This window comes from Legionella sainthelensi, from assembly GCF_900637685.1.
Lineage (GTDB): Bacteria > Pseudomonadota > Gammaproteobacteria > Legionellales > Legionellaceae > Legionella > Legionella sainthelensi.
The window spans coordinates 3353358-3584043 of the sequence record NZ_LR134388.1 but is presented as its reverse complement, the minus strand read 5'-3'; the positions used below and the strand labels follow the sequence as shown (position 1 = coordinate 3584043).

Here is a 230686-nt window from a genome sequence, read left to right as displayed (position 1 = left end):
GTCTATTATGGTGGCGCTAATCCAGATACCAGTAACGTAAATGGTATTACGCCTTTACAATTGGCACTCAAAAACGGACATAAAAATACGGCTAAACTATTGATTGAATATCCGGGCACCTTATTTAAAGGTCCTCATCGTGGAGAGTCCATAATTAAGATGACTCAAGATGAGGAGATTCAAAAAACGATTGAACTTAAAGAGCAAGAAAGAAAAGAAGATCTTGAGTATTTTCAAACGACGTTTAAAAACAGTAACCCAGGTATCATCAATGAAAATATAGATTATCTCATTGTTGCTATCCGTATTAATGATGTGCGCGCTATTCGCGGATGTTTACTGGCTTATCCTAATCTTAAAGTAGTTGATACCAGTGATCACTATTGTACAACTCCTATAGGAGAGGCGATACACAGATTGGCAGGAACAAAAGGGGAAGAGTATAAACAAGCATTTAAAATAATAGAAATGCTTCTGAAAACCCCCGCAATTGATATCAATGCGATACAAGCAAGTTCGGAACCTATCCTCTTCTGGGCTACATCGATTGGCGATGTCGCTGTTCTTGATTTATTTCTTGCCGATCACAAGCTTGATCCTAACCAACAGGATAACGTGGGATATACTGCTTTGCATGATGCAGTGGAGCGTGGTCATTTAGACTGCGTGAAACGATTACTTGCAGATGAGCGTGTTGATAGCACTATTGTCAATCACAGAAATCAAACCGCAGCAGAGCTCGATAGTTTTAGATACAATTCAATACAATGCATCGATGAGGTCATAAAACATCAGCAATGTTTAAAAGAAAACTATATGAGTCTGGCAAAAGAGTATTGCTGAACTCATTCAGCGAAACCTCGCTGAGCTAGAATGCGAAGTGGTGGTAGACATTATCTTGAAAAGCCCAGTTGCATCGTTAGGTGTGGGTGAATGTGCTGATTCATGGAGAGAGTGACGATTTTTTGCTGAAAGTTTTTCACCCATGCGGTCAAGAAAGAAATTGCCAAATGGGTATATTTTTCTCAAAAGGAACTGAATAAAAATAATCGAGAAAAAGCAACATTGTTATTCTATTTATTAGTTATATGGCCTGTGGCAAAAAGGTTGTAAATGGATCTAAGAAATTTCATATCTTCCTGTAAAGAATCCTGGAAACTCCCCCAAATTTTCTGCGGGTCGGCCCGCAAAAAATGTGAGGGATTCATTTTTTCAAGGAGATAAAAAAGGAATTACAATTCAAGGGTCTTTTGACGCTCTTCTTTAACAATATTTTGGATGACTGCCTTATTAAGCTCCAGGAAAACGTCGTCGCTTAATTTTGCACGTTCTTCAATTTTAGCAACAAACGTTGTACTATGGCCGAGACTCTTTAAAAGGGCGTGAAGTTTCACAGCACCTTCTGTAGAGATGCCAATCGCCTCTTCTAATTCTTCAGGACTTCTCTTGGCTAAGATATTCATAAGTTCTTGCATCTCATACTTATCATTATTCAAATCTTCCATAAACTTATCTAATAACGTTCCTTTCTTAGCTAAGGTAATCCGTTCATCTGTAGTTAATCCTACAAGATCCGTAAGTCCTTGAAGCATCCATCGGTTTTTAGTGAGTTCTTCGGTTCTTGTTTTTCTTGATTTTGTCGAATTCACCTGGTGAATTTCACATAACTCACGCAACTGTATAATTAAGGCTTCACTCTTGAACTGTAATTGCATCATTGCAGGATAGGCCTTTTGTTTCTCCACAAAAAACTCATTTAATTTTACAATCTCAGCTTTATGTCTTTGCGCTGTATCCGAATCATCTAATGTTTTTGCGAGCTTATCAAGAAGCTGTAAATTGAGTTGAGCCTCTTTTGTTTGCACATCAAATGTTTTTACTTCCATTTGATTGAGGGATACTCTCAGATTACTTATCAATGCCTTAGTTAAGAATTGATTTACCTTTTGTAATCGATCCTTTAATGCATCCACATCGGATAGGTCAAGAAGTTCTTTGGATGCCCCATGTTTTCTTGTTTTTTCTTGACGTAACTGTTCTACTTCGGTAAGTCGCTCATTAAAACTAGAAATCATTTTTTTTACAGCAGCCAGATTCTTAGGTTTTTCTTCTTCAAGTTTGTTAATCTCTTCTACTACTTTAACTATATAGGCATCGTATAACTTGTTATGAATAGTACGTAGTTGCTCCTCTGATTTGTCGATATCAGTAAAATCAACGGTTTCGGCTTCAGAATATAGCCGAGCTTTTTCATTGCGCAGCACTTTCACTTCTTCTGGTAGCGCATTAAAATTGAGCAGTTCCTTCTTAACATGATTCACATCATCGAGTTTGGCTGTTTCTAGGGCTGTAATTCGCTGGGTGATGTTCGTTGCAAGCGTTTCATATCGCTTTTTTACTTGCTCGGTATTAGTGAGCACGGGTGTGATGACGGCATGTTGCAGGGGCGCTAAGTTTTCAGCTGTCTCTTGTTTTGTCAGTTGAATTTGTTCTCTTAAACTGCTGCTTATCAAGGGAATGTTGCTCATGTTATTATCGGAAGGCATGCTTTCGAGTGCTTCTAAGGCCTCAGTGACGTGTTGTTTTTCCAATGCATCTTGGCATTTCATAAGCGGTGCGAGTTGACGTTGCAATGCTATTTTCTTTTCAATAAGTGGTCTTAGGTTATCCATTTCCCTTTTGGCATCTTTTGCGGTATCTGATTTAAAATGAGACCATTCTTTATCTGAAGGAAACGCTGCTAAGGCACGTTGCAACATATCCATATTATTTAATCTTAAAGCATTATGACATTCCCTTAATTTAGGAATGACTTTTTCATTAAGAAAAATTTTTCGTTCCAGTGATATCTTTTGATCGTCTTTTCCCGAAAAGTAGTGGAGTATTCTATCTAAAAATCCGCCTCTGATGGGTAAATGAGATTGCTCTACCATTTTAAGTTGTAACGCAAACAGTTTTTCTTCTAAGTCTCCAGGAAGCTCTGTTTTTATTGCGTTTACTGTCTCCATCACTTGTGCATTTTGTATCTTAATCAAGGAGTTAATGGCAAAACCACTCTCATGTCTGTGAATAAAATCAGGACTTTTAATCGTCGTAAACGTGATAATATATCGATCAGCTCCGGTAGATGTTTTACCATCAAGACTCACTTTAGTAGGAACTAAAGCGACATCATCGGGCAAATAAAATGAAAATTCATCTTCGGAGTCTTGTACATGAGTGCCTACCTGTTTTGCTTGCAGCAACCCTTCAGGATCATTAATTTCAAAGATTGTGTTCGAATCAAAGATTGTTCTAGGAACTTCAATATTTACAGAATTACTTGCGTTCGTTCTGGCGGATATTTTACTTAAATCATTTAATTTGATTTGCATAAAATCTTGTGCAGACAAATCAGTAAAGAGATGCTTTGACGAATTTGCAATGATAGTATTGGCTTGATTAACCAGTTTATTTTGAAAATCTTCTGAAAAATTTAATCCTCGATAGAGTAATTTTGGTGAAGAAGTTCTCCCATGGGTATCAACCAGGGCCTTACTGGTCAGAGGGGTGAGCAATGCAGTAAACATGACTTCTTTAAATGTTGATCCCTTGTCTCTATTTTGAGCAATTGCATTAACACGGCTATAGTACCAGGCATCATTTTGCATGAGGAAAATTAAATCATGCTTAATTTTATCCCTGTATTCGCCACCTTTTTTTCTAATTTCCTCATTCCAGGTTTCCCCAATTTTAACCGGAACTGCTTTGGGATCAGTTGAATGAAATTCCGTATCTTTTTCATGTTGCATTAAACGATCGATATTATTGACATCGGTATTATTTAATAGTGATCCTACAACGGCCATATCGCATTTAGCCAATAAGTCTCGGAAAAATTGTTCTTCCAATTTTTGGCCATTTAAAAGAACATGATCGTTTTGAATCACCTCAGGATTAGCCATGATTTGGTGGATAATCCGTGCTGCGGCAATTTCATCCCTATTGGGTTTTTTTCTTTTTTTATCTGAAGAAGCTTGTAACACTTCTTTAACCGCATCAATTTTTATTTGCTGACGGGCTTCTTTGATGGCTCCCAGACATATTGAGGGTTTCTGCTCACATGTTCTTGCAAAATCAGTTGCGGGACTCTCCGCTAACTGTGTACTATGGCCAGGAAATTTATTTTTTATCTCAGGAAGACTATAATATTCTTTGATAGTGATGAGTCGCTCGTCTTCTGTCATAGGACTTTTCGAATTTATAACCCGAATGTCACTCATGGAATTGAGATCTTTGCCCTTTTTTATAGCATATTTTTCACCACTATAAGGATTTTCATAAGCACCTCCTTCCTTAAATAATTTTTTAGCTTCCTCAGAATGAATATTATTTTCCTCAATCGCAGTATGTTCTCTTATCGTTACAAAACGCTCATTCTCATTTGGACGATAATCGGATGCTACGCGTCGTGCCTCAGCTAATGTATTGATCGTTTTACCTTTTTCTATAACGTATTTTTGAGAAACCATATTTTCATAAGGTTCTTCTGCTCTAAGGTTTTCATTTGCTTGAGGATTAAATGAGGGAACAGCAGATCCGGTAGCTAAGAAAAATTCTCGATGCGTTCTGAGAACGACTTCGGCTCCTAGAGAACCTACCGAATTTTTAAGCGTATTGTAGGCGCGTTCTACCACTACCTCGGAAGGAGATTTGACTCTCATTAAGTCGACCATATGACCTTGGTTTATCAAGACATGTGCCGGGGTTTGATCCCAACTATGCCTTTCGTCTAGAACAATCGCTGCATAGTGATCGACTTCTTTTTGATCTTTGAAGATTTTGCCAATGAGCTTATTGTCTTCAACATATTTCCTGAATGCCTGTTCGCTTTTCTTATGATATTCCTCATAAAAATTTCTCTTAAGCTTATCATCATATCCTGAGCGTTCATCATCTCTTCCTACCACAAAGAATGCTTGGGCGATGAGAATTTTTTTCAACTCTTCAGGAGTAACATCGGCTAATGTCCGTCCATCTTGTGCTGTCCCTAGTTTTTCCCCTCTGAATTTTGCTTTTCGAGCTTCTTCCACCATCACTTCAGCACAAGCCATAGTCCGTATCGTATGTGCAAGGCCATGAGTTGTTCGATCAGGTCCTTCGTTGGGAGAAAGTCGTCCTTCAGTGGCATCTTTGGGATTTTTTAGTGGTCCAGGATAAGGGTGCCTTAAATATTCTTTATGGACATGCTCTATAACACCGTGAACATCGACGTCATCATCCAGTATGGAGCTGTTTAGAATAGCTGAAGGTGTCGTGGGTTGAGGGGGTATTTCTTTAGGCGTAGTTGTTGTTCCAGTTGAAATAAGAGTAGGAACTTCTATGTGTAAGTCTTTTTCTGTAGCACGTCTTAAGGCAGTTGCATCGGTTTGCGCATCACCTGCGGGAAATTCATTGGCAACGGCTCGTAACCAACCAGTAATGTCTCCATAACCATTGCCATCGAGTTCATTTTGCATTTCTTGAGTGATGGTTTGGCCTAAATTTTCCAAGGTTGGCGGATTATCGCCTGTTAATGCTGTATGTGCTCTTACCCCTGCAGAAGCAACCCAATAGCCGCATAAGCCCATGTTGAATCCTGCGTCATTGGGAATCACAGAAAGTGTAGCGTTTTCTGGGAGTTTTCGAGCGAGAATGTTTTTATACCCTTTTCCCGAACCTTCACCTAAAGGGTCGAAAAGGTAGTAGTGATTACCTTGGCCTTTAATTAACATGATCCAGTGGCCAGATTCTTGTGTTGGATTTACCCCAGTTAATATGGGCATGAATCCTTGCTGATTCAGCACATCTACTCGTATGTCAGGATTTCCATTGTAAATGATACCGCTGGTAATATTTTGTCCCATGCGTTCAAAAATAGCATGCATGCCATCTTGGGTTAATTCTACCCCTTTTATGTATCTAGGCATTTTGATTCTCCTCAAAGGATACGAGTAATTAACTTATATTGTGCCGCAAAGGTCGGCGCTGTGTGTAATTATAACCCAGGTTCATTAAGTTAACGTTAAGTTAAGTCATTGTCTCAAAATATCCAATTTTGTTGATATTTTATGCATAATAATTAGGGTATTTTCCATAGAATAGAGATTCAGTTTTGGAGTTACACTACTTGCCCTGCGGCCCAACCGGATGACCATGCCCATTGAAAATTATATCCTCCTAACCACCCCGTTACATCCAGGGCTTCGCCTATGAAATAAAGGCCAGATATTTCATGAGATTCCATGGTTTTTGATGAAATGGAATTACAATCTATCCCACCAATGGTTACTTCTGCAGTCCGATATCCTTCAGTACCATTAGGTTTTACGGTCCATGAATTAAGTTGTTTTGCTACAGACTCTAGGTCTTGATTTGATAGTTCAGCTAATTTTTTTTCTGCAATTTCTGGTTTGATAAAGATTTCAATGACGCGTTTGGGTAAGAGAGTGGATAATATTGAATTTAATTGTTTTTGTGGTTTATTGGCTCGAGCAGCTTTTAAATGTTCAAGAAGATTAATTTCAGGTAATAAATTGATACAAATAGTTTCACCAACGTTCCAATAGGAAGATAATTGTAAGATTGCAGGACCACTCAAACCTCGATGGGTAAATAAGGTATGCTCGCGAAATTCAATACAGGCATTTTGGACCAAACTATCAATTCCAATTCCTGAAAGTAATGCTATTTTCTCTTTTTCAGCTACATCTAAGGTTAAAGGAACCAGTCCGGCTCGTGTTGGCCATACTTTAATCCCAAATTGTTCCGCAATTTTATAGGCAAACGGACTCGCACCCATGGTCGGTATAGATAATCCCCCACTGGCAATAACTGCAGAGTGGCAATGAAAAGTACCTTTCGTGGTTTGTATTTTGAAACTTTGTGTTTTGTGAATTTTTTCAATGCTCGTATTTAACTGTATTGTAACCCCTGCACGGTCACATTCTTTGAGCAGCATAGTAACAATATCTATTGATTTATTATCACAAAAGAGTTGTCCTAGCGTTTTTTCATGGAAAGGTATCTTATGCTTTTTTACCAGCTCGATAAAATCCCATTGGGAGTAGCGGGTTAAAGCCGATTTAAAAAAATGAGGATTATTTGATTTGTATTTTTCGGGTTCTATATAATAATTGGTGAAATTACAACGCCCTCCGCCGGACATTAAAATTTTCTTACCCGCTTTATTGGCATGATCTAGTACTAAAACTTTACGACCGCGTTTGCTTGCTTCAATGGCGCACATTAACCCCGCGGCACCTGCGCCAATGATAATAACATCAACTTCTACCATAATAGGAGCAACTTGTTTTAAACAAAATCAAATGTAAGGGTATCATGGGTCAACTTCAATTCAAAATAAAAACAGAGCAGTCCCCTCATCGGTTACTCTGATGTTACTTTGTTGGGTAACCTCTCTTGATACTTGATCTTCAACCACTTTATGCGCGGCTGTCGCTTTGCAAAAAGAACATTATCGGTTCAAATTAATTCAAAAGTTGAGGGGAATGAGCTGTTAAATACCCAGGGTCTGTGGACATGTTCTCCTCCTACGCCGATAAAATGTCAACAGATCCTGGTTTGGTATTGAAAATTACGATATTTTTTATCTAAACTCACGGGCAAGATATTTTTATGTATTTTTTAGAACGCCTCTTAGCAATTTTCTTAGGCATTGTTGTATTGCCATTACGTGTATTTGCATATCATGCTTTGTGGGCTATTATTGCCTTTTTTGTTGGATTTTTTTCTATCTTAGGTTTGCCATTATCTCTAGCATTAACATTGCATCATGAAGGTCTTTCTAAAGCCAATATACTTTTGGCTCTTTTTTTTGGTTTTCCAATTATTGCAATAATAGTCACAGGAGCTCTCTCCTTTTTAATGATATTTTTATTGTGCAGTACGATAGTAGATACGGTTGAGGCATTAGGATTAGGCTTTATAAATAGCCTTCTTTATGGAATGGATGGTTTTTGGAACACCTTAAGCACACAGCAAATCCTTAGTCAGGCGGTGTGGAATCCAATTAGAGTCTTTTTAGGATTGGCTAATACGAATCAATTAATGAGTAATGGTGAAGATCAACGAATCATGGATGGGCTGCAAAATTTTGAGATTGTACAGGAAGATATAGAGATCCCTGATTTGCAAAATAAAGAACCACGAGAGCCTCCTATGTTACTTAAAGAAACTGAGTTAAAAAAAATCGAAGAACTCATTGCTCAGCTAACATACGTCAAAGAGTCTTTAAAACAACCAGTAAAAGAACAATTAACTCTTTTAAACATTTTATATATTCAATATAAAGATCTTTTTTCTAAATTAGAAAAAGTGCATTTGGCATTGATGCGTCACGAGAAAAGTCAAATTAAAGATGAACTTATTGCCTACAATAAAGTAAAAATACCTATATTACTCGCCAAGCAATATAAAAAAGGAGAGAACTGGTATCATGTCCCAGCTGCAAGTTATGTTACGGATAGAGACAGCTTTTTGCATTTACTGAAATACAGTTCCAAACATCCATTAAATAGAGATCTTTTTAAGAGACCAAGGCGCTACAATCAAATGGAAACAAGATATATTTGGTATGAACTAACCGAAAATTACTGTTCCTCTCAGGAATTGAGTGAGGTTGTTATTGAAATCCGCGTTGTGATGAATGCATTGTTGTCTCAAATGAATGAAATAAAAAGAATGAATGTCAGCATCGATACTTTTTCTCCGGCATTTTTTGCACCAGCAATTAAAAATAATGAGCATTCTTTGGTATTAAAACTGGAGCAGAAAAATAGGTTACCACTTTGAGAGTATTGATAGTTTAAGATGTTCACTTTATTTTTCCATAAGATACTTTAAACTTATATTATGAAGAAGCATCAGTTTCGGATAGTGATTTTGTTATTTTCGCGTTGGCGAAATCCATTTGTGTTTTGTTATCATGCCTAGGCAAATAGGGCTTTGTTTTCACGAGAAAGAGTAGCAAGCATGGGTTATTAAATTATTTTTAAGGACAGCCATCATGAATGAAGTTGATATTTTAGGTTTATTTTATGATGTAATGAAAATTGAGGGAGTCACTCGAGATCAAGTTTTCTTAAATATGGAAGATGAATCTGCAGCAATGCTTTCTCAAAAATTAAAAGAGCCGGTTTCATTGCAGCAATTGCAAAAATTAACTGATGTTTGCATCGCTAATGAATGGTTAGAACGAACAACAGCCGATCCAAATTATAAATATTTATCGTTAACTGAAGCAGGACTTCAAATTGTTTTAGCTAATCTATACACATAATTGCAAGTCAAGGGTATAAACTTTAAGCAAAACTCGGTAAAATATGTCACTTTATCTTTTTTTGTTGTTACCATGCCAAAACGAACCGATATTAAATCCATTCTTATCCTTGGGGCTGGTCCTATCGTAATAGGACAAGCTTGTGAGTTTGACTACTCTGGCACCCAGGCTGTACGTGCTCTAAAGGAAGAGGGGTACAGAGTTATCCTCGTGAACTCTAATCCAGCAACTATAATGACTGATCCCGAACTTGCAGATGCGACTTATATTGAACCTGTTTCTTGGAAAGAAGTAGCGCGAATTATTGAAATTGAACGTCCCGATGCTCTTTTGCCCACCATGGGAGGGCAGACGGCTTTGAATTGTGCATTAGATCTGGAACGTGAAGGGATCTTGGCAAAATATGATGTTGAAATGATTGGCGCGACACGAGAAGCAATTGATCGTGCTGAAGATAGGGAAAAATTTCGGCAACTGATGATTAAAATTGGTTTGGACATGCCAAGATCCGCTATTGCGCACAGCATGGAAGAAGCCATACAGGTGCAAGCACGCTTGGGTTATCCAGCAATTATCCGCCCTTCATTTACTATGGGGGGAAGTGGTGGAGGAATTGCCTACAACCGTGAAGAATTTGAAGAAATTTGTATGCGCGGTTTGGAGTTGTCCCCAACCCACGAACTATTAATCGATGAGTCAGTACTGGGATGGAAAGAGTTTGAAATGGAAGTGGTACGCGACAAAAATGATAATTGTATTATTGTCTGTACTATTGAAAATTTTGATCCTATGGGAGTACATACAGGCGATTCAATTACTGTTGCCCCAGCACAAACCCTCACCGATAAAGAATATCAACGTATGCGTGATGCTGCAATTAAGGTGTTAAGGGCAGTTGGAGTTGATACTGGGGGTTCTAATGTGCAATTTGCCATTAATCCTGAAAATGGGCGCATGCTGGTGGTAGAAATGAACCCCAGAGTTTCACGCAGTTCCGCATTAGCTTCCAAGGCAACCGGTTTTCCGATTGCAAAAATCGCTGCAAAACTTGCTGTGGGATATACGCTTGATGAGTTAAAAAATGAAATTACTGGAGGAATGACTCCTGCTTCATTTGAACCAAGCATTGATTATGTAGTGACTAAAATACCTAGATTTAACTTCGATAAATTTCCTCAAACTCCGGATACATTAACGACCCAAATGAAATCTGTTGGTGAGGTCATGGCCATAGGCTCTAATTTTCAGGAATCCTTACAAAAAGCGATTCGAGGATTAGAAATAGGCCGCTGTGGCTTACATCCGTTGTTTTTAAAAGGCGATTTAGCACGCTTAAGAGGGAATTTGCGTGAACCTACTCCAGATAGACTTTGGTATATTGCCGATGCTTTTCGGAAAAATATGTCGCTTGATGAAATTCACCAGGAAAGTCGGGTTGATCCTTGGTTTTTAGCACAAATTGAAGAATTGATTGCCTTGGAGCGTTCTGTTGCTGATGAAACACTAGGCAACATTGATGCAACAACGTTACGCTTGTTAAAAAAGCGGGGTTTTGCAGATGCATATTTAGCTAAACTTTGGTCGTGTGCTGAAGAAGAAGTTCGTAAAAGACGTCAGGAACTCGGAATATTACCTGTTTATAAGCGCATTGATTCTTGTGCCGGAGAGTTTCCCAGTGCTACAGCATACATGTATTCGTGTTATGAAAGCAGCTGTGAGGCGAAACCTGATTTAGACAAGAGAAAGATAATGATCCTTGGTGGTGGTCCGAATCGAATTGGCCAAGGAATTGAATTTGATTATTGTTGTGTCCATGCAGCTATGGCACTTAGAGATGCAGGTTGCCAGACTATTATGGTAAATTGTAATCCGGAGACAGTATCTACTGATTTTGATACCTCAGATCGATTATATTTTGAACCAGTGACTTTAGAGGATGTTTTAGCCATTGTCGAAGTAGAAAAACCCGAGGGAGTGATTGTTCATTATGGTGGCCAAACCCCGTTAAAATTAGCTCGTGCTTTAGAAGCTAATGGCGTAAAAATTATAGGAACTTCCCCAGATGCAATTGATAGAGCAGAAGATAGGGACCGTTTCCAAAAATTAGTTACTGAACTGAAATTACACCAACCTGACAATGGTACCGTACGGAGTGAAGAAGAGGCGATTGCTTTAGCAAATAAGATTGGTTATCCCTTAGTTGTTAGGCCATCTTATGTGCTTGGCGGGCGTGCTATGGAAGTTGTTTATCAGGAAGAAGATTTACGCCATTATTTGTCTCATGCCGTCGCTGTATCTAATGATTCACCAGTATTGTTAGATAAATTTTTAAATGACGCGATTGAAGTGGATATTGATGCAGTTTGTGATGGCAAGGAAGTAGTGATCGGAGCTGTAATGGAACATATAGAACAGGCGGGTATTCATTCAGGAGATTCTGCTTGTACTTTACCTCCTTTTAGTCTTAGCGTTGTTGTGCAACAGGACTTAATGGAGCAAATGCGTCAAATGGCATTAAAATTGGGCGTGGTGGGTTTAATTAATGCCCAATTTGCAATTCAGGCTGATGATATTTATGTTTTGGAAGTGAATCCAAGAGCCTCCAGGACCGTGCCCTTTGTATCTAAAGCTACAGGATTCCCCTTAGCCAAAATTGCGGCTCTTTGTAAATTAGGTGTGAGTCTAAAAGAGCAAGGATTGAGTCAAAATCACCATATGCCATCGTTTTATTCAATTAAATTGCCCGTTTTCCCGTTTATTAAGTTTTCTGGAGTAGATTCTATTCTTGGTCCAGAAATGAAATCTACTGGCGAGGTGATGGGTATTGCCAGACGGTTTGGACAGGCTTATGCTAAAGCACAATTAGGAGCAGGCAGTAATATTCCTAAACGTCGTCGCGCTTTTGTTTCTGTTCGCGATGCGGATAAAACGCGAGTAGGAGAGATTTCTAAGCGGTTGATTGAATTGGGGTTTGAAATCATAGCGACGCGTGGCACGGCTCTGGCTTTGCAAGCAGCAGGAGTTGACTGCCGAAGAGTATTTAAGGTCAACGAAGGGCGACCTCATGTTTTAGACTTTATAAAAAATAATGAAATTGATTTCATTGTCAATACAACTGAAGGCAAGCAAGCTATTGCTGATTCTTTTGCAATTCGACGCAATGCGTTGCAACATAAGGTGAGCTATACTACGACCTTATCAGGTGCTGAAGCTGCTTGTCTTGCGATGAAATATGAAGACAGAGAAACTGTAACACGATTACAGGACTTACATTAAGAAAGGAATTATATAGAGGTAGATATGAGCAAATATCCTATGACAGTACATGGTGCAGAAGCATTAAAAGAAGAATTAAACCGATTAAAATTTGTTGATAGACCTCGTATTGTGGATGCAATCGCCACAGCTCGAGCACACGGTGATTTAAAAGAAAACGCAGAATATCATGCTGCCCGTGAACAGCAGAGTTTTAATGAAGGACGTATTCAGGAGCTAGAGGCAAAATTATCTCATGCTCAAATTATTGATATCAGCAAATTACCCAACAACGGCAAAGTAGTATTTGGCTGTACCGTGACTATTTGTCATGTAGCCAATGATACCAAATTAACCTACCAAATCGTGGGTGAAGACGAAGCAGATATTAAACAAAATAAAATTTCTTACAGTTCACCTATTGGGCGTGGATTAATTGGCAAAGAATTAGATGATTCTGTAACTGTAAACACCCCAGGAGGGTTGGTAGAATACGAAATTATTGATGTTCAATATATCTAAATAACGTGAGAGCGACGTAAAGGCACCATGCTGCTGCCTTTCGTCGCGAAACAAACGTTATCCCGTAAAACGCGTCTCCCAGTGAAAGCGGAAATACGTAGCGTGTGTATGGGCTTCAGTTTTAAACAAAATCAGTTGGATATAAAAAATGATACTTATTTTTTATAGCGAAACCCCATTCAATAAGAAGTACCTCTCTAGCGAATCTTAACCACACGCGAGGCAAGGATCCAAAAAACTGGAGCTTAGGGTTCGCTTCCTTAACACGCATTTCCAAGAAGACATCTGTTCTGAACGTTTCTTTTCCATTGGCGCCTGTTCGAGGTATGCATACAAAATTTAAAGTCTGCGAAAATTATTTTTTTGCGTAAGGGAGGTAAATGCGGACCATTTAGATAGAGATGGAGTAAGCCATTACTTTTTATTAAACCTGAAGATATATAATATGTTCATATGATATATTCATAAAATCAATTGGATTGATTTTTGTCTATATGATTAAATAATTGATATTAGGTTGATAGTTGATAAGGGTGAGATAATAATGTCCAATACTAAGCAAATGAATAGGTTACTTGCCATTCTTCGGGATGAAAAAAACTCGATACAAGAACGTAATTTTGCGCTAAAAAAATTGGATAAGGAAATTAATAAGCAGGCTTTAGAGGGAGAGGCGGATTTTGAAGCCAGTTTTTCTGCGTTTGAACAACAGTGGTCGCAATTTGAAGAAGCGATTTCTGTTTTTGAAAGGGATGCTGATGATGCCGATGAGGAGGTGGAGCAACTAATCCAGCAAGAGAGAGAGAAGATACGTTTGGAAAAACGGGATAACCCAAACTTCTCACCAAAAAAAATCGATACTGAAATTAAAAATCTGGAAAGTAGACTTCAAGATTTACATCAATTTACCGTTCAAGATCTTGAAAGAAGACTTCATGTTTTACATCGATTTAGAGTTGAAAGCCATGAACGAAAGCCAAACGCTTCCATTAAAAAGCTGGAAGCAAAGCTAAGCTTATTTCAGGATAGGGATGAAAAAGAACCTCAATTTGATCAATCTGGCCCTTTAAGTAGCGGTGCTTCGGATAAAGAAGATACGGCACATTTATCGCAAAACAGCATTAATTTACGAACCGCCCCCATTACAACAAAAGTTATCCCGAAAACGAATATCTTTGCTGCTTTTATTAATCACTGCAGATTACTGATACAATCAGTGGGGTATTTTATGAAAAAATTAGGTAATAATGGTATTTCTTTACCAGAGGCCACTGCAAAACTTGATGAGACCCAAGCGAAATTAAGCACCTCAATGGGAAAATTAATAGAGGCAGTAAATTATTTCAAAAATATAAGTGATGAACTTGCTAAGCATAATAAAGCTCTTTTAAGGGAGTTTGCTAAATACGGTCAAGAGGGTAAAAATATCCCTAAAATGCAGGTGTTACTAAAAAAAATTAAATCGAGTAACGACGTTGATAAGGACGTAAAATTGAAAGCTCTTGAAGGCCGTATCTTAAATTATAAGATCTTGGGAAGTAAGATAAGGGAAATGACTCATCAGTTAGACAAAGTTAACAAAGATGCGGGTGCTGCCTACGAAAATTTGAAAAATGCCGCTCTCATGCATAAAGTTGCAACAAAAAGTGTTGCTAATGCGTTGAATAATCTGGAGCTAATGGTAGACCGAGAAGAGTTAATAAAAAACCAGCATCGAATAAAAGATAGGCTTTTTGAAGACCGAAAAGAATATGAAAAAGCTAAAGAACTAATGGAGTCCACTGAAGAGATGTTGAAATTGTCTCATCCAAGCCCGTAGTGCCCTATCCCAAATTTGTTCTATCTTATATAATTTAAATAAGACATCTGAGACGATGTTTTCAATAAACTAAACTCCAATGGTTGCGATTACAGGAAGTAATAATGAGCTCATTTTCCGAATGGTTCCAATCAGTTCCAATTCCAGTTGATGCCCTAATCGGTCGTTATGATTTGAAATTGGTAGCTTTGTCTTATGTTATAGCTGTTATTGCTTCTTATGTTGCGCTAAATCTAGTAGGTCGCCTTCGTTCCGAACGAAGCAGCCATATTCGACTTTATTGGCTTGCTGGTGGTGCATTTGCGATGGGTTCAGGAATTTGGGCCATGCATTTTGTTGGCATGTTAGCTTTTATCATGCCTATGCCCATGGAATATGATGTCAGTTGGACAGCAGCCTCGTTAATTGTTGCCGTGCTTGCTTCCGCATTGGCTTTGTTTATTTTACAGAAAAAAGATTATTCCATGTTGCATCTTGCGTTAGGTGGATTAATCGTGGGGCTTGCCATTTCCACCATGCATTATATGGGCATGGAGGGAATGAAGTTTCATGTGAACATTCATTATTTGCCGGGCTTGTTTTTTCTTTCTATCGCTATTGGAATTGCCGCCGCGGAAACTGCGATTTGGTTAGCTTTGCAAAGCAATTATGGCTCAAGGAAAAAGCAGTTTAATTTAAAAATCATCAGCTCTTTTCTCATGGGGTTGGCTATTTGTGGCATGCATTATACAGGTATGGCTGCCGCTGTATTCACCCCCAATTTATCCCATGTTATGGCAGCGGAAAATTCGACCATAGAACCAAGGTATTTGGCCTATTTTATTACGGGGATTAGTCTCTTTATTTTTATAATTGCGCTCACCGCATCGGGTTATTATAAGAAAATGATTCTTGCCATAGAAAATGAGAAAGAATTTCTTAACGCGATGCTTGATAATTTAGAAGATGGAATCATCGCGTGTAATGCAGCAGGTCGAATCACAGTATTAAACCACACGATTCAAAAGTATATTAATTCAAATAAGATAAATAAAGACATTAATAATATATCGAATTACTTTAGTCTTTTTACACTTAATAATAATCCAATTAGCCCAGATGAGTTTCCACTTAAGCGCGCTCTGAGAGGAGAGCTTGTTCGAGGGGTTGAATTAATAATGCATACGAAAAATGATGGAGTACGGCATGTAGTCATCGATGGACAAAAAATTATTAATTCAGAGAAAAGCAATTTAGGTGCGGTTATTGTCATCCATGATGTTACTAATCTCAAACAAACGGAGAGATTAAAAGATGAGTTTGTTTCTACAGTAAGTCACGAATTACGTACTCCTCTTACTTCCATACGTGGTTCTCTGGGATTGTTAGTGAGTGGAATCATGGGGGTGTTTCCTGAAAAAGCAAAAAAATTGCTTGATATAGCGAATAACAATTGTGAACGGTTGCTTCTGTTGATTAATGATATTTTAGACATAGAAAAAATTGAAGCGGGAAAAATGGATTTTGAACTCAAAGTAATTGAACTAAATCAAATAGTTAAGGAATCAATCGACGTTAATAAAATGTACGCAGAAAAATTTAACGTAACCATTGAATTAACACCAAATAATAATGAAGAATATTTAGTTTCAGTAGATTCTAGTCGGCTGATGCAAGTTTTAGCAAATCTACTCTCTAATGCGTGTAAATTTTCCTATGAAAATGAAAAAGTCTCGGTTACGGTGCAACAAGTTGGTTCATCAGTTAGGGTATCTATTTCAAATAGAGGCGTGGGTATCTCTCCTGAGTTTAAGTCACGCATTTTTCAAAAATTTTCTCAAGGAGATTCCTCAACTACTAGAGGAAAAGGCGGGACTGGTTTGGGGTTGAATATTAGTAAGACAATTATTGAAAAACTGGGCGGTGTGTTACATTTTGAGAGCGAGCTTAATGATTTAACGACCTTCTATTTTGACTTACCTTTAGTGCAGCAACCACTTATTTCCCATGAAGAAAATAAACCATTAACTACGGAAATGAGTAAAAGATTGTTGATTTGTGAAGATGATAGTGATCAGGCCAATTATCTAAAATTACTTTTAGAGTCTGCTGATTTTATTGTGGATGTGGCTATAACTGCTGCTGAGGTACGAAAGTTATTAGAACATCATGAATATCATGCGCTTTTATTGGATTTAATATTACCTGATCAAGATGGAATTTCATTCATTAGGGAGTTGCGTGCAAATCAAAAGACAATGTATTTGCCGATTATTGTTCTTTCAGTTATTGCTCAGGCAGGTAAAGAGTTATCCAATGGAGATGCAGTGTCAATAGTGGATTGGTTAGATAAACCAATTGATTTTAATAAGTTACTGACGGCAATTAATAAAATACAGAAACATGACTCTCAAGATCTGCCACATATATTACATGTTGAGGATAATAAGGATACGCAAGAAATTGTAGAAGCGCTTCTTGAAAAATATGCGAAGGTAACTACAGCCAATAATTTAAAAGAAGCAAAAGAAATGCTGAAAAAAGATAAGTATAATTTGGTTATCTTAGATTTATTGTTGCCTGATGGAAATGGGCTCGAAATTTTACCGATGATATCGAAATATCATGCACCTGTTCTTGTATTTTCTGATACCAATTTAAATCAAGATTATTCTAAATTTGTGAGTCAAGCGTTACTTAAATCTAATTCTTCGAATGAAATTTTACTTGATACGATAAAAAAACTTCTTTAACGTTTAATCAAAGGAATAGAAAATGCATAAAGAACTGAAAAAAATTTTATATGCTGAAGATGAAGAGGACATAAGAGCTATTGCCCAAATAGCCTTGGAAGAGATTGGCGATTTTACAGTTAGATATTGTTCTAACGGTAAAGAGGTTATTGATGCTGCAAAGGAATTTATTCCTGATTTACTTCTATTAGATGTAATGATGCCTGAGCAGGATGGACCAACCACTTTATGTGAATTACGAAAAAATCCTGAGTTTATGGAAATACCCGCTATATTCATGACTGCTAAAATACAAAGTGATGAAATAGCAGAGTATAAGTCTATAGGAGCAATTGATGTTATTAAAAAGCCTTTTGATCCTTTGACTCTTGCGATGTCAATAAACAATGCCTGGTTAAAATATAATGGATGAAAAGATACAGAAAAAATTACATAGTCTTTTTATGCACTACCGTAAGCAACTTCCTGAGCGAATTTATAGTTTAGAGCTGCAATGGCAAGCTCAGCTCAAACAATGGGATTTAGCTGGTTTTCAAGAATTCCATCGTAATATACATAGCTTATGTGGTTCTGCTGGAACTTATGGTTATTTGGAGTTGGGCAAGACAGCTCGGCAGATGGAAATATTATTAAAAAATGTACTTGCTAATGGGAAATTAGCAGAGGAAGATAAGGAAAAAATTACTTCATATTTTAATCAATTAAAAAGCGTATTAGCTCATGAGGATTCTCCAAAATCGCTTGGTTTTATCGCTGAAAAAAAATCTGCAGATAATAAGTTAATCTATATTCTGGAACAAGAACTCCCCTTGGTTAATGAACTAAGAACAGGCCTGCAACAGGCTGGGTATGAGGCACAACCTATTAAAGAGATGGCCTCATTACAGCACTTAATCGAGAAGCAGCAACCTATTGCGTTGATTATTAATACGGATTATCTAAACACATCCTCTCTCGAATATCTGGTTACTGTAGAAAAACAACATAAGGGGCTCATTCAATTATTTTGTATTGTTCCTAATGCTGATTTATTACCTCGACTTACAGCCATTCGCGCGGGGTGTGTTGCCTTTTTTCAAAAACCGCTCGATGTGTCTTACATGATTCAAGAAATAAATTTAAATTGTACTTCCCCTATTAATGAAGCATACCGAATTTTAATCCTGGATGATTCACAATCATTAGCGGAATTTTATTCTTTGATTTTAAAACAAGCAGATATGATTACCCGAGCCATTACAAAACCTTTGGATTTATTAAAAGAGCTCGAAACATTCCAGCCTGATTTAATTTTGATGGATATTTATATGCCGGAGTGTTCTGGTTTAGAACTTGCAACGTTACTTCGAAAAGACAGACGATACACGAAAATCCCCATTATTTTTCTGTCTACAGAGGATGATAAGAACAAGAAATTAGCAGCAATTAGCTTAGGTGGTGATGATTTTCTTACCAAACCGGTTTCGCCCCAAGATTTAGTTTCTGCAGTCAGATCTCGTTCAAATCGTGCAAGCATTTTAAATTATTATATGACTACAGATAGTTTGACGGGGTTATTAAATCATTCAAGTGTTTTAAATCGGTTAAATATTGAAATTTCCAGAGCAACCCAACAGAAGTCATCCCTTTCTTTTGTGATGATTGACATTGATAATTTTAAATTAATTAATGACACTTATGGTCATCCTTTTGGTGATGCGGTAATTAAAAAACTGGCCTCTATTCTGATGATGAATTTACGTAATCAAGATATTATTGGACGGTATGGTGGAGAGGAGTTTGTGCTCATATTACCAGGCGCTAACCTTGAAAACAGCCAAAAAATTTGTAATAACTTACGCATTCAATTTGCTGATCATACTTTTACAATAAATGATCAACAAGTACATGTAACAATTAGTATGGGAATTTCGAGTTTGACTCATAGCCACGATTTTAATGATATTGTGAATTATGCAGATCAAGCGTTATATAAAGCAAAACAAAATGGGAAAAATCAGATTGTTGTCTATTCTGAACATTTAATTGTAAATTAAATTCTGTTGATGAGTATTCCTATAGGATGTTGATCTATTGCCACACTAGATAACTAAACTGAATCCTTCTCTGGGAATAATTGGTGCCAAGTCAGCGGAAATCTATTTGATTTTTCAATGAATAGTTAAAAAAATGCATTATAAATGAGCATCGTGATATTATTTATCCTTTTTTTAATGAGGATATTATGAGTCAAGAAAAAAGAGCACAAAAGACTCTTTGGGATGCCTATGCTTTTAGTACAGGATACACACTTTTTACAACATGTATAGGTCATCCAGCTGAAAGGCTAAAAGTTGCAATTCAAACAAATCTTTCTCAAAGCTCTTACTCGGTTATAACGCAATTTGCTGGGGTAAACGTAAAGCATTTTTCTACAGGATTTTTATCGTGTGTTATTCGCCAACTTGGAAAAGTGGCATATAGACCATTATTGATTACTCATATGCCAAAAGAAATTGATAAGCTACAATTTTCTATGTTTTCTGGAGGTGTGCTCAAAGGAGCGATCGCAAGTGTTTTTGATACTGTAGTGGTTAGTCCAATTGAAAACGTCAAAACCGTACAAATGAAAACTATTGCCAGTCATACTAAACCTATAACACCTTTCCAAGCAATGAATACTGTTTATCAACAAAGAGGTTTAGCTGGTTTTTTTTCTGGAAGTGCTCCTACGTTAGGAAAAGCTTTTCCCAGCTGGTTTTATTTATTTATGACATACAATGCAATTAAAACCAAACGTGAAAAGCAAACCTTTTTATCAACCATTTTATGGGCAACTTTTGCTTCAGCCCCAGTTGTTTTTGCAACTACGCCTCTTGATGTATTGAAAAGTCAGCAGCAAGCGGGTAATAAAGGACAACAATCACTAGGACAGCTTGTTTCTCAAATTTATAAAAATCATGGTATTAGCGCTTTTTTTAGAGGATTCAATTGTCGATTAGTACATAAGTCATTGTCCACCGCGGGCGCTTATATGATTTTAGATATGGCGCATAAGATGTAATGTGCTACGAGGATATTTTTGGGGACAATCTTATACCACCATTGATAAGCACAGTATCTGAAAGAGATTAAAAGCGTTTTTATATTAGCTGTGATACTTATCGAGTGTAGGGTCTATCAACAGACCCTAATAAAATTAATGTTTATTTTGTATTGGTTGACTCATAATTATTATTACATCAATAAATGTCCTATAAATCTATTACTGCTCAATAAGGGGCAAGCATGAGTTTTTTTGAAAAAATGGCTGCGGCGAAAAAGACTGAGATTGCCAAGCTGAAGACAAATCCTATCGATGCAGCGCAACTTAAGGAAAGCACAAAATCCTTGGCTGCTGCACTTACCGGCGACCGTTTGCAAATTATCGCTGAAATTAAACGAGGTACTCCTGGCGCTTGTGAAGTTTTTGCGCCTCCCAATTTGCATGAGATTGTAATGGCTTACAATCAATCAGCGGCAGCTATTTCGATCGTCGTGGAAAGTCAATTTTTTAATGGCCGATTAGCAGATATAGGTTTCGTAGCAGAACATTCCCAAAAACCTATCTTGGTTAAGGATGTTGTTCTTGATAAAGTTCAAGTGGACTGGCTGAGAGTTCATGGTGCCAACGCCGTGCTTTTAAATGCTAATCTTCTTACGAAGCAGCAACTTAAAGAACTATCTGCCCATATTGTCTCTTATAGAATGGAGCCGTTCGTTGAGGTCCATGATTTACAGGAGTTTCACGCAGCGTTAGAAATAGGAACAAAAATAATCGCTATCCATAATGTAAATCCAATAACATGGGAAATTAATAATGCCAAAACCGAATCAATACTACAAAGCATCGATAATCGCTACCTGAACGATATTATTCTAGTTTACGCTTCTGGAGTTAAATCTCTCGATGATTTGAAACGGATAAGAAAAATCACGCAATTTGGAGCGGTGCTTATTGGTGCCGCCTTTATGCAAAATCTCGAATTGGTACATCGTTTCAATGACGAGTTAGCAACAGATAGCTAAAATAACGAATTGAGCCGAAGTGCAGATCAACCCCTTGTTTCTCAATCAATGGTCAATTGATAACTGTGTTGTCAAAAATTTTAAATATAAAAAATCAATAACTTAAACCTCTAAATGAATTGATCAAAAAACAAAAAAATATACTATTTGTAATTTTCATATGTCTTATAAAAATAACTAATTGGATTAAAATTGAGTTTATTGTTTGAATATTGATCTTCAAATGTATATTTCAATAAGTCTCTCAGTGAAAAAAGGTAGTACGTTACTTTGGATTTCTTAATGAGAACAGCCATTCTCTTAGAACTTGTGGAAATAATCAATTAGAAAAGGGTGACGAACCATGCAATTTGGTGAGTTATAAATATATTTATGAGTAATTAATATGAATCCAGAAGATATAAGACTATTTTTTCAAACCTACTATACCAACCACTTTAAGGATCCCTTGCTATTTGAATCCAGGAACCAAGAAAGAGGCGATGCGCTTCAAATTGTTTCATCTACTTTGAGTAAAAATGACGCAGAGCAAGTGGCTAAGCGTATTAAAATGTCTCTACCATTAGCTGAAGTGGGTGTGGTTGCATCTAGAAATATAAGAAATCAATTTCGTGCCATAATTCTTAATCCTGTCAAAGTGTATGAAGTATTTCTTAAGAATGAAGATAAGATAAGAACATTTTTCCAAACACTATATAACAAGAGCACGAATAGCCAATTGCAATTTGAATGTCGAAACAGGTTCGGTGTCTATGGGCAAAAGCAACTTGGCATTGTATCACCTGCGTTGAGTGAGCATGATGCACAACAAATGGTGGAGCATCTGAAAAAAGTGTTACCGGCATCAGCTAAAGTAGAAGTAGTCGATTCCCTCAAAACTCCAGGCCAATATCGTGCCGTAATTATCAATAGTGAAGAGGTTTTTGGGATCTATGTTAAGAGAATGGTGGATATGCTTAATCGGTTTCATCCAATTCCCAGTGATCCAAAGCGGTTTGGGATGACCCACTTTTGGACTAGTCCGTGCACTACATTTATTGCGTATAAAACCAATATAGCCTCACTCTATCATAGTGACAGCATGGATCCTAAAATCCGGGTGCAAGCACTTGAAGAAATTCATAAGTTTAATGCACACATAGAAAAACTTTTTCCTGGATTCGAAATTAGAACGGAACATCATAGGCATGGGGATGTTTATTTGATTGAAAATTTTTCTTATGTGCATTACGTATCATTGCAGCAACAATTAAAATTAAAGGACTTAGGAATTTTATTTTTTTCTCAAAATCAAGACAGGTATAAAAATTCTAAAGCAGAGTTAACAGAAGATCTTCAAGAAGACATTGAGTTTATCAATAGGTCACGTAAAGTGGATTACTAATGCTTCAAGCCAAGTATGTGTCTTTGATTAAAGTGGGGATTAACGAATAATCCCCAGAGTTTTATTTTCAGATAACGGACTCTATTAAGGTTGGAACACTTCCTGTTGAACGCCTCCAACAACCCATTGAGGACTGTTGGGAAATTGGCGAAAATGCCAGATTTCATCAAGCGGGCTTAGTTGTTCATCATTTTCTTTAATAGAGCCTGTAAAGCGGACACTTGCGATCAATGAATTAGATTGTTTTGAAACATCCAGTAATTCGGCGTCCAAAGCAATCACTTCTGTTTTATTAGGCGCATCGCCTCGCTCATCTAATTGCATTTTAATTTCTGCAAATACTTCGGGTGCGGTAAATTCACTCAAATCTTGAAGATTTTTATGATCGTAAGCGGCTTGTAAACGATTAAAGGTTACTTTAGCTTCACGCAAAAAAGTTTCAGGAACAAAGCCAATAGGATATTCGGAAGCATTATTGTTGCCTCCCATAGAACTATTGCTAAAGGATTGAGTAAAATTATTTAAAGGATTTTGATTAAAAGGGCTAGATTGGCCTGTTTGAAAACCAGGTTGCATTTTTCTGCGAAAGAATCCAACGACAAAGAAAACAACTGCCCCTAAAATTAACCAAGACAAAATACCGCTGGTAATGCCATGTCCCATAAATAAACTGGTTAATAGGCCCCCGATTAATAACCCACTTAATAAACCACCCCATCTACTCGGGTTTTTAGTACTTTGCCCGATAACGCTCGATTTTTGTGTTTTATTGGTTGAAAAGAGACTGCTTTGAGAGCGTTGCACACCAAAGCTTCTCCCTCCACCAAAGCGTTTAGCAGATGCTTCGTGAACCAGTAATCCAAAACTTAATAATGCAATAAGTAAATACGAAATAAACGTACGCATAGAAATAACCTTTTTTATTTAAGGATTCTTAGTATATATGAAGCAGAGGGAATCTGTCTCTTTGTGTTTTAAAAATATACTATTTTTTAGGAAATTATTCGTTTTTTACTTTCGGAGGTAGAAATAAAAATTATTTTGGGGTGTTGTATGGGGTAATTTTAGTAGGCACTCACTGTTGCAGGAGACGAGCTCTAAAACCTAGTCTTCCAAAAACGAGAGGCCAAGGAGTAACAAATTGCACCTGGTTCGTTACATCCCAACAATTAAACAATATATTCTTCCAAATTAAAGCCATTTAAAATGCCGGGCGTGAAGGGATTCACCTGATTATTTGTTTTTAATAAATAGCGCCCCGAATTGCTGTTCACTTCAAAAAGAATTTGTAAATTGGAACTGTCTTGTTCATCAATAAGGACATTTACCTTTTCTAGAAGCTTGAATAAAGCCCATACTCCTTGTTCAGCGAGTTCATAATGGTTCCCTTCAATAGAGTCGAGAGCAAGTTTTGCATTGGCTTGGGGCCAGGTAAAGTGAGTCATCGAGTCACTGCCTTGATTATCTGATAATTTAGTTTGACCAATTTGTAATTCCAGGTTTGCAACTACAGGATCAAGGCTGATTTTTTGCAAGCTGAAATTAATTTTGCTTTCTTCACCACGATCTGGGAAAAACATATTAGTGATAATATTTGCGCGTATCAGTGCATCTAATGTTTCTGAGGTGATCGGTAATAAGGTATCGTTAATTGCTTTTGGTTTCCATTCTGCACTCGAAATATCTAAGAAGGGTTTTACATAGTTTTCAGTAAATGTATTTAATGTTCCATGAGTGGAGAAGAAGCGATTAAAGTCATGAATCGATATTTCTTCCTTTTGTGATGAATCAAACGGATAACGTTGTGCAATGGTACTTTGGAAGTCTCGAAAGACAGTTTGTTGCCATTGTTCGTTAATGTATTGGCGACTGTCTTTGATTAAAATACTCCAGGCATCCCCAGCTAATTGTTTTGACCAAATACTTAAGGGGGCAGGTAAAAGTTTTGCCTGATTATAGAGTTGGCTTACTGGATCTGATGCATTGTCACTAGCGAACCGCGTTCTCGTGATATTAAATGCAGTTTTTCCATTATCATTTATCATGGATAAAGTAGAAATAAAGCGCTCTAAATCAACGATTTTTAGGCTAAGTTCTTGAGTGCTGGAATGGCTCATTAAGTTTAAATCAGTAAATTGGCTGGCGATAAACTGATTAAAAGGCGAGGAGTTATTTGTCAAATCTGCCTTAGTTTCTTGTTGGATTAAGCCTATTATTTTACTTAATGCATGGGATTGCTCTAAATTTTTAACAACTTGGCGCCCAGCTTGATAATCTTGATAATGAAACGGTTGCGATTTACGCATAAAGGTTTGCCACCAGGTGACATAATCGAAGCAATAAGCTTGAATTAGCATATCTTGTAATTGGCCTAAATCGTTTCGTGCGAGCACCCAATTTTCTTTTTGCAATGTATGGTTAATCTCAGGAATTTTTTGTATCACATCATCAAAACCTGTTCGAGTAAAATAAACAGGCAATTCATTTGTAGCTAAAACAAATCCATTAATTGAGATTTGTTGTTTCGTTGTAGGGAAAGATTCTTTAGCAATAGAGTAATACAGATAACTTGTAGGTAAAGCATTAAGATAGTTGCGTGCATCGGTAATGACTTGCTGTTTGACTATGATATTTTTTGGTGGTTTATTTAAGAGTCGTTTTAACAGAGTCAGATGTTTTTTTAAGGTGATTTCTGATTGATCTTTCCAATGTGAAGCAAACCAATCATGTACTTGTATTGTTGAAAAATGCTCTGGTTGGCTAAGCATTAAGTAAATTTTCAACGCATTATAGCGAATAATTGGTGTATTACTTGGATTGTTAATAACTTCTTCGAGCTCATTCGTTAGCGAAGATAAAAAATCACCGTAGAGGCGGTTGTCGGAGCTGTTTTGCAAATTATTTTTTAGTTGATGCACCGTTGGTAGTGATAACGAGTTACTTGGAATATGGCTCATTGTTTGCGCAGCATTCGATAAATGATAAAGAGCCTGTTTTTGTTTGTCCTGTTGATTACTGAGTACATCATAGGCAAGTAATTCTTTGCTTGCTTCATCCAGTAGGTGCGCTGTTTTATAATAATTGTAACTTAAAATCAGCAGGGCAATTCCCGCAATACTCGCTGTTGCTGAAATAATGGTTTTTTGTGAAAACTTTCGTAGCTGTGGAATTTGACTGCAATGTTCTTGGATTGTTTTTAGGGCACCCTCAACAAAATAGGCTCTGAAATTAGTTGCTTGAGGGAAAGTATCTTGAACTGCTAATGCATATTCGTGCTGAATTTTCTTGTTGAGGCGATCAATACTGATGCCGCCTTGTTCAGCACTTGTAAAATAAATTGAATGTAAATTAAACAGCTTTGTTGAAATTCCGTGAATTAATGCATGAATCGGGGTACATAGGCTAGCCACTTGCAATGGAAACTCACGAATTAAACTACGTCTCATCGTGGAGCGAGCAGGATGCATCTTATGAATGACTTGTTGATTTAGTTGTTCAATCAGTTGATTAAATTGTAATGCGTAAGCTTCTTTCTTTTTCTTGGGTTCATTCATGCAATCCAGAGAAAACCCGAGCGGTTTTGCTAAATCGGTTGTATGTTCCGATTGATAAAACTCAGTAAAACCGGCTAATGTATCCATTTTTGTAAATATGAGCGCAAACTCAACAGGATAACCCAAATTAATACCAAATCGTTCTAACAACTGCAGGTGTGCTTTCTTTTGTTCCGCAAATTGGGTGGGATCGGCAATGAGTAGGTCATTTACATCAATACACAACACTATGCCTGTAATTTTCAGATATGAATTACAACGATTTAATTGTTTTAGTGTATTGAGTAGGAGGTTTTTGCTGTTCGTTAACCAATTTTCACCTAACTCAATCATGATTCCTTGCTGATTAAAATAGACTTTTGCATGTTGTTCGCTAAAGACGGATATTTCCTCCATGTTACTTTGTTTTAATAATGCCGACTTTCCTTGTGCATTTTTTCCCGTAACTACTATAAAAGAGAGCGGATGGCTTTGGGGTTTTAATTGGGAAAGTATTTTTTTTATAGCATCACACAGTGCGCGTAAAGAGTTGTCCATTAGCTCTCCAGAAGAGCGAGTTGTGAGTGACCAAATAAAACTGATTTTGCTTTATTTTCCAATAAATATTGGCTAGTAAAAAAAGCAAAGACCACTAAAGTTACCGCAGTAACCAAGGTGATTATAACGGTCTTGTAACTTTTTTTGATAGTTTTAGGCAATGGATTTTCATTAAATAAGCGGCGAGGTTGGTGAAAACGATTTTGCTGTATTATCTGATAGAGATCATCAATGTAGTTGTCTAAAGCTTGTCGTCCATCAGCTTTAAGATGATAATGTCCTTCAAAACCTACAATGAGAAAAAAATATACCAATTCAATCAGATCCAGATATTGGTTCGGGCGCTCTTTAATGTAATTAAGAATTTCAAAAAAACGATATTGAGGTTGAGTGCCATCATTGGTTAGTGGTGTAAAGGCCTTGAATTCGGCATTTATTTGATAGACACGCATGTAGTTTTTACCGATGAGTTCATCTATGGTTGCGGTCATTAAATAATGAGCAATGATAATGAAATCCATAGGGTACTTGGACGCATCCATTTTGCTTTGAAATGCAAGCAGTTCGTGCTCAATGTTATCTCTAATATTCTCAATAGGGGGCAATGAAGGACTTAAACAAAGTCTTTCCAATAAGGATAAAAGAGGGCCTGCCGCAGCAACCAGAGCATTAGTAGAAAAAGGAGCGATAAATAATTTAGACCGATAGTACCCCTGCGGGATAAGCGAAGTTCCCGAGTCGAGGCGATTGTTGACGAGCGAGACTGGATAATGCTCAGCTGTCATGGTCTTGCTCCTAATGAATCTTTGTTCCATGAAGTCAAAGTGCAAATATTCTTAACCTAATAAAGAAGATAATACGTTATGTACTACCTATAGTTCAAGTAGGCTAAGATTTATAATCAGTCCAAAATGACAGTTTGCTTATATTTTATTTGCATCACTCCTTAACAATAAGGTACTATGCATGTTCGTTAGATATAGAACCGTTTTAGTACTATATTTATAGTATGGGATAAATTAATAAATCTGAGTTTTATCTTTAATTAATGTAAGTTCGGCAAAAAAATAAAGTGATTTTTCATATCGAGTTGATTGATTGAGAATTGGATGCGGATAAATGCGATGCTTCTTCGCTTTCGCTGGTGAGGCTTTACCGGATAACGTTCGTTGAGCGATATATGAAAGGTATTTTGGGATTTTATGTTGAGTTCACGTTAATTAAGACTTAATTAGTACTAGATTATTCGATTTTGAGGTGTTATGCTGCGCATCAGCAAATTGGCCGATTATGGAACAGTAGTGATGGTGTATCTCGCGAGGCACACGCAAGAATTATGCAATGCTCGTGATATTGCTTTACACACTCATTTGACTGTACCTACGGTAAGTAAAATTTTAAAACGTTTGACCAGTGCAGGGTTGTTAACCTCGGTGCGGGGAGTAACTGGAGGATACCAATTGCGACATCCTGCTACTGAAATTTCTGTGTCGCAAATAATTTTTGCATTGGAAGAACATCGTGGCTTCACAGAGTGCAGTGCGCACCCTAATGGCTGTTCATTACAAGATGTTTGTACTATTCAGGGTAATTGGCGATTAATTAGCCAAGCAATTGAAACAGCTTTGGATAGTGTGAGTTTAGCTACATTAGCTAAACCCACTTTGCTTGCACGTGATGTGGAGCGGGTTCGACAATTAGCAAGTGGAGTTAATCGTGGCTAAAAGCAGTGAGCAAATTAATTCTCTGCTCGATAGAGAATATCAACATGGTTTTACGACCGACATTGAGGTAGATACTTTTGCGCCTGGATTAGACGAAGAGGTTATTCGGCGATTATCAGCAGTGAAAGGTGAGCCTGAATTTTTACTTGAGTGGCGTTTAAAAGCCTACCGACATTGGTTAACTATGTCTGCCCCTCAATGGTCTAGCGTGCATTACCCGCCGGTAGATTTTACGAGTATCTCTTATTATTCAGCGCCCAAGCAGAAAAAAGATGCGCCAAAAAGTCTCGATGAAGTTGATCCTGAATTATTAAGAACTTATGAAAAACTTGGTATTCCCTTAAGAGAGCAAGAAATGCTTGCTGGTGTGGCTGTAGATGCTGTTTTTGATAGCGTTTCTGTAGCGACCACCTTTAAAGCAAAATTAGCTGAAAAAGGGGTGATTTTTTGCCCAATTTCTGAAGCAGTGCATGAATACCCTGACTTGTTAATGCAATATTTAGGCTCAGTTGTTTCTTATCGAGATAATTTTTATGCTGCTCTAAATTCGGCTGTTTTCAGTGACGGCTCTTTTGTTTACATTCCAAAAGGAGTACGTTGTCCTATGGAATTGTCTACTTATTTTCGAATTAATGCGGCCTCTACGGGGCAGTTTGAGCGCACATTAATTGTTGCAGATGTTGACAGTTATGTATCCTATCTTGAGGGATGTACTGCACCCATGCGGGATGAAAATCAATTGCATGCTGCTGTTGTCGAGTTGGTTGCATTGGATGGAGCTCAAATTAAATATTCAACCGTGCAAAACTGGTACCCTGGCGATAAAGAGGGTAAAGGCGGTATTTATAATTTTGTGACTAAACGAGGGGCGTGTCGTGGCAAACGCTCTAAAATTTCTTGGACACAAATAGAAACCGGCTCAGCAATTACCTGGAAATATCCAAGCGTAATTTTACAAGGTGATGATTCCGTTGGTGAGTTTTATTCAGTTGCTTTGACTAATAATTACCAACAAGCGGATACCGGTACTAAAATGATTCATATCGGTAAAAATACACGGTCAACGATTATCTCCAAAGGAATCAGTGCAGGCAAAGCACATAATGCTTATCGTGGTCTGGTGCGTATTGCACCCACGGCAATTAATGCGCGTAATTATACTCAATGTGATTCAATGCTTATGGGGTCTGAATGTTCGGCGCACACTTTCCCTTACATAGAAGTTAAAAATCCAACGGCGCAAGTCGAACATGAAGCAACTACTTCAAAAATCAGTGAGGAACAATTGTTTTATTGTCAACAACGAGGAATTGATACAGAGGATGCCGTGTCAATGATTGTGAATGGCTTTTGTAAGCAGGTGTTAAAAGAATTGCCTATGGAGTTTGCGGTGGAAGCAACTAAATTATTAGGCTTAAGTTTAGAAGGGGCAGTAGGTTAGTATGTTAAAAATCAAAAACTTAAATGTTTCTGTGAATGGACAAGCCATTTTAAAAGGTATTGATCTTCAAGTAAATGCTGGCGAAGTTCATGCAATTATGGGTCCGAATGGTTCTGGTAAAAGTACCTTGTCTAAAGTTTTAGCTGGTCATCCTTCTTATCAAGTCACTGATGGTGAGATTTCCTATTTAGGACAAGATTTAAATCCTTTGCCTCCAGAAGAAAGAGCACGTGCCGGAGTTTTTCTATCTTTTCAATATCCGGTGGAAATACCTGGAGTGACCAACATTAACTTTCTTAAAGCATCTGTGAATGCAGTACGTAAAGGCCAAGGGAAAGATACGCTTGATGCTATTGAGTTTTTAACGTTCATTCGTGAAAAATGCCAGTTGCTCGAGATGGATGAGAGCTTTTTATACCGTAGTATAAATGAAGGATTCTCAGGGGGAGAAAAAAAGCGTAATGAAATTTTACAGATGGCAGCTTTAGAGCCTAAGCTTGCAATTCTTGATGAAACGGATTCAGGTTTGGATATTGATGCATTGCGTATTATTTCTCATGGTGTTAATGCGATGCGATCACCGCAGCGATCCATTATTTTAGTGACCCATTACCAACGTTTACTTGATTATATTGAGCCGGACTTTATTCATGTGCTGGTTAATGGGCGTATTATTCTTTCAGGAGATAAGTCTCTTGCTCTTGAATTAGAGAAAAAAGGGTACAGCTGGCTTGAGGAAACGGTGCAGTGATGAGCGAGATTTTGGAATTTTACCAACAACAAGCAAAAACAAGTTTGTCCTCTTTGCCTTGGCTTGCTCAGTTGCAAACTAAAGCATTGCGGGATTTACATCGTCGTGGTTTTCCGACACGCCATGATGAGGATTGGAAATACACGAGTGTTGATGCTTTGTTAAACCAATCTTTTCTGCCTGTAAATAATTCGGAGTTTGTAGCGAAGTCTTCGCATCATGAAATAAACTTTGATTTGCCAATCTCCCAACATATATTACTCCAAAATGGATCTTATTTCAGTGACGAACAACTTATAAGCGGTTTGCCCAAGGGAGTCATTGTTCTTCCCTTATCAGTTGCAATCATTCAGTATCCTGAATTACTTAAGTCTCATCTGGGCAGTATTTTAAGACAAGAGCATGGCTTTCATTATGTGAATACAGCTATGATTCATTGCGGGATGATGATTTATATCCCAGAGGGCGTGATTTTAGATGAACCTATCGCTTTAAGTCATGTGCAAACACACATGAATCAAGCGGTTTATTTACGCCATGTTATCATTGCTGAGGCAAATAGCCGTGCTACGGTAATCGAAGATTATCAAGGCTTAGTGGATTGTCGCTATTTGACGAATACAGTGACCGAAATTTTAGTTGGAGCTAATGCTCAAATAACTCATTATAAGATACAACGCGAGAGTAAATCTGCTTATCACGTAGGGCATTTAGCAGTAAAACAATTGGAAGGTAGTGAATTTTCCAACCATTCATTGAGTATAGGTGGGCAGTGGGTACGCTCCGATATCAGTTTGGATTTACATGAAGAAAAGGCATACTCCTTGATGAATGGTATTTATGCACCTGCAGATGGACAACACGTAGATCATCACACAACGGTGCAGCATTTAGTGCCTAATTGCAAAAGTGAGCAAGATTATAAGGGTATTTTAACAGGACGCTCGCGTGCTGTATTCAATGGTAAAGTGTTCGTTGCCAAAGATGCGCAACATACTGATGCCAAACAACAAAATAAAAATCTATTACTCTCAGTAAGTGCAGAGGTGGATACTAAGCCGCAGTTGGAAATTTTTGCTGATGATGTATTATGTTCCCATGGTGCTACAGTTGGACAACTCGATGAAGAAGCATTATTTTATTTAGCAACCCGCGGCATCGATCGACTTGAAGCATCGCATTATTTAATCCATGCTTTTGCTAGTGATAATTTACGGCTTGTTCCGCATCGCGAGTTGGCGACCTACATGGGACATTTATTAACGAAACAGTTGGGGTAAGGCTAATGGACGCTCTAGATATTGAGGCAATTCGTAGAGATTTCCCTATACTTAATCAAAAAGTGAACGATTTCGATTTAATTTATTTTGATAATGCAGCAACAACGCAAAAGCCTAAAGCGGTAATTGAGGCTATGTCTCGTTATTACGAGCAGGATAATGCCAACGTGCATCGCGGTGTTCATGCTTTAAGTGTCAGAGCTACAGAACTTTATGAAGCGGTACGTTCAAAAGTGAAACGCTTTATTAATGCTTATTCGCCACGAGAGTGTATTTTTGTACGTGGGACAACAGAAGCGATTAACCTTGTTGCTCAAAGTTTGGTTGCACCACGAATTTTACCTGATGAGGAAATACTAATTACGCATATGGAGCACCATTCGAATATTGTCCCTTGGCAAATGGTATGCAAAAAAACAGGTGCAAAATTGCAAGTAGCGCCTATTTCACTTGATGGTGAAATCTTATTAGATGAATTTGCGAAGAAATTAAATAAAAATACTAAACTTGTGGCAATCAATTATGTTTCTAATGCATTAGGTACGATTAACCCAGTGAAAGAAATGATTGAGATGGCGCATGAGTATGGTGCAAAGGTGTTATTAGATGGCGCCCAAGCTACGGCTCATTTGCCGGTAGATGTTCAGGAGTTAGGCTGTGATTTTTATGCCTTTTCAGGTCATAAAATGTATGGACCAACCGGTATAGGCATTTTGTGGGGTAGAGAAGAAATTTTGGATGCCATGTCACCCTATCAAGGAGGGGGTGAGATGATCAATTACGTAACTTTTGAGGCAACAGAATATGCTCCATTACCTCAGAAATTTGAAGCAGGCACCCCTAATATTGCTGGAGTTATAGGCTTAGGCGCTGCCATTGATTATTTAGGATCTTTGGATTTAGATGCAATTGCTGCTTATGAAGCCAAGTTATTGAACTACGCAACTGCTGCTGTTCAATCAATAAGTGGATTTAATATTATTGGTACCGCAAGACAAAAAGTTCCCATTGTTTCTTTTGTGCATGGAACAATACATGCTCATGATATAGGCACTATTCTAGATAGTGAAGGAATTGCGTTACGTAGCGGCCATCATTGCGCTATGCCATTGATGGACTTTTACAATGTTGCTGCTACCTCACGTATTTCTTTATCATTTTATAATACAATTCATGAAATTGATTCGTGCGTACAAGCATTACATAAAGTTAAAGAGGTATTTGCATGAGTGCTGAATTGCGAGAGTTATATCAGGAAATTATTATTGATCATAATCGTAATCCTCGTCATCACTATACAATGCAGGACGCAACGCATCAGGCTAATGGTTTTAATCCTTTGTGTGGCGATAAATTAACCGTTTATGTCAAGATTGAAAATGATGCGATTGCTGAGTTGAGCTTTTTAGGATGTGGTTGCGCGATATCGCAAGCTTCTGCTTCCTTAATGACTGACTCTTTAAAGGGAAAAACAGTAGCAGAAGCTCATGAAATGTTTCATCGCTTTCACCACATGCTGACTCAAAATGAAGAAAGTCAGTTACAGTATATGGATAAATTGACAGTGCTTGCTGGAGTTAAGGCTTATCCGGCACGCGTAAAGTGCGCTACTCTGGCTTGGCATACGTTGGAAGCCGCATTAAATAAAGAAAGCAATGTGGTAAAAACAGAATAGAAATAGTGAACGCTGTCGTTTAGGATACTGGTTACGAATTAGCCTTCATCCAGGCTACAAAAATAGGTACGTTTATGTTTGGTTTTAAGAAAAAACAGGATTCTGAGTTATTGAAAGAGGCCATTATCAATGCCCTTCGAGGTGTTTATGATCCAGAAATCCCTGTTAATATATATGACTTGGGCCTAATTTATGATGTATCTATAGACGATAATGCCCATGTCTTAATTCAAATGACTTTAACTACTCCTGGATGTCCGGTTGCGCAAACTTTTCCAGGAACTGTAGAACAAGCAGTTAATCAAGTTGAAGGGGTTAGTGATTGTACGGTTGAATTAGTTTGGGAGCCACCTTGGTCCCAAGAACGGATGACTGAGGCAGCGCGTCTTGAACTGGGAATTTTTTACTAATGTGGAACCCCTCCGCACCCATTGAATTGTTACGTCAACGTGCTGAAATACTAAATAGAATACGCTATTTTTTCATGGAGCGTGGTTATTGGGAGGTAGAAACTCCAATAATGGCACGTTACGGTACAACAGACGTTTACTTAAGTAATATTGAAGCGCTATTTCGAGGTGAAACCTATTATCTACAAACCTCTCCTGAATACCATATGAAACGTCTGCTTGCAGCAGGTAGCGGTCCCATTTTTCAAATTGCACGTGTATTTCGCGATGATGAATTAGGTCGTTGGCATAATCCAGAGTTTACTTTATTAGAATGGTATCAATTAGATATTGATCACCATACTTTGATGGAAGAAATGGATTTATTCTTACAACTGATCTTGGAATCTGGACCTATGCTTAAGAAAACCTATCAGCACGCTTTTCTAGAGGCATGTACTATTGATCCTTTTTGTGCGACAGTGGATGAACTTCGCCAAGTATTAGCCTATTTTAATTTAGACAAAGTACTGTCTGCGAATGAAGAAGATAAAGATCAGTATTTATTTTTACTGATGAGCCATGTAGTGGAGCCTTTTTTAGCTAAGGAGAGTGTTCCTGTTGCTGTATATGATTTTCCGATCTCACAAGCCGCCTTAGCTAAAATTAATAATGGAGTTGCGGAACGCTTTGAGGTTTATTATCAAGGGGTGGAGTTAGCGAATGGTTTTCATGAGTTAACGGATGCTACTGCACAGAGAAAGCGTTTTGCTTTGGATCAACACCTAAGGAATGAAAAAGGTCTTCGTACTGCTGAGGTAGATCAATATCTTTTAAACGCTTTGGAGCATGGGTTACCCTCGTGCAGTGGCGTGGCTTTAGGTATAGATAGGCTCTTGGCTTTAGCCCTTGGAAAATCAGAAATAGCGAACGTCATTGCATTTGATTTTTTAAGAGCTTAAGAATGGGTGCGTTATTGCGTACCCGTTCCTAAGCGTGATGAGGCATAACCTTATATGGGTATGTTTTGGAGTGGCTCGCTGTGGCTTTCTTTTTGAAATTCAATATATCCCCATTTTGCCTTTGTATTCATAGATTGAAATTCATTTATTTTGGCAGTAATTCTCTGGGTAAGAATTTTTTATATTCAGCATAATCTGCGCTTGATTTTACAAAGTCTTGTGGGGTGTTCAAACAGTAGCTTATATAATTAAGCTGTTCTCTCGTTGCATGGGGAAGATCAGGTTTTGAAGGAGCTTTAAAAAAACAGTTTCTTAATATCTTGGGGAAAGACCAGCTGATCATATCTTGTAATTCTTCGATAATGAATTTAAATTCCGCTGGTTGTTCTACAGGAATATGATCCAATTCGCCGTTAATCATTTCAACGTAATCTGCGATTAATTTTGTGGAAAAAGGCATTACAGTCAACTCATTGGTTATATTAATTGCCCGAAGTATAAAATTTTTGATCATAAAATAGCAAGAGCAGGTTTATTCAAAATTTCCGGTTCATTATATCTATCTTTTCAGTGATAAAGCGTTAATTGTTCATGACAAATCCATTTGGCTTCCGCAATGATGGAGTAAACTTCATTATCTCCAATAATGATATGATCTAACAATCGCACATCAACTAGTTCTAAAGCTTCACGCATTCGCTCTGTCACTGCTATATCTTGAGGGCTAGGATCAGATACACCGGATGGGTGATTATGAGCAAGTATTAATGCTGCTGCATTAAGTCTAAGAACACGTTCTATGATTGGTCTTGGGTGAATCGTTGCGGTATTAATGGTGCCGGAAAAAAGTTCATCATAAGCAATGATACGATGTTGATTATCAAGAAACAAGGCAACAAAAGTTTCATTTTTATAATCACGTAAACGTTTTTTTAAATAGGCATATGTTTGTTTGCTGTTAGTAATTTGAGTTTCCTTTTGGATCTGAATAAAATCACTTCGTCGGCATATTTCTTTAACTGCTTGTAGTTGGACATACTGAACTTCTCCTAACCCTTGTACCTGTTTGAAGCTTTGTGTGTCTGCATTAAGAATGGCACGTAAATCACCTAAATGAATGAGAAGGTCACAAGCTAACTGCATGCAAGAATTTGTTTTATTGTCTGAATTGATAAAAACAGCCAGTAATTCTATATCTGAAAGGCTTTGTGGGCCATAAGTAAGTAGTTTTTCGCGCAGATCAAACTGCGATGTTTGGACACCAGTCATTTTCTATTCCTTTATTGCGAAGTTTATGCTTTGATCGGTGCTATTCTTATCAAAAAAGGTTTGTTATGCAAGATTTTATTGGTAAAAAAATTCTTCTTGGGGTTTGTGGTGGCGTGGGTGCATATAAGTCTGCTTTTCTTGTTAGAGAACTAACTCGAGTGGGTGCTGATGTTAAAGTGGTAATGACACGCTCAGCACAGGAATTTGTAAGTCCCTTATTGATGCAAGCATTATCGGGTAACGATGTGCGTACTGATTTATTTGATGCACAAGCCGAGCGTGCGATGGGACATATTGAATTAGCACGTTGGGCTGATTGCCTGGTGATAGCCCCTGCTTCGGCAAATTGTCTTGCTAAAATAACACAAGGCATCGCAGATGATTTACTTTCTACTTTATGTCTTGTTACAGAAACTCCTATTATCGTTTGTCCTGCGATGAATCGTAGCATGTGGGCTCATCCAGCGACACAGGCAAATTGTAAGATCTTGCAAGAGCGAGGGGTTATTTTTGTTGGGCCAGAAGAAGGTTCTCAGGCTTGTGGCGAGTATGGTCTGGGGCGGGTCAGTGAGGCAGAGCAAATTATCAATGCCATACGTCTGCACGAGGTGCATCGACTGCTGCTCGGTAAAAAAGTAGTAGTCACTGCAGGTCCTACTCGGGAATCTATAGATCCAGTTCGTTATATAAGTAATTATAGTTCTGGTAAAATGGGCCATGCTATGGCTGAAGCAGCAGCAATGGCTGGTGCACAGGTTACTTTAATTAGTGGGCCAAGCACATTAAATGTTTCCACTGCCATTAAACAGATCAAGGTTGAATCTGCTCAAGAAATGCTGAATGCAGTAATGCAGGAAATGCCGGAGAGGGGAATATTTATAGGAACAGCCGCTGTTGCTGATTATGGGGTGGAGTCGCCTGCGCTTGAAAAAATCAAGAAAAAAATCAGGATGAATTAATGCTTAAACTGGTGAAAAATCCTGATATTCTAAGTCAAGTTGCTGATTCAGCTAAAGCATCTTATGTCGTTGGATTTGCTGCTGAGACTACAAATGTTATATCCTATGCTACAGAAAAATTACAACGTAAAAAATTGGATATGATAGTAGCTAATTCAGTCGGAAAAGGAGTTGGATTTGATACTGACGTGAATCAAGTTACTGTGATCACAAAAAGCAAACAAATCGAATTACCGTTAACTCATAAAACACGGTTAGCAGGTCAAATTATTGCAATCCTTGCTACAACTCTGCAAAATGAGACGCACTAAAACTAATGGGAAAAATCATGACACAGGCTATTCAATTAAAGATTCTTGATTCAAGAATAGGTGATACTATTCCTTTACCTGCTTATGCAACTCATGGTTCGGCAGGTTTGGATTTACGGGTTTGTATTAACGAACCTATCCAAATTGCCCCTCAAGAAACAATATTACTGCCTACCGGAATATCGATTTATATTGCCGATCCTAAGCTTGCGGCCGTTATTTTACCTCGTTCAGGCCTAGGTCATAAAAATGGTATTGTTTTAGGAAATTTGGTGGGATTAATTGATTCAGACTATCAAGGTGAACTCAAGATTTCTTGTTGGAATAGAGGTGTTGAACATTTTACAATAAATCCAGGGGAGCGTATTGCACAATTAGTGTTTGTTCCTGTCGTGCAGGCTGCTTTTGAAATTGTAGATGAATTTATTGAAAGTGCTAGAGGTGAAGGTGGATTTGGAAGCTCAGGGAGGCATTAAGATGAACTATCAACAAAAGCAAATTTCTCGTTCTGTTTTTCGTGCTTATGATATTAGAGGCATCATCGGAGAAGAATTGGATGAAGATTCTTTTTATAGTATTGGATTGGCAATAGCCTATCATTTACATGATTTAAAAAAACAACAAATTTTCTTGGCACGTGATGGACGTCTTACCAGTTTAGCTATGGCTTCGGCCTTGAAACAAGGGTTACTGGATAGTGGTATTGACGTATTAGATTTGGGTGAAGTTGCTACACCAGTGATGTATTTTGCTGTGTATACCCAAGGAATTGATTGTGGTTTGATGGTTACGGGTAGCCATAATCCAGCTAATTATAATGGCATTAAAATGGTTTTATCCGGAAAAACCCTAATGCAAGAAGACATCGATATTTTGTATCGTTTAGTGGCGAAGGGTGAACGCGTTTTTGGGCATGGTAACGAGAGTGCGTTTGATATTCTACCTGCCTATAAACAACGAATAATGAATGATATAAAAATTAAACGCCCATTAAAAGTTGTGGTTGACTGTGGAAATGGGGTTGCCGGTCCGATAATTCCGCAAGTGCTTCGTGAATTAGGATGTGATGTTATTGGTTTATATTGCGATGTTGATGGACGTTTTCCTAATCATCATCCAGATCCTACCATTGAGGCAAATTTAAAAGATTTAAAAGCAGCGGTGGCAAGTCACCATGCAGATTTAGGCTTGGCATTTGATGGCGATGCGGATCGATTGGGTTTAGTGACCAATCAAGGAGAAATGATCTGGCCTGATCGTCTCATGATGCTTTATTCACGCGAATTGTTAAATAGACATCCAGGAGCTACGATAGTTTTCGATGTAAAATGCTCCAGTCATTTAGAATCGGTAATCAAAGAAGCAGGTGGCGTACCTAAAATGTGCCCTACGGGTCATTCTATAGTCAAGCATGTGATGAAAAAAGAGCAAGCTGTTCTAGCAGGTGAGATGAGTGGCCATTTGTTCTTTAAAGATCGCTGGTATGGATTTGATGACGCGTTATATAGTGCTTGCCGTTTGTTGGAGATTATAAGTGCGTCAGACATGAGGGTGAGCGAACAGTTTGCATCAATCCCTAATAGTGTCAATACTCCGGAATTAAAGATTGCTATTGCTGATGAAGAGAAGTTTCAGTTTATGGAACGATTTAGTGGAATAGCAGATTTTTCAAAAGCACGCATTATTTCTATCGATGGCCTACGTGTTGAATTTGAAAATGGATGGGGATTGTTACGTGCATCGAATACCACTCCTTGTCTTGTTGCTCGTTTTGAAGCAGATGATGAAAATTATTTAGAGCAAATAAAACGGTTATTTAGGGCACAAATGAAACGGTTGGATGCGACATTGGAGCTGCCCTTTTAAATCATAATCGTAACCTTAATTGAATGTATTCCAGGGTATAGTTTCTTAATGTAACGTTCGGGCTTAGGAGATCTCAAAGTCCAGAATTGGGTCTTCAAGGAGGAGCATTTTGCTCTTCCTCAGGCTGAGCGGTTCTAACGAGTGGTTGGATCCCCAATTTTGTGCGGATTAATAAACTGGCGGAAATGGAAACCAAACGCATTGGGATTGGCAAGAGTATCAATCAATTTTTAATTCATGTATTCCATATCGATCTAATACATGTTGGCTAATACTTTGGGCTAACTCCACTTCACTGAAAAAAATGTTCCTTTAATTTCTTGATTTAACAAAGTTTTTTCTTCTTCATTTTGTGCTCGAATGACTAGTTCAATTAGGGGGGTTAATTGTTGAGCTTCCTTTAACGTCTGCCTAATATCAAAAACATCAAAGGTCGTCACAATAAGCATTCCTGCTTGAGCGATATGGGCTTGAATTAGCACCGAAGGATCCGTACTGTTTCCAAGTACGGCAGCTATTTTATGAACTCGCAATTGTTCTATAAGCTCACGATTTTGATCTATGACTACATAATGTATCTTGTGATTGGTTAATATTGTTCCAATCAGCTTTCCAAGCTGATTATATCCAACCAGGACCACATGGCCTGATAGATATTTGTCATCTTCGGTGAGTGATAGCTCCATTAAAGGATCTTCAGCATGTTCAAAACTACGAGCCCAGGGAGACTTAGCGCATATCCAGGTTTGCAGTGGTTTGATCATTTTAAATAAGAAAGGGTTGAGAGCAATAGAGATTAAAGCACCGGCAAGAATTAGATCTTGTCCTTCTAAAGATAATAAATTTAATTGTACCCCATAGGCAGAAAGAATAAATGAAAACTCTCCGATTTGGGCTAAGCTTGCCGCAACTGTTACGGCGGTATTTAAGGGATAGCGAAAAACTAATACCAATAACATTGCGGAAAGAGATTTTCCAACAATAATAATGCTTACTATAATAAGCACCCGCAGTGGCTGATCAATAAAAATATATGGATTAAATAACATTCCTACCGACACAAAAAATAAAACGGCAAAAGCATCTCGCAGGGGAAGAGATTCTTCTGCAGCGCGGCGACTAAATTTTGATTCTTGGATAATCATTCCTGAAAAAAATGCACCCAGAGATAACGAGATCCGAAATAACTTTGATGCTCCAAAAGCAATACTAACCGCAGCGGCTACGACACATAAAGTAAAGAGTTCTCTTGATCCTGTGCGTGCAATTTGCCAAAGCAATTTAGGGAGAATCCAGCGGCCAATCAGGAGCATGACAACAATAAATGATGAAATTTTAAATAGAGCACCTCCTAAAATGAGCCATAAATTATTACTTTCGTTTCCTGTAACGCTGTTATCTAGCCAATACGCCATAAGGGGTAAAAATAAAAGTACAATAATCATGGCAATATCTTCAACAATTAACCATCCAACCGCAATTTGCCCATTAATAGAATGTATGATTTTTTGATCTTCCAACGCTCGTATTAATACCACGGTACTTGCAACAGATAGGGCAAGGCCAAAAACGATTGAACTTATGAAATTCCAGCCCCAGCAAATAGCAACTCCTGCCCCAAGAACGGTTGCCACAATAATCTGTAGTACTGCTCCAGGTAGTGCAATTTTTCGGGTTTCAAGCAAGTTATCTAAAGAAAAGTGAAGACCAACGCCAAACATTAATAGGATTATGCCTATTTCAGCAAGTCCTTTGCGATGTGAGGATTTGCTACAAATCCTGGAGTGAATGGACCAATTATGATACCCGCTAATAAATATCCTACTAATGCTGGAAGTTTAAGTTTTATGGCAATGAGTCCCATTACCAAAGCTAAACCAAGAGCCGTTACCAGAGTTGTAACTAAAGGTAAACTATGGTTCATCTATCAAGGGTTCCCTTTTAAGTGATAGTTCATATTTTTTCCACATTTTTGAATTATAGGCACAGTTTTTATATGGATGCTCATATTTTTTTCAGTTACGCAAGAAAATGAGATTAAATGAGTGGGGTTTCAGTCTGTTCGTTGAACAGTGAAATCATTTCTAAAAAAGAGATTCACAAATAAATCCTACTTATTCATCACTTTTTACGCACACAGAATCTTCTTTATCAATAAGATTGATATGAAGTATGAATACAATCAATTGTATTTATTTTAATCTTTGTGGTTTAATTTGATCAATAAAGTTAAAGGTGATGTATCATGAACTTATTTGTTAAACAATTCTCAGAGGCGCTTAATGTCTATTTAGGTGATCTCTATGTAGAGAGGCGAATCTCGGAATCTCAAGTGCAAGGTATGGGACATTTATCCCGTCTTTTCGATGAGATGAAGATATTTACTGCAGAAGCAATTGCTGAGGCATATGACCAAAGCATGAGTCAAATAATATCGAAACACATCTGAATAATATTGTGCGTGAAACAATAGCACCTTTGTTCAATAAAGACATGACGGATTTAAGTGATGAAGCCAAAACAGCACTAGGCTACAATTATCCAATATTGCACAATATCTGTCCTAATGAAGATCCTCGACAAATGATAAATCCTCTCCTGCAAGCAGTAGGGTCGCTATATGGACAAGTTGTTGCTACTGGATTAAGCGCTAAAAAGGAAGCGATTAATAATAGTAAAGAATTGAGTGAGGAAGAGAAGAAGCAAAGTACGTTCAACCTAAACAAGACTTATAATGAAAAAGTAAGCTGTCAGATGAATAAACATTGTCCTTTTTTAACTAAAGAACTTATTTTAGGGCAGGAACCAGAAAAATTATCAGAAGAGGAAATCACGAAAAAAATAACTAGCCTTAAAGATTCCTTAAATGAAGCATTGCAAACAGTAAAAAATTACCACGCTGAATTGTATGCAAGGCTTGGTTATACTATTTATCCTAAAACCGATGAAACAATTATGGAACCTAACAATATCTATTTAAATTTGAAGAAAATAGATGGTAGTAAGCAAGAATGTGAGTATTCAATTTTAAAGTCTGGTAATGAAATTCTTCAGGGTACAATACCAGATGAAATTGGTATTAATAGAGAAGATGATCTAAAAGATTCACGCCTAGAAACTAAAAAAGTTGCAATTCTACGTCAATTAATTGATTTCGGCTCAATTAATTCAATTGATGATCAATTGGCTAATAATATAATTCGTTTGCAAGAGGCAAAGACCGTTATAGAAAGACAGATAGGTAAATGTCAAACATATCTAGATAAATTTGCATCCTTTAAGGAGGAGAGTAGGGATATCTACGATGCATATTTGCGGCAAGCAAAACTTGATTTGGAAGATTCGTGTAAAAAAATTAATCAAACAGTCACAGATAACTTATTACATGTCAATCAAGAACCGCATGTAAAAAAAATTGGCGAAAAAATTTTAAATATTCTTATAAATTTCCTCACTCTAGGAATAAAGGGATATAAAAGTGAAGCAACAATACAAGCGGAAAAGCGTGTTGCTTTGCCAGAAACTTTGAAATCAATTACTGCAACACATTTAATGAAAGAACGCTTACAGGAAATTCGAACACAACAACCAATGTCATCATTGCTTAATCAAGAGGAACACAGCGACGTTCAGGAACCGTTAGACATGGGGCTAATGATGAGTATAGGTTAAGGAGGCACAATTCAACTATTTCCAAACACCACAACCAACATTTTTTTGAAAACAACAGATCAGCTCCATCTGTTGTTTTTGACTTTTTAACCATACATTTCGTTCTTTTGTTACAATTGGTTTCGAATAAGAGGTATCTGTAGTGCAGCTGCGATTAATTCTGCGCGGTTATGACAATGGAGTTTATTTTTAGCAGCATTAAGATGATCTTCGACTGTTCTAGGTGATAGGTTTAATTTTTGACCTATTTGTTTTATTGTAAGCCCTTTTACCAAATGATAAAGGCAATCAATTTGTTTTGCAGTAAGTTGATTGTTTACGTTTCGAATAGGTAATGGTACATTTTCAATAGGATTTTGCGTCATAAATGGGATAGTCTCTTGTAACGCAGTAAGCAATGACATATCACTATCAATTTGAAAAGAGATTCCTACAATCCCTATGAGCTTTCCATCTCGGGAGCGTAAGGGTGCTTTACGGCTTAGGTAGTAGAGTGGACCAGTATCGAGTTGGACTGGTTCTATGAATGTTTTGACTTTATTTTGTTCGATAATCTGTGCATCATTTCTCATAAGTAAGGGGCCTTGCTCCTTCCACATCAAGTCGGTGTCTATTTTTCCTTTCACATCATCTATTTGCATTTTAATAGCAGAGGACATGTTATGGTTACAGTCCAAATAGAGTCCTTTTTATCTTTTACATATACATTTGCTAATGTAGTATCCAAAATGTCATCCACTTTAGTGGTTACAGCATCGTCTATACACAGAAAGCGAGCAAGATTGCGAGTATTCATACAACCTCGGCAATAAAGAGTAGCTTTTATTATAAAGCAATGATTAAATTATGTACATAAATTTGGTGATATTAAAGCAAACTTACTCGTGCTTGCTCAAAATTATTGACGATGACGGACAAAGTGCTTCCTAAGCTCCACATACAGCTAAGACAGATAAATGAAAATGCTATCTGAGTGATGGACATATTATTGAAATAGAATATTTGTAAAAATACCGAAAAACAGGTTAAGACCACGCCAAATAAGGAGATATGCAACAATCCTAGGCGCCCAATAGGTTTTCCTACAAAAAAAGCTAATAAAATAACGTATATTGGAATAGCCACTAAAATGGCATCAGATTTATGCGTGATAAGGGTAAAATTTACCGTGACGAAGTCTAAGCAGCGCCCTAAAAACAATAAGAAAATTCCCATAAAAACATACCATTTTATTTGATATTCATTCATGCGGCCAGTTTTTAAATTAGTTACAGCATTTTTATTATTGTGCAAATAATTCATAATTTTTGATACCGTATTAATCACGGTGTGTGTCTTTTTTGTCACTAAAAGACATTGAAAAGATGAATAGCCGGCAAATTGTTCAATGAAGCCAAGTAACGGTTTTTAAAACATATAGCATCACTTCAAGAAGCTGATTATTTTGTTTTCGCGCTGGAATTTTTTCCAGTTTCAGTAACTGAAAGTCATGTTGCTGAGCTAACTGACTAATATAATCCGGATGATGGCTAAAGCGAGCGCTTGTTTCGAGGTGCCAAGGAGTTGATGTGCTTATTTCGGCAGTAAAAATAAAATAACCCGGACGTCTTAGGTGTAAATGGATGGAATGAAATAAGCTCTCAAGTTCGCCAAAATAGGGAAGAACGTCAGCAGCCACAATCAAATCATAGGAGTTTTTGTTTTGAAGAAGAAATTGATTTATTTCTGCCTCGAATAAATTATCATAAATTTGTTTTTCTTTTGCTTGAGCCAACATTTTTGCTGCAATATCGACACCAACTAAATATTTGCTTACTTCGCGCAGAACAATACCGGTTAACCCGGTTCCGCATCCGAGGTCTAAGGTATGAATATTGATGGGTAACTCCAACTGATGGACTATACGCGCAATGTGTTGGGGTATTGAGTAATGCAGGGTGCCTTTCATATGTTGATCATAATATAGCGCGTAATTATTAAATAAGTTATGGGCATATTCAGGGGTAGTTTGTGCTTGTGTATCCCCGTTAATGGCATGGAGCATATGAGCGCTGATTGTATCTTTAGGATTAATTTCCAAAGCGCGCTCTAAATATTCTCGTGCTTTTTCTTTTTGTTCCATTTTAATATAAATTGCTGCCAAATTATTTAAAGTGGACGTATGCGTACTTTCTAATCGAGTAATATGCTCAAAATGAAGAATTGCTTCATTCAAATGTCCTAAGGCCATCTGGGCTACGCCTGAATTGTATAAATATTCCAGATTATCAGGATCTTTCTGCAGTAACACATCATAATGCATGAGAGCATTTTCAAAACGGTCGTGATGCATGAATGTTGCCGCCAGATTATTACGCGCTTCGGTGTTGTCATTATCTAAAGCTAATGCTTTACTGAAAAAATCAACGGCTAATTGATTTTGTTGTCTTTTTAATGCGATGACTCCTAAATTCGAAAGGGCTTCTATTTGTTTATCATCTTGTTTCAAAACGTTTAGAAAAGCATTTTCAGCTTCAGACAGCGAGTTTTTTTCTAAATGCAGGACACCTAAATAAAAAGAGCTTCTGTGTGTAACGGATTTAAAGAGATAACATTATTGAATTGAGTTTTTGCTGCTTCTAATTGATTATTTTGGAGTAATAATAAGCCTAAATTAAAATGTGCGGCACTAAAGTCGGGCTCGGCATGAACTGCTTTGGTATAATGAAATAATGCTTTTGAATAATTATTTTGTGTTGCGTAAACCGTTGCCAGATTATTGTGTGCTTGCGCATACCGGGGGTCGAGTTGTATTGCACGTTGATAATATTCAATAGCCTTGTCCAGTTGATGTGTTTTTTTATAGGCATTCGCTAGATTATTGAGCAAACTGACATCATTTGGTTTGATTGAAAGAGCGTGTAATAAGTAGAGAATCGCGTTATCCATATCACCTAATTGAGCGTAAATAAGCCCTAAAAAATGCAGGCTATTAAAATGGTTTGGCTCTTGGGTTAATATTTGCTCATAAAGGCTAATGGCTTGAGGCAGTTGTCCTTCATATTGAAATTTATATGCTTGCGCAAAAAGTGCTTCTATATTCATGTATGTTCACGCCCCACTCATCGAAAGGTTTGTTTGCGCACATCTTGTATGAAAATAATTTTCGGAGCTCTTTTGTTCCTATTCTCCGTATTATTTTCACGAATCTGAGCTTAATCAACCTTTTATCAAGATTCAAATATATCTTCTGAACAGACACGTGTTCATTATAAATTTTGAATAGAGTTACGTAGTTGTTTTAAAGCTTGTGCACGATGACTGATATTATTTTTAAGTTTAGCAGGTAATTGTGCCATCGTGCATTGATATTCAGGAAGATAAAATATGGGATCATAGCCAAAACCACCGCCACCAGTTGGGATATCATGAATAAATCCTTTACAAATCCCAGTTGCGATGATTGGTGTGGGATCTTTTGCATGCTGGACTAAAGCAATGGCACAATAAAACCATGCTTCTCGTTGCTCATTGGTTAGATGAACCATGTTTTCTAATAAAAGATTGATGTTTTCAGCATCAGTTGCCTGGTTTCCGGCATAACGAGCAGAGTAAATGCCCGGAGCTCCATTTAAAGCGGGTACCACTAAACCTGAATCATCAGCTAAAGCAGGTTCGTTTGCATGCAAACTGGCATGACGTGCCTTGATTAGAGCATTTTCTATAAAGCTTAAGCCGTTTTCTACGGCATCTGAAATTCCTAAAGTGGTTTGAGGAATACATTCAATAGGATCTAATAAACTATTTAACTCTTTAATTTTACCCGCGTTACTTGTAGCAAGAATAATTTTTTTCATTATTTTGGGCCGTAAAAGTATGAAGATAGAACTGAAAATAATCGGAGGATTTGGAAGCATCTAAGATGGGTGCCATTTTGCTCCTCGCGAACTATTTTTATTATTTAAAATTTAATTTTAACGTGCTGAAAAGAAAATAGAAATTAAATTTATAAGAATTATTGATGGAAATAGAAGAACTTTGGGGCAGCTTATTATTTACTCGATAATCGTTTTTCAAAAATGTGCTATATTTACTTTTTTTGAACATAATTGTGGGCAAAAATTATTCTACATTAATGGCTTTATTGCCGCTTTTAGACTAAAATATTGATTTTATTGAGGAGCATGATGATGCCACTGCCACATCTGTTATTAGCTCTCTTAGTTGTGTTAATTTGGGGTGTAAATTTTCTTTTTGTTTCCATTGGTCTTGAAGAAATTTCACCTTTGTTGCTCTGTGCCTTGCGCTTTTTATTGTCAAGTATTCCAGCTATATTTTTTGTCAAACTACCTAAGTCTTCTTTCAAAATTATTGCGTTGTATGGTTTTATTATGTTTGCTTTGCAATTTTCATTTTTATTTATTGGAATGAATGCAGGGATGCCAGCAGGAATGGCGTCTTTACTCATGCAAACTCAAGTCTTTTTCAGTATGTTTTTTGCAATAATTTTCTTAGGTGAACAACCGAATATAGCACAAATTTTGGGTGCATTGGTTGCTTTTACTGGAATTGGTTTGGTAGCAATGCATTTTGATAGCGATATCTCTGTAGTGGGATTTCTTTGTATTATTGCCGCCGCAGCAACTTGGGGGGTTGGTAATCTTATTACTAAAAAAATCAAAGGAAACAGTAATCATATGATGGCTATTATTGCATGGGGTAGTTTCATTGCGTGCATCCCTATGTTTCTTCTCTCTTGGATCTTTGAAGGGCCCTCCAGTTTTGCCTATACCTATGAGAATTTAAGTTGGCGAGGAACTGTCTCGTTGTTTTATATTGTCTTTGCCTCAACATGGATAGGTTATGGGGTGTGGAACTGGTTAATTGCTCGATATCCTGTGGGTGTGGTTGCGCCATTTACTTTATTGGTTCCTATTGTTGCGATTGTAAGTTCTGTTGTGGTACTGGGTGAGCCATTTCAACTTTGGAAGTTAGCCGCAGGATTGTTGGTTATAGGTGGTTTGTGCATCAGTATCCTTGGAACTCGTTTTCTAGTCCTTAAACAACAACCTGAAATAGCGTGATTCAAGAGCGGTCAATTTATTCGCTCTTTTAGAGCAGAAATGATATATGATACGATTTTATTGCAATAATTTGGTTATTCATCGTGATTGAATTGAAAACCGTAGTGTTGTGTGCGGATGATTTTGGTTTGAATTCTGAAGTTTCAGAAGGGATTTTAAAATTAGCGCACATAAAGCGCCTATCAGCGGTAAGTTGTATGACCAACATGCCTAATTTTGTTGCTTATAGTCAACAACTACTTTCTTTAAAAAATTCGGTTAAGATTGGTTTGCATTTTAATCTCACCGAAGGCAATTTAATGGTCCATCCGCAAAGAAAATGTTTTAATCTCAGTGAGTTACTGATTAAATCACATATGCACTCCTTGAAATTATCTTTTATTGCCCAAGAGTTTTTAGCGCAACTGAAGCAATTTACCGAAACGATGCAACGGTTACCTGATTTTATTGATGGTCATCAACATGTGCATCAATTTCCTGTGATAAGAAAAGTGATTTTAGATCTTTACGAGCAACGTTTAAAAGGCAGCGGAATCTCTATTCGCTCCGTATGGCCCTCTCTTAATTTGCCTCAATTTCGCTTAAAGGCAAAAGTGCTCAGTTTCACTGGTGGTAAAGCTTTGGCGCAGCAATTAATCAAATTCAAGATACCTCATAATGGTTATTTTTCCGGCATTTATGATTTTGCAGAGCATGCGAATTATCGGGATTTATTTAGGAAATGGCTGTGTTTCGCAAAAGAAAATACGCTCATTATGTGTCATCCAGGAGAGGGAATAAATAGTGCGGATATTATTGCTCCTGCCCGTTTCAAGGAACTGAATTATTTCTTAAGCGATGAGTTTTTAACCGATTGTAACGAATATCATGTGCGTCTTGCATATCAAGAAGATTAGCTTACAATATTTTTATGTATTATCTTTTTAGTTGTGCAATCTGGATTAATGAAAGGAAAATCCCTTGAATGATATTTTTTGGATCTCTTGCGGAGCAGTGCTTGGTGCGAACTTACGTTATTTAGTGAATCGTTTTTCAATTAGGTATTTGTCCGCAGATATCCCCTATGGAACTTTTCTCGTTAACCTTACAGGCAGTTTTATTCTCGGTTTTTTTCTTGTTTGGACTTTGGAACGTGTCGAAGTTGACCCCAGGTGGAGATCATTTGTTGCTGTTGGCTTTTGTGGTGCTTATACAACATTTTCTAGTTTCAGTTATGAAACGTATCGACTTATAGAGCAAAGTGATTATGCACTTGCTGCACTAAATTTTATTTGCAATAATCTTTTTTCTTTACTTGCAGTAATCGCGGGCGTAGTGCTCGCTCGGGCAATTTGATATGAACCATATAAAAGTTTCTGTCTACATTAATGAGGGAGATAAATGGCAGCATCGTCCCTTACATCTTGAATTATTAAATATGCTTGATGAAAATGGGATTGCCGGTGGAACGGTGTTACGTGGGGTTGCTGGATTTACTTTTAAGGCTCCTATTGTATCTACATCATTGGTTGACATCGGAAGCAAGCTTCCTTTAGTAGTGCATTTCGTTGATACCATCGAAAAAGCAGAGTTGGTATTGCCTAAAATCAAAGAAATGGCCAAGGGTCGACTTATTATTCGTGAAATCGTTGAAGTGATTAGTGGTTCACATTTTGATATAGAATAATACAGGGAGTACTCGCTCGGGATCATCTTCTGCAACCGCTGGTCTAACGACAAGCCCAGGTTCGTGAAATTATAAAGCTATAAATAGAAACAAAACCCAAGACTAGTATTAAAGCAAATAGATAATTGAGTGTGGTGTACTTTAAAAGTAAAAAGAATAGCAGTTCATTGATGACTCCTGCAGAAGACGCAACGAGGAAAAAATGAGGTAAACTTAATTTTTTTTCGTCATGTAAATGGGAAAAGGTGAAATATTTATGTCCTAAAAAACTCACATTAAACGCTATTAAAAAGGCAAATATATTGGCAATTAATGCGGGGATGTACAAGAAACTTACCAAAATAAATACGACAGACAGATGAACTAATGCAGCTGTACCCCCTATTCCAAAAAAATAAATCAGTCTGAGCCCTAAACTAAGAGATGTTGTCGTCAAAACTGGATTCCTCATCAATAATATAGTGAGGTCTGTGTTTAACCTCGTCAAAGACACGTCCTATATATTCGCCTACCACTCCTAAAGCAAAAAGTTGCAAACCACCAAAGAAGCTAATGGTAGTGACAATAGTTGCCCATCCTGGCGTTTCTTTACCGAAAATTAACGTGCTGAGTATAATCCAGGTACCATAGAGTATTGCGAGTGTGGCGACACTAATTCCACCTATAGCAATCATGCGTAGGGGAAATGCAGTAAATGACGTAATTCCGGTAATCGCTAAATCCAAGAGAGAATAGAAGTTCCATTGCGAGTTTCCCGTTTTTCGTGGTTGCACTTCAAAAGGAATAGCAATTTGTTTAAATCCAACCCAGCTGTATAACCCTTTCATAAAGCGATTACGCTCAGGTAATTTTTGCAACGCATTGACTATTTTTCGATCTAGAAGCCTAAAGTCGCCAGCATTTGCTGGAATATTAATTCGATTGATTCGTGAAGTAAACTGGTAAAATGCTTTGGCGCAAGTCCTCTTTAACCATGATTCGTTCGTTCGGTTTTGGCGAACTGCGTACACCATATCATAACCTTCTTCCCATTTAGCAATGAACTGACTTAAAAGTTCAAGAGGATGTTGGAAATCGGCATCGAGCAAAATAACAGCATCTCCTTGTGCATGGTCAAGACCTGCACTGATGGCATTTTCTTTGCCAAAATTACGACTAAAACGAATACAGCGCAGCGCGAACTGAGATCTTAACTGCTGAATAATTGCTGGCGTGTTGTCTTTACTGCCATCATCTACAAGAATTATTTCATAAACATAGCTTAATTTTTTTAGGGTATCAGTCAGGGCAGTAATAAACTCAGCAATTCCTGCCTCTTCATTAAAAACTGGCACTACGCAGGAGATACGTTTTGTATAATCAATTGATTTTGACATGTTCGGTTTAGGAACAACTACTATAAAAAGAATCTATATTAACCTGAATCAAGTGTTATCGTAAGTGGGTTTAAGTTTTTTTTCCATCTTAATGAATTTTAATGATATAAACTGATACTATAGCGCCAATTTTTGATTTCAGTTTTGTGGAAATCGTATGAAGTATGTTGATTTTGATGTAGTGTTGCGCAATCAAAAGGGTGTATTATTTCTAAGTGAAGAAGTTGCTAAATTTTTATTTAAGCAAAAAGAAGGAGTAAAGTTTCTTCATTCAAAAAAATCATCAACATTTAGCCCATTTAACTCCCCCAAATTCTCATTCAGCCATAATTTAGTTTTATCTGCTAAAAATCAGTGGCATATCATTGATAATGCCACTAAAGGAAAAGGAGGATTTGGCTCTGTTAATGGCTCAAAACATAAAATCATAGTCACTTATGACGTCAATAAGAAACGCTATCAAGCACAAGTTATTCCCGTAAACGATGTAGTTAAAATACAAAAAGCAAATGAAGATCTTCCGTATGAACCGCTTTTGCGAAGAACTATAAAAGAGGCAATAAAACAAAAAAATCATGGCGTCAAAGTAGTTGCAGTTGTCGGTGCTGAAGATAAAGTGATTACTGTTGTTGAAGATTGCGGGACTAGTCTTGATAACTTGTTGCCTTTTATCCCCAGCAATAAGTATTCATTTCTCCATCGATTGCACGTTGCAGCTCGAATAGCGAGCGAAATGTTATTATTGCAACAGAGGGGTGTGGTGCATCGTGATCTTAAGCCAGCAAATATTTGTTATAAAAATCTCGAAAAAGATCAATTTCTTATAATATTTATCGATTTTGGTTTGGCTGAAGACGCAGATTCGCAAAATAATTTCCACTTTTCTGGAACCCCCTATTATATGGCTCCCGAAGTTCTTATGCATGCAAGAAGCACTTATCAATCTGATATGTATGCTTTAGCAGCAATACTGGGTGAGATATTTGGTGCGACCCATATAATGAAATATAAAGATTTAGCCAAGACTCGACTTGAATTAGCTCATGCTCCATTTTGTTTTGATGGTTTATTTACTGGTTATGATGTGTCTGATGTAGATCCTTTTCTTTTGAAGGATATCAAAAATTTATTGTTGCGTTTACAAAGTACTACACCAGGAGATCGCCCAACTATTAATCAAGTCAATAAATTTCTTGTAACTCTTCCAGCCAGATTGGACGCATATAAGATTTTTAATGATCATTGGGCTGTTTTGGTAAAGCATTTTGATGAATTTGAGATGTACCATAAGTATCTGAATTTATTGAACACCAAACATCATTTAACCAAGTTTACGGATAATCTATTTAGTGAAACAAACCATCGAAGTGATGTATTTAATCGACGAATGCTCTTAAAAAGAATGGCTATTTATAAAGAGATTGCCAAATTTACTTTGCCAGCATCTCATTATGAGTTATCTGCACGTTTGATTAAAGAAAACCGCGGTGTGGATATTAATGATATAGATCGTCCTTATCCTAATCTGGAAAAAGTAACTTACTTGTTAGAACAAGAGAATTTAAAATTTAAAAAAGCACTGGTCAGTTTTCATACTTGTACCAAAGAAGTTTACGATGGAAAAACGTTAACAAACAAATTTATCAATACAAACAGTACCGGAATGATGAAAATTGCTAAAATTTTAAATGAACCAAACTCACCCTTAGAAAAATTACAACAACTGCAACAATTAGGCCAAGAAAAAACAGAAAGAGGATTATTTTATTTTTTCAGTCACTCCAAAATTTTTGGTAAAGGACGACATGAAAATATAGAGAAACTTTATCAAAAACTTGCCAAAATTGATCCCGAAAACGAACAAGATGAATATCTGGCAAAAAAACAGCTCGAAGAAATCACCCAATTTATTCAACATACTGATTCTTTTACTTATTAGAGTTTTTTGGCAATTCATATGGCATTCTGGATGCTGTGTATCTAAGTGGGGGCAACTACTCTGCATCCAGGCCAAGGCTTCGAGGCCATGCTTTTGTGCATCTCCCAAGCCTCAGCAGTTTGAAGTCAGGTTCTCTCAATAAGAGAATGACGTTAGTTTAAAGACTCGTGATGGATTTTAATCCAAAAAGCACTGGCTTTTTGAGCACCTATTTCGATTTGAGATACCACTGTATCGGTAGTATGGTGACATAAAAGGCGTAATTGATCGCCATGATCGTCATCCGCAACTAAATGAGTCAGTATAAATTTACCTTGCTCTGGTCCAATATTTAAGCGTACAAAATGAGGCATGACACTCGTTTTTAACAGGCGGGCTACGTTTTCTAATACATATAACGCCCCGACAAATTGATATTCTTCTTCTGAGGCAATAGTCATCCAAAACTGATCGAACTCTAAAACGACAGATGGGGCCTCAGGTTCAGGTTTTTTACCAAAAGTTTGTAAATCTTTTTCAGCGAGACGATAATGATATTGTTCTTCTTGTGCTAATTCGGCAAATACTTTTTTTATTCGTTCACTCTGGGCTTGCTCTGCGGCATGCTGAAGTCTTTTTCCACTGTCTCGAGTATAGTGGTACATCATTTCAAGAAAATTCAGATACTTATTAAGATCAATTTTATCTAATAGAAGAATAACGCTTTCTGCCATGTTTTGGCAGTAAGTATCTAATAAATTTATGGTCTGATATTGGGATTTATTCATTGAGGATCTCCTAAATTCATTAACGGGCTAATTTGTTGGCAATGACGTATTATTCGGGCTTTAAGAGCATTTTGAGAGTCAGATAACTCAGGAAGACATACCACTTGTCTATCCAGCCAATGTGCTTTTGCTGATTTTGTGGTATAGACTGGAATTAACTCAATTTTTTTAATAAAAATTTGTTGATCTTTTTTGACCAAATCCAGTTTAAAAATTACGCCAGTTTTACAAGGAAGCGTTGGCATAATTGTTAAAAAATTCCCTAAAGACCAAGCAATAATTCCAAATCCTTTAGAGCCTTGACGCTCTATTTGTAAAGGACATTGAACATCCATTTTGTTGATAGAAACCATTTCTATCGGTTGTACTACATGTGGTGAATGGCCCAAAATTAAATCAACACCAAGTTCAATGAGTTTCAACGCATGTGCTCTTTGTAATTCATCAGGCCAATATTCATATTCATATCCCCAATGTGGTGAAAAAATAATAAACTCAGCGCCTTTGTTTTTCATCTTTTGAATGCGTTCAGCAATTTTAACCCAATCAGGCTCTCTATGAGGACATCCAAATAAATGAATTGGAACTCCTTTAGGAGTGAGGTGATGTGTTTTTAAATGATTCACTGCAAAAGTGGACGCCATAAAACCAATTTTTATTCCTTTGATCGTGAGAAGCAAAGTGTCTTCATCTTGATTTCTTCCCCCAAGACAATGGAAGTGAGTTCCCTGTTCCAGTATTGAATTTCGTGTGGCTTGCAGACCTTCTTCTTTTTGATCGAGCGCATGGTTATTACAAATAGAGAATACATGTTGGATGTGGGAGGGTAAAACATTCCAACTCGTTAAATAATCCTTGGGTGCATTATAGTGAAACGTTTCATAAACCCACTTAGGTATTTTTCGTGCAGGATCGATTGGAGTTTCAAGATTTGTAAGAGTAAGATCTGCATGAGCTAAATGTTGTTTTACCCCTGCGGATAACGCATTGATCCAACCACTACGGATCCACATCATGTCCCCCATAGCACACAGTGTTATGGCTTGTTTGTCCGATACTGAGGGCCATTGATGATGTTTTAGCCATTGATGCATCGCTAAAAAATGGGTTTTGTCTATTAGGGTACTTGGACGATGTTTGTGGTCCAAACTTTTAAGAATATAGGCTAAATCTAAATCAAGTCGCCATAAAGGCCAACGTTGATATTCATAACGAATGGAATGGTACCAGCGTGTTGTCATTGCTAATTCTCATTTTGAAATTTGAATGGGTTGAATTTTCCTTCACGATCAATCACTTCAGGACCTCTAATTAAAGCGCGCCACCATATTTTGTAATAACTTGAAAAAAGTGAAGAGCGATTCTGTTGGAATAATTCTTTGAGATGAGGATGTAACAGCGGTAAGTTATATCCTGGTACCCCGGGAAACAAGTGATGTTCCAAATGATAATTTAATCCATTCCAGAAAAAAGTAGTGAGAGGATTACTGATTACCGTGGTGGCTGTTTTTAGTGGACTTCCTTGCCAATCATTTTGAAAATGATCGGCCACGGACTTCATTCCATTCCATATCGAAGTAAAGAATACAGGAATTAGCCATGTTTGGTAGGCTAAATGGGTCATATTTTTTTGAACCAAAATAATCCACACGAAGACTTGCACTAATATCAAGAAACCAAGTTGCAGGAAATGTTTTCTTAATTGATGCCGTTTATAAAATTGTAATGGATAAAGCACATTAAAATGAATAATCGCTAAGGGAACACCCAATAAAAAAAACCCATAATACAAAAGCACTAAATCCCAGCTTCTTTTTCCTGTGTTATAAGCATCAGGGTCGCGTTCGGTTCTATTATAACGGTGGTGCAGTAAATGCCCGTGTCTAGGAGGGTGGTATAAAACAAAAAATAAAAACGACAACAGATGCCCAAGAAGGCGGTTTTGCCATCGTTTAGGGAATAGAGTATGGTGCCAACTGTCATGTACTAATTGAACTAATCCATTAATGAAATACCCTAAAAAAAACCACATAATAATTTTTAACCCTATAGAATGTGTTTTTAAAATACAAAAACCCAAACAGTACCAGATAAAAAATAAGAAACAGAGTTTTGTGATGACGTATAGGCTTGATTTTTGATAGGCTCTTTGCAGCACCGCTTGAGGTACCCCCCAGGGATATCCATTATTATTCATCAGTATTCCTTTACGTTCTAATTAAACCAATATAACGCGGAGCCGATTTTTTATAAATTAAATAGGCATCGCCAAAACGTTGTGCTAAAAAATGCTCTTCTTCCAAAACCAAAAAATGAATCAGAACCATGATCGTCATTAAAGCAATCCAAACGGGCCATATGAGGCTCCAAAGCGATACGCCAATTAAGTACAGTATTGAAAAAAAATAAATTGGGTTTCTTGAAAATTTAAAACACCCTTTGGTTTTCAAAATATTTTGCGATTGCTCTTTTTTTGATTCTTGGCCTACACGAAATGCTTCGCCCATTTCATATTGGCATACGAGCATTCCAACTAGTCCTGTAATCGCAATACCCCAGCCATAAAGTGGATTGATTATCGATAAAGGCCAATTAAAACAACTGCTTCTAAAGTCTTGCGAAAGAGCATACAAGCTAATACAACTAAACCATACAAGTACAGGCAAAATGAGCCATTGAGAAATTAAATGATGTTGATTATGACTTTTTTTCTGATAACAGATAATGGGGCTTTTACCAAAACGTAACCAATAGCACACACCAGTTAGTCCTTGCCCGCTGAATAAATGAAAACTGATAAATACTAAATAAATATAAGGGTGATGAATTATTGAGAGCTGGTTCATGATGATAGTCCCGATGAACCGTAGTGTAATTGTAGCCACGAGCGGGCTTCTAAACAAAAGTGTTGCATTTGTTCGTGGCTCCAAATCTTGTCAAAACAGGTATTATTAATGTAAAGCGTCTCTTCATAAACGAAACTATTAGAGCCCCAAACTGGTGTATGTGCCTCGAGATTCATTACCTTGATGGGGCGCGGTGGCCTAAGATAAGACGTGACGTCACCAAAATGAGTAATTACCAGGGTACTAGAGCGTTTATCGGCTAATAATTCTTCCCGTACCGCATTCTTTAACTTTTTTTCAGAACAAAGGTGGCTCATTAAAATGCACTCCAAAGCATTGCAAAGGTAAATTCGTTTTAATAGGAGTTGAGTGAGCGTCTTTCTGATGAGTAGACCCAGGTGTTTTGGTCTATTTTGATGGATTTGTTTTATTACTTGAAGCGGAAGCTCAATTATGATTGCCGCACAGCCGTTTTCAATTGAGTTTTTAGGAACCATCCATATCGATCTGAGATCGACTGGGATACGAAAACGAATTAATCGATTCTCTTTGGTGGATTCGGTGCTATGGATGGCGGCTAAAATGGCAGAATAAAATAATTCGGAGGAATTATAATTTTTTAAATGAGAAAGGCTAAATTGTATACTTTGAAGATAAGGGACACCAATTTGGGTCCCTTCATGAGATAAAGGGCTGGCTCTTCTCGATAATTGTCTGTATTTTGCTTTAAAGAGATTGGGCAATACTTTTTTATTTTTAGGCAATAGCGAATAAATTTTTTATCCGTCATTTTTGGGGCTGACAGGCTTTTTCGGCTCGGCGAATGTTGATTTAATTCACCGTTTAATAAGTCCCAAAAACGTTCAACAAAATGAATTAAAGATTGACCATCACTTGCAGCATGATGAATCTGAAATGCAATGATCCAGCTAAATCCTTCATTATTAAATATTTTGCCTATAGTAATACGAAAAGGTAAAGAATGTTCCAGATCAATAGGTGCTTGGATTAATGTTTGGATTCGTTCGCGCTTTTCTACAGCTATAGCATCAAACCGATAAGTGTCTGTTATTTTTTGTGAGTCAGGTTCAATGACCTGCCAACCTTTACCTGCTTTGGACCAGATGGATTTCAATCGTGGTGCTTCATTGATTAATGCATTCACGCAGGAAAAAAAAGATTCTGAACAAGGAGCTTCTTCAACCGTATAAAATAAGCTATTCCAAATAGGGCAAATCGCCCCGTTAATTTTCATAAGAAGCCGATCTACATAATTTGCAGAACAAGTTTTTGCCATTGCTCAACCTCTTTTAATGTACTGGCATTTGCGATTTTAATTTCTGCAGGCAAATGCATCAGGGTTTGCTTGTATTTAATAACATTTTGAAAAATTAACTCATCAGATTGATGTGTATGTGGCCGTACACCACAAGGAATATATCCTGATTGAATTAAAATAGGAAAAATAACATCAATTAATTCGGGATCTTCTAAGGGTAAATGAATGAGATCGGTACGTAACGTACTTGGTGGGCAATGAAACTCGGAAGAGTGAGTGTTCTTTTGCACAAGTCGTCTTTGTAAGCCAATATATGGGTTTATTTCCATGTTTTTTAAATGAAATGGAAGCCTTTCTTGTGAATATAAATACACTGAATGAATAATTCTTGGGAGTCCTAAATTTTGGTAAATATTTTCTAGCCAAGGTTTAAACAAAGCGGGTATAAAGATCTTTTTTTCAACACGCTGCGGCTGTAATACAGTAGTCATGAGTAACGCATGCATTTTGTTCGATTGGTGTTTTACTCCTTTAACCGCTTCATTTTCAGCATAACCAAGAATCAATCCGCAGTATTTTGCATTCATCAATCGAGTTGCATATCGCTGGGCTAAAAGGTGCAACGTTGAATTATGCTGGTGAACAAAATGATATTGAGCAGCAAGCTGCTGTAGAGCATTGTGCCAGGCTTTTGGTGTAATAGTAGACTTGAGTTTTTTGACTCCCCCAGAGACTCTAAAGGAGCACCCGGATTCAACATAGTCGCCATTTTTTTCTTTATGCCAAAAGGCAGTATGAGCTAATAAACGGCCCTCGAGGTCGAATTCACCATAAGAGGTGATTTTATTGGAGTGAATTAATGTTGAAAGACCTCCAGACTCATATAAAAAAGTATACGAGTAACTGTTTCCATAAACTTTGTATAATAAGTTGATAAACTCTTCTTCGTCTTTTGCGGTTAATTGACGAATAAATACCTGGGATTCTAGTTTTGAGGTGTTAAGGGCCGGATAAGTCATGAAAACTCCAATTACATCTCAGCTTGTACCACATTCATGAGAATGTCTTTTTGGGTGCGTAACGAAATGATGTAATTGGAACTGACATCTTGTCCCGCGATTAAATTAAAATCAAATTGTTGTAAAAAAAGGACCGTCATGAGCTGTAACTCCAATAATGCCAAATTGTTACCAATACATACCCTAGGGCCATTTATAAAAGGTAGAAAAGCGTATTTGTGTTTTAATTTATGATCAATAAAGCGATATGGATCAAAGCCTTCAGGATTAGACCAAAACTCTGGGTGTCTATGAATCATGGCAATATTCACAATAATCATGGAATGAGCAGGGATTAAATATCCATCAATCACATCGTCGTTAAGGCAATATCTTGGTACAGCAGGGAAAGACGGAAATAATCTTAATACTTCCATGACTAGAGCTTTTATTAATGGCATTTGTTCTAAATCGTCTACCTCTAACATTTTCTTTTTAAGAACAGAATGTATTTCTTTGCGCAAATTTTTGCGCAGTTCGGGGTATTTAGATAAAGTAATAAATAACCAGTTTAGCGCGTTGGCTGTCGTTTCATGACCGGCAAATAACATTAATGCTGCTTCTGAAAATAACTCTTCTTCAGTGAGTTTGGCTTGAGTATGGGGACATCGATGCTTTGAAAGCAGGGCAATGAGGTCAGGTTTCATGCTGTTTCGTTCTGTCTGGATAATGGTTTTGATAAGAGTCTTGAGTTCTCTATGAGCTTTATGAAAGTTGCGGTTAAGACGGATTGGTAATGATAAGGACAATGGTTGTCTTTTCTTAATCAAAAGATCGCCAAAATAAGTTAATAATCTGGATAATTGATTGATTTCGTGTTCACTAATTGCATTACTAAATAATAATCGGGTAATGACTTTTAGAGTTAGGGATGTTGTCAAAGAATTAAGCCACAAATTTTGACCGATTTTGATAGAGCGCATTTCTTCTTGAATCACTGCGATAATATCGCTCCCCATTTCTGATACAGATTGCGGTTGAAATAATCCAGCAACCATTTTTCGACGCTCTTCCCAATACGCCATATCGTTGGTGGTGAGGATGTTTTGTCCAATTATGTGTTCAGCTAATTGATAAAAACTGTCTTTGGGATAATTTAAAAGATGGGTATGGAGAATATGCCGTGCATATTCTGGATGATTGATAAAGAATATGCTCTGAGATCCTACCTTAATTTGAGTGATATCGCCGGATAATGTATGGAGGCTGGTTAACAAGTCAAAATTATTTTTTTTGAGTTGTTTTAATTTTTGTCTGAACGACATCTCAAGATAAGGAACTTTCTTAGTAGCAAGGTCCTTTTTGCTGGTATTAATGCTCATTATCTTACCTAAAAAGTTCAAGGTAATTGAATAAGTTAATTGAGCCTTATTTTTTTTTATAAATCAATTCGATTTTAAAAATAATCCAATCTTTTTCATTATTGCAGCTATTTTTCATTGTGCTGAAAATGGCTTATATCCATAGGGGTTGCGTTTCTCACCATGAGCTCTTTTTTCAAAATGCTGATAATCTTTAAGATCATGCCAATCACCAGCCCAATCCCACCCATGTTTTATAAATTCTTGATATACTAAACTTTTTTTAGTGATTTTTCCCGGAGCATCTTGGTTGCGTTTTGCATAAAGTATGCCTTGCGGGGGGAGAATTGTTTTACCTTTTATGTAGGGATTAATCAAGGGATTAATATCAATCGCACGACCATAACTGTGTTGGGAATATTCTCCTGGACGATCGGTGACTGGTCGACAATTAAATGCAGAAGTGTTATTTGCCCTCATCGAGGCATTATCATCTCCTTGAAATACATCCATGAGTTGCATGCTTTGAATAGGGAATTTATGTTTAAATAATACTCTAAAAATAGCAACCACTTCATAGGCCAATTCTTTGTTGACAATTAAAGCTCCCATATGCGTTTGATTATCAAACCCCCAATAGGAAAGTCGGATATAGGCTAAGTCATTCATTGTTACTGGGCAACCTTGTCTCCAAGTAAATTGACGCATTTGACGTTGAATCTTTTTGGGAATAGGACGAATACTGCTTTTGAATAAATTATTCTTCTCTGCTTTAGCAAAAACCCATGATGATAGAAGAAAAAACAATAAAAAATAAATGAATCTCATAAGGTTCATATTTGTGAATAATTTTTACAATAATTATATGCGGTTCTCTTTATTTGGGCTACAACACATTGATTAAAAGACGATGGGGTTATATTGCCATATTGGCCTCTAAACGATTTGATTGTGTTAAATTTGAAACAAATGTATCATAAATGCGATTTAAATATTGGAGACTAAAATGCCATTATGGGAAGTTTATGCAGAGGCGGCCAAAGATTTTGATAAAAGAGTAAAACACGTAACCAACAATGCAAAAAAAATTCTGTCAATATATCCTCATCATTTTGATGATGCAATTTTAGACTTCGCAGTACAGTCAATACTAAAAAAAAATCATATTGATGCCTATGAGGAAGTTTCGGAATCCCAATGGAAAAGAATACTCAATGAAAAAACGCTGTTTAATGAAATTCTTGCTTATTATTTTGCCATATTTGATGAACAAATTTTTAGACAGTCCAATTGGCTTAAATCAAATGATGTTACAACAGCAAAGAATGATTTAGAGCTGCGTCAAAATTTTTTGGGTCAATTGTATGCTATTCGTAATAAAAAATTCACAGGTAATACTGTTGAAGAAGCAATTCAATTCAAGTGCAAACAAACTCAAGAATTAAGCGATGTCTTTTTAAATACGAATATGGAACATTATAAAGATCAGCATTTCCTCAATATTATGGAAGTGATAAGCAGCATATTAAAATTATTTTGTATGAGTATTTTTTCTCCGCTTTATTTCGATCCTATTATTTCAAATAAATGCAATATGGGAAATTCATTAAGTACTTTGTGGTCTGGGAAATCATTAAATAATGTTCATATGGAACATTTAAAAGCCAAATCAGAGCAATTGGAACACGCATGTAAAAAAGTGGGAGAGTTTTTAGCAATGACACACGATGAGGGGTATGCTGAAGAATATCAACTGGTGTTTTAGAGAAAAGTATTGGTTTTCCTCTGCGTGCGTTTTGCACTGAGCCTTTTAAATATTAGCGACGCGTATTAGAATGTATTTCTTTTACAAAGTTAAGGGAATAGATGAGGGTGAGAAGCAGCGGATTATTGGCATTTTTAGGATTAATCGCTATTGCTGGTTGGTCTAAGAATGCATGTGCCCTCGAACGCGATTTTCAAAATTGGCTTAATATTACAACAATTGGTAAGTTTTATAGTGACGATAAAGTGTTTAGTCACTTACGGTATTGGCTGGAGGGACAACAACGTTTAGGTGCTAACTCAAGTCGTTATTCTCAAATTTTATTGCGGCCAGGACTTGGTTATGCTTTAACGCAGAATACAAGTGTATGGCTGGGGTATGCTTGGATCTATACAGGACCTCCAAACTCTTCGACTCCGTATGAGGAAAACCGAATTTGGCAACAACTTTTATGGGTTAAAACCTATCCTTATTTGACGCTTACGAGTCGAACTCGAACGGAGCAACGTTTTCTAGAAAATAATCCCAAAACTGCTTATAGAATCCGAGAGCTTGTCAAAGTGTTTGCCCCAATTAAAAATAATGACCGATTAGCTTTTGTCACTAGCGATGAAGTTTTTTTCCATAAAAATAATTTTGTAGGCACCAATAGTCGAGGTTTTGATCAAAACCGATTTTTTATTGGTTTAGGTTATGAAGTGAATTCCTTTGCTATCGCTGAAATCGGTTATATGAATCAATACATTCGACGTTTCGGAGTGCCTAATTTTCTTGCGAACATCCTTGGGGTAAATTTTTATCTAAGTTTATAAATGGAATGAGCGTATCAAAATTCAGTACTCAGTGAGAAACGATAATAACCACCCAAATGATAATTGCATTAATGATTGAAATCAGAATAGCGGCCGAGCCCATGTCTTTTGCTTTTTTAGTGAGAGGATTCCAAGCCAGATCAATTCGGTTCAATGTTGTCTCTATTGCAGAATTCAAAAGCTCAGCAATTAATACAATGAAGAGAGTCCCGATTAATAATGCGCGTTCAACTGCTGTGTTTCCTAAAAAAAATGCGCACGGTAACGCAATGGCGACAGCCAATAATTCAAGACGAAAAGCAAATTCATTTTGAAAGGCTGCTTTTAAGCCACATAGAGAATAACCGGTCGCTTCTTGTATTTTCAAAATTGCTTTAATTAGGAATTTTATCATTTAAGTCTCGAATTTTTTGACACTTTTTTTGTTTTTTCGAGATTACTATAATTCCGTATCCAATTTCTACAAGATTTTACTTTATACGATCTATGTTATAATTATCGATTATTTGTTACAGAGCAATATTGTGCAAGAATTTTTATCAATAAGCCTGCTCATCATGTTGGCGGCAATTTCTCCAGGTCCCGATTTTGCTCTGGTGACAAAAAATGCCTTGTTTTATTCCAGAAAAGCAGGAATTTATACCGCTCTTGGTATTTCTACCAGTCTTATAATTCATGCAAGTTACTGTATTTTGGGTTTAGCTCTAGTTATTTCGCAATCCCTTCTTGCTTTTAGCATTATCAAATATCTAGGAGCTGCTTATTTGATTTATATTGGGATTAAGAGTCTATTAGCGAAACGAGAAATGATGGCACTGGATTCGGGGCACACAGGCCATGAGATTACGAATTTCCAAGCATTTAATCAAGGTCTTTTTTGCAATCTTTTAAATCCTAAAGCAATCATGTTCTTATTGGCATTTTTTACTTTAGTAGTAAAACCAGGACATTCTATTCTAAGGGAACTGGCTTATGGAATCGAAATTGCCTTAATTCATATGATTTGGTTTTCCTGCCTTTCCTATATGCTGACGCATCAATATATCAATGCCAATTTAAATCGTTTGCAATTTTATATAGTAAAAATTATGGGAGGATTGCTGGTAGCTTTTGGAGTTAGAATTGCAAGTTTGAGCCATGCGGCAGTGCTTCTGCGGTAATTTAGATTAGTGTAGTGTCTGCGTTTTCTACGAGGATAGCGTTATCGATTGCTGCCCAACAAGGAACAAGGGGCATTTCATGTTTGTTACCTACTAAAAGCAGGTATTTACTCATCGTATAATAAATAATTGTATTTGTTTTGCATGAGTTTTGCTGTTACTTGCATTTCAAGATCTTACATTGTATTTTTTATGGAAAAGTAATTTCATTCACAAGGATTCCAAGGACATTTTATGATGGCAAAAGTGGAGAGAGGCAAGTGTAAAAAGTCTAAAATACATTCTAAAAGTTTGGTTGGTACTTCATCTCCTTCAAATGAGCTGGCGTCCACAGGGGATATTGAAATAAATTCAAACATCGAGGATATAAGCACACCATACTTATGGACAGCTCTTGAAAGCGGGAGTTACAACAAAGGTTGTAACTCTAACGCAACTTCCTCTATCGATTTAGCTCCCGGATTTGCAAAAAATTCTAATTCTTTAATGTTTTTTAGAGCGTCTCCAGAAGAGACGAAACAGGAATATCCTTCTGTTCGTCTAAAAAAGAGATATCGTGATGAAAGAAGACAGCGAGAGGTATAATTGTCTCTCATGTTAAAGGATTTGCTATGGGAAACTGGTTATGAGGAAAACCATCAAATATAAATTTGGTTTTTATTGCTGTTAATTCTTTATAAAATGAACGTGGATTATCTTTCCAGTTATTAATTGAAAATATCATAGTTCTTAACTGTTATTGGTGCATTAGGTGCTCTTATATTGAATGACAAAAGATCATAAAGTTTACAATTTGATGTTTTTATATATCATGTTAAAAATTTTGATATCTCCATGAAAATGTAATTTTTAGGCTTTGACCTTTTATGATGACAAATAGAGCGCGTGTTCAATAATTTTTATCTTAATTGATAGAAAAAATACTTAACTTTTTGTGTCCATTAACAAATAATAGATAAGATTTGTTAACAGGGAATGATAAATGCACTATCAAATGGAAAAACCTCATCTTCAATTAGCGATTATGTCGCGATGGTATGTAGCATCCCGGGCATTGCATGCAGTGGCTCAGTTAGGAGTGGCAAATTATTTATTATCTGGACCTAAATCCATTGATGAACTTGCAAAAGCAACGGAAAGTAAACCTGAATTATTGGATAGAGTATTAAAGTTTCTTTGTTCTTATAACTTGTTTCATTACCAGGATGATCTTTATTCTTTAACTGAGTTATCCAAGACACTTTGCGATGATGACCCCCATTCCATCCGCGATGTATTGTGCATGGTTGATGACAGTTGGTGGCAAGCATTCTCTCAATTGGGAGCAAGTCTTAAAACTGGAAAGCCCGCTTTCGAAATCCAGCATGGCGATAATTTTTTCCATTACCTGAGTAAAAATCCTGAGAAACAAGATAACTTCGATAAAGGAATGGCTAAACTTTCAACTTATGATGATGCATCAATTGCTGATGCATTTAATTTTTCTGTTTTTTCAACTCTAATTGATATGGGAGGAGGGCGAGGTGGTTTAGTGAAAGCAATCAGTAATAAACATCCTGATGTTATGATTGCTATATTAGACACGCCAGCTGTTATTGGTCAGCTTAACCCTACACATTTTTCCCATAATATCAGTCTCCAAGAGGGGGATTTTTTTGCAACGATACCGGGTGCAGATGCTTATATCTTTAAAGGCGTTTTACATGATTTTAATGATAAGATGATGCATCAAATATTACGAAATTGTGCGCAACAAATACCAAAGCACGCCACTTTATTTATTGCGGAACAAGTCATGCCTGATGACAATCAGCCTCATCCCAACAAAACAATGGATATTGTTATGATGGTATTGTTGGGGGGGCGTCAGCGTACTTTAGGGGAATGGCAAAAATCAATTGAACCAGCAGGTTTTACTTTTAAAGACAGTTACGAAACAAACAGCTTGTTTACGTTGATGGAGTTTAAGCTAAATGAGTCTCAATAATGAGAAATAAATGCTTACAACACTTATCTCTTATGAGCTAAGCATAAACAAGTTTTTAAAGAATCCGATATAAAAAATTACACACTTTTGATATCGGACTCACTCTAGTTAAAATATGTAGAGCTCGTCCTATAAATTAAATATTTATAGGTTGTGGTCGTGCTTCTTTTTGAATATAGTTATCTTTCTTTTGATTACGGTAGTTTTTCATTAGCTTTAAAAAAGAAGGCATAATGAGTATCTTTAAGAGTGCTAGGGCAATAATCATATTGATATATCTCTAAGTTATTAATAATTTTATCTACCTGATCAATAATAATACTACAAAAAAATTAAGGTTATATTAACAACCGGGCATAAAATAATTTTTTTCCTCTGTACTGGACAAAAAACCCTATGGAGTGGTTCTCCAAGCTGGATCAGGAATTAATTGATTAATAATATGTCTAAACTCTTTGATTTTATTATTTTTGTAGTTTGGTCTGGTTATTAAATCTCTAATAAGATCCAATCCATATCGAAAGAAACTATACTGAGGCCGTTTTTGCTTTCGGATTTTTTTAATGGGAATGGCTTTTCTAATAGCTCGCCATTCACCTACTTTGTGGGCCCATGCAAAGGCGATGGCAAGAAAGGCAATGATTTTTTCAATACGTATTATTTGAGTCACATGCGTTTCCTCAAATCGAAACCCACGTCCTTTTAAAGATTGAAACAAAGATTCAATTTCCCAGCGGCGCAAATAACATGCAATTGCATTTTTGGGATGTTGGTTTGTTACAACAATCAAGAGCTCTTCCCGAGAATTTTTACTCCCGGCCAAGTAAAGCGGTTGTCCGAATAAATGTACTCTCATGCCAAAAACCTGCTGTTGAAAAGGCTGAAGATGTGAAAATAGCTGGGCGGAGGTTTTAAATTTTTTACGTCTAATACAGATATCCATATTCCCTTTGATGCGTAAATAAAAGGGAATATTCTCTTCAATCAGCCATCCAATGAGCGTCTTATTAGTAAATTCTCTATCAGCCAGAACACCTTGTATACGTTCTTTGCCGAAGAGATTGATAAATCGCGAGATAAGAGCAATTTGTTCCTTTGCTGTCGTGTTGCCTGCTTTGTTTAATAGAGTCCAAAATAGTGGGATAGCAATCCCTTCATAGCAGACAGAAAGCATAAATATGTTTATTTTCGCTTTACCAAAAAACCAATTCGTTCGGTCAATGCTAATATACAGTTTCTCGTTATTTGTAAAAAACAAATAGAATAACCACCGCGCTATTGATGTAAAATCAAATGTATAACCAGAAAAAAACGATAAATTCGTTTATAGCGCGAATCAATCTCCGTTTCAGATGGCATGCTTACCGCAATTTCTCTGAAATTTATCGTCCGACAGATAAATAAGCCAACTAATGCTTGAGCAAAAAAATCAATTCGTGACTTGTGCCAATTTAATTGCTGCTTTAATATCAACTTCAACTCGCTGATTTCATTCATGTATAACTCCTTTTTCGCGAATCGAAGTATACTTATTTAGTTTGATATCAGCGAGTTACCTTGCCTTCCTTCTGTATTCCCCTTTATTCCTTAATTTTTTGTCCAGTACAGAGAATTTTTTTATTCGTTGTTTTCCGAACAAAATCGCTCAAGGGTATTTTGTAAAAGTGTTGTTACTGAGTCTAAAAGAGCAGATTCTTCGGATAAAAAGATGGTTCGTAATATGGGAGGTTGAACACAATAAAATACACTTATTTTTAAAACGACCTCATTATCGATTATCACTTCCTTTTCCAACTGATAAGGTAACTTTTTTGCATTAGGCTCCGAACTAAAATTCCCCCACGTACTTTCTATTGTTGCAACCATATATTCTGGAAACTGAAACGCTTTAGGTAGTGCATTAACTACTCCGCGTAGTAATTCTTCTTTACTCGATTTACCTAAAGCAATTAAATTTGAAATCGTGTATAAGCATCTGAGTTCTTTCACACGCTCGCCTAAATCGTGCATTAACTTTTTCCGTTCCTTTTCAAGTACCTTACGAAAAGTAATATTCCTAACTACTTGTACCCACGAATTAGGAAATAAATCACAATTTATAGGTGACAAACTGCATTCTAACCAGATCCCCTTTTCTGTCTCAAATTCTACGGTATATTTGTTCCTTGAAGTAGAAAGTTTACAACAAACAGGACAATCTTTTGGATCTAATGATTTATTATGAAAAAGCATATGGGATGATAATCCTACTAATTCCGTAGTTTTTTTATGGGCAAATTTCTCAGCGGCATTATTCGCTTGAATGATAATTCCTTCAGATTGAACCGTAAAAGTAGGATCAGGAATATTATTATAGGTAGTCGCTGTGCGTATTAATATTGCAAAAGGCCTACGTAAAGTTTCCACTACCAAAGCGATATATATAAACCAGAATGAAAATATCCTTAGTAAATGACCGATTAAATATTCGAAATCATAAGAATTTTTATAATAGGACAACATGAATAATGACGCTATCAAGGTGATGATGCATAAGGACATGTAATATAATGTCTCTTTCGTCATCATTATTTTTTCATGCCAAAGCAGCATCAATGCTGTGATAAAAATAATGATAACTCCCCACTCACAATACGCCTGAAACCATGTGGAGCCAAAATACTCAATGTAAACTGTTGGAAAATGGCCTGAATATATGACTATAAAAAATAATAAAACAGTGGCTAAAAAGCAAAGATTAATAATCCAAATTTTTATCGTATGTCTAAAAAAATAGGTCGCTAAAAGAAAGGTAATCGCTTGCAGTAAACGAGCAGATATCCAAAACTGAGTACTTAGATTATTGCCTCCATGAGGCAACAAATTCATCCCTCTGTAAGCTAAAATATGGCCTATATCCAAGACAGAAGTCCAACCTGCCGCAAGAGCAATTAAAATCACAAACTGATTTTTTATAAATTGGGTAGTGGTGGTTGCTAGTATCATCGCAGTCAGTCCAATAAATACAGCAACCAACTCAGCAAGCGTATGGAAAAGAAGTAAATTGGTTTGGTATCTAATCAAAATACAAACCAAAGATAGAAAAATAGGGGGCAGGAAAACTCGCCACAGAGGTGGTTTCTCCGGGATAGAAGTAGTATAGGTTCCCCTCATCATATTCATGAAATCTCTCTATTGTATCCCGGTTTAAAACATATGTAAGTCGAAACAGAATATAGGTTAACAGCAACGACAGTTAATTTCTCAATTATATCTTTAATTCATTTAGAGTATTTATTACGCTAAGGTTATTCTTCAATATATAATAAGCCATGTGGTTCTGCTTCCTAAATATTAAAGTAACCATTTTTTAAGTCTGTTTCAAAATCATCTGGCCAATTAGCCCGGTATAATCCATATCGCTTTTTTATAGAATCTTTTTCTATAGTTATCCAAACCTGCGTGCCAACTATTTGGTTTGGATCGTAACTTGAGCCATTCTGTATGGTGATTTTAAATTCATTAGCAGAAAGTCCGTTCCGATATAAAATATTTTGAAAATCCTCTTTTATTAAATCCTCTCCGCTAAACATTATTTATTCCTTAAATGAGTACTTGAAATAATTATAGTATCTCTACATCACTTGAGCGTTATTAAAAATTGTTCGTTCAAGACATATTTTTAATGTTCATTAAATTGAGTGATCCAATACTTTTGCGATGAGCTTGTATTTTTAGGGACGGGAGCCACTATTATGGTCTGTACTAAAGAGGGCTGAAATGGACCAGAGGCAGTTTCCCATTGATACGTTATTGTAAATTTCCAGGATCTCTTGCTTTGCGCTTCTTTTTTTATTGTATAAGAAGTAATCCATGGACTAGAAACACCTGAAACCCAATTCGGCCAGCGATCTGTATATTTATTTTTTAATGGATTGGAAAACAGCATAAATTGCACAGCCCCATTGCGATCTTTATTGGCTTTAGCAAATAAAGCTGCAACTTCATCTACCTTTAGGGGGGCTAATGCTTTTTCCAGCATGGCAATTCTTGCGCTATCTGATTCCGATTGGGTTACGGTTTCAGTAATACTGTATGCTGAAATAGAAAATAAAATGATGCAACAGCTCAAGACGACGCATGATTTTGACATTTTCATGTTTTTCTCTGAGTTTTAAAGTTAACCTATTATTTTATAGCTAATTATTCATAAATGTCATTGTTTATCTCCTTTTTTTCCTCATAAAAGGGTTGCATTAATTGATATCCTGTGACAAAGATGGATTTGACCACCTTTAAAGTCATAGATACACTTAACATGAGAGTACCAAGTATAAGCCTCAATCATGACGAAACCATTTACTTCACAGCTTCATCCACCCACTTCATTTACTGAGGCGGCCTTTTGGTTCATTTTCCACGGAGATGAACTTCTATTAAAAAATAGTTCCATCCCTCGTTTTTTCACTATTAATGAACTTAATCTTATCCGCGAACGTGAAATTTATTTAGGAGTTTATGGTGCAATTCCTTGCTTTTCTGTAGAGATTACTCAAAAACCCTCAGTTTTACCCCCTGGTATGGAATTTCAGCCTGTTCGTCAATCTCATGAAATTTTAGAAGATGATGAGTTATTTCGATTGATAACGCGTGCAAAACAATTAGTACATTGGGACAAAAGTACGCAATTTTGTGGCTATTGTGGCCATAAAACTCAATCGAGTATTACAGAGCGAGCGAAAGTATGTCCCACATGCAATTCATTGGTTTTTCCCCAAATTGCTCCAGTGATGTTGGTATTAATTTGGCGAGACGATGAAATTTTACTGGCACGATCTCCTCACTTTTTACCTGGAGTTTACAGTATTTTAGCCGGTTATGTAGAACCAGGAGAAATGCTGGAGCATACAGTCGTACGTGAAGTACAGGAAGAAGTAGGACTCACAATTAAAAACTTACGCTATTTTTCCTCTCAACCTTGGCCGTTTCAAAGTAATTTGATGCTTGGATTCCTCGCTGAGTATAGTCATGGTGAGATCCAAATAGATGCTATTGAAATTGAAGATGCACAATGGTTTCCTATAAAAAAATTACCGCAACTACCAAAACCTATAAGCCTTTCAAGACAAATGATTGATCAATATTTAGCAATGCATCGCCAACTGTATTTGAAATAACACTTATTTTAGGGTGTATTTCATTAAAAGTTTATGTAATCAATCTAGCCAACCATAGACGATTAGGTTAAAGTAGAATGCTCCGTTAATTTTTCACCTAAAGGAATAAGACGATGAAAATTCTAATAAAATCACTTCTTTGTACTGTCTTTTTGATTAATACTGCCTTTGCTGATGAGCTATCACAGTTTAATACACAAATTCAAAACCAGATGAAACAAATGCAAACTCAACAACAACAGCAGATACAACAACTCAATGCGCAACTCCAAGCCCAAATTAAAAAAGTGCAAGCTGATTTACAACAACAAATTCAAACAATGAACACTCAGTTACAAAATCAAATAAAAACAACACAAAGCCAATTGCAAACACAAATTCAAACTGTAAACAGCCAAGTCCAGCAACTGCAAAAAAAATAAAGTAATACTTATTCCCTAATTCCCGCAAAAAAAGCGGGAATTCTAGTTACACCGTATTTTCTAATCTCAGTTCAGCAAAAACTAAATTCAAGGTATATACTTAATTAAGAATGGGCTTATAAAGCTGCGTCCAATTAATTTGTATGCTGTAAAGGGAATGAGGGAATATGGCAAGACAGGAAATAGACTATCAAAAAGTTGCCAAAGCCGCAGAAAAAGTTAAAAAGCAAGGTCGAGATCCTTCACTTATTAATGTATGCGAAGAGTTAGGAATTATTTCGCCAACACCAAACCTTTCTTCGTTACTTGAAAAATGGTATCACACTCAACCAGAGTTTCAGCGGTCTATTAATATGCCGCTTTCAGAGAATATTAATATTAAAGCCCATGACATTCTTGAAAAAAATCTAGAATTAGAAAAATCCTTATCTCTACTACGAGCTACTCTAGAATCTACGGCTGATGGCATCATGATGGTCAACGGGCAGGGACAAGTTGTGGACTGGAATCAAAAATTTGTAGAAATGTGGCGGATTCCTTCCCATATGCTGGAATCAGGAACAGAAAGTATTGGTTTTGAATATATTTTACAGCAATTAAGTAATCCAGAAACCGTCATTGCTGATGTAAAGTACCTTTATGAAAACCCAGAATGGCAAGGAGAGCTTCCAGTTTTACACTTTAAAGATGGGCGAATTTTTGAGCGATTCACCCAACCCCAACGCATTGGTTCTGAAATTGTAGGACGGGTATATAGCTTTAGAGACATTACGCAGAAATTGCTGGAAGAAGATGAGCTGCGAATAAGAGAGCGTGCTATTGAGGCCAGTACCCTTGGTGTAGCAATTATCGACATATCCAAATCCAATATGCCCATTATTTATGTGAATAAGGCTTTTGAACGGATAACTGGATATAGTGAAAGACAAATATTAGGACAAAACCTATCTTTTATTCATCGTAGTCAAGTAGAACATGTAAGCCATAAAAGGCTTAATTTTGCCATAAAAGAATTACGTGAGGAAACAGTCGAGATTGAATGTTTCAAGCGAAACGGAGAGATATTTTGGGCTGAAGTAAGCGTAGCTCCGGTCAGAGATTCATTTGATAATGTCAAACATTATATCTGTATTCTTAACGATGTGACTCAACGTCGTGAAATGGAACAACAATTGATTCAACAGGCAACTCATGATTCACTTACTGAACTACCCAATCGAGTTTTGTTAATCGACCGCGTGGATCAAGCAATTTTACAAGCCAAAAAAAAGGGATCTATCTTAGCTTTTTTATTCTTGGATTTAGATCACTTTAAAATGACAAATGATACTTTAGGTCATAGTATTGGGGATAGACTCTTACAAGCGGTCTCTAATCGTTTGCTTATTGCAACGAATGATTTTGATACAGTATGTCGCTTAGGTGGAGACGAATTTGTTATTCTATTGCACGATATTGCTACCGAGCAGCAAGCACAACAAAAAGCAGAAGAAATTTTAAAATCGATTGCAAACCCCATTCGTATTGATCAACATAATTTAAAAATAACGGGCAGTATAGGAATCAGTTATTATCCTAAGGATGGTGATGATTATGAGTCTTTGATGAAAAATGCAGATCTCTCTATGTATCATGCAAAAGATAGTGGTCGCAATACCTATCGTAGTTATGATAAAGAAATGAATATGCGCGTCATTAATCGCATGCAGCTTGATAATGCTTTGCGCGACTCCTTGAAAAGGAATGAATTTAACCTGGTTTATCAACCTCTTATCAATCTAGCAACCAATAAAATTATTGGTTTTGAAGCCTTACTGCGATGGCATAGTCATATTTTAGGAGATGTTTCTCCAACTGAGTTTATTAGTATGGCGGAAGAAAATGGCTTAATTTTGGATATAGGCTTATGGGCTTTAAAAGAAGCATGCAAACAATTGGTTAGGTGGCATCAGCAGGGATATAGCCATTTAACGATGGCAGTAAACATTTCTGGTCGCCAATTTCGTCAAGCTCATTTATCTGAAATCATCGAAAAGACGCTTCTTGAAACAGGCCTATCTGCCAAGTATCTTGAATTGGAGCTTACTGAAAGCTTGCTTGTTGATAACGTCAAACATGCTGTTGAAACCATGTATGAATTGAAGGATATGGGAGCCAAGCTCGTAATTGATGATTTTGGAACCGGATATTCGAGCTTATCTTATCTGAAACAATTTCCTGTTGATCGATTGAAAATTGATCGATCCTTCATTAATGAATTAGTAAATCGTGAAAATGATGCAGCAATTACACGAGCAATTATCAATCTAGGCCATAGCTTAAACTTGGAAGTATTGGCAGAAGGAGTGGAAACAGAGTTACAACTTGAATTCATTGCCAAACATGGGTGCGATTACGCACAAGGATATTATTTTACTACCCCTCAAAAAGCAGAAGATTTAAAAAATTTTATCATTCAACATATCTGAGTTTTTCTCCATTTTCTTACTTTTTTCAAAGTCGGTATGATTTTTGCTTGTAAAAATAAAGATGCAACTTATTGTGAGTATTTTCTAGAGACATAGAAATATATAACTGTAATAAAACCATATCCTAGGAGCAATGCAGCAACCCCTGGTATTTTGTGCTGGAAATTATTTTGGGGCTTGTTGCACTATACCCAGGCTACGCTTAGCCCAAGGAGATTGGCATGAGAGAAGTTACTATTATTGGTTCAGGTTTGGCTGGGACTTTACTGGCCCTTTATTTGGCAAAAAGAGGATACAAACTTGAGATATTTGATTCAAGGCCTGATCCACGCTCAATAAAAATGGATGATGGACGCTCGATTAATCTCGCTCTTTCATGCCGCGGCATCACTGGTTTAGCAGGAGTTGGCATCCAATCTAAGGTAGAACAACTCATGGTTCCTATGCATGCAAGAGCCATTCATGAACTTAATGGAGAAATTAAATTTCAGTACTTTGGTAGACATCAAGACGAATACATTAATGCCATACAAAGAAATGAATTAAATAAATTATTGCTTAATGAAGCTGAAAAATTTTCTGCAGTTCATTTTCATTTTAATACCAAGCTCACTGAAGTAGATGTGGAACGAAAAATTGCCATTTTTGAATTGAAAAATAATACGATTCTAAAGCAAAGTTACTCCTGTTTAATTGGAGCAGATGGGGCAAACTCCTGTGTTCGTGAACAATTAAAAGCAAAAGGCCTCATTAAAGCATCGCGTGCTTTTTTACCTTATGGTTATAAAGAGCTCTCTATCGGGGAGCCAAGACAAACTCATTTAATTCATGAACATTTACACTTATGGCCTAGGGATGCTTTTTTACTATTAGGCAACCCAAATCTGAATCAATCAATCACGGGCTCGTTATTTTTACCCTGTGAGGGTAAAAATAGTTTCGCTGAATTAGATAGTGAATTAAAAATTAAAGCGTTTTTTAAAAAATCATTTCCTGATGCATTTCCCGAAATGCCCCAGTTGCTGGAAGAATTCACAAGGCATCCAACTGGAAATATGAGTACTATTAAATGTGATCCTTGGTATTACCAAGATCAATGCTTGCTTATAGGAGATGCCGCGCATGGAGTTGTTCCATTTTTTGGTCAAGGGATGAATAGTGCTTTTGAAGATTGTCGTATCTTAAATGAACTTTTAGATCAATATAAAGATGATTGGACAAAAGTGATGCCCGCATTTTATCAATCCAGAAAAGTAAATACTGATGCGGTTGCCCAAATGTCGATGGATAATTTTCATGAAATCCAAACAGACATAAGAGATAAGCGATTTAACTTAAAAAAACAATTGGAACAGGAACTGATGCATCGCTATCCAAGGCTTTATGTTTCAAAACATGTATTGGTTATGTTTACTAATACGCCTTATGCTGAAGCCCAGGCTCATGGAGAATTGCAAATGCAATTTTTAAATTCAATATGTGACAACGTGGAGAGGATTGAGGATATTAATTGGAATCAAGTGGAGAATAAATTGAAACAATATGACAAAAAATTGACTAACATGAGTTGATTTTTTTAAATTAAATAGAAAATTCAAGGGGATTGCTTTGTCAAAATTTTGACATGGAGAGGTGTTTTTTTGTCATTTTATCCATTTTTTTGGTTGAATCTTACAAAAAAAAGACCATGAATATTGCTTTTTGAGTGATTTTTGAAAATAAAGAATAAAAAAGTTGGTATGCAAGATGCATTAGTAATAATGTCCAACAAATTTATTTCGCATGGAGATGTATTATGAAAATCATACAAGATTATATTGATTCCAAACAACAAGAATTCATGGATCATCCTTTTTTTGCAATACTGGAACAATTGAACAGTTTAGAAGAGTTAAGTTACTTTGTCCCCGAACTTACTTTTTGGGCAATGACTTTCCAAGATATTTTAAGAATAAATGAAGAGCGAGTTAGCGACCCTTATCTTAAAAAAGTGGCTCGCCATCATAGGCTTGAAGATGCTGGCCATGAAAAATGGTTTTTGCATGACAAAAAATATATGGGAGCAGTCAATATAGAACCAACATGTGATACAAATGATGTCAGTTGGCTTTATAGTAAAGAAAGTCAATTAACTCGTGATGCTGCTTACGCTATTTTAGCTGAAGTTTATAAAGCAAATGATGAAATTCTGAATATTGTTCTTCTTTTAACAATTGAATCCTCTGGTCATGTTTTCTTTGAAAAAGTATCAAAACAGATGAAAAAAACAGGACATGATAAGAACCTAAAATATTTTTCTACCTCACATCTGGAAGTAGAAATGGCACATGCCTTGTTTGAGGAGGAAATGGAACGCTCATTGTTTTCAAGACAAGTACCTATCCATACACGACGTGAAGCATTAAAAATGATTGACCGTTGTTACGATGCATTTAACACTATGTTTGATGGATTAATCATTGCTTGTAATCGAAGACTCGAATTGGCCAAACAAAGGAATTTTCAAGATGCCGCAAACAAAGAACAAGTGGAATTTATTTCAGATAAAGCAGTGTAATAAAAAAATAGGGCAAGCGCTGCTCCATGATGAGCAGACGCTTGCTTCATTTTGTGACGATTTTGGTAAGCTTACTCACTCGAATCCAGTAGCTGTCTTTGAACCCAAAACAACAGAGTCCGCGCAATTATTAATACAACATGCTCATGCAAATCAATTACCTGTGACTTTGCGTGGGTATGGAATGAGTCAATCTGGACAATCTCTTACAGTACCCGGAGGAGTAATTCTTAATATGAAACACTTTGACTCCGTATCAGAAGTAGACTCTCATTCCATATGGGTTGAAGCAAATGCTTCTTGGAGTTCTTTATTAGAAAAGACATTGCAACAATCATTAATTCCTTATGTAGTACCTAATAATTGCAATTTGTCTGTTGGTGGCGTGATTTCTGCCGGAGGTATAGGTGCTTCTTCATTTAAATACGGAAGTGTGACTGCACATGTAAACTCGTTGAAAATAATCCAGGCAAATGGAGAGTTAATTCAGGTTGATAGCCAATCTTCGCTAATGCAAGCCTGTTTGGGTGGACAAGGACGTTTTGGTCTTATTACTCAAGCATGTATTGCATTAAGATCATGTTGCAACTTTGTCAGAACCTTTTTTTTAGTTTATCTTGATAAAGAAAGCTGGCTTCATGATTTACATTTATGCAGAACGAAAGCTGATTTTTTAGAATCTTTTTGTACACCCGCAATACAAGGAGCAAAATTATCAGAAACAGGCCGCCTGCCTTTTGCTCAATGGCTTTATGCGATTCATGTTTCTCTAGAGTATAATGAGTTTGCACCGGATTTCAGCAGTTTAGAATTACGCCCCTGGCGCTTATTACATACTCAAGATGAGTCGATGCATTCGTATTTACATCGCCATGATCCACGTTTTACTGCAATGAAAGTTGCAGGGCAATGGGACTTACAACATCCATGGTATGAGTGTTTTATACCGGGTTCCCAATTAGAGAGTTTAGATGCATTGCTGGATACCTTACCCATACACTATGCTTCTGTAGTTCATATTGCAGCGGTCGCCTCTATTTCTCCGGCAGGCTTTTTACAACTTCCTAAAAGTAATGATATTTTTGCTTTAATGATCTTAAATCCGGGGCTGCCCCCAGCATTCATTCCTGGCTGTTTGCAAACAATTCAATATTTGGACTCAATTTTTTTGCCCAATGGAGGGAAACGTTATCTTTCTGGGTATTTAGGGGAATCCCCAAAAACACAATTTTGGAAAAACCATTTTGAAGAGCGATATGAAGATTGGATTGGTTTAAAAAAACATTATGATCCACAAAATATTTTTTGTTCTTTTTTACATCGTCATTGAAAAAATTGGGCTACGACAGTGTGTTCATTACGTGAACGTATGAGTAATGCGTTATGTATCGATGTAGTCCGGATTACGGCTTTGCCTAATCCGGGCTGAAGAAATAAAGGTTTCTATTTAAATTCTAGCAACAAGACCTTCAACAGATTCATCGTTATGGAAACGAACGGTATCTTGTTTTGCATAACCGCAAACAGCGGTAATAATAGGTCTGGTGATCATACTTAGCGCCGATTTGAGGAAGCTTGCGACGGAAAGAACAAAGCTTGCAGCGGAAAGTAATAATAAGTTTCCTGCATTTTCTTTGTGATCTTCGCCATCTTTTTTTGCTAAGTTCAAATGAATTGCTAATGCGTGAGCGCCTTCCCATGCTGCAGCAGCAAATGAAGCAATTGAAACAATCATTCCCATTGCCGGTAGTGCTGTTGCGCCAACGACTTCATCCATATAATCATGACCGTCGCGTAGTTTTTCAAAAATGTTTAGGCGTTTTAAAGCTTCATCACCAATTAAATTTAATTGCTCTTCCAGCGTCTTTGTCTTTTGCATTTTTTCCCAGGCCTCTTTAATTTCTTCTTCTAGATAATTAAGATGGTCCGCATAATTTTGGAAAAAATTCTTTTTAGGATTAGGTGTTTTTGACTTTTTGAAAAACTCGGGCATATCACTCTCCATTTTTTGATAACTCGAAATAAGCTATCTCATTAAGACAAAAGAACAACAATTATACACTAAGGTGTTATTTTGATCGATAATTTAATAATAAAATTGTTAAAAAATTATTTAAGTTTTTAATATCTATAACCATTTCGGCATGATCCAATAGTGATCTATAGAGGGTATTTTCATGCAGCCTACGCGTACCTCAGATGTTCCTAAAAATTTTAATCTGATGACTCAGAATCAGTCCATAAAATAGGCAACTTTGCGTAAATTGTCAACATCTAGTTAGGAAGAATAATTTTCAATCAAAGTGTATTCTGCCAGCTTGGAAACGATTACTTCTGAATTAACCTGGGAATGAAAATGTGTGCTGAGCAAAGCGGCAATATGAGATACCAATCGATGAGAAGACATCACAGAAAGGTGGCCGTGCCTATCTAAAATAGTTAGCGAATTTGGATGATTTTTGACATACTCCTGAATAAATCCAGACTCTCCAGGTACAATAGCATCTTCTGTCGCGATGAAAAAATGATAGCTACTTAATGACTCTCCCATTATTTTTTTCTTTAATTTGCTCAGAAAGTCACTGTCAATTTTCATTTCCTTTATTGAATTGGAAAACCAGGACAATAGGTTTATTGCAAGATATGAGCCATTAAATGGTGTACCTATTGTCATGATGAGAGGTACTTCAATACCCGCTTGTTTTGCCAAAAATTCTGCAAAATAAGAAGCAACCAACCCTCCTCGCGAGTGAGCAATCAAAATGACCCGTTGATGCTGGTTTGCCCTTATTTTTTCTCTAAGTTGCTCTGCAAAAAACACGATACTTTTTCCCTGATAACGCTGATCAAAAGAGAGCAGATTTAAGGTGGAAATTTCATTAGGAAGTTCCTTTTGAATTAAGCGGTCTGCAACAAGTTGAAAGGCTGAAGCTTGATCGGCTGTACCATGAATAAAGTAAATTGCAGTTTCTCTATCTTGGTTTTGCTCCTTCTCATAGGCAGGATTTTGATATATTTGGTCTCCCGAGGGAGATGTTAGCCAATAGTAGGTATGAGCGAACATACCCGTAGTCGCGATTGGTTGTTTTGCTTTTGCAGTATTGACGACGCTTTTTAACATGTTTAAATTCCTTTTATTGTAATACCAAACTTCATTTTTGGTTTTTATGATGCAAATGAAAGTAATATGACTTATTCATTACTCACTATGAGAATAATTTGTTCTTTCTATTTGTCAACTTTAATTCTTATCACATGATTTATTTGATATTGTCAGGAGAAATTGTCTGACAATACCTCATAACCATTTATTGGAATAATACAAGCCCTAAGGTCTGATCGTAGGCTTCTTGAGCTGTATCAGATAGATGGCGAAGCTCAGACAATGTCTCTGGAGGCAACGATTTTAGGTAATTTAAAATTTGTAATCGTTCTTTTTCAGGATGTTTGTCAGCAGACCGGGCTAGACTTTCTAAATTGGTTTTTCTGTCTATTTTGGATTGTGCAAACAACAATGCTTTACATTCCTTAATGCTGGTAATGCCATCACCTGACAAACGTTCAGAAGTGGGATTTATCAACACCGCATCCATAAGACGGCCATCTTTTGTTCGCATCAATGCTGTATTTACGTGTGTTGCATCTACATTGGTTGTTAACCCAATAATATGGGGACCAGTTAATGTAGCATCGTCATGAATAGCGCCCGGCGCAATCACAAGTGCCCACCCATACTTGATTTTAAAGGAAACAATTGCATATTCATTGGTAGCAATTTGTCTTCCAACAGTATAAGAGCCGCCACAAGATGGATGCAATGGTATGGCTAAATGAGGAAAGTCATCGTGTGTTTCGAGATATACTCCACCACCCTTGGGTGTTTTAACATATTTGTCAAAATACTCAGTATGTACATCATATTGAAATAACATCAAATCAGCACTTTTTCCAAAATCAATTTGTGTGGATTCGGTTAAATGAACCAATTTAACGCCATATGCTGCTAAAAACTCATCTGGTGCATAAAGCGCATCAACAACAGGTATAGGTAACGCATCATGGGATGACATTTTAATGGTTCCAAACCCTCCAAATGCATTTGAACTACCATCCGTGGCACTCGCTGGCATTTCATATTGGGTAAACCATTGTGCACTAAATAAAGTTTCTTGGGGAACTAAACGAGCCGTAGGTCTTTTTGAAGGTGGTAAATCTTGACTTTGCAAGTTGGTGACTTCAATTAATTTAAACTGACCGCTATTCTCCTTTTGGGGCTCAAGCACTTGCCATAAAGCATGTGCAACCATGCCTTCACTCCCATCGTCTAATGTACGATTAACAATAGCATTTTTCGCAGAGTCAGCATATTTTATCATCTGCTCCTGTTTGAGATGACTGGCGTCAATACAATGTTTTCCAGTTGCTAAGGCGGCACATATTTTTTGCGTTGACATACAGTCTCCTTTTAATAAAAACGAGACATTGTAGCACATTTTGATCTAAAAATGATCGATTGGGTTTTTAATTGTCTTCTTGGCTGAGTAAATTACCTAAAGACAGTTATTGCTGAAAAAGAAAATCCAGAAATAAGTATGAGATGAGTGTACTAAAAATATTAGGATTGTTTCCTAAGTGTTTGTGGTCTTTTTTTTAAAATATTAGGTTCTATAATTTAGGTATAAATATCTTTGTTTAGTCAAGGGTGACATATGTGTCGTTTGGTAGCCTACATGGGGCATAAAGTCCTGCTGGAAGATGTATTGGTAAAACCTTCAAACTCACTGATTATGCAAAGTTTACATGCAAAAGAATCTCATGTTAGAACTAATGGCGATGGCTTTGGGTTGGGGTGGTATGTTCCTCACCTGGGTAAAGCCCCCGGTCTTTTTACCTCAATATATCCGGCGTGGAATGACAGAAACCTTCTTCATCTATGCTGCAAAATTGAATCTCCATGTTTTTTTGCGCACGTTAGAGCTGCAAGTGCAGGTGGAGTGACAACCTATAATTGTCACCCATTTACCCATGGAGAGTGGATGTTCATGCATAATGGGACGATACATGATTTTATTTTACTTAAACGACATCTAAGGCATCTATTAGATGATGATATTTATCACTGGATACAGGGCGAAACCGATTCTGAGCATCTTTTTGCTTTGTTTTTGCAATTAGCTAAGAATAGGGATCTCTCTCAAATAAAAGAAGTGGCGGCTGTATTTATGGAAACCCTAAAGATAGTTAATGACTTAAGCAAACAATATAGTAGTAATGCAGAGCCATCTTATTTTAATGTTTGTTTAACTAATGGCACAAGCATGCTCGTTTCTCGATATTGTAATTCAAAGCGCCACAAACCAGAAAGCCTTCATTATCTTACAGAAAGTTCATTAATACGTCATGCTCAACGCCCGGGGTTAAAAAAAATTAAAAACTCACCAATGATTCTGGTTGCTTCAGAGCGCTTATCAGCATTTAATTCCGAATGGTTTGATGTACCTGTCAATCACTGTATGTTAGTAGAAAATCAGGAAATAAATTTTCTAGTGGTTTCCTAGACGATCAGATCTTAAGGAATAACTATTACTTTAGACCTAAAAATAATCCCTTACAGTTCTTAAGAACAAATGTTCTTTCAAAACATATTAGATCGAATAAGTAAATACCCTCCGATTGTTGTCACGCTCACTTAATAATTAGTTAATTTTTTTAGCATATAATTTGCTCATGTGGTATTTTTTGACCAAAAAGATTAAATATATTTCCATAAAGTGAGCATAAATAATTATGAGAGAACTTTTCGAAAAAAATGCAAAAAAAGATACATCCTCTTCCGCGAAAAACACGAATATTTGTAATTGTACCTCATGTATGAAAAGCAAATTACCAACTGAGGTAGTGAGAGAACATTTGCATGCATTACAATCTACGATGGTCGATCGACGAAATCCCGATCTGCCAGAAAGCAAGCCATTGATGAAAGCTGCAAAAGCTCATGCTATTCTTAAAGCAGGTACAAAAATCAATATGTTGGATGCTACAGGAATAAGTGAATTAGATTTACCTTCATCTAAAAGTTCGATTCAAATAACCTCACCACAAGAGTTAACTATAAAGGCTACTTGGAAAAATAAAAACCAGGAGCGAGGCGTCAGCGGTCGCGATGCCAGCGTTTTTGGCGGTTTGGGAGTATTGACCATTTCATCTGATGTGAAAGTGATGAATATTCCTAAAATGAATGCATTGGCTGTGCCTTCAGCACTTTTAGCTAAATACGGTGCAGAGCTTATTCCTCTAGAAAAATCATTTACTCTCGATGGTGTAACGGATGAATCTTTAGAAAATCTTTATTTAGTTGAATATCAATGGGATGCAGATTATATTCAAGACTATGTGATGCATCAACGAGGTGGTGGTGGCTTGTTCGTAGAAACCCATCCCTTTCCCCATGTTTTTACACCGCTCTCACCTGAGTGCAGTGGTGCATTGATACTGGGAGTTGAACGTGAGAATGGTTCATTTGATTTTGCTGCTTTTGAAATACCATTTGGCTATACTATGAAAATTGGTAGTGATGTAATTCATGGTGATTCATTCTTTGTTGGGCCTTATGCAATCGCATTAACTGAAACTGAATTAGCTGACTCAGTTCTTTTAAAGCAAGACACGCCTTCTCGTGATATACAACGAGTCACTCAAACACCAACTAAGACATTTTCACTTCCTTTATTTGAAGAAAATAGGTTGGCTACTCAGATAAGTGATAAAATGATGGTGGACAAAATTCGTCATGAGGGGCCTTCTGGAAAAGGCATAGGCTTTTTTAAACAGTTACCTAAAGAAGTACTAAGTAGGGTTCGTGATTTATCTGAAGACTCTCAGGAAGCTTATGATCAAAATTTTGGCGTGGTCGTTTATAAACCTAACTAATTTTTAAATGGACTTTCTCCCGTAAAGCCTGTTCCTAACGAAGGTGAAGAGGTACAGTATTTATGCGGGAGAAAATACTACATAAAACAGTTCAATATAGAAATTAACCTGTTTTTTATATCGAATTCGTGTTACTGATTAATATCTCATTGAGTAATCCGCTTCATCTGTATGAGCGAGGCAATTTTTTAGGTGAAGAATTGCATTATCAAGCACTTTCATTGCTGACTTATTTTCTCCGTCCCCTTTTTTACCACTTTGATGCCCGCTGTAAGATTTTACTCCAGGAAAAGTTTGTATGGTGTTAATAATTTCTGTCAAGTCATGGCCATAACTTTTACTAATCTGTTTGGCGGCGTCTTTGCGATAGACACATATATTATCCCAAAGTTTCTCTGCCCTTGCTTTCAAATTACTGTGGTCTTTTTTTGCAAACATATTGGACTCCTAAAAAATAAACGAGGGATAATTATGCAGCATAATTGTTAAGAAAAACTTAGCTGAACTCAAAGCGGTGCATATGGTATTCAGCGATTTTCATTATAGATTGTCAATTAAAAATTATTTACCTATATTTAACACCAGTTCGATAGAAACAAATAAGGTGGGTTTTTATGTCGAATAAAATTTTCTATAATGATTAAAATATTATGACTCCTAATGTGCAGCTAGTGGATTATCCAATACTTTATACTTTTAGACGTTGTCCTTATGCCATTAGAGCAAGAATGGCGCTTGCATATTCGCATATTAAAGTGGTGCAACAAGAGGTTATATTAAAACAAAAACCTCAGGAAATGCTTTTGGCTTCGCCAAAAGGAACGGTTCCTGTATTAATTTTAGCAGATGGTCGTGTCATTGATGAAAGTCTAGATATCATGGATTGGGCCTTAACCCAATACGATCCTGATGGATGGTTATGTACTGAATTAAAAGATAAATGTGATGAATTAATTTATTCTAATGATGTATGGTTCAAACCCATTTTAGATCATTATAAATATTCACAACATTCCAATAATTATGATCCTCACTATTATCGAAATGAAGTTAAAGAGTATTTTTCTAAACTAAATTTATTATTAAAAAATAGGCAATTTCTTTTAGCAGATCACATCAGCTTAGCCGATGTTGCTTTATTTCCCTTTATCAGGCAATTCTATATGGTAGATCAACAATGGTTTGCGCAAAGTGAATATAAGTACCTTTATGCTTGGGTGCAGTTCTTTTTAAGTTCAGAGCTCTTTCTTTCTGTGATGAAAAAACTAACGTAATAATTATAAATTGCAAGTGTGGGGGGGGGGGCACACGTGGCTGTGGATGATGGTGTTTCGCCAGTATCAAAGAACCCTTTTGCTTTTTTGATAGGCTGTTTCTCGTTAAACGGGTAAGCTACTCCATCCCAAGGAGTGAATGCGAGCATGGATTCAAAATGACAGAGTGTAGGTACATTGAGTTTTACTTTCTGATTTATATATGGAGCAATTATTTCTTCTACCGCTGCTATAATCTCTTGATGCAATTTTTTGTCACTAATATTTTTATAACAATAAGCTAAGGTGATATGAAAAAAAGAGGGGAGACCTTCCTCAATACCTAATGTTTGGGCAAGTTGTCGGAGCATTGCCTTTTGATTTTCCGGTAGTGATAAACGTAACTGTAATGCTCTTCCAACTTGAACTGCTTCAATTGAGGCTTCTGGGGTAAATTCATGAGCTTTAAGTTGTATACAAAGGTTTTGGAAAAACTCCAGCTTATCGGTGATAAACTTAAACCAATCCAGATTATGCTCATTTTTGGTATAGAGATTACAAGTTGTCATGTGATAACTTTCAAAGGGTAATGGAGTATAATACTGAGTTAGTAATGTTGCGCTTGTCAGAGATTGATGTATTTTAGGTAAAAAATTATTTTCTTGAGCTGTTTTTATAATCGGGGCAATAATCGTTACGCCTGGAAATTCTATATAGTTTCCTGTTGAGTCTATTTTCTCAAACATAATTAAATCCTCAAAATACCATACCTTAGATGCCACTGAATCTAGGATATAACGCTCAAGGACTAGATTATAGCACAACCATTCATAGTGGATAGAACTATAACTAGTACATGACAAAAAATTTGTCATGTACCTAGGCATTGTAATTAAAATTCCTTTGTGATCTATAGGCAGCCTATCAACTGATGCCATTGCCGTGCCTTAATATACATTGCTCGGCGTAACACTCTGAGAATTCTTCGCTGCAGCAGCAATTGTTTCATGATGCATGCGCAAATTAGCAAGATAAAAATCTTTATGCTCTTTTAAATTGATATCTTCAATTAATTTGTATTTTAAATCTTGCTTCATTTTTGGATACTCACCACTTATGATTTCTTTTTTAATCGTTTCGACTATTTTAGTAAGTAAACACTCGTTTAAAGCTGGAGTTTCGATATTATTCATAAAAATCATAGCCAATGCTTTAGAGTTACAATTTTCTTTAAGATAACCCTCAACCACTGTACGTCTTGAGGACCCCCAATAGCTTCCCCATGTTGTAGCTTCGTATTGTTTTAATGAAGACTTAATAAGACTTTGAAAAGATTTTTCCGTTAAACTATCAACCCAATCATAAATAGCTCTGTAGACTAATGAGATACCCACATCGCTAAAGGGATGAATAAATCGTTTATCTTTTTTTGCAAAAAGCACTACATCTCGAGTAATCTCTATTATGTTTTGTTCGAAGCTTTTATCTTGAATTGCAAGGGCAATAGTAGGGATAGACTGCTTACGCAACATGAAAGGGGTAAGTCCTTTTACCAGTAGTTGATTTAAGGCGCCATCCTCCTGAGATCCTGAGCTTAGAATATATGCTAATCGATTGTCACCACTTTCATTTTTACTCGTTCTTAAATATTCTTTTACTGGCTCTGTTCGTTGGCGAAATGAAAAGGTAGGCAATAAAGGACTATATTTTTTATCGATAATCTTAGTAATATATCGTTCTAAAACCTCTGGGTGAGTATTTTTTGCCCAATCAAATAAAGAGTTATGATAATTTTTCTTTATATCTTCTTGACTTAATGGATAAGTTTTTTTTGAGTGCACTGCGTTTTCTTGCACGCTCTCTATGAAAACAAATTCTTCATTGGGTTCTAATTCTTCTGGATCCTCATTTTGTTCTAGTTCTTGGAGATGTTTTTCCCTTTGCTCTGCTTCTTCTAATAGGGTTTCATTTTTTTCTGGTTCTCTGGGATGATGTTTTTCATTATGTTCTGGTTCTTCAATGAGATTTTCATTTGGTTCTTGCCCTTCGAGAAGTGTTTCTTTTTGTTCTAATTCATCTCTAAGCTCTCCTTTTCGCTCTAATTCAGTTAAATAGAGAGCAAGTGAGAAATCTTCATCTAAATTTAATTTGGCTTCTTTTAATTGAAATTCCTGCTCTATTTTTTTTACGTCTTCAGGATGATATTCATATGCAATTTCTCTATACTTCAAGCAATCAGATATATCTTCTTTGGTAGGATTTTTAATTTCACTTAATGTCTTAAATAGCGATAAATAATAATCGCCGCGTAGCGTTAATAGTTCAAGTTGCGTGTCATCATCACAATTTATTAAAGGGTATTCTTCCAACGCTCTAATATTCATGATACAAAAGGAAATAATTTGATAATTTTCAGCATTGGATCGTTCTTGTAATGCATACAAACGATTAAGTTCTAATTCATTCCTAATAAACTGGGTATCTTTCTTTAGCATAGAGTATTTCTCCTGAAAATTAATCTCACGAACTAAGAAGCTTTCCATCGAAAATTTTGTGAGTCCTCTTAATTTAGAAAAACGGTAAGGTACGGTGCAAACCGAGGACAATGGAGTTGCCGAATTTTTTTGCTTGTAGTAACAATTGTTGTCCTTGACAAGACACATTAAAAATCCGTTCCCTTTAACACATTATCTTGCTTGCTACGAACCCCACTAGGATTGCTTGACAATTCGTTCTTATCGCCTTCGTGTCGCATAGCGTGGCACGTAGGCATAGGGCATTAATTGCCAACAGATTGTTTTAAATTTTTATGTTACTTTTTGATTTTTATTGACCTCCAAAACATGCATTGAGTGTTACGGCATTGTCCGCAGGAAGCCAATGGCCATAGTTTTCGCCATGCCAACGGCTAGTTTCTTTAAGTTTTTCTTGAACAATTTGTTGAGTGAGTCCTTCACGTTTAATCCAATCGTCACATCGTTTTTTAACTTGTCTACGAATTTGGCCTCGCATAAAAGAGTAACGACAAGGATTGAAGGCTTCATTTAAATTATCTGAGAGATAAGGTTTAAGCAGCATTTCTTTGTTGACCAGTTTGGAGAACTCCCATTTACCTTCATTTAAAACTAAAAGAGAAGGATGGGTACGGTCTCCAATTTTCACGCTTTGTGTTAAATTCATATAAAATTTCCATCCTGCATAATTTCCTGCCAAGTCTGCATTGGAATAAACACCGTTTATCAAAGTTCCAAGATAAGTTTGTTCGAGAAATTGGCCATATAAAACAACAGCAGCATGGGCTTGTTGGGCTGATTTTCCATGGTTCAGGTAATACATATAAATTCTGTAGTAGGTATGGCCCATCATAAAAAAATGACCTAGCTTGTCAGTACCGAAATAATAACCATACATATTAATCGTCGGCGCAAGACCAATTACAAATAAAGGAGATTGGGAAAAAACGAGCCAATAAACAGTTTTCCAGGGTCGGGCTTCTTTATAGAATATTGGTTTTGATTCTTTAGGAATACGGCGTAACCAACGAGGAAAGCCTGGGCCTGTATGTTTGTAGACTAAATCTGCGATATAGGTTCCATTCTGGCGTAATGCCAATTGCGATGCGGCATGCCTACTGCGCTGAGCCCTGGGTAGAAGCATTTGAATTTCTGAATTAGTTTGAGCGATTACTTGGTGAATAACATCGTAAAGTCTACTGCTTGTAATTGGGCCAATGTCCTCTAACTCCTGGGGGGGAAGGGTAAATTGATCCGTTTCTTCTGCTTGAGTTTCTCGTAGTGTGCCAATAAATAAAAATATAATTAAAAAAAGATCCTTGTAAAATCCATATCTTTCTCATCCTGAATTGAGTCTGTCATTAGAAACAAAATCTATCTGCCTGTCTAGAAAAATCGTTCAAGAAAAATAATTTTTCATATCTTCATATTCAATTGATTTAATGGATGTTATGAGACAATCCGTAAACACTTGATGATGCCAAGCGTCATTACGATGAAATCCCTCGAGATTTTTGGCTTGGTTCGTTTCTAACTTGGGCACACAATCCTTATTTCAATATTTATTACAATAGAATGAAATTCAAAATTGTACCAATCAGTTGGCGGAGCTTATATTTGAATATGCTGAAAAAATACCTGTACTAACAGAAGATATTTATTAAGATATTTATGTTTATCGACGTACCGTAGAAAAAATGCAACAAGACCCCAGATATGTTGCTTTGGTTAAAAGCTTATCTTGAGCTTGGTTGATCGCTCATTTTGCATTGAAAATCTGTAATTGCTTTGCCCTATCATCTGTAAACACACTAGCAGATTCTCTATTAATTGGTTTCAAAGAATGTACAATGAAGCAGTTGGGCTTTGCTGTGTTCGTTACGATCCCAACTGCTTTTCTCTGTTCAATCAAATATACATGGAGTTTCGGATTTCTTCGAATCGAGCATTGTCTTCTTCTTTCATTTTTTCAGCTGCTTCTAATTCCTCTTGTTCTTGTTGTTGTTGAGCCTGTAGTTTTACGAGTTCAATCATATTTTGAGTTTTTAACTCTTCTAAAATACCGGCTAATAAAATTTCAGTGGGCGTTTCTAATTTTATTTCTTGGGTGGGGTGTTGTTCATTTTTGTTTTTCTTGTTTTCTTTATTCCCGATGAGTGGGGGGAGCGTTGATTAAAAAACAGTTGATGGTCCTTATCGGAGTAAGGGTGGTTTGTTTTATGAGCTCCATTTTTTTGGCGAGTATTTGCAGCTTTCTTCGTCATAACAATCTCCTTTTCCTTGTGAGTCTCTTTTAGATTAATCTAAAATTTGAGTTAAATGCAAATGTTTATTTCAAAATTAACAAATTTTATATTTTTATTGTCAATATTGAGCATCAAGCACAAGAGATCATCTAATTTAACTATCGAAATCCTAATTAATAAATTGAAATTATATCCATTTATTGACAATAAAAACCAGATCATTTATATTCAACAAATGAATAGATTTTGAATTGGTATTCATGTGAGTAAATTTATTAATTTAGCGTTAATCCTGTTTGTTTTTTTGTTATCTTCATGTGATTCAAATAAAGAAGAACATTATCTGCATTTTGCTACATCGGCAGTATATCCACCTTTTGAATATAGTGAACATGGAGAAATTAAAGGTTTTGATATTGATTTGGCAAGACTTATTGCTAAAGAACTTGGGAAAGAGGCAGTTTTTGACAATATGCAATTTAGCACGGTTCTGCCTGCAATAAGCTCTGGTCAAGATGAGATTGCTATAGCGACAATTACTATTACGGAAGCCAGAAAAAACAATTTTGACTTTTCTGAACCCTATTATTTTGATGGTATAGCCGCCGTATATCGTTCCAATCAGCCAGTCGCAGCTCAGAACCAATTGCAAGGAAAAAAAGTAGCGGTACAACTGGGGAGTGTTATGGAGATTTGGTTGCGAGAAACTTTTCCTCAGGTTGAAATTACAGTATTGGATAATAACAATCAAGCAATTGAATCCTTACTTTCTGGTCGCGTCGATGTTGTTTTAATGGATGGATTTCAGGGTAAAATTTTTAGCAATAAGTATACTGAACTAGCTTATTCCTTAATTGCTAAAGCAGATAATGGATATGCTTTAGCAATCAAAAAAGACTCTCCACTAACGACAAAGATTAACAAGGCACTCCAAAAACTTAAAGCAAATGGATCAATTCAAAAACTGGAAACTATCTGGTTAAAGAGTTCAAAACGAATTTTGCAAAAACTGTGATGACCTAGGCCCCTAGAAATAACGTTCATTTATTGATTTAATCAGGAGGTTAAAATGTCCCTTACTATTCCAGTTGGTAACACTATAGTAGAAGACGATCATTCGCAAACTATCAGCGAAGTAACAACCAATACGTTCGTGATTAATTTACAACAGGCGATTTTTGATCTTGAAGTAGACTCCCACCAGTACTCACTTATCCCTGAACCCGCAGGAGGTGGTAATGCATCACCTATAAAAAAATAAGGCATTTTCTTACAGGAACAGAATTAAGTACCGAAGAATTGAAACGTATTTTAGAGAAGGCCAAAGTATTAAAACAAACCCCATCCTTTTATTACCAGGCTTTAGCCAATAAAAGTCTAGCCATGATTTTTGAAAAACCCTCATTTAGAACTCGATTAAGTTTTGCAATGGCGATGCAAAGTATGGGGGGAATAGCTATTGAAAGTTTAGGTGATACCAGAAAACAAGAAACCCCAGCAGATATGGTTAGAGTTCTGAATGGTTATACTGATTTTATTATGGTGAGGACTCATGCGGATGAGATATTGCAAGAAATGGTTGCTCATGCAAAAGTACCTATAATCAATGGTCTTTCAGCCCTACATCATCCATGCCAGATCCTCGCAGATTTATTAAGCTTATGGGAACATTTTGGTTCGCTTGAAGGGCTTACCATTACTTATGTGGGTGATGGAAATAATATTCTTCATAGTTTGATGTTACTTGCACCTCAATTAGGTATAACCATTAATTATTGTTGCCCTGAATCTTGTCAACCAAGCAATGGAATTATAGAGCAGGCGTGTGATATTAGAAGCGATATGATTCATCGTTTCGCAAAACCGGAAATGGCTGTTAAAAATGCTGATGCGGTCTATACCGATGTATGGACTAGCATGGGCTTTGAAGCCGTGGATAATAGCCAGGTATTTCAAAGATTCCAGGTCAATGAGTCTTTAATGTCTTATGCAAAGTCAGGGGCAGTATTTATGCATTGCATGCCCATGATGCGAGGAAAAGAAGTCTCTGAAACTTTGCCAGACAGTCCTGCTTCAATAATTTTTACTCAAAGTGAAAACAGATTGCATGTGCAAAAAGCATTGCTACTGTTTTTAAATTTATAAGCATTATTTATCTAGTTGGGTTATTGCTCAATTTTGTTCATAACCCACTCAAAGTAAGAGATCTGTTGCATCCTTTTTAATTCACCCACTTCAAAATTTGGAGATCATCTTTGATATATTGGGTTACTTATTATGACCATGGCCTTGAATAGATAGGCTTTTTGTTTTGATAAGAAGTTCACTGAGATCTGATGATTGACTCAGCCATTGTCTAAGATATTCAACAAATTCCCAAATCAGGCGCTCTTCGCCGCGTTTTTTTAGATAAAACGCATGAAACTCAATATCTATAGTAAAATCGCTAAGTTCAACTATAGCTAATTTATCATCAAGTAATCTTTCATAAATCAAACACCAACTATGTCCATGCTCGACTGTTTTGATGCAGTTATATACCGTATTTACCTCAGCGGTAATTTTAGGTGAAATGCCTTTTTGTGCGGCCAATACATTAAATTTTTGGCGCAATATACTGTCATTCGTTGTTAAAACTGCATCGTATTCTGCCAATTCAGTTATAGAAATAGGGGTGTTACGTTTTGCTAGAGGGTGATCAATCGATACAACCGGTAAAACTCTTTCTTTCCATAATGGTATAGAGGTTATATTGACAGGACAATTGCCTGTATAAGGTAAAATGAAAAGGTCATAATCACCACTTGAAAGACTGGTATTTAGATCTTTACCTGGAACTATTTTATTAATAATAAAATAGTTTGTTTTAAGTGCGAGCATATAATTGATAAATTCAGCAAATACTGAGAGAGAAACATACGGATTCAAGCCTATATTAATGGTTAATTTAGGCCTGCTTTTACGGTCATTGTGCTCTGCCTTCATCATTTCATTATAAATACCAAGCATTTGGCGAATGTAGGGAAGAAAAGCTCTTCCTTTCTGGGTCAACTCAACCCCATAGGTAGTATTTACAAAGAGCTGACTTCCTAACTCCTGTTCTAATTTTTTAATACGCCGGCTTATGGTAGGCTGAGAGGCATACATGTGCTTTGATGCTAATGATGTTGAATGATATTCAACAACTGCAAGAAATGTTTTCATATCTACTATGTTCATCTAAGCCTCCTGGCTTTTATCTCTTAAGAGATTACCCTGTTTGCTTTTATTATTCATTATTATTAATAATATTAGTTAAAAAAATCATCTCAAACAAATGAAATTGGAATTGCTTCCACCTCTATTTCCTCGAGTTTAATTAAATAACTTTAAGACTGAAAATCCATCATTAGTCAGAATACATAACAAATGACGGGACAAATGAAAGAAATTTTTTACAATGATCATTTCCATCAAGGGTAGGTATCACAAACATAACCCTTGATAGAAAGCAAAAAAACATATAAACAATCTGTAGAATCTGGCTAAAAAGCCTAATTTTAAAAAGCCAATTTTCCTGAGATCAATTATCAAATTTTGTAGCATTTTTTACATGATACTCATCAAGATCTTGAAAAGTTTATACAGAGTGACTCTTCTTCTGGATTCTTTTTCATCTGACGAAGGATCTCCTTCATTATTATACTCTTATGTTCCTTCACTTCTGTTCTTTTTTTCTGTATTTCTTGTATGTCTGTGAGTATCTCATTGATTTTAGGGCGAGTTGCGGGGTCGGTACTCATGCATTTTGTTATTAAGGCTTTTGCCATTTGGCCCACATCGCTTTGAAATACAGGAGTATCAAAATTTAAAGCACTTAAAGGATTTTTGTTTGCAGAAGCTGTTTTCAAATTAGATAAAAATTTAAGACGCGCATCACCAATGTTTTCTGCTAATAACTCATAAAATAAAACGCCTAATTGATAACTTGTATAAGACTCTGTATTAATTTTATCTCTTGCTAATGGTTGATCTGTATACTCAGGCGCAGCACATTCATAAGTAGTGTGAAATTTTCCTATTATGCATTGGTTCTCATCTATTGGACGAATAAATTTTAAATCAGAAACTACGACATCTCCATTCTTATTAACTAAAAAATTATCTGCTTTAATATCCGGATAGCATAGTTGATTTTTCGCTAATACATCGATAAATGAAGCGACTTGCTTCGTTTTATCTAATGCATTATCAATCAATTGATTACTTTGAGCTCCTTTTTTGCTAATCGCTTCTAACTCTTTAACTAAGCTTCCGTTATCACAGAATTCTCCGACTGAAATGACACAGCTAACTGTCTCTTGAAAAACACCTGCAGGATAATGAATATACTCTTCGGCCAAGTAAGGCCTAATTTCTGGATTAGATGAAACTCTGTTCAATATTGAGGGCTTTAAATCGGCTTTATTCATCCAACGAATCAAAAATTTTTCATCATTCTCTGAGTGTGAAGCAAGCCATACTTTAGTATTACCTCCAGCTAACTTTTTTAATTCAAAATTAGCAATAGTACAAGATTCTGAATCTCCTAAATCATTTCTAAGAGTTATAAGTGAACTTATATCGGAGCAGTAAAATGTATTGCCTAATAATTCGTGGGCACGATCGAGTCTTGTTTTATACTCTCCTGATTTTTTTTGTAGCTCTTGAGCCCAATGATTTAATTCATGGGATACTTCGAGCAGTAAGGCTCTATATTTCTTCGCAGCTAAATTCTTATGAGAAAGGTTGGCTAGCTGATATACGCATTTATTTTGAAGTTCTGCCAATGTATTACAATATCTTTCAATGTCTTGTGAGTTTTTTGATAATGAGGCGGTTTCTTTTGCACTCTGCACCTTATCTAATAGTGCATCAATACATTGATAATGTTCCCCCCTTTTTCTAAATTTGGGTGTGGTTTTTTGTACCCATTCATTTTGGGTTGGGACGCAGATGTTTATTGTTGATAATGAGGCAGAACTTTTTTCTGCGGCTAAACCAAGTATCGGCGGGTGCTCTAGTTTTTGCAACTCAATTGAAATTTGGTTCATCAGCTCAGGGTAGGAGCGAATGTATTCTGCATACCAATAATTCTCTAAAGGATCATCATTTTCGTGAAGATCTTCATAAAGATTCTTGGAAAATATATGAATTTCAATAAGCATTGCTACTTTCTTACTCTTATTTTTCTCTCCATCACAAGAATTATATTCTTTTACCAGATTGTTTAGATACTCAGAATCTGCCCATCCCTCCACGTTTAGTTTAAAGTCCATAATCTACTCCTTAAAAAAATTATTGATGAATTTCTTTTTTATTTGCATGAGCTAAATTATTGGTGTAAAATGTTAAAGCCTCATGCATTATGCCAAATGATTGCTGACATACTTTTAGTTTAAGAGAGTAGCGTTAAGTCTTGATTATCTTGCTACGAAACCATGGAATACTTCATTCTTAATAACAACGAAGTTATTCTGGCCAATAAGAGCTTTGGAAATGAAATTTTTAGATTTTCCTGAGTGAGTTGGCGAGTTATTTTACGTTTTAATGAGATCCCTGATTTTGAGATCTCAAAGAAAGTTCTAGAGAAAAATGAGGATAATTTTTTCTCTAGAACTTTAGAATGGAAAATAATATCTGTTTGATAATAGCCTTAGTTGGTACCCATGTCAGTCAAGCAGTTCTTTCTCATGAGTGGCAAAAAGTTGCTGTCCCAATTCAAAATAGGCGCTGTTGTTAATATCAACATATTTATGTGACGCAACGTTGACTCCATCAGCAGACGTTACATAACGTAGTTTTGGTTTATTGCTTAATGCCGCTTTAAGGACAATTTGGGCAATCTCATCCCCAGTTTGAGGACCGTTAGGAAAATGTTTCGGGAAATTTACTCGAAGAATTTGTTCTAGTTCTTCATAGACGGCAATGTTTGATGCATGAGGTTGTTGTAACTTTCCTGCGAAAGCAGTTGTGACTGGACCGGGCTCGATGAGTGAAATATGAATACCCAATGTATTTGCAATAGGTGCTAGTGCTTCCATCATTCCTTCAACAGCAAATTTGGCTGCACAATAGATTTCACTAAAAGGAACAGCAATAAGGCCTCCCAAACTGGATATCGTAATGATATGCCCGTTTTGCATTTGTCGCATAGAGGGTAATACCGCCTTGGTAAGGCGAACTACACCATAAAAATTAACATCCATAACTTTTTTAACATCATCTAGTGATGCTTGCTCTAATGTTCTATGAAAACCTTCTCCGGCATTATTGATAAGAATGTCAATGCGGCCATAATCATTAAGAACCCCGCCAATACACAGATCAATCGATTGATCATCGCAGACATCTAATTGACGAACATCTAAGTGTAGTTTTTCTTTCGCTGCTCTATCTAATAAGGCTTTAGCCTTATCGATATCACGCATAGTTGCTATGGTCTGAAAACCTGCATGAGCAAAGGCTAGGGCAAGAGAGGAGCCTATTCCAGTTGATGTTCCAGTTATAAGAACAATTTTTTCATTTTTCGAATTAATCATGGTCATTGGTCTTTAATTTTAAAGATAATTACAAAATTACTACTAAAGTAGTTTTGATGCAAATAATATAAGTTAATAATATGTAAGCAATTTTGCATTCCATTTTTAAATGTGATACAAAATGCGCCTCGCTAGAAATCAGCGTATATTGGCTTGAAGTTTCTAGTCTTGTATTCAAGAAAGAGTTACTCATTCTAGTATAAAAATTTTTATCCATTATTAAATATGAGTTATTGTGAATGAAATTAAACTAATCATTTGGGACTTAGACGATACCTTATGGAAGGGGACATTAGCAGACCAGGATGATGTAATATTAAACAAAGATGTGATTGAAAGAATTGAATATTTGTTAAATAGAGGTATTGTTCATTCTATTTGTTCAAAAAACGATGTAAAAAAAGCAGAAAAGATGCTCAAACAGTTAGGCATCTATGAGTTTTTTATTTTTCCCAAAATATCCTTTGAAGATAAAGGATTACGAATAAAAAAAATTATAGAGCAAGCACAGCTTCGTGAACAAAATGTATTGTTTGTAGATGACAATGAGTTTGTTTTACGCGAGGTTCTTTTTCACAATCCCAATATTGTAATTAAATTAGCTGAACAATTTATGCAAGAGGATGTGAGCAATTGGGGAAAAGATGACAGTAATCGAGAGCGCTTAGCCCATTATAAAATTCTAGAGAAGAAAGAGAAAAATAAAATAACATTTCTTGAAAAAAATCATGATGAACACGCATTTTTGAAAGAATGTAATATCAAAATCCAGCTTATCCCTTTAGATATCAATGATCATGAGATTGAACGTGTGATAGAGCTTGTGAACCGTTCAAATCAGATGAATTATACGCAATCACGAATTAAGTATGAGTATTTATTTACTTTATTTGAATTAAAAAATGGGAACAACTTTAAAGTCCGTGTGGAAGATAAGTATGGAGATTATGGGGTTGTAGGGTATGTTTGTATTTTAAATAATTCCTTGTTCCACTATGTGTTTTCATGTCGTATTCTTGGCATGTGTGTTGAAGCAAGGATGTATCAATGGTTAAAAACAATGTATCCCGATTTAAAGTCTTCATTTAATATGTCTAAACTAAAAAATGTAGATATAAATCTGGACTTTATTGAAATTAATTTGCAGCAAGAAAGCGAGGACAAAAAATCTACTCTTAATAGTAAAAAAGTCTTGGTTCGGGGGCCATGTCTTGCAAATGCCGTTTCATTTCTTCTTAGTGAGCACTATCACGTAGATGAAGAAATATTTTCATTTTTTGAATATGCAAATCTACATTTTTTACGAGAAAATTTAGAAGGTAAACAAGATGTACGTTTTGATAAAACACGAAAAGCTATAGAACTTAATGAGTACCATATGATCGTTAATTTTCTTGAAAGTGATTATTACAGTGGCAATTATAAGATCCAAAGCAATAAAATCCCTGTTACATCCAATTATATTTTCTGGAAAAGTCTAAAAACGATCAAGCAGGATAATCACGTGTTGGGAGAACACATTAAAACAATGATGATTAATGGAATGCGTGATATCAAACGATTTAATCTTGATAATCGCTTTTCTCCCTGGCCACGAATTGAAAGAATGGTTAATGCTACACTGGATTGGTTTGGAGAGCGTTGGCGAAAAATTCTTTATCAGTTCATTTTTTATTTTGTATTTAAAAATTACCGTGGTTATGTTTCTGAAAAGCAATTTGAAAATAATGTGCTCTGGTATATTGGTCTTTTCCCAGAACATGTAAAACTGTTATTTATTAATCCTCCTGAGAAAATACCCTTGCCATTAATGACCCAAGAACAAAACGAGAGAATTGTTCAACGGACTCAATTGCTGAATAAGATTATGAGAAATATTGCGAGAGAAAAGCCGAATGTATTGCTTTTGGAAATGGATGAGATTATTGATCAAGAAGATATCGTCGACAGCTTTTCTCATTTAAAAAGACAAGGATATATCAAATTATCTCAATTATTATTAAAAACAGCAAAGTGTTCTTTTGCTGGAAATTAATCAAGACCAAATTAGCTGGATAAATCCCTTTGCACCAGCATAGGGCTCGCACTCCTGACCTCCCGCTTTCGCGGAAGGCGACTAATTTAAAAATACTTAGACGAACCCTTACAATTTCCTTCTTAACCCACGATCGTGGAAACCAAAATGTCATATTTTGAAAATCTCATGGTCACTGAGGGTTCTTCCACATAACAACCGTCATTCGGAATCAGAACTCCATAAGATGTGTTTCCATGGAATTTCACACGGCAATAATAAGTTGTTTTTTTATTCACAATGTTATTGAGCACTGCATTCACTGGGATATGACCGTTTTTGACGGGAACCCAAGTTTCCACTTTTTGTGGCGCGGGCCGCAACGGAGGTGTGGGGACGGCTGAGTAGTTGCTAACGAGGATGGTATAATCATAAGGTCCAGGGTAATAATACAATGGAACAGAGTAATAATAATCTGCATAGACAGGCGGTAAATATAATGCTGTTGTAAGGGTTGCCCCAAATAATGCACCATAGAAAAAGCCATTTCCCCAGCCCCAATAAGGTCCTGGCCCCCAATAGGCTCCCCCGGTCCAATAGCTGCCGTGCCAATAGCTGCCATGCCAATAGCTGCCATGCCAATAGCTGCCATGCCAATAGCTGCCGTGCCAATAGTTGCCATGCCAATTATTGTGATTTATCCAATTTGCATTGCCAGCAAATTCTTTGTTGGCGTACTCGCCATGATGAAATCCATCGATATGACCTGTTACGCTTGATGCTTGATTAAAGGGGTGAATTGTTTGTGGATGATGCTCTTGGAATGGCTGCATTGTTCCATAAGACGAACCTCCTAGTCCACGATAGTGTTCACTTTCCCGATAACCTCCAGAAGCCCCCCATGCAGAGTAATTGTTATTTCGGTGATACATCCCTGCAGATTCACGGGAGTTGTTACCCCATTCAAATCCGCCCTGCCCATGAAAGCCCCCCCCCATCCACCATGAAAACCACCTCCACCATGGGCCCACGCAGAAGAGTTTCCAGCAGCTAAAAGGATGCAGAACGTATTGATGAGCGACGATATCTTAATGAATTTCCTCGTGATTTTCTTTCTGGAATGACAAGCAAGATCACGTGTTTCCCCAAAATGGTCGTCCTTTTGATCAGTCATCAATAAAGAGGTGTTACATGCGCATTTCTCTGATTTTTTATACATCGTAGTTCTTCCTGTGCCGAGAGAATGTTTAATATCCAAGAGCATTATTCCAAATACATTGTGGTAGAAGCAATAGTTAATGTGAGAGTTTAAGTCGCAATGTGAAAACTAAGTAAAGACTGTAGTTTTGGTTGAGTACTTGTTCATATTTTAAGAAAAACTCTTTGACAATTATTGGGTGAAGTGATAGTTTTTGCGCTTTAGATTAGGAATCAGAAAATAAACGGATTTACTCAATAAAGAGCTGGAGTCTCTTCTATTCCAAGTTAAGGATGATGAAGTCGATGTCTAGTGTAATTAGTGAGATAAATCTTTTAAAAAATACCCCATTTACTGTTTATCAACAAAAATGGGATTCGCGAAGCTCTGTTCGTTCACGCCCTGAGAAGTGCATTGATTTTAATCTTGAAGGTTATTTTTTCCCTAGTGACAAGCAACCCATTTTACTCAATGAAGAGGTTCAAGCATTGGGTGAGTCGGTAAAAAAGGACATACTGCTCCAATCATTTTTCAAATACTTAAATGATATTGTTCATCTTGAGGTGAAACTTATCAATCATGCCTGTCATCTTATCATTTATGAACAATTACCAATAAGTTATCCTGAAGAAACAAAGCTTAATGCTTATACAGTTTTAATTGATGAGTATTATCATGTCTATGTAGCTAAGAACATGATGATGCAATTGGATAGACAGTTTCCAAATCGGAAAAAATTTAATTATCCCCTCTCTGATTCTTATAATGCAGTACTGCAAATTAAAAATAAGTTGCCTGGCAAATACCATGCGATTTTTGAAATATTAGCTGTATGTATCTTTGAAACCACTTTAGTTCGTGAATTGGTAGAATTTTTTAATAGCCCTAATGTACATCCTTCAATTAAATTTTATGTCAATGATCATATGAATGATGAATCAAGGCACTATGGTTATTTTTATGATTTATTGGCATATACTTGGGCAAATCTTCCTCAGGATTATCAAGAGCGCATCGGGGATCATTTAGCCTCCTTTGTGACACTCTATCTGCATATCAATTCAGATAAACAATTTAATTTGGAATTACTGAATTCTCTTTTTGAAAATGAAGACAAATCCGTGAAGCTTGTGAATCAATTGTATCAAGGGTTTGAAATTACTCCAGAGTTGCCCATTGTGAAGAATGTTATTCAGGTGTTGCAAAAAACGGGCATTTTAGATCATGACTCAGTAAAAAAAAGTTTTAACAATTTAGCTTTAATTTGATAAAGGATTAAAAATGAGTGTCGCTATTTCCCATCAAACAGCAAGTCATATTCCCTATGATGAAACTACCAAGCAACTAATAGCTTCTACCAAGATTCGTTTGGAAAAAAGCGATCATTTATTTTTGCCGCTGAATGAGACATTAGAATTATTAAATGAATTGGCTTCTTTTAGCTTAGGACGATTTTTATTGCATAATCGCGGACTTAATGGCTATTGGACTTCCTACATTTTTCGCAATACTCCTGATCCCGAAGAATCGATAGAATTAGAATCATGGTTGTTAAACAAATCACTTTATGTGATGGCGCGCGAGCGTTTTTATCTATTTCAGGATGAAATTAGAAAAAGACTAAAATCTAATATGACTTTAGCTTCTATTCCTAGTGGTTTAATGGATGATTTGTTATTTCTTGATTATTCTTCTTATCACAATATTCATCTTGTGGGTATTGATGCTGATTCTGAATCCTTACAATTTGCGCGTCAAAATGCGAATGAACAAGGTTTTTCCCCTGAACAAGTTACTTTGATGCAAAAGGATGCATGGGATTTAGCGATTGATGCGCAGTTTGATTTGCTTACGAGTAATGGATTAAATATGTATGAATCGTGCGAAAAACGATTAGTTGCATTATATCAAAGTTTTTATAAGGCATTGAAACCTGATGGAACCTTACTGATTAGTTTTATTCCTCCACCACCACAGAATATTGAATCGCTGATCTCTTCGGAGAATTTTCTCAAGGAACGAGCGATTTTCGGTGATATTGTCCAAATTAATTATTTGAATTTTTGCACTGAAGCGAAGATGAAAATTCAACTTCAAGCTGCTGGCTTTACTATAGAAAGCGTTCAATACAATGAAAAGGGGATGGCTCCTGTGATTGTCGCTAAAAAATAATTTGATAGCCAATACAGAGATTAGAACTTGGACGAAGGAGTGAAAATATCTCATGTCTTCGTTCAAGAAAATCAAGCTAAGATTGAATTTATAGAGTTTTCTTGACGGGGTATCGATTTAAGTGAGTGCTCAAGAATATCTATAAAAAATATCCCTCCAATGAAATCGAAGAGTCAATTTTGGATAAAGACATGAGTCTTTTCATGACTTATCCGAACGTCAATCAGGATAATAGCGATGAAAATATTAAAGGTCTTAATTAATTTAAAAATCAATAAACTAGTCGAATCTTTTATCGATTATCTGATTGATGCTGGACATTTTGTTTTTGTGAATTCGCATTGGGTGGAGATACAGGCAAAGTGGATTGATAAATATACGCATAATTTTATGGTGGTTAGCGAAGAAGAGTCAGAGCAACTCCAGGTTAATTACGAGTTGCATTTAATGGATGCCTCAAGAAGATCAAAAAGGGCGTCCATTATTTTAGATTTTGAACTGCTTACGGATCAAATAAACCTTTACTCGTTTATTGGTAAAAGTAATGAGCAAAAGCAAGTAGTTAGTAAGCAAATAATTAATTCTTATCATCAGCAAGATCCTGATTTTTTGTCTTATATAAATAGAGAGTTAACAGAAGTATTCATTGATACTATTATCCATCTTTCTAAATATGGGGAGAGTGAATTAATCCCTGGAGCTTGCAATCCAAAAGCCAATCAATTCGTAGCATTGCAAACTTATGAGTATGCACTTGTGCTCTTGAATCAACATTATCAGTCGGTTCAAGATAATGAGGATGTTTTTTTAATTGATGCTCATCCTCAAAAAATAGGAACGATGAGGAATAGTCAGTGCTGTCATTTGCCGCGAAGAGATTATTTGGAACTATTCACCCTTTATTTATTACAATTATTCAATTCTAGAAAAGAAGGCATTTATACTTATGATGTGTTGGTCGCTAGCAATAAATTGACCAAATTTGTTCCATGTTATTTCAACGACGATTATGGTTCCTTACAGAGCCGTTATCAGGATCCACGGTATGAAGTGATTCATAATAAGTTTTATGCGGTTACTCCATCAACTTATTCTTCTGTCTTGGTATCTTTTGATAGGAAAAACCGACAACATGATGCAGTAATATCTATTGATTATGACTCGCAATTAGCACAAATTACCGTAAGCTACCCACCACACCTTCATTTTTTTGTATCATTGCCGCAGATTATGGATCATTTTTTATCAGGGATTGATTCATTTGTTCAAGGGCGAATCCGCTTGGGTCATTTTCAACAATTGGCCTCTCCATCCTGGCTAATGCCACAAAATACACAAAAAGAGTTTCCACAAATAGCGATGCATCAATTGTTTGAACAACAAGCTGCATTATTACCTCATCAGGTTGCCGTGAGTTGTGAAGAAATCTATTTAACCTATAAAGAGTTAAATGAACAAGCAAATCAGTTAGCGGCGTGGATTCATGCACAAGGAATGGTTGCACAAGAACTTATTGTCCTTTATCTGGAGCGTAAGGTTGATTTGGTTGTTGCTGTTTTGGCCGTATTAAAATCAGGTAATGCTTATGTTCCTTTGGATCTGAAATACCCTAGCGAACGTGTGGCGACCATTCTTGATGATTGTCAGCCTGCTTTAATTGTGACTCACAGCTGTTATTACGAAAAATTACAACAAATCACGCCAATAATTCCGTTGCTGGCTTTAGATGCACCGCAAATCAAGGCGCAATTAGGTTCATTTTCAAAGGAAAACTTAGAACCTTATTATGATGTGACGCGCTTAGCGTACGTTATTTATACCTCAGGAACCACAGGAAAACCCAAAGGAGTTATGATTGAACATAGGGCTTTGGTGAATACAATTTCTTATTTTGCCGAGACAGTCAAATTTAGTGCAATGGATAAATTGCTGGCTGTGACTACTATTGCGTTTGATATAGCAGGTCTTGAATTATATATGCCGTTGATTTGTGGCGGTGAAATTATTCTCGCTGGTCAACATGAGGTAATGAATGTACCGCGTTTGCTGCAAATCATTGAGGAAAAGCAAATAACCGTGATGCAGGCAACGCCATCCTTGTGGCATTTGGTGGTTCAAGCGTTAGGGGACAAAACGTTAGCAATTCGTGCTTTGTGTGGTGGTGAAGCTTTAAATGAAGTTTTAGCTGCTGTGTTAATGAAAAAAGTTCAGTTGTTATGGAATGTTTATGGACCTACTGAAACAACAATTTGGTCTACTATTAATTTCTGCCAACAGACAAACAACCCTTCCTTTATAGGTCACCCTATAGCAAACACAGAATGTTATGTTTTAGATGAGCATTTGTTGCCATTACCTGTTGGAGCAATTGGTGAGTTATATATTGGGGGTGCTGGGTTGGCGCGTGGTTATTGGTGCCGAGAAGAATTAACCGCACAACAATTTATTGATCACTCATTTACTGACTCATCGCATGCAATGCGTTTGTATAAAACAGGTGATTTAGTGCGCTGGACCTCTGCTGGTGAACTTGAGTTTATGGGGCGCAATGATTTTCAAGTGAAAATTCGCGGCCATCGAATTGAATTAGGTGATATAGAAAGTGCCTTAAATGAATTCGTTGGAGTGCAACACAGTGTCGTTGTGGTAAAGACGATGCAGGATGAAGAAAAATCGTCGCAAATCAATCATTATTTGGTAGGTTATTATGTAGCTCATTCTCTTACAGATGAGGAAGCACTATTTGCGCATTTGGCAAAAAAAATACCTGATTATATGTTGCCCAACATGCTGGTGCGCTTAGACGAAATTCCATTAAATCCTAATGGAAAAGTGGATCGTAAGGCTTTGCCCGCACCGAGTTTTAATCGTTCTAGTTTTATGGCACCGAGAAATGATCTGGAGGCCAGACTGTGCGGGATTTGGGCTGAAATTTTAGGTTTTTCTGTATCGCGAGCGAACATACTGGATGATTTTTTCCGTTTAGGTGGTAACAGCATTTTAGCCATTCAATTGGTAAATAAAATCAATCATGAATTGCATTCCGATATTGCGATTCGTGATGTATTTATAGAAAAAAACATTGCCAATTTGGCGTATCGCGTCGAACAAAGTCTAGGCCGGTTTATTTTTAAAGAGTATCAAATTCAGACTATAGATAAGAGCAATCTTTATCAACCTTTTCCACTTAATAACGTGCAGCAAACTTACTATTGGGGGCGATTTGATCATTTCGAGTTAAGCAATATTTCTACCCATGTTTATACAGAATTTAAATATACGGAGTTAAATGTAGATCGATTGCAAGATGCATTCAATCAGTTAATTCAGCGTCATTTGGCGTTAAGAACTGTGTTTGTTGAGGATCAACAATGTTTTCTGGACAAGGTCAAGCCGTATGTAATTGCTTATTTTGAATTAAGTACAGAGGCAGAATTATTGGCTATTCGTCAGCAATTTTCCCATAAAGTATATTCCCCGGATACTTACCCATTATTTGATGTGATTGTCACTCAATTCAATGGCAATTATCTGCTGCATGTGAGTTTTGATGCCATTATCATTGATATGAGTAGTTTTGAAATTCTCTTTAAAGAGTGGATTACACTTTATGAGCATCCTGGACATCAGTTCCCAGAACTAGAGCTTAACTTTCGTGACTATCTTCTTCAAAGTGCGCAGTTAAGAACGAGTCCATTATTTGAGCAAGCTCAAGCATATTGGCAAAAACGTTTAGATGACTATTATTTGGAAATGAATTTACCTTTGATTGCACGCCCATCACAGGTTAAGTACCCACATTTTAAACGAATTAGTAAAACAATCCCCAAATTGATTTGGGATAAATTAGCTGCTAAAGCACATCATATTGGGATCAGTCTTACTGTATTGGTTTTAGAGGCGTATGCACGCACACTTTGTTTCTGGAGTGGACAAAAACAGGTTGCTGTTAATTTAACTTTATTTAATCGCTTGCCCTTGCATCCTCAAGTAAATGATCTGATCGGTGATTTCACTGCTTTGGAGCTTTTTGCCTATCAACATAATGCTTTAGAAGTGATCAATTCTGTACTTGAAAAAACACACCAACAGCTGTTAACGGATATTGAACATAATTTATTTGACGGTATCGATTTTCAAAGAATGTTAAGACAGCATTACTCCATTTCTTCAGATACTATTTTATCGCCAGTAGTCTTAACCAGCGTCTTAGGCGGCGCAAATCAAAGCAGCTTATTCCATCTTCCTATGAATTCTTCTTACCAAGGCATTCATTATGCAATTTCACAAACATCACAAGTCTGGTTGGATAATAAAGCTTATGAAACTCATGAAGGATTTATTGCTGAATGGGATTATGTGGAGCAGCTTTTTGCTCCCCAAACCATACAAGCAATGCATGAAACGTATTGTCAATTAATTGAAGCATTAGCGCTTACAGATTGGGAGTGTGATGTATTCCCCATTCCTGTTTTACCCAAACTCCAGGCACAACTTATTAAGGAGGCTAATCGGTATACCCGGGCATCAAGTGAAGAGACGTTAGTGAGTGCGTATGAGCGTTCGTTACATGAAGCGGGTCGTTCGGATTTAATTGCGGTGATTGATTCGGGGAAGAGTTCGGAGCATAGGCATGGTGAATTATGGTTGGCGAGCGAACAGCTGATGTCCTCTATTTTAGCGACGGGAAATCAAGGTCGCTTAATTGCGGTGCTGAGTGAAAAGGGCTATAGCCAGGTTGTGGCAACTTTATCGATTATGAAATCAGGGCATGCGTATTTGCCGTTGCATGTTGATTGGCCGATAGGTCGGGTGCATGAGGTATTAAAGCAGGGAGGAGTTGAATTGGTGCTGATGTCGCAAAAGATGGCGGCACAAGAAGGGAGCTATGCTTCATTAGCAACTGAGTATCAGGTTTTGATTATTGAAGATGCTTTGGAAAGCAATGTTGAATTAAGTATAGAAAGACCTTCAGTTCATGCCGATGATGTGGCGTATGTCATTTTTACCTCGGGTTCGACTGGGAAGCCTAAAGGGGTAACGATAAGTCATCGTGGCGCCTTAAATACGATAGAGGCAGTGAATGAGCGGTTTGGGGTGAGTGCATCGGATAAAGTATTGGCCTTATCGGAATTAAGTTTTGATTTGTCGGTGTATGACATTTATGGGTTACTGCTTGCAGGAGGTTGTATTGTATTTCCAGAACAGGAACAGACTAAAGAGCCAAAGCATTGGTTGTCTTTGATTGAGGCGCATCAAATTAGTTTATGGAATACGGTACCGCAGCTTGCGGGGTTGTTGGTTGATGAAGCAGAAGGGCGATTGCCGTCTTTACGTGTTTTTTTACTGAGTGGCGATTGGATACCTGTTTCGCTGCCGAAAAAGCTTAAAGACAGTTGTCCTGAAGCGACGGTGATGAGTTTGGGCGGTGCGACCGAAGGAAGTATCTGGTCGATTTGGTATCCTATAGAAGAGGTGAATCCCAATTGGAGTAGCATTCCCTATGGTTTTGCGATGCCCAACCAGCAGATGTATGTACTCAATCAAGATGGGGCGCATTGTCCAGTGGGTGTTATGGGGGAAATCCATATAGGAGGAATGGGCGTTGCGTTAAATTATTGGGGTGATGAAGCGATTACCCAACGCCAGTTTTTTACCCATCCGCAGTTAGGAAAAGTGTACCGCACCGGTGATTTGGGGCGGTGGCATGAAGACGGTTATATGGAGTTTTGTGGCCGTAATGATTTTCAGGTGAAGATTAATGGATATCGTGTTGAACTCGATGAAATTACCGCCAAAATAGAGCAGATTAATGGAGTGGAGAAGGCAGTTGTGGCCTTGCAAAAACATGAAGGAAAAACGCATTTGGTCGCCTATTTACTGCCAGAAAACCGCAAGCAAGATAGTTCCCTCGATAAAGATCATTTCAAATTAGAGCAACGCGGTTTGCTAGAAAACCAACCTATTTCTTATCAATTACCACAACCTGTTTTAGTAGCCCATCCTAATCGACGCAAAAGCTATAGGAATTTCATTGATACACCGATTGACAGCGCCTTGGTGCAAAAGATAGGTAATTCCAGCCTGATGATGCAAGCAGAGTGTAAATATCGTCTTGATCCACTTGATATCCAGTCTCTAATGCGTATTCTGGCAGGTATCGCGGGACAGCAAGTAGTCAATAGAGCATTACCCAAATATCAATATCCTTCTGGTGGTAGTTCTTACGCCGTGCGTTGTTTTGTGAGCGTTCCTGAAAAATTACAGGACTTGGAAGCAGGGTTATTTTATTATCACCCTATAAAACAAGCTTTGTGCGCTATAGATTTTGCACTTGCTTCTCCAGACATTGAGTTTCACTTTGTCGTGCATTGGCCAGCAATTCAACCTTTGTACGCTGATTTATCTAAAAAATTAGCTTATCTTGAACTTGGACATATGTTGCACTTAATGTTGTCCTCTCTTTTATTAGAAGGTTTTTCGTATGCGCTTTCTATAGAGGATAAGGCTTGGGATAGCGACAATCACTTATTGGCCAAGGTGAAGTTGGCTCAGGGTAAGGCTTCTTTTCCATGTTTTTCGCTTGGCTTAAAGTACTTATACAACCAGAACCAAAACTATAGAGATGAGGTGCAACATTCTGTTCTTTCTTTACAAGATTTTTCCATATTGACACAAAGCAGTGAATTTGGCCAACTGCTGCGCTCTAGTCAATTGATGATCACTGCTGAAGGGGAAGATTCCTTGCAAAACTACCTGATGGCTGGTTACTCATTTCAAGCAATTAGTCAGTCTTTATATGCGCATAATATAGGCAGCTGTACCTTAGGATTTACTCCTTATGCAGGTGCTTTATATGCCATGGTATTGGGAAGTATCGACGCTCAAGAGCAAGAAAAGCCAGATAGCGTGACACCGCTTATTCCATTAAAGCAATTGATAAATCAAGAATTAAGCCACTCATTGCCTGATTATATGTTGCCGCATGCTTATGCCTTATTGGATGTTTTACCTTTGAGTGCTAATGGCAAATTAGCTAAAAATCAATTGCCTGAGATTACGATAAAACATGAATATCAAGCTCCAGAAACAGAGTTTGAATTGCATATGGCGAGTATTTGGGCAAAAGTGTTGTCCTTACCTCTTAACTCAATTGGCCTGGTAGATAATTTTTTTGCCTTGGGCGGTAATTCGCTCCTGGCGATGCAGTTAGTCAGGCAATTAAATCGTGAATTGAAACTGAATATGAAATTAACTGATTTGTACCAATACAGCACACTACGTGACATTGCCAGGAATTTTTCTCCTGCACAAGAAGAGGTACGTGAAGAGGGAGTTATTTAATGAGTGCAACGCGTTTGTTATATCAATTGCAAGAGTATCGTATTTTACTCTGGAAAAATGATGAAGGTAATTTAGCGTTTAGCGTGGATAAAAGTGTTGGTTTTCCTCAAGAGTTGAAAGAACAGGTCAAAAACTATAAAACTGAGTTATTGTTTTTGTTGGAATACAATGATATTCATTCCGAAGAACAGGCAAAATACTGTGGCTTTTATAAGATACCTGAGCAATTACACAAGTGGGAGCTGCAAACCATTCAAAAAGGAATGTATTTACAAACTACTTTGGATGAACAGAAAGCTACCTATACCGTTCCTTTGTTTGTGCTTTTTAAAAATGCGAATCCGAATGTATTGAAACAGGCAATTCTACACCTGGTGAACAAAAACCCAATCTTAAGAATGCATATTGTTGATGAACTTAACTATGAAATTCTCCCTGAAAACGGCTTAACGATACACGAGTGCAGTATTAGCGCGCAACAAATAACTTTAGTTTGTGAGCAAAAGGGACGGAGAGCTTTTGCTTTGGAGGATGAGCCATTAATTTATTTGGAATTAATGGCAATTAGGGACACTCAGCACTTCTTGGTAAACTTAACCCATCACCATATGCTATCGGATGCTTATTCTGCTGATTTAATGATCAATGAGCTCGTGGATCAGTATCAAAAAATAAGTAAAGGATGCATAGAGAAGAATGAGCGCACGTTTCATTATTTTGATTACACATGTTTTCAAGATTATGCTCTGCATACAGAGCCTTACCAGCATGCAATTAACCAATTAGCCCAGCAATTGGATGCAGCTGAACCTTTGAATTTATTAGCGCGCGGCACACTCTTAGCTGATAATGGTGCTGGATTTTATGAGTTTAAATTAGAAAAACATACTTATAAACAAATACAGCAGTTAGCTCTTGATCATGAGATCAGCGTATATTCTTTATTGTTAACCGGTCTGTATCAAGTACTCAGTACGTATTCAGGGGGGCAGACTAACTTTCCGATTGCATTGACTGTTTCAAATCGTTTACCGGAAATGAATCAGGTTATTGGTCCTTTCATCAATACACTGCCTTTAATTTCTGAATATAAAAAAGAAGAATCAGTTTTATACCATGCGCAAAAAATTCATGAGGCGATTTCTTTTCTCAATACCTATCATCAGATAAATTTGGATGTATTGGCACAGCATCTAAAGCGTAATCATGAGGATTTACCTGCTTTGTTGCAGGTATTGTTTACTTTTCATAATTTTAAACAAGTGTTGACGCCAGAAATTGCAGAGTTTGCACAGTCTATTGTGTTACCCGATTGTTATGAAAATTTGGGATATCAATCATTGCCAAAGAGCATGATGAGAGCATCTATTTTACAGTGACTTATTTTGCCAATCGTTACGAAAGCGCATATATCAAACGCTTATTTAATTGTTTTACCCATTTATTAATGAAATATTGTGAAGGAGTGGGACTGCAAAAAATATCCTCCATGCATTTATTAGATGAATGCTTATGGAACCGTATTGTTCATCAATTGAATCACACAGAAGTATATTTTCCACAGCAAAAAACCATCAATCAGCTTTTCGAGGAGCAAGTTGCACGAACCCCAGAAAATATTGCTGTTGTTTATGAGCAGAATCGTCTCACATATCACGTATTAAATAATCGTGCCAATCAGCTGGCACATTTTTTGCGCGAGCGCTATGCTTTAAAGCCTGATACGATGGTTTGCCTTTGTTTGGATCGCAGTGAACATATGATGATTAGCATCCTCGCCGTATTAAAGGCTGGGGCTGCTTATGTGCCTATTGCTCCTGACTTCCCCCAGGCACGAATTGAGTATTTGATTCAAGACACCCACACTCCTTTATTGTTAACCAATCAGCACCATCAATCCTGGTTAGAGTCTTTTTTAACATTGCCTATTCATGCGGTAGATGAAGCACGCTTTGTCCAGCAACTTGCAAAACAATCTTGTGACAATCTTTCGCCGCAACACACCAGCAGACATTTGGCTTATGTCATTTATACCTCAGGAACTACAGGACAACCTAAAGGAGTGATGCTGGAGCATCGCGGCGTAGTGAATCGCATTCATTGGATGAATAAACAATATCCACTGAGCGAACAGGATAAAATCATTCAAAAAACACCTTATGTGTTTGACGTTTCTGTTTGGGAGCTATTATGGGCGCATTGGTATGGCGCGTGTTTGGTTTTTGCCAAGCCTGAAGGGCATAAAGATGCGGATTATCTGTATGCCTTGATGCGCCAAGAAGAAATCACCCGAGCACATTTTGTTCCATCGATGCTTCATGTATTCATGGATGCATTGAAGTTACGCTTGGATACAATTCCTAGTTTGCAAATGATTTTTTGCAGCGGAGAGGCCCTCAAATTAGCGCAAGTGAAACAAGTTCATGACTTATTACCCCACACAGAGATCCATAACCTCTATGGTCCGACCGAAGCGTCTATTGATGTTTTATACGCTGACTGCAGTGATAAAAATATTGTCGAAATTGTTATTGGTAAGCCTATAGATAACACCACCGTCTATGTTTTGGATGAGCACATGAACCCATTACCTTTTTATGCTTTGGGTGAACTTTATATCGGTGGTGTAGGCTTAGCGCGAGGCTATTTGAATCGTGACGAGCTGACCAAGGAACGTTTTGTTGTGAATCCATTCCAATCAGCAGAGCAAAAAAGACAAGATTACAACAGTCGTTTGTATAAAACTGGAGATGTAGTGAGCTTATCTCCAGATGGGGAGATTACTTATCATGGCCGTAATGATTTTCAGGTGAAGATTCGAGGTCACAGGATTGAATTAGGCGAGATAGAGCAAGCGTTGCTTGGTTGTGGGCAGGTGCAACAAAGTTTGGTGGTGGTGAAGCAGCATTTGGGTCAGTCGTATTTAGTGGGTTATTACCTAAGTGATGGGGAGCAAGACGAGGAGGTATTGCTGGAGCAACTGGCAAGTCGCTTGCCGGAGTATATGGTTCCTACGCGTTTGGTTCATTTAGATTTTTTTCCGTTAACAGCGAATGGCAAGTTGGACATAAAAAATCTTCCGGAGCCTGCAGCAGGCCCCAGAAAAGACCACGAGTTACCGAGTACGGAGTTAGAGCGGCAGTTGAGTGTTATCTGGTGTGAGGTATTAGGATTAAAAGCAGGGATTTTGAGTGTACATGATGATTTTTTCCGTTTAGGAGGAGACAGCATCATCAGCATTCAGCTCATCAGTCGCATACGGCAACGCTTGCAATTGCAAGTGAGTGTGAAGGATTTATTTAGTTGCCGCACGATACGTCGTTTGCACGAGCAACTGGCAGCACGTTGTGAGCCGGAATTGCAGGAGATGGCGATTGGAGAGCAAGGATTATTGAGCGGCGCTGCGGGTTTATTACCGATACAACGCTGGTTTTTTGCGCAATCTTTTACGAAAAACTGGCATTGGAACCAATCTTTTTTAATCAAGACGCCCGCTTTGGATGTGGGGCGTTTGCGTTCTTGCGTGCAGCAATTAGTAGCCCATCATGATGCATTTCGCCTTCGTTTTCGCGAATGTGATGGAACGATTGAACAATATTATGATGCAGGGAGCACTTGTTCGGGTTTGCAGGTTTTGGATGTCAGAGGCCTTGATGCTGCTGTATTAGAAGAACAGATGACGTTGTGGCAGTCCGGCTTTAATGGGTCTAAAGGACCGTTGTATTGTTTTGCCTATTTGTCAGGTTATGCGGATGGAAGCAGTCGCATTTATGTTGCGATGCATCATTTATTGGTTGATGCTGTAAGCTGGCGGATATTGGCTGATGATTTACAGCATCTTTATGAGGGGCGGTCTTTAGGGTCTAAAGGCAGTAGTTATCGCCAATGGATTGGTGCATTGGAGGATTATGCAGTGCACCATGAACAAGAGCGTACTTATTGGCAGGAAGTGGTTGCTGATTTAAAAGAAGTCCCAGCATTAGAGAGGCAGCCAGTACTTAGTAGTGCCGAATTGGAATTAGCAGAAGAATTTACCTCCTCTTTGTTAAGAGAAACGAATGATGCGTATCACACCCAAATCAATGATTTGTTACTTACTGCATTAGCTTATGCATTAAATGACCTCAGTGGTGAATCGGTGCATCATGTGACGTTGGAAGGACATGGCCGTGAAGACATTGCAGCGTCTATTGATGTGACACGTACGGTGGGTTGGTTTACGAGCTTGTATCCGGTTCGTCTTGAATTAGGTGATGATTTAGGGCACAGCATCAAGAAGATTAAAGACAATATACGCCAAATTCCTCATAAAGGAATTGGTTATGGCGCGTTGTTGGGTTATGACATTGCCCAAATGCCAGTAGTGAGTTTTAATTATCTGGGACAGTTTGAACAACAATCTGAATTTTGGCATGTGGTCGATGAGTCTTCCGGACAAGCCATGCATCCGGATAATCAGGATTACCACTTAATCAATATCTTGGGAATGGTTGTTGATGGCCAATTAAAATTGAGGGTTGATGCACACTTGGATGAGCAGAAAACCAGACAATTACTGCACGCATTACAACAGCATTTACATGCTATTCTGACGCATTGCCAAAGTCACCAGGATAAACCGCAATATACGCCAGGTGATTTTAAGGATGTTTTAAGTGAAGCAGATTTAGCGGCTTTGCCTTTGTTGCCCAATTCGGAGCAATATGCCTGGTTCCCAATGACAGAAATTCAGAAAGCATATTTATTGGGACGTTTAGGTGAATATGAAATTGGTAACATATCCAATCATGTCTACAGTGAATACTATTACCCCTCTCTTGATGTCTCCAGGCTTGAAAAAGCTATCAATTATTTGATCAAAGAACATCCTGTGTTACGTACGGTTTATTCTTATGAGCAGTTGCAACAGCGATTTTTATCTTTGGATGAAACTCCTTATTATTCGGTTAAAGTGAATGACTATCGTCACCTGGATGGTGATGAAAAAGATTTACAATCCATTAGAGAGCGTTTATCACATCAAGTTTATGATCCACAATCGTTTCCTTTATTTGCTTTTGAAGTCACTCAGTTTCGCACCATGTGGGTGTTACATGTGAGTTCAGATTTAATTTTATTGGACGTTAAGAGTCGTTTGTCTTTTTTCGGTGCAATCAGCGCATTGTATCGTAATCCAGAGCAACAAATCACATCGCCAAGCATTTCATTTAAAGAATATCAGGAATACTACCAGCTATTAAAACATTCGGTTTGGTATGCGCGTGATAGAGAGTACTGGGAGAGCAAGCTTTCATCCATGCCTTTACGTCCAGGCTTTCCGTTTAAAAAAGCCCCTGAACAAATTGAATATCCCACTTTTTCAGCCCATACCTTGATCGTGGATAAAAAAGATTGGGTCTTGTTTAAGCAAAAAGCGAGTGATTATCAGGTCTCTTATTCCTCAGTTTTGTTGAGTTTGTATGGCAGTGTACTGGCTTATTTTTCAGGACATAAGGAATTTTTGATCACTCTGACGCTGTTTAATCGTTATGCCATTCATGATGAGGCTAATGCGATTTGGGGAGATTTTACTACAACGGATTTATTTCACTTTAAAGATTTAGGTACAAGTTGGATTAATACTTTTGAGCGTACGCATCAACGGATGTGGGATGATATCAACCATGCGCTTTACACAGGAATGGACGTGCAAAGGGCTTTAAGTAAGTTACATGGATTGGATGCCACTGAAGCGGTTTCACCGATTGTATTTACCGGAGTTGTGGGGAATAAATCACATCACTTTGATTCAGAAACCTTCTTACAAGCAGATGAATTTAAGGAAAAGCGTTATTGGTGTGGGCAAACATCCCAGGCTTGGATTGATTTGCAGGCAGTAGAAACGGGTGACTGCTTCATGAGTAAGTGGCTGTATGTCGATCAACTATTTCCCGAAGATTTTATCGCAACTTTAAATCAAATTTACTGCAGCTTAATTAGAGTTTTAGCACATCAAGATTGGAATCAGTCTATTGATTTATCACCCTATTTACCCAGGAAGCATCAAGAACTTATTGCTGCAGCCAACCAATATACCCGGGCATCAAGTGAAGAGACGTTAGTGAGTGCGTATGAGCGTTCGTTACATGAAGCGGGTCGTTCGGATTTAATTGCGGTGATTGATTCGGGGAAGAGTTCGGAGCATAGGCATGGTGAATTATGGTTGGCGAGCGAACAGCTGATGTCCTCTATTTTAGCGACGGGAAATCAAGGTCGCTTAATTGCGGTGCTGAGTGAAAAGGGCTATAGCCAGGTTGTGGCAACTTTATCGATTATGAAATCAGGGCATGCGTATTTGCCGTTGCATGTTGATTGGCCGATAGGTCGGGTGCATGAGGTATTAAAGCAGGGAGGAGTTGAATTGGTGCTGATGTCGCAAAAGATGGCGGCACAAGAAGGGAGCTATGCTTCATTAGCAACTGAGTATCAGGTTTTGATTATTGAAGATGCTTTGGAAAGCAATGTTGAATTAAGTATAGAAAGACCTTCAGTTCATGCCGATGATGTGGCGTATGTCATTTTTACCTCGGGTTCGACTGGGAAGCCTAAAGGGGTAACGATAAGTCATCGTGGCGCCTTAAATACGATAGAGGCAGTGAATGAGCGGTTTGGGGTGAGTGCATCGGATAAAGTATTGGCCTTATCGGAATTAAGTTTTGATTTGTCGGTGTATGACATTTATGGGTTACTGCTTGCAGGAGGTTGTATTGTATTTCCAGAACAGGAACAGACTAAAGAGCCAAAGCATTGGTTGTCTTTGATTGAGGCGCATCAAATTAGTTTATGGAATACGGTACCGCAGCTTGCGGGGTTGTTGGTTGATGAAGCAGAAGGGCGATTGCCGTCTTTACGTGTTTTTTTACTGAGTGGCGATTGGATACCTGTTTCGCTGCCGAAAAAGCTTAAAGACAGTTGTCCTGAAGCGACGGTGATGAGTTTGGGCGGTGCGACCGAAGGAAGTATCTGGTCGATTTGGTATCCTATAGAAGAGGTGAATCCCAATTGGAGTAGCATTCCCTATGGTTTTGCGATGCCCAACCAGCAGATGTATGTACTCAATCAAGATGGGGCGCATTGTCCAGTGGGTGTTATGGGGGAAATTCATATAGGAGGAATGGGCGTTGCGTTAAATTATTGGGGTGATGAAGCGATTACCCAACGCCAGTTTTTTACCCATCCGCAGTTAGGAAAAGTGTACCGCACCGGTGATTTGGGGCGGTGGCATGAAGACGGTTATATGGAGTTTTGTGGCCGTAATGATTTTCAGGTGAAGATTCGAGGTCACAGGATTGAATTAGGCGAGATAGAGCAAGCGTTGCTTGGTTGTGGGCAGGTGCAACAAAGTTTGGTGGTGGTGAAGCAGCATTTGGGTCAGTCGTATTTAGTGGGTTATTACCTAAGTGATGGGGAGCAAGACGAGGAGGTATTGCTGGAGCAACTGGCAAGTCGCTTGCCGGAGTATATGGTTCCTACGCGTTTGGTTCATTTAGATTTTTTTCCGTTAACAGCGAATGGCAAGTTGGACATAAAAAATCTTCCGGAGCCTGCAGCAGGCCCCAGAAAAGACCACGAGTTACCGAGTACGGAGTTAGAGCGGCAGTTGAGTGTTATCTGGTGTGAGGTATTAGGATTAAAAGCAGGGATTTTGAGTGTACATGATGATTTTTTCCGTTTAGGAGGAGACAGCATCATCAGCATTCAGCTCATCAGTCGCATACGGCAACGCTTGCAATTGCAAGTGAGTGTGAAGGATTTATTTAGTTGCCGCACGATACGTCGTTTGCACGAGCAACTGGCAGCACGTTGTGAGCCGGAATTGCAGGAGATGGCGATTGGAGAGCAAGGATTATTGAGCGGCGCTGCGGGTTTATTACCGATACAACGCTGGTTTTTTGCGCAATCTTTTACGAAAAACTGGCATTGGAACCAATCTTTTTTAATCAAGACGCCCGCTTTGGATGTGGGGCGTTTGCGTTCTTGCGTGCAGCAATTAGTAGCCCATCATGATGCATTTCGCCTTCGTTTTCGCGAATGTGATGGAACGATTGAACAATATTATGATGCAGGGAGCACTTGTTCGGGTTTGCAGGTTTTGGATGTCAGAGGCCTTGATGCTGCTGTATTAGAAGAACAGATGACGTTGTGGCAGTCCGGCTTTAATGGGTCTAAAGGACCGTTGTATTGTTTTGCCTATTTGTCAGGTTATGCGGATGGAAGCAGTCGCATTTATGTTGCGATGCATCATTTATTGGTTGATGCTGTAAGCTGGCGGATATTGGCTGATGATTTACAGCATCTTTATGAGGGGCGGTCTTTAGGGTCTAAAGGCAGTAGTTATCGCCAATGGATTGGTGCATTGGAGGATTATGCAGTGCACCATGAACAAGAGCGTACTTATTGGCAGGAAGTGGTTGCTGATTTAAAAGAAGTCCCAGCATTGGAGAGGCAGCCAGTACTTAGTAGTGCCGAATTGGAATTAGCAGAAGAATTTACCTCCTCTTTGTTAAGAGAAACGAATGATGCGTATCACACCCAAATCAATGATTTGTTACTTACTGCATTAGCTTATGCATTAAATGACCTCAGTGGTGAATCGGTGCATCATGTGACGTTGGAAGGACATGGCCGTGAAGACATTGCAGCGTCTATTGATGTGACACGTACGGTGGGTTGGTTTACGAGCTTGTATCCGGTTCGTCTTGAATTAGGTGATGATTTAGGGCACAGCATCAAGAAGATTAAAGACAATATACGCCAAATTCCTCATAAAGGAATTGGTTATGGCGCGTTGTTGGGTTATGACATTGCCCAAATGCCAGTAGTGAGTTTTAATTATCTGGGACAGTTTGAACAACAATCTGAATTTTGGCATGTGGTCGATGAGTCTTCCGGACAAGCCATGCATCCGGATAATCAAGAAACACATTGCATTACTTGTTATGGAGGCGTCTATCAAGGCCGTTTAAAAATGACGTTTCGGACGCAGCTGTCCCAAGAAGTAACCGATCGCTTGGCCTTGGTTTATAAGAAGCAACTCTTGATGATTATCGACCATCAACACTCTTTGGCTCGTAGCTTTTTAACACTAAGTGATATACATCATTGCGTGAGTGCTCATTGCCTGGACAAATTACAGCATGATCGGGAGTTAGATGGCGTTTATTTGGCGAATAGTTTGCATCAGGGTTTTATCTATCATTTTATGAGCCAGGGACAAAAAGATGAAGCTTATCGCATGCAAATTGTCTGGTCTTATGATCGTCAGATAAACATTGAACTGCTACAACGCGCGTGGTGTTTCGCACAACAACGTTATCCCAGTTTGCGTTTGCGCTTTTGGGTTGAGGAAGAATTAGTCCAAGTGATTGATAAAGCGGGGCATTTGCATTGGCAGTTTATCGATTTAAGCCAGGATAAAGACAATCAAGAGCATAAAATACAACAGCTCGTTCAAGATGATAGACAAAAAGCATATGATTTGACCCAAGGGAATTTGTTTCGAATTCAGCTGATTAAACAACAGGCAACACAGTATACCTGTATTTTTAATGCACACCATGCCATTATTGATGGATGGAGTGGCCCCATATTACTTGGATTTGTACATGAAATGTATATGAAGTTGCTGCATCAAGAATGTATTGATTTTACGGTAGATACAGCTTATGCGCAGTCGCAACATTTTTTACAAGTTCAAGAATTAGAAAATCTGTCGTTTTGGCAACAATATGTGTCCCAAATAGAACATAAAGCGGATTTAGGTAATCTTCTGCAAGAGGGAAAAAAACAGCTTAAATTAAGCGACTACAAATACATCATTCATCAATCAGAGCAGACCATCTGCATCGCCGAAGAACGCTTTAAACAGATTAAAATGATGAGTCAAGAACATGGCATTACTTTAAATGCGATTATTCTTTACGCTTGGCATAAGGTAATGCGCATTTATGGCAATGGCAAACAAACGGTAGTGGGTACTATTGTTTCAGGAAGAAACATACCTGTTGATCACGTGGAGCACTCTGTAGGTTTGTACATTAATACGTTGCCGGTGATTGTGGATCACACCCAACATGATGGTCTTAGTGTGCTGGCTGCAATTCGTCGTGTGCAGGAAATTTCTAATGAAATAAATCAACGAAGTGCGATGAGTTTGGCTAAGCTACAAAGTAAGGGCGAACGTTTGTTTGATTGCTTATTTATGTATGGAAATTATCCTAATCTGGCGGTAGAAAATCCAGAAGATCAATTGCCTTTTGAGATCCAAAGTACTTTTGAGAAACGTGATTATCCATTATCGCTTGCTGCAGATGAAGAAGATGACCTGCTGAAGATTAAACTCACTTATGCTGGTGAATTATTTGATACATCATTGATGACGCAATTATTAGTAACTTTAAATTATTTGTTGGATCAAATGGTTCGAAACCCTTTACAAGAAGTGCGTGAATTAAATTATGTAGAATCCTCTTTGCCAGAGCCAATGGGTTCTCCTGGGTTATCGCGGACTTTTATTGATTATTTTGAAGAGCAAGTTTCTTTGTATCCTGGGCGAATTGCTTTGACCCATGAGCAGATGCAGATAAGTTATGCTGAATTAAACCAACGCGCTAATCAGTTAGCGCATTATATTCGCCAACAAGTCCATCTCGAAAAAGACAGTTTAATTGCGCTGTGCCTGGAAAAAAATGAGTATTTAATGATTGCGTTATTGGCAGTGCTCAAAGCAGGTGGTGCTTATCTGCCCATAGATCCTGCAATGCCGGCACAGCGTGTGCAGCATCTCTTGGACGATAGCCAAGCGAAGCTTGTTTTAACGTGTAATGCTGTAAGTCATACATTTCCACGCGCGATAATTTTAGATGATCCTGATGATGCTTTAGCCATAGCACAACAAGCGACACGTAATTTGAATTGGCCGTTAAAGTCTGATGATTTGGCTTATGTTCTTTATACATCCGGTACCACAGGGCAACCTAAAGGAGTAATGATTGAGCATAGGGCTTTTTTGCAGACTTTATTGTCGATGCAAGCTGAGTATTTTTCGGAGCAGAAGCCACTCAATACTTATAGTATGACTCATTTTGTATTCGATATTTTTGGTTTGGAATACGGTTTGCCTCTATTAACAGGTGGTAGAGTAGAATTGGGGACTCCCTTATTCAATATGTTAGATTGTCGCTCTTTTGATTTTATTCAAATGACCCCTAGCGTGTGCGAGTTAAAATTAGACTCATTGCAGCATTGCAGCACCACCACTTTTTTAATTGGCGGTGAAGTGCTTTCCCCAGAGTTATTAGCAAAAGCTTTAGCGAAAGCACATAGAGTGATTAATGTTTATGGACCTACTGAAACGACCATTTGGTCTACGACAAAGCTATATTCTAAACATGATGCACCGACAGTAAGTATAGGTAAGCCTCTTCATCATGAGTCTGTGTATGTATTAGATGATTCTTTAATGCCCATGCCTATAGGCGCTGTTGGTGAGCTTTATATTGGGGGGGCGTGTTTGGCTCGTGGGTATTTAAACCGTCCTGATTTAACGGCGAAGCAGTTTATCACGCATCCATTATATAATCGTTTATATAAAACGGGAGATCTGGCTAAGTGGTTACCTCATGGTGAGTTGGCATTTATAGGGCGGAATGATTTTCAAGTGAAAATTAGAGGCCACCGGATAGAATTAGCCGAAATCGAGGCGATACTGCGCATGCACCCTCAGGTAAAACAAACGGTGGTGATTGAGCTTGAGCAGAATTTAATAGCTTATTTTACTGCGTCAGGATTAGTGGTTGAGACGCAACTTCGCGACTTTTTAAAAGAACAATTACCGGATTATATGTTGCCACAGGCCTATATGCAGCTGGAGCAATTTCCACTCACTGTTAATGGTAAGTTAGATAGAAAGGCGTTACCGAAACCCAATTTGACCAGGCGTGCGCATTATGCACTTCCTACAACAGAACAAGAAAAACTCTTGGCTGCTTTATGGGAAGAAGTGTTAGGTGTCAGTAAAGTGGGGGTGACAGATAATTTCTTTGATTTGGGAGGACACTCCATCTCCCTAATTAAACTCTTTAGCAAATTACCCGAAGCAATCAAAGCACGGATTACGGTATTGGATTTATTTAAATTTCCTTCAATTAGTGCCTTGTTGGGTTATTTAGCGGCAGACAAGTACTCAGATGAATTAGAACAGAAAAGAATACAACCCGCTTTAAAACAGGATGATATCGCCATCATCGGGATGGCGGGCCGTTTTCCTGGTGCTGATGATTTAGAAACATTTTGGTTTAATTTACAAACCGGCAAAGAAGGACTCACTTATTATTCACGTGAAGAGTTACTGGAGCAAGGATTAGATCCTTCTTTAGTAGATCATCCGAATTATGTGAAAGCACAGTGTAAATTAAGCGATATCAAATGCTTTGATGCTGAATTTTTTGGTTACACCGCTTCGGAAGCGGAGATTATGGATCCCCAGCATCGCTTATTAATGCAATGTGCTTGGCATGCATTGGAAGACGCGAATTATAATCCGCATCATTATGCTGGGGACATCGGAATTTTTGCCGGTTGTGGGCAAAATAATTATTTTAGCGATCATGTGTTACCAAATCAGACGCAAGATGACTTATCTCGGCAGTTTCAATTGATGATTCATCAGCAAGCTAATTTTTTGTGTACCAAAATTGCTTATAAATTGAATTTGACTGGACCTGCAATCACCATTCAGACGGCATGTTCCACTTCTTTAGTCGCAGTACATCAGGCATGTTTGGCTCTAAATGCTGGTGATTGTGATATGGCATTAGCGGGTGGGGTATCTATCGGTCAATTAGAAAAGCAAGGTTATTTATATCAACCTGGATTAATTTTTTCGCCCGATGCTAAATGCCGTGCTTTTGATGCTCAAGCGCAAGGTACTTTTGAAGGCCAGGGTGTTGGTTTGGTAGTATTAAAGCCATTGAGTACAGCATTAGCTGATGAAGATTTTATTTATGCAGTAATCAAAGCCTCTGCTATTAATAATGATGGACATCAAAAAATTGGTTTTACCGCACCGAGCCCCCAAAAACAAGCAGAAGTCATTCGTTTGGCGCAACAAAGAGCGGCGTGCTCACCAGATACCATAAGCTATATCGAAGCACATGGTACAGGAACTGCTTTGGGCGATCCTATTGAAATGGAAGGACTAACTCAGGTCTTCAAAGATTCTGGTATGGCACTTGAATCTTGCGCCCTTGGATCCGTGAAAACAAATATAGGGCATTTAGATGTAGCAGCAGGTATTGCAGGGTTAATAAAAACGATTCTTTGCCTTTATCATAAGCAATTAGTTCCTACTCTGCATTATCAGTCTGGGAACAGTAAAATCAATTTTGCCGCCAGTCCTTTTTATGTTAACACTGCTTTAAAGCCTTGGACTCAAGGTGACTTTCCACGGCGTGCGGGAATAAGTTCTTTTGGGATTGGTGGAACTAATGCCCATTTAATTCTTGAAGAAGCTCCTGTCGAGGCCAAACAAGAACGAGGAACTCCTAAACTTTATGCTTTTGCCAAAACGGAATATTGGTTACCTGCACGAAAAAAAGCAGTAGTTGCCAAACCACCAACTCAAGCGAATGGGGTTATTGTTCATGATCGTAAGTACATTATTTCTGTGTTACGGAGCCTATGGACTACGTTATTGGGTATTGAATCATTTAAAAATAATGAGGATTTTTTTGATTTAGGGGGGGATTCACTCGTAGCAGTGCAATTGAGTGCGCAATTGCAACGACAATTAGGGGTGCATCTGGAATTAATGTCCTTAAATCGAATTACTATTGACGGTTTATTGGCATTAATCGAAAAAGAACAAGAAAAAACTGATAAAGCACATTCGCCTGTGGTTTTAATTAAAGCCGGAAACGCACATCAAAACAAGATTCCATTAGTGCTCATTCATCCAATCGGTGGCGATGTTTATTTTTATCGTGATCTCGCCAAAGCACTCCCTGAAAACCAGGCCGTGTATGCCTTACGCTCGCCATTATTGGATGGGGGGGCGTCCTTTACCAGCATTGAATCTATGGCCGCTTCGTATCTGCATCATCTGCAGCAATTTGGGTTACAACCCCCGTATATTTTAGGTGGCTCATCGTTTGGTGGTGCAGTAGCACTCGAAATGGCAAGACAATTAGCTCAATCAGGACAATTAATACCACTAGTAGTGCTTATTGATACCCCTGCTTATACCAATTTACCTAAATTGATGAACCCAGAAGAGATTCTTATTTATCTGATGCAACATGGACTAGGTAATTTACAGATTTCAATTGCAGAGTTACAGGCACAAAAAACATTGGAGCAGAAAATAGAGCTCATTGCGAATCGCGCCAAAGATTCAGAGTTAAAAGAATTATTATCCACAGAGTTTTTGCCGCGATTTTTACATACCTGGCAAGCACATGGACGGCTTTTGCATCAGCATCAGCCAGAGCCTTATCCAGGTAGAGTACTCTTTTTTGCGCATACTGAGATTATCGATGATTTTCCTTCTGATCAGGAAACTCATTGGCAGAAACTGGTTGATGGATCTTTTAAATCTATTTTGGTCCCAGGTACTCATATTACGATGAATGCAGCACCTCATGTACAAGTGATTGCAGATGCTCTCGTATTTGAGCTCAAACAGAGATACTATAGCCGGGAATTATTGGTTGAGGTAGAGGCATGATTGCATTAAATCAATTGGGTATGGCTTATGGTCAACGGCTTCTTTTTTATGATGTAAGTCTGAACTTAAATTCAGGGTTTTGTTATGCTTTGGTGGGCGCAAATGGCTGCGGAAAATCAACTTTTTTTCGGCTGATTACTGGAGAAGAGGAGGTGACTTCCGGGGAAATTATGATGCCCAAGGATGCTACAATTGGCTGGTTGAAGCAGGATCAATTTCGTTATGAAGATACTTTAATTAAGGATATTGTCTTACAAGGAAAGCCTAAATTATGGCAGGCCTTGTCGGAACGTGAAGCCCTATTGGCAAGTGATACTTGGGATGATGATAAAGGCTTTCGTTTTGCAGCTTTGGAAGAGATTATCGCGCATTATAATGGATATTCGGCGGAAGCAGAGGTTGAAACGATTTTATTAGGTTTAGGAATTGCTAAAGATTATCTGCAAAAACCACTTAAGGCATTGTCAGGTGGTTATAAGTTGCGTGTTCTATTGGCACAAACTTTATTTCAACATCCTTCTGTTTTATTGCTCGATGAGCCCACAAACCATTTGGATATTTTATCTATTCGTTGGTTGGAGAAGTATTTAAAAAATGAATACCAAGGACTAGTTATCTTTATTTCCCATGACATGGAATTTATTGATAATTTAGCGGATTATATTTTGGATCTGGATTACGGTGAAATCAGACAATACCGCGGCAATTATGCGCGCTTCCTAACGGAAAAAAATCAGTTAGAAGAGCAAAAAAATCTTGAAAAAAAGAGTGCTGAAGCCAAGATTGCAGAAATGCAAAAATTTGTTGATAAATATAAAGCCAAAGCCTCTAAAGCAGGACAAGCGCGCTCGCGCATGAAGATGATTGAAAAAATCGAGATTCCTGATGTGAAGCACTCTTCACGAGTTGCACCGCATTTTCATTTTGCACCTAAAAAAATATCTGGAAAGCATGTAATTAAAGCAGAGCACTTGAGTAAATCATTTAAGAATAAGACCTTATTCACACATCTCGATTTTAAAGTAGATCGTGGTGAAAAAGTAGCAATTATGGGGGTTAATGGAATTGGGAAATCCACTTTAATTAAAATCTTAACGGGGATGATCCAGAGTGATGAAGGCCAAGTTATTTTAGGTCATGAAGTAAGCATGAGTTATTTTTCTCAAGATCATCATGAACTGCTCAATCGTCATGTGAGTGTCTTTCATTGGTTATCTGACGTCGTGAGTGGTGTGACTGAGCAGCAGATACGTAGGGCACTTGGTCAAATGTTGTTTGTGAAAGAAGATGTAGATAAGGATATTTTATCACTCAGTGGAGGGGAGGCTGCTCGACTCTTATTGGCTAAGACGATTTTAGAGTCACCTAATTTATTAATTCTTGATGAGCCAACGAACCACATGGATTTGGAAACCATTGAAGCTTTGGCGCAGGCCTTAGTTCATTATAGTGGAACGGTTGTTTTTGTCAGCCATAATCGACATTTCGTTGACAAAATTGCAACGAGAATTTTATATTTCGATCCGCAAACAGGTGTTCGCGATTATAAAGGATGTTATGTGGATTTTGCTCAGCATTATATGGAGTGACTATCCTTATAGAACCATCATTTTGAAGGAGTAATAATGCAAAACCGATTTTTACCATGGTTATTTTTGCTGTCATTAATTAGTACTTGTGCTGAAGTGGACATTTCAGTACCTGGGTTTCCCCAGATTGCGCAGTTTTTTAATGTTTCTGAAAGCGTTATTCAAGCAACGATTACCTATAATTTTTTAGGTTATTTCCTTGGAGCTTTGCTTTACGGTCCTTTGTCGGATAGTTTTGGCCGAAGAAAGATGATGTTATTTGGCAATGCGATTTTATCAATAGGTGCAGTGGGTTGTTTTTATGCGCCAAGCATTGATTTTCTTTTAATGTCTCGATTTATCCAAGGTATTGGCGCGAGTACTTCAGTCGTTTTGGTATTCACTATGATTGCTGATTTATACCAGGGTGAAAAAGCGATGAAACTGATTGGCATGATGAATGCTGCATTATCAATCATTATGGCTTGTGCACCTTTATTAGGAGGCGTAATCAATCAAGCGATTGGTTGGCGAGGCAATTATGGCACGGTGGCAATATTTAGTGTGTTTGTTTGGGTTTTATTATTGTTTTTATTGCCAGAATCAAAGAACCAATTAGATCGTTTTAACACTAAAAAAATGATGGGTGATTACAGGCAACTACTTACCAGTAGCCAATTTATTACAGCATCTATGGTTCCAAGCCTATTATTTGCTGCATATATGTCTTATATAGTAGGTAGTGCTTTTTTATACATAGAAACATTTGGTTTAACTACTTTAACTTTTGTAGTACACCAGGCAATTATTGTGGCTTCTTTTGCGATAACCAGTATGTATGCAAGCAAAATTATTCCCATATTTGGTCCAAATAAAACGGTAAAATATGGTGTCACTTTGAGTTTCATCAGTATATTGGCTTTTGTTGTATTGAGTGTAGAAGGTATAAGTTCAGCCTATTGGACCACTTTATTTATGTCTTTATTTGGGATCGGTTTTGCTGCTTGTTATCCCATTATCTTTTCCAACTCTTTGTCCATATTCCCGGTATTACAAGGTCCTGCTTCTTCATTGATCATGGGGTCTAGGGCTTTGTTGGTTTCTGTGTCTACGGCGATCACGGGTTATTTGTATAATGGACAGCCCTTTATGTTTGCTTTGTCTATTTTCTTTGGCGTAATCATCGCGAGCTTGTTTTCTTTAAGTTGGTTAAATGCGAACCAACCTTCAGAGGAAGTCCCTGCGTGATTTTAAATGAATATTGTTCTTCCGCTCAATGTTCAGTCATTGGCGGAACCATTGCATATACAATTGCTAATGAGTACGCAGCTGAATTACCACTCATTGTGGTTCATGGCGGGCCTGGGACCCCGCATAATTATTTAGCTTCTTTAGCTTCGTTTCTTCCCGAGAGACCTGTAGTTTTTTATGATCAGTTGGATTGCGGCTGGTCTGCAAAAACGAATAATCCGCACTGGTGGCACATAGATCGCTTCGTGGATGAAATTGAAAAACTAAGTCAGCATTTAGGATTTCAGCGATTTAATCTTTATGCACATTCTGCAGGAACTATGTATGCTTTTGATTATGCATTAACATATCCTGATAAGATTACCAATCTTATTTTGGCCTCACCTGTGTTAAGTATCAACGCTTATTTAGCTTCTATGCATGAATTACTCGCCACTTTTCCTGAGAATATCCGAACGGCTTTTAAATTGGCAATTGAACAGAATAAAACGAATACTCTTGAGTTGATGGAAGCAACCGCATATTTTGCGGAGCATCATTTATGTCGTTTACCGGTTTGGCCAGATGAACTGTTCGAGTCTTCGGTGAATACCAATACTCAGTTACGGGATCACATGTGGGGATGTAATGATTTTCTAGTGACCGGTGTTTTGAAAAATTATGAACGATTACCCCATTTATCTGCATTTGAGGTAAACACCTTGATTACAGTGGGAGAGTATGATTTTATTTCACCCATTACATGTAAAAAATATGCTGAATTAATGAGTAATGCGCAATTGGCAATTATCCAGGGTGCGTCACACAATCCTCATTTAGAGCAGCCAAAGTTGTATGCAGAGGTGTTACATTCATGGTTAGATAGCAAGTAAATAAAAGTACCCACCAATAGATTAGAGAAATGAATTAAGTTTGCTTTTAACTTGACTGGAGCATTTCTTAGATCAGTATATTTTTTAAATATGGAGATTTATTCCATGACTTTTATTGAGACATGCCAACAATTAAATGTGACTAAAGAGAGCCATTTTCATGAACTTGCTCAAATAGCGATCGAAAGTTACTATTTAATCCCATATCCTGGTAAAAAAGATATAAAGCCACAGATCAACAGGCCACGCCATGGCGGTTTACATGTCAGTAGCGCCGCACTTAACTTAGAAATGTTCATTGAATTGTATCAGAAATATGCTCCTGGCGATTTAAATGAGTTAAAAACACAAGATGGTTCTTCTTTGAATCCGGAAACGATTAAATTACTTAAATTAGCAGCTATTTATCATGACTCTGCAAATATTAATGAAGTTGAAGGTGATGAGAAAGCCCATGGGGAAAATTTTAAACGAGATATGTTATCGCTTGGCTTTACACTTGATGTTATCGCCCCTATTGCATTAGCAATAGAAAAAAAAGATGGTGAAGCTGGTAAAAATAATAAACCTTCGGAAATAAAAGAAACGAAAAATATTTATCAAAAATTAATCCACGATGCTGATTGTCTTGATATTATTCGTGTTGTGGCTGAAGGCAATTTTGATAGAGAGTATCTTGATATTTTTAATGATTTATCACAATTCCCTGATTTTTTAAAAGAGCTTGATGAAATCATTGAAAATCACTTAGAAACACTGAAGAGTTTTGAAGGCGATGGTGCGGTAGGCAATCTTCACAGTGAATGCGAATACTCTTCAAACTGTTATTTAAGTGTGGTGGAAGCAGAAAAAAATATGCTATTGCAAACAATTTTGTTTGCTTGTTTACGTGAAGGAAAAAATGTTGCTTTTTCTGATATAGATATTTCTTCTTTGTCATTACTGGATCTCTATAATCGCAAAAACAGCCTTAAAGTCCAACGTATTGTTGCTGAAATGAATCCTTTGCTTAAAGATACCTCGGAGCAACAGTTAGGCATGAAACTTTATCAGAAAGACGGTTGTTATGTGCGTGCATTAAAAAGTACTGTCTTCGATGATGAGTTAAAAGTATTAAAAGAAAACCAAAGGGTATTGAATCAGTGTGGTATTCATTCTACACGCGAATTAAAACAATTTTTTGAGCAACAATATGATAATGACAAGGTTTGGGCACCAAAAGGGTTCAAATGGCGTCCATGTTCTTTTTTGATGAAAGAAGTCGCTACAGAGCTTTTTGGAAGTGATTTACTTGTTATTATTAATCCTCACCATCAAGGGACTTTGGTACCTTATTTGTATAAAAAAAATGTCATGAGTCATAGCGCAGCTGATGGTGTATTTCAATATGATGCTAAAACTGGTTTTAATAAAGATAAGAAAGATATAAAGGGTATTCGTGAAAAGATGATAGAGATGGAGACGCGTAGAAAAGGAATTTCCGCGGATCTCATTCCCGATAAGGGGCTTCATTATTGGGGAAAGTCCGCTCTTAGCCACAATGAAGCTCTTGGCACTTATGAGAAAGAAGGTATTGTAGGGATTATTGTTGGCAATACGGAAAAATCGGCGAAAGATGCTTTATTATTACAATCAAAATTAGGTTATCCTCTTCGTGAGTTTTATAGATACTCACCAGAAAAAGGCCTAAATATCACTAGCACAACAGAGGTCCTCGCTCAAGCTTGTATTACAACACATGGGGTTTATATCTCTGAAATTGAGAGTCGGATTAAGCAACTTAGGCTGCCCCCTAATGCGATTTCAATTCAAACGACAACCTATAAGAAAGATATTCAGGAATGGAATAATCTTACTATGCCTGTTGTTGATTTCACTATTCACTGTAATTATACAGGACTTGATCAAGAAACAATCAAGAAAATACAATTTATATTAAATAACTTGTTAAAATTGAAACCAATAAATTTGAATTATGCTGATTTTGTTCTCGATGTAATTGTCAGCAATACGGATAAGGGCATGAAGGTATTTATTCATTCGTTTGATGAAGGCTCACGGTTCAGAGATAAATTTGTCAAAGCAATACTTGATGATTTAGAGAAAATTTTATCCGATTCAATACTTTTGGAAGATATTGTTTTGGGGAATCAATTAGTAAATGAATTGAAAACAAAGACAATAAAAAATATAAAATTAGCGGGCTTAGATCCATATCAATATACGTTTACTCATCCAGGCCATGACAAGATTAAATGCCGTGCCTGGGTTAGAGAGGGACGATCAGAAATTGAGTTTTCGTTAGAAAATGAGAAGAAAATAACTCGACTCATCGATTTTTTACCCGCCATTAATAAGCAATATTTTCAAGAAAGAATTGAGGTGCTAAATCGTGTAGTAAACGATGAATTAATTAAGAGTGAATTAAAAAGAACGGGCATTGAAAGTCTTCATTTTAGTCTGGTTACCTCTGGGGGTAAGGAAAAATTAATTATAAAATTTGTGTCAAATGATCCTCAGGGGATGAATGTCATAAACAAAATGTTATCAATAACGGATATAGCAAAATACAGAGTTACCAATGAAAATGAAATCGCTATTACTTTTACACCTAAAAATATTCAAAAATTATTAGAATATTTTACCGAAAGCAATTTTCAGTTTTCTGCCCCTAAAATCATACAGAAAAGACATTGTTTCTTTACAAATGGAAGTAAAAAGGAGGAAGATTCTTTTATTGATAGTGCTAACTTAACGCTTTGAGGATAAAGCACTGAACTTTTGGGACGTCCCTTGCAAGTGTCCAACACCCAACTAAATTTTTTTATTATGTTATAGAAGTGCCAATCCAGGCAGGCACTCCTTAGAGGGAAGTTGGGGATAATGATTCTTCGCTTAAAGCGTGCAAAATTGTGCCTTGAAGCTCTAATTTTAAGTTTTTAGCCTTATCTATGAATACATCGTCTATTTTTTGGATTAACTTTTCGCAATTGATAAGCACATTACCATGAGAAAACGCAAGCTTGTCTATTTCCTCAATAAGTTGTTCACTAGTGCAAAATATACATTCTGGTTGTGCCTCCGTATTATAAAACACGAAATCATTATGTCTTAGCTTATGGATAAGCAACGCATGACCTGGCAACTTAAGTCCATTTTTCGTTTCAAAATCATCAAATTGAATCATAGTTCCTGGGGATAAACAATTAAGCTTGTTAGTTAATAAGCCTTTGTCGAATATCGGTACTCTAGGAGGTGAAGTTAAGTCACAGGATTCACTCTTTTTCTTTGCTGGGGCTGCAAATAATGTGTCTTCTACCCTCTGTATAAATTTCATGTTATCTATAAAAGTTACTCTTTCAAAAACCTTGGCTATATCATCCACTTTTTCACACAATTGGGTGCCATTGAGAAATTTACATTCAGGGTAATGCGCATCAGGATTAAAAAATAAATACTTGTCAGCTTCTATTTTATTAATAAGCATCGAATGGCCAGTTAAAGGGAGGGCCCAGTTTGTTTCATATGCAACAAATTTAATATATGCCCCATTTTCTAATGAATCCATTTTTTCTTTAAATAACTCTCGATTAATCCCATTCTCCTCTGTGCGTAGGTTTTTTTCTTCAGATTTTTTAAAAATATTATAGGGAACAATATTTAGGAAAATAAATTTTAATACTTCGACAAAGGTTACTAAGGAGAGAATATGAGTTTTAGATAAATTTTCCATTTTACTGTAATCAAACTCATCACTATTTGAATTTTTAAAATTATCAACAAGTAGATCCATGTCTTTAATTGAGCCTACATCCATAATTGTAAAATAATTACAGACTATATCGCATAAACCTTGATGTTTTTCATACACATCAAAAATATGAGGATAACTTTTTTTGGAAAATTTATGATGTTTTGAATTAAGGAGATTGAGTACAAATTTTTCAAGTTCTATATTACAAGCTTCTAATGTATTTTTGATTTCCAAATTGGTGAGTATGTCTTCTTGCATAAACGTATTAATTAATACCAACGATAATTAATTTTATCTATTTGCTTAAATAAATTACAATTAATTAAATTTATATGTCATATAATTGGAATAAATATGTGGGGTTTCTGCTTGTTTGCAGAAACCTCACAGAAAATTTGATGCACGCCCAATTCTATGGATTGGCATCTTGCGCATTCAAGTTTTTATTGTAAACCAGCACCTATTTGGAGGGAGAAGTGCCAGGGTGAGTCATTCTGTATCTGGTTTCTTCTAATTGATCAATTTGTCTATCTAATGACATAATTTCTCTATTATAAACATTAGTAGTAGCAAAATAAGAAGCGGGTATCGCTACTGGTATTCCTACGAAAAAAGAGCTTGCAGCCAGTTGTGAAACATGAGGCGAGGTCAGTTTTTTTCTTCGGCTTTTTAATTGCTTTAATTCTGCATCAATTTGTTTGAGAGAAGGATCTTCATGATGAATTTTATTTTGTTTTTGAGTTTTATCTTCTAGCTTGTTATAAATTTGTTTGTCTTTTGACCTACCAAAAAACTTCATGTTTACTCCTGAAACGTTGTTATTGTTGTTTTAAATATATTCACACTGCGCATAATATTTTTTTTATAGGGACTTGTCTATTTTTGAAGAGCATAAAGAATGGAATAACGTGAGTTGAATCGAAATTCGATGCAGCGTCTATCGAGCAATCCTATGTTTTAAATCAGATCCCAATATAAATGCTTTAAATAATTGGTTTATATAAAGGACACTTTTGTCTTTATGAAAAACCAGGTAATAATGATTATCTGTATTTGACCATTCAGGTAACACTTCGATTAAAATATTATTTTTTAATGCATCAGAACATAAATAATAGGGAAGAAAAGCGATACCTCGATCAAGGCAAGCCATTTTGTGTAAAAAGATTAAAGAACTACTTTCAATCATTGCATTTTTAATAGGAACTTTAAAAACGTCTTCTCCGTTTTTTAAGGGCCAATCACTCAGAGAACTATGCTTTAACAAAGAATGCTCCTTTAGATCCTCAGGGCTTTTTATCGAATTATGGCTGGATAAGTATGCAGGAGAAGCAACGAGACAACGAGATACTTTACCGATGTAACGAGATACAAGAGTTGAATCAGTGAGCTTACCAGTTCGGAAGGCAAAATCAATTCCTTGCTGGGTCAAATCCATGAGCTGATCCGTAATTATTAAACGAGTTCTTATTTGAGGATAAAGGGAGTTAAACTCACTTAATAAAGTCGGCAATAATTCTAAGCCAGTGATCTCAGGACAAGTAATTACTAGTTTTCCAGAAGGGGTTTTTGCATACTCTCGTAAATGATTTTCTGCATTCGCAACTTCTTTCAACATGATTTGACAATGTTCAAATAAAATTTTCCCACCTATCGTGAGACTTAATGATCTGGTCGTTCTTTTGAGTAGCTTAATTCCAAGAACACTTTCCAGTTGTGATATTTTTTGGCTGACCCAGGCTTTAGAGATGCCGGCTTCAAGTGCTGCTTGGGTAAAACTTTGATTTTTAACTACCAAAGCAAAAATTGCTAAATCATTGAGATTCAATTGATTGTTTATCATAGTGAACAATATGTTTTTATTTTTCTATCTAATCAATTAATTGGCTAATCTATACCATTAACTCCTGATCTACAACTTCAAGGAGCGATAATGCCGTTTATTTTATTTTTAATTTGTTCATTATTTATTAACCCTATATTTGCCAGGGTGATTCATTATGAGTTGGATAGCTTTGCAGACATTGCAACTTTATATGAGGAGATGCGAAGTGATCCTCGATCAACCCTACTGGTTTTTGATTTAGATGACACTCTAATTACCATGACGCAGCCATTAGGTAGTGTGGGTTGGTGGGACTGGCAAGCTGAATTACAAAAAACTGGAAAGGATCCCGATAAATTATTTACTCCTGACTACCAACAATTGGTACGTATTCAAAATATCTTATTTCAATTAATCAAAATGGAGGTTACCGATAAATACGTATTGCCTTTCCTTAATCACGTAACAGATCAAGGTGCAATTATTTTGGGATTAACTGCTCGTGGCAAAGATCATTTAAGTGCAACCATGATGCAACTGAAAGACAATAATTTCACGGTTGGTGATAAATTATTGTTCCAAGAAAAAGGATTGAAATTTAGAAACAATAAAACATCACTCGCAGATAATTTTCAATGTCCACAATTTAGCAAAGAAGTCATTTATCAACGAGGTATTATGTTTCTTGATGGAGAAGATAAAGGACAAGCATTACTGTGTGTTTTATCCAAAATAAAAACGGAGATTAAGACTATTATTTTTGTTGATGATGCAAAAAGAAACAGTGTATCAATCGATAAAGCGTTCACTGATCGTAACGATTTATTGGTATTGAATGTCCTTTATACCAAAGAGAATACCAAAGAGTTGGAAATTCAAAATAATCCACTCATACAACAGCAGCTCTTTGAACAGTGGAATCAAATTAAAAATCATCTAAACGAAATTATCGTGCAGTCGAATTTCTAAAGAAAGATACTGGAGTAAAACTGCTCGCCTTTTCTCACAAATTTGGGAAAAGGTTTTTCCGCATTTAATTGGCATTAAAAATTTTTATCGCAAAAGTATCTTCCGGATATTCCGTCTTTTCTCGCATATTATCCAGGCTATTAAAGAAATTAAATGTCCAATTTCGATCTTGATAACTCGCTGTGTAAAGCCCTGTTGTTGTACCGGCATCACGTTCAAGAAATCCTTTTTCAGAATCAGAGTTTGCAATATTAACCAAAGCATGAATTGGATTAGAAGCATCTTTCTTAACCAGACAAACACCTTGATTTAAACCTATATCTTCAAAGTCACAATTAATGATGTTGTATTTTTTTTTGCTGGTCAATGCACGAATAAGTAATTGAATATCAGCAACTTGAGTGCTTACTTTAATTTCAAATACAGCGTTGCCTTTATTATAAATAATGCGGACATTTTTCTTATTTAATGTGTCATCATATTCATGCATAAGATTTAAGAGTGCTTTTTTTTCGCTTGAGACATTAATTTTTTTAGTATGACATGTTAACTGGATCAGATACATTACATTCTGTTTTGTTTGCGGTTCAAGTTCTGATTTAAAATCATCAACCTCATCCTGCATCGCGATTACATGCTCTGTTGAGGCTAAACAAGAGACGGGCAAAGTAGGCGCTTGATTGATTTTCGTAATGAGAACATGGTCCTTATCAATCTTTCGTTTTTTGACCATGGACGCATTGACTTCAATTTTTTTCCCTCTGAACAAATATGCTGAATAACCTGATTCCCGTGTTGTTCGATGGGGGGTAGTGGAGTGTTTTTCCATAAACTTATCGATTTTTCTTTGTTCATCTTCGTTTTTTATAGGAACAATTTTTTTGCTGATTTCTTTGTAATAGTGTTGTTCATACTTGCTTAACTCATGTTTTCTTTTCATGTAAATCTCTACATTAAAACAAATCAAAAAGAACAATAAATGATCACAATTGTAATGTAATAAGATTAAGAATTTATTAAGAACGAGTTTATTAGTTTTATGGGATACGAGTAAGGTAATGGCAGTGGCCTAAATGAGATCTTCAATGAGGCTATTTGTATAAATTATCAATGAGTAGGGAAATTCCCTACTTATTGATAGAGAATTTAGAAGATGTTGCAATGGAAGTTACGGCTTTTACTGGGCTACAAAACCACCATCAATACTGAATAATGAGCCTGTAATAAATGAGGACTTTTCTGACAGTAAAAATTCCACAAGATTGGCAACTTCTGCTGCCGTACCCACCCGTGAGATAGGTTGCGCTAACTTTAATGATTCATAAATGTTTTCCTTGGGAACTCCCGACTTAGCCGAGTACGCACTGACAGCAGTGTGGTATAAAGGTGTTTCAATTGTTCCTGGGCATACGCAATTGATTCTAATATTATATTTTGCGTAATCAATGGCCGTGCTTTTAGTGAGTTGAGCTATAGCAGCTTTGGTTGCCCCATATATAGAACTTTCCCCTTTACCAACGAGCGATTGATCTGATCCTGTTAAAACAATAGTTCCACTATTTTGTCTTTTCATCACTGGAATTGTACATTTAAGAGCATAATAAATTCCTTTCAAATTAATATTAATGACCCGATCCAAATCCTCAATAGAGGTATCTTCTAAATTTGCAAATAAATGGATACCCGCATTTGCAAACAATAAATCGATTTTGTGTTCACGAGAAATAATATCCTGGAATGCTTTTTCTACTTCAGAAAAAATGGATATATCACAAGGAACATAATGAACTAAAGAATGGCTTTGGGTTGGTTTATGTATATCCAAGTTATAAACGCGAGCTCCTTTCTCTGCTAAAAGAGCTGCGGTAGCTTGACCAATTCCTGTGGAGCCCCCTGTTACAACAAAAATTTGGTTTGAAAACATGTTCTATCTCCAAAGATAATTAGGATTTAATTTTCTCCTTCTTGACTTTAACACCGAATGAAAAAATTACTCCACTTTCTTAAAGTAAATATATTGGATTTATGGATTGAGATGCCGTTGATGCTCCAAAATGGAGCCACATCTTTTATATGTAATAGCTTAAGAAACTCTCCTGCAAGCGTTTTGCAGAAGAGTCAATGGAGTAGAATAATACCAATCGCCTACAAACCTAATAATTATGCTCCATGCAAATTATTAAGCATTGGTTCTGTTGTATTTTTAGCGGAACTTTTAGTAGAGTTGCGTGCAAAAAACTCACAATAGTTTCGATCAGTAGTTCGTTCATGCGTGGAGTTTTTTGCTGTTCCTTCAACAGAAACTAATGAGGTTTGAGAAGTAGACGAACATTTCTCCATCCAACCTCGATAAAAATTTTGTAAACGCTTTAAAATCTCATCCTCTTCTCCAGCATTATACTTAGAAACTCTAAGCATCGCTCTTTGAATGAAGTTGGTGTTAAAATAATTTTTCTTTGTAGCTTGACCTACATTATGTCCGGGGTGATTAAAAACAAACTCAATGTTTCGTGTATTTAAAGCCTCTGCTAAAATCTCTTTCGCTGCTTTATCCATACGTTCAAGGACATCTGAATTGACATGATACCAATCGCATGCGGATAATTTAAGTTCGCCAGGTTCTTCTTTGTTGCATAATACGATATCTCTATCGGTGAATACGGGACGATTTTTTATCGTATGAGTAAATTTCTCATATTCCGCTCCTCTCTTAAAAAAAGTCATCTTAGAGTTGATTTTATCTTGAGTGAACGCAGTTTGCATTGCTCCCTGCCCGGTTCCGGTATTTGTTTTTCGTTCCAGGATGACATATTCTTCTGTACTGTGAGACTCTTCAGTTAATGGATTGGTCTTAGTAAAACGTCGTTTGGCAATGCCATCAAATTCCTGTTCTTGTCTTGAATCTGTAAGAGGGATTCGAACATTGAACGAACGATGCATATTCATAGCTAATTTATAGGCATAATCTTTGACTGAGCGTTCATATAAAGAAATATCTTGTTCAGAAGTTGATTCTTGGTGATTTAATTGCTTCGCAATCCCACTTCGTTGCAAAATGTCATGTGCAAGTTGTTCTATAGTTTCCTCAATTTCTGGCTCTTCATTATCTAAGTACTCCACTTTAGCTAATTCAACTGAATGCCCGAATGGTTCTAAAGTATAAGTAATAGGTTTTGAAAACGTAAATGCAGATAAATTATTATACCACCATTGTAAGGTCATATTGCAAAAGAAGTCTTTTTTGGGGTCAAGAGACCTTAGATACAGTTCCTCTAACTCTTTGCAAAGTTCTTCATTTTGTTGTTCTAACTTTTTTTGACGCCCTGCTACTATATTTTTCAATTGGCCTAAAACTGCACACGAATCTGCAACGTCATTTATAAAAGATACAGTATTTTCTTGCAGTTGACTGGTTTTAATTAGGTTAATTTCTCTATTTAATTGAGCTAGATTATTTTTATGAACCTCTAAAATAAGTTGTCTTATCTGATAACTTTGCAATTTTCCTTCACGACAGTTTATTTGTTGCTCTTTTTCAAATTCATTGAAATATTGAGCAAAAGCGGGTTCGTCTACCAGTAAATTCTCAATATTAGAATTAGTGCCTGTCAGCTTTGAAATTGTACCAATTGCTTGATCGTATAATTGAATTTCAAGCATTCTTTCACTGAGTTTTGTCTCTAATTTTTTCTTATAATTGTCTGGGGTAGGATGTGTGCTTTTTTCTTGGCGAATAGATAAAACTTTTTTAATATCAGAAATCATCCGATTTATTTTTTTAAATCTCTTTCAGCTTGCGCTAAAGAATGTGTCTCTTCAAATTTGCGCGTTTTTAATTTTTCCAAATCAACATTAAGTTTCTCCAGGATTTTTACTAAAGACTTACAGTCTTCCATTTGGCACAATTGTTCTTCCATTTTTATAATATGGAGACGAACCGATTCTGTATCGGAAAAACTTTGCTCAATCGTTTCCTTCTCTTCGACATCTTCATAAGGCGCACGGTCAAGAAGTGTTAGTGGTGTTTCTATAATATACTCTGTATCCATATGGCTATATTCTGTCTCTAAAGCACGTTGCGACAGTTCAAAAGACTCTTTAAGATTTGTTGAACCATCACACAAGACATCATTCCAGTCCTCTCCCTCTTTAATTGGGGCGACAATAAATAAATCGTGGCCAATTTTAAAGCCCGATTTAATAAAATGCTCTTTTGATTCTAAAAGTTGCTTCTCAGCCTCTTTATTTCCTTTATCATTATCAGCAAGCCAAACTACTTGAGCGCCAGGGATGAGCGATGCACGAATGTAAGGAATCGAACTTGTAAGTTCTTGTATCCCAAGTGAGGCGACGACAGTAAACTCCTCTGGAATAATGGATAATAATGAAGCAGCAGTTTCTACTCCTTCGGCAATGTAGATACGTGTCAAATCAGTACCTTGACGAATCATGGCAACTCTGCCAAATTTATCCATATGGTGCCTATTTTCAGTGACTCTTTTAGCATCGTTTCCAGGAGCCGCTTTTTGACCTTCCTCATTTAATTGAATCAGTTGAACTCCAGTCAAAATATTTCTCGAATCATAAATAGGAGTAACAAGACTTTTAGATTTTTCATCATACTTGAAGGTGGTGTGCTGTAAAACTTCTTTTGGAATATGGCGATGTTCCACAAGATATTTTTCTGCTAATGTACCTTCAATCGGTTTTGCTGAGGCATATAAAGTGGCAGCTTTTTTTTGTTTTTGACTTCCTTCTGAGATGCTTTTTAGTTTGTCGTTAATACCTTTATCATTCATAAAATTTGCCTCTAAGTTCACTATAAAATGATTCATGAAGTTATCTAATCACATGGAGCGAGATTAATTAAAGTTCATTTTGAGAAATTTTAATTCGCGCAACTTAACAAAATATTAAAATTGATTGATTTTTACTGGCAAAGTAGATTTTTTATCGCATAAATAGCACAACCGATAAACATCTAGTAAAATATTTAATAATATCCTTCTGTTTTTGGATGATGGTAATAAAATATCAACTTGATTAAATTAAAGTGAAAAGAGTTCAATGGATATTCATATTCAAGAGATCTTGGTAGCATTCAACGAGAGGAATTATTTTAATGATCGCAGAAAAGTTACACATCAAGTTTGATATTGAGCGCATTCAAAATTATTTTAATAAATACGTCAAGCAACTAGAGCCCGTCAAACAAAATGAGATGTTCGGTGGTTGGAGTATACTAAGTACAAGTGGGGATTATCGGGATGGTTTTCAACAAACAGAAGAGCGCTTCTACATTTTCGACCAGGAGAGTGGTGAATATAAGTTTGACTATGAAAGAGCCCATCGTGAGATTGGTTATACATGGCCTAAGATGCATGTTAATCCCACTCAAGTAGGTACTGAATACATTGCCGAGATTATCGAGACTATTTACAAGTTGGGACTACAACCCCATCATGCTCGTTGGACACGGATTTCACCGAACGGAACCACGATTTGGCATCGAGATACATGGGAAAACTGTTATAAAGTTCGGTTGCATATTCCTGTGTTCACCAACCTGGAAAGTGCGTTTGAAACGGAAGAAGGCAAGTTTCATATGCCAGCTGATGGGTCTTGTTATCTTGTTGCGGTCAATTGCTTACATAGGGCATACAATCATGGTAACGCGGATCGTATTCATATCATTATGGATGTAATTGATGATGTGGGTGTCAGCCAATATCACCGTACTGCCGAAAGTTGTCAAACAAATAACCGTTTTATCAATTGCTCTATTTCTCGAGTATTTAAAAAAATTTTGGGCTCATAGCCCAATGACAATGTAAAGCTCGAAGAGCTTATCGCTATTAGAATTGTTTCGCAGCACGTTTTTCTTTTAATTTAGGGCCATTACACTGTAGGCGCTTTTAATTATATTTAAAAGATAACTGTTTTATTGCGATGCACAAATATTCGATCTTCTAAAGCAAGCTTTAATGCACGAGCTAAAACTACTTTTTCAACATCTCTGCCATATTGTTGCATACTTTGCCAATCGTAAGCGTGATCTACATGAATGACATCTTGTTCAATGATGGGGCCTTCATCAAGATTTTCATTGACGAAATGGGCAGTAGCTCCAATAATTTTAACACCGCGATCGTAAGCTTGTTTGTAAGGATTGGCTCCAATAAAAGCAGGTAAGAATGAATGATGGATATTGATTATTTGTCCTTGATATTGTTGCGTAAAATTGGGTGTTAAAATACGCATGTATTTAGCGAGTACGATATAATCAACAGAGTCAAATTGCTTCAGGATACTGATTATTTGTGCCTCGTGTTCTTCCCGAGAGATATTGTCTGCACTTATATGATAATAAGGAATATTAAAATGACTGCATAATGGGAATAAAACATTATGGTTTGATAAAATACCAAGAATATTGGCATCTAGAAGCCCTTCTTGGTAACGAATTAAAATGTCACCTAAAACATGGGCTTCTTTGGTGGCCATAAGGACAATATTTTTTTTATGAGGTGGTTTAATGACTACCATGGTTTCTTGAGGCATTTCCTTTATTAATTGATCATATAAAAGTGATGCATCAATTTCTCCAGCTACCACGGTACGCATAAAAAATTGATGGTTCGTATTATCTACAAATTCATTATTGGTGATGATATTTAGCCCATGCTCATAAAATATCTTAGCGGCTTTATATACAAGACCTGCTCGATCTGGAGCCTGGATTAAAATACGATATTGATTCACGATAGATCTAACTCCTCTAAAACTTAGATTATATTGAATAACGATTCAATTACTTTGTTTTTGAAATCCCTATCTATTTATCCTTATTCATAATTCATGTATGCAACTCAAAATCAATTCGAGTTCCCTTTCCTTATGTTAATTTTTTCATACTTTGGTGAAGATAGCTCTTCTCCTCTTCTCTTCTTGTTGCTGAGATTATATCTCTGTATACTTGCCAAAGTTAACTTGCTATTTTTTCAAAATAGCAGCAGAAAGCACGAACAGTAAAATCCCACAGGAATAGTATTAAGCATCCCATAATTAACAAAAGGACTTGATAATGCAAATTAAATGGCAAGGCATAATCCTGCGCTTCTTTTTTTATGCAGCAGCTTTTTTTATGAACAATATTTCTCAAGCAGGAACTCCAATGTGGACATTCACACCCAATCCTGCTTTTCCCCCTAATGTATCTATGACGCAGTCTGGATACGCTTATGTGCAATATACAGTAACAAATCAATCAAGAAAAACAAAAACTTTACTTATGAATTCCATTCCTGGAGTTACTCAAATGACCACGCCAGGAAACTGTTCTAATCCCTTTACACTGGCTTATCAACAATACTGTACGCTCACTTTGTTTGTGGATGGGAGCCAACTCCTTGGTAATATTAAAGGAGGTCCTGCTGTGTGTGAACATGGCAACCCTTTACAATGTTATCAACCGAGTAATCCTTTAGATATTACAATCCGCAATGCCCGTTTCGTCATTACTCCAAGTGCAGGAGCAAATGGGATAATTTCGCCGGCAAAACCGCAAACCGTTGTTGCACACAGTAGCCTGCTTTTTACTGCGACACCAAATAGTGGTTATCAGGTTTATCAATGGTATGTGGATGGTAATCCAGCTCAATGGGGCGGTTTAAATTTTAGTTTAAACAGCATTACTGCCAATCATACCGTGGAAGTTACATTTAATCAGGCAGCAACTATATTTGGCGGTGCAGAGAATGGCCAGGTGTATTCCTCCAGTGATAATGGTCTTACTTGGAGTGGGACTATTCCGGCACAAAATCATGCGGTTAACAGTATTTATGCCACCAATACAGATATATATGCAGGTAGTGCAGACCATCACGTTTATCGTTATAGCAACAGTAGTGGAAGTTGGGATCAAGGCAAGTCTCCCGATGACTCTGAAGTAATGAGTGTTTTTGTTACTACGGAAACGACTCAAACAACTGTGTATGCAGGTACAAAGAATGGCAACTTGTTCTATTCTACGGATGATAGGAAATCGTGGACAAATCGTCCTTTACCAAATGCTGTAACTGCTGTTAATGGTATTTATGTCACAAATAATACAATTTACATAGGCAGTACAGACATTAATGAGGGGCATGTTTATTATTCGCCGGTTAATGGCAGTAGTTGGATAAAAATTCCTGGTCCTGCAGATGTTGAGGCGATACGTGATATTTTTGTGGTTAATACAATGCTCTATGCCAATACTGCACCAATTAAAATACCACCAGATAGAGATGGAAGGGGACCACGAGAGTACGTTTATACTTATGATTTAACCACAAACGGTTCTTGGAGCTCCTTTATGGATCAGGCAGTTTACAGCCTCTTTGTGAGTGCAGATGGCACTTCCATGTTAGCAGGTACACAAGATGGTTTCATTTACTCATTAATGACCGGCGATTTATATGGATTTATAACAGATACGAAGATTAATAGCGTTTTCTTACTAGGCGCAAACTAAGTTTATAGGGAGATAATTCATGTTAAAGCTAAAATCAATCTTGTTGGCTTTAGTGTCATTGAGTCTTATGGTAGCTGATTCCTACGCAGGAAAATCCGACAGACTTGTAAGCTTGCCTAGCCCGGGATCTGCTTTAGTAGAAAAAGCAGTTTTTATAAAACCAGTTGAAGCTCATAAAAAATTAAAGTTTATAGTGTGGTTAAAACTAAGAAATAAAGCTCAATTAGATAAGTTAGTGGAAGAAATTTACGATCCCCAGAGCCCTAACTATCAGCACTATTTAACCCAGGATGTTTTCGAAGGGCACTATGCGCCAACTCAAGAAGTAGAGCATACCGTACAAGAATATTTCATTGCTCAAGGCATGCAAGCAGATGTAGTCAACCATAGTGTGCATGTAGCAGCTTCTGTACAGCAAATTGAAAGTACTTTGCACACAAGTCTTAATTATTATCTCTATGATAATGGCACTTTTTATGCCAGTACAAGCAAGCCTTCGTTGCAATCTGAAATGGCGCAATACATTGTTGATATTACCGGATTAAACAATATTCCACTTTACTTCCCTAACAATGCGTCAAGCCAGACAAGTGTCAGACCTCAGGATGAAACATTCATCTGGGATTCATTAATCCCCAACGCCATTCCAACTACAACTTCGGTGCATGGGTTTTCTGGGAAGCAGTTGCAATATACCTATAACATCAATAATATTCCTTCTGTAAATGGCACCCACCTGGATGGGAAAGGACAAACATTAATCATCGTTGATGGATGTGGTGCAACGCAACCCCAACAAATTTTGAGTGATGCGAACCAATATTTTAGTGCCAATGGTATCAAGCCGTTTTTTACTTCTGGCTCCTCCCGAAATTTTGCAATGCTTAATCAAAATTTCACACCATATACTACCCTATGCACGCCCAGTAGGCCTGGAGAATATGGCTTTACTGGTGAAATTGCCCTGGATATTGAATCTTCTCACACCCTGGCTCCAGAAAATAACACTGTGTTAATTGTTACAGATGACAATAATCAAGCCGTAGCCTTGCAAAGTGTGATTGGTTATTTAACTTCCCATAACTTCACTATTGCTGGATTTTCTAACGCATACGTTATTTCTAACAGTTGGACTAGTCCTGAGTCAGCGAATGTTGATCCCAATACATCAATGGAACAATCGTTACAAACTGCCGCTGCATTTGGAATCAGCGTGCAATTTTCATCCGGAGATTGTGGCGATAACACGTATACAAGCCCTCGTAAAGGTGCAGATGGAAAAATAAAATGTCAAAACAAAGGTGATGCAAAAGCAGTGAATTATCCAGCAAGTTCTCCTTACGTTACGGCTGTAGGCGCAACTTCCGTATTTGTAGATGCTTTCTACAATTATGCTTTTGAAAATGTGTGGGGCACTTACGATGTGAAAAAGAATGGATTTGTTTCAGGTACTACAGGTGGTATTAGCCAATTTTATCAAGCACCAACTTGGCAAAGCTCGATCAGCTCGTTTTATGCTGGCGGATATGGCTATATAAATGATGCAACAAATACTGTTTGCGGGACGGAAGGGAATCAACCTTGCCGTGCAGTCCCAGATGTATCCATGTTGGGTGATCCAGGCACGGGCCTAAATATCGTACTGGATGGGGCGTATCTGCAAGATGGTGGTACTAGTTTAGCATGTCCTTTATATTCTGCTACGATGCTTTTAGTCAATCAAGCCCGTGCATTATTAAATAAACCTCGCATTGGACATACAGCACCTTATTTATATCAACTGAATACTATATTACGGTTCAAACGCGCCCTTAATCCCATTGTTCCTCCGGTTAACGTTATTGATGGGGCAACGGCTCCTGATCCATTGACTTATCCAACAGCGCCTTCAACAGCTTTTGTGTTACCGAATAAACAAGGAGATTTGGATATTTGGGGATGGGATTCTTCACTAACCATCGCTCCAGAAAGTCAATTTTGGAATGATGCAGTTGGAGTAGGCTCACCAAATCTTCCTCACTTTGTCCCCTTTATGGCAAATCTGTAAGTTGAGTCTAAGGGAAAATAATGGAGTGCTTTTGATAGTGCGCTCGCTTTTAAAAGCATGTTGCACTATCAGAAAAAGTCAGCAATAAGCACAGCCTTTGGGGGTTAAGACCGATAGTGTTTATGAATTTTTACGATAGACTGTTGTTGCGTGAGGAGGTCGATGATCATCGGATTGAAACCCATCTTTATCGACTCCTTTGCCTTGTTTCATTTCCTTTTTATTCACTCGTTCGATTTCTTGTTTCACCGCTTTTTCCATTCGGTCGTAGGCTTGTTGCGTTCCTGTTTTGATTCCCAACATTTCAGCAAATTTGCTAATAAGACTTTGACTTCTACGTATATCAAACAATTTGTTATGTGCAACACGGTGGACTGTAATTTTGTCTAGAAGAACAGTGAGCGGTAATTGGGGTTTTCCTGCTATTTCTTGATATAGATGTTTTAATTCATCAAACTTTTTTCTTGTAGTGTCAGATGCGGGATTAGTTTTAGGCAAATTCTCAAGTTTTTTATAGAGTTCTTTAAGCACTTTCATTTGCGTTGAGTTTACCTCAAAACAATTGGGTGGTTGTGGCAGAACATAAAATGAATTTGCCGTTGGTTTTCCACCAACCAGCTTTGTTTTGTAATCTAGTCCAATCGCAAACAAAGCAGGAACATCTGGAGAATAGTGCAACGTGTAATTAAGAAGAGCGCGTGCTGTAGTGCGGCAAGTGTTAGATGCTTTAATTTCTTTGGAGCCATTAATTATCTCTTCGCGTATTTGTTGCTTATCGTTAGCGCATTCATGCTCAAAAGTTTTAATTGGTTTATATTCGAAGGTAACTTTTCCTGCTTCTTCTTGAGTAGGGATATAACAATCGATGCCACTTCTAAGATCGTGTATCCCTCTTTGGGGATAAGTCAATTCTTTATAGGGTACATCAGGAAGTTCTCTCTCCTGATAGTACTTTAATTGATTCTCATGAATCTCTTTTGTGAGTGCTAGAAACTCTAGATATTGTTCATAGGAGATGGAGTATGATTGATAGCTAATGTCTGAAGTAGTATCTTGATTCTTGGTGCTAATACCCTCATCTACTAATGAAGCCTCTGTGTGAGAGCCTAGAGCTTTCCCAAACATAGTAAATTGTTTCCCGCAACTTGTACCAAAGCTTGGGTCGATGAGATTTCCTTTACCTACTCTGGCTAAAAGTTGAGGTTTATTGTCGACCATGACTCCTAACATAACAAAGCTATGAATTCCTTCTTTTGCAATAGTTATAAAAAATTCGCTATCCTTATCTACTGTAATTGACGTTAATCCGGGCATCTCAGCACCTTAAATTGTGTTCTATAATTGACATTGTAGATTAATTTGTATTCATTGGGAATACATAGGGTACCATATGGTTAAAAAAATTCTTTTCGTTTTTGCTGGTACAGGAGTTAATGCACAAATGATTCGTGATTTCACCGAAGGTAGAACAGAAGATACTGGTGAAACATTTAATGATGATGTGATTCGGGTGTATTTTAATGGTTGCCAAGACAAACATATTGGAGGCCATTCAAAACTTAAGGGATATTTAGATCCAAATCTTGATGTTGTCGCAAATAAGGTGCGTCGAGCTTTTTCTAAAGATGGAGTAGTCACGTTGAATCTTTCTGAGTTAAAAAGAGAATTTGGCAGTGCAGTCATTATTGAACCAAAAGAAGGATTAATGGATGTGGAAGAAGTAAATGACATTACCTTAAATGGTTTCAGTCGTGGCGCAGTGGCTACTTTTGCAACGGCTAGAGCGCTCGATGATTTAGATACTCCTTTGTCGATTTTAGCTGAAGATCCAGTCCCAGGTAATGATCGTCAAGATACATATAAACATGATTCCTTATATGGCAAAAATTTTGATTTAAGTCATTGTAGTAATATTGCTCGAGGAGAAATATTACTCGGAACCTATTCGAAACATAATAAAGGTTGGGAAAATAAGTGGTTTAGACAAATGGCTCCTAAGTTTAACACAACCACTGATAGCCATATTTTTATGGTTCCTAAAAAGATGCATGTCGAATTTAATCGAAGAACCGCAACATATACCTCAAGCTTTTTATATAATAGAGGTTTAACTGCTGTGAGTCTTGCCTGGAGAGAAGAGAATGACCGCGCCTATGTCATTCCGAAAGTAGAGCAACAAAAATTTCATTTTGGCGTTGTAGGGAGGGCTGAATACTTACCCTCCTATAAAAGGAGCGTGCTTCGAGATTTGAAAAACCAGTATGAACCAGAAATTCTTTGTCCTTTAGACGAGGATAGCAGATTTAAATGGGCGCAGGCACTTTTAGCATTACATCATGCAACGATGGACGAATCAGTTTTTGAGACTTTATCGAAAGCCGTTTTAAAAAATACAGATAAAGCTAAAGGATTGCGAGAATTTATCGTGGAATTTGATAGTATCGTTCAATACAGTAAAGAGCAAAGCACTTTAAAAGCAGATCATAAACGAGCAATGACTGAATTAGAAAAAAATATATATAAACTGATTGCAGATTTTTATAAATTAGACAACCCAAGCTTGAAACAGAAGGAGTCTCTTGCCCAAGCAATCCAAGCAAACATTAGCCTTGCAAAACGTGACCTACCCAGCAAGGTTTATGATAAATTGAAGGAATTAACCGCAAATTTATTAAGTGAAAATACTTTAATGCATCCACACTTAATAAAATTTATTGATGAAAGTGAAACTTTTTCTGCAAATTTGCTTACTGCTGATCAACCGGTACTTGATGGTGTTGTAACGAGTGCCAAAGAGTTATCACAAAAATTATTTCATAGTTCTGCAAGACAACGTACAGTAGTATTTGAGCAAAAAAAGAACTCTCTAGGAGAATTGATAACCAATGCGACTGATTTGGCTAATATTACTTCATTTTTAACTCCAAAGCAGTTAAAAGAGGTGCTTGAGATAAATAACAAAATTACAACAATGGCTGATGTACTTTTGATCATGAAAACACTTCCAACGTATGAACACCGAAAAATCATCTATCATGCTGTTAAAGAAGATTTAATCGATATGAGGCCAACATTGGATGAATTAGTAGTGCTAATGGAATACTTATCTGATAAAAAATGTGAGGAGCTTTGCCAGATAATCCCACTTCAAGAATTGGAGGTGATAGATTTAATGTCCTCAAATGATTTAATGAGCCAAAGACTTACTGACGGTAAAATTGCCTTACTCAAAAAAGTATTGGAAGTTATACCTGAAGAACCACTATCATGTAGCATGCATATTCGATAAACGAAGAACATTAAGCGCTTTATATTGAAGTCACATAAATAGCAGAAACTATTTAACGGACTTGTTCATTATGGATAAAATTATGACAAGGAGTCATTGCTTATGATGGCGTTAATACAGGCAATTTTCTTTTCTTTTGCCGCACTTTTTCCTATTGTAAATCCTGTGGGAGCTTCTATTGTTTTTCTGACTTTAGTAAAAGGTGCTTCAAGACAACAAATTAATGCACTGGCCATGAAAATTTCAATATATACAGTCGTTATGTTGTTGCTCGTTCTTGTAGTTGGCTCATTAATATTATCTATATTTGGCATAACTGTACCTATAGTCCTAATCAGCGGGGGGTTGTTACTCACGCAAGTAGGTTGGCAAATGCTGCATAAGCCGCATGATGAATCAACAGAATTGTCTTCATCTGCAAGCCAGAACAAAAAAATAAGTCAATTAAAAGACATTGAAGATCCTAGGGCATTTTATCCTTTAACTTTGCCTGTAACTGCAGGCCCTACTTGCATCGCAATTACAATCGCTTTGGGAGCGCATGGTGTTCAAAATGTCTGGGAAAGCAAATTTTTAGCCATGTTAGGATATTCCATTGGTATCGTGCTGATTGGTCTTAGTGTATTTTTTTGCTATCGTTATTCTTATTATATTTTTGATAAATTAAAAGATGCAGGCAAAAATGTAGTGATGAGTTTGGCTGCTTTCCTTAATATTTGTATTGGACTGCAAATTATCTGGCGTGGAATAGAAATGTTAATACCTAAATAAAGGAGTGGTATTATGATCGTTAAAAAGGACCAAAAAAAATCAAAAGCGAGTACCCATTCAACCTCTGTCTATGCAAGCCGTTACGATTTAGATGATTTCTCAGTAGCAACCTGTAATGAATATGGCATGTCACCTGCTGTGGCCAAGCAACTTATTGAAGATGAGTTATGCTTAGAGGCCACACCTATTTTAAATTTGGCAAGTTTTGTTACCACATGGATGGAGCCTGAGGCTGAAGAATTAATTAAGCAAAGCATCAATAAAAATTTTATTAATTATGAAGAATATCCGCGAGTGCAAGAAATCCACCAACGATGTGTACATATTCTTGCCGATTTATTAAACATTCCAGAGGGATGTGATTATGTTGGGACTGCTACAGTTGGTTCTTCTGAAGCAATCATGCTTGCAGGGCTTGCGCATAAATTTAGTTGGCGCAACAAGCGCAAGATGCAAGGTCTTGAGAGCAGTAAGCCTAATATTATTATGGGAGCAAATGTCCAAGTTTGCTGGGACAAATTTGCTCGCTATTTTGATGTTGAAGCACGTATTATTCCTCTTAAAAAAAATAAATTTACGATTAGTGCTGAGGATGTTGCGTCACTAATTGATGAAAATACTATTTGTATTGCGGCTGTTTTAGGGAGTACTTTTACTGGTGAATACGATGAAATCGAGGAAATTAATGATTTACTTACTCAAGTAAAAAAGGAAAAGGGCTGGGACATTCCTTTACATGTTGATGGTGCGAGTGGTGGGTTTATTTCCATGTTTTATGATAACGCCATTAAATGGGATTTTCGCCTTGAACAAGTTAAGTCAATTAATCTTTCTGGCCATAAATATGGCTTAGTTTATCCAAGTGTAGGCTGGCTACTTTTTAGAGAGGAGGCGGTTGTACCTAAGGATTTGATTTTTGAAGTAAATTACTTGGGAGGGCAGATGCCAACGTATACGCTTAATTTTTCAAGAAGTAGTTCGATGGTCATTGCTCAGTATTATAATTTTTTAAGGCTTGGAAAAAAGGGATATAAAAAAATTATCAGCAATATGTTAGCGGTTAGTGACGTAGTGGTTCAAGGATTAACTGCTACTGGCAAATTTGATTTACTAGGCGAGCGACGCATGGCGCCAGTCGTAACTGTTGCACTCAAAGATAATACGAATTATTCAGTTTTTGATGTTTCTAGAAAGTTGCGAGAATATGGTTGGATAGTCCCTGCATACACTCTGCCAGAAGCGGCAGATGAAGTTGAAGCTTTACGGGTAGTTATTAAAGAAAATATGAGCTCTATGATGGCCCGTCACTTTATTGCTTCAGTGGAAGACGTATTAAAAGAATTAGAAGAGTCCAAAGGAAAGTCCGAGAAATACCAAGGTAAATCTTTAGGAATGCATTAAAGGAACAAAGAGTTAGATTGAAGAAGTTGTTCATCGTCTATCAACATCATTAGGACGTGCTAAAAATAGATGAATAAAAATTTAAGCGGTTTGAGTTTACTGTGGATTTCAATTACCAGCATGATAGGTTCCGGTTGGTTGTTTGGTGCTTTATATTCCGCACATTTTGCTGGTCCTGCCGCAATTATTGCTTGGCCATTGGCAGGTTTTTTACTTCTATTTGTAGCATTATCCTATGCTGAATTAGGTACAATGTTTCCACAATCAGATAGCTTAGCTTGCCTGCCTTTGTATACTCATGGGCGCTTAACTGGGATCATTATGAGCAGCATGGCTTGGTTTTCTTTGGCCATTTTGCCTGTCATTGAAACACAAGGTGTTCTTCAATACGCCAGTAACTACATACCAGGCCTGGTTATCCATAATGGTATTTACTATAAAAATACTCCCTTGGGTTATGTGTCATCTTTGGTGGTATTAATGAGTTTTGTTTTTTTAAATTATTTTGGCATGGGTTTTTTTGCCCGTATTAATGCAGCATTTACGGTTTGGAAAATAGTAATTCCCACGCTTACCATCATAAGCCTAGTCACTATGAGTTACCACCCCAATAATTTTTTTCAATACGGTGGCTTCATGCCTTATGGTTGGGAGGGCATTATGGCGGCAATGTCGAGTGGAGGGGTACTATTCTCCCTATTGGGATTTAGACAGGTGATTGTTATGATGGGAGAGCTCGAAAAACCAGGACAATTTGTCCCTCTGATTTTGGGTGGTTCATTAGTACTCGTCACCTTACTTTATACAGGGTTACAATGGTCCTTTATTGGTAGTGTGAGCGAACAGGCGCTTGAAAAAGGCTGGGTGAATTTGTCGTTTACTGGTGATGCAGGCCCATTTGCAGCTTTGGCAGCGTTAGTGGGAATGGTTTGGTTGAGTATTTTATTATATGTTGATGCTTTTATATCCCCTTATTCTACGGGTTTGGTGTATTCAACAACAGCAGCGCATATGTTAAGCAGTATGGATTCCGTGGTTTCCACCCCAAGAATTTTTGCTAAACGTAATAAGTATCAAGTGCCTTGGGTTAGTTTAGGCGTGAATTTTTTACTTGCTGCCTCAATGTCGTTTGTGTTGCATGGTTGGCAGGAGATGTCTGCTTTTCTTGTGGCAATACTAATGATTAGCTATTCCATAGGACCTGTAGGATTAGTTTGTTTACGTAAACAATTGCCTGATTATAAAAGACCTTTTCGTTTGCAAGGGTGTAGCATTATTGCTTTTATTGGCTTTTATGTTTGTACGGTTGGTGTTTATTGGGCAGGTTTCCATAGTGTCCGAAAGTTATTGGTGATCACTATTTTGGGGGTGGCAGGTTCTTTCCTTTATTGCTTCATGAAAAAAACGCATCGAGATCTTGATGGCAAACATTCTCTTTGGTTTATATTATATCTTTTGGGGCTTAGTATTTTCTCTTATCTTGGTAATTATGGCGGCAAACTTATCCTACCGCGGTATTGGGATTTAGTCTATTTACTATTTTTCAGTTTAATCATGTTTGTGTGCGCTATATTCTCCAGAAAGTCCAATACTCATACACAAAAATTAGTTGTAAAAAGGTGTGAACTCAGTCACCATTAATTCTATCTTAGAAATTAAAGGTTCATTATGAATCTGAATACAATCCTGATGAGAAAGTGATTCACCTTATATCCTTACAAAGGTACTTTGTTTGGCTAAACCCTCCATATGGGAATATTCGTTCACGGTTGAGTTATGTGTTTCATATTTAATAATACAGACAGTTCTCTTGGATTATGTAAAACGTCAGCTAAGGTATAACGCTCTAAAACCTTCATAAATGCACTTTGAGCTTCATGTAAGATGCCTTTTAATCGACATACTGGAGCAATGCAGCAGTTTGCTTTTTCTTTATTAAAACAAGGTACTAAATCAAAATGAGGCTCTAATTGAGCAATCAGTTTCCCCAAATTAATGGTTTCGGGTTCAGCCGCTATTAAAAGCCCTCCTCCCTTGCCACGGCTGGTTTTAATCAATCCCAGTTTGGCTAAGTTATGAATGATTTTAACCATATGATTATTCGAAATGGTGTATGCATCAGTAATGTCTTTAATCGTGCATGATTCTTTTCTCAAAGTGATATAAATCAAAGCACGCAAGGAATAATCAGTAAATTGGGTGAGTTGCATTATTAATTCCTAATAGTTAGTTGACTCTGATTATTTCTTTTTATAAGATGTATTGCAAATACATCTTATAAAAAGAAAGGGGGAGGCTATGCATAAATCGTTATTTGAGCGTCTTGGCGGCCAAGAGGCTGTTAATAGTGCAGTTGACATTTTCTATCGCAAAATGTTGATGGATGAACGAGTAAGCCATTTTTTTGATGATATTGATATGGATCAACAAATCTTAAAGCAGAAAGGATTCTTAACTTGGGTCTTCGGAGGTCCCAACCACTACAGTGGAAAAAATATGCGTGAGGGACATGCTCATTTGCTCAAACGTGGATTGAATGATACACATGTAGATATTGTCATCGAACATCTAGGTGCAACCCTCAATGAATTAGGGGTGGGGGCAGAAGATATCGAACAAGTCGCTACTCTTGCCAATAGCGTACGGGATGAAGTTTTGGGGCGCTCATGAGCAGTATAGACTTTAATAATCAATCATATCGCTTAGCACCTCAGGAAAATGTGTTACAGTGCCTTTTACGTCATGGCGTGAATTACCCTAACTCCTGTCAGGCTGGTATTTGTCAATCTTGTTTGATTAAAGCCAAAAATGGTGTAATTCATCCCTCCTGGCAAGAGGGATTACCGGAGACTCTTAAATCCCAAGGTTACTTTCTAGCGTGTCTTGCAAAACCAGAAGCCGGACTTCAGGTAGTAGCACCTGATAGTGCGGAGTGTGAAATAGAGGCAAAAATAATAGATCTGAAACTACTTAACTATAATGTAATGCAAATCAAGCTTGGTGTAGAGAATCTAGATGGGTGGATTCCAGGCCAATATCTAAGTCTGATTAATCCTGAAGGCATCATGCGAAGTTATTCCATTGCGAACATACCTATAAAAGAAGGATTTATTGAGTTACACGTTAAAATTTATCCTAATGGCAGTATGGGACAATGGCTTTTGCATAAGGCAACAAAACATATCGATGTCAAACTTAGGGGCCCTTTTGGTCGTTGTTTTTATTATAATCCCGATCAATTAGCTTTTGATATCCTATTAGCCGGAACAGGCACAGGGCTTGCACCACTTATCGCGATAATTAAAAGCGCATTAAGTCAAAACCACCAAGGATTAATTACATTGGTACATGGTGGTCTTAGCGATGAGGACATATACTATCGAGAAGAGCTGGAAATGCTATCAGCGGTATTTAACTCTTTTGTCTATGACCCTTGCGTACTCCAAAGCCATGGACGTTATCCGGAAGCCTCGGTAGAAAAACGCGTATTGATTCATTTAAATGTCTCTAAAGCAACGCGTGTCTATGTTTGTGGTCCTCAAGAGACAACCAATAAATTGAAAAGGCAGATTTTTCTTGCAGGTGTGCCTTCCCATGCTATATTAAGTGATGTATTTCTGTGAGTGTCGTTCATCATTTAATGCGGCACTTAAAGTGCCGCATTAAATGTTAAGAGTTACGTTTTGTATTTCATCTGATAAGTCTTTTTTATCTCTGAGCAATTAGAAATATCTTCACTTAAAATCCAATAAATTTTTTCGCATAAGGAGGGAATCATCAAACCTTGTGGCGCAGAGTTGATGAGGTTATTGGTTTTAGCAATAGGTCCTAAAATTACCTATAATTAATTAAAATATAAATATCATATTATATTATGAAATTAAATTTGACCACTTTTTCAGAAGAGCATAAAAACATTCTGCGAGCTAAAAGAACTTTAGCATTGGAAGCACTCGATACAATTGCTGCTTATTTAGTAGAAAATGGTGATGTGGAATCAGAATGGAGAATGATGTTAAGTCAGGAGCATATGATCAATTACTATGATGTCATTCCTGATAAAGGCCCCCTTAGAACCCATGAAATTGATTTAGAACTTATAGCTGCTTGTGAAAATGGTCATGTAGAGAAAAAGATATTTAAAAAAGATGCCTTAAAAGCCAATAAGGCACTACTTCGAATGGTCTCTACTAAATTGAATGAGAGAAAGACAAAACTAATGCACATGAGAGAGGGGGCACCTAATGATCACCTTGAACTAATTAACGCTCACATAGAGCATACAGAAAGTTTAATAAAAAAATGTTTTAATTTAAAAATAAGCGGCCAACTTCTCATTACAGAAGTCGGGGGATTACATTTTATTGACGAAATTCTTAAGCAAATTAAAGATAATGGAGTTAATAGTCTTACTCATGAGCGCTATATGTCATTCAAAAGGAATCTGGATGATTTAAAAGAACTTGTCCATATGTATTCTTTGGAGCGTGCTCAAGAGGATTATCACACGCTTTGCAGTAGAAAAGATGTTGTTGAAAAACGGCAACAATTTAATAAGTCTTTTAATGTTTGCAAATCATTATTACACTCTTTCGCACAGGATGGGACATTAGACTCTGATACGGAGCGATCGATTCTCATGAACTTTAACAATTTGCAGCATATGTTTTTTGCAAAATGCGGTGTGTATTTTAGGATTCTAACGCATCGAAGATCCTCTCATTAGTCTTATCTATTCAATCCATTCCAATATACAAAAAGCTTCCTTCAACGAAAGAATAGATGTTTTATTACTTAACAATTACTGTTATGCTGACAAGCCAAAATGGATTGAGATTTAGGCATGTTAAGAGAGGGTTCATTTAAACCACGATGGTTACCATTAAAAGCGATTTCTTATTTTCACAAAGCGCCTATTCGTTTCATGAGTCAAGTTGCTTATCGTTATGGAGATATAGCAAGTTTCAAATTTTTTAATCAACATTTATGGATAATTCGCCAGCCAGAGTTTGCTGCTGCTTTAGTTAAAAATAGCGACTTTGCTAAATCGCCGCTTATTTTTAAACAACTGTATCCTGTTACTGGTCGGCAGGGATTAGTTCAGCTGGATAATAGCAGCTGGCAACTAAGGATCCCTTCGATTAAAGCACCGTTTTCTATTCAGGGGCTAAACGATTTTTTACCATTAATCATCGATAATATAGAAAACGTTTTGCAGCAATTGAATCAGGGACTCGTCAATATTTATCCCCTTATTATGAAAATGACGATGAACAACATATTGGGAATGTTGGGGGTCGAGGGTAGGCCAGATGTAACACCAATTATTAGCGATATGCTGATATTAAATAAACTCTGCGGCAACCGAATGCGGCAACTCGTTCGATGGCCTTTATTTTTGCCATTACCGTCACATCGAACCATGAGCAAGAAGACCGATGCATTGAGGACGAAATTAAGGCTTTTGTTGCAAACAGCAAGTATTCGCGCCAACTCACCATTACATCAGTTACAACTGCATTGGTCTAGCAGTGAATGCATCGACCATTTAAGTACCTTTTTGTTTGCTGGGTTTGAGACGACATCAAGTTCAATTACCACTGCCTTGTATTATTTGGCTCAAGATCCCGAGTTGCAAGAGGCGATACGAGAAGAAGGGGGATATCATGGTAAATTGTCAGTACAATCAATGAGGCAATGGTCGTGGACGCATGCGCTTTATTGTGAAACACTGCGAATGTATCCGCCCGCATATATGCTTGCTCGTCAACCGACAATAGATATCCTTCAGGATACCTTGATTTTTAAAGATAATGATTTAATAGTTGTCAATATTCATGGTATTCATAGGCATGAGCATTACTGGTGTAGGCCCAAAGCATTTGATGTGAGGCGTCATTTAAACAACTCTCCATTTGCTAACAAAGCATTTATGCCCTTTGGATTAGGAAAACGCATTTGTACAGGGCATCATTTGGCGATGACTGAAAGTATGTTGACCTTGTCTTTAATATGTCAACACTTTCAATTAACCACTCCCAATATTATCAAACCGATGATGAATACAGAGATTACACTTCATCCAAGGAGTCAAATATGGTTGAACTGCGAGCCTCGCTAAGTCAGTGGCTTTGTGATTATTTAAAACTGGATATGGGCAGAGATGAACGCTTATTTACTCAATTCTTACCATTGGGCTACACGCAAACGACCTTGTCTTGTGTCAATTCTTCTTTTTATGAACGATGTCAATTGACCAAATGGATGGTAGGTGCACTTATTACTTTAACTGATGATTTCACTGATAATCCAGAGTTTAGGAGCATGTCTTGGGTAAAAGGATTTATTGCTGCTATTCAAAATTGTCGTCCTATTGAACCTCTCTCTTCGAAACAGCAACAGGCATTGCAATTGTCTTGTCAATTATATGGATGGATACAACAATCTATCGCTCAAATGACGCTGCAACCGAGACTTATTCCTTTAATCGAATTTGACATGCAACAATACTTTCTTAATATGCATTTCAGCACATTTCTTAGTAGTGAACCTTTATTGATCTGTAAACGAGAGTATCTCTGGCATGCGCCTCATAACATGGGTATTGTGATTGCAGGAATGGTGGATTTAGCCTGCAGTGAGTACATTGAATGGCAAGAAATGGCGGCTATGCGTGACATATTTTATAGTGCACAGCGTTGTGGACATATTTGTAATACTTTAACCACGGTGGATAGAGAAATACAAGAAGAGTGTATCAGCAATGAAATTCTATTAAGGATACTCCATGGAAATAATGGGAATGAAGACGATATTATCGAATTTTTAAAGCAGGAAAGAATGGAATTGTATCAAAAAATACGTCATAAATCGTTAAAAACGTTTTCAATAGAACACTATGTGAAAGGGCTTGAGCAGTTACAAGCCTTGCATGATGATATGCAAGGCGTCATATGAAATCATCATTTACAATTATTGGAGCAGGTGCTAGTGGATTATTATCAGCATTGGTTTTAGCTGAGCACAATGAAGAAATTTTACTAATCGATCGATACTGGCCTGATCAAAAAGGGGTAAGTCAGGGAACACCTCAAAGCCATCACTTACATGTATTGTTAGCCGAAGGACAACGGCTACTGGCTTCTTTATTACCAAAAGTATGGCTAAAATTAACCGTTGATCTGCTGCCGTTGGTAGACTGGGGTAAGGAAACTTGGTGGAAAACTCCTCAGGGGGTGCTTATGCCAAATGACAGTGATGTAAAAACGTATCTATTTAGTCGGCAATGGTTCAATCAGGTTTTATGGTCTGAGTGCCAGCAGTTTAAGAATATAAAGACCTTGACTGCGACAGTAGATGATTGGCAGACGATTGATGGAAAAATAAAGCGATTGCACTTTAAAGAGGGTCATTATATATCTATCGCAGGAAACGTTATTGATGCCCGGGGTAGGGCTTCAAACCTGCAAAGGCAGTTGCGACTTAAGTGCTTAGAGGTTAAAAATCAATATCGATATTTTTCTACACGATTGCAGCAAGAAACTTGGCAAACTAAACTTGCAGCACAACAAGTTTATATTCAAGCCTGCCCTAAAAAACAACCCATAGGTTTGGTATTGTCTCCCATTGAGGGGCGGGAAATGATTTTGACATTAATTGATACCACTGGAACCATTAAAACCGATGCACAAAGACAATTTATAGTAAACAGTTTATTCGAAAAATATCAATTAGGTGTTATTGATTGCAAGCATAAGGGATGGATACCCTATGCTAATTTGCATAATAAACGTCTCATTATTGGACGCAGGGAGTGGCCTCAAAATTTGTTAGCGCTTGGTGACAGTATTTGTTACCAAAATCCAGTTTATGGGCAAGGTTTAACAGTCATACTGAATCAGATGCAAATATTAAGACGGTCTGATCAACTAAATTGGTTAAGTCAGAAACAATTGCACCGGTGTAATTGGTTGCCTTGGCTTATGTCTTCTCAACAAGACCGGGATTACAATAGAACCACATTGTGCCAATGGGTTTTACAAAAATTATTAAAACAGGCAACGATTGATCCTGCCGTAGGAAAAATCTTTATTCAGGTACTACATCAAAAAAAAGGACTATGGCATTTATTAAATCCAAAATTTTTGGTCAAACTTATGTGGAAACATCATTATGATTAGACTCTATCAGTATCCGGGTGTTTGGGATATGCCGAGCTTGTCTCCATTTTGCAGCAAAGTATTTTATTTCCTAACCTGGGCAAATTTACCCTTTGAGGTTATTCAGGTTTCTAATCCGCATAAGGGACCTAAGGGCAAGTTTCCTGTGATTGATGATAATGGTTTATTGGTGGCTGATTCAGAATTCATTATTAATCATTGTCGACAAAAATATAAAGTAGATATTGAAGATTATATAGATGATTTACCTATCAGACGGTTAATTGAAGAGCATCTTTATTTCATCATATTGTATTCGCGATGGATTGACTCAGAAAATAAGGTGCAGATTGAAAATGCGTTTAAATCTTTTTTTCCCAAAGGGATGGGAAAGATAGTGTTATCTATCATTCGGCTACAACTTCGAAAACAAGGCTATTTACAAGGAATTGCTCGACACAATCGCCAGCAGATTTATCAAAAAGGGATTAATGATTTACAAGCGATTGAGCAATTTATCATTCATCGTCAACAAGGCAAGTGTCGAATTGTTGATATGTCGATATATGCTTTTTTGCAGGTTATCCAACAAACACCTCTGGATATTCCTATTCGCTCCTATGTAATTGCATCAGAAGCGATTCAAAATTATTTATCTTCTCTTAAAGGCGAATTTCGGTATTAAGACTTTGATATATATTTGTTTCTTGGTAGCAATTGAAAAAAAATTTGGTATATTGTTAAAAATAAAGAATAAAAAGGAATTTATCAATGGAAAATCAGAACTTAAGACATCTCTGGAGCGCACGATTTATTGTCGGTGTTATCATCCTTGTACTCGCTTTTATTGGATTAATCCTGACAAATATGAAGGCGACAAGTGCATGGCGATTTTGGCAGATAATTACGGTTATCATTGCGCTGCTTGCTTTAGGATTAAGTCTTTATCATAGACATGTGAAGAAAATTCCAACAGCAGTTCTCATTTGGCATGAAATTTTGCATTGGTTAGGACTAATGGGTTCTGTTTATATCATGTCAATTTATGTTGATATAGGAATTATAAGTTCATTTATCGGCGCATTAGGAGTGCTTGCACTTCTTGCTCAAGCGATTTTTTTAGCCGGTATTTATATTGAATCTACTTTTCTTTTGATTGGAATTGCACTAGGTTTATTCGCAATAAGTATTGCTTGGATGGAAACGCATCTATTTCTTCTCATTATTCCTATTTTAATTCTTGCTGTTTTAGCTATAGCCTATTTTGCTCGGCGAAAGAACGAATAATTGCGGGAAGCTGCAAGTATTGAAGTCAGTTCAGCGAAGAGGATACAGTATTTCAGTGGTATTGCAGAGACCAGCTGGTTTTTTAGACGCTAAGTTAAATAATGAAACTTATTTAATAAATGGAAAAATGGACAACCTTTTCTCGGCAAGAAGAAAAAAGGCCAGTATTGACGAAACGTGGCATGCAACACAGTATTAAAAATTCTATAAATTAAGCCACGTGTTCCTATTATCCTGTTGTCAACATACCACAAGAAATGCCGGTGACGGTTTTTCTTAAAAGGGGTAAATCTTTTCTTTTTATGGCCTCAATCTGAATGAGATTCAAAGGATGAACCATGGTTGATCTTAATTGAATACTTTCTCCAAGCCAGGGCTGATGAAAACAAAAGTCCTTTTCACCTGTTATTTGGTAGAAAAATAAGATTGTTGACTCCAACTCTGATTGAAAAGGTTCAAGATATTGATTGGAACCAGTCAATTGGTACAGGTATTGTTCCCAGATAGGGAGATAAACCTTGGAAAGGGTAACTCCTAATTGTTTGACAAAGGAAGCAAAAAAAGCATTTTCTTGGTAAAGAGCTTTAAGCTTATTTTTTCCAAGAGCATTTAATTCTAACCAAGTGGAACCAACTCCCCACCAGGTTGGGAAAAGAAGTCGTGTTTGAGTCCAGCATAAAATCCATGGGATGGCACGAAGTTTTCTTTGATCCGCTCCTGATTTTCGTTTGGTTGGACGAGAGCCAATCTTAAGTTCTTTCAAAAAATGATAGGGAGATGCTTGTTCGATTACTGACCAAAACCATTCGCTCTTTATCAGGGTTTTATATTTTTGGCTGATTTTTGTGGCAAATAATAACAGTTCCTCAGGATAATCATTATCCGTTTTTTTTACCTGTTGTGAATAAATATCAAGAAATTTGTCAATTTGATTTTTGAGTATAGAGCTCGATCCAAAGAGTCGTGCAACCATTTCTCCCTGAATCGTTGCTTTATAATTTGCCATCATTTCTTTGGACCAAGAGGCGGTTTGTTCTTTGATGTCGCCACCGCCTCTCTCAATGCTGCCACCTGAGCCATGAAAAAAAATGGGCCGCAGGTTTTTTTTTTCTAGTGTAGATTGAATACTTCTTAAGCTTCTAGCAATCATGAGCCGAGAAGGTAATACACCATTTTCTTTAGAGGAGTCGGAATAACCCAGCATGACTTCATAGTTGCCATCCCATTGCTTAAGATGCTTCTCCCTAATATCTTCTGTGATGGAAGTATTTAAAATGGAATCAGCATTGGTGAGCGCAAGTTGATTTTCAAATAAGGGTACAACAGGTAAAGCGTAGCTCCTAAAAACTTGTTTCACTAATTTAATCCCGTTTTTTATATCCTCAGCAGATTCAACCATGCTGAGAATAAAACCGCGTATATAGTTTTTGGGATCAGTTCCATGGGTTATTAAATAGACTTTTTCAAGCATATTGGTGATCGTGCTTTTTTTGATGCTGGTTAAACTTTCTCTTACGACGGCTGAATCCTCTCTAAGCTCTATGGGTATGACTAAGGCAGGATAAAGCTGAAAAATGCTGGAAATAATTGAGAATTGTTCGAGTTTAAAATGTAAAAATTTTAGGGTGTGTGCTTGTATTGCAGTTAATTCATTTTTGAACGCAGAAACTTTTTCATGATCCTTAGGTTTTATTTTTCTAAGGTCGAGTGTTTTTCTAATAAGTTGATTGATCTGATTTGCCAAAATTTTGTTTGCATTCAATCCGGTTGAGAGTTTAACAATTTCGAGCACTTCTTTTAAGCACTCCTGAATGTAGGCAACAAAAAAAGATCGAGAAAGTTCGAGACTTTTAACCATTATTTTTTCATTAACACCCGAATGTCCATCTTTATCCCCTCCTACCCAGGTACGTAATTGAATAGGAACACCTTTGGTGAAAAAGGAATGATACAGTTCGATGTTGAAAGGACTGAGTGCATATTGATAGATATACCGAGCTTCGTCTTCTACACTTGGTTTTTTATGAGGAGAAATATTAATTTGGAGTGAGATTTTAAGCATCTGATCCAAATGCGATTCATTCATCAGATAGGGGGATTTAAGTACCTCGATAAGAAAATCACGAATTGCTTTGAACAGTATTAAAAATTCATTGGTGCGGGCTTCAGTTGGGTGGGCTGTTAAAACATAATGAATGCCTTGCGGTTTGTCAGAGTAGACTTTTTCTGTTCTTTGGTTGATACGAAAAATGCGGTAAGCACTTTCACAGGCATTAATGAGTTCCATCATGAGAGAAAACCCATGAGCAATTTGATAAAGCTGATTTTTATCCAACTTAGAAAGTTCAATTTGGAGCTTAAGAAGCGCGTTTCTAAGTTCGAGTGCTTTACTCCCAATGGTGTCTTGCATGGATACTCGAATTTGTTCAATTACTTCGTATGTTTCTTTTCCATAAACTTCAGCAATGGTCTTCCCTAAACGAGTAAGGGACCAAGAAACCATATGACTGAGTTCTCTTGGCAGATGAGAGACATTTTGATTCATCATCGAAAACCCCAATTTTTAAGAAAGTATCTGGAGCGTGTGTTCTTGGGGCATATCAGCCGTTTTTGATTTAATCCCAAGTAGATGCTCTTTAGGCTTATGCCTTTGATTTTCAAACGATTCTAGCGCAGTTGAACCATTTGAAAATGCCATCACACGCAATTGTAATACACTTATGTATACTGAAAATATTTAGTTTTGCATAATTGTATCCGCTAATCCAGAAAAAGAGCGAAACGTATGTCAACTTAATTGTAATCAAGTGTGAGCGATTTACTAGGGACATCGGAGCCCCTCCATAAGAAGGCTGCCCCTTCTCAAAAAATTGCGCATTATGGTCCTGATCTTATGGACTGAGCGTACAGGAAGCCCAATTATACCGCTTAATACAACGCTTTTGCTGGCTTATGTTCCGCTTGACTTATTATTTCATGTAGTTGCTTTATGCGCTCGTTTAAAGTAGCAACAGCTCGTTCATAACCGGTGGCTTGTGTTTTTCCTAGTCCCGAATAAGCAGTCGCTTTTCTATGTGCGTTTAAGAGTAACGCCAGATCCTCCACTGCTTGTTCATAAGTGGGATCTTCGGGCTTGATGATCGTTTTAAACACTCCTGCCGCAAGAGGACGAATAAAACTCATATCAATATTGAGTAAGGCATAGCGACGATCTTTTTTTTGGCGCTTTGAAAAAATTGATTTTATTTCGTGTAAGCACGCTTTATTTTTATCAAGGAGATGAGCATATTTCTGTTGACTATCCAAGGTGATTGCCAGCTCGGGATCCATCGCTCTTCGCATGTAAAAAGAACCGGCGATTTCTTCTTCAGACAATGAACGTTTAAAGCTGCATTTGGCCGGACCAAATTTTAAAATAACCATCCCATTATCTGCAATAATAGGTATGGCTTTGGTTTTTCCCTGATAATCTAAAAAATGATTCTTCAAATAAGTTCCGATGTGGGATTTGTTATCTCGGGCAAGTGCTATTTGTTCAGGGGTTAGCACGAGGGTTCCTATAAGGGCTTTAGGTTCACCATCAACCGTTCCAACTAATTCTTCGTCGTGGTAATGATGGTAATGCAAACCCCAGGCATCCACGGCGTAAATTTTCAAATGCTGAGAGGGTTCGTTAGGGTGATTAATAACCAAGGAAAATGGCTCAGCATCAGTAAGAAAAGGATGAAAATCTTTAAGTTCTATTGTAATGTCTGAGGTGTCCTCTATCCTGAGAATATGGGGTAATTTTCTATAATACAATTTGCCTGTATAAGATAACTTTGATGTTTTAAGCAAGGTCGGATTAAAAGGAGTTGGCGTATTTTCTGCAAGGTTAGAGGGTTCAGCCGCTGGCTCAGGATGAAATTTCCAACTTGTTTCAGAGATATGTTTGAAATAATAACCCCATCCTAAATCGGGGTCTTTCCCTTGAATTCTTAGTTCTCGAGCCTCGTCACCTTGTCCTGTCAAACGAATACAAACCTTATGAGTAATATTAGGGAGTATGTCATCTACTGAGTGTTCCACCCAGCCTTGTAAAGGTAATTTACGAACGCCATGTCCAAGAAAGAAACTGCCCTCTGGGCCATCTGGAGGCTCAACGACAGGAATATCCGTATAACTTACTTTCAGCCCTGGACAAGCACCATTGATTTCATAATCAATCATCCGGGTAAAAAAATGGAGCTTTCCTTCTGAGTCTATAACAGAAAGAAAGACTGTGGATCCAGCTGCACTGATAGACTGACCCTGTGTCCCTTCCGGAACAAGAAATCCTCTTGAAAAACTGGCGGGTAAACCTGTATCCCAATAGACTATTTTTAGTCCATCCTTATCAAGCGCGTAAAGCGTTGGTGTAAATCCAAAATCAAAACGGATTCCGTTAGCATCACTGAAGAAGGAAACGATTTCATTCGGGTGGATAAAGTCGGTTCTTCTTATTTCAGGTTTAGTGCGTACGCTGCAGCTAAAAGCCCAAGCTCGCCGATTGTGAGGAAGAAAAAGTTTGTCGCTACTTATAAAATCGGGAGCACCTAGTTTATTTTCCCAGTGGATAGGTCTGTTGTTTTCGGTTGGTTTGTATAGGTAAACACGATCAAGATTCGAAACTGCCACTACGATCTCGCTGGCAACACCAATCTCAACAATGTGCTCTTCCGGAGCAAGAAGCGTTTCCATATGTTTATTATAAGGTATCCCTATATTATCAAAAAGCGTCCATTCAAGAGCGTTGGGGTGGTCTTTGGTTGAAACGAGATCACCTCGAACTAAAGCTTTTGGATCTTCAGGTGCTCGTGTTCGTAGGTAAATTTTTCCATTATGCAATAAATAATCAAAGTTAAAAGTGCTGCCTGAGTAATGATCCGGAATAGGGTTGATGGGACCTGATGGGAGCGACGGCAAAGGTTGGTCTAAATTAGAATTTGGCATGTCCTTTCCTCATTCAAATAAAGTATAACCTATTGCTTTTATATTTTTTTGTCAAATACTCTGTGTTATGTACTCAGTGTGGTTTGATTGCACTAAAATTATAGGATAAATTTATAAAGACCGAAAAAGACCAATTGCAGAAAGTCAGGAAAAAGTTTATCAACGCATTTAAAAGGCTTTGTTTATTCAAGATTACGCACATCTATTAGAAAACCGGTATAAATTTACGAGGAAGATATTAAAAGTAATCAGTTTATAGAGGCATTAAAATGTGCTCATGCATCTTGGGCTTGTTTGAAACAAGATTAAATTAAAATCGAACTTTAGTTGAGCTTTTTCTAGTTGCTCCCTAAATGTTAATAAAATTTGGGGGAATTATCTTTTATTTATTTTTTATTCCATTTTGGAATCTTAATTAAATCTCATTTTCATTACCATATCACCTACTGTTAACATCAATATGTTTAAATTAAATACCAAGAGACTTATATTTTTACAGGAAGGTGTATGATGGCATTTGGTAAATTTTTCAACGGAACTAGAAAAGCATATAGAGCTACTAAAGTTGCAATTGAAGCAGCAAGAATAGCTGAAGCAGCAAGAACAACAGATGTAGCAAGAACAACAGATGTAGCAAGAACATCTGATGTAGTGAGAACAACCAGACCAACTCTAATGAGTTTTAGGCAAGATAATGTTTTTGAAAGAAGTTCTTTACATATGGAATTACTACGTAACCAACTTGAATTATCTGATCAACAAACTCAAACGAGGGAAGAAAATTATTCTGAATTAAGTCATTCTAACTTATTGAGTAATCTAATCGAGGAGCTTATGGAAAGAGGTGTTCTGGATAGGCCTTATTTGTCAGGTAATCAGGATTTAGAGTTTGTATCCATCTCACCAAAGATTAATTCGGGAGGTTCGTTGTATACAGCGACTATTGAAAAAGTACGATCTACGTTGCCTGACTATGCGGCATTCAAAATTGGATTTAATACGATAGAACCCTCTATTAGAAAATCATCCCAGCATTTATTTGAAATCTTATATTGGGCACATAAAGATAAAAAAGGAGAAATACCTCAAAAAGAAGTGGATAAAATTATACAACGCTCGAGCCTAATTGTGATTGGTTTAGTAGGGTTAGCCCTTTACGAATATGCCAAAACGAAAATTGATGAGGTTAAGAGTCTGGATGCTCGAGTTGTCGCAAATTATTCCGAGGTCGAGCGGCTCTATAATGAATCGCTGCTTATGGCGCAAAATATTGTCGCCCATATTGTTCGCAAAGATGCAGTAGATAAAAAAACAATTGAAGTTGATAAACTACTGGAGCTTCTGGATAAGTGTTCTAAATCACAAAATGATTCTCCTGGAGTTATTATTGCATTCAAAAATATGCTTCAAGCACAACTGGATAGTTTTATAAATGATAAGCCCATAGAAAGAGCACTGATAGACGGAAAAATTCAACGCGAGCTTTTAAGCCTGGGCGATGAAGATCCTAATGCTGCTAAGCTTTTGGAACTGAAAGGGGGAAGAGGATTTATAGGAACAGAAAATTTTTTAAAAGAAAAAGCTATCGATTTGAAAAGTCAACAAGAAGAGAAGGATAGGTTGATACAAGCAGAAAAGAATCAACTTGATGAAAAAACAAAAAAAATTCAAACAAAAATAGAAGATACTTTAGAAGCACAAGATGAGTTATATAAGAATCTTTTAGTTCAATATGGACTCTATCAACCTAAAACACTAGAAATTGAGCAGCAATGCAATTTTTCGGAAGAGCAAATAAACGCGCTGAGAAAAAATGTGGGACTAACTGAAGAGTTAACTGTTGTCAAAGAAGGTGGCAGGCTTGATATCAATCTTTTGATTGACTTTGGGATCTACCATGAAAAATGTTTAATAAAACAAAAAATTAGCCAAATGAAAGGGCTAATGAAAGAACTAAGAGAAAATGGAGAGTTAGCTAAAGAAGAAACTACTAAACCTAGCCACGCTATTTAATTAAATCCTCTCTTCCTCAAGAAACGTGTAAAGCGTTTCATGAGGAACTTTTTTTATTTTCGGTCATGTTATAAAGATACAATTTCTGAAAAATAACAGTGAATATCCTATAAAAGTGATATTTTTCTGAGATAAAAAATACTTTTTATCACGAAAAGTAAATAGAATGAATGTAATTATGAGTAAATTTTGACGAACGTATACCAAGAAGGGCAACTGTCATGGGACTGATGAAGAGATGGGTGCGTGTGAAAGTCGCCTCGTTTTTTAGTCAATTATGGATGGATCTCAACTGGAATCAAATGATGAAAATTTAAAAGGGCTATACAGATGATGTATTGTCAAAACCTTACATCCACTATCGAGTTGAAAATACCCTATAAAAACGGTAGATTATCAGCTTTTCACGTTGTCCCAAGAGGTTATTCGACTATTTTTCCTCAGATGAAGTTAAGAAGGAGATGAATCAATACATGACAATTAACTCACTAAGCCAGCTTAAGGGAAGTTATTATCAAAAGATGTGTCAAAAGGACAACAGGAATCACTGAATTTCGCGCTATTGGCTTTGTGATTTTTTATGTAGAAAACCTTTGGTTCCGATAATTGTCCCATCTCTATTATGAGTATTTTTAAATTGGGAGTTGTGGCAAAAATTATGATTTTAATTAATTTTTTAAATTGGAGAGTACCTGTGAATAATAATAAGGTTGTAGGGAAGCCAAATAATTGGTTGCGGCTATGCAGTATTGCTTGTTTGGGTTTATTAATTTGTGTTAGCAAAAATGCAGTTGCAGAAAATATCCTTACTCTTGGTCAAATGGCTTCACAAATTACAAATTCATTTGAACAGCTGGCCAAATTAATTACTGCTGGTTCGTATATAGCTGGTTTAGGTTTCTCTATTAGTGCTATTATGAAATTTAAACAACACAAAGATAACCCAACCCAAATTCCGATTGGAACACCAATAGCTTTGGTGTTTATTTCTGCAGTGTTATTGTTCCTTCCCTCTTTCTTGGGAGTAGTTAGCTCTACAATGTTCGGTGAAAGCGGTGGTGAAGTAGCGGGGCCTAAAGGGACCGTTTTTGCGAGCGTAGAGCAAAGGTTTGATTTTCAATAACTATGGGATATGTTGTCTGATCTTCTCCTTTAGGAGGGGATGAAGGCAGCTGCCTTGCTAGCCAATCTTCGAAAGTAAGTGCAAAACGAAAATGATCTTGCCAGATGCCATTGATTTTCAAATAGCGAGGTGAAAACCCTTCTTTAATGAAACCGTTTTTCGTTGCCAGTTGTATCGATGCAGTATTTGTAGGTTGGATATTGGCTTCAATTCGATGAAGCTCTAGAGTCGTGAATATCTCTTTTAGAACAAGCTTAAGTGTCTTGCTCATTAATCCTTTGCCTAGGCATTCTGCAGAGGCATAATAACCTAAATAAGCGCTTTTAAATGAGCCGCGTATAATGCCGCTAATATTAAAAACACCGATAATGTGTTGGTTATTATTCCATGCAATATAGTATTGTTCACTTTCTTGTCTACTCCTACTCAAATAAGCTTGGAACTCTTCAGAAGTACAAGGAGCAGTTATAAAGGGAAAATGAATATCACGGCTATTTTTCATTGTAGAAATAAAAACAGTTTCATCTTGGGCGGAAGGTTCGCGTAGTGTAATCATTTCTTCCTCAGTGGGTATCTTTTTTGGCGAAATATTGTATCATGCTGTTTTGTTTTTTATCAAAAATTGAGTCACTTATTTATTTTAGTCCCATTTTTAATGCTTGAGTCCGAGGTCTCTTCATTCTCTATCGATTGGAAAAGCTGACTCCGAACGTTTCCAAAGTCAAGCATTTATCCTGGATATAAGAGCCTTATAGGGTTGATTAGAAATTGTAATCAAACCAGACAAAGGATTGCTTAAGACGATGATTGCAGTAAGATAAAATGACAGAAATATGCAGAGCATCACGTGAATACAATACTCCACAAAAATTCCTTCCAGCAAAAAAATTGAAACGAATATAATCGTAAATGTTCCAATTAAGATCATCAGATACCACGCGGTAGGGATAATGACATCAAGCATACTGATACGTTGGTTTCTTGCTCCAGTTGCTGCGTTTAAAGAAGTAATCGCTCTATTATAAAAGGATTGAGTGTAAGAGTCTGATGGGTGATATTTCAAGAATTCTGAATAGAGTGCATTACTTGCATCTTGTGTTTTTGATGATGCTTTTCCCTTTTGCATGGAGAACCATTCATCATTGAGAATCGATAAAACATACGCATTAAGTAATTTATCAATATTTTGAAAAATAGGAGATGGAAATCCTCTGCTGTTCTCCCAAGTTGTATATATTTGTGTCACTTCTTGTGCAACAACACTGTTTGCTTCTTTGTAATTGGTCCAGGAGATAAAGGTTACAAATCCGAGAAAGATACTAAAAAGACCTCCTATAAGACTGACTACCAATCGTGTACCGTGCATCTCGGCCGTAATATGCATAGTCTGGCGTTTATAATAAAAAAGTACCTTAGTAAGAATCAAAAAAAAAGTTATCCAGAATAAGAAAACGAATGGTGGATAAATATGAGCAACAATGGTACGTAGCACGTAATTCTCCTTTATTTATCCTATGCCATACTGCTATGGCTCCCTATGTCATTATCAAGAAATTTGAAGCTAATACTGCAGCATCCATAATTGATTATATTATAGACAATTTTGTTGGTGCTTAAATTTGATTGGTTTATGTAGGCTGTTGGTTAAATATTTGTTTTTGTCATTTTTTATACGTAGGTCAATAGAAATGTGGCGGTTTAGAGACTAGCTAATAGTTCATAACCTATTGCATTTGATGGAACTCAATCAGTTTGACAAAAAACTTAAAGCATCTACGATGAAACTAATAACATTAATTCTATGATATTTTATGAGCCTATCTTTAATCTCAGTAAAGTCAAAGTGGCAATTATATGTTGGACTAGTAGCATTAATTGCAATTGGCGTATATCTTGTGATGCTGGCTTTCCATATTCCAGCATCTAATATCCCCCTATTGTTTGTTATAGTTATTGGGGGTATTCCTGTATTTCTACAAATTTTATTTAAATTATTTAAAGGAAATTTAGGCGCAGATTCATTGGCTGCGATCGCATTAGTCACTGGTGTTATTTTACATCAGTACCTGGCAGCAACATTAATCGTTCTTATGCTTGCAAGTGGGCAAACCTTAGAATATTACGCTATGCGGAAAGCATCTTTTGTTTTGCGCTCTCTTGTAGCGCGTATGCCGTCAATAGCTCACCGAAAAATAAACAGTCATATTGAAGATATTCCATTATTAGATATTAAAATAGAGGACTTAATTGTTATTTATCCGCATGAAACTTGTCCTGTAGATGGTATTGTTATTGACGGGCATGGGTCTATGGATGAATCTTATTTGACAGGAGAACCCTATCAAATCTCTAAAACACCAGGGACCTTCGTCTTATCTGGCGCTATTAATGGAGAAACTTTACTTGTTATAAAAACAACTAAACTTACCTCAGATTCACGCTATTCTGCAATTGTAAAAGTATTAGAGGAAGCAGAGCAAAAACGTCCCTCGATCAGACGCTTAGGTGATCAAATTGGGGCAATCTTTGCACCTATAGCTCTTATTTTTGCAATCGTTGCTTGGTATGTCACTGGGGATGCAATACGTTTTCTTTCTGTACTGGTGATTGCAACACCATGTCCGCTATTAATCGCTATTCCTATTACAATTATTAGTGCTATTTCAAGAGCTGCAAGACAGGCTATCGTTATCAAAGATCCAACCGTTCTCGAACAATTACCGACCTGCAAAACTGCCATTTTTGACAAAACAGGCACACTCACCTATGGGAAGCCTGCTTTAACAGAAATTCATGTGACGTCAAATTGTACTAAAGAAATGGTTTTACAATATCTGGCAAGCCTGGAACGCTATTCAAAACATCCTCTTTCAAGTGCTGTTTTAAGTGCCGCAAAAAAAGAAAATATAACTCTTCTTGACTCTTCAAATGTATCGGAAAAACCTGGGCAAGGATTACGAGGAATTATTGGTAAACATAAAATTCTCATTACTAGCCGAAAAAAAATGTTAGAAGAAAATCCTGAGAGTATTAATTTATTACCACCCATTGCACCTGGACTAGAATGTATCGTCATGATTGATAATAAATATGCAGCTTCGGTACATTTCCATGATGCTCCACGTATTGAAAGTAAATCATTCTTAGGTCATTTAGCCCCATCACATCAATTTAAAAAAATTATGTTGGTTTCTGGAGACCGTGAGTCAGAAGTTGTCTATTTAGCTAATTTATTAAATATAAAAGAAATTCGTGCGTCACAAAGTCCAGAGCAAAAACTGGCTATAGTTCGAGAGGAAATAAAAAAAGCGCCAACGGTTTTTATGGGCGATGGCATTAATGATGCGCCTGCACTCACAGCAGCAACAGTTGGCATTGCTTTTGGGCAATACAGTAATGTAACCGCTGAAGCGGCGGGGGCCGTTATTATGGAAAACACATTATCCAAGGTGGATGAATTAATCCATCTTAGCTTAAATACTCGAAGAATTGCTTCACAAAGTGCTATTGGCGGAATGTTCCTTAGTATCATAGGAATGGGGTTTGCAGCAGGAGGATTTATCAATCCAGTCAGTGGCGCGATAATTCAAGAGGTAATTGACATTCTTGCAATTGTTAATGCCTTAAGATTGGCTTTAGGTTCTCGAATTAAAATTGATTTACCAGAATTTTCAAAATGAAACCAATGGAAATGCAGCAAAGTGTAATCGAGGGTAATCTTTTCTCATCAAAAATGAACAGCACACATCGAGAACCATTTTTCTTGGCGTGAACAAAATATAGATATATTGTTTTTTAATGGCTATTTAGATGCCATCTCTTTTGAATCGAAAGACAGTTAGGAATGCCCTATAGTTAAGCTATAGGGCAATAAAATTAGGCTTGTTCAATTTTGATGTCGCGAGCCCCACTTCTCGCCTCTTCTTTTTTAGGAAGTTGAACCCAAAGCATTCCTTTTTTGAAGTTTGCTTTCACTTCATCAACATTTACGGAGGAAGGTAATGAAATGGAGCGCTCATATTTTCCATAACTGATTTCACGAGAAACATATTTTTTATGTTTATTTTTTTTAGATATAGATTTTTCGCCACTTATGGTGAGTACATTATCTGCTATAGACAGATGGATGTCTTTTTCATCCATTCCTGGCATTTCAAGCTGAATGCTAAAGTGATCTTTATCTTCAACCACATCCATAGATGGAGCAAGATTTAATTGCTCAAATTGCTCCAAACCTCTAAAGCGAGTGGGTGAGAAAAAATCAGAAAACTCGCCAAATAATCTGTCTACTTCATTGTGCAGTCTTATAAAAGGCGAGGAAGGATGTTCAGCTGGGTGAATATGTTTTAATTTTGCTATTTTACTCATAGTAAACTCCATTTATTACAGTTCCATAATTTATCCCTTTCTACTTATTAAAGTTTGATGTACAGCAGCACTTTGTCAAGTCGATAATGTAGGGGCCATGGCTGAAGGTTACATATTTAACGAGAGTTTTTTAACATTTCTCGAACTATATTCCCTGTATTACACGAATTCATAGTTGCAACAGTTACTGCGATTCTGTTAGGGAGTTATCTAGCAATCTATTCATTTAGTGAGCGCTTAATGACGCCACTGACAAGGGTGGTTTCACAGGTTAGTTACTTGAATGATTATCTATTTATTCTTGGTGTTAGTGTTATTTTCATCCAAAGGTTGCGTACATTTGCATTTAGCATTCTGGTCTTTGTCACACCAGCAACCACATCCCTTTCCAGGGCAGTCAATTTGGTTTGAGCTCTTTGCACAATCAACATCGCAATCATCAGCAAACAAAATGCCTGGAGTAAAGATTGTAAAGCTAAGGGATGAAAAAAGTAACAAAGATTTAATATATTTGCTCATAGTTAATATTTCCTTTCTTAACTCTTCAGTTCAAAGATACAGATGGCAGCTACTTATATTGGTTATTAATTATAGCTTGGAAAATAGAGCCCTGTAGTAGCATCAGTGTCGGAGTAAATATAAATAACAATGCTTTTCAAAAACGGGAAATGAGAGACCTTCATGTTCCTACCTGCATTATGAAGAATCATCTATTTATAAAAAGCTAATAAATTAATTAGATAAAATCAATAGATTAATTCATTAATAAAATTCAATTGTGGCTCATCTTTTGAAAATTTACGCTATACTTTTTGTAATTCTTTATTAAGGATGCCCAGCAAATCATGGAAGAAATAATAGATGAAGAGATAATTAAAATACTTCAAAAAAATAATCTATTTAGTTCGCTATCAAACAAACAACTAAATGATTTAATACCGCTCATTAAGGTTATCGATTTTGATGCGAATAAATTAATAATTTATGAAAATGATAACCCTCTTGACTTGTATATTATCTGGAAAGGCGAAGTCGAGGTCTTGAAAAAAGCGAAAGATGGAACCGAGTTACGTATTTCCACACTTCAATCTGGGGAAGCAATTGGAGAAATGGGATTAATTGATAATTCGCCACGATCGGCTACTATTCGTACAATAGCGCCAACTAAACTGCTTGTTTTCTCTATTGCCGATCTCAAGAACCTCACGAAGAATACTCTTTTTTACAATCAGCTAATTAGTAAGCTGTCTGATGTTATCAATGAATTGCAATTTTATATTAACGAGCAGCCAACATATCTTACACTAATTTCTAATCTTGCGGGCACACTCAGCAATCGCATCCGTCAAACAAATCAATTGACCGTGGATACGTTAAGAAGCGATCTTGAGCATACAAAAGCTCGTATCGCGATGGGCAAATTCATGATTGATGTTCTCTTAGTGGTTGTAATCTATATGTATACATTTAGTGTACTTGCAAAGTTAGCGCATAGCCACCAATCAACAAGTATAGTCAGTATTCCTTTAATTATTTTTTTTGGGATTATCGTTTTATTTATGATGAAAAATAGTAGTTATCCCTTACAATTTTATGGTCTAACCCTTAACAATTGGCGACGAGCGCTATGGGAAGGTATTTGGTTGAGTATACCTCTTATTTTATTAATAGTTTTAATTAAATGGTTGGTAATAAATCTTGTTCCTCAATTTAGTCATTTAACATTAATTAATGCAGTAATATTAACTGGGAATGATATGCATCCAAACCATAATCTTCCTTCATTGATTGCATTGGTACTCGCTTATTTGGTCTTTACTCCTATCCAAGAATTAATTGCTCGTGGTGCCTTACAAAGCTCTTTGCAGGAATTTTTAATTGGTCCAAATCGTATTTGGTGGGCTATTTTAATGTCAAATATCTTATTTAGCGTAACCCATCTTCATGTATCCATCAGCTTGGCTATTGCAGTATTAATTCCAGGTTTTTTTTGGGGTTGGCTCTATTATAGGCATAAAACACTTATTGGTGTTTCAATCTCTCATTTAATTGTAGGTGGTTTGGCTTTCTTTGTTTTTGATATACGCAGTATCTTTGCCTTTTAGGTGATTTGGGCCAGCCCTGTCATCACAAAATAAAAGCTGTAATGAATTGATCAAATTGATTTAGAAGCGTATCAAAAATGAGCAATAATATCCATGGCACCTAATACAGTATAACGTTTGCTTGGGGAAATTCCTGCATTAGCGTTGCCATTAAATGCATTCCTATCCAGTGCATAATCGTAATCAATTTCTGGGCGCAGTTCGATTTGCGGCGATAACCAATGTTGCCAACCAAGTCCAAAGTTAAGATAACGAGTTTTTACACCCGTTCGTTGTCCTTGTTTGTCATCATAAAATTCAGGCCTAAAGGAAATATTATCAAGAGGGGAGAATTGATAATTAATATAAGCTACCGTCGCTAATACCGATGCAGTACAACTCAGTGCTGATGTACTATTGCATTGTGCAGCATTTGGCGCATTAAATGGTATGTATTGTGGTGAAAAAGGTGTTCCTCCAGTAGCAATGAGTGCAGCCGCAATGGGATTATTGATGTTGGCAACGTGGTTTTGATGGAGTGTATAAATTTCATAAGCAATATGCCAACGCTCGTTGAATTTATGATAGTAGGTAAATCCATACCACTGAAGATTATTATAACCCCATACGCCATTATTGATGCCATCCATACAAGGATAGAATGTATCTTTGCCATCATTCCAGGTGAAACGAGCACAAGCAACTGCTGATATCCTTGCTCCGGGATCTTTTAGAAAAGTTGGATTGGGATACAAAGGATTTGGAGCAGGATTCTTAACTTTTTTCCCTATATTCCAAATCGCGGTATCAGTCCCTCCTACTAAACCTAACTGAAAAATGACATTTTTAGCAACAGCTAGACTCGCTACTATCCCTTCATTGGTATAGTTATCAAAAGTGTACGTCATAGAGTGCGAATACATGTAATTATTAGGTGCAAGTTGAGCCTCAATATCAGGAATAGAAATATAACGTCCAACGCGAAAAAGTAATCCTCGAGCTACATTAGGAATATATAATTCACCATAAACCATGGGGAAGTCGTAGCCATAAACCGAGTTGTTATTTAAAAGCTGATAACTGGCAATTCCATATGCCGTGGTATAGTGGTAGTTTTCTCCATATATCCCCGATAGTCTAAAACCCCAATCGACATGGTTTGTTTGCACTGTATCTGGAACACGTTCCATGTAAAGTACTGCTTGATCCAGTTGAATAGTATTAGGTGTATATAGATAGGCCATAGGGGCGTTCCCGGCAGGTTTTTCCGTGTTGGTACTTAGATTGCCGCCACCATTAACCCAACCGTAAATTTGAATATGGTTCTTTTGTAACCATTTTCCAACAGGAGTATTCGCAACACCAACCATCAGGGGGCTATCAACGGAATTAGGAAGGCTGACCCCTAATGAAGTGGTTGCACCGTAAGGCCATTCAGTAAAAGGCATCGGGGGGGGCGACTCTGGGGTTGCAGGCCAACCTGCTCGATGTGAAGTGGGGGCATGAGGATCGGACGGTGCAGCTGCATGACCTGTTTCCAACTTATAATAACGAAAAAAACGTGTAATAAAATCTTCACCTAAATAACTATCCAAACATGAATAGTTGCGATAAGGATCGCAACTAGAACTTGATTGAATATTTTTAGACCAAGCTGAAGAAGTCGTTATAGCTAGAGTCATATAAGGAAACAATCCTAAAAAAATATTTTTTTTCAAATTTAACTTCCTGTAAAAGCATATAAATCAACTTTTCACTTATGTGAGTAGGATGTTACAACGGTTCTTCTCTCTAAAGTTGAGCTACAATTGGGCTTAACAATAGGCTCTTCATTCAAACTCGCATCAAAAAATCTCAGCCCAGCTTGTTTAATTTTAGAATTATTCGTTTTGGAAAATTTTTCCGATCTTGATAATAGAGTATTATTTGGAAGTGCGTTTGGATTATGGCTTTGACTCACTTTTTCTATCAGTGGCTTCTCCATCTGTGAAGGATCTTGAGTCGATTTTTTCCTCTGGAAAACGGTAGGCCAGGTAAAAGCTATCGAGACGAACACTAAAATGACTGGAGACAATATTGCCATGGTAATGGTTAATGCAAGTTTTGCCCCGATTGCTTCTCCCAGTGTTTCACCAACATGAATTCCGCTTCGGATTCCACCGGCAACAGAATAAGCAAGAGAATCACCTATCAAAGCACATAGTTTGAGCACATTGATGGCTCCGTACTTTATTTTTTGTGCTTTTGTTTGGTATTCATCTGGTGGTTGATGTATTGATTCAAATTTTTCTTTTAGATCGACATACGTTTTTGGGTTAAAAACTTTATATACTTGCGAAAAAGTATTAACCACCATGGTTGTCGAAGTACATATCATAGAAAGGACATGTGCTAAAAAAGTATCAGGATTCGAACCTAACGCATTGAAAAGCTTATTAATCCCCGATACAGTAGTAAACCAAGTTAATGTCGCGTAAACAGCTAAAAAGACTGTACTTACGACCCCTAACAAGATACATCGCAAAAGACCATAGGGCTTTTGATAATCTTCAATAAAAAGATTTTTAAATTTTTCATAATTTTCACGTATGCCCACAGCCTGAAATGAATAAAAGGAGATAGCTGCAATCAGAGATAGCCCAATCGTAACTATCAAAACAAGGGGGTTAGAGGCGAGCATACCGGCCCCCAAAAATGTGAGAAGTCCTACGAGACCAGCATATCCAGAAATGCCCGCAGAAATACATGCCAACAAGGTCACGATACCAAAAAATAATTTTTGACCTTTATCGAATATTGTTTTTTGTTTTAAATTTTCCTCAAGGGTCTTAAATGTTTTTTGTTTTTTAGGCTGAAAACCAGCGCTATCAAGCATGGCTTGTCCGCGACTTAATAAACACACTATTCCGTTACATAAGGAAAGTACTATTGCTAAAGCGAAGCTAAGGGCAAAGGGAGCTCCTAAAGTACTTAATAATCCCAGGCAAAATACCATACAAAGCGCCATGGAAGTAACGACTTTGCCAATGACTAACGGCACTCCTTTTATCAGCCTGTTTCTATTTTGAATGGGGGTTCTTGCAAATTCTTGACCATTGCTTGAGTAGGTAGCAACTTGCAAGACCTCTTGCTTCGATAATCTTTTTCCACCCGAAAGTATCTCTCCCCATTTAAAGGTAAGAAAACTCCAAAAATAGTGGGAAAACGGACGTTCTAGAAGATCTGTTATTCGAAGATCTCCATTTAAAATAGCTTGTTGAACTTTTTGCGATTCTTCTTTAGTAAATTGATATTGGTTGAAAGAGGCAATAATCCAATCTTTTTGAGTACGAAATTTTCTTCTTAAAACCATTATCACTTCACGCTTATGAATAGCAAAATCGATTTGATCTTGTTCTAATTCTAATAAACTAACTATCTCTTTCATTCCTACAAATCCCTCTTTAATGAAAGTCATGTAGCTTATTTATAATTTCACAAGAATTCCATTTAAATTTTTAAATTAATTATCAATAGGCATGATATGGCTATTATTTTCATTAGAAAGAATTGACATACTTTGCAAGTTACATTCTAATCTGATTTTTTTATCATGATACGGACCATCATGGCATTTTTGAATTTTTTAAAACCTGCTCCTTATCTTGATGAAATTCAGGATAAAACTGTTGTTAAACAGCAATATCGTTATTGGCGTATTCGCACTTTTTATGCAATGTATATAGGCTATGCTTTGTTTTATTTTACGCGAAAAAGTTTTACATTCGCGATGCCTGCATTACAAAGCGCCTTGGGGATGACCAAAACTGAGTTAGGATTGATTGCTAGTATTTTGAGCTTGAGTTATGGCATCAGTAAATTTTTGAGTGGAATTCTAGGTGATAAGTCAAATCCTCGTTATTTAATGGCGATTGGGCTAATTTTGACAGGTATTGTTAATATTTTGTTTGGATTGTCTTCCACTTGGTGGTTGTTTGCTATTTTTTGGGGATTGAATGGATGGTTCCAAGGGTGGGGATGGCCAGGATGTACTAAATTATTAACTCATTGGTATTCTCAATCCGAACGCGGTCGTTGGTGGAGTATTTGGAATACATCTCATAACGTTGGTGGTGCATTAATTCCATTAATTGTTGCTATGTGCGCGCAGTATTTCGGCTGGCGTTCAGCCATGTTTGTTCCGGGGATCATCTGCATTTTAGGAGGTATTTTTTTAATCAATCGTTTAAGAGATACTCCGCAGTCGCTTGGTTTACCTGCAATAGAACAATATAAAGAAGATTTCTCCGGTTCGTCAAATCACCACCAAGAAAAAATAGAACTTTCAGTCAAAGAAATTCTTTGGAATTATGTGTTAAGCAATCAATATATTTGGATACTCTCCATTTCTTATTTATTTATTTACATTGTCCGAACAGCCATTAATGATTGGAGCATGCTGTACTTAACGGAAGTGAAAGATTATTCCTTAATCACCGCAGGTAGTTGTATCATCTGGTTTGAGGTGGGTGGTTTTTTTGGAAATCTGGTTGCAGGCTGGCTTTCCGATAAAGTATTTCAAGGGAAACGCAATCCAATCAATGTGCTTTTTACTGCAGGCGTATTTGCCACGTTGATACTATTTACACTGACTAAGGAATATATACCATTCCTCGATTCTTTGTTTCTTTTTTTCTTTGGTTTTTTTATCTTTGGCCCACAAATGATGATTGGTATGGCGTGTGCGGAGTTAACACATAAAAAAGCAGCGGCGACTGCAACTGGCTTTGCCGGATTTTTCGCTTATTGTTTAGGTGCTGTTCTGGCGGGTGCGCCTTTGGGGGCAATTATCAAAAATTACGGGTGGGATAATTTCTTCCTCACATTGTTTATTTGCTGCTTGATTCCATTATTGATGATGCTCCCACTTTGGCATGTGAAGGTTCATCCACGGTCTCGTAACGCAGAATTTTCGGGCAAATCTGAGTTTGCTTCGTGATTGGTTGCCCTGGGTGATCCAGTATAAATAAAGGGTAGTACAATTATTCGCTGATAAAATGAACTCAAGAAAAAGTTTGGGGTTTTAAATGTCTAAGGAAGCATTCATACAGCAGTAACAAGCTTCTAATTTATTGTCGGAACATGGGATGGAAACGGCCGATTTCAGTTAATCGAAAAAATTCAACCGCTTGCATCGTTGATTGAGCAACTGGAGATATTTTTCTTGCATCTGTTGAGATAAAAAACTGAAACCAATCAGCTCTTGCCATTTTGGTATTAGCTCATGGAACTCTTGTACGATCCCCTCGATGACGTTCTGGTTTAATCCTAATTTTCAACGGCAAAATAGTTAAGAAAATCATTGTTTGTTACATTATTTTTTTTCCTTGCAGAGGTAAAGCGATTTCTTCTTTTGTGTTTTTTGAGCGATAGTTGAGTTAAGCAAATCATATGCTGGTGATAGTGAGATTTTTCTATCTTTATTAGGGGCTGTTGACAATTCACCTGCCGCCTACGTGCCGCGGCTTGTCCTCGGCATCCAGTAGATGGTCAAATTAAAAGCTGAACAACCTAATTGATTGATTAATGGAAGCACACTCATAATATAACGGCTCAGATACCAAGTATAAAACGAGTTTGCAATGCTTAGACTTATGCTCAATGACGAGCGTTGGTCAAAGCTGAGGGAGAGCATGCTACAGCACAGAATTTATGACAAGCCCAATCTTGGTAGGATAGTTGAGGCAATGTTATATCGCATGCGGGTTGGGTGCCCTTGGCGTGACCTACCGATAGATTTTGGATGCTGGAATTGAATTTATCAACAATTTAATCGATGGTCATCTCAAAAAAAGTTAATTCAAATTTTTAAAACGCTTGTGCAAGAGCCCGATTTAGAATGGGAGTTTATTGATGGCAGTATTGTCAAAGCTCATGAACATAGTGCTGGCGCGCCTAATAAGGAAGAACAAGCATTGGTAAGTCGGCTGCTGGAAATACAACGAAGATTCATATGGCCGTTGATGCTCACGGATTACCTATTGATTTTGAAATAACAGGTGGCGAAGTGCATGATTGCAAAGTGGCACCAGAATTTATCGAAAAGTTACCTGCTGCAGAACATACTATTGCAGATAAGGGTTATGATAGCGAAGAGGTTCGAGATCCCATTCGAAAAAAATCATCCATTCCCGTGATTCCAGGAAAGAGCAATTCTAAAACTGGTAATGCAGATATGGATTGGGGTATTTATAAATACAGACATCGAGTTGAAAATTTTTTTGTCAGAATAAAACACGTTCGTGCAATCGCCACAAGAGTTGATAAATTAAAGCGAAACGATGCTTCTCTTGTTGCTATGGCATGCGCATTTTTATGGCTACCTATGTAGCGCAGCTTCCGGTATTATCTTCGTGTTTGTCCAACAGTCAAGGAAGTACGATGAGTCTGGCTTATGTTTCTATTCTTGCGAGTCAGCATCATGGTACTCTTTACGTAGGGTCTACGTCAGACATCATTAAACGGACTTGGGAACACAAAAATAAAGTCAGTCCTGGTTTCACTGCTCAGTATAACGTACATATGCGGGTCTATCATGAAGCATATGAATTATACGTTGAAGCAGCACGACGTGAAAAACGTTTCAAAAATTGGCCAAGACAATGGAAAATAAATTTAATAGAGAAACTAAACCCTCAATCGCGTGACCTGTATGAAGAAATTTGCCAATGATTTAGATCGAATGGATGCCGCGGACAAGAAGCGGCACGTAGGCGGCAGGTGAATTGTCAACAGACCCTAATTAGGGAAAAATTTTTTAGATGCATATCTTCATTGCCGATCAGAAAGTTAAATAACGTCAACTTAAATAATTTCACACATTCAATTTTGGGAATGTACAAAATTGTTCTATGACTGCAATCACTTTTCCATCGAACTTTTATATTTTGTACGTCGATCCTCACCTGATAACTGTGCAAAATCTTCTAAAGCTAACTTTTTATTATGGCCTATTCGATCAAACCGTTTAATGAAGTAGGTCAAGCTGTTGCCTTTAGAATAAACTAAACTATGAAGGGGAACTTCGAGGCCAATGGTCTTTGCAAGGGTCATAGTAATGGCTTCATTTTCCGGCAATTCTGGATAAATATCACTTTGTGGTTTTAAAATATAGTGACCATATTGATCAACGATTTCAAAACATCCCTCTTTAATTTTTAGTTTTGCGCTGAGTTTCTTTTGGATGCCTTGAACAGACATCTTTCCTACTCGAGCAATTGCTTCCTGACGCTGCTCATCAGCACTTAAATCTAATGGACTAAGGTTTTTTAATTGAGGCGAAAGCAAATGTAATCCTCGTTGTGAAGAGTTTTCTTGGTCACTAATTTTTTCATAAGTAATAGGACAGTGTTTCATCTTATTTCCTCAACAGTCATTCGCTATAAATTACTGTTATCGCGGTAAATTTATGGGGGAATAACAAAAAAGTCATATTCAACCTAAAAATACGTCCATTATGGATTAAAGGTTAGGCTAGTATGGAATATAACAGAAGGGCTTTATCGCAAAATGAAACTCAGGCTTAAGAAAAATTTTATCCTAAATTTGCTTGGATATTCTATGAAAAAGGTGAGTGGAGAGACCTCTGTTTTTATCAAAGCCAGTTATCGTTGAACCGAGAGGGTCAAGCTTTGAATTGTGAATTATCGAATTTAAATTCAAAATTCAAGGCCTGACTCCGGACGTGTTAATCCTTGCTAAAAACTCACATTTGATATGAGGTTTCTTCCCATCCAGTTTCAAACAGTAAATTTGAGTATTAAGCTGGTTGTTAGTACACGCTAACTCAGGGGGCGGGAGGGTTCATTATGAAATTAATGTGAACAACCTTTCATTTCCTCAGTGAAATTATCCAGCATCTCTGCCGAATCTGTTTTGGCTGGAAACAATCCATAAAAAGATTTTTTAGTGGCATAATTAGCTACTCCTAGAGTCGATACAGAAGTTACCCCACTTAAAAATTGAACAAATAATTCCTTATATCCACGATGCTTTCCAAGAATATCTTTTGATCGATCAATTATATCAGTACAGGATGCCAGTAGCCATTGTTGGGCTTGGTCAAATTGATTCAGAGGAGCCTGATTAAAAAGTTCACGTTCTCTTTTGATTGTTCTAATAACTTCATCCATTGCCCAGGATGCATTGCTATATTCAGCCCCTTGAAGAGCCATCCATTTAGCTTTTGTAGTAAATAGGCGGAGGTGTTTATCGATGATACTATTAATTTGCTCCTTTTTATTCCCGTTCTCTTTATTTTGGGCATCCTCTCTAAAAATTTGAATAGCATGTTCGAGTAATATTGAAGGAGAGCTATTTTCTTGAAAAATCGAGTGCAATTTTAAATAAGCCCGAAAGTTATCACTTATAGGTATTTCTGGAAAAAGTAATTTATTGAGTTTCTCTTCAATCGGTATCTTCGGATTCTCAAGGATGGGCAGTAATTTTTCTTCATTGAAATTTTCAACATTCTTCTTATAATCGGTAATACATTCTTTAAGTAGGTCTCTTAGCTTAAATTTAAAATAGTCTACATAGAGCTCCTGATTTTCCTCTTTAATGGGTTCTTGAGTATTTTTTTCTCTGAAAATATCAATTAAAGGATAGTTTTTTTGAGCTATAGCGGTATTTAAATCAAATACATTTGCTGCTCTACAGATTGCCGCATTAATGTAGTCAGATTCTTTGTTTTCTAAGATATCGACAATTTGTTTATGATGAGTTTCAGTTTTTTGTCTTAAATAGGTTCGCTCTTTCCAGACTTTTGTATCTCCTGATTTAACATGGGTGTTTCTATCAATTGTTTCATAATAGGTTTCACCTTTATGATACCCCGACATTTTTTCCACATAGGTATTTTTTGACTTCGTACTGACTAAGGGCTGATTAACATCAAGCTTGTTTTGCCCCAATACCTTACCTGTTTGAGTAGTTTTAAGCATGTCTCCTGTAGGAAGAAATATTTTATGGTTTGGCATTCCAGGCCTGTCACTTGGAGTCTGAGACAAATATTGAGTGGTTTCCTCCTTATTGAGCAAAGTTACAGATGCAGCAATACTTTCCATTTGCAAAGAGTTCTTTAAATAAGCCAAACAATCTGATTTACATGAGCCATTATCCACTTGTCTCCCATAGGGATTTTCGTACAAATCGATATTATTTTTCTCGCAAAACAATTGTAATGAATTTGCTAAAGTATCATAGCCAACACTATCATTAATAAATAAGTATTTTTTGCCGTGATGAATTTCGAAAATTACAGGAGTGGGATGCCCCGAAGCGCTTTCCCGTTGTGGCACTGAAAAACCAATCATGCAGTCCTTGTTATTCTTGAGGTAAGGTTCGAGCTGTTGCTCGAATCCCATTCTTGAGGCAGCAACTAGGATTCGTTTATGACTTTCATTATTAAAATATTTTGAGTTATATTTGTCTGCGATTAAACACATCCCGTTATAATTTATGGATGGAAAACTTCTAAAATATAGTTTTCCATTTTCTTCTCTTGGAGTAGATACGATTGTAAAAAAATCTTTCGTGCGGTTCATGGTCACCTCATCATTTAATCAAAATTATTTAAAATACAGGCCTTCCTTTTATCTATTTGATGGCCTGGTTGTTAAAATTGTGTTTACACTTTAATTTTAAAAAAATGGGGTTAAGGGATAATTATCCTTTTATGAAATACCGAAACTGTATATTCTAAATTGGAATGCAGCTCGATGTTTTGGCAGATTGTTTAAGAGTGATAAGTTATGGAATTTATTGATTCTTTATTGCTAATTATCTAATCTATTTCTATTAAAAAATTGACTTGGCATCAAAAAGCACATCATTATCCATAAGTTGCCTTAAGAGTGTTTTCGCTAAAAGAAAGCTGCTGCAAGCCAACTAACATGTGGGGTGTTTAGGGGTATTGCGTCTACATGACTTTTTCGAATGTTCTACAACTACACTTAACTACAGATTCTAATAATACCAAAAGTTATGATAAATTCGCGAATTGCGAATTTATGGCATGCGATACTTCATTTTCAGTATCAATCAATATCCTTCGATAACACATCTTTGAAATTGATCTTGTGTGCTTGACAAACTTTGAAGTAATGCGCAATATTTTTTGCAAGTTTGAGGTATGAGCTGTTTTTTACCAATAGTAACTAATTAGCAGGAGCTAAGAACGGTGAAGGAAAAGAGAAGAACAATGTTTCGTTCTGGCTAGACCGGGATTCATTCAAAGGATTGACTGGTTCAGCATTATGCTGAGTGAATAATCAATTGCGGAGAGTCCTATGCCTGCACAAAAAACATCTAGGTTACATCTATTAAACGAATTTAAATCTGCGCCACATTCTGCGCTTTTTAATCAACAGACGATCGCTGCGGTATTAAGCTGCTCCACCCATATTTCGTATATATCTGCGTGAGTAATATCAGTGGCCTGGTGTGAGTGAAACGGTCAACTTCTATCATATCAAACGTCACTATTATTATAGTCATGCTATGATTAATCCTACTCAGATAGTTCTTATAGGATCAGAAATTGATTTTTTACCTCCACTCAATATAAATAACTACTCTAAAAATCAAAACAGGTGGGTTTTATAAGGTAATTTGCTGGAGGCTACGAAATTTCACGGAACATCATGAAGTTTTCTGGCATTATAGTTGTAGTCCAATACATTAACTTTTTAATAGTTATCAATGTTCTATTTTTGTTTTGGCGGAACAACTAACATATCAGTGGTGCTAAGCTGTAATAATCGTTTAGCCACACTTCCTGTCAGTAAATACTGTAATTTAGAGTTTCCTTGAGTACCAAATGAAATCAAATCAGCTTGCCATTTTTCAGACTGAATGACAATAGTGTCTGCAATATATCCACCCATGATTTTTTTCTGGAATTTAGTTTGATCTACATTACACTTACTAAGAAAATCATCTAACCTGCATGTGATATCTTTTGTATCTTCCTGTTCATATCTTAGTAACAATTTAGTGAAATATATATCTATGATATGTAGTAATTGAAAGGTTGCATTAGGAAAACATTTGAATGTAAATTCAATTGCATTTTTACTTACTTCGGAAAAATCGGTAGCTATAATTATCCGATTATACGCAAAAGAAGGCTCTTTTTTTACCAGTAGGATTGGAACATCACTATGACTTATCATAGAACTTGAAGTAGTGCCTAAGATGTAATCCTTGATGTAGTATTCGCCATGCGCACCAGCAATAATCATATTACATTTGTTTTCTTTAGCGTATCTGACAATCTCATCAGCTGCTCTACCAGCTAATACAGAAACATAGGTTTCAATGTTATGAGAGTATTTTTTTATGCATTTTAAAATTTTTTTTTCAATTTTATTTTTTTGTGCAAGATAATCTTGTTCCAACTCTTCAATTGAATATTGTGAAAAATTACCAATCCTGGGCTGGATTAAGATATGTAAAAAGTGGAGTATTGCTTTATGCTGTTCAGCTAAAGTAACTGCTCTTGAAAGGGAGTAGTCTGAATGCTTTGAAAAGTCACTGGCAATTAATATATTATTTATTTCCATTTTAAACTCTCTGCATTTAAGCTTATATAAAGATTAGCAAACGATTAGCTTCATTGCACTCTATATTCATATCTATGAACTACAGGCGAGTTCCTATTTGAAATAGACATCTGTTGAGTCTGGTACCGAATTGTGATGCCAAGAACTAAGCATTGTGCACGGGAGTTACTTAAACCGTTGCGTCTGATATGACAATTCTTTTGCTAAGCTTTATTATTCTTTCTGAGGACAAGGATGATGCCACTAAAACGCATAATCATTGCCAGTGATTTTTCTAAATATGCCGAATATGTACTACAAAGAGCCATATCTTAAACTGAGCGACATCATAGACCTCTTCATTTTATACACGTTTTACAACAGCCATAGTTGGTAGATTTTGGCCAATACTTTAGTGAACAACAAAAAGATTTTCTCTCATTAGAGGAGGACACGCTGGATAAACTGTCTGCCCTAATTATGAAATATACTATTAATATTTCAGTTAAACTATCAGTTCTTGCTGGAAAGGCTGCAAATGAAAGCACTCAGCATACGGAGCAAAGTCAAGGAAAATTTAATTATTGCAAGAGCTCATGGACAGTATTATGTCCATGAGTATGTGTTAGGAACAACATCGAGTTATCTTGTAGAGCAAGGGAAAACTCCTGTTTTTCTCATCAAAAAGTAACCCTTTTTTTCTTATAAAAGAATACTTGCTGCAGCTGATTTTTCAAAATCCAGTAAAAAAGCCATTGATTTCACCATTAAATGCTTTCCAGAAGCCCAGTTTCAGCTGTTGCTTATCGTAGATATTTTAACAGTCAGTATTTAAAAGGTAATTCTGTTGGCATACTTGAATCAAAAACAGAAAATATTATGGAGCAATTAGATCACTTTTTAAAGAATGTAATGTTAAATATGATCAATTTAATGTAGGAAATATTAGCTTTGCAGCGAGATTTGGTTAAATATTGTCCATGCAATGGATTTTGAGCTATAGTCTAAGTAATACTGTAAACTAGAGGTGCGTATATGTTAACTTCTGTTGTGAAAGATACCTATGAAGCTCGAGTTAAAATAGGACACCACATTATATCTAAAATTACTGGAAAAATTCTCCATGAGATGAAAGTTCGTTTGATTCTATTATGTGATTTGGAATCTTCAGGAGCTAGAGGAGAGCTCTTAGATCTTGCAACTGATAAAATTATTTACAGATGTCATAAACAAACCCTAGTCGATAAATAACCCTTCTACTTTTCCTATTCTTAGCAGATAACTTAATTTATTTGAATCTTTTACTTTTCGCCAAGGATAGGTGAAAGCCAAGGCGAGAAAAAAATTCATTACTGCTTAAGGGGTATGATGCCTAAACTACTTAGGATTATTTATTCCTAACCTATGGCGAAAGACCAATTCTCCGCCTAAATGATATAGAAAATATTAGGTCATAAACAGTCAACGTTTTTGGATATCTCAAGGAGAGAGATAAAAGTTCTTGGTGTGGATGAGCGTTCATTTAATAGAGCAGTAGGTTATGCCACAACCTTTTGTGACTTGGCCAAACATAAAATATTTGATTTGGTTGAGGGTCGTTCAGAAAAGTTTTGAAGACAGGCAAGACTTGCTTGGATATCGTTCAGGAAGGATCACAACTCACTATTCTTCAGCTGAGCTCCAAAGTTTATATCAAGCTGCTAATAAGGTTTGTGAGAATCAAAAAAGCGGTTTGATGTTAACCTTATTGCGAAACTCTAAGAGTAGACCTGCCAGTTAAAATACTCAAAGGGATCTCCAAGTAAGTTTGTAATTACGTGATCTAGGTCACGCAAAAGCTACGCAAGGATTTTTATAGTAAAACAGGATATCAACGTAACTTATTGATTTTAAATTATTATGTTGGTGGGCCCACTAGGACTTGAACCTGGGATCAACAGATTATGAGTCATTTAATCAAAAAGTAACTAATTGATTTAATTGAAAATTTTATCAAAAGAAGCCACTAAAAATGTACTACGATGTATAACTGTGTCGTACTCAAATACGCAAATTCCCCACAATAGTTTTTTTATTGGTGATTTTAATTTTGAAACCCATTTGACGTTACTGGGTTTAATTAAAATTATGAGTGTGAAACTAAGTAATGAAAACACATCGAAAGATTTGTTTGAAAGACAGTATCTTACGCCTCAGAGGATCGTGAAGCCCCACAAAAGAGATCATTTTTCACATACCCTATACGTAAATGTAATAGATTGATTAATTTTCTAATAAGCTGTTCTTGATATCTTAATATTTTTTACTAAACAGGAAGATTTTTATTATGCCTACCCCCTTATTTCCCCCAAATGATGGCCCTATTACGATACACCAAGGCAGAGGTGGGGATTGTTATCTTTTAGCAGCTGTCGATTGTTTATTAAGTACGGGACCAGAAGGCTATGCCGCGCTAAAATCATTATTTGTTGAAAGAGTAGGTGGTATTGAAGTACGAATCAAACGTACAGACCAAAGTGCATTATTACAGTTGGATAAGATCCCCGGTAAATTCACCTATTATTATGATCCAAAGACAAATCAAGATGTTTTTTTTATTGATTATAATAGACTCAATCAAATTGACCAGACACCTGAGGGGGTAAAAAGTAATTCACTTGCCATAAAAATTTTGGAGCGACTCAGCTCTTATTATTATTTAAATCGTGGTTGGAATCCCCAAGATCCGGCAGCGAGTGTGATGGCCCATAATATGCCTTATAGACACGTAGGTTATGAAACAGAATTTGTTGCAAAGTTACTCGGCATTAATTCTCAAGATTATTCAAATATCTATGACATTGTTAAGTTAAAAGCTATTAGACCTGAAGAGCCGGTTTATGTTGCTCTGGATTGGGGTGATGTTGATGTTTATGGACAAAGACACGGATGTCATGCACTAAGAATAGATAAAATTATTCCTAATGCGATGAGCCCAGGCGGATATGATGTGGTTTTGGTAAATCCCTGGGACAACGAGAAGCTAGAATATTTTTCACTTCATGATCTCATACAAAGAAGAAGTCGTTTTGCCACGTTTAGTTCCAATCCTTATCATCTTGATATAACACGCACTTTATTAGGTCTTCACGAAAATATTGGAAAAGCTGTTTATAGTCATTCTCATCTGCTTCATATGCTATTTAAGATAAGAGAAGGTAATGGTTCATTGCCCTCGAATGTTATTGTCAACTGTGTTGATTTACATGAGCAGATGCCTCATTTCCCGGTTGTGTTCAATTCATTGTCTCTTGAGAAACAAGGGAGAGTGTTTTCATGCATTCTTAATTATAATGGCAATATAAAAGCATTCCTTAACTCATTGCGCTTAGCTGATCCTGGTTTAGATAGCCGTATATTTGAATTGATATACGGCCAGGCTGCTCATGACCAAGCGATAGCTTCAAAAATGAGTGTTGATGAGGCGGAAAGAGCCATTATTGAATGCGCTAAAGAGATCGCTGCTTTTCCAGTATCATTTAAGGAAGATATTTTTCACGAAAATGTAGCGTCTCATTCGCAAAAAATTGTTAAGGAGCTTTTAGAATTTGTCATTCACTCTAAAAAATTAGATCAAGCAAAGCAAGTTCTCGATTTTCCAGTAGGACAAGATCCTCAGGTTATTTTAGAAGCCATAAATAAGAAAAAGCAGGCAATTAAAGAATCTGCCCAAACACGATTGGATGAACTTCAGAAAGGAGAAGTTGAATCACGAATTAAAGAAATTAATGATATAAAAATATCATTTGGGGTCCATCTGAAACATCCAGTTGATGTTCAGATACATCGGCTTGAGCTCGAATTAGAATTAATAAAACTGAGACAGCGGCGTAGTTGGTTTAATATTCAGCCTTTAATTCAAGAAGTTTGTGATAACTGCCAAATGCGAATTGATTTGGAGGCAGAGAGGGCATTTAGTAGAATAGAAAGGAATTCCTCCGGACTGCACCGGTTTGGTTCCTTTGCAGCAACAAAAACTGATGTTGTTGTAAGCACAAAAGCTGAGTTTGGGTATAAGTGAATGAGTAAAAACCTCATTCTGAGAAATCCTCTCATTAACTATTTTGAGGTAATTTGGTAGCTTCTCAATAGTCCGGGCAACTTCATTCCAAACAGTGCGAAGAAACTCCCGAATGTGGCTCTGTGCTTGAACTCTGGAGATTGCTCACTACATTCGGGATGACAATTTGTTGGTGGGCCCACTAGGACTTGACCCTAGGACCAACGGATTTATAAAGTTGATTAAATAAGTCTTCAAAAAGCAGTTTATTTGAAATATTATCCCTAGACTCAAGCATTATTTGCGGAATGCTCTTTTCCTAGTCGTTCAAATAAACTGTATTATAAAGCAATTGTTTGCCACTAACATTTATTCATTACTACAAAAAAGTTATTAGCTGTAAATAACGATAGATAGAGGAATTAAATATGCATGACATCATCTGCCCCCATTGCAAAAAGGCATTCAAAGTTGACGAAGCTGGGTATGCAGATATTTTGAAGCAGGTTCGTGATAAAGAATTTGATAAGCAATTGCATGATCGACTCGAATTGGCTGAGAAGGAGAAACTGAATGCAGTGGAACTTGCCAAGAGCAATATCAGAAATGACATGCAGAAGCTCGCTTCAGATAAAGATGCCGAGATAAAAGAACTGAAAGCAAAATTAGATGCTGGTGATGTTGCGCGGAAACTAGCTGTGACTGAAGCTCTGATAGCTATTGAGAAAGAACGCGATAAACTAGCTAACGAACTGGAAAGGACGAAACTAGATAAAGAAGCTGCTCTGAAACTAGCTGAGGAAAAGCTTGGGACAAGCGAATCTGCGAAGAAACTTGCTGTTGCCGAGGCGCTTAGCAAAGTTGAGAAAGAGCGGGATGAACTAAAAATCAGTCTTAAACAAGCAGAGCTTGAAAAGCAACTTTCTGAAAAATCTCTCAAAGACAAGTATGAAACACAGCTCAAAGATCGTGACGATGCTATTGAGCGATTACGAGACATGAAAGCTCGTCTTTCGACTAAAATGGTTGGAGAAACCCTTGAACAGCATTGCGAGACAGAGTTCAATCGGATTCGTGCAACTGCATTTCCATATGCATATTTTGAAAAAGATAACGATGCAAGTTCTGGTAGTAAAGGCGACTTTATTTTTCGTGACTTAGACCATGCTGGTACTGAGATAGTTTCAATCATGTTTGAAATGAAAAACGAAATAGACACCACTGCAACTAAGAAAAAAAATGAGGATTTCTTAAAGGAGCTAGATAAAGATCGTACTGAAAAAGGCTGTGAGTATGCAGTGCTTGTTTCATTGCTTGAACCTGACAATGAATTCTATAACTCTGGGATTGTTGATATGTTCCACCGATACCCAAAGATGTATGTCGTTCGACCACAGTTCTTTCTTACTATAATTACACTTTTGCGCAACGCGGCGATCAAGTCGTTAGAATATAAGACAGAACTTGCGCTTGTTAAATCACAAAATATTGACATAACAAACTTCGAAAAAGACCTTGAACAATTTAAGTCCGCATTTGGTAAAAACTATGAGCTTGCCTCTAAGAAATTTCAAATTGCAATTGATGAGATTGATAAATCAATTGATCATCTACAGAGGACCAGGGATGCGCTGCTCGGGACTGATCGAAATCTTCGCCTTGCAAACGATAAGGCACAGGACATAACCATCAAGAAGCTGACACGTAAAAATCCAACGATGAAGGCTATATTTGAGGAGCTTGATAAAAAAGATGTTCCTGATTCTGATCTAGCGTAGCCCGGATGAAGTGTAACGAAATCCGGGATGTTCGAAGCCCAATATCCCGGATTACGACTGCGCCTGCATCCGGCTACCTTAGCTCTTGCTTAACCGATTCTAAAATATTAGCGGTTTCTTGTTCAACTGTTGTATTATTTTTCTTAAACAATATGTCTCTAGCCTTGTTAATCCGGTCTAGCTTAGAAAGAGCAAAAAATTTCGCTATTTCTGCTTCTTGAAGATACTTATCGCCAGTTGCTACTACTCCAAATAATGGATCTAATACGATATATTTATTTCCTAATCGCTGAAGCTCTTTTTGAATTGTATTATTCTCATCCAGATAGAGATTGTCTCCACAATCAAAGCTACAGAAATGCATCGTGAAGACGTAATTCAATCTTGTGAAAAAATGGCTTTAAAATTGTCAGAACTACGGGAAAAAATTGATAAAACAATATGAATTGTCAACAGACCCTAAGACTCAAAGAGAGAAAATGAATTCCCCATTTATAGTTGACAATTTCTATTTAATGTATAAAAACGCACAAATGAATAAAATGAGCAAAAATCAAAATAAACCTGGCTCTGGGTCATTTTTTCTATTCATGTATCCTCCCATAGAAGCAATTATTTTGATCATTACTTTTAATGGCGGAGGTTCAGCAGGAGGTGCTTCTTTTTTAACGATGAGATGAGCCATTTTCCACTCTTCGGTCGAGAAGATTAACTCCCAACTTATATCAGGACATTCTCGCCCCAATATAGTTAAATAGAGAATTCTCCATGCAATAATCATGTATAAAGTTAGGCAGGGGTCAAAACGACTCTTGTCATTAAAAATCCTCTTGTTCTGATTTGCCATCTAATAACGCCATCAATTCGAATAACAATAATTGAGTTTCATTAATCAAAAACTCTTTAAATTTATCTTTCTTTAGAGTTCTTTCCTGAACATCTAAAGGAATAAAGCGTAATAGCTCATTATGGAGTGCATCGCTGTCGATAATTTTTACGGCTGATTTCAGTTAATCAAAAAAATTGAATCGCTTGCATCGCTGATCGAGCAATTCCATATATTTTTCCTGCATCTGTTGAGATAAGAAACTGAAACCAATAAGTTTTCGCCATTCAGGTATTATTTGATGGAACTCTTGTACGATCCCATCGATGATGTTCTGATTTAATCCTAATTTTTCAACGGCAAAGTATTTAAGAAAATCACTCTTTGTTAAATTATTTTTTTTTCCTTTTAGAGGTAAAGCCAGTTCTTCTTTAGTATTTTTTTGAGCGATGGTTGAGTTAAGTAAATCGTAGGCTGGTGATATGGAAATTTTTCTATCCTTCGTAATTAAGGAAAAATTTTTTAGATGCATATCTTCATTGCCAATCAGAAAGTTAAACAACGTCAGCTTAAATAATTTCACGAATTCAATTTTTGGGAATGTACAAAACTGCTGTATGACTGCAATTACTTTTTCCATAGAGCTTTTATATTTTGTATGTCGATCTTCACCTGATAGCTGTGCAAAATCTTCTAAAGCTAACTTTTTATTATGGCCTATTCTATCAAAGCGTTTAATGAAGTAGGTCAAACTGTTGTCTTTAGAATAAACCAAACCATGAACCGGAACTTCGAGGCCAATGGCCTTTGCAAGGGTCATAGTAATGGCTTCATTTTCCGGCAATTCTGGGTAAATATCACTTTGTGGTTTTAAAATGTACTGACCCTTTTGATCAACGATTTCAAAACCTCCTTCCTTAATCTTTAGTTTGGCACTTAGTTTCTTTTGGACGCCTTGAATAGACATCTTTCCTACACGAGCAATTGCTTCCTGTCGCTGCTCATCAGCACTTAAATCTAATGGGCTAAGGTTTTTTAATTGAGGGGAAAGCAAATGCAATCCACGTTGAGAATAGTTTTCTTGGTCACTAATTACGTCATAAGTAATAGGGCAGCGTTTCATCTTAGTTCCTCAATAGTCACTGCACCTACGACATCTTGGCCAACTAGTATCAATTGACCAAAATAATCATTTTTATCGATTTTATATTTGCGTAATAATGCTTCAAGCATAATGCCTTCAGGGAGTAATCCTTCAAAAAAGGGGGGAAACACGTCAAAATTATAGACCTTATTGGTTAACGGCATGGTGAGAGAAACAGGTGCCCCCTGATAATCATTAAGGTAAGTAAATTGATATTTTTTACCTTCTAACTCCTCTAATATTCCAGCTCTGATGCCATTCACTGATATGCATGCTTTCCTCATGAGTTATTATCCGTTGTTTGAGGAAAAGGCGTTTCAAATTTCATTTGAATATTTAAAATATCTAATACTTTTAGCAATGTGTTCAATCGCACTGATTCTTTTCCTTTTTCAATATCATAGATAACCGTCTTACCGACTCCCGCTAACCGGGCTAATTCTTGTTGCGATAAGCCGCTGTGTTTGCGGTAGTAATGGACTAAATTGGCAATCTCGTGTGTGGGCATGGAACACCAAAAATTAATTATATATTACTGTTATAGCAGTAAAAATGAGTAAAATAAATTTATTATTGCATTTTTTTGCATTAATTCACCATAAATTACTGTTATGGCGGTAAATTTGATTGATTTCCTGATTTTCCCATATTTATTTCTTATAAATTCCTAAAAATTACTGTTATCGCGGTAAATTTGTGGGGGAGTAACAAAAAAATCAGGCTCTATCCCAAATAAAGTGGTTAGAATGTGGCGGTTTACTAAAAACAACGGCATTTACAGACTTATCAGCAGATTGACCCTGAAATGAAATATCAGCGAGGTCTCTTGGCCGCATTGAGAACCAATCCTAATAACCTCACTGTAAAGCGGCTCAATAGACGAGAGCGTTATTTGCAACAACAGCCTGTCATTGCTGCAATATATTACTTTAAACAGCGATTACATCGATTACTCATGCGAAAACATCGTACCGCAAAACAGTGTACGCGTTTAATCCCTCTCTTTCTTAAACTCGTTACCAGTCTGAAGGAAAGTCATTTCGAATCACTAAAGACTCTAGGTAAAACATTATATCAATGGCGGGAAGAAGTGGTTAGAATGTGGCGGTTTACTAAAAACAATGGCATTACAGAAGGTTTCCATCGCAAGATGAAGCTGATTCAAAGACGTGCTTATGGGTTTAGAAATTTTGAAAACTACAGATTAAGGGTTAAGGTTTTGTGTTCTTGATTAGTGCCCCCGGAAATGGGGAAGAGCCCTTGTGTTCTTGATTAGTGCCCCCGGAAATGGGGAAGAGCCGTGCAATTTCGCTTTAGATTTTGCACGCAGGTCCCGAAGAAATCCCGAAGCGGGTTTCTAGGGATTTAAGTTATCAAGTGTAAATTGTTGATTTTAATGACTTTAATTGGTGGGCCCACTAGGACTTGAACCTAGGACCAACGGATTATGAGTCTGTAAAATAGGGCTTTTAGCACGTTTTATCAAATTTTAAATTCTTTCAAAAACCTTTTAAAATCAACGTTTATAAGCCATAATTTGCCATATTGAAATTTATTTAGTTTTAAATAAAGTGTCTACATGGCGTCTACATGGGATTTTAGGGGTAAATTATGGCGGAAGCTGAAAAAGGGATTAAATTAACCAAAACCATCGTTGATAAACTCGAGCATATCGCTGGAAAAACCCAAACGTTTTATCGTGATCATGATTTAAAAGGATTTGCTTTAAGAATTACTTCCGGTGGCGTCAAAAGTTTCATCATTGAAACCAGAATCAACGGCAAGGTTAAAAGAGTGACATTGGGTAAATACGGCAACTTGACGGTTGAAGAAGCCAGAAAGCAAGCCAAAAGTCTTTTGGGTAGTGTGGCCAGAGGCGATGATCCTATAGCGGAGAAGAAAACCAAGAAAGTTCACGCCATGACCCTACAGCAGGTGTTGAATGATTACCTCAAAGCAAGAAAAGATTTAAAACCACGTACTTTAAACGATTATCAATGTGTGCTGCATGAAGTGGTACCAGACTGGCTTGATAAACCCTTGGTTAATATTACACGAGAGATGATTGCCAAACGACATTCCAAGCATGGTCAGGGGAATAGTAAAGCTCGCGCTAATAATGCCATGAGGGTATTAAGAGCTATTTTTAATTACGCCATGTATGAATATCAAGACGGCAATGGCCATCCAATCATCACCATTAATCCAGTCAAATACTTATCGCATACCCGTGCATGGTATCGGGTGGATCGAAAACAAACGGTCATCAAACCGCATCAATTAGCAGACTGGTATAAAGCGGTTATTATATTGGTGGAAACCGATAACTACCGTAATGCTTTATTGTGGCATGATTATTTTTTATTACTCTTATTCACAGGGATGCGAAAAATGGAAGCTGCCTCTTTGCGTTGGGTGGATATTGATCTCAAATCCAAAACCATCACTCTGCAAGATACCAAAAATCATGAAATCCACACCTTGCCTATGTCTGATTTTGTATACGAGTTAATGGAACGCCGAAGCCGGAATAAAACCAGTGAGTTTGTATTCCCGGCTGAAAGCAAAACCGGTTACATCTATGAACCTAAAAAAGCGGTGAATAGGGTGGTTGAGTTATCCGGCGTACCATTTACTTTGCATGATCTTCGTAGAACTTTTGCGACTATCGCAGATAGCCTTGATTTACCTGCTTATGCTTTAAAGCGTTTGCTTAACCATAAAATGAATAATGATGTTACGGCAGGATATATCATGAAAGATGTTGAGCGGTTGCGTAAGCCAATGCAACAGGTTACTAATTTTTTGCTTAAGCATATGAATGAATCTGTGACGCATTCTCTTGTTTAACTATAAATTTGTATATAATTGCAAAATATCTCATTTTGAGATAAACTTAAGTTTAGTAGTGGTGATTAATTATTATGCACATAATAACAAAAAGAAGAATTGAAGAAGCAAGTGTCTTGCATCCTGAATGTGCGACTGCTTTGCTTGGCTGGCATAAAATTGTGAAAAACAACGAGTTCAAAAGTTATGCTGATTTAAAAGCATCTTTTAATAGTGTTGATAAAGTTGGAGATCTGTATGTCTTTGATATTGGGGGGAACAAGCTGAGACTCATAGCAAGCATCCATTTTAATCGAAAGAAATTATATATTCGCCACATTTTAACCCATAAAGAATATGATAAGGGCGACTGGAGGAAATGAATATGACTGCTTTAGCACATAATGATTTTATACAAGACACTATTCAATGCTGGAAAAAAATTTCTCCTGTTATTCATGAGCCTCAAAATACTGATGATTATGAAAAATTATCTAGCTTACTTGATAACCTTCTTGATGTTGTTGGAGAAGATGAATCTCATGAGCTCATGGGGCTTATAGATGTGATAAGTCATATGATCTCTGTTTATGATGATGAGCACTATCAGTTCTTAGAAGGAGGAACTGGTATTGATGCTTTGAAATTCTTGATGGAACAACATGATTTAAATCAAAATGATTTGAAAAATGAAATTGGAAGTCAGGGAGTTGTTTCGGAGATTTTAAATGGTAAGCGTCAATTGAATGTTACACAGATAAGAAAACTTTCCAAGCGGTTTAAAGTATCCCCTGCAACTTTTATTGATTAGTTACCTACGAGAATTATTGTATCTGCAAATTAAGTACACAGAAATACTATACAAATATAGTATTTTTGTGTACTTAAGCACGTTTCATGTTAACAAAATACGATTTTTTTAACATGAGGTGATAGACGTGTTAAATATTTTGGATTTTCTTAACATGACATTAAAATATGGTAGAGCTCTATGCTCAAAGCTCTATGAATTAAATCCTTATGCCAATTAATTTATCATTTAATACAGCTAGCAATAAACTTACTAAAAGGAATAATATTCTGATGAACACTAGCTTGCTCTAGCGCTTCCATATATTCGTTTCTTCTCTCCACAGGAATAATAGTCCATGGATAATGGCCACTCGCTAGCATAACATTCATCAGAAAACGTCCAATTCTGCCATTACCATCTGAATAAGGGTGGATATAAACAAAAAAGAAATGCCCGAGAACCACTCTAACGGCAGGTTCTTTTTCCTGGGTTATTAACTGAAAAAATTCTTCCATTAGTTCACTAACAATTTGCCAACGTGGAGGAATATGTTTTGATTGACGTATAAATACAGGGCTTCGTCTATATCCTGCCAGATCAGTTGGTTTTAAAAGACCTACAGCAACGCTAGGTTGAAATAATTCTCTATACCAATCCCCATGTTCTTTTTGTATTATTTTTCCGGGGTTGTCTCCATTCAATATTTCCATAAGGCTCTTTTTTACTGCTTGGAATGCTTGCCAGTATCCACGGGCAGCTAATGCACTACGGTGATTTCGATCTTGTTCTGTAGCATCGGGATTCCATTGTCCAGAACGAACTTTTTCAATTAAGTCAGGGCTTACTTGATAACCTTCAATAGATAGAGAATGGTAAGCGTCTGAGATGTAATTTTCGTCAACTTGTTCTAGATATCCTTTTATATCAATTGTCGTAGGATGGGGTTTAGGGAAGTTCTCTCGAACTATATCGCGCATATCATGCCACATAACTTCTAAACGACTGCGATAGGCTGGTTTATAAGTTGCGGAAAAATCTATCGGTGTATTTGTTAAAAATGGATCTTCTTCCCGTATTTGATAACCGGCACTCTCCATGGTTTTTTTGATCTCTTCTGCCACGTGAGATTTGCCGATATTTTGAAGTGCACCACAAATCCTTCCTGCTATCCAAGAATGTCCTTCCTCTAATAGATAATGCAGAAAATCAGACGCACTATTAAACATTGATAAAACTGAGCGTGCTTCAGTAGGATATTGAGAAAAAATTTAGGTGAACAATAGAGCAATGCTGGCACTATTGCATATACTCGCATGTCCTGCTTAATCTCTATATCCTGGGCAGCAGGCATTTTGTATTGTACTGAAAATAAGGCCGTATTATGAGGCAACTCCATATTACGATTTGTTCCATTGGGGCTGCGTATCATGAGTTGTTTAGGCACAGTCCAATTTTCTGAATGAAGAAGTAAAGATTGTTCTGGGGAAAGGCACCATTTGTCACCAAATCGTTCATTTAAATAGGAAGCACAAAAACTCCAGAAAGAAGCATACCAAGCCGTACTTTCGCCTTTTTGTTCATCAGGTTTTATAGGTACATACCAACCTTTTACAACCTCTTCTAAAAATGCATTTTCTACAAGTCGCTCCCTATGAGTACGACTTATATCTTTTGATTGGATAGCGTACTTACCTTGCTTTTGTAGATTGTGTAAAACTTCTAGTGACTGCGCTAGCTTTTCTGAAGGTTTCATAATATTTCAATTTATAGTTTCATGTAGAAATTATAGTATATCATGTTGTGGAAATCATAGTATATTATGTTGTTAAGATTATAGTTTATTCGGTTGTTGAAATTATAGTTTATTGCGTCATGATTTTTGTAAAGATAGTAAAAATAATTATTAAACATACGGTTACATTCGTCTAATATGGAATATAACCTCGTCTAAATTGGAATATAAGAGAATTAAAAACCCACTTGGCTTTTAACGATGAAAAAGGTGGGACGAAGGGGACAAGTGGGTCACCCGCGTCATTGCTGGGCTATTGCCGTCCCCAACTTAATTTGCTTGTGTGGGGCGTAGGGGACATTCGTTGATTTTATAGCCATTAGGTATTTTCTGAAAAAAAATATGAATAGCTAGCCAATTACTTACTAATACAAGTCTAAATTTAATGCTGTCACGTTTTATATTATACTTCGTGACAAATGTAGGGACCAACCGGATGCCAGCATGATTCTAAAAATTGAAACTGAGAGGACTTTGCTCAGACAGATAAAACTTTCTGATTTAGATAATATTGCTGAGTTAAACTCAGATCCTGAAGTTAGGAAGTTTTTTCCAGATGGTACTCAAAATAGGGAACAAACTGCAGAGCGGCTTAAAGAGTTTATATCTTTTTATAAAACAAAAGGACTTCCTGGATTTGTTATATTAGATAAGAAAAGTGGTGAGTTTTTAGGCCGTTGTGGATTTGGCCCTTTGGATACAGGTGAGGTTGAAGTTGGGTATCTAATAGTTAAAAAATTATGGGGAAAAGGATATGCCTCGGAAGTATTAAATGCCTTGCTATCATGGAGCAAAAATAATATTAACAAAGATTATATTCTTGCCTTTGCCCCATTAAATCATAAAGCCTCTCATCGCGTGATGGAAAAAAGCGGCATGGAGTATTACAAAACTGGTTTTGGGCATGGCGTTGAGTGTAAGTTTTATAAAATGCAAAATAAATAGTATCTTGCATTAGTAAGTTATATCCACCATTTATTCAGAAATAGAAAAATGTGAGGGACAAAGGGGACAAGTGGGACATCCTCGTCATTACAGGGCTAGACACGTCCCCATCTTATTTTTCAACCATGGGACGTATGGGACACCTTCATTTTTAAAGAGATTTTCAGTATCAATCAATATCATTTGATAACACCTCTTTTAATTCGAGCTTTTTTTCTTGACAGAGTTTTAGCAAACCAGCAATACTCTGGTCGAGCTTGAAGTTAAAGCCAGACCTGCTAACCATTCCTAATGGGCAGGAAATAGTCGCAAGCATCGCTCAATTGTTTAATACAGTGTGCTGTGTTTGTTAAATAATATTAATCAAAGGATTGCATAATGAAAAATACATTAAAAAGTCAGCTCTATGCTGAATGTATTATGAAACGGAGGTTTCCATGTCTTCACCAAAAACATCTCGGTTACACCTATTAAATGAATTTGAATTAGCCCCTCAATCAGCTCTTTTCAATCAACACACCATTGCCGCAGTTCTAAGTTGTTCTACTCACTTGCTTGAACGTAATCGTTGGGCGGGTGGAGGTATCCCATACATCAAAATTGGTCGTAAAGTTCTATATCGCAAAAGCGATGTTCTCGAATATATTCAACATAAAATTTATAGCTCAACAAGTCAACAAAGCTATTCATAGCACACATCAACTTGTCTGGAATTAAATATCAGCAAAGGTTGCCTTGTGTTGTCTTTGCAAGCATATGTTGGAGAATATTATGAGCAACAATCAAATCATCGCTTTTGATGCAAAAGTCAAACAAGCAGACCATCAATCGCAAATAACCTACTGTGACTATGCCGGTGGCAAGTTTCAGATAAACAATCAGGGCGTATTTTATTTGGGTATAGATAAAGATGGCAATGAACTTGCACCACGGTGGATCTGTTCGCCACTGTACGTAACTGCAAAAACGCGTGATGCGCATAATGGCGAATGGGGTCGCTTATTAGAATGGCAGGATGATGATGGTATAACACACCAATGGGCAATGCCACTGGCCTTATTGCAAGGGGATGCCTCAGAAGTACGGCGTGAGTTAGTTCGATTAGGTTTAACCATTTCGCCAGGCCATCATGCACGGGATTTATTAACATCTTACGTGCAAGTCTTTCCAGTAGAAGCGCGAGCACGTTGTGTAGATAAGCTGGGTTGGCATAACAAAGTATTTGTTACACCTAAGCAAGCTATTGGTCAATCGGGAGAAAAAATCGTTTTTCAAAATACTAATGCCATTGAATCATCACTATCAACCTCAGGGAGTGCTGAAGAATGGAAAAACTCTATAGGGAAGCTTGCCATAGGTAATTCAAGACTGGTTTTTGCTATTGCCAGTGCCTTTGCTCCAACCATTGCACGACTTGCTGGTGAAGACTCTGGTGGTTTTCATTTTCGGGGTGCTTCATCTTCTGGCAAAAGCACGGCACTGAATGTGGCTGCATCGGTATGGGGTAAACCTAATTCATATATACGCTTATGGCGTGCCACTGCTAATGGCTTAGAGGGATTGGCAGCAATGCATAACGATGGTTTATTGATTCTTGATGAGCTTAGTCAGCTCGATCCTCGTGAGGCGGGTGAAGCGGCTTATCTGCTTGCAAATGGCCAAGGTAAAAATAGAGCTTCAAAGTTAGGTATGATCAAAGCAGCGAATAAATGGGCTTTGATATTTCTATCAGCAGGTGAAGAGTCTCTTGCTACCTTAATGGCACGAATTGGCCAGCGTTGTAATGCAGGGCAAGAAATTCGCTTAGCGGATATTGAAGCGGATGCTGGTTGCGGCATGGGACTATTTGAAACCTTACATCAACAACTAAGCCCAGCCAGCCTTGCACTAACGCTTAAGAACTATTCAAGCAAATATTATGGGGCAGTGGGTGAAGCATGGCTACAGTTTGTGGTCACAAACCAAGATGTTCTTGCTCGGTTTCTTAACCAAGGGATTCAGCAGTTTGTCGATACGGTTATTGATTCGGATGTAACCGGTCAAGTCATCCGCGTTGCCAGACGTTTTGCTTTGGTGGGTGCGGCGGGTGAGCTTGCTACTCAATTTAATCTGACCGGTTGGCAGAAAGGTGAATCCTACGCCGCAGCAAAGAAATGCTTTAATGCATGGTTGCTTGCCTTTGGGGATAAGGGTAATCGAGAAGACCGCGCCATTAAAGCGCAGGTAAGGGCATTTTTTGAGCTACATGGTGCCAGCCGGTTTGATAACGCTAACGCTCCTAATAATGAGAAAGTAGTTAATCGAGCAGGCTTTTATAGAACTGATGATGAAGGTTTTCGCCGCTTTACGGTATTGACTGAAGTGTATAAAAATGAGCTTTGTCAGGGCTTTGATCAACGAACAGTAACCAAAATATTATTAGAGTGCGGTTGGCTGATTCCAACCAATGACGGTAAGGCATCCCACAAGCCAAGAATCAAAGGGGTAGGTACGCCACGGTTGTACGTCTTCTCTAAAAAAGTACTGGATGCTGAATAGTTAATTATTTGGGCACTTTTGGGGAGGATTTTATGTTTTATACATTGAGCACCGCAGGTGCGAATAAGCTAAGTGAATTAGCCAAACTGCTTGCAGGTTAGCTAACTTCACCTATCTTGCCCTGTATTTTGAAATTTATTTTAGAACCGTCTTTGGGGAATTATTCGTAATTGTTCGTTATATAACGATTAATGACGAAAATAATCATGAATAAACAGAAATAAACAATAAATTACCGAAAGTTACCAAAAAGGGCTTTGCCAGTGACTGAAAGGGTCGAAAATAAATAGCAATAAACAATAACCTCAAAGGATTGGATAAACAGTATTATGGAGAGTTAACCATGAAAAAATCCTTAACAGAAAACATAGTGACTTGTAAACAAAGAACGAACGCTAGGAAACATAAAGTGGAATTCCTTGCTATGCGCGAAGATATTTCTGAAGCTTTGGAAAAAGGATGGTCGATTACTGTCATATGGGAAACGCTCAGGGATGAAGGAAGATTCACCGCAACTTACAATACTTTCAGGTTATATGTATTGAAATACCTGAATGGCCAGAAGCCTGGATATTCGACAAAGGAATCTGTTGCAGTTCAAACTGAGAAGCTTGTAGAGAATCAATTTAGTAAGAAAAAGGATATCTCCAAACCCTCATTTACATATAATCCTATCCCCAATATAAAAGAGTTATTGTGATCGCTTTGTCTTGTATAACAAGAGCCGGGCTTTGTTAATCTACCGAAATAATCATTTGTCCCTTGTGCCCCATCTTCAATTTATTAGTTGGGGACGCTTTTATCCTTTATTTATGCGCGTGTCCCAGTTGTCCCGATTATCCCAGGTATTTTTGTATATCCACAAAGTAAATTACTTTTTTGCTTAGGGAGATAGTGTAATTTGCCCGTTTGCAAGTAAACAAACTACACGTGGCGCAGCGTTAGGATAGTCTAGAATAAATATCAGAGAGTACAAAAATTTAGAGGGAGTTGTTTTTTATGGTTAAGAATAAAGGAATAAAACCTATATTAGAGTTATCGGCGGCCCAAGCTAAAAAATATTTCTTGAAAGAAGAAAGCTACTGTAATTTTGATCTGCCAACTTATTTCAAATTTGAAGGATTGTTAAAAGAGATTGAAAAAAAACTTGGTGAAAAAAATTATCCAATTTTTATAATGGTAGTAAACCGAACAGACCAAGAGATTTCGAAAATGTTAATCATAGCATTCTAAACAATAAAGACGGGAAATATGCTTGGAGACCATTTCAGCTTATTCATCCAGTAATATATGTTTATTTAGTTAATACCATCACAGCTGAAAATAATTGGAATCATATTCAAGATCTATTTAAAAAATTTAAGTCTAATAAAAAAATCAGCTGCTTTAGTATGCCTCTTAAGTCAGCTTTAAATACTTCTGATAAAGCAGAGCAAATAAAAAATTGGTGGAACTCTATTGAGCAAAAATCATTGGAATTGGCTTTGAGTTACCAGTATATAATCAAAACAGATATTACGGATTGTTATAGCTCCTTTTATACTCATTCTATAGCTTGGGCTCTACATGGAAAAAAACATGCAAAAGCTAAAAAGGGAGATGAAGCGCTAATCGGGAATGCAATAGATTTAATTCTGCAAGATATGCATCATGGACAAACAAATGGTATACCTCAAGGCTCAACATTGATGGATTTTATTGCTGAAATTGTTTTAGGATATGCTGATTCTCTTTTAAGTGAGCGACTGGAGAGTGAGGGGCAAAATAATAATTATCTCGATGACTATTATATTCTGAGATATAGGGATGACTATAGTATATTTGTTAACAATCCGATTGCAGGTGAAATAATAATCAAGATTTTATGTGAAATTCTCTCAACATTAGGATTAAAATTGCACCCAGAAAAAACATCGGTGAGTAACGATATTATTAAAGAATCTCTTAAAAAAGATAAACTATATTGGCTTAATCAAAAACAAAGTAATAGTGATATTCAAAAGCACCTATTAATTATTCATACTTTAGCTAGACTACACCCTAATTCGGGTAGCCTAATAACAGCACTAACCTCTTTTTATCATAAAGTCATCAGTCAAAATAAGGCCATCAATCATGTTGAACCATTATTGGGGATTATAGTTGATATTGCTCAAAAGAACCCCAGAGCATATCCTAACTGTGCCGCTATTATCAGTTTTTTGATATCAAAAATTAAATCTAAAAAAAAGAAAATAGAGCTAATAGACAAGATTCATCATAAATTTCATATGATTCCAAATACAGGCCATCTCGAAATTTGGCTTCAAAGAATTTCTCTGCAGCTAGGTAAAAAATTTACTTATAATGAAAAGCTCTGCAACAAAGTAACCAACAAAAGCATACATCTGTGGGAGTCGAGTTGGTTAAATAATGGACTAATTAATCTAATAAATAATTTTAATATAATCGACAATGAAGTGTTAGAAAGTCTTCCTGAGATTATTGAAGCTCAAGAAGTCGATTTATTTTATACTAAGAGTCTTTATTATTAGCATATGATTATAAGAGTTAAATGCAACAACAAACAGCCAAGTCTATTGTATGCACGATAATTCTTTTTGTAGACGATAGAACCCTGCTAACTTGATCAATTATTTGTTATTGCTAATCACTATTTGATTTTTAATATGCTCACAAAGTACCAAGATTTCTTTGGCTTTTACATAGTATCCTAAATGTATCATTTGGTTAAAAGAGGCAACAGGAACTAGATTTGCTGTTGGTATTTCCTTAATTTCAATTTTTCCTGATTGAGTGAGGTAAGGCCCTGAAAATAACAACCCTAATAAAATGTTTTTATTAGCACCAATATGATAGGTGCCATTTTTATCATGAAATCCTTGCATACAAATTAAAACAGGGGATCCTGATGAACCAGGAAAACAAGCCATATCAATAATACCTTCGCTCTTTCCATTAAAATCTAATGATGGATGTGATGCTGTTATGCCATTTCTAACAATAGGAAAATTATTGACTTCATCCCATAAACCTATTGGATAACCAATCATTAACACTTTATTATCCACATCTGATTCTTCTGCAAGATCATCGTCATTACGTATCAAGGAATCATCAAACGAAATGTTAAAGATTTCCTTACCTAATTTCTCCTTTGCATGATTTCTTATTGGAACAAATAATAAAGCACCGAGATCAACTTCCTCTTTAGGATGAGGTATCCAGAGATTTGCATAATCTTCAACAGTTATAGAAAAAAATTGATTTGTTGGTTCAAATTTTTTGTCATTAGTAACTGCTTCGTGAAAATAAAAAGATAATTTCTTATTGCCATTAATAACATGTTTATTTGTTAATATTAGTTGTATTTGTTTGTCTTGATCTAATTGGATATGAAAGAAAAAACCTGTACCTGTTCCGTTATCTCCAGAAATTCGTACTGTGCTATAAAGTAATTGTTCTGCAACTGTTCGTGGTTGAATTATTCTCATAATAATGCTCATCGTAGCTCTTTCAGTGGGCAGGCATGCTTAAATTAAATAAAACTTGTTTGCAATTTTTTTTGATTAATCTTCAAATGATAAAATATTATCAGATAGTGCTTCAGTGATTAAGGCGTCCATTTCGTCAAAATTTAGATCTCCAACATCGATATCAAATGGAAATCTCCATAATTGACTATTAGTTTGTCGATATTTGCTAATAGTATGCTTAATTGTTTGTTCATCTAAATTAGCATAGTTAGATAGCCAGGTACTAAATAGTATTTCAGTTGGAAATATGTAGTCTTTATCTTGTCTACGTTTTCGCGGAGTATCGTTGTGTCTTAAATCGCTGATGAATAGTTCTTCTTCAGTCGGTATATCATCTTCCCAGCGATGTTGTTCATATTGGATATTCATGAGTGCATCATTGATATGCGCCTGCACTGAACGATCACCTCGTGGAACAAATGCATATTCTTGGTGATTTTCTAAGAATGACTTCATACTGGTTGTTAATAGCGTTTCATCTTGTCCGCCCATATTAATAACAGCAACAATATGGAGACTAAATCGGTCATGAAATTGTTCAAGGAAGTGTTGAATGTTTCCCTTTTTTAATCCCCAAAAAATCATACAGAAACGTGAATCGGTATCCATTGTTAGTAAGACATTTCTGTGACCAAATTTTTTAACATGTACCATCCAGTGCCACTGTTGGTGGTCATGCAAGACAGGTTCTTCAGCAAGCTCACTCTGTGGCGTTGGTGACATAGGAGATAGTTTGTTACCTTTACGGATAGTTGTGAAAAAATCTGAAGCAGCTTTAGTACAGTTGAAAATTAACATGGGAAAGTACTTTTATTGATTTGGGTTTGAGATTAACAAATAGTAATGTCTACTTAATTTTTTGTCTACATTACGTCTACATGACTTTTTTAAACTATCTACAATTACTTGTAACTACTTGATTTTATTGGTGGGCCCACTAGGACTTGAACCTAGGACCAACGGATTATGAGCCCCCAGCCTTAAAATTAACTCGTTGATTTTAAAAAAATAATCTGTCGCGAGATACCACTACAAATGTCGTACAGAGTATAACAGTGTCGTACTCAAACACGCAAATCTCACGCAAAGATAAATTGGTTGAATCAAACGATTCAAAATTATTTTTATTGATTGGCCTATCAAGATCACTTGATCAAATTGAATAATTCTACTATTCTAGAAGTATGGACATAAAAGAATCTCTAAAAATATTTGATACTCTTTCGCAAGAAACCCGTTTGCAAGTATTTCGATTACTTGTTCAGGCGGGGCCTGAAGGCTTATCAGCAAGCGCAATTGGCGATGAATTAGGTATCCTACACAATACCTTGTCATTTCATTTAAGCCATTTGTCTAATGCTGGGATTGTAGCTTCTTGCCGTAAAGGGCGTTATGTTTTTTATTCAGCTAATTTTGAGCTAATGCGCGATTTTATCGCGTTCATGATTCAGGATTGCTGTAGTAAACAACAAGTCAAAATTCAACAGCCTGATACAACAAATTGCCTGGTTATTGAATTAAATAGTTGCTGTCCTTCTACAAAGGAGTAAATCATGAAACGTTTTCATATTCATATTGGCGTTAATAACCTTGCTGATAGCATCAGTTTCTATAATGCCCTGTTTGGAACCGAGCCTACAAAAGTAAAATCAGATTATGCCAAATGGATGTTGGAAGATCCGCGCATCAATTTTGCAATTTCAACACGTGCTGGCAAGCATGGGGTAGAGCACTTGGGTATTCAAGTAGATGATGCTGATGAGTTAGAGACATTAAGAAAACAATTTTCAGAGGCTAATATTTCAACTCATAGCGATGGTGAAACAACCTGTTGTTATGCTAAATCAGAAAAATCTTGGATCAATGATCCAAGTGGAATTGCATGGGAGGCTTATCATACTATGGAGGATGCCCAATTTTTTTCTGGTGGAAAAGCAACAGAAGGTTCTTGTTGTATGCCAGAAAAAACCACAAAAACCTCTTGTTGTGATACAAAAACAACAGGATGTTGTGGCTGATGAATACCAAGCCGATGAGATTATTATTTCTTTGTACTGGTAATTCCTGTCGGTCTATTATGGCTGAGGCTATAACCAATCATTACTCTAATGGACGCTATCTGGCCTTTAGCGCAGGCAGCGTCCCAACTGGAAGGGTACATCCCAAAGCAATTGAAATGCTTGCCAATCATGGTATAAAGCCAAATGCTCCACGTAGCAAATCTTGGAATGAATTTAAGTCAGAGTCTATTGATTTAGTGATTACAGTATGTGATCAGGCGGCTCACGAAAGTTGCCCCATTTTTCCGGGACATCCCAAGAAACTCCACTGGAGTATCCCAGATCCAGCTAAAGTAAAAGGTTCTGAAATGCAAATAAATACCGCATTTGAAGATGTATTTATTCAACTTAAACAATGGATAGAAAAGGAGCTGTTGGCATGAGCACGTGCAGCACCAAGCGTCTTTCTTTTTTAGATAGATATTTAACTTTCTGGATTTTCCTGACCATGGCCACAGGTGTTGGAATCGGATCGCTTTTTGCTGGAACACCACAATTTATCAACTCATTATCTATTGGCTCAACTAATATCCCTATTGCACTTGGGTTGATTTTAATGATGTACCCTCCCTTGGCTCGGGTTAAATATGAAGAGTTACCGCTGATATTTAAAGATTGGCGCATCTTGTTGTTGTCTTTAATCCAAAATTGGCTTATTGGTCCATTTCTCATGTTTGGGCTTGCTGTTTTATTCTTGCATGGTTATCCCGAATACATGACTGGACTTATTCTTATTGGTTTGGCACGATGCATCGCGATGGTGATTGTCTGGAATCAGCTTGCTGAAGGCGATAATCAGTATGTTGCAGCTTTAGTAGCCTTTAACAGCATTTTTCAATTGTTGTTTTTTAGTATCTATGCCTGGTTCTTTCTCACAGTCTTACCACCTCTGTTAGGTATGGCTGGGCAAATAGTTCACATCGATTTTATGACAATTGCGGAAAGTGTCTTTATTTATCTTGGGATTCCCTTTTTTGCTGGATTTCTAACCCGCTTTGTATTGATAAAGAAAAAAGGGTTGTCTTGGTATGAAACTCATTTTTTACCAAAAATTTCTCCTATTACCCTGATTGCTCTGCTGTTTACTATTCTAGCGATGTTTTCTTTAAAAGGCGCAATAGTTCTACTACTTCCATTTGATGTGATTCGCATTGCCATTCCATTAACGATTTATTTTATTGTTATGTTTTTTGTTAGTTTTACAATGGGCAAACTTATCGGGGCTAACTATGAAAAAACAACAGCTGCGTCTTTTACAGCAGCAAGTAATAATTTTGAATTGGCTATTGCGGTAGCAATTGCGACTTTCGGACTTAATTCCGCTATTGCTTTTACGACTGTCATTGGACCTCTTGTTGAAGTACCAGTGCTTATTTTGCTAGTCAATGTTGCATTTTGGTTGAGGAAACGTTTGTTTTCGTAAAAATCAATTTACAGTATAATGCTTTTGGTGGAATATTGGCATTTTCCTATCCAGTGCATAGTCATAATCAATTTGTAGACGTAACTCAATTTTGGTGATTGCCAATGCTGATAATCAATTTTTGATGATTTTGTCGTCGGACTCTGTTTTTTGTATTACATCGATTTCTCGTTTGATCTCTTTTTTAAGCTCTTCTTCTGAAGGTAAATGTAATTGATATCTGCTAGCAAAGATTTGTTTTGCTTTTTCGCCAAGTAAATACTTAGCCATTGTTTCACTTTTTTGTGTACATAGGACTAAGCCAATAGTCGGGTTGTCATCTTCTTGTTTTATTTCTGCATCAAAATAATTTACATAAAGTTGCATTTGACCAAGATCGGCATGAGTTAGCTTTCTGGTTTTTAAATCAATAATGACATAACACTTTAAGATGACATGGTAAAAAACTAAGTCAGCGTAATAGTGATCTCCATCAAAAGTTAGTCGCTTTTGTCTTCCAATGTATGAAAAGCCTGTGCCTAATTCTAGCAAAAATTTCTGCAGATTATTGATCAAAGCCTCTTCTAGCTTTGACTCTACCAAACGGTGTGACTCAGGCAAGCCTAAAAATTCAAGAATCAAAGGCTCTTTGATGGCGTCCTCAGGTTTATTTATTTCTTGCCCATCTCGAGATAAGGCTAATAATCCCTCTTTATCTTTACTTTTAGCTAGGCGATCAAATAGCAGGCTGTTAATTTGTCGCTCTAATTCTCGACCACTCCATGCATTTTTTTCAGCTTCTACTGTATAAAACTGTCTCGCTTCTGGGCGATCAATGCGCATTAATGAGCGATAGTGGATCCAGCCTAGATTAGAGCTTAGTGATAAGTCATTAGAAGATTTACCACGCACTGCGTGGTGAATTTCAATGTCAGGATAAACAAGATAGAACTGTCTGATATCTCGGAGTGTACTAACACTAAATCCTTTACCATATTTTTTTGTTAATCGGTTAGACAGTTCTTGAAGTAATTGGCTTCCATATGCTGCTCTAGCTTGTCCTTCTTGTTCCGCTGTAACAATATCTCTTCCAATATACCAATAGGCTTGCACCATTTCAGAATTAATAGAACGTTGAACACGATTTCTTGCTTCTTCAACATAAGACGTAGCTTTTTCGAATAATCGGTCTATTGCATGATGATCGTTTGTAGAAAGATGGGTATTATTCATGAGACCCTATATTAAGATCACTTTAATGATTAAATCATACCAGAATCAGCAACTGCGTAAAACTGCATTTATGGGACTAAGTGTACTTCTAATAGAAGTGGAGCATGTTCATCAGCAATATCTTTAAAATATCTATGCTATTAATTTTAGTTGATAAAAATGGGAAGCCCCATACTGGGGCTTAATAACAGAAGAGCTTTATCTACAAAACAATAAGAGAATCATACAAGAAGCAGCAAACAATGTGACTGATGATACCAATGCGAACCAGCTGAATTTTTGTGTCTTTTGTGTTAAGGAATGAGCCTCAATCAATGAATCCGAGATCAATTTCCTCATCGCTTGAACCGATTCTCTAGTAGATTCTTGCAGTAACCTAACTATAGCTTCTTTACTACTAGCTAATGCCGCATTGAGAACCTTTTCAGCTTTTTCTTTGGCATCATCTTTCCATTGAGAGGAAATGTCTTCCATTTCCTCTCGGAACTGTACCAGCAAATCCTGTTGGGCTTTTCGATTTTCCTCAACCAGTTGTTCATTCATAGTCTGAAGCATGAGGATGGGATCATCTTTACCCAAAAGAACACCGTGTTTGACGGTGATGTCTTGAACGATTTTATCGAGTTTCCCTGACATTAGATCACCCTGGCGCTATCCAGCTGTCCAAACAGTTGATCGCGAACGATTTTTAAGCGTTGGCGGGTCATAATGCTTTTCTCTGGCGTACCCAAAACTTCATCGAAGGTCAGTTTCTGTTGAAGCATCTCGGTTAGATCCCGGCCATAGGTTTCTTTTTTCAGATCGGGGATTTGAATTAAGGCTGATATTCTGTCCTTGTTATCTCGATAGGCTTTCAGTTGTTCAAATGCTTTGCCTTCATGTTCAATAGCTCCCCAATAGGGATTGAGCCAGACTACAAACTGAGCTTCATTTGCAAACTGGTTAATCAGTTGTGCAAATCCATTAATGGTATCGAATAAAGCCTGGCCTCCGGTGATGACAGTATGAATCACCATTTCATGGCCCAATTCCTGTAATAAAGCTGGAACTTGGTTGCTGATGAGGTAATGAGATAGTGGTACAAAAGAGCTGGCACCGTTGTCAATGACTACATCATTAGTTGCAGAGGCAATTTTTTCAATGAGTGCATCAAAAAGACGGGGGTTAATTTCATCACCACTTATAACTTGAATATGATCAACGTTAAGAGCTTTAAAACCATGAAAGGTGGAGTTGATAGGGTCGGTGTCAATGCAAAGCGGGGCTTGGCCTTTGTGTTGTTTGTATTGAGCTGTGGTTGCTGAAATAAATGATTTGCCGACACCGCCTTTTCCCTGCAGTGTGATATGTATCTTTGCCATTACAAGAGTTCCTCCAAGTTGGGTTTGGGATTAAAAGTAAAGCCCCTAATTTCGGTTTTTTCCTTACTTTTAGCCTTTTCATCATCCTTGGTTTTTTCCTGCATAGATGGCTTTGTTTCTGCAGCAATCAAACGTGCTACATAGCCACAAAAAGTTTTATATGAAAATGAGATTTTGCCTTCCTCAACTAAGGTTTCCCAGACAAGCTTTATAGACCAGCCGTCAGCTAGCGCTGAAGCGATATCATTTTTTAATGCAAGAAATGCGGCTTTATTTACAGATTTAGCAGAGGCTTTTCTTAACATTTGCTTTGCTGCGATTCGTTCGCTGAGGGAGTTTCCCATGTCATACCATCAACTTATTATTGTTCTCTTTCTGATGGTACAAACTATTTTGTTGCTGTGCAATGAGTCGAGTTATTTTATTTCCTTTTGGCGTAATTAAACCTTCTCTAAAGTGCATAAATATGTAATTTATCGTAATTATTGGTAATTATTAGAAATTAATTTGGTTTCAAAACAAATAGCCTTGAAATTACATAAAATTACCTGATAGTATGCTATTAGATGAACTTAAAACGCAGGGCAAGATAGGTGAAGTTAGCTAACCAGCAAGCTGGCTACCCAACCTCACAAGTCTTATTCGCACCTTCGGTGCTCAACGAAAACCTTATGTTTTAAGGTCAAATCAATACCCAAAGGATTGCATAACCACTTAATTAAGAGGTCGGCATCCTTATGGACGAGAAGCTTAAAACACCCACCAGAAAAAATGGTCGCCATCTTCGCGTACCTGTTTTGCCTTCTGAAGAAATTCAGATTAAATCGAATGCAGCTACAGCTGGGCTTTCAATTGCCGAGTATTTAAGAAGGATTAGTCTCGGTTATCAAATTCAAAGTAATGTTGATAAGGATTATATACTGCAGTTAGCCAAGATTAATGGAGACTTAGGACGGCTTGGTGGACTGTTAAAACTATGGTTGACTCAGGATAAACGTGTTGCACACTTCGACCTCCAAACAATAAAAACCTTGTTAGCTCGTATTCAAACTACTCAGGATGCGATGTTTGAAGTGGTGAAAAAACTATGATTATTCGCCATATTCCTATGAAGAAAACAAGGCTTAGTAGTTTTTCAAGCCTTGTTCAATACCTATGTAATCAACAAAACAAACAGGAGCGAGTGGGTAAGATCAGATTATCAAACTGTAATAGTCTCGATCCTATTTGGGCCGTTCATGAGGTATTGGCAACACAAGCTAAAAATCAAAGAGCCACTGGAGATAAAACTTATCATATGCTTATTTCTTTTGCTCCAGGAGAAAATCCTTCGGCTCAAGTTTTACAGGAAATTGAAGATACGGTGGCTTCATCGATTGGATTTAAAGAGCACCAAAGACTCTCAGTTGTTCATCATGATACAGACAATCTTCATATTCATGTTGCGATTAATAAAATTCATCCTCAAACCTTTAATATGATTGAACCTTTCAGAGCATATAAGACTTTTGCTGAGGTCGCATCCAAGCTAGAAATTGAATTAGGTCTTCAAATAACCAATCATCAAACCCGAAAAAACCATTCAGAAAATCTTGCTGACGATATGGAACATCACTCAGGTATTGAAAGTTTAATTAATTGGATGAAGCGTCACTGCAAAGAAAAAATAGAGGCAGCGAGGAATTGGAAGGAGATTCATAGTATTTTGGCAGAACATGGGTTGATGGTTCGTATTAAAGCCAATGGTTTTGTGTTCTGCAATGTCCAAGGGCTTACTGTTAAAGCAAGTTCAATTTCCAGAACTTTTTCTAAAAAAAATCTCGAATCCAAGCTCGGTTCATTCGTACCATCTTGCTCAGAAGACCATAGACCTGTATCAAATGTTTATCATTATGAGCCATTAAATAAAAAGGTACTAAATTCCGAGCTCTATGCCAAATATCAGTACGAAAAATCACACAATAAATCTTTTGTTTCAAACAAACTTAAACAATTGCGTGAGGCCAGAACAACGCTTATTGAAAAGGCGAAAAAGCGAGGACGAATTAAACGAGCGGCTTTGAAGTTAATGAACCTATCTAAAGCACAGAAAAAGTACATCTATCAGCATATAAACAAAACGCTGCTTAATGAGATTGATAACATAAGAAAAAATTATGCAAAAGAACGTAGCCAGTTATTAGATTCTCATCAAAACAAAACCTGGGCTGATTGGCTGAAACAAAAAGCACAAGGTGGCGATCAGGATGCTTTAATGGCTATGCGGTATCGTAATCGTAAAAATAAGCATGATTACACCATATCAGGTTTAGGTTCTTCTTTTTCTTCTTCTTTAAATTTTGGACAAATCGACTCTATTACTAAAGAAGGTACTGAGATTTATAAAAAAGATAACAGTGTTATTAGGGACAATGGAAAGGAAATTATAATTTCTAAAGGCGGGTCTATTCCTACACTTAAAAGAGCATTGGAAATGGCAAGACAGCGCTATGGTGACTGTATTTGTGTGAATGGGTCTCCATTATTTAAAAAGATTATCTTGCAGATTGTTATTCAATATCAAATGCCAATCACTTTTGCTGATTTGGATTTGGAAAATCAACGTCAAAAACTAAATTTTGAACAGGAGAAATCCCATGAGCAATCAAGAGCAAACCGACAAAGTCATCGAGGAAGAACTTCAGGAAGCCATGAGGCTGCTGGAACAGCCACTGGAAAGAGAAGGGGTAGTACAAAGCCCAACTCTTTCAGCATTAGACAAGGCTCGCCAGCCAAAGATCACCACAGCTTGCGAAACTTGTCCAAATGCGATCTGGTTCAGCTCACCGGAAGAGGTCAAGTGTTATTGCCGGATAATGCACATGATCACCTGGAGCGGCAAGGATTCAAATTTGATAACCATGTGCGACGGGAAGTTTCTCGATTAAAGACAAATAGAAAGCATTACAAGAACCAAATTAAACCAAGTTCCTATTGAGAGTTTGAATTCAGTAATCATTGTTTAGACTACAAATTGTGCTTTTTTCTTGACAATATACCCATTGGGGGTATATACCTATAGGGGTATATTGGAGAATTATATGTCAAAACATCCTAAGCATCATGAAGAGTTGTCTCGACTTAATCGAGTAACCGGCCAACTCGAAGGCATTAAGAGGATGATTGAAGAACAACGCTACTGCGTGGATATCCTTTCTCAGTTACGCGCTGTTCGTAATGCAGTAAAAACTATTGAATTGGGTGTGCTTGAGCGTCATGTTTTAAACTGCCTTAATGAGGTCGCCTGCCATGGAACTTCTGAGTCGCGTCAGGAAAAAATGGATGAGATTATGGCTTTGCTTAAAAAATACGATTGAGGTGGATGATGAACACACAAAACCAGGATGCAAAACACCACAAAGAAGGGCATGGTTGTTGCGCTCATCAGCATCAACACGTCCCCTTATCTGCATCTGAGACAGCATTAGAAAATACAATTTATACTTGCCCCATGCATCCACAAATCCGCCAAGACAAACCAGGAACTTGCCCACTATGTGGTATGGCGCTGGAGCCAGAGCAGGTGAGCATAACAGAACAAAAAAATCCCGAGTATCACAATATGTTCTGGCGTTTTATCATTGCATGCATAGCAAGTATTCCAGTCATTTTCTTGAGCATGGGTGAGCGTTGGTTAAGTCCATTAATTCCAATGTCTCTATCGTTATGGACTCAAGCCATACTGGCAACGCTGGTGGTTTGGGGTTGTGGTTGGCCTTTCTTTTTAAGAGGATGGCAGTCTCTTCATACCCATCATCTGAATATGTTTACGTTGATTGCTTTGGGCACAGGCGTTGCCTGGGGATATAGTTTGGCAGTTGTTCTTTTTCCACAACTACTTCCTCTGCATATGCAAGGCGATGGCATGATGCCAGTCTATTTTGAAGCCGCAGCAGTGATTACTACCTTAGTGCTTTTAGGCCAAGTGTTGGAATTAAAAGCGCGTGAGCGCACTGGAGATGCCATTCGTGAATTGCTTCATTTAAGTCCAACAATTGCTCATCGATTAAATGATGGCGAAAATGAGGAGGACATCGCTCTTGATGAGGTAGTGCTAGGCAATAGATTGCTGGTACGTCCTGGTGAAAAAATCCCGGTTGATGGAGTAGTCATTCAAGGTCAAAGTGATGTGGATGAGTCCATGCTCACAGGTGAACCCATGCCTGTCGCTAAAGAAGTGGGCAATACGGTGATTGGCGGGACATTAAATCAACAAGGGAGCCTTATAATCGAAGCGGCTCACGTAGGCAAAGACACGTTACTTGCCCGCATTATCTCCCAAGTCAGTGAGGCCCAACGCAGCCAGGCCCCTATTCAACGCTTGGCAGATGCAGTCTCTGCTTGGTTTGTGCCTATTGTTTTAGCAATCGCATTGATTGCGTTTCTTGTTTGGTTTTTAGTAGGTCCCTCGCCTTCCTTAAGTTATGGCTTAATTGCGGCCATTTCCGTGCTGATTATTGCCTGTCCTTGTGCTTTGGGCCTTGCTACACCTATGTCCATAATGGTTGGGATAGGAGAGGGCGCACGACGCGGTATTTTAATTAAAAATGCAGCTTCTTTGGAGCAGTTACGAACAATTAATACATTAGTGGTCGATAAAACAGGGACCCTGACCCAAGGCCATCCAGCATTAACCCAAGTTATTCCAATTGCTAGTTGGCAGGAGCAGGAGCTTTTGAGTCTCGCGGCATCTCTTGAACGTCACAGTGAGCACCCACTAGCCAAAGCACTACGTGATGAAGCGCAAGCACGTCAAATTACTTTAAGAGAAGCTACGGATTTTATTGCAGTTAGAGGAAAAGGCGCTCAAGCAAAAATCGATGGAAAAAGCGTTGCCATTGGTAATGCCCAATGGCTGTCTGTTTCTGCTGACAAAATTCCTGATGCGGCATTAAAAGCCCAAGAAGAAGGGGCTACTCTGATTTATTTGACGGTTAATAAGCAGTTCGCAGGTGTTTTTGTGGTTGCTGACCGCATTAAAGAGTCAAGCCACGATGCTGTCGACACGCTTATCAAAAAAGGTATACAAGTCATTATGCTCACCGGTGATAATGCCATTACTGCCAAAGCAGTAGCTCGACAAGTAGGTATTCAAAAAGTTATTGCCGAAGTCTTGCCGGATGAAAAAAGCAATATTATTACTCAATTACAACAGGAAGGGCACGTGGTTGCCATGGTTGGTGATGGGGTGAATGATGCCATTGCCTTGGCAAAAGCCAATATTGGTGTTGCGATGGGAACTGGAAGTGATGTAGCAATTGAGAGTGCCGGCATGACCTTATTAGCAGGCGATTTAAATAAGCTTGTAGAGGCTTATGAATTATCGGTTCGTACTGTAAAGAACATCCACCAAAATCTCTTTTTTGCTTTTATTTATAATGCGTTGGGCGTACCAGTAGCGGCAGGTGCTCTTTTCCCGTTAACAGGCTTATTACTCAATCCAATGATAGCTGGTGCTGCCATGGCATTAAGCTCTGTGTCGGTGATTGCCAATGCTTTGCGTTTGCGCAAGAAGCTGACATGATAGGAAAAATAATTAAGTTAATTTAATTAATATTAGGGACAGAATGTACATGATGAATCAGAAAAGGGGCTTTAAGTATTTTGTGATAGGGCTGACACTGTTAATGCCTGTATTAGCACATGCAAAATCCCCGTTGAATCTCAAAGAGCTGACACAACTGGCAATTCAACAGAACAAGGATTTAAAAGCAGCGCGTTTTGCCATCTCTATTGCCGAGGCACGCTTGGTACAAGCAGGATTATGGTCAAATCCCAATATTAATTTAAATAACAACGACGACCGATTATTTAATAACGAGGGTGAATATTCGCGAAGTATCAGCTTTAACCAGGCCTTTCCCATATCAGGTCGTATTGCCAAGCAAAAAACAGTGGCACGCATTGATATTCTTCGCGCCCAGGCTGAGGTTTTTGAGGCGACTCGGCAGTTAAGTGCCAAAGTTGCTAATGCCTATTATGCGGTGGTCATCGCAGAGAACCGCATGCAACAATTAAATTATTTACAAAAGATAAATCAAGAGTTGGTGCGTGTTATTCATAATCGCTACCATGCCGCTGAAATTTCTAAATTGGATGATAATTCGGCTCGCATTGAATACGCACGTATTACTCAAGAAAAACAACTGTTAAAAAGTCAGCTAATTAGCCAATATACCCTTTTAAATCAACTCATTGGTCAAACACCCAATTCGCCACTGAACGTTAAAAAAACGATTAGGATAGCAAAAGGCATTCCTCCATTAGGAAACCTAATCAATCACGCCCTCAGTAATCGTCCTGACAGGAGGGCTTTGCTACTTGCTGGACAACGCGCCATGGCCGATAGACGTTTAGCCCAAGCTGAGCGCTTTGCCGATTGGACTCTTGGTGCTGGAGTGCAACAAGATAAAATCGTTGTGGAAGGCGGGTTACCGCAACCAGCTGATCGCACATTAGGGGTTTCCTTATCCATTCCTCTGCCTTTACTCAATCGCAATCAAGGGCGAATTATGGAGGCCTCCGCAACTGGAACTCAAGCCATGATCTCAGTAGATGCTTTAAATCTCACGATTGAAACAGAGGTTACGAGCAATTATGGCCAGCTTAATGCTCTTAAAACTAGTGTCGCGCAAACGCAAGGCACCTCCCTTCGTTTAGGGCTTGAAAACGTGAAACTTGCTCGTGAAGCCTATCAAAATGGGCAAGTTTCTTTTTTGAATGTCTTGCAGGTGCAAAGGCAGCAAAATGATGTACAAATGGCCTACTTAACGACCATGGGACAATATTTTCAATCCTATGTTGCCTTATGTACGGCTATTGGAGCACCACATACAAACGGATTCTGCTCGTATTTATCCTTAACCAAGGACGTGACCAAATGATTCATACATTTAATTCTATCCGCCAAAGAGTGTGGGTTATTGTTTTACTGGGTATTCTCTTTCATTCGTCATTGCTAATGGCGCATGGAGACGAAATTGAAGTCAGCACGTCAGGTCCAGCCCAGTCGGTTACATTAACTCCTGAACAAACCAAGATGCTTGGCATTGAGGTTTCTGAAGCCACGCCGCGCCCCATGGCTGACTTGTTGGCATTAAATGGTCAAATCCAATTACTGCCCAATGCACAGGCCGATGTGAATGTGCGTATTAGTGGCGCGGTAACCGATATTGTGACCAATCTTGGGGACAGTGTTACCAAAGGACAAACATTGGCCACGGTACAATCTCGCCTAGTTGGTGATCCACCACCTAGTGTCGCGGTAAAAGCGCCTATTTCAGGTGTTATTGATGCACGCAATGTGAATTTGGGGCAGGCGGTAGAACCCAACACCGTTTTATTTCACATCAGTAATCGTGAGCAAGTGCTCGCTATTGTTCAAGTGTATGAAGAGGATTTGGGCAAGATTAAAGTAGGGTTGGATGTGAATGTGCATGTCTTAAGTTATTCCAAGCGTATTTTTCCAGGAAAAATAACGCTTATTGAACCAAACTTAGATCCCTTAACGCGCACCGTGAATGTCCAAGTTAGTCTTGATAATAAAGAAGGATTATTAAAACCCGGCATGTTTGTGCGCGCCAACGTGGTATTACGATTTACTCAGGCAGCGCTTACGGTACCTAATAACGCCATATTGGAAATTGATAATGCCACCTTTGTGTTTGTGAAGAATGGTACCCAGTATGATAGGACGGTGGTTAGCCTTGGGACTCGTGATGATAATTATACTGAAATTAAAGAAGGTTTAGTTCCTGGCGATGAGGTAGTGACTCAGGGGAATCGCGAGTTATACACCTTATCTCTTAGTGGCGGCGGTGCAAAAAAACTCGGTCATGAGGAGCCACACTAATGTTTACACGCTTAATTGCCTGGTCGCTTCATAATCGTCTTTTAATTCTAGCGCTAACGCTGGTTCTTTGTCTCTTGGGTGGCTACACCTTAAAACAAATGCCGGTGGATGTCTTCCCGGAATTTGCCCCTCCGCAGGTGGTGGTGCAAACCGAAGCGCCTGGCATGGCCACCCAAGATGTGGAAACGCTGATTACCTATCCTTTGGAAAGTGCGATTAATGGTACACCAGGTGTGGCCAGTGTACGCTCTAAAACATCGGTAGGTTTGTCCACCATTACCGTGGTTTTTGATGACAGAACGGATATTTACCGTAACCGACAACTGGTTAATGAGCGTATTCAACAAGTCAGTAATCGACTCCCACCAGGTGTTAATTCTCCAGTCATGTTGCCCGTAACCTCAGCCGTGGGTTGGCTTGTCAAATATGCCTTAATCAGTGATACGGTAAGTCCTGAAACATTACGCACCATTTCAGATTGGACCATCAGACCCCGAATTCTGGCATTAGGTGGGGTTGCGGCCGTCGTGTCACTTGGTGGTGAGGTCAAGCAATACCAAGTGCGCTTAATTCCTGAGCGCATGCTTTCTTATGGGATTACCATCGAAGAAGTACGCCAGGCGTTAACCACTGCGAATCAAAACGTACCAGGCGCTTTTGTTCACCAAGCCGGTAGCGAGCTTGTGGTCGGAACTATTGGACGAATCCAGTCCTTAGATGATATTAAAAAAACCGCTATTGTGGTACGAAAAGGTATTCCCATCACGGTTAATAACGTGGCTACAGTTGCTTTTGGCGGTGAAATAAAGCGCGGTGATGGTGCTTACAATGGAAAGCCTGCGGTGATTGGTACCATTTCCAAAGCCTATGGTGCGGATACGGTGACAACCACGACTAAAGTGGAGCAGGCGTTAAAAAACATCAAACTCACTCTTCCCGCAGGTGTGGCGTTAGAAACGGAAGTCTTTCGTCAAGCCAATTTTATTGAATCAGCGATTCATAATCTATCTCGCGCTCTTCTTGAAGGGGCAATCATTGTCATTGCGGTGCTTTTTGTGTTTTTAATGAATTGGCGTGCATCATTTATTACCTTTCTGTCCATGCCAGTATCCTTTGTTATTGGTTTATTGGTACTTCACTATTTTGGCATCGGGATTAATTCAATGACACTGGGCGGGATGGCCATTGCAATTGGAGAGGTCGTAGATGATGGCATCATCACGGTTGAAAATGTGGTGCACCGTTTAAGAGTAAACCGCCAAGAACCCCATCCTTTACCTGCCATTGAAGTGGTGTTTGATGCAGTACTTGAGATACGAAGTTCAGTTGTTTATGCCACCATTATTATCAGCCTTGTCTTTTTGCCTATTTTCTTTTTATCAGGGATTGCTGAGCGTATTTTTAGCCCTTTGGCCATTGCCTATATTGCTTCAGTATTGGGTTCTTTGGTGGTATCGATTACTATGGTCCCAGCACTGTGTTACCTTTTATTAGTTCGTGGCAAAGAAAAAGCAGAGGACACTGAAGTGAGCCTACATGCCTTATCCCAGGGTGAGCGTCATTATGGGGTAGAGCAAAAAACGGAGCATGAGAAAGAGTCTGAAACCCGGTTTGTCCTGTGGCTTAAGAGGCATTTTCTAACGACACTGCACTGGTCTTTAGCACACGTTAAAGCCGTAGTTGCCATGGCGCTGGCCGCCTTTTTATTTGCATTAACCTTACTTCCCTTTTTTGGTACGTCCTTTTTACCGGAGTTTCATGAAGGGAATTTCATTATCGCCATGAGCACCTTGCCAGGAACTTCATTAGAAGAGTCGATGCGCTTAGGGCAACAGGTGCAAAAATCCTTAATGCGCTACCCACAAGTCATCTCGATTTCGCAACGCGCAGGTCGCAGTGAGTTGGATGAGGATGCTCTGCCACCTAATGTTAGTGAGTTTGATGTGCGACTTGATTTTGCTAAAGACAAATCGATACCGCCTGATGAGCTATTACGACGAATTCGTACTGATTTAGCCAATATTCCAGGTGCTGTGTTTAATGTGGGTCAGTTCATTGCCCATCGTATGGATGAAGTGCTTTCAGGGGTTCGTGCCCAAGTGGCGGTGAAGTTATTTGGTGATAATTTAACGACGCTCAATGAATTAGGTCACTCTTTAGAGACGGTTTTAAAATCTGTTCCGGGTGTTGTTGATGTCAATAAAGAGCAGCAGATTAATGTACCGCAACTCATCATTAAAATTGACCGAGAAAAGGCGGCACGTTATGGGGTCAATGTAGGGCAAATTTCTGAAGACGTACAAGTACTTTTAAATGGAGTCAGTGTTTCGAATGTTTTAGAAGGACAGCGTACCTTTGATTTGTACCTTCGTATGAATAAACCTGGACGAGATAGCATTAAGGCCATTCAAAACATGTTGATTGACGCGCATGGTCAAGCCGAGGGAACTTCTGGTCAAGTTCCTTTGCGAGCTGTTGCCGAGATTAAAGTGGAGCCTCAACCCTTTGCTATTAATCGGGAAAATGTGCAGCGGTTATTAGTGATAGGCTTTAACGTACAAGGGCGTGATTTAGGCAGTGTAATTGCTGATGTCGAACAAGAGGTACAGGAAAAAATAAAACTACCCGCAGGTTATTTTATCCAATACGGCGGGCAATTTGAAAGCCAGCAACAAGCTTCTAAAGTGATTATTACCTTCGGTGCTTTAGTTATTTTCATCATGCTGGTCTTGCTGCATAAAGCTTTTGGTACCTTAAGAGAAGCTTTGTTAGTGATGTTTAATTTACCTTTGGCGTTAATCGGTGGGGTGATATCACTTTTTATCGCTAGTGGTGAGATGAGTGTGGCGGCCATGATTGGTTTTATTACTTTATTTGGGATTGCGGCACGCAATGGGATTATTTTAGTGAGTCACTACAATCAATTGCGTTTGCAGGGAAAAACTCGAGATCAAGTGGTCATTGATGGGACACTCGATAGATTAGTGCCGGTACTTATGACAGCAGCCACTGCCGCCCTTGGGCTTTTCCCTCTGCTTTGGGGTTCACCTGCCGGTAAAGAATTAGAACGTCCTTTGGCGCAAGTGCTCTTAGGTGGGTTATTCACCTCCACTGTGCTCAATATGTTTGTTGTTCCTACGGTCTATAACGCCATTGAACAATGGCGGGAAAGACACCAATCTTTAGATGAAATCAATAAGGAGAAACACCATGAATCAGGTACAATGCAACCGTAAGTTGAAGTGGTTTAGTTTGATAATGAGCTTTTTTATTTGGACAATACCTTTGAAACTCTTTGCCGATACCAGCGAAGCGTCCAAAGTAGCCATTCCATCAACCATCCCAGCTATCTGGAAAGCCATTGATGAGCAAGCGGCTTCTATTAATCAGGCATTAAAAAACAATCAACTTGCATCCATTCATGAGCATGCTTTTGCTATTCGCGATTTAGTTAATGCACTGCACGGCTTGAGCAAGGATTTATCTGAAGAGCAGAAAAAAACACTGCAAACAAATTTAAGCTATGTAGAGCAATTGGCTACTCGTCTTGATAAAACAGGGGATGCAAACGATAAGGAGGGAACTCAAGCCAATTGGGATAAATTGGAAAAAATATTAAGCCAATTACGTGCCCTTTACTAAATCGCATCATCTAATTAAGAGTGTTTTTTATGAAATTATCTTTTTGCGTTCAAGCAATACTTGCATTAAATGCCCTGTATGTTGGACAAGCCCTTGCGGTTCAAAATCCAACCCTACATACAGCGATTAAACCCACCGTGTTGTTGATTAAAAAATATCAAACCGAAGTGGATGGTAAACCTACTGAGTTGTTTCGAATCGAGCAGCCTGACGGTACTTGGGGATATCACGGAGTGAAAGGCGACATGTTTGATGCAGTTGTAAAAAATCAGACTGATAAGCCTACTGTATTGCATTGGCATGGCCTCGTTGTACCGAATAACCAAGATGGAGTGCCTTATGTGACGCAGGCACCCATTCCCCCAGGCGGTGAATACCATTATCATTTTTTGCTCAAGCAATCTGGGACCTATTGGATGCATTCGCATCATGATTTGCAGGTACAACAATTTTTATCAGCACCTTTGATTATCTCCGACGCAAAAGATAAGGCAAGTGATAAAGAGGTTACTTTATTCATTGGCGATTTTAGCTATAAAAAACCAGAAGTGATTTTAAGTGAGCTAAAGAAAGGACAAATGACTCACATGCATCATAGTAGTGGTATGTCTTCTATGCCCACGAGCCAAGCGGAAGCTGATTTAAATGATGTCAGTTATGATGCATTCCTAACCAACTATAAAACGTTAAAGAATCCAGAAGTTGTTTCTGTTCATCAAGGAGATACTGTTCGATTAAGGTTTATCGCAGGCTCTGCAATGTCTAATTTTTTTATCAATACAGGCATTTTAAAAGGTAAGGCGATTGCTATTGATGGGCAAGCGATTAAACCAGTAGAATCCAATCAATTTCAACTGGCCGTGGGACAGCGGATTGATGTTTTGGTGACCATTCCCCAAGGTGAAAACGCATATCCTATTCTTGCACAAGGAGAAGGGACTGCGATGCAAACCGGTTTAATACTTACGACACCTAAAGCGCCTATCCCTAAACTAAATGAAAAAACGTCAAACAAAGTTGGCGCTTTAAACTATGATCAGGAATTTAAATTTAAGGCCTTACAGCCAATGTCAGCTAAAACTCCTGGACAAACGCTTACAGTCAATTTAGAAGGCGATATGATGTCCTATGTGTGGACAATTAACAACCAAAAGTGGCCTGAAATAAAACCATTAACGGTTCAGAAAAACAAACGGGTTGAACTTGTCTTCAATAATAAAACGATGATGGCTCATCCCATGCATTTGCATGGTCATGTCTTTGAAGTGACTGAGATTGATGGGAAAAGATAAGTGATGGTCTGTTGCACGACACGGTTTTGGTGTTGCCGAAATCAACTGTTAAGGTTCAATTTGATTCCGATAATCCGGGCAACTGGATGATGCATTGTCATATGCTTTATCATCAAGAGACTGGGATGATGACTCTGATGACTTATCAGGATATTAAATTACCAGACTTAACAAGCCATCATTGACGTTAAACATTATCTTTAAGGATTAAGCTGCTTTTAGAGAGTGTTTTAGTCGCTCATAACTAAGAATAGTAATTACCTAGATGCGTCATATTATGAGGATATGGGTAGTTTTGGCAACAATTGAACTGATCTGTTGCCATTTGAAATGAGTTTATGCAATATGAACCACATTGGTCTTTTGCGATAATAGCATACGGCTATTTAACTTAGCATATCTATCAATTTTTGATTTTAATTGTCGTTTCACTCCCTCGAGCCCTAACTTACTGTTGTTAGCCAGATCATTAAAATCGCTAAACTGTCGAGGGTTTGATAACTGCTCTCCTGGAGCAAAGGCCGGTAGAATGATGAATCCATTAACTGAATCTGCTGCCTCTTTTCCTTTTTCTTTCCCAGGGTTAATACCCTTTGTTAACTCAAGGTGTTTGTCATCATCTGCAGCCACAATAATTGGAGTATTGGGATATTTATCATGTAGCGCTTTAGCGACTGGTTTGAGATTACCGGAGTCAAAGGCAGAGACCACAGCAGGTAGTCCAGTTGCATCTTTTATAGCTGCAGCTGTAGCATAACCTTCAGCAATAACAATGACAGGTGTTCCTGAAAGTTTTTCCAGACCACCCAATACATGAAAACAACCTTCCTTTCTTGAATCTTTTGCAAACCGTTTGGTGCCATCTTCAGCAATGTACTGAACAGTCCAAAGTATTCCTTCGCAATCTATTGCCGGAATACAGGTTAGTTTTCTTTCTTCATCAGTATATACGCCAGAATGAACTTCAATACCCTTAGCCTGCATGTAAGGTGTGGGTTCCACAATCTCTGCCATTATTGATAATTTTTCCTTGAGTCTTAATGCAGTATTTTTTTGTTTAGTTTCAAGCTCACGTTGGCGAGTCTGTTGATGCTCAAGCGCTTCAGTCTTAAGCGTTGTCTTCTGTTCATCAGTCAAAATGTAACCCTTACATTTCCAATTAAGCTCAGCACCCGTTCGATTGTTTTTAATATATCCAGCCGGAATGCCATCTAAATGAGCTACATAAAATCCTGCTTTCTCACCGTTTTTATCACCCTCTGTGGAGATACGATGAGGTTTACCATCCATAATTGGATGCTCACCTGAAACAATAGCACCAAGGCTCACCAATGCCGCTTTAAATTCATCTTCTGGAAGCGTTTTATCCTGGGTTAGTATTTGATTTTCAGGAAGCCAGGCTTTGATTTTCTCAACAGGGACACCAAGATTTGCATACCAACATTTTTGAACTTTATCCCAGGCAATACCTGGTGTTCCATCAGGGAGTTTTCCTATTGTGGATTTAGCTATCTCTTTTTGTTTGAAGGGGATGCTTAACCAGACCTTTTCAGAAGTGATGTTTTCCGAAGTCATAACGGCTACCTCTTTAAGTTTCTCATCCTTGATTTCAATAAGTTCTGTTAGTTGAATGTTTTGGGTTTGCTCTAAAGCACACAGGTGATTAACTATTTTTTCTGCATCTGCAGATGCTCTGAATATTTCTAAAGGCTCATCTTCCAGAACTTGAATCCACGATTTGATATATGCCGTGTGTTGAGAAGGATCATGACCTATACCAAGCTCAGCACCTAAAAGCATGCTTGCAATTTCTGCTCTCAATTCTTCTTTGGCATAGGCATCTGAACCAAAGGGATGACCTAAATCTCTATCCAGTCTTGAAGGATGACCGCTCCAATGTCCAAGCTCATGCAGGGCAGTGGCATAATAGTTTGCTGCAGATTTAAATTGCTCTTTTGGTGGAAGATGAATGCTATCAGTCGATAATCTGTAAAATGCTCTGTCCGCTTCAGAATGAGTAATGGTGGCGCCAGAGTTAAGCAGTAGTTTTTCTGCTCTTTCAATTAAGGACCAGTGCGGCTCTTTTGTAATGAGTTCGGGCATATTATCAATCTGTGATGCATGAAATACTGTTGCATAAAACACCTTGGGTCGTTCAAGATTCACCTGCACTTTTAATGGATTACCTTGCTCATCAAGCACAGGATAACCCGCATCATCTTGTTTGATTTGTTCTTCATGAAATTTCCAGTATTGAATCGTCGTTCCTTTTTCTCCCTTGCGTACTTGAGCTTCCATGCTTTGTGCTTGCTTGTAGGTTAACCAGCGATTGTCATCACTTTGATTTAGCATTAAATACAATGCATTAATCCCGCGATAACGTTTGCCTGTTATTGGATTATAAGGAACTTGACCATTACCTGTGCCTGGTTCCCATGGTTTTAGCCAGGGTGCTGTTCCTGCTTTCAGGCTTTCAATAATTTGATTGGCAACGACTTGATGATAAGGCATTTTAGTCATAAATAGCCTCCATCGCATCCTCTTCATTGAGTGCATCTTCAAAAAATGCGCCCATGATGTCTGCTTCTATTGGACTGACCTCGACAAGAAAGCCAGGGATTACTAAATCATCGATTTTTTCAAAAATCACATCCATTAACTCGGTTTCATGACTCATGTGGTTTTCTCCCGTTTATTAATTACCCATATGGGTGTGATCATTCCCTTGATTTGTCTCGTGTGAACAAGACCATAGTATCGACCATCGAATGACCATTCGCTTTGACTGGTCATCGTCATGATTTCATTTACTTTAAGTTGATAATTCATTACCTGCCATTGAGGTAAAGCGCGGTTCATCCCATCCTGTAATTTTGGTTTTGAATAAGGAATTAGCATTTGATTTACAAAAACTCCTTCATTTGTCACAGAGAGGATATCGCCAGATACAGCCACCACTTTTTTCATTAAATAGCCATATCCATTACAATAAAGACCATGGTCTATATAACCTCTGTTCTTGGCTAATCTGAAAGTTTGCCTATCATCTGGGCAAAAAATCACATAAGCATTTCTTAGCGGCTCTGCACCGGTGATGCGATATAAACCTACAGGAATGGATTCAGTAAGATTTATCCTAAAGTCCATAGAATGGAATAATGAGCCTGCAGCAATAGTACTTATCAAAACAATAGCGATGATGATGGACAGTTTTTTCATAACCGGATCACCTCGTCTTCACTTAAACGAACACGTAAAATATCTGAGTGAATAGGTGCCTCTACAGAGGCTCTAGCCATGAACACTGGATCTTTAAAATAAAGCGGCTGTTTACCATAAATTGCAGGAAAGCCCGCTGCATAAACAACCATGTCGCCTGCTTCAACAATTAAACCATTTGAATCCTTTTTAGGCCCAGGCATACGCAGACACTCATCAACGGTTAAAAGGGGTCTCGAAATTTCCTGAATGGTTTTTGATATTTGATTTAAGAACGTAGAAAAACGTTTACCGCTGGTGGTGATGTGTTCTTTAACAATCGTCGTTTGACCTGTCAGCTTGGAAAGATGTTCTGCCGTTTCAACTCGGTTGGGTGGATAAGCATTTTGGATGTGGCAATTAGAAGTAATGGTCTCATCAGGGCCATAGCCACGTTCACGGCTTTTAAGCTGATTAATGTCCTGACAAATTAAGTAAAACTTTAAACCATAACCAGCAACAAAAGCTAATGACTCTTGTAGAATATCGAGTTTTCCAAGGCTTGGAAATTCATCAATCATGCAAAGCAGTCGATGTTTATACGTTTTTTTAGCACTCACATAAGATAATCCTTTGTCATCGGATACACGCTCAAATTCCATTTTGTCTGCCAATAGTCTCACTATCATATTAATCATTACTCTAACCAGAGGTTGAAGCCTGGCCTTGTCATTAGGTTGAGTAACAATATAGAGACTCACAGGATTTTCATGGTTCATCAAATCTCGAATACAAAAATCGGAAGACGAGACGTTATGTGCTACCACCGGATCTCGGTATAACGCCAAATAAGATTTTAAAGTAGATAATACAGATCCTGCTTCTTCTTCGGGGCGGTCTATCATGTCACGCGCAGAGGCTGAAATAACAGGATGGGTTTTTCCTTCAATATGCGGGTATTGCGTCATTTCAATGAGCAGGTCGGCAATATTAATATTGGGATCAACCAGCATACGGTCAATATTGGGAAATGTAGCTGGTTCTCCCTGATTGTTCAGTTTATAAATCGCATGCAGAATAAAACCAACTAAAAGGGCTTGAGAGGTCTTCTGCCAATGTGTTTCCAATCCTTTACCATCGGGATCAACTACAAGTGTTGCCAAGTTTTGCACGTCACCGACCTCTGATTCTGTACCTACTCTGATTTCATTTAGTGGGTTCCAGCGTGCACTTCCTTTTAACGTTGCCGGCTCAAATCGAATGACTTTGTTGTTAGCATGTTTCTGACGCCATCCAGCGGTCATTGCCCATAGTTCACCTTTTAAATCGGTAATGACGCAGGATTGTTTCCAGGATAAAAGGGTAGGGATCACTAGACCAACTCCTTTCCCTGAGCGTGTTGGTGCATAGGTTAAAACATGCTCAGGTCCATTGTGGCGCAAATAATGGATCTCTCCTTTGTCATCTTCAAATGCTCCAACATAAACTCCTTCATCATGTCCAATGAGGCTCGCACGGTTTAAGTCCTCCCAATTAGCCCATCTGGCTGAACCATGGAGGTAATCACTCACATTGTTCTTTTTAAAATATTTGGAAGCCAACACGATCATCATTAAAAAGAGACAGTCAATCATGACAATCAGACCAAAGGCAGCATTGAACGAATCTGGGTAATAAGATTGATATTTAATAGCCCAATTAAAAATCTGCCAAGGCATATAAATATGAGCGAATGAAGTCCCCAAGACATCAGCATAGTGAAATTGATGTGCGAAAAACTGCGTGCCAATTTGTATGCTGATTAAAAAAGAACAAATCACTAACCAGGTATGCGTTTTATTTGCCTTGCCAGGATTTTTTTCTCTGACTTGAGGGCCTATGGCTTTATTCAGTTTGTTTTGGCTCATTGGCTCTCTCCAGATGCCTTTTGGTTCACAAACTGACTGACCTCATCTGATGTATCAGTACCTGAACTAAAGCTACCTCCAGGAGTACCCATAGACAGAATATTTTGTGCGTTGGATTCTTGCGATTCAGAAGCGGGTGAATCTACCTTGTTCTGAATTGCCTCAGCAATTTTCCCACCCGTTGTGTCAGCAATTTTTTCAGCAATGGCCTCTTTAAACGAGTTTGCTTTTTCACTGGCCACATCCATAGTACCTGATGCTAAATGGGAACCAAAAGAACCTGCAAATTTGGCAGCTGTTCCCATGGCTTCGGCTAAACCACCGGTTTTAGAGCCTTTATCCATCCCTGACAGAGAACTTGTATCGCCAGAGTTGGTTGATTGGCTGGCTGCTTTAAATGCCGCATTGAGTGCGGATAATCCACCACCGCTTTGGGCAAGTACACTACCTGCAGCCCCCGTCATGGCAGCCCCAGCTATTCCAGCAGCTCCCATAGCACCACCCAGACCGAGACCACCGCCACCACCAGAACCACCTCCTGACACAA

184 protein-coding genes and 10 pseudogenes (2 of these 194 only partly in view) are annotated in these 230686 nt (G+C 37.3%); 111 read left to right on the top strand and 83 right to left on the bottom strand.

Features of this window, described 5'->3' with window-relative positions; all coding sequences use genetic code 11:
• Positions 1 to 843: the 3' end of an ankyrin repeat domain-containing protein gene (locus tag EL220_RS15740; protein ID WP_027271338.1), read on the top strand. 2877 nt of this gene lie to the left of the window's left edge; only the last 843 of its 3720 coding nucleotides appear in the window; the start codon falls outside the window, past its left edge; its stop codon occupies positions 841 to 843.
• Between the two features lie 389 nt (positions 844 to 1232).
• On the opposite strand, the gene EL220_RS15735 is transcribed toward EL220_RS15740, so the two are convergent.
• Both EL220_RS15735 and EL220_RS15730 read right to left on the bottom strand, forming a co-directional pair.
• The gene (locus tag EL220_RS15735; protein ID WP_027271337.1) at positions 1233 to 5948 is read right to left on the bottom strand and encodes a SidE phosphodiesterase domain-containing protein; all 4716 of its coding nucleotides are present in this window, start codon (positions 5946 to 5948) and stop codon (positions 1233 to 1235) included.
• 191 nt (positions 5949 to 6139) lie between these two features.
• Positions 6140 to 7315 carry a BaiN/RdsA family NAD(P)/FAD-dependent oxidoreductase gene (locus tag EL220_RS15730; protein WP_027271336.1) on the bottom strand — a complete coding sequence of 392 codons (1176 nt, stop codon included), beginning with the start codon at positions 7313 to 7315 and terminating at the stop codon, positions 6140 to 6142.
• A gap of 341 nt (positions 7316 to 7656) precedes the next feature.
• Here EL220_RS15730 and EL220_RS15725 point away from each other — a divergent pair, with 341 nt between their 5' ends.
• The 11 genes from EL220_RS15725 (at position 7657) to EL220_RS15675 (ending at position 23078) form a co-directional block, all read left to right on the top strand.
• The gene (locus EL220_RS15725) at positions 7657 to 8832 is read left to right on the top strand and encodes a coiled-coil protein (protein WP_027271335.1); all 1176 of its coding nucleotides are present in this window, start codon (positions 7657 to 7659) and stop codon (positions 8830 to 8832) included.
• 214 nt (positions 8833 to 9046) lie between these two features.
• The gene (locus EL220_RS15720; RefSeq protein ID WP_027271334.1) at positions 9047 to 9319 is read left to right on the top strand and encodes a hypothetical protein; all 273 of its coding nucleotides are present in this window, start codon (positions 9047 to 9049) and stop codon (positions 9317 to 9319) included.
• Positions 9320 to 9391: 72 nt separating this feature from the next.
• Positions 9392 to 12595: a carbamoyl-phosphate synthase large subunit gene (carB, locus tag EL220_RS15715; RefSeq protein ID WP_027271333.1), complete on the top strand. Its 3204-nt coding sequence runs from the start codon at positions 9392 to 9394 to the stop codon at positions 12593 to 12595.
• Positions 12596 to 12619: 24 nt separating this feature from the next.
• Positions 12620 to 13096, top strand: coding sequence for a transcription elongation factor GreA (greA, locus tag EL220_RS15710; RefSeq protein WP_027271332.1), 477 nt, complete (start codon positions 12620 to 12622; stop codon positions 13094 to 13096).
• A gap of 544 nt (positions 13097 to 13640) precedes the next feature.
• On the top strand, positions 13641 to 14915 hold the full coding sequence (locus EL220_RS18280) for a hypothetical protein (RefSeq protein WP_027271331.1): 1275 nt from the start codon (positions 13641 to 13643) through the stop codon (positions 14913 to 14915).
• 104 nt (positions 14916 to 15019) lie between these two features.
• Positions 15020 to 17647: an MHYT domain-containing protein gene (locus tag EL220_RS15700; RefSeq protein ID WP_027271330.1), complete on the top strand. Its 2628-nt coding sequence runs from the start codon at positions 15020 to 15022 to the stop codon at positions 17645 to 17647.
• 22 nt (positions 17648 to 17669) lie between these two features.
• Positions 17670 to 18059 carry a response regulator gene (locus EL220_RS15695; RefSeq protein WP_027271329.1) on the top strand — a complete coding sequence of 130 codons (390 nt, stop codon included), beginning with the start codon at positions 17670 to 17672 and terminating at the stop codon, positions 18057 to 18059.
• On the top strand, positions 18052 to 19683 hold the full coding sequence (locus EL220_RS15690; protein WP_027271328.1) for a diguanylate cyclase: 1632 nt from the start codon (positions 18052 to 18054) through the stop codon (positions 19681 to 19683). Before EL220_RS15695 ends, EL220_RS15690 begins: the two co-directional genes overlap by 8 nt.
• 188 nt (positions 19684 to 19871) lie before the next feature.
• A complete protein-coding gene (locus EL220_RS15685) occupies positions 19872 to 20690 on the top strand; it encodes an MC/SLC25 family protein (RefSeq protein ID WP_027271327.1) in 819 nt (272 codons plus the stop codon).
• 224 nt (positions 20691 to 20914) lie between these two features.
• Complete coding sequence (locus EL220_RS15680) at positions 20915 to 21694, top strand: beta/alpha barrel domain-containing protein (RefSeq protein WP_027271326.1); 780 nt, start codon at positions 20915 to 20917, stop codon at positions 21692 to 21694.
• A gap of 385 nt (positions 21695 to 22079) precedes the next feature.
• Positions 22080 to 23078 carry a hypothetical protein gene (locus EL220_RS15675; RefSeq protein WP_232002500.1) on the top strand — a complete coding sequence of 333 codons (999 nt, stop codon included), beginning with the start codon at positions 22080 to 22082 and terminating at the stop codon, positions 23076 to 23078.
• 84 nt (positions 23079 to 23162) lie between these two features.
• On the opposite strand, the gene EL220_RS15670 is transcribed toward EL220_RS15675, so the two are convergent.
• The 3 genes from EL220_RS15670 to icmH form a co-directional block, all read right to left on the bottom strand.
• Positions 23163 to 23984, bottom strand: a complete 822-nt coding sequence (locus tag EL220_RS15670) for a Tim44 domain-containing protein (RefSeq protein ID WP_027271324.1) — start codon at positions 23982 to 23984, stop codon at positions 23163 to 23165.
• A 263-nt stretch (positions 23985 to 24247) separates the two neighbouring features.
• Positions 24248 to 27169 carry a type IVB secretion system protein IcmF gene (icmF, locus tag EL220_RS15665; RefSeq protein ID WP_027271323.1) on the bottom strand — a complete coding sequence of 974 codons (2922 nt, stop codon included), beginning with the start codon at positions 27167 to 27169 and terminating at the stop codon, positions 24248 to 24250.
• Entirely contained in the window at positions 27169 to 27954 is a 786-nt protein-coding gene (icmH, locus tag EL220_RS15660) for a type IVB secretion system protein IcmH/DotU (RefSeq protein WP_027271322.1), read from the bottom strand. The genes icmF and icmH overlap by 1 nt, the downstream gene beginning before the upstream one ends.
• A 477-nt stretch (positions 27955 to 28431) precedes the next feature.
• On the opposite strand from icmH, the gene EL220_RS15655 reads away from it, so the two are divergent.
• From EL220_RS15655 to epmA, 8 genes are all read left to right on the top strand, one after another.
• Positions 28432 to 28893, top strand: a complete 462-nt coding sequence (locus EL220_RS15655; RefSeq protein WP_027271321.1) for an SUF system Fe-S cluster assembly regulator — start codon at positions 28432 to 28434, stop codon at positions 28891 to 28893.
• Positions 28886 to 30334: a Fe-S cluster assembly protein SufB gene (gene sufB / locus EL220_RS15650; RefSeq protein WP_027271320.1), complete on the top strand. Its 1449-nt coding sequence runs from the start codon at positions 28886 to 28888 to the stop codon at positions 30332 to 30334. The genes EL220_RS15655 and sufB overlap by 8 nt, the downstream gene beginning before the upstream one ends.
• A 1-nt stretch (position 30335) precedes the next feature.
• A complete protein-coding gene (sufC, locus tag EL220_RS15645; RefSeq protein WP_027271319.1) occupies positions 30336 to 31085 on the top strand; it encodes a Fe-S cluster assembly ATPase SufC in 750 nt (249 codons plus the stop codon).
• Positions 31085 to 32365 (top strand): Fe-S cluster assembly protein SufD, encoded by a 1281-nt coding sequence (sufD, locus tag EL220_RS15640; protein ID WP_027271318.1) that lies wholly within the window; start codon positions 31085 to 31087, stop codon positions 32363 to 32365. Before sufC ends, sufD begins: the two co-directional genes overlap by 1 nt.
• 5 nt (positions 32366 to 32370) lie before the next feature.
• Positions 32371 to 33594 carry a cysteine desulfurase gene (locus EL220_RS15635; RefSeq protein WP_027271317.1) on the top strand — a complete coding sequence of 408 codons (1224 nt, stop codon included), beginning with the start codon at positions 32371 to 32373 and terminating at the stop codon, positions 33592 to 33594.
• On the top strand, positions 33591 to 34040 hold the full coding sequence (gene sufU, locus EL220_RS15630) for a Fe-S cluster assembly sulfur transfer protein SufU (RefSeq protein ID WP_027271316.1): 450 nt from the start codon (positions 33591 to 33593) through the stop codon (positions 34038 to 34040). The genes EL220_RS15635 and sufU overlap by 4 nt, the downstream gene beginning before the upstream one ends.
• 74 nt (positions 34041 to 34114) lie before the next feature.
• Positions 34115 to 34450, top strand: coding sequence for an SUF system Fe-S cluster assembly protein (locus EL220_RS15625; RefSeq protein WP_003634662.1), 336 nt, complete (start codon positions 34115 to 34117; stop codon positions 34448 to 34450).
• Positions 34450 to 35391, top strand: a complete 942-nt coding sequence (gene epmA, locus EL220_RS15620) for an elongation factor P--(R)-beta-lysine ligase (RefSeq protein ID WP_027271315.1) — start codon at positions 34450 to 34452, stop codon at positions 35389 to 35391. Before EL220_RS15625 ends, epmA begins: the two co-directional genes overlap by 1 nt.
• Before the next feature lie 145 nt (positions 35392 to 35536).
• Here the strand turns inward: epmA and EL220_RS15615 are convergent, their stop codons facing one another.
• Both EL220_RS15615 and radC read right to left on the bottom strand, forming a co-directional pair.
• A complete protein-coding gene (locus tag EL220_RS15615; RefSeq protein ID WP_232002499.1) occupies positions 35537 to 35851 on the bottom strand; it encodes a hypothetical protein in 315 nt (104 codons plus the stop codon).
• A 107-nt stretch (positions 35852 to 35958) separates the two neighbouring features.
• The gene (gene radC, locus EL220_RS15610; protein ID WP_027271313.1) at positions 35959 to 36660 is read right to left on the bottom strand and encodes a RadC family protein; all 702 of its coding nucleotides are present in this window, start codon (positions 36658 to 36660) and stop codon (positions 35959 to 35961) included.
• Positions 36661 to 36725: 65 nt separating this feature from the next.
• On the opposite strand from radC, the pseudogene coaBC reads away from it, so the two are divergent.
• The 3 genes and pseudogenes from coaBC (at position 36726) to EL220_RS15595 (ending at position 39796) form a co-directional block, all read left to right on the top strand.
• Positions 36726 to 37930, top strand: a pseudogene (gene coaBC / locus EL220_RS15605) (bifunctional phosphopantothenoylcysteine decarboxylase/phosphopantothenate--cysteine ligase CoaBC).
• 17 nt (positions 37931 to 37947) lie between these two features.
• Complete coding sequence (dut, locus tag EL220_RS15600) at positions 37948 to 38406, top strand: dUTP diphosphatase (protein WP_027271311.1); 459 nt, start codon at positions 37948 to 37950, stop codon at positions 38404 to 38406.
• Position 38407: 1 nt separating this feature from the next.
• Positions 38408 to 39796, top strand: a complete 1389-nt coding sequence (locus EL220_RS15595) for a phosphomannomutase/phosphoglucomutase (RefSeq protein WP_027271310.1) — start codon at positions 38408 to 38410, stop codon at positions 39794 to 39796.
• Between the two features lie 281 nt (positions 39797 to 40077).
• Here EL220_RS15595 and EL220_RS19705 read toward each other — a convergent pair whose 3' ends face one another.
• Positions 40078 to 41517 carry a cation:proton antiporter gene (locus EL220_RS19705; protein WP_027271309.1) on the bottom strand — a complete coding sequence of 480 codons (1440 nt, stop codon included), beginning with the start codon at positions 41515 to 41517 and terminating at the stop codon, positions 40078 to 40080.
• Between the two features lie 14 nt (positions 41518 to 41531).
• On the bottom strand, positions 41532 to 41720 hold the full coding sequence (locus tag EL220_RS19815; RefSeq protein WP_027271308.1) for a cation:proton antiporter: 189 nt from the start codon (positions 41718 to 41720) through the stop codon (positions 41532 to 41534).
• 321 nt (positions 41721 to 42041) lie between these two features.
• Here EL220_RS19815 and EL220_RS15585 point away from each other — a divergent pair, with 321 nt between their 5' ends.
• Positions 42042 to 42245: a hypothetical protein gene (locus EL220_RS15585; RefSeq protein ID WP_027271307.1), complete on the top strand. Its 204-nt coding sequence runs from the start codon at positions 42042 to 42044 to the stop codon at positions 42243 to 42245.
• Positions 42246 to 42289: 44 nt separating this feature from the next.
• Positions 42290 to 43468, top strand: a complete 1179-nt coding sequence (locus EL220_RS15580) for a hypothetical protein (RefSeq protein ID WP_128130937.1) — start codon at positions 42290 to 42292, stop codon at positions 43466 to 43468.
• Positions 43469 to 43578: 110 nt separating this feature from the next.
• On the opposite strand, the gene EL220_RS15575 is transcribed toward EL220_RS15580, so the two are convergent.
• The 4 genes and pseudogenes from EL220_RS15575 to rdgB form a co-directional block, all read right to left on the bottom strand.
• Positions 43579 to 44145 (bottom strand): helix-turn-helix transcriptional regulator, encoded by a 567-nt coding sequence (locus EL220_RS15575; RefSeq protein ID WP_232002498.1) that lies wholly within the window; start codon positions 44143 to 44145, stop codon positions 43579 to 43581.
• 190 nt (positions 44146 to 44335) lie between these two features.
• Positions 44336 to 44815: a hypothetical protein gene (locus EL220_RS15570; RefSeq protein WP_232002497.1), complete on the bottom strand. Its 480-nt coding sequence runs from the start codon at positions 44813 to 44815 to the stop codon at positions 44336 to 44338.
• 37 nt (positions 44816 to 44852) lie between these two features.
• A pseudogene (locus EL220_RS15565) lies at positions 44853 to 46552 on the bottom strand (tetratricopeptide repeat protein).
• 164 nt (positions 46553 to 46716) lie between these two features.
• Complete coding sequence (rdgB, locus tag EL220_RS15560) at positions 46717 to 47304, bottom strand: RdgB/HAM1 family non-canonical purine NTP pyrophosphatase (protein ID WP_027271302.1); 588 nt, start codon at positions 47302 to 47304, stop codon at positions 46717 to 46719.
• A 333-nt stretch (positions 47305 to 47637) separates the two neighbouring features.
• Here rdgB and EL220_RS15555 point away from each other — a divergent pair, with 333 nt between their 5' ends.
• From EL220_RS15555 to EL220_RS15540, 4 genes are all read left to right on the top strand, one after another.
• Positions 47638 to 48531, top strand: a complete 894-nt coding sequence (locus tag EL220_RS15555; protein ID WP_027271301.1) for an EamA family transporter — start codon at positions 47638 to 47640, stop codon at positions 48529 to 48531.
• Positions 48532 to 48614: 83 nt separating this feature from the next.
• Positions 48615 to 49427 carry a ChbG/HpnK family deacetylase gene (locus EL220_RS15550; RefSeq protein WP_027271300.1) on the top strand — a complete coding sequence of 271 codons (813 nt, stop codon included), beginning with the start codon at positions 48615 to 48617 and terminating at the stop codon, positions 49425 to 49427.
• A 64-nt stretch (positions 49428 to 49491) separates the two neighbouring features.
• Entirely contained in the window at positions 49492 to 49866 is a 375-nt protein-coding gene (gene crcB, locus EL220_RS15545; RefSeq protein WP_027271299.1) for a fluoride efflux transporter CrcB, read from the top strand.
• A 1-nt stretch (position 49867) separates the two neighbouring features.
• Positions 49868 to 50197, top strand: coding sequence for a DUF190 domain-containing protein (locus EL220_RS15540; protein WP_027271298.1), 330 nt, complete (start codon positions 49868 to 49870; stop codon positions 50195 to 50197).
• Between the two features lie 43 nt (positions 50198 to 50240).
• On the opposite strand, the gene EL220_RS15535 is transcribed toward EL220_RS15540, so the two are convergent.
• Together EL220_RS15535 and EL220_RS15530 are read right to left on the bottom strand one after the other, a co-directional pair.
• Positions 50241 to 50648: a GtrA family protein gene (locus EL220_RS15535; RefSeq protein WP_027271297.1), complete on the bottom strand. Its 408-nt coding sequence runs from the start codon at positions 50646 to 50648 to the stop codon at positions 50241 to 50243.
• Positions 50614 to 51573, bottom strand: a complete 960-nt coding sequence (locus EL220_RS15530; protein WP_027271296.1) for a glycosyltransferase family 2 protein — start codon at positions 51571 to 51573, stop codon at positions 50614 to 50616. The genes EL220_RS15535 and EL220_RS15530 overlap by 35 nt, the downstream gene beginning before the upstream one ends.
• Positions 51574 to 51730: 157 nt before the next feature.
• On the opposite strand from EL220_RS15530, the gene EL220_RS15525 reads away from it, so the two are divergent.
• Complete coding sequence (locus tag EL220_RS15525) at positions 51731 to 53512, top strand: protein kinase domain-containing protein (RefSeq protein ID WP_027271295.1); 1782 nt, start codon at positions 51731 to 51733, stop codon at positions 53510 to 53512.
• Between the two features lie 152 nt (positions 53513 to 53664).
• Here the strand turns inward: EL220_RS15525 and EL220_RS15520 are convergent, their stop codons facing one another.
• From EL220_RS15520 to EL220_RS15480, 9 genes are all read right to left on the bottom strand, one after another.
• Positions 53665 to 54279, bottom strand: coding sequence for an iron-containing redox enzyme family protein (locus tag EL220_RS15520; RefSeq protein WP_027271294.1), 615 nt, complete (start codon positions 54277 to 54279; stop codon positions 53665 to 53667).
• Positions 54276 to 55520, bottom strand: a complete 1245-nt coding sequence (locus EL220_RS15515; protein WP_027271293.1) for a CapA family protein — start codon at positions 55518 to 55520, stop codon at positions 54276 to 54278. The genes EL220_RS15520 and EL220_RS15515 overlap by 4 nt, the downstream gene beginning before the upstream one ends.
• 2 nt (positions 55521 to 55522) lie before the next feature.
• The gene (locus tag EL220_RS15510; RefSeq protein WP_027271292.1) at positions 55523 to 56476 is read right to left on the bottom strand and encodes a fatty acid desaturase family protein; all 954 of its coding nucleotides are present in this window, start codon (positions 56474 to 56476) and stop codon (positions 55523 to 55525) included.
• Between the two features lie 10 nt (positions 56477 to 56486).
• Positions 56487 to 57125, bottom strand: a complete 639-nt coding sequence (locus EL220_RS15505) for a methyltransferase family protein (RefSeq protein WP_051544737.1) — start codon at positions 57123 to 57125, stop codon at positions 56487 to 56489.
• The gene (locus EL220_RS15500) at positions 57122 to 57442 is read right to left on the bottom strand and encodes a hypothetical protein (protein ID WP_128130936.1); all 321 of its coding nucleotides are present in this window, start codon (positions 57440 to 57442) and stop codon (positions 57122 to 57124) included. Before EL220_RS15500 ends, EL220_RS15505 begins: the two co-directional genes overlap by 4 nt.
• A 302-nt stretch (positions 57443 to 57744) precedes the next feature.
• Positions 57745 to 58422 carry a condensation domain-containing protein gene (locus EL220_RS15495; protein ID WP_128130935.1) on the bottom strand — a complete coding sequence of 226 codons (678 nt, stop codon included), beginning with the start codon at positions 58420 to 58422 and terminating at the stop codon, positions 57745 to 57747.
• Positions 58392 to 59423: a hypothetical protein gene (locus EL220_RS15490; RefSeq protein WP_027271290.1), complete on the bottom strand. Its 1032-nt coding sequence runs from the start codon at positions 59421 to 59423 to the stop codon at positions 58392 to 58394. The genes EL220_RS15495 and EL220_RS15490 overlap by 31 nt, the downstream gene beginning before the upstream one ends.
• A gap of 11 nt (positions 59424 to 59434) precedes the next feature.
• Complete coding sequence (locus EL220_RS15485) at positions 59435 to 60784, bottom strand: cytochrome P450 (protein ID WP_027271289.1); 1350 nt, start codon at positions 60782 to 60784, stop codon at positions 59435 to 59437.
• 114 nt (positions 60785 to 60898) lie between these two features.
• Positions 60899 to 61591 carry a M15 family metallopeptidase gene (locus tag EL220_RS15480; protein WP_051544736.1) on the bottom strand — a complete coding sequence of 231 codons (693 nt, stop codon included), beginning with the start codon at positions 61589 to 61591 and terminating at the stop codon, positions 60899 to 60901.
• A 178-nt stretch (positions 61592 to 61769) separates the two neighbouring features.
• On the opposite strand from EL220_RS15480, the gene EL220_RS15475 reads away from it, so the two are divergent.
• Both EL220_RS15475 and EL220_RS15470 read left to right on the top strand, forming a co-directional pair.
• Positions 61770 to 62528 (top strand): hypothetical protein, encoded by a 759-nt coding sequence (locus tag EL220_RS15475; RefSeq protein WP_027271288.1) that lies wholly within the window; start codon positions 61770 to 61772, stop codon positions 62526 to 62528.
• Positions 62529 to 62629: 101 nt separating this feature from the next.
• Positions 62630 to 63340 (top strand): DUF2490 domain-containing protein, encoded by a 711-nt coding sequence (locus tag EL220_RS15470; protein ID WP_027271287.1) that lies wholly within the window; start codon positions 62630 to 62632, stop codon positions 63338 to 63340.
• A gap of 28 nt (positions 63341 to 63368) precedes the next feature.
• Here EL220_RS15470 and EL220_RS15465 read toward each other — a convergent pair whose 3' ends face one another.
• Positions 63369 to 63734 carry a diacylglycerol kinase gene (locus tag EL220_RS15465; RefSeq protein ID WP_027271286.1) on the bottom strand — a complete coding sequence of 122 codons (366 nt, stop codon included), beginning with the start codon at positions 63732 to 63734 and terminating at the stop codon, positions 63369 to 63371.
• 130 nt (positions 63735 to 63864) lie between these two features.
• On the opposite strand from EL220_RS15465, the gene EL220_RS15460 reads away from it, so the two are divergent.
• The 3 genes from EL220_RS15460 to EL220_RS15450 all read left to right on the top strand — a co-directional run bounded on the left by EL220_RS15460 (position 63865) and on the right by EL220_RS15450 (position 66487).
• The gene (locus EL220_RS15460; RefSeq protein WP_027271285.1) at positions 63865 to 64500 is read left to right on the top strand and encodes a LysE family transporter; all 636 of its coding nucleotides are present in this window, start codon (positions 63865 to 63867) and stop codon (positions 64498 to 64500) included.
• A gap of 234 nt (positions 64501 to 64734) precedes the next feature.
• The gene (locus EL220_RS15455) at positions 64735 to 65085 is read left to right on the top strand and encodes a hypothetical protein (protein ID WP_027271284.1); all 351 of its coding nucleotides are present in this window, start codon (positions 64735 to 64737) and stop codon (positions 65083 to 65085) included.
• A gap of 397 nt (positions 65086 to 65482) precedes the next feature.
• Positions 65483 to 66487, top strand: a complete 1005-nt coding sequence (locus EL220_RS15450) for a methyltransferase (protein WP_027271283.1) — start codon at positions 65483 to 65485, stop codon at positions 66485 to 66487.
• A gap of 394 nt (positions 66488 to 66881) precedes the next feature.
• On the opposite strand, the gene EL220_RS15445 is transcribed toward EL220_RS15450, so the two are convergent.
• The 5 genes from EL220_RS15445 to EL220_RS15425 all read right to left on the bottom strand — a co-directional run bounded on the left by EL220_RS15445 (position 66882) and on the right by EL220_RS15425 (position 70625).
• The gene (locus EL220_RS15445; RefSeq protein WP_164838771.1) at positions 66882 to 67745 is read right to left on the bottom strand and encodes an IS4 family transposase; all 864 of its coding nucleotides are present in this window, start codon (positions 67743 to 67745) and stop codon (positions 66882 to 66884) included.
• Positions 67746 to 67762: 17 nt separating this feature from the next.
• Positions 67763 to 67984, bottom strand: coding sequence for a hypothetical protein (locus EL220_RS19275; RefSeq protein WP_128130933.1), 222 nt, complete (start codon positions 67982 to 67984; stop codon positions 67763 to 67765).
• A 120-nt stretch (positions 67985 to 68104) separates the two neighbouring features.
• On the bottom strand, positions 68105 to 69649 hold the full coding sequence (locus tag EL220_RS15435; protein WP_027272163.1) for an MASE3 domain-containing protein: 1545 nt from the start codon (positions 69647 to 69649) through the stop codon (positions 68105 to 68107).
• 164 nt (positions 69650 to 69813) lie between these two features.
• A complete protein-coding gene (locus EL220_RS15430) occupies positions 69814 to 70059 on the bottom strand; it encodes a hypothetical protein (protein WP_027272162.1) in 246 nt (81 codons plus the stop codon).
• Positions 70060 to 70148: 89 nt separating this feature from the next.
• On the bottom strand, positions 70149 to 70625 hold the full coding sequence (locus EL220_RS15425) for a hypothetical protein (protein WP_027272161.1): 477 nt from the start codon (positions 70623 to 70625) through the stop codon (positions 70149 to 70151).
• 187 nt (positions 70626 to 70812) lie between these two features.
• Between EL220_RS15425 and nudC the strand changes: the two genes are divergently transcribed.
• The 6 genes from nudC (at position 70813) to EL220_RS15395 (ending at position 78420) form a co-directional block, all read left to right on the top strand.
• Positions 70813 to 71643 carry an NAD(+) diphosphatase gene (gene nudC / locus EL220_RS15420; protein ID WP_027272160.1) on the top strand — a complete coding sequence of 277 codons (831 nt, stop codon included), beginning with the start codon at positions 70813 to 70815 and terminating at the stop codon, positions 71641 to 71643.
• Between the two features lie 113 nt (positions 71644 to 71756).
• Positions 71757 to 72065: a hypothetical protein gene (locus EL220_RS15415; protein WP_027272159.1), complete on the top strand. Its 309-nt coding sequence runs from the start codon at positions 71757 to 71759 to the stop codon at positions 72063 to 72065.
• A 167-nt stretch (positions 72066 to 72232) separates the two neighbouring features.
• Positions 72233 to 74533 (top strand): bifunctional diguanylate cyclase/phosphodiesterase, encoded by a 2301-nt coding sequence (locus EL220_RS15410; RefSeq protein ID WP_027272158.1) that lies wholly within the window; start codon positions 72233 to 72235, stop codon positions 74531 to 74533.
• A gap of 221 nt (positions 74534 to 74754) precedes the next feature.
• A complete protein-coding gene (locus EL220_RS15405; RefSeq protein WP_027272157.1) occupies positions 74755 to 76104 on the top strand; it encodes an FAD-dependent oxidoreductase in 1350 nt (449 codons plus the stop codon).
• A 224-nt stretch (positions 76105 to 76328) separates the two neighbouring features.
• A complete protein-coding gene (locus EL220_RS15400) occupies positions 76329 to 77090 on the top strand; it encodes a hypothetical protein (protein ID WP_027272156.1) in 762 nt (253 codons plus the stop codon).
• Entirely contained in the window at positions 77041 to 78420 is a 1380-nt protein-coding gene (locus EL220_RS15395) for an FAD-binding oxidoreductase (RefSeq protein ID WP_027272155.1), read from the top strand. The genes EL220_RS15400 and EL220_RS15395 overlap by 50 nt, the downstream gene beginning before the upstream one ends.
• A 117-nt stretch (positions 78421 to 78537) precedes the next feature.
• Here EL220_RS15395 and EL220_RS15390 read toward each other — a convergent pair whose 3' ends face one another.
• The 3 genes from EL220_RS15390 to EL220_RS15380 all read right to left on the bottom strand — a co-directional run bounded on the left by EL220_RS15390 (position 78538) and on the right by EL220_RS15380 (position 81544).
• Positions 78538 to 79095, bottom strand: coding sequence for a hypothetical protein (locus EL220_RS15390; protein ID WP_232002496.1), 558 nt, complete (start codon positions 79093 to 79095; stop codon positions 78538 to 78540).
• A gap of 273 nt (positions 79096 to 79368) precedes the next feature.
• Positions 79369 to 80211, bottom strand: a complete 843-nt coding sequence (locus EL220_RS15385; protein WP_027272153.1) for an alpha/beta hydrolase — start codon at positions 80209 to 80211, stop codon at positions 79369 to 79371.
• A gap of 187 nt (positions 80212 to 80398) precedes the next feature.
• Entirely contained in the window at positions 80399 to 81544 is a 1146-nt protein-coding gene (locus EL220_RS15380; protein ID WP_027272152.1) for a hypothetical protein, read from the bottom strand.
• 255 nt (positions 81545 to 81799) lie between these two features.
• Here EL220_RS15380 and EL220_RS15375 point away from each other — a divergent pair, with 255 nt between their 5' ends.
• Together EL220_RS15375 and EL220_RS15370 are read left to right on the top strand one after the other, a co-directional pair.
• Positions 81800 to 82648, top strand: coding sequence for a class II glutamine amidotransferase (locus EL220_RS15375; protein ID WP_027272151.1), 849 nt, complete (start codon positions 81800 to 81802; stop codon positions 82646 to 82648).
• Between the two features lie 229 nt (positions 82649 to 82877).
• Positions 82878 to 84020: a hypothetical protein gene (locus EL220_RS15370; protein WP_027272150.1), complete on the top strand. Its 1143-nt coding sequence runs from the start codon at positions 82878 to 82880 to the stop codon at positions 84018 to 84020.
• 138 nt (positions 84021 to 84158) lie between these two features.
• Here EL220_RS15370 and EL220_RS15365 read toward each other — a convergent pair whose 3' ends face one another.
• Entirely contained in the window at positions 84159 to 84458 is a 300-nt protein-coding gene (locus EL220_RS15365) for a hypothetical protein (RefSeq protein ID WP_027272149.1), read from the bottom strand.
• Positions 84459 to 84670: 212 nt separating this feature from the next.
• Here EL220_RS15365 and EL220_RS15360 point away from each other — a divergent pair, with 212 nt between their 5' ends.
• Entirely contained in the window at positions 84671 to 85294 is a 624-nt protein-coding gene (locus tag EL220_RS15360; protein WP_035906493.1) for a glutathione S-transferase N-terminal domain-containing protein, read from the top strand.
• On the opposite strand, the gene EL220_RS15355 is transcribed toward EL220_RS15360, so the two are convergent.
• From EL220_RS15355 to EL220_RS19270, 6 genes are all read right to left on the bottom strand, one after another.
• Entirely contained in the window at positions 85228 to 86019 is a 792-nt protein-coding gene (locus EL220_RS15355) for a DUF1868 domain-containing protein (RefSeq protein WP_128130932.1), read from the bottom strand. The genes EL220_RS15360 and EL220_RS15355 overlap by 67 nt on opposite strands.
• Positions 86020 to 86220: 201 nt before the next feature.
• Positions 86221 to 87768 carry a polysaccharide deacetylase family protein gene (locus EL220_RS15350; protein ID WP_027272147.1) on the bottom strand — a complete coding sequence of 516 codons (1548 nt, stop codon included), beginning with the start codon at positions 87766 to 87768 and terminating at the stop codon, positions 86221 to 86223.
• Between the two features lie 331 nt (positions 87769 to 88099).
• The gene (locus tag EL220_RS15345; protein WP_232002495.1) at positions 88100 to 88930 is read right to left on the bottom strand and encodes a hypothetical protein; all 831 of its coding nucleotides are present in this window, start codon (positions 88928 to 88930) and stop codon (positions 88100 to 88102) included.
• Positions 88931 to 89185: 255 nt separating this feature from the next.
• Entirely contained in the window at positions 89186 to 89329 is a 144-nt protein-coding gene (locus tag EL220_RS18275) for a hypothetical protein (protein WP_155833977.1), read from the bottom strand.
• 365 nt (positions 89330 to 89694) lie between these two features.
• Positions 89695 to 89820 (bottom strand): hypothetical protein, encoded by a 126-nt coding sequence (locus tag EL220_RS19605; protein WP_269470993.1) that lies wholly within the window; start codon positions 89818 to 89820, stop codon positions 89695 to 89697.
• A gap of 62 nt (positions 89821 to 89882) precedes the next feature.
• Positions 89883 to 90050: a hypothetical protein gene (locus tag EL220_RS19270; RefSeq protein ID WP_232002494.1), complete on the bottom strand. Its 168-nt coding sequence runs from the start codon at positions 90048 to 90050 to the stop codon at positions 89883 to 89885.
• 244 nt (positions 90051 to 90294) lie between these two features.
• On the opposite strand from EL220_RS19270, the gene EL220_RS15340 reads away from it, so the two are divergent.
• On the top strand, positions 90295 to 91047 hold the full coding sequence (locus EL220_RS15340) for an ABC transporter substrate-binding protein (RefSeq protein ID WP_027272144.1): 753 nt from the start codon (positions 90295 to 90297) through the stop codon (positions 91045 to 91047).
• A gap of 54 nt (positions 91048 to 91101) precedes the next feature.
• Positions 91102 to 92177, top strand: a pseudogene (gene argF, locus EL220_RS15335) (ornithine carbamoyltransferase).
• A 123-nt stretch (positions 92178 to 92300) separates the two neighbouring features.
• Here the strand turns inward: argF and EL220_RS15330 are convergent.
• The 3 genes from EL220_RS15330 to EL220_RS15320 all read right to left on the bottom strand — a co-directional run bounded on the left by EL220_RS15330 (position 92301) and on the right by EL220_RS15320 (position 96592).
• Positions 92301 to 93251, bottom strand: a complete 951-nt coding sequence (locus EL220_RS15330; protein ID WP_027272142.1) for a LysR family transcriptional regulator — start codon at positions 93249 to 93251, stop codon at positions 92301 to 92303.
• A gap of 383 nt (positions 93252 to 93634) precedes the next feature.
• Positions 93635 to 95329: a protein kinase domain-containing protein gene (locus tag EL220_RS15325; protein ID WP_027272141.1), complete on the bottom strand. Its 1695-nt coding sequence runs from the start codon at positions 95327 to 95329 to the stop codon at positions 93635 to 93637.
• Positions 95330 to 95722: 393 nt separating this feature from the next.
• Positions 95723 to 96592: an SDR family oxidoreductase gene (locus tag EL220_RS15320; RefSeq protein WP_232002491.1), complete on the bottom strand. Its 870-nt coding sequence runs from the start codon at positions 96590 to 96592 to the stop codon at positions 95723 to 95725.
• A 235-nt stretch (positions 96593 to 96827) separates the two neighbouring features.
• Here EL220_RS15320 and EL220_RS15315 point away from each other — a divergent pair, with 235 nt between their 5' ends.
• A complete protein-coding gene (locus tag EL220_RS15315) occupies positions 96828 to 98627 on the top strand; it encodes a hydrolase (protein WP_027272139.1) in 1800 nt (599 codons plus the stop codon).
• Between the two features lie 122 nt (positions 98628 to 98749).
• On the opposite strand, the gene EL220_RS15310 is transcribed toward EL220_RS15315, so the two are convergent.
• Positions 98750 to 99637, bottom strand: coding sequence for a hypothetical protein (locus EL220_RS15310; protein WP_232002490.1), 888 nt, complete (start codon positions 99635 to 99637; stop codon positions 98750 to 98752).
• A gap of 472 nt (positions 99638 to 100109) precedes the next feature.
• Here EL220_RS15310 and EL220_RS15305 point away from each other — a divergent pair, with 472 nt between their 5' ends.
• From EL220_RS15305 to EL220_RS15265, 9 genes are all read left to right on the top strand, one after another.
• Positions 100110 to 101072: a diiron oxygenase gene (locus EL220_RS15305; RefSeq protein WP_051544782.1), complete on the top strand. Its 963-nt coding sequence runs from the start codon at positions 100110 to 100112 to the stop codon at positions 101070 to 101072.
• A gap of 13 nt (positions 101073 to 101085) precedes the next feature.
• Positions 101086 to 101976 carry an SAM-dependent methyltransferase gene (locus tag EL220_RS15300; protein WP_051544781.1) on the top strand — a complete coding sequence of 297 codons (891 nt, stop codon included), beginning with the start codon at positions 101086 to 101088 and terminating at the stop codon, positions 101974 to 101976.
• Between the two features lie 237 nt (positions 101977 to 102213).
• Positions 102214 to 109320 (top strand): non-ribosomal peptide synthetase, encoded by a 7107-nt coding sequence (locus EL220_RS15295; RefSeq protein WP_128130931.1) that lies wholly within the window; start codon positions 102214 to 102216, stop codon positions 109318 to 109320.
• A complete protein-coding gene (locus tag EL220_RS15290; RefSeq protein ID WP_128130930.1) occupies positions 109320 to 110699 on the top strand; it encodes a condensation domain-containing protein in 1380 nt (459 codons plus the stop codon). The genes EL220_RS15295 and EL220_RS15290 overlap by 1 nt, the downstream gene beginning before the upstream one ends.
• Positions 110696 to 124084, top strand: coding sequence for a non-ribosomal peptide synthetase (locus EL220_RS15285; protein WP_128130929.1), 13389 nt, complete (start codon positions 110696 to 110698; stop codon positions 124082 to 124084). Before EL220_RS15290 ends, EL220_RS15285 begins: the two co-directional genes overlap by 4 nt.
• Positions 124081 to 125673 carry an ABC-F family ATP-binding cassette domain-containing protein gene (locus EL220_RS15280; protein ID WP_027271773.1) on the top strand — a complete coding sequence of 531 codons (1593 nt, stop codon included), beginning with the start codon at positions 124081 to 124083 and terminating at the stop codon, positions 125671 to 125673. Before EL220_RS15285 ends, EL220_RS15280 begins: the two co-directional genes overlap by 4 nt.
• Positions 125674 to 125709: 36 nt before the next feature.
• Positions 125710 to 126900: an MFS transporter gene (locus EL220_RS15275; protein ID WP_051544753.1), complete on the top strand. Its 1191-nt coding sequence runs from the start codon at positions 125710 to 125712 to the stop codon at positions 126898 to 126900.
• Positions 126897 to 127775, top strand: coding sequence for a proline iminopeptidase-family hydrolase (locus EL220_RS15270; RefSeq protein WP_027271774.1), 879 nt, complete (start codon positions 126897 to 126899; stop codon positions 127773 to 127775). The genes EL220_RS15275 and EL220_RS15270 overlap by 4 nt, the downstream gene beginning before the upstream one ends.
• A gap of 105 nt (positions 127776 to 127880) precedes the next feature.
• Entirely contained in the window at positions 127881 to 130538 is a 2658-nt protein-coding gene (locus tag EL220_RS15265) for a hypothetical protein (protein ID WP_035906300.1), read from the top strand.
• A 100-nt stretch (positions 130539 to 130638) separates the two neighbouring features.
• Here the strand turns inward: EL220_RS15265 and EL220_RS15260 are convergent, their stop codons facing one another.
• The 3 genes from EL220_RS15260 to EL220_RS15250 form a co-directional block, all read right to left on the bottom strand.
• Positions 130639 to 131787 carry a hypothetical protein gene (locus tag EL220_RS15260; protein ID WP_232002489.1) on the bottom strand — a complete coding sequence of 383 codons (1149 nt, stop codon included), beginning with the start codon at positions 131785 to 131787 and terminating at the stop codon, positions 130639 to 130641.
• 202 nt (positions 131788 to 131989) lie between these two features.
• The gene (locus EL220_RS15255; RefSeq protein WP_027271776.1) at positions 131990 to 132328 is read right to left on the bottom strand and encodes a hypothetical protein; all 339 of its coding nucleotides are present in this window, start codon (positions 132326 to 132328) and stop codon (positions 131990 to 131992) included.
• A 138-nt stretch (positions 132329 to 132466) separates the two neighbouring features.
• On the bottom strand, positions 132467 to 133372 hold the full coding sequence (locus EL220_RS15250) for a LysR family transcriptional regulator (RefSeq protein WP_027271777.1): 906 nt from the start codon (positions 133370 to 133372) through the stop codon (positions 132467 to 132469).
• 90 nt (positions 133373 to 133462) lie between these two features.
• On the opposite strand from EL220_RS15250, the gene EL220_RS15245 reads away from it, so the two are divergent.
• Entirely contained in the window at positions 133463 to 134323 is an 861-nt protein-coding gene (locus EL220_RS15245) for a DUF2608 domain-containing protein (protein ID WP_027271778.1), read from the top strand.
• A gap of 64 nt (positions 134324 to 134387) precedes the next feature.
• On the opposite strand, the gene EL220_RS15240 is transcribed toward EL220_RS15245, so the two are convergent.
• From EL220_RS15240 to EL220_RS15225, 4 genes are all read right to left on the bottom strand, one after another.
• Positions 134388 to 135263 carry a hypothetical protein gene (locus EL220_RS15240; RefSeq protein WP_027271779.1) on the bottom strand — a complete coding sequence of 292 codons (876 nt, stop codon included), beginning with the start codon at positions 135261 to 135263 and terminating at the stop codon, positions 134388 to 134390.
• Positions 135264 to 135500: 237 nt separating this feature from the next.
• Positions 135501 to 136247 (bottom strand): SDR family NAD(P)-dependent oxidoreductase, encoded by a 747-nt coding sequence (locus EL220_RS15235; protein WP_027271780.1) that lies wholly within the window; start codon positions 136245 to 136247, stop codon positions 135501 to 135503.
• Between the two features lie 236 nt (positions 136248 to 136483).
• Positions 136484 to 138088: a hypothetical protein gene (locus EL220_RS15230; protein WP_128130928.1), complete on the bottom strand. Its 1605-nt coding sequence runs from the start codon at positions 138086 to 138088 to the stop codon at positions 136484 to 136486.
• A 5-nt stretch (positions 138089 to 138093) separates the two neighbouring features.
• Complete coding sequence (locus tag EL220_RS15225; RefSeq protein WP_164838770.1) at positions 138094 to 139122, bottom strand: toprim domain-containing protein; 1029 nt, start codon at positions 139120 to 139122, stop codon at positions 138094 to 138096.
• A 323-nt stretch (positions 139123 to 139445) separates the two neighbouring features.
• On the opposite strand from EL220_RS15225, the gene EL220_RS15220 reads away from it, so the two are divergent.
• Positions 139446 to 140141: an aspartyl/asparaginyl beta-hydroxylase domain-containing protein gene (locus EL220_RS15220; protein ID WP_027271782.1), complete on the top strand. Its 696-nt coding sequence runs from the start codon at positions 139446 to 139448 to the stop codon at positions 140139 to 140141.
• A gap of 107 nt (positions 140142 to 140248) precedes the next feature.
• Here EL220_RS15220 and purU read toward each other — a convergent pair whose 3' ends face one another.
• Entirely contained in the window at positions 140249 to 141085 is an 837-nt protein-coding gene (gene purU / locus EL220_RS15215; protein ID WP_027271783.1) for a formyltetrahydrofolate deformylase, read from the bottom strand.
• Positions 141086 to 141407: 322 nt separating this feature from the next.
• Here purU and EL220_RS15210 point away from each other — a divergent pair, with 322 nt between their 5' ends.
• Positions 141408 to 142838: a WD40/YVTN/BNR-like repeat-containing protein gene (locus tag EL220_RS15210; protein ID WP_027271784.1), complete on the top strand. Its 1431-nt coding sequence runs from the start codon at positions 141408 to 141410 to the stop codon at positions 142836 to 142838.
• A 19-nt stretch (positions 142839 to 142857) separates the two neighbouring features.
• Complete coding sequence (locus EL220_RS15205; protein ID WP_027271785.1) at positions 142858 to 144885, top strand: S53 family peptidase; 2028 nt, start codon at positions 142858 to 142860, stop codon at positions 144883 to 144885.
• A 120-nt stretch (positions 144886 to 145005) separates the two neighbouring features.
• Here the strand turns inward: EL220_RS15205 and EL220_RS15200 are convergent, their stop codons facing one another.
• A complete protein-coding gene (locus tag EL220_RS15200; RefSeq protein WP_027271786.1) occupies positions 145006 to 146199 on the bottom strand; it encodes a hypothetical protein in 1194 nt (397 codons plus the stop codon).
• 76 nt (positions 146200 to 146275) lie between these two features.
• Between EL220_RS15200 and EL220_RS15195 the strand changes: the two genes are divergently transcribed.
• The 4 genes from EL220_RS15195 to EL220_RS15180 all read left to right on the top strand — a co-directional run bounded on the left by EL220_RS15195 (position 146276) and on the right by EL220_RS15180 (position 151987).
• Entirely contained in the window at positions 146276 to 148174 is a 1899-nt protein-coding gene (locus EL220_RS15195) for a hypothetical protein (RefSeq protein WP_027271787.1), read from the top strand.
• 102 nt (positions 148175 to 148276) lie between these two features.
• Positions 148277 to 148945, top strand: a complete 669-nt coding sequence (locus tag EL220_RS15190; protein ID WP_027271788.1) for a MarC family protein — start codon at positions 148277 to 148279, stop codon at positions 148943 to 148945.
• Positions 148946 to 148957: 12 nt separating this feature from the next.
• Entirely contained in the window at positions 148958 to 150346 is a 1389-nt protein-coding gene (locus EL220_RS15185) for a glutamate decarboxylase (RefSeq protein WP_027271789.1), read from the top strand.
• Positions 150347 to 150415: 69 nt separating this feature from the next.
• Complete coding sequence (locus EL220_RS15180) at positions 150416 to 151987, top strand: APC family permease (RefSeq protein WP_027271790.1); 1572 nt, start codon at positions 150416 to 150418, stop codon at positions 151985 to 151987.
• A 122-nt stretch (positions 151988 to 152109) separates the two neighbouring features.
• Here EL220_RS15180 and EL220_RS15175 read toward each other — a convergent pair whose 3' ends face one another.
• Positions 152110 to 152556: an Rrf2 family transcriptional regulator gene (locus EL220_RS15175; RefSeq protein WP_027271791.1), complete on the bottom strand. Its 447-nt coding sequence runs from the start codon at positions 152554 to 152556 to the stop codon at positions 152110 to 152112.
• An 88-nt stretch (positions 152557 to 152644) separates the two neighbouring features.
• Between EL220_RS15175 and EL220_RS15170 the strand changes: the two genes are divergently transcribed.
• The 8 genes from EL220_RS15170 to EL220_RS15135 all read left to right on the top strand — a co-directional run bounded on the left by EL220_RS15170 (position 152645) and on the right by EL220_RS15135 (position 159792).
• Entirely contained in the window at positions 152645 to 153016 is a 372-nt protein-coding gene (locus EL220_RS15170; protein WP_027271792.1) for a group I truncated hemoglobin, read from the top strand.
• The gene (locus EL220_RS15165; protein ID WP_027271793.1) at positions 153013 to 153969 is read left to right on the top strand and encodes an FAD-binding oxidoreductase; all 957 of its coding nucleotides are present in this window, start codon (positions 153013 to 153015) and stop codon (positions 153967 to 153969) included. Before EL220_RS15170 ends, EL220_RS15165 begins: the two co-directional genes overlap by 4 nt.
• A gap of 251 nt (positions 153970 to 154220) precedes the next feature.
• Complete coding sequence (locus EL220_RS15160; RefSeq protein WP_027271794.1) at positions 154221 to 155072, top strand: hypothetical protein; 852 nt, start codon at positions 154221 to 154223, stop codon at positions 155070 to 155072.
• Between the two features lie 117 nt (positions 155073 to 155189).
• Positions 155190 to 156467 (top strand): cytochrome P450, encoded by a 1278-nt coding sequence (locus EL220_RS15155; protein ID WP_027271795.1) that lies wholly within the window; start codon positions 155190 to 155192, stop codon positions 156465 to 156467.
• Entirely contained in the window at positions 156443 to 157303 is an 861-nt protein-coding gene (locus EL220_RS15150; protein WP_027271796.1) for a hypothetical protein, read from the top strand. Before EL220_RS15155 ends, EL220_RS15150 begins: the two co-directional genes overlap by 25 nt.
• Entirely contained in the window at positions 157300 to 158526 is a 1227-nt protein-coding gene (locus tag EL220_RS15145; RefSeq protein WP_027271797.1) for an NAD(P)/FAD-dependent oxidoreductase, read from the top strand. Before EL220_RS15150 ends, EL220_RS15145 begins: the two co-directional genes overlap by 4 nt.
• Positions 158519 to 159190 carry a Tom37 metaxin N-terminal-like domain-containing protein gene (locus EL220_RS15140; protein ID WP_081779076.1) on the top strand — a complete coding sequence of 224 codons (672 nt, stop codon included), beginning with the start codon at positions 158519 to 158521 and terminating at the stop codon, positions 159188 to 159190. The genes EL220_RS15145 and EL220_RS15140 overlap by 8 nt, the downstream gene beginning before the upstream one ends.
• A gap of 86 nt (positions 159191 to 159276) precedes the next feature.
• Positions 159277 to 159792 carry a hypothetical protein gene (locus EL220_RS15135; RefSeq protein WP_027271798.1) on the top strand — a complete coding sequence of 172 codons (516 nt, stop codon included), beginning with the start codon at positions 159277 to 159279 and terminating at the stop codon, positions 159790 to 159792.
• Positions 159793 to 160021: 229 nt separating this feature from the next.
• On the opposite strand, the gene EL220_RS15130 is transcribed toward EL220_RS15135, so the two are convergent.
• Positions 160022 to 162337: a phosphoenolpyruvate carboxylase gene (locus EL220_RS15130; protein WP_027271799.1), complete on the bottom strand. Its 2316-nt coding sequence runs from the start codon at positions 162335 to 162337 to the stop codon at positions 160022 to 160024.
• Positions 162338 to 162720: 383 nt separating this feature from the next.
• Positions 162721 to 164763, bottom strand: a complete 2043-nt coding sequence (locus tag EL220_RS15125; RefSeq protein ID WP_027271800.1) for a hypothetical protein — start codon at positions 164761 to 164763, stop codon at positions 162721 to 162723.
• Positions 164764 to 165270: 507 nt separating this feature from the next.
• Here EL220_RS15125 and EL220_RS15120 point away from each other — a divergent pair.
• Together EL220_RS15120 and EL220_RS15115 are read left to right on the top strand one after the other, a co-directional pair.
• A complete protein-coding gene (locus EL220_RS15120) occupies positions 165271 to 166776 on the top strand; it encodes a hypothetical protein (RefSeq protein WP_027271801.1) in 1506 nt (501 codons plus the stop codon).
• 694 nt (positions 166777 to 167470) lie between these two features.
• Positions 167471 to 167899 (top strand): hypothetical protein, encoded by a 429-nt coding sequence (locus EL220_RS15115; RefSeq protein ID WP_027271802.1) that lies wholly within the window; start codon positions 167471 to 167473, stop codon positions 167897 to 167899.
• Here EL220_RS15115 and EL220_RS15110 read toward each other — a convergent pair.
• Both EL220_RS15110 and EL220_RS15105 read right to left on the bottom strand, forming a co-directional pair.
• Positions 167850 to 168455 carry a GNAT family N-acetyltransferase gene (locus EL220_RS15110; protein ID WP_081779077.1) on the bottom strand — a complete coding sequence of 202 codons (606 nt, stop codon included), beginning with the start codon at positions 168453 to 168455 and terminating at the stop codon, positions 167850 to 167852. The two genes, EL220_RS15115 and EL220_RS15110, sit on opposite strands and share 50 nt — an antisense overlap.
• A 165-nt stretch (positions 168456 to 168620) precedes the next feature.
• Complete coding sequence (locus EL220_RS15105; RefSeq protein ID WP_232002487.1) at positions 168621 to 169283, bottom strand: bestrophin-like domain; 663 nt, start codon at positions 169281 to 169283, stop codon at positions 168621 to 168623.
• Positions 169284 to 169354: 71 nt separating this feature from the next.
• Here EL220_RS15105 and EL220_RS18265 point away from each other — a divergent pair, with 71 nt between their 5' ends.
• Positions 169355 to 169516, top strand: a complete 162-nt coding sequence (locus tag EL220_RS18265; protein ID WP_162264972.1) for a hypothetical protein — start codon at positions 169355 to 169357, stop codon at positions 169514 to 169516.
• A 194-nt stretch (positions 169517 to 169710) separates the two neighbouring features.
• Positions 169711 to 171579, top strand: coding sequence for a heavy metal translocating P-type ATPase (locus EL220_RS15100; protein WP_027271804.1), 1869 nt, complete (start codon positions 169711 to 169713; stop codon positions 171577 to 171579).
• A gap of 196 nt (positions 171580 to 171775) precedes the next feature.
• On the opposite strand, the gene EL220_RS15095 is transcribed toward EL220_RS15100, so the two are convergent.
• The gene (locus EL220_RS15095; RefSeq protein WP_027271805.1) at positions 171776 to 172267 is read right to left on the bottom strand and encodes an Hsp20/alpha crystallin family protein; all 492 of its coding nucleotides are present in this window, start codon (positions 172265 to 172267) and stop codon (positions 171776 to 171778) included.
• A gap of 845 nt (positions 172268 to 173112) precedes the next feature.
• Here EL220_RS15095 and EL220_RS15090 point away from each other — a divergent pair.
• A complete protein-coding gene (locus tag EL220_RS15090; protein ID WP_027271807.1) occupies positions 173113 to 174372 on the top strand; it encodes a cyclic nucleotide-binding domain-containing protein in 1260 nt (419 codons plus the stop codon).
• Between the two features lie 71 nt (positions 174373 to 174443).
• On the opposite strand, the gene EL220_RS15085 is transcribed toward EL220_RS15090, so the two are convergent.
• Both EL220_RS15085 and EL220_RS15080 read right to left on the bottom strand, forming a co-directional pair.
• The gene (locus tag EL220_RS15085; protein WP_027271808.1) at positions 174444 to 176069 is read right to left on the bottom strand and encodes an outer membrane beta-barrel protein; all 1626 of its coding nucleotides are present in this window, start codon (positions 176067 to 176069) and stop codon (positions 174444 to 174446) included.
• Between the two features lie 35 nt (positions 176070 to 176104).
• Positions 176105 to 177778: a hypothetical protein gene (locus EL220_RS15080; RefSeq protein ID WP_027271809.1), complete on the bottom strand. Its 1674-nt coding sequence runs from the start codon at positions 177776 to 177778 to the stop codon at positions 176105 to 176107.
• A gap of 180 nt (positions 177779 to 177958) precedes the next feature.
• On the opposite strand from EL220_RS15080, the gene pgtP reads away from it, so the two are divergent.
• Positions 177959 to 179329, top strand: a complete 1371-nt coding sequence (gene pgtP, locus EL220_RS15075; protein WP_027271810.1) for an MFS transporter — start codon at positions 177959 to 177961, stop codon at positions 179327 to 179329.
• Positions 179330 to 179497: 168 nt separating this feature from the next.
• Here pgtP and EL220_RS18375 read toward each other — a convergent pair.
• Positions 179498 to 179812 (bottom strand): annotated as a pseudogene (locus EL220_RS18375) (type II toxin-antitoxin system HipA family toxin); the annotation flags it as partial.
• 160 nt (positions 179813 to 179972) lie between these two features.
• Here EL220_RS18375 and EL220_RS15065 point away from each other — a divergent pair.
• Positions 179973 to 180721 (top strand): annotated as a pseudogene (locus EL220_RS15065) (IS5 family transposase).
• 50 nt (positions 180722 to 180771) lie between these two features.
• Positions 180772 to 181062 carry a GIY-YIG nuclease family protein gene (locus tag EL220_RS15060; protein WP_128130994.1) on the top strand — a complete coding sequence of 97 codons (291 nt, stop codon included), beginning with the start codon at positions 180772 to 180774 and terminating at the stop codon, positions 181060 to 181062.
• Between the two features lie 68 nt (positions 181063 to 181130).
• On the opposite strand, the pseudogene EL220_RS15055 reads toward EL220_RS15060, so the two are convergent.
• A pseudogene (locus EL220_RS15055) lies at positions 181131 to 181746 on the bottom strand (HipA domain-containing protein); the annotation flags it as partial.
• A 458-nt stretch (positions 181747 to 182204) separates the two neighbouring features.
• Entirely contained in the window at positions 182205 to 183935 is a 1731-nt protein-coding gene (locus EL220_RS15050; RefSeq protein ID WP_027272370.1) for a hypothetical protein, read from the bottom strand.
• Between the two features lie 744 nt (positions 183936 to 184679).
• Here EL220_RS15050 and EL220_RS19700 point away from each other — a divergent pair.
• A pseudogene (locus EL220_RS19700) lies at positions 184680 to 184796 on the top strand (DNA-binding protein); the annotation flags it as partial.
• 300 nt (positions 184797 to 185096) lie between these two features.
• Here the strand turns inward: EL220_RS19700 and EL220_RS15040 are convergent.
• A complete protein-coding gene (locus tag EL220_RS15040; RefSeq protein WP_027272369.1) occupies positions 185097 to 185954 on the bottom strand; it encodes a universal stress protein in 858 nt (285 codons plus the stop codon).
• 517 nt (positions 185955 to 186471) lie between these two features.
• Here EL220_RS15040 and EL220_RS18370 point away from each other — a divergent pair.
• From EL220_RS18370 to EL220_RS15010, 6 genes and pseudogenes are all read left to right on the top strand, one after another.
• Positions 186472 to 186624, top strand: coding sequence for a hypothetical protein (locus tag EL220_RS18370; protein ID WP_187326706.1), 153 nt, complete (start codon positions 186472 to 186474; stop codon positions 186622 to 186624).
• 344 nt (positions 186625 to 186968) lie between these two features.
• The gene (locus EL220_RS15030; protein ID WP_003634934.1) at positions 186969 to 187184 is read left to right on the top strand and encodes a hypothetical protein; all 216 of its coding nucleotides are present in this window, start codon (positions 186969 to 186971) and stop codon (positions 187182 to 187184) included.
• Between the two features lie 243 nt (positions 187185 to 187427).
• A pseudogene (locus tag EL220_RS19810) lies at positions 187428 to 187541 on the top strand (transposase); the annotation flags it as partial.
• Positions 187522 to 187713 (top strand): annotated as a pseudogene (locus EL220_RS19255) (site-specific integrase); the annotation flags it as partial. The pseudogenes EL220_RS19810 and EL220_RS19255, both read left to right, overlap by 20 nt.
• A gap of 546 nt (positions 187714 to 188259) precedes the next feature.
• On the top strand, positions 188260 to 189993 hold the full coding sequence (locus EL220_RS15015; RefSeq protein ID WP_027272367.1) for a hypothetical protein: 1734 nt from the start codon (positions 188260 to 188262) through the stop codon (positions 189991 to 189993).
• A gap of 407 nt (positions 189994 to 190400) precedes the next feature.
• Entirely contained in the window at positions 190401 to 191750 is a 1350-nt protein-coding gene (locus tag EL220_RS15010; RefSeq protein WP_027272366.1) for a DUF2130 domain-containing protein, read from the top strand.
• 73 nt (positions 191751 to 191823) lie between these two features.
• Here the strand turns inward: EL220_RS15010 and EL220_RS15005 are convergent, their stop codons facing one another.
• From EL220_RS15005 to EL220_RS14980, 5 genes are all read right to left on the bottom strand, one after another.
• Positions 191824 to 192114 (bottom strand): hypothetical protein, encoded by a 291-nt coding sequence (locus EL220_RS15005; RefSeq protein ID WP_027272365.1) that lies wholly within the window; start codon positions 192112 to 192114, stop codon positions 191824 to 191826.
• 189 nt (positions 192115 to 192303) lie between these two features.
• The gene (locus tag EL220_RS15000; protein ID WP_128130925.1) at positions 192304 to 192597 is read right to left on the bottom strand and encodes an IS4 family transposase; all 294 of its coding nucleotides are present in this window, start codon (positions 192595 to 192597) and stop codon (positions 192304 to 192306) included.
• Between the two features lie 163 nt (positions 192598 to 192760).
• Positions 192761 to 193699: a HipA domain-containing protein gene (locus tag EL220_RS14990; protein ID WP_027272363.1), complete on the bottom strand. Its 939-nt coding sequence runs from the start codon at positions 193697 to 193699 to the stop codon at positions 192761 to 192763.
• The gene (locus EL220_RS14985; protein WP_027272362.1) at positions 193696 to 194004 is read right to left on the bottom strand and encodes a HipA N-terminal domain-containing protein; all 309 of its coding nucleotides are present in this window, start codon (positions 194002 to 194004) and stop codon (positions 193696 to 193698) included. The genes EL220_RS14990 and EL220_RS14985 overlap by 4 nt, the downstream gene beginning before the upstream one ends.
• On the bottom strand, positions 194001 to 194228 hold the full coding sequence (locus tag EL220_RS14980; protein WP_027272361.1) for a helix-turn-helix transcriptional regulator: 228 nt from the start codon (positions 194226 to 194228) through the stop codon (positions 194001 to 194003). The genes EL220_RS14985 and EL220_RS14980 overlap by 4 nt, the downstream gene beginning before the upstream one ends.
• A 267-nt stretch (positions 194229 to 194495) precedes the next feature.
• On the opposite strand from EL220_RS14980, the pseudogene EL220_RS14975 reads away from it, so the two are divergent.
• The 4 genes and pseudogenes from EL220_RS14975 to EL220_RS14960 all read left to right on the top strand — a co-directional run.
• Positions 194496 to 194951 (top strand): annotated as a pseudogene (locus EL220_RS14975) (ISL3 family transposase); the annotation flags it as partial.
• A 380-nt stretch (positions 194952 to 195331) separates the two neighbouring features.
• Complete coding sequence (locus tag EL220_RS14970) at positions 195332 to 196570, top strand: tyrosine-type recombinase/integrase (protein ID WP_027269470.1); 1239 nt, start codon at positions 195332 to 195334, stop codon at positions 196568 to 196570.
• A 74-nt stretch (positions 196571 to 196644) separates the two neighbouring features.
• Positions 196645 to 196932: a type II toxin-antitoxin system HigB family toxin gene (locus EL220_RS14965; protein WP_027269471.1), complete on the top strand. Its 288-nt coding sequence runs from the start codon at positions 196645 to 196647 to the stop codon at positions 196930 to 196932.
• 2 nt (positions 196933 to 196934) lie between these two features.
• A complete protein-coding gene (locus tag EL220_RS14960) occupies positions 196935 to 197360 on the top strand; it encodes a helix-turn-helix domain-containing protein (RefSeq protein ID WP_027269472.1) in 426 nt (141 codons plus the stop codon).
• 224 nt (positions 197361 to 197584) lie between these two features.
• Here EL220_RS14960 and EL220_RS18365 read toward each other — a convergent pair whose 3' ends face one another.
• Positions 197585 to 198568 carry a Fic family protein gene (locus EL220_RS18365; protein ID WP_197720967.1) on the bottom strand — a complete coding sequence of 328 codons (984 nt, stop codon included), beginning with the start codon at positions 198566 to 198568 and terminating at the stop codon, positions 197585 to 197587.
• Positions 198529 to 199095, bottom strand: coding sequence for a hypothetical protein (locus EL220_RS18360; RefSeq protein ID WP_197720966.1), 567 nt, complete (start codon positions 199093 to 199095; stop codon positions 198529 to 198531). Before EL220_RS18360 ends, EL220_RS18365 begins: the two co-directional genes overlap by 40 nt.
• Positions 199096 to 199578: 483 nt before the next feature.
• Between EL220_RS18360 and EL220_RS14950 the strand changes: the two genes are divergently transcribed.
• From EL220_RS14950 to EL220_RS14930, 6 genes are all read left to right on the top strand, one after another.
• On the top strand, positions 199579 to 200079 hold the full coding sequence (locus tag EL220_RS14950; protein ID WP_027269474.1) for a GNAT family N-acetyltransferase: 501 nt from the start codon (positions 199579 to 199581) through the stop codon (positions 200077 to 200079).
• A 437-nt stretch (positions 200080 to 200516) separates the two neighbouring features.
• Positions 200517 to 200771 carry a MerR family transcriptional regulator gene (locus tag EL220_RS14945; protein WP_027269475.1) on the top strand — a complete coding sequence of 85 codons (255 nt, stop codon included), beginning with the start codon at positions 200517 to 200519 and terminating at the stop codon, positions 200769 to 200771.
• Positions 200772 to 200850: 79 nt separating this feature from the next.
• Positions 200851 to 202617: a DUF927 domain-containing protein gene (locus tag EL220_RS14940; protein ID WP_027269476.1), complete on the top strand. Its 1767-nt coding sequence runs from the start codon at positions 200851 to 200853 to the stop codon at positions 202615 to 202617.
• Between the two features lie 343 nt (positions 202618 to 202960).
• Positions 202961 to 203317, top strand: coding sequence for a TraK family protein (locus EL220_RS14935; protein ID WP_027269477.1), 357 nt, complete (start codon positions 202961 to 202963; stop codon positions 203315 to 203317).
• Positions 203318 to 203616: 299 nt separating this feature from the next.
• Positions 203617 to 203850: a hypothetical protein gene (locus EL220_RS18355; protein WP_197720965.1), complete on the top strand. Its 234-nt coding sequence runs from the start codon at positions 203617 to 203619 to the stop codon at positions 203848 to 203850.
• A gap of 239 nt (positions 203851 to 204089) precedes the next feature.
• Positions 204090 to 205151 carry an RNA-directed DNA polymerase gene (locus EL220_RS14930; RefSeq protein ID WP_197720964.1) on the top strand — a complete coding sequence of 354 codons (1062 nt, stop codon included), beginning with the start codon at positions 204090 to 204092 and terminating at the stop codon, positions 205149 to 205151.
• Positions 205152 to 205250: 99 nt separating this feature from the next.
• Here EL220_RS14930 and EL220_RS19250 read toward each other — a convergent pair whose 3' ends face one another.
• Together EL220_RS19250 and EL220_RS14920 are read right to left on the bottom strand one after the other, a co-directional pair.
• Complete coding sequence (locus tag EL220_RS19250) at positions 205251 to 206123, bottom strand: S1 family peptidase (RefSeq protein ID WP_051544682.1); 873 nt, start codon at positions 206121 to 206123, stop codon at positions 205251 to 205253.
• Positions 206124 to 206186: 63 nt separating this feature from the next.
• Positions 206187 to 206951: a DUF6933 domain-containing protein gene (locus tag EL220_RS14920; protein ID WP_027269480.1), complete on the bottom strand. Its 765-nt coding sequence runs from the start codon at positions 206949 to 206951 to the stop codon at positions 206187 to 206189.
• A gap of 386 nt (positions 206952 to 207337) precedes the next feature.
• Here EL220_RS14920 and EL220_RS14915 point away from each other — a divergent pair, with 386 nt between their 5' ends.
• Genes EL220_RS14915 through arsB form a run of 4 tightly spaced genes read left to right on the top strand, consistent with a single transcriptional unit; the run spans position 207338 to position 209636 of the window.
• On the top strand, positions 207338 to 207703 hold the full coding sequence (locus EL220_RS14915) for an ArsR/SmtB family transcription factor (protein ID WP_027269481.1): 366 nt from the start codon (positions 207338 to 207340) through the stop codon (positions 207701 to 207703).
• 3 nt (positions 207704 to 207706) lie between these two features.
• Entirely contained in the window at positions 207707 to 208171 is a 465-nt protein-coding gene (locus tag EL220_RS14910; protein ID WP_027269482.1) for an ArsI/CadI family heavy metal resistance metalloenzyme, read from the top strand.
• Positions 208171 to 208596, top strand: coding sequence for an arsenate reductase ArsC (locus EL220_RS14905; protein ID WP_027269483.1), 426 nt, complete (start codon positions 208171 to 208173; stop codon positions 208594 to 208596). Before EL220_RS14910 ends, EL220_RS14905 begins: the two co-directional genes overlap by 1 nt.
• The gene (arsB, locus tag EL220_RS14900; protein WP_027269484.1) at positions 208593 to 209636 is read left to right on the top strand and encodes an ACR3 family arsenite efflux transporter; all 1044 of its coding nucleotides are present in this window, start codon (positions 208593 to 208595) and stop codon (positions 209634 to 209636) included. The genes EL220_RS14905 and arsB overlap by 4 nt, the downstream gene beginning before the upstream one ends.
• Positions 209637 to 209750: 114 nt before the next feature.
• Here the strand turns inward: arsB and EL220_RS14895 are convergent, their stop codons facing one another.
• From EL220_RS14895 to EL220_RS14880, 4 genes are all read right to left on the bottom strand, one after another.
• Complete coding sequence (locus tag EL220_RS14895; protein WP_051544683.1) at positions 209751 to 210848, bottom strand: PDDEXK nuclease domain-containing protein; 1098 nt, start codon at positions 210846 to 210848, stop codon at positions 209751 to 209753.
• A 198-nt stretch (positions 210849 to 211046) separates the two neighbouring features.
• Positions 211047 to 211484: a conjugal transfer protein TraM gene (locus EL220_RS14890; RefSeq protein WP_027269486.1), complete on the bottom strand. Its 438-nt coding sequence runs from the start codon at positions 211482 to 211484 to the stop codon at positions 211047 to 211049.
• The gene (locus tag EL220_RS14885) at positions 211484 to 212209 is read right to left on the bottom strand and encodes an ArsA-related P-loop ATPase (RefSeq protein ID WP_027269487.1); all 726 of its coding nucleotides are present in this window, start codon (positions 212207 to 212209) and stop codon (positions 211484 to 211486) included. Before EL220_RS14885 ends, EL220_RS14890 begins: the two co-directional genes overlap by 1 nt.
• Positions 212209 to 212553, bottom strand: coding sequence for a TraK family protein (locus EL220_RS14880; protein ID WP_027269488.1), 345 nt, complete (start codon positions 212551 to 212553; stop codon positions 212209 to 212211). Before EL220_RS14880 ends, EL220_RS14885 begins: the two co-directional genes overlap by 1 nt.
• Positions 212554 to 212946: 393 nt before the next feature.
• Here EL220_RS14880 and traJ point away from each other — a divergent pair, with 393 nt between their 5' ends.
• From traJ to EL220_RS19600, 10 genes are all read left to right on the top strand, one after another.
• On the top strand, positions 212947 to 213300 hold the full coding sequence (traJ, locus tag EL220_RS14875) for a conjugal transfer transcriptional regulator TraJ (RefSeq protein WP_027269489.1): 354 nt from the start codon (positions 212947 to 212949) through the stop codon (positions 213298 to 213300).
• A complete protein-coding gene (traI, locus tag EL220_RS14870) occupies positions 213297 to 215186 on the top strand; it encodes a TraI/MobA(P) family conjugative relaxase (protein ID WP_027269490.1) in 1890 nt (629 codons plus the stop codon). Before traJ ends, traI begins: the two co-directional genes overlap by 4 nt.
• 103 nt (positions 215187 to 215289) lie before the next feature.
• A complete protein-coding gene (locus EL220_RS14865) occupies positions 215290 to 215565 on the top strand; it encodes a metal-sensitive transcriptional regulator (RefSeq protein WP_018576423.1) in 276 nt (91 codons plus the stop codon).
• Between the two features lie 8 nt (positions 215566 to 215573).
• Positions 215574 to 217772 carry a copper-transporting P-type ATPase gene (locus tag EL220_RS14860; protein ID WP_035905528.1) on the top strand — a complete coding sequence of 733 codons (2199 nt, stop codon included), beginning with the start codon at positions 215574 to 215576 and terminating at the stop codon, positions 217770 to 217772.
• A 49-nt stretch (positions 217773 to 217821) separates the two neighbouring features.
• Positions 217822 to 219132, top strand: coding sequence for a TolC family protein (locus EL220_RS14855; protein ID WP_370637256.1), 1311 nt, complete (start codon positions 217822 to 217824; stop codon positions 219130 to 219132).
• A complete protein-coding gene (locus tag EL220_RS14850) occupies positions 219129 to 220100 on the top strand; it encodes an efflux RND transporter periplasmic adaptor subunit (protein ID WP_027269493.1) in 972 nt (323 codons plus the stop codon). The genes EL220_RS14855 and EL220_RS14850 overlap by 4 nt, the downstream gene beginning before the upstream one ends.
• Complete coding sequence (locus EL220_RS14845; protein WP_027269494.1) at positions 220100 to 223336, top strand: efflux RND transporter permease subunit; 3237 nt, start codon at positions 220100 to 220102, stop codon at positions 223334 to 223336. Before EL220_RS14850 ends, EL220_RS14845 begins: the two co-directional genes overlap by 1 nt.
• Positions 223311 to 223742, top strand: a complete 432-nt coding sequence (locus tag EL220_RS14840; protein WP_027269495.1) for a hypothetical protein — start codon at positions 223311 to 223313, stop codon at positions 223740 to 223742. The genes EL220_RS14845 and EL220_RS14840 overlap by 26 nt, the downstream gene beginning before the upstream one ends.
• A gap of 29 nt (positions 223743 to 223771) precedes the next feature.
• Positions 223772 to 225034: a multicopper oxidase family protein gene (locus EL220_RS14835; RefSeq protein WP_269470992.1), complete on the top strand. Its 1263-nt coding sequence runs from the start codon at positions 223772 to 223774 to the stop codon at positions 225032 to 225034.
• A 29-nt stretch (positions 225035 to 225063) separates the two neighbouring features.
• Positions 225064 to 225219 carry a multicopper oxidase domain-containing protein gene (locus EL220_RS19600; RefSeq protein WP_269471019.1) on the top strand — a complete coding sequence of 52 codons (156 nt, stop codon included), beginning with the start codon at positions 225064 to 225066 and terminating at the stop codon, positions 225217 to 225219.
• A 151-nt stretch (positions 225220 to 225370) separates the two neighbouring features.
• On the opposite strand, the gene EL220_RS14830 is transcribed toward EL220_RS19600, so the two are convergent.
• The 5 genes in view from EL220_RS14830 to trbL are tightly spaced (each overlapping or abutting the next) and all read right to left on the bottom strand, a layout consistent with a single transcriptional unit that may run on beyond the window.
• Complete coding sequence (locus EL220_RS14830) at positions 225371 to 227554, bottom strand: zincin-like metallopeptidase domain-containing protein (RefSeq protein WP_027269497.1); 2184 nt, start codon at positions 227552 to 227554, stop codon at positions 225371 to 225373.
• Complete coding sequence (locus EL220_RS18250; RefSeq protein ID WP_027269498.1) at positions 227547 to 227711, bottom strand: hypothetical protein; 165 nt, start codon at positions 227709 to 227711, stop codon at positions 227547 to 227549. The genes EL220_RS14830 and EL220_RS18250 overlap by 8 nt, the downstream gene beginning before the upstream one ends.
• A complete protein-coding gene (traF, locus tag EL220_RS14825; RefSeq protein ID WP_027269499.1) occupies positions 227708 to 228253 on the bottom strand; it encodes a conjugative transfer signal peptidase TraF in 546 nt (181 codons plus the stop codon). Before traF ends, EL220_RS18250 begins: the two co-directional genes overlap by 4 nt.
• Positions 228250 to 230139, bottom strand: coding sequence for a type IV secretory system conjugative DNA transfer family protein (locus tag EL220_RS14820; RefSeq protein WP_027269500.1), 1890 nt, complete (start codon positions 230137 to 230139; stop codon positions 228250 to 228252). Before EL220_RS14820 ends, traF begins: the two co-directional genes overlap by 4 nt.
• On the bottom strand, positions 230136 to 230686 hold the end of the coding sequence (gene trbL / locus EL220_RS14815; protein WP_232002486.1) for a P-type conjugative transfer protein TrbL. It continues 751 nt past the right edge of the window; only the last 551 of its 1302 coding nucleotides appear in the window; its start codon lies off the right edge, out of view; the stop codon is at positions 230136 to 230138. The genes EL220_RS14820 and trbL overlap by 4 nt, the downstream gene beginning before the upstream one ends.

Excerpts from the sequence above, each read along its gene's own strand:
- EL220_RS15735 (WP_027271337.1), bottom strand. The coding sequence starts at position 5,948 with ATGCCTAGATACATAAAAGGGGTAGAATTAACCCAAGATGGCATGCAT.
- EL220_RS15730 (WP_027271336.1), bottom strand. The coding sequence starts at position 7,315 with ATGGTAGAAGTTGATGTTATTATCATTGGCGCAGGTGCCGCGGGGTTA.
- EL220_RS15725 (WP_027271335.1), top strand. The coding sequence starts at position 7,657 with ATGTATTTTTTAGAACGCCTCTTAGCAATTTTCTTAGGCATTGTTGTA.
- EL220_RS15720 (WP_027271334.1), top strand. The coding sequence starts at position 9,047 with ATGAATGAAGTTGATATTTTAGGTTTATTTTATGATGTAATGAAAATT.
- carB (WP_027271333.1), top strand. The coding sequence starts at position 9,392 with ATGCCAAAACGAACCGATATTAAATCCATTCTTATCCTTGGGGCTGGT.
- greA (WP_027271332.1), top strand. The coding sequence starts at position 12,620 with ATGAGCAAATATCCTATGACAGTACATGGTGCAGAAGCATTAAAAGAA.
- EL220_RS18280 (WP_027271331.1), top strand. The coding sequence starts at position 13,641 with ATGTCCAATACTAAGCAAATGAATAGGTTACTTGCCATTCTTCGGGAT.
- EL220_RS15700 (WP_027271330.1), top strand. The coding sequence starts at position 15,020 with ATGAGCTCATTTTCCGAATGGTTCCAATCAGTTCCAATTCCAGTTGAT.
- EL220_RS15695 (WP_027271329.1), top strand. The coding sequence starts at position 17,670 with ATGCATAAAGAACTGAAAAAAATTTTATATGCTGAAGATGAAGAGGAC.
- EL220_RS15690 (WP_027271328.1), top strand. The coding sequence starts at position 18,052 with ATGGATGAAAAGATACAGAAAAAATTACATAGTCTTTTTATGCACTAC.
- EL220_RS15685 (WP_027271327.1), top strand. The coding sequence starts at position 19,872 with ATGAGTCAAGAAAAAAGAGCACAAAAGACTCTTTGGGATGCCTATGCT.
- EL220_RS15680 (WP_027271326.1), top strand. The coding sequence starts at position 20,915 with ATGAGTTTTTTTGAAAAAATGGCTGCGGCGAAAAAGACTGAGATTGCC.
- EL220_RS15675 (WP_232002500.1), top strand. The coding sequence starts at position 22,080 with ATGAATCCAGAAGATATAAGACTATTTTTTCAAACCTACTATACCAAC.
- EL220_RS15670 (WP_027271324.1), bottom strand. The coding sequence starts at position 23,984 with ATGCGTACGTTTATTTCGTATTTACTTATTGCATTATTAAGTTTTGGA.
- icmF (WP_027271323.1), bottom strand. The coding sequence starts at position 27,169 with ATGGACAACTCTTTACGCGCACTGTGTGATGCTATAAAAAAAATACTT.
- icmH (WP_027271322.1), bottom strand. The coding sequence starts at position 27,954 with ATGACAGCTGAGCATTATCCAGTCTCGCTCGTCAACAATCGCCTCGAC.
- EL220_RS15655 (WP_027271321.1), top strand. The coding sequence starts at position 28,432 with ATGCTGCGCATCAGCAAATTGGCCGATTATGGAACAGTAGTGATGGTG.
- sufC (WP_027271319.1), top strand. The coding sequence starts at position 30,336 with ATGTTAAAAATCAAAAACTTAAATGTTTCTGTGAATGGACAAGCCATT.
- sufD (WP_027271318.1), top strand. The coding sequence starts at position 31,085 with ATGAGCGAGATTTTGGAATTTTACCAACAACAAGCAAAAACAAGTTTG.
- EL220_RS15635 (WP_027271317.1), top strand. The coding sequence starts at position 32,371 with ATGGACGCTCTAGATATTGAGGCAATTCGTAGAGATTTCCCTATACTT.
- sufU (WP_027271316.1), top strand. The coding sequence starts at position 33,591 with ATGAGTGCTGAATTGCGAGAGTTATATCAGGAAATTATTATTGATCAT.
- EL220_RS15625 (WP_003634662.1), top strand. The coding sequence starts at position 34,115 with ATGTTTGGTTTTAAGAAAAAACAGGATTCTGAGTTATTGAAAGAGGCC.
- epmA (WP_027271315.1), top strand. The coding sequence starts at position 34,450 with ATGTGGAACCCCTCCGCACCCATTGAATTGTTACGTCAACGTGCTGAA.
- EL220_RS15615 (WP_232002499.1), bottom strand. The coding sequence starts at position 35,851 with ATGCCTTTTTCCACAAAATTAATCGCAGATTACGTTGAAATGATTAAC.
- radC (WP_027271313.1), bottom strand. The coding sequence starts at position 36,660 with ATGACTGGTGTCCAAACATCGCAGTTTGATCTGCGCGAAAAACTACTT.
- dut (WP_027271311.1), top strand. The coding sequence starts at position 37,948 with ATGACACAGGCTATTCAATTAAAGATTCTTGATTCAAGAATAGGTGAT.
- EL220_RS15595 (WP_027271310.1), top strand. The coding sequence starts at position 38,408 with ATGAACTATCAACAAAAGCAAATTTCTCGTTCTGTTTTTCGTGCTTAT.
- EL220_RS19705 (WP_027271309.1), bottom strand. The coding sequence starts at position 41,517 with ATGTTTGGCGTTGGTCTTCACTTTTCTTTAGATAACTTGCTTGAAACC.
- EL220_RS19815 (WP_027271308.1), bottom strand. The coding sequence starts at position 41,720 with ATGAACCATAGTTTACCTTTAGTTACAACTCTGGTAACGGCTCTTGGT.
- EL220_RS15585 (WP_027271307.1), top strand. The coding sequence starts at position 42,042 with ATGAACTTATTTGTTAAACAATTCTCAGAGGCGCTTAATGTCTATTTA.
- EL220_RS15580 (WP_128130937.1), top strand. The coding sequence starts at position 42,290 with ATGACGGATTTAAGTGATGAAGCCAAAACAGCACTAGGCTACAATTAT.
- rdgB (WP_027271302.1), bottom strand. The coding sequence starts at position 47,304 with ATGAAAAAAATTATTCTTGCTACAAGTAACGCGGGTAAAATTAAAGAG.
- EL220_RS15555 (WP_027271301.1), top strand. The coding sequence starts at position 47,638 with ATGCCACTGCCACATCTGTTATTAGCTCTCTTAGTTGTGTTAATTTGG.
- EL220_RS15540 (WP_027271298.1), top strand. The coding sequence starts at position 49,868 with ATGAACCATATAAAAGTTTCTGTCTACATTAATGAGGGAGATAAATGG.
- EL220_RS15535 (WP_027271297.1), bottom strand. The coding sequence starts at position 50,648 with ATGAGGAATCCAGTTTTGACGACAACATCTCTTAGTTTAGGGCTCAGA.
- EL220_RS15530 (WP_027271296.1), bottom strand. The coding sequence starts at position 51,573 with ATGTCAAAATCAATTGATTATACAAAACGTATCTCCTGCGTAGTGCCA.
- EL220_RS15525 (WP_027271295.1), top strand. The coding sequence starts at position 51,731 with ATGAAGTATGTTGATTTTGATGTAGTGTTGCGCAATCAAAAGGGTGTA.
- EL220_RS15520 (WP_027271294.1), bottom strand. The coding sequence starts at position 54,279 with ATGAATAAATCCCAATATCAGACCATAAATTTATTAGATACTTACTGC.
- EL220_RS15515 (WP_027271293.1), bottom strand. The coding sequence starts at position 55,520 with ATGACAACACGCTGGTACCATTCCATTCGTTATGAATATCAACGTTGG.
- EL220_RS15510 (WP_027271292.1), bottom strand. The coding sequence starts at position 56,476 with ATGAATAATAATGGATATCCCTGGGGGGTACCTCAAGCGGTGCTGCAA.
- EL220_RS15505 (WP_051544737.1), bottom strand. The coding sequence starts at position 57,125 with ATGAACCAGCTCTCAATAATTCATCACCCTTATATTTATTTAGTATTT.
- EL220_RS15500 (WP_128130936.1), bottom strand. The coding sequence starts at position 57,442 with ATGAGCCACCTTTGTTCTGAAAAAAAGTTAAAGAATGCGGTACGGGAA.
- EL220_RS15495 (WP_128130935.1), bottom strand. The coding sequence starts at position 58,422 with ATGGCAAAAACTTGTTCTGCAAATTATGTAGATCGGCTTCTTATGAAA.
- EL220_RS15490 (WP_027271290.1), bottom strand. The coding sequence starts at position 59,423 with ATGACTTATCCGGCCCTTAACACCTCAAAACTAGAATCCCAGGTATTT.
- EL220_RS15485 (WP_027271289.1), bottom strand. The coding sequence starts at position 60,784 with ATGAGCATTAATACCAGCAAAAAGGACCTTGCTACTAAGAAAGTTCCT.
- EL220_RS15480 (WP_051544736.1), bottom strand. The coding sequence starts at position 61,591 with ATGAGATTCATTTATTTTTTATTGTTTTTTCTTCTATCATCATGGGTT.
- EL220_RS15475 (WP_027271288.1), top strand. The coding sequence starts at position 61,770 with ATGCCATTATGGGAAGTTTATGCAGAGGCGGCCAAAGATTTTGATAAA.
- EL220_RS15470 (WP_027271287.1), top strand. The coding sequence starts at position 62,630 with ATGAGGGTGAGAAGCAGCGGATTATTGGCATTTTTAGGATTAATCGCT.
- EL220_RS15465 (WP_027271286.1), bottom strand. The coding sequence starts at position 63,734 with ATGATAAAATTCCTAATTAAAGCAATTTTGAAAATACAAGAAGCGACC.
- EL220_RS15455 (WP_027271284.1), top strand. The coding sequence starts at position 64,735 with ATGATGGCAAAAGTGGAGAGAGGCAAGTGTAAAAAGTCTAAAATACAT.
- EL220_RS15450 (WP_027271283.1), top strand. The coding sequence starts at position 65,483 with ATGCACTATCAAATGGAAAAACCTCATCTTCAATTAGCGATTATGTCG.
- EL220_RS19275 (WP_128130933.1), bottom strand. The coding sequence starts at position 67,984 with ATGAATGAAATCAGCGAGTTGAAGTTGATATTAAAGCAGCAATTAAAT.
- EL220_RS15435 (WP_027272163.1), bottom strand. The coding sequence starts at position 69,649 with ATGAATATGATGAGGGGAACCTATACTACTTCTATCCCGGAGAAACCA.
- EL220_RS15430 (WP_027272162.1), bottom strand. The coding sequence starts at position 70,059 with ATGTTTAGCGGAGAGGATTTAATAAAAGAGGATTTTCAAAATATTTTA.
- EL220_RS15425 (WP_027272161.1), bottom strand. The coding sequence starts at position 70,625 with ATGAAAATGTCAAAATCATGCGTCGTCTTGAGCTGTTGCATCATTTTA.
- nudC (WP_027272160.1), top strand. The coding sequence starts at position 70,813 with ATGACGAAACCATTTACTTCACAGCTTCATCCACCCACTTCATTTACT.
- EL220_RS15415 (WP_027272159.1), top strand. The coding sequence starts at position 71,757 with ATGAAAATTCTAATAAAATCACTTCTTTGTACTGTCTTTTTGATTAAT.
- EL220_RS15410 (WP_027272158.1), top strand. The coding sequence starts at position 72,233 with ATGGCAAGACAGGAAATAGACTATCAAAAAGTTGCCAAAGCCGCAGAA.
- EL220_RS15405 (WP_027272157.1), top strand. The coding sequence starts at position 74,755 with ATGAGAGAAGTTACTATTATTGGTTCAGGTTTGGCTGGGACTTTACTG.
- EL220_RS15400 (WP_027272156.1), top strand. The coding sequence starts at position 76,329 with ATGAAAATCATACAAGATTATATTGATTCCAAACAACAAGAATTCATG.
- EL220_RS15395 (WP_027272155.1), top strand. The coding sequence starts at position 77,041 with ATGCCGCAAACAAAGAACAAGTGGAATTTATTTCAGATAAAGCAGTGT.
- EL220_RS15390 (WP_232002496.1), bottom strand. The coding sequence starts at position 79,095 with ATGGAGAGTGATATGCCCGAGTTTTTCAAAAAGTCAAAAACACCTAAT.
- EL220_RS15385 (WP_027272153.1), bottom strand. The coding sequence starts at position 80,211 with ATGTTAAAAAGCGTCGTCAATACTGCAAAAGCAAAACAACCAATCGCG.
- EL220_RS15380 (WP_027272152.1), bottom strand. The coding sequence starts at position 81,544 with ATGTCAACGCAAAAAATATGTGCCGCCTTAGCAACTGGAAAACATTGT.
- EL220_RS15375 (WP_027272151.1), top strand. The coding sequence starts at position 81,800 with ATGTGTCGTTTGGTAGCCTACATGGGGCATAAAGTCCTGCTGGAAGAT.
- EL220_RS15370 (WP_027272150.1), top strand. The coding sequence starts at position 82,878 with ATGAGAGAACTTTTCGAAAAAAATGCAAAAAAAGATACATCCTCTTCC.
- EL220_RS15365 (WP_027272149.1), bottom strand. The coding sequence starts at position 84,458 with ATGTTTGCAAAAAAAGACCACAGTAATTTGAAAGCAAGGGCAGAGAAA.
- EL220_RS15360 (WP_035906493.1), top strand. The coding sequence starts at position 84,671 with ATGACTCCTAATGTGCAGCTAGTGGATTATCCAATACTTTATACTTTT.
- EL220_RS15355 (WP_128130932.1), bottom strand. The coding sequence starts at position 86,019 with ATGTTTGAGAAAATAGACTCAACAGGAAACTATATAGAATTTCCAGGC.
- EL220_RS15350 (WP_027272147.1), bottom strand. The coding sequence starts at position 87,768 with ATGCTAAAGAAAGATACCCAGTTTATTAGGAATGAATTAGAACTTAAT.
- EL220_RS15345 (WP_232002495.1), bottom strand. The coding sequence starts at position 88,930 with ATGCTTCTACCCAGGGCTCAGCGCAGTAGGCATGCCGCATCGCAATTG.
- EL220_RS19605 (WP_269470993.1), bottom strand. The coding sequence starts at position 89,820 with ATGATTGAACTCGTAAAACTACAGGCTCAACAACAACAAGAACAAGAG.
- EL220_RS19270 (WP_232002494.1), bottom strand. The coding sequence starts at position 90,050 with ATGACGAAGAAAGCTGCAAATACTCGCCAAAAAAATGGAGCTCATAAA.
- EL220_RS15330 (WP_027272142.1), bottom strand. The coding sequence starts at position 93,251 with ATGAACATAGTAGATATGAAAACATTTCTTGCAGTTGTTGAATATCAT.
- EL220_RS15325 (WP_027272141.1), bottom strand. The coding sequence starts at position 95,329 with ATGGACTTTAAACTAAACGTGGAGGGATGGGCAGATTCTGAGTATCTA.
- EL220_RS15320 (WP_232002491.1), bottom strand. The coding sequence starts at position 96,592 with ATGATTAATTCGAAAAATGAAAAAATTGTTCTTATAACTGGAACATCA.
- EL220_RS15305 (WP_051544782.1), top strand. The coding sequence starts at position 100,110 with ATGTCTAGTGTAATTAGTGAGATAAATCTTTTAAAAAATACCCCATTT.
- EL220_RS15300 (WP_051544781.1), top strand. The coding sequence starts at position 101,086 with ATGAGTGTCGCTATTTCCCATCAAACAGCAAGTCATATTCCCTATGAT.
- EL220_RS15295 (WP_128130931.1), top strand. The coding sequence starts at position 102,214 with ATGAAAATATTAAAGGTCTTAATTAATTTAAAAATCAATAAACTAGTC.
- EL220_RS15290 (WP_128130930.1), top strand. The coding sequence starts at position 109,320 with ATGAGTGCAACGCGTTTGTTATATCAATTGCAAGAGTATCGTATTTTA.
- EL220_RS15280 (WP_027271773.1), top strand. The coding sequence starts at position 124,081 with ATGATTGCATTAAATCAATTGGGTATGGCTTATGGTCAACGGCTTCTT.
- EL220_RS15275 (WP_051544753.1), top strand. The coding sequence starts at position 125,710 with ATGCAAAACCGATTTTTACCATGGTTATTTTTGCTGTCATTAATTAGT.
- EL220_RS15265 (WP_035906300.1), top strand. The coding sequence starts at position 127,881 with ATGACTTTTATTGAGACATGCCAACAATTAAATGTGACTAAAGAGAGC.
- EL220_RS15260 (WP_232002489.1), bottom strand. The coding sequence starts at position 131,787 with ATGCAAGAAGACATACTCACCAATTTGGAAATCAAAAATACATTAGAA.
- EL220_RS15255 (WP_027271776.1), bottom strand. The coding sequence starts at position 132,328 with ATGAAGTTTTTTGGTAGGTCAAAAGACAAACAAATTTATAACAAGCTA.
- EL220_RS15250 (WP_027271777.1), bottom strand. The coding sequence starts at position 133,372 with ATGATAAACAATCAATTGAATCTCAATGATTTAGCAATTTTTGCTTTG.
- EL220_RS15245 (WP_027271778.1), top strand. The coding sequence starts at position 133,463 with ATGCCGTTTATTTTATTTTTAATTTGTTCATTATTTATTAACCCTATA.
- EL220_RS15240 (WP_027271779.1), bottom strand. The coding sequence starts at position 135,263 with ATGAAAAGAAAACATGAGTTAAGCAAGTATGAACAACACTATTACAAA.
- EL220_RS15235 (WP_027271780.1), bottom strand. The coding sequence starts at position 136,247 with ATGTTTTCAAACCAAATTTTTGTTGTAACAGGGGGCTCCACAGGAATT.
- EL220_RS15230 (WP_128130928.1), bottom strand. The coding sequence starts at position 138,088 with ATGATTTCTGATATTAAAAAAGTTTTATCTATTCGCCAAGAAAAAAGC.
- EL220_RS15225 (WP_164838770.1), bottom strand. The coding sequence starts at position 139,122 with ATGAATGATAAAGGTATTAACGACAAACTAAAAAGCATCTCAGAAGGA.
- EL220_RS15220 (WP_027271782.1), top strand. The coding sequence starts at position 139,446 with ATGATCGCAGAAAAGTTACACATCAAGTTTGATATTGAGCGCATTCAA.
- EL220_RS15210 (WP_027271784.1), top strand. The coding sequence starts at position 141,408 with ATGCAAATTAAATGGCAAGGCATAATCCTGCGCTTCTTTTTTTATGCA.
- EL220_RS15205 (WP_027271785.1), top strand. The coding sequence starts at position 142,858 with ATGTTAAAGCTAAAATCAATCTTGTTGGCTTTAGTGTCATTGAGTCTT.
- EL220_RS15200 (WP_027271786.1), bottom strand. The coding sequence starts at position 146,199 with ATGCCCGGATTAACGTCAATTACAGTAGATAAGGATAGCGAATTTTTT.
- EL220_RS15195 (WP_027271787.1), top strand. The coding sequence starts at position 146,276 with ATGGTTAAAAAAATTCTTTTCGTTTTTGCTGGTACAGGAGTTAATGCA.
- EL220_RS15190 (WP_027271788.1), top strand. The coding sequence starts at position 148,277 with ATGATGGCGTTAATACAGGCAATTTTCTTTTCTTTTGCCGCACTTTTT.
- EL220_RS15185 (WP_027271789.1), top strand. The coding sequence starts at position 148,958 with ATGATCGTTAAAAAGGACCAAAAAAAATCAAAAGCGAGTACCCATTCA.
- EL220_RS15180 (WP_027271790.1), top strand. The coding sequence starts at position 150,416 with ATGAATAAAAATTTAAGCGGTTTGAGTTTACTGTGGATTTCAATTACC.
- EL220_RS15175 (WP_027271791.1), bottom strand. The coding sequence starts at position 152,556 with ATGCAACTCACCCAATTTACTGATTATTCCTTGCGTGCTTTGATTTAT.
- EL220_RS15170 (WP_027271792.1), top strand. The coding sequence starts at position 152,645 with ATGCATAAATCGTTATTTGAGCGTCTTGGCGGCCAAGAGGCTGTTAAT.
- EL220_RS15165 (WP_027271793.1), top strand. The coding sequence starts at position 153,013 with ATGAGCAGTATAGACTTTAATAATCAATCATATCGCTTAGCACCTCAG.
- EL220_RS15160 (WP_027271794.1), top strand. The coding sequence starts at position 154,221 with ATGAAATTAAATTTGACCACTTTTTCAGAAGAGCATAAAAACATTCTG.
- EL220_RS15155 (WP_027271795.1), top strand. The coding sequence starts at position 155,190 with ATGTTAAGAGAGGGTTCATTTAAACCACGATGGTTACCATTAAAAGCG.
- EL220_RS15150 (WP_027271796.1), top strand. The coding sequence starts at position 156,443 with ATGGTTGAACTGCGAGCCTCGCTAAGTCAGTGGCTTTGTGATTATTTA.
- EL220_RS15145 (WP_027271797.1), top strand. The coding sequence starts at position 157,300 with ATGAAATCATCATTTACAATTATTGGAGCAGGTGCTAGTGGATTATTA.
- EL220_RS15140 (WP_081779076.1), top strand. The coding sequence starts at position 158,519 with ATGATTAGACTCTATCAGTATCCGGGTGTTTGGGATATGCCGAGCTTG.
- EL220_RS15135 (WP_027271798.1), top strand. The coding sequence starts at position 159,277 with ATGGAAAATCAGAACTTAAGACATCTCTGGAGCGCACGATTTATTGTC.
- EL220_RS15130 (WP_027271799.1), bottom strand. The coding sequence starts at position 162,337 with ATGAATCAAAATGTCTCTCATCTGCCAAGAGAACTCAGTCATATGGTT.
- EL220_RS15125 (WP_027271800.1), bottom strand. The coding sequence starts at position 164,763 with ATGCCAAATTCTAATTTAGACCAACCTTTGCCGTCGCTCCCATCAGGT.
- EL220_RS15120 (WP_027271801.1), top strand. The coding sequence starts at position 165,271 with ATGATGGCATTTGGTAAATTTTTCAACGGAACTAGAAAAGCATATAGA.
- EL220_RS15110 (WP_081779077.1), bottom strand. The coding sequence starts at position 168,455 with ATGATTACACTACGCGAACCTTCCGCCCAAGATGAAACTGTTTTTATT.
- EL220_RS15105 (WP_232002487.1), bottom strand. The coding sequence starts at position 169,283 with ATGCATATTACGGCCGAGATGCACGGTACACGATTGGTAGTCAGTCTT.
- EL220_RS18265 (WP_162264972.1), top strand. The coding sequence starts at position 169,355 with ATGGTGGATAAATATGAGCAACAATGGTACGTAGCACGTAATTCTCCT.
- EL220_RS15100 (WP_027271804.1), top strand. The coding sequence starts at position 169,711 with ATGAGCCTATCTTTAATCTCAGTAAAGTCAAAGTGGCAATTATATGTT.
- EL220_RS15095 (WP_027271805.1), bottom strand. The coding sequence starts at position 172,267 with ATGAGTAAAATAGCAAAATTAAAACATATTCACCCAGCTGAACATCCT.
- EL220_RS15090 (WP_027271807.1), top strand. The coding sequence starts at position 173,113 with ATGGAAGAAATAATAGATGAAGAGATAATTAAAATACTTCAAAAAAAT.
- EL220_RS15080 (WP_027271809.1), bottom strand. The coding sequence starts at position 177,778 with ATGAAAGAGATAGTTAGTTTATTAGAATTAGAACAAGATCAAATCGAT.
- pgtP (WP_027271810.1), top strand. The coding sequence starts at position 177,959 with ATGGCATTTTTGAATTTTTTAAAACCTGCTCCTTATCTTGATGAAATT.
- EL220_RS15060 (WP_128130994.1), top strand. The coding sequence starts at position 180,772 with ATGAGTCTGGCTTATGTTTCTATTCTTGCGAGTCAGCATCATGGTACT.
- EL220_RS15050 (WP_027272370.1), bottom strand. The coding sequence starts at position 183,935 with ATGAACCGCACGAAAGATTTTTTTACAATCGTATCTACTCCAAGAGAA.
- EL220_RS15040 (WP_027272369.1), bottom strand. The coding sequence starts at position 185,954 with ATGGAAATAAATAATATATTAATTGCCAGTGACTTTTCAAAGCATTCA.
- EL220_RS18370 (WP_187326706.1), top strand. The coding sequence starts at position 186,472 with ATGAAAGCACTCAGCATACGGAGCAAAGTCAAGGAAAATTTAATTATT.
- EL220_RS15030 (WP_003634934.1), top strand. The coding sequence starts at position 186,969 with ATGTTAACTTCTGTTGTGAAAGATACCTATGAAGCTCGAGTTAAAATA.
- EL220_RS15015 (WP_027272367.1), top strand. The coding sequence starts at position 188,260 with ATGCCTACCCCCTTATTTCCCCCAAATGATGGCCCTATTACGATACAC.
- EL220_RS15010 (WP_027272366.1), top strand. The coding sequence starts at position 190,401 with ATGCATGACATCATCTGCCCCCATTGCAAAAAGGCATTCAAAGTTGAC.
- EL220_RS15005 (WP_027272365.1), bottom strand. The coding sequence starts at position 192,114 with ATGCATTTCTGTAGCTTTGATTGTGGAGACAATCTCTATCTGGATGAG.
- EL220_RS15000 (WP_128130925.1), bottom strand. The coding sequence starts at position 192,597 with ATGGCAAATCAGAACAAGAGGATTTTTAATGACAAGAGTCGTTTTGAC.
- EL220_RS14990 (WP_027272363.1), bottom strand. The coding sequence starts at position 193,699 with ATGAAACGCTGCCCTATTACTTATGACGTAATTAGTGACCAAGAAAAC.
- EL220_RS14985 (WP_027272362.1), bottom strand. The coding sequence starts at position 194,004 with ATGAGGAAAGCATGCATATCAGTGAATGGCATCAGAGCTGGAATATTA.
- EL220_RS14980 (WP_027272361.1), bottom strand. The coding sequence starts at position 194,228 with ATGCCCACACACGAGATTGCCAATTTAGTCCATTACTACCGCAAACAC.
- EL220_RS14970 (WP_027269470.1), top strand. The coding sequence starts at position 195,332 with ATGGCGGAAGCTGAAAAAGGGATTAAATTAACCAAAACCATCGTTGAT.
- EL220_RS14965 (WP_027269471.1), top strand. The coding sequence starts at position 196,645 with ATGCACATAATAACAAAAAGAAGAATTGAAGAAGCAAGTGTCTTGCAT.
- EL220_RS14960 (WP_027269472.1), top strand. The coding sequence starts at position 196,935 with ATGACTGCTTTAGCACATAATGATTTTATACAAGACACTATTCAATGC.
- EL220_RS18365 (WP_197720967.1), bottom strand. The coding sequence starts at position 198,568 with ATGTTTAATAGTGCGTCTGATTTTCTGCATTATCTATTAGAGGAAGGA.
- EL220_RS18360 (WP_197720966.1), bottom strand. The coding sequence starts at position 199,095 with ATGAAACCTTCAGAAAAGCTAGCGCAGTCACTAGAAGTTTTACACAAT.
- EL220_RS14950 (WP_027269474.1), top strand. The coding sequence starts at position 199,579 with ATGATTCTAAAAATTGAAACTGAGAGGACTTTGCTCAGACAGATAAAA.
- EL220_RS14945 (WP_027269475.1), top strand. The coding sequence starts at position 200,517 with ATGTCTTCACCAAAAACATCTCGGTTACACCTATTAAATGAATTTGAA.
- EL220_RS14940 (WP_027269476.1), top strand. The coding sequence starts at position 200,851 with ATGAGCAACAATCAAATCATCGCTTTTGATGCAAAAGTCAAACAAGCA.
- EL220_RS14935 (WP_027269477.1), top strand. The coding sequence starts at position 202,961 with ATGAAAAAATCCTTAACAGAAAACATAGTGACTTGTAAACAAAGAACG.
- EL220_RS18355 (WP_197720965.1), top strand. The coding sequence starts at position 203,617 with ATGGTTAAGAATAAAGGAATAAAACCTATATTAGAGTTATCGGCGGCC.
- EL220_RS19250 (WP_051544682.1), bottom strand. The coding sequence starts at position 206,123 with ATGAGCATTATTATGAGAATAATTCAACCACGAACAGTTGCAGAACAA.
- EL220_RS14920 (WP_027269480.1), bottom strand. The coding sequence starts at position 206,951 with ATGTTAATTTTCAACTGTACTAAAGCTGCTTCAGATTTTTTCACAACT.
- EL220_RS14915 (WP_027269481.1), top strand. The coding sequence starts at position 207,338 with ATGGACATAAAAGAATCTCTAAAAATATTTGATACTCTTTCGCAAGAA.
- EL220_RS14910 (WP_027269482.1), top strand. The coding sequence starts at position 207,707 with ATGAAACGTTTTCATATTCATATTGGCGTTAATAACCTTGCTGATAGC.
- EL220_RS14905 (WP_027269483.1), top strand. The coding sequence starts at position 208,171 with ATGAATACCAAGCCGATGAGATTATTATTTCTTTGTACTGGTAATTCC.
- arsB (WP_027269484.1), top strand. The coding sequence starts at position 208,593 with ATGAGCACGTGCAGCACCAAGCGTCTTTCTTTTTTAGATAGATATTTA.
- EL220_RS14895 (WP_051544683.1), bottom strand. The coding sequence starts at position 210,848 with ATGAATAATACCCATCTTTCTACAAACGATCATCATGCAATAGACCGA.
- EL220_RS14890 (WP_027269486.1), bottom strand. The coding sequence starts at position 211,484 with ATGTCAGGGAAACTCGATAAAATCGTTCAAGACATCACCGTCAAACAC.
- EL220_RS14885 (WP_027269487.1), bottom strand. The coding sequence starts at position 212,209 with ATGGCAAAGATACATATCACACTGCAGGGAAAAGGCGGTGTCGGCAAA.
- EL220_RS14880 (WP_027269488.1), bottom strand. The coding sequence starts at position 212,553 with ATGGGAAACTCCCTCAGCGAACGAATCGCAGCAAAGCAAATGTTAAGA.
- traJ (WP_027269489.1), top strand. The coding sequence starts at position 212,947 with ATGGACGAGAAGCTTAAAACACCCACCAGAAAAAATGGTCGCCATCTT.
- traI (WP_027269490.1), top strand. The coding sequence starts at position 213,297 with ATGATTATTCGCCATATTCCTATGAAGAAAACAAGGCTTAGTAGTTTT.
- EL220_RS14865 (WP_018576423.1), top strand. The coding sequence starts at position 215,290 with ATGTCAAAACATCCTAAGCATCATGAAGAGTTGTCTCGACTTAATCGA.
- EL220_RS14860 (WP_035905528.1), top strand. The coding sequence starts at position 215,574 with ATGAACACACAAAACCAGGATGCAAAACACCACAAAGAAGGGCATGGT.
- EL220_RS14855 (WP_370637256.1), top strand. The coding sequence starts at position 217,822 with ATGATGAATCAGAAAAGGGGCTTTAAGTATTTTGTGATAGGGCTGACA.
- EL220_RS14850 (WP_027269493.1), top strand. The coding sequence starts at position 219,129 with ATGATTCATACATTTAATTCTATCCGCCAAAGAGTGTGGGTTATTGTT.
- EL220_RS14845 (WP_027269494.1), top strand. The coding sequence starts at position 220,100 with ATGTTTACACGCTTAATTGCCTGGTCGCTTCATAATCGTCTTTTAATT.
- EL220_RS14840 (WP_027269495.1), top strand. The coding sequence starts at position 223,311 with ATGAATCAGGTACAATGCAACCGTAAGTTGAAGTGGTTTAGTTTGATA.
- EL220_RS14835 (WP_269470992.1), top strand. The coding sequence starts at position 223,772 with ATGAAATTATCTTTTTGCGTTCAAGCAATACTTGCATTAAATGCCCTG.
- EL220_RS14830 (WP_027269497.1), bottom strand. The coding sequence starts at position 227,554 with ATGACTAAAATGCCTTATCATCAAGTCGTTGCCAATCAAATTATTGAA.
- EL220_RS18250 (WP_027269498.1), bottom strand. The coding sequence starts at position 227,711 with ATGAGTCATGAAACCGAGTTAATGGATGTGATTTTTGAAAAAATCGAT.
- traF (WP_027269499.1), bottom strand. The coding sequence starts at position 228,253 with ATGAAAAAACTGTCCATCATCATCGCTATTGTTTTGATAAGTACTATT.
- EL220_RS14820 (WP_027269500.1), bottom strand. The coding sequence starts at position 230,139 with ATGAGCCAAAACAAACTGAATAAAGCCATAGGCCCTCAAGTCAGAGAA.